The organism is Sphingomonas morindae, assembly GCF_023822065.1.
GTDB lineage: Bacteria > Pseudomonadota > Alphaproteobacteria > Sphingomonadales > Sphingomonadaceae > Solisphingomonas > Solisphingomonas morindae.
Map to the genome: position 1 here is coordinate 554048 of NZ_CP084930.1, position 203453 is coordinate 757500.

The window sequence follows — 203453 nt, forward strand, 5'->3', positions numbered from 1 at the left end:
CTCGCCCACGCCGATCGTCGGCACATCGGCGCTCTCGACCAGGGCAATGGCCCAGCCCGGGCCGCCCGCCGCGGGCAGCGCGCGGGCGAGATAGGCGGCGGTGAGCCAGCCGGCGGTGCCGCCGCCCAGGATCACCAGCCGTCGCAGCGGATCGCTCATGCGTGCCACCCGTCTTGCCGTTCGGAAGAAAGGGCGGCCACCGCCCGAGGGGGGGACGGTGGCCGCAGCGGTCCTGCTCGGGGGGAGCGGGAAGTCAGAACTTGGCGCGCACGCGGACACCCCAGGTGCGCGGCGGCTCGTAATTGGAGAGGAAGACCGGGGCCAGGCCGTTGGTCGGCCCCGAAACGCCCGCGCTGGTGCGGATGCGGTGATCGGTGACGTTGAGCGAGAAGGCCTCGATCTCGTAGCGATCGCCCGGCGAGGCGTAGGTCATGCTGAGATCGACGCGCGCATAGGATTTCTGCTTGTCGAACCCGGTGCCGAGCAGGCCCTTGCCGGTCGGATCGGCGTAGCGCGAGGCCACGTCGCCGTTGAAATAGGTGAGCCAGCTGCGGGTTTCGTAATGGACCGTGCCGCGCGGCGTGATGCGCGCGCCATTGGCCAGGTTGAAATCATGCTCATAGGTGGTCGTCGCCGAGAAATGCGGCGCGTGCGGCAGCTCGTTGCCCTTGAGATTCTCGAAATTCTCGGGCGCGGTCGGATAGATGCGGTTGTCGATCGTGACCAGGCTATCGAATTTGGTGTGCTGATAGGTGGCCGCGATGCTCACCCGATCGAAGCGCGTGACGTTGGCGGTGATCTCCGCCTCGACGCCATAGGCCTTGGCGCCCTTGGCGTTGGTCGTCACCAGCTGGCTGCCGGTGATGTTGCCCGCGGCATCCTGGGTGGTGATCGCCTGATTGACCTGATAGCCCTTGAAGTCCTCGTAATAGGCCGCGAGGTTGACCGTCGCCCGGCCGCCGAACAGCCGCGACTTGGAGCCGATCTCGTAGTTGGTCAGCGTCTCGGGGCCGGCGAGCAGGCCGCCATCCTCGATATTGCCCGATTTGAAGCCGGTGCTGACGCTGCCATAAACGAGCGTGGTGTCGGTGACATTGGCATCGGCGCGCGCCAGCCAGGTCACCTTGTTCCACTTGCCGTGCGCGTCGTTGGGCGAGATGCCCCAGAGATTGCCATAGCCGAGCGCGCTCGATTCCGCGTTGAGCGCGTCCAGCACCTGGTTGGCGTTGCCCGCCTTGTCGAGCGCGATGCCGAAGATCCCCGGCAGGCCCGGCGTGTTGTAGCAATTGGGGTTGGTCGACGCCGCGCCGCCGCAATAGGTGATGTTGCGGCCGCCGATGTCGCGCTTCTTGTCGCTCGTATAGCGGACGCCGCCGGTCAGGTTGATCCAGTTGTTGACGTGCCACACGGCCTGGCCGAACGCGGCGCGCGAGTCGATCTTGCGATCGGCCTGGATGAAGGTGCCCGCCCAGTTGAACGTGCCATCCCGATAGCCGTTACGCTGATCGATATCGAAACGGATCTTGTTCACCTCGTGGCTGTAATAGCCACCCACGATCCAGTCGATCGTGTTGCGCCCGATCGACTTGAGCTGGACTTCCTGGCTCCAGAAATCGTAGCGCGAGAAGGCGGTGCGGTTTTCGCCGAAGCTGTTCGACGGCAGGTTGAGCGAGCCATCGGCATTCTGCGTCGGCGGATGCGCGCCGGCATCGGCATCGCTGTCCGCGCCGCCGCCGACCCGCGACCAGCCCGCCACATAGGCAAGCTCGACATGATCGGTGAAGTCATAGGTCATGTTCGAGCGGATGCTGCCCGAATAGCGATTGGTGGAGGGCGCCGTATCGACCAGCGCCGACCAGAATTTCTGGCCGGGACGCGGCGTCTGCATCAGGCCGAGAATGGGCGAACCCGTGTCCTTGTAATATTCGCCGGACAGATCCCAGTGGAAGCGATCGAGCTGCCACAGGGCCGAGAGGCGCGCCGACTTCTGGTCCGCCGCATAATATTTCTTGCCGCCGGTCACGAAGGCCGAACGGTTCAGGCCGGGAATGCTGGGCGGCTGCTGATAATCGATGAAGCCATCGTGGCGATCGGTGATGAACGCCGCGCGCACCGCGAAATTGCTGGTGACGGGGATGTTGACCATGCCGCGCACGCCGAACCGGTCATAGGACCCGCCCACGGCATCGATCGCGGCGTGGAAATCGTCCAGCGTCGGCTTGGCGGTGACGAGGCTGATCGCGCCGACGGTGGCGTTGCGGCCGAACAGCGTGCCCTGCGGGCCGCGCAGCACCTCGACGCGCTGCATGTCGTACATCAGCACCGAGGCGCCCTGGGCGCGCGGCGAATAGATGCCATCCACGTAGATCGCGACTTCGGGATCGGCCACTTCCGTATAGGCCGAGTCGTTACCGATGCCGCGCATGGTCAACAGGATGGCGCCTTGATCGCCCTGCTGGGCGAAGTGCAGGCTGGGCACGAAATTGGCCAGGCCGGTGACATCCTGCACCTGCTGGCGATTGAGCTGGTTCTGGCTGAAGGCCGAGATGGCGATCGGCGTCTTTTCCAGCGAGGTCTCGCGCTTGGTCGCGGTCACCACGATTTCGCTGACCTGTCCGGTATCGGCGCCCGTTCCGGGCCCGGTATCGGTGTTGGGCTGCGCCGAGGGCGTGGTGCCGACCGGCGCGACCGGACCGGGGATGACCGGAGCCGATTGGGCGTTGGCGGTGGCGGCATGGGCGACGAGCGCGGCGAGCGCAGTGCTCGCGGCAAAAAGAGACCGGTTCATCTGTCCTCCCCGGAGGTTTCTATCTGTTTCGCTCCCGTTTCTGGAGCTTGCTGACGGCCATAATCCCGGCCTGTCATCGATGTCAAAGCCCCTTTTGACATCGCTGACAGAGCGTGGCGTAAAAGTCACGCTACATGTATTCAGGATATTGTATTCTCACGGCTTTCAGGCCGCCACCGAGCGCCGGCGGGCGGCCGTTCAGCGCGGGTTGGGGGATGCGCGTGCCGAGGATCGATCGGCCTGCGCCGGCGCCGCGGATGGCGGGCCGGTGCCGCCGGGTCAGGCGGGCGGCGGCGCCGGTCACGACTGGTGCGGGCGGTCGGACTCGAACCGACATGGATTGCTCCGGCGGATTTTGAGTCCGCTGCGTCTACCATTTCGCCACGCCCGCACAGGTGGCGGGCCTATAGCGCAGCCCCGGCACGAACGCCAGACACGGTGGCCGCCCGGAGCGCGGCGCCCGGCACGCGCGCGAGCGGCAGGGTGAGGCAGTGGACGCCGCCGCCGCAGCTGGTGAATTCGTCCAGCGCCACCTCCTCCACGGCGAAGCCGAGCGGGGCGAGGCGTGCCGCGAGGCCGGTGCCGCTGGTCGCGAGCACGCGGCCGCCGCCCAGCGCGAGAATATTGCAGCCGAGCTGGCGCGCCGCCTTGTAGCTGACCGGCACGAGATCGATGCCGCGCTGGGCCAGGGTGGCGAGGAAGCGATCCTCGAGCACATCCACGCAGGCCAGCGCCCGGTTGGCGCTCAGCGCCGCGAACTGCGTGTCCAGATGCAGGAAATGCGGATCGAAGGCATAGATCAGCGCCTCCCAGCCATGGCGCTCGAACAGGCGGGCGACGGCGGCGGCGCCGGCGGCGTCGGTCCGCTCGCCCGAGCAGCCGATCAGCACCAGCCCATCGCGGAACACCGATATGTCGCCGCCCTCGACCCGGCCTTCGCCGATCGCGGGGAGCACGGGAACGCCCAGCGCGCGGACCCGGTCGGCCAGCAGCGCGGCCTCGCGACGGCGATGCGGCGCGCCGGGGGCGAGCGGCAGCAGGCCCCAGGGGGTCATCAGCCCGGCGTCGCGCGCATAGGCCATGTCCGGACAGTCGGGATCGCCGGGGATGAGGCGCGGCATCGCGCCGGCGCGGCGCAGCGCCTCGACCAGCGCGCGATGCTGGGCGCGGGCGCGATCGCCATCGGTGCGATGGCCGTCGCGCAGCTTCTCGCGCGTGACCGAGCAGCATGGCACGGGCGCGAGATGATCGGGCGCGACCAGCAGCACGTCGGTGAGCGGATCGCTTTCGGAGCGCACGCCCCAGCGCACCGCCGGGCCGGCCCGATCGGCCTGGGCGGCGGCGAGAGCGAAATCGACTTTCATGATAGGCTGCGTCCCTGCCACCTGGCCCGCTTGCGACCATCCGATACAAGCTGTTCGGAATGCTCAACAATTTACCGGCGCGCTGGTTTCCACCGGGCGCGGCGGCGGCGCGGCGCGGGGCGTGCGGACGGGTGACGGGCGCGGGCCGAACGGCTATCAGGCGCCATGGCCGAACGCTTCGAACGACATCGCCAGCCCTGGCGTCCCGACGAGCTTCAGAAGCTCCACACCCTCGCCAAAAAGGGGATGGCGTTGAAGGCCATCGCCAAGGCGCTGACGCGCAGCGAGGAATCGGTGAAGGCGCAGGCCAAGCTGGACGGCCTGTCGATCGCCAAGCTGCACTGAGCGGCGCCGCCCCGATCGGGCGCGGCGCGGCGGGATCGTCCGGCGCGGCGGGCGGCCGCGCCGGCGCGACCGGGCTTACTGAAGCAGCTTGAGCACGCCCTGGGCCGACTGATTGGCCTGGGCCAGCATCGCCGTGGAGGCCTGGCTCAGGATCTGCGACTTGGCGAGCGCGGTCGTCTCGGACGAGAAGTCCGCGTCCTGAATGCGGCTGCGCGCGTCCGACAGGTTGGTGGTGGTGTTGGTGAGGTTGTTCACCGCCGAGTTGAGCTGGCTCTGCGAGGCGCCGAGGCCGGCGCGGACGGTGTTGATCGTCTTGAGCAGCGAGTCGACGCTGTCCATCGTGTTCTGCGCATTGGCCACGCCGTTGCTGGTCGCGCCGCCGGTGTTGGACACGTCGAGATTGCCCGTCACCGCCGCGCCGCTCGCCGCCGTCGCCGCGCTGAGATCGATCGCGCCGATATTGACGGTGATCTGATCGCCCGTGGTGGCGTTGGCGCCGGCCTGGATCGTCACGCTCGTGCCGGCGGTGCCCGCGGTGGTGAACAGCTTGGTGCCGTTGAAGCTGGTGTTGCCGAGCACGGACTTGATCTGCGTGGTCAGCTGGCCGACTTCGGTCTGCATGTTGGCGCGGTCATTGTCGGAATAGGTGCCCGAGGCCGACTGCACCGCCAGCTCGCGGACGCGCTGGAGCATGTTGGTGACTTCGTCGAGCGCGCCGTCGGCGGTCTGCACCAGCGAGATGCCGTCATTGGCGTTGCGGATCGCCTGGTTCATGCCGGTGATCTGCGAGGTCATCGAGTTGGAGATGGCGAGGCCGGCGGCGTCGTCGGCGGCGGAGTTGATCCGCTTGCCCGACGAGAGGCGGCTCATCGCCTGCTGGGTCGCGGCGGCGGCCAGGCGGCTGCCATTCTGCGCGCGCATGGCCGCAGTGTTGGTGTTGATGACGCTCATTTTTCGCTCCGCTACAAATACTTGGCGGCAGATCGCCACCCACAGTCCCGATAACGGCGCGCGTCGCCGATCCTTTAGCGGCTTTTCGGCGCCGGGCCTTCGGAAATTGCGGAATTGGCCGCCCGAAACGCCGCCCCTAGACTGAACGCCGGCCCAGTGGCGGGCGGTGCGGCCGGCCGAACGGAAATCTCCCTATCGCGCCTGGACTGGCTGCGGATCGGCGGCGCCGTCGGCGTCCCATCCATGCAGGACCAAGGCCTTCAGGATCGGCCTCGCGGCTTGGGAAGGATCGATGACGCACGCTAATCTTGGCAAAAGCATGTGCCTTGTCGGGCGCATCCTCATCTGGAGCGGCCGCCATGTGCGGCCCGACGCCCCGCGTCCGCCGCGCCCGGCGAAGGAGGCGACGCCCCCGTCCGCCCTGCGGCTCATCCTGCGCCCGCTCTGGCGGCGCACGCCCACGCCCGACCGCGCGCACTGACCATCGCCGGCCGGGCGGGGGGCGGCAAGGCAGGGGCGCCGACGCGTCACCGCCCCTCTGGCGCCACACACGCGCGCCGAGCCGTGCGCATGGACCCGCCGCCGGCCCGGCGCTCTCTCTGCACCCGGCCCGTCCGCGCGGGCGCGGCTCCGGGCTCGGCGAGCAAAAGGAGATAGCTCGGGACGCGCGCATTAACCCGCCGCCGGCGCGGCGCCCCCTTCGCGCCCCCCTGCCCGCGCTGGCGCGGCTCAGGCCTCGGCTAGCGGACGGGGATGGGCTGCGGCGGGGGCGCGGGCCGGCACGACATGGCTGAACAGCGCCAGATACTGGTCCGCCACCGCGCGGCTGCAATGCGCCCCGGCATGGCGCGCGGCGGCGGCGGAATCGATCGGCGGCAGCGGCGCGGCGATGGCGGCGGCCAGGCTCGCCTCGCAGTCGGCCGGCACCAACCGACCGAAGCGGCCATGGCCGATCATGCTGGCCATGCTCGCGCAGCAATCCGAGGCGATCACCGGCAGGCCCGCCGCCAGCGCCTCGATCACCACCGCCGGCAACCCTTCGTAGCGCGAGGAGAGGAGCAGCGCGTCCGCCTGGCCGATCCAGCCGGTGACGCGCCGGGCATGGCCCGCAAGCCGCACCCGCTGCTCCAGGCCAAGCCGCTGTATCTGGCGCGCCAGCCGCGCGCGCTCGGGGCCGTCGCCGACGATGGTCAGGCAATCCTCGGCGCGCGCGCCCTGCGCAAAGGCGGCGATCAGCGCGGCGAAATTCTTCTGGCGGGCGAGCCGGCCGATGGCGAGGAAGCGGCGGCCGCCCGTGCGGCCCGCGCGCGCGGTGGCGCCGGCCCGCGCGAGCGCGCGGCGATACTCGCCCAGCAGCACGGCATCGGGCAAAATGTCGACCCGATCGGGCGACAGGCGCATCACCCGCGCCACCTCCGCCGCCATTTCGGGCGAGAGCGCGACCAGCCGGGTCAACAGCCGGCCCTGGATCCGGCACCAGAGATGATAGAGGCGCCGGACCGGCCAGATCATGTCCGGCCGCGCGAGATCATTGCTGATCTTGGCGACGATCGGCGGGCAGGCCGCGCCCAGCACCAGCCGCAGCAGCACGGCGACGATGCTATAGCTGTTGCCCGCGCAGAAGATCACGTCGGGGCGGCGGCGCAGCACCAGCAGCGGCAGCCACAGCAGCATCCACAGGGTTTCGAACCGCGCGGTGGAAAATCCGGGCCGCGGCAGAAAGACATAATCGAGATCGGGGGCGCAGGCGCGCGCGCGGCCGCTGGCGCGGCCCATCACCACCGTCACCTCGGCGCCGCGCGCGCGCCAGTCGGCGCACAGATTGAGCGCGGTACGCTCAACGCCGCCGGGCTCGAAACTGTGCAGATAGCAGAGGATGTGCCGCTTGGTCATGCCGGGCTCCGCAGGCCCGGCGCCAGCGGCCGCCGATCGCCGCCGTTGCGCCGGCGCGCGGCCGGCTGCGCGACGCGATCGCCCCCCGTGGTGCGGGCGTAATCGAGAATGGCCTGAGCGGCGCGGATCGAGGCGCGCTCGCCGGTGCAGCTGAAGGTGCGCTCGAGCAGCCGGCGCTGCACGGCGGCGTAGCGGCCGCCGCGATCGGCGAACGCCTCGTCCAGCGCCGGGCCCAGCGCGTCGAGGTCGCGCACCACCGGGCCGGCCGCCCAATGCGCGAAATCGGGATCGTCCGGCGCCGGGTTCAGGCCATGCGCGTCGAGCGCCACGATCGGGCGCGGGCGGCGCATGAACTCGTACACCTGGCTGCTGACATCGCCGAGATAGAGATCGGCCGCCTCGGTATAGGTCATGTCGGTCGAGGCCGGGCTGCCGAGATCGACATGAATGTGCGGCGCCGCACGCACGGCGTCCGCGAGCCGGCCGGGCCGGTTGATCGAAAGCCGGTCGATCGTGACGACCCATTTGCGGTGGAAGAGCATGACATGCGGCGCGAAGATCAATCGATACCGGGATTGCGCCACGAACCAGTCGAGGATGCGCGGGCCCATCCGATACCAGGAAGAGAGGTGCGGCGAGACATGGGGATTATACAGAATGATCGGGCGGCGATCGCCGGGATCCGCCGCGAAGGGCGCGGGGTGGCCGGGGGCGAGATCGAATTTGGGATAGCCGACGATGCGGATCCGCTCCGGCGCGACGCCGGCCTGCTCGATCAGCCGCGCGCGGATCTTCTCGCCGGCGACGAGCACCAGATCGAAGCCCGCGCTGGCGCGATCGAAGCCGATGGCGCGATCGCCGGCGCCGTGGCGGGTATGGACGATGCGGAGCGCGTCGAGGCCATAATGGGTCTTGAGCAGCAGCGACGTCTTCTCGCTGACGACGAGCAGGTCCAGCCCCTCGAAAAAGGGGAGATTGTCGCCATAGACCAGAAGCTTGGCGGCCGGGATCAGGCCGCCCAGCCAGCGCGCCGCGCGGCGCCGGCCGGGCCGCTCGATGCCGAGCCGGCGCAGCGTGACCGCGCCCGATCGCAGCGCCGGCCCCGCCAGCCGGGCGACCTCGGCGGCGATGCGGTCGCTGGTCACGGCGACGATGATCTCGAGCCCCGGATCGGCCTCCGCCAGCGCGAGCGCGATGGGCAGGCTGTGGGCGATCTGGTGGGTCTGGTCGTGGTTGAGGAGGAAGCCGATCCGCATGCCGGGGTGACGCCGCCCGGAGGCGCGATCCGCACGGCGCGCGGCTAAAAAGCGAGGCCGGCGCCGAGGCGGATGGTGCGGGGTCGCAAGGTGGTGATCTGGCGCCCGGCACTGGCGCCGAACGGATTGCCGAGCGCGAAGATGTTGCCGCGATGATCGGTGAGATTGTCGCCGTCGAGCGACAGGGTGACACGCCCGAGCGGCACGCTCAGCCCCGCGGTAAGATTGACGTAGCGGTCCTGCGGCACCGCGAACACCGGGCCGACGCCGAGCCGCGAGCGGCCGACATAATGGGCGAAGCCCGTCAGCTCCACCGTGCGGCCAAACAGGCGCGGCCGCGCCCGCAGCCCGAGCCGGGCGACGGCATCGGCGATGTTCGGCAGGGTGGCGTCGCGTTCGCCGGCAAAGGCCGCGGTCGGCCGGGACAGATTGCTGTCGTTGATGAACATCGCCCCTTCGACGCTGAGCCCCGCGACCAGCCGCCAGGCCAACTGCGCCTCCAGCGCGACGATCCGACCGCTGCCGATATTGGCGGTGAGCGGCAGCCCGTCGGTGCCCACCAGATCGGCCTGGATATTGGTCCAGCGCGTGTAGGAGACGGCCGCGCTGGCGCGCAGCCGGTCCCCCGCCCCGCCCAGCCGCGCGCCCAGCTCCGCGCTCGTCACCCGATCGGGGCGGAAGCGCTCGGTGGTGGCGCGCTGCGCGGAAAGGCCGCCGGGGCGATAGCCCTGCTGGTAGCGGACATAGAAGGCGAGGCGCGGCGCGACCCGCCACAGGAGCCCGGCCGAGGGCAGCAGCGACAGGCCATGGCGGTGGAGATCGCCCGGATCGAGCGTGTCCCGCCCCTCGTTGGCGATCGCGGTATAGGCGAGCCGGCCGCCCAGCGTGGCGAAGAGCGCGCGCGCCACCGGCCGTGTCGCCTCGCCATAGAGCGACACTTCGTCGATATGGTTGTGCGTGCCGACGATGCGCGCCTCCTCGCCCGGCGGCCCGAGATTGCGGGTGAGGCGGCTGGCGCTGTGCAGCAGCTCCAGCCCCAGCACCCAGCCCCCGCCATCGTCGGCGCGGCGCGAGAGGCGCGTCTCATTGGTGAGGATGCGGATGCGGTTATCCTCGATATAGCGCATCGGCGCCGCCGCCGCGCCCGTGCCGCTGGCATCGAACACCGATTCCAGATCGTGGAACACGGCCGAACTGGCCGAGACCAGCTCGGTCGCGCCCCAGCGCCGCCGCGCCACCAGGCTCGCCAGCGCATAATCATTGTCGAAGGGCTGGGCGATGCGGCTTTCGCGCTGCAGCGGCGGCAGGCCGCGCTCGCTATACTGGCCGTCGCGGCTGTCGATCTGCTGCACCACCCCGCCGAGATCGATCGTCCAGCCATCGCCCGGCGCCACCCGCAGCGTGCCACGCCCGCCGGCGATGGTGGTGCTGTTGATATCGGCGCGTCGGCGCAGCGGATCGTCGACATAGCCGCCATCGCGATCGCCATAGACCACGGCGCGCAGCGCGGCGGCGCCGCCGGCGAAGGGCAGGTTGCCGATCACCGCGCCATCGCCCCCCGGCGCGCCGTGCGCGGTGGCGGAAACGCCGCCGCTGATCGAGAGCGCGGCCTTATCGAGATCGGGCGGCGTCGGCACCAGCCGGATGATGCCACCCAGCGAGCCGGCGCCGTAGAGCGTGCCCTGCGGCCCTTCGAGGATCTCCACCGACTGGATGTCGTACAGCGCGAGATCGGGATCGGGCGCGTTATAGTTGAGCCGGACCTCGCCGAGATATTGGCCGACCGTGCTTTCGGTCGGGCCGTTGAAGCTGCTGTCGGCGATGCCGCGCACGAACAGCTTGTTGCGCCCGGGCCCGAGATGGGTGGCGGAGAGCACGGGCTGCACCTCGATCAGCGCCTCCGAGCCATGGGCGAGCCGGTTGGGACGCAGATCGGACACCGCCACCAGCCCGACGCTGCCGGCATAGGTGGCCAGCACCTCGCCGCGCTTGCTGCCCGTCACCACGATCGTGTCGGCGGCGGGGGTGGTGGTGGCGGAAGCGGCGGACGCCGGTGGCGCGCGGCGGGAAGGCGGCGCGGCGCGCGGCACGATGCGGAAACTGTCGTCCGCGCCCCGCACGATCGCCGCGCCGGTGCCGCGCACCAGCCGGGCGAGCGCGGTCGCCGCATCGAGCCGGCCGCGCACCGCCCGGACGCGCAGAGCCGCCAGCCCGGGATCGGCGATGCCGATCGTCACCCCCGCCTGGCTGCCGATCGCGCGCACCGCCGCGCCGAGCGGTCCTGCCTCGGTGGCGATGGGCCTTTTCGGCGCGGCCCCGGCCGCCATCGCCGCCGAAGCCAGCATCACGCCCGCCGCCATCGCCCGGCCCGGCCTCACCGCGCCGGCATGTCCAGACGCCAGCCGCTGCCGTCGCGATGCAGCGCGAGGCCCGTCGCCGCGGCGACGCGACGCAGCGTGCGCTCCCCGTCGCGATCAAGGATGAGAACGCCGGTGAAGCGCATCGTCGCGGCGGCCGGCCCGAGCCGGACCGGCCGGCCGAGCGCGCGCGCCAGATCGCCCGCCACCTCGGCCATGCCGCTATCGGCATAGACGAGCCGCCCGGCGCGCCAGCCGCCGACCGCCGCACCATCGACCTGCCGCCGCACCGCCGTACCGTCCGCAATCTCCAGCGCCTGCCCGCGATCCAGCCGCGTCGTCAGCCCCGCCGCCTCGTAGCGCACCGCGCCTTCGTGCACGGCGAGCCGGGTGCGCCCGCTTTCCTGCACCAGATCGAAGGCGGTGCCGATATCGCGCACCTGCGCATCGCCCGCGCGCACGGTGAAGGGATGATCGGCATCATGCACGATCGCGAAAAAGCCCTCGCCCTGCGCCAGCTCGACGCGGCGCGGATCGGCCGCGTCGAGCCGCAGCACGCTGCCGCCGTTCAGCGTCACCTGCGAGCCATCGGCCAGCGCGACGTGCCGCTGCTCGCCCGGCGCGGTGCTGACCGTGGAGACGCGCGGCGCGTCGCGCAGCGCAGGCGGCAGCGCGACGAGCGCGACCAGACCGGCGGCGAGCGCGCCGCCCACGCCCAGCGCCCAGCGGCGCGGGGGACGGTCCCGCGATGGGCCCGCGACGGGCGATGGCGACGTAAGCGGCGGCGCGGCCTCCACGGCCGCCGACCGGCCGACGGGCGGCGCGGGCTCGAGGCCCTGGGTCGCCGCCTCCAGCGCCAGCCACGCCGCATCGAACGCCTCGGCGTGCCGCCGATCGGCCTCGAGCCAGGCCACATGCGCCGCCCAGTCGGCGAAATGGGGATCCTCGAGCCGGATCACCCAATCGAGCGCCTCGGCCTCGCGGCGGCGGTCCTCCGCGCTCATGGCCGCACCGCCGCGGCGTCCGCCGCGCCCTCCTCGGCGCGCTGCGCCAGGAGGATCGCGCGATAGGCCTTTTGCAGATGTTTCTCGACCGCGCTCACCGTGATGCCAAGCTCCTGCGCGATGGCGCGCTGGCCCACGCCCTCGACCCGGAAACGCCGGAAGATATAGTCGGTGCGCGGGCCGAGCGCGGCGAGCAGATGCTCGATCGCCCGCAGCCGCTCGCGCGCCAACAGCGTCCGCTCGGCCGAGGGCGACTCGTCCGCATCGCCCTCGCCGCCATAGCGTTCCTCGCGCCGCTGGCGGCGCAGCGCCGCGCGGCGCCGGTCGAGCAGCAGATTATGCGCCATGCGATAGAGATAGGCGAGCGGATCCAAGACGATGACTTCACCCGCGCCGCCCAGCTTGAGCCACAGATCCTGGAGCAGATCATCGGCATCGTCGCCGGCGCCGCGCGCGCGCACATAGCGCAGCAGCGCGGCGCGGTTCGCCTCGAAGGCCTTGGCGAGAGAATCGCCCGCCATGCCCACATCCTGCTCCCCCGGCCGCGTGCCGCGACGATAGCCGCTCGGGGCCGGGGCGGTAAAGCCGTGCCCGCCTTGCGCACGAGCCGGACGGGCGGGCGCCGCGCCGACGCGCCGAAGGGCCGGGGCGCGCGCGCTCATCCGCCTGCCCTTCCCACTCTGCCCCAGTCACCCATAAGCCTGCGCCTCCGGACAAGGGACGCCGCGCGCCGCCGCGATCCGCAGCGCCGCGCGGCGGACGTGCTGCGCCATGGCGCCGGCGCGCCCGAGCCGCTATCCTCCGCGCCATGGCCGAACCGACCCAAGACCGCGCCCGCAGCGGCGCCCGCCTCGCCCTCCGCATCGGGCAGAGCGTGGGCGTGGAGGCCGCGATCAGCAGCGCCGCGCTGCTCGCGCTGGGCGCGCTGGTCTCCGGCATCCTCCTCTCCTCGGCGGTGATCGTCCGCGCGGCGCGGCCGGGCGGAGGCCCGGCTGGGCGCGACGAAGGGCTCGGCGTGGAAGACGGCACGCAGCGCTGAGCGGCCCGGCTCGGCGCCCTGCCCGCGATACGTAGTTTTCGAGGATTACACAGTAGGATTGCCGGAGATACGCAGAGGGCGGGAGAGACAAGCTCCTTTCCCGCTGCCACGGCCACTCAGCGGCCGGCATCGCGGCTTACGCCGATGCCGCTCGCTCGCCTCGCCGAAGCATCCATGAAAATCCTCGATAAGGATCATCCTTCATGCGAAGCCTCTGCTTTGGATTTTACGGATTTGCCTTGATTGCCGGGGGGTTGCTGCTCAGCGCCACGCCGGCGCCGGCGAACAGCCCGACCATCGAGCCTCGCCTGTTTTCGGCGCTAAGTGCCGTCAACACGGCGCCCGTCATCGTACAACGGGCCGTTTCGGACACGACCGACGCGGACGGCCACAATAATCTCGACGCGCTCAAAATTATCCAGCCGCGTGACGGCAGCGCGCCCTATCGCTATCTTGGCGTCTATCACCGCCAGAGCCGTGCCGACGCGCCCTACCGGCTCGGCATGGTTGGCTCAAACGACCTCCGCCGCTGGACGATCATCAATGGCAGTCTGGATGGCGAAGTCGCCAATGCCGACAACGCCATGCCTGACATCACGCGCCTATCGGACGGCTCCTATCTGCTGGTCTACGAGACGGATCCCTCCGTTGTAGACAAAAGCCGCAGCGCTACTCCTTACTTCCGCATCAGGCACTTCGCCAACTATGCCGCCCTTGCGGCCGGCACTGCCGACCGTCAATTCGATTTTGAGCACACCCTCTCCTCCACGCACTGCGCCGAGGGCACGCCGAACTTCCGCAAGATCAGCTACAATGGCAGTCTTGATGACTCGACCATCGAGATAGGCTTCCATTACTGTAATTGGGACGCGGAACATCGTCTCGACGCGAGCCACGGCGTGGGCGACTCCGCTGCGCGTGGAACGCTGACCAATTTTCGCTTATGGCGCAACCAAGATTGGCATGAACTCAACGCCGCGATGCGTGCCCGTGGCGTGGCGCAGATCGGGCAGATGAGCACGTTCCAATATCAAGGCAACACGTACACAATTGTAGAGGGCCAACGAACATTCGGCGACTTCAATACGTGGAAGATCTACATCTATAATGAGGATTCCAAATTCCTTCGGCAGCTCGACGTCATGACACCCGATCGCGCCCCGTCGCTCGCCAATCCGACCCTGGGCCTCCACTATGACGCGGCAGGCCGACCCGAGGGACTGATCGGCGTGTATATGGTGCAATGCCCGAGCAATGCCGGCGGGTGCCCGAGCAGAAACGAGGGCGGCGCGTTTCTCTTCTTCCAGCCGCTCGATCAAAGCCTCGCGGCGGGCGCCGCCAATTTCACGCCCTTCTCCTTCCGCTACAATCCAGTGATGAACATCTGCGATACCGGGTGCTTGGGCGTTTTCCTGGCTGGGCGCGACTTGCTGGCGGGAAGCGCGACGCGGACCGACATTGCCGGACTCTCCGCGGCGGCGGGCACCGGCCAGCGCCATATCGCCTATGGCCCCTACACGACCGGCCTGCCAGCGATCCCGCTGGCCGCCGTGTTCAAGATGCAGATCGACGCCCTGGGAGGCGCCGATCGCGTCGCGAGACTGGAAGTGTACGATGCAAGCACCGGATCGGTCATCGCGTCGCGGGAGGTTTCCAGGCCAGACTTCCATCGGATCTACACCTACTCCAATCTTCGGCTTCTCTTCGACTGGAGCGGGCGGGCCGGACATAAGGTCGAATTCCGGGTATTCACCTACGACACCGCCTCGTTGAAAATCGCTTCCGCGGCGGTGTATCTCGCGAGCTACACCTTCTTTTGTCCCGGAGATCTTCTGGTGGCACAGGGGGCGCGCAGCACGGGAAGCTCCTGCATCTCGAACAGCCCCAATGTCTCCGGCACTCTCGTATATGGTCCCTATCTCTTCGACTTTCCGGGTGGCGCGCAAAGCGCGACATTCAGTCTTCGCGCGCCGGGCAAACCGCGCTACGGCACTCAGCAGGTGGCGACGATCGACGTTCATGCCTGGTCCCCTACCGGGGGCGACAAGATCCTCGCTTCGGCACCGATTTCCGCCGGCGAGCTTGATGAGAATAGCTATCGGCCGTTCAAGCTGGATTACGATACCAGCTTTTACAAAGCGAATGGCTGGCATATCGAAACGCGCGTGCACGGGCTCGGCGCGGGCCTGATCGAGACGCAATATAGCTTCGTGACTCCCCGGTGAGCCAAGGACCCGCGGCTTGGAGAGTCGGGCCGCGGGTCCGTTCCGTGCCTGGCGATCATGTGGGGCGCGGCGCGCCCGCTACGCGCGCGCCAGCCGCTCGAGATAGGCGCAGAGCATGTCCGCCAGCGCCTCGGCGAAGGCGTGGATCTCGGGCTCGGTGCGGGGCGTGGCGGAGAAGTGGCTGCCGGCGGCGCTGAGGCTCGTCTTCATCAGCCCCGCCGCGAGGCGCCGCTGCGCGGCCGGGGCCGCCGGCGCCGCCTCGGCGAGAAAGGCCTCGAGCGCGCTCGCGCCCTCGCCACGCGCCGCCTCGGCCTCGGGCGCCTCGCGATAGCGCGGTGCGGCCTCTTCGAGCGCGAGGCGGATCGCCGCTTCGGCGCATTCGGAGCGGATAAAGCCATGGGCCAGCCGCCGCAGCCGCGTTGCCGGGGGCATGGCGGCATCCGCGAGGATAGCGTGAAGCCGCGCCCGGTTTTCGCGCCATTCGTCGCTCTGGAGGCGGAACAGGATGGCCGCCTTGTTCGGGAAATATTGGTAGAGCGAGCCGATGCTCACCCCGGCCCGCTCGGCGACTCGCGCGGTGGTGAAGCGGTCCGGGCCTTCCGCCGTCAAAACCTGAACAGCGGCCGTGAGCACCGCCTCGACAAGATCGGCCGAGCGCGCCTGCTGCGGCCGCTTGCGCGAGGAAATATCGGTGTTCCGCGCCATGGTGCGCCGCGCCTCCGCCAATGCGAATAGTCCGGAGCCCCGCCCTAATCCTATTCTGTCGTCAGACCAGCCCCCTCGTGGAGACACTCATGACGACGCTCACCAGCGCGCCCGTCGCGCCCCTGCTCGACCGCCTCTTCGCCGACGCCGAGGCGCGGCATCCCATGACCGACCCGGAGTTCGCCGACATGCCCGCCGAGGAGCGGATGCGGCTGATGCGCAGCAAGGCCGAGTATCGCGCCTTCTACGCCCGGCTGAAGGACTATGCCCTGCCCGTATCGCGCGAGGCCGGGCGGCTGCTCTACATGCTGGCGCGCGCCACCCGTGCCCGGACGATCGTCGAGTTCGGCACCTCCTTCGGCGTATCGACGCTGCATCTGGCGGCGGCGCTGCGCGACAATGGCGGCGGCCGGCTGATCGGCAGCGAATTCGAGCCCGACAAGATCGCCCGCGCCCGCGCCAATCTGGCCGAGGCGGGGCTCGCCGATCTGGTGGAGCTGCGCGAGGGCGACGCGCTCGACACGCTCGCCCGCGACCTGCCCGAAACGATCGACCTGCTGCTGCTCGACGGCGCCAAGTCCCTCTATCTGGACGTGCTGGACCGCGTCGCCCCGCGCCTGCGGCCGGGCGCGGTGATCCTTGCCGACAATGCCGATCACAGCCCGGACTATCTGGCCCATGTCAGCGATCCGGCGAACGCCTATCTGACCATGGCCTATACCGACGATGTGGAGCTGACGATCCGTCTCGCCTGAAGGCCGGGGCGCGGCCCGCCTCAGCGCGGCGGCCGCGCCTTCACCAGCGCCCAGACGCTGCCGAGGCAGAGACATAGCGCGACCGCGAGGCCGAGCCCGGCGGCCACGAGCGCCCCCGTCCGCCCCGCCACGAGGCTGCCCGCCAACAGGCCGAGCAGCGGCAGGAACAGCACCGACAGACACCCGATCGCAACCATGGGCCGGCTCTAGCCTTCATGCCGGCGCGGGAGCAAGCCGGGCGGGCGCGACCCCGGCGCCGCCGCCGCCACGCTAGACGCTGGCGCCATCCACCAGACGCCGGGGCACGCGCTGCCAGACATCCGGATCGAGCATCCCAAGGTTGATCCCCATGCGCGGGCAGGCGGGGTCCATCGGGGTCCAGTGCGTGGTGCAGCCGCACAGCGGGCAGTGCCAGAGCGCGATCGCCCGATCGCCCTGCCGGTACGCCACGCCCGCGCCGGTCACCGTCACCAGGGCGGGCGGACAATAATGCCACAGGCCCGCCACGCGCCGGCAGATCGAGCCGTTACACGCGACCGCCTCGGCGGGATCGTCGCGCAGGACGCGCTGCACGCCGCCGCAATGGCAGCTTCCCTGGTGCGCGCGCATCCTTCACGCCCTGCCTGTGGCGCTCCGCCGAGCGTCGCATCCGGATCGCCGGTCCGCACGCTAAGGACACGGGCGGATTAAAGATCGCGGCGGCGGGGTCGTTATCCGATCCGGGCGAAGAGCCGGCTCTCAACCGGATCTTAACCTTGGCAGGTCAGGCTCGGATGCGGGGCGTGGTGCGCGGTGTGCACCCGCTTGCGCGATCGAGTGTCGGCGGAATGCAGCGCGTCACGGCGCCGGGACGAGCCGGCGGCCATCGGCGGGCGCACCCGGCCGGCCTGCGGCGCCAGTGCTGAGACGAGGAACCGGACATGACGACCATCTCGACGACCAGCTCCTCCTCGACCAGCACGAGCAGCAGCACCAGCACCAGCAGCAGCAGCTCGAGCACCAGCTCGACCTCCAAGTCGAACGCCTCGCTCGGCCAGAGCATCCTCACCAGCCTCAACGCCAATGGCTCGGGCATCGATACCGACGCGCTGACGACCAACCTCACCAACGCCCAGCGCGCGACGCTCACCGACCCGATCACCGCCAAGCAGACGGCCAACACCGCCCAGATTTCGTCGCTGGGCACGATCATGAACGATCTCACCGCCTTTTCCAGCGTGTTCAAGTCGCTCGCGGCGGGAACGACGCTGCAGACCCAGCCGACCTCGTCCAACGCCAGCGTGATGAGCGTGTCGGCCGTGTCGGGCACGCCGATCGGGGATCTGTCGAGCACCATCACCGTCACCCAGCTGGCGCAGGGGCAGACGCTGCAATCCTCCGCCTTCGGCGCGTCCGAAACCTTTGGCGGCGGCACGCTGTCGCTCTCGATCGGCGGCGGCACGGCGGTGCCGATCACGCTCGGCAGCGGCACGCACAGCCTTTCCGACGTGGCGGCGGCGATCAACGCCGCCAAGGCCGGGGTGACGGCCTCGGTGGTGGCGGACAGCACCGGCGCCTCGCGGCTGGTGGTGAAGGGCGCGACCGGCGCGGCCCAGGCCTTCACGCTGACCGGCACCGACGATGGCGCCCATTCGGGCACCCAGTCGCTCGCCGCGCTCAGCTATTCGGGCACCAACAGCGCGACCATGACGCAGGCGCAGGCGGCGCAGGATGCCAAGCTCACCGTCGATGGCGTCGCGGTCACGCGCGCGTCGAACAGCTTCAACGATGTCATTCCCGGCGTCTCGATGCAGCTTTCGGGCACCGGCTCGGTGTCGCTCGGCTCGACCCGGCCGACCGCCGCGATCAGCTCGGCCATCACCGAATTCGTGTCGGACTATAATATCCTGCTCGGCGACCTGAACAGCGCCACGGCGGCGGCCACGAGCAGCGGCGACGCCGGCCCGCTGCGCGGCAACAACGCGCTGCGCCAGCTCAAGGACCAGCTGAGCAAGCTGACCACCACGCCGCTGACCGGCGGCGGCTCGGTCAACACGCTGGCCGCGCTGGGGGTGAAGACCGGGCTCGACGGCACGCTCACCGTGGACAGCGACACGCTCAACCGCGTCGTCACCACCTATCCCGACGATGTGACGGCGATGTTCACCGCCTCCCAGTCGAGCAGCAGCCCGCTGGTCTCGATCCGCAGCACGCCCGGCGCGGCGCGCTCCGGCGTCTATACCGTGAGCGGGGTCGCCACCGCGCAGAACGGATCGGACGCCACCGGCACGCTCAACGGCGTGGCGATGCAGGGATCGGGCTGGCTGCTGAGCGCCGTGCCGGGCAACAATGCCGACGGGCTGCAGCTTCAGGTCGCCTCGGGCGCGCCCAGTTCCGTCACCATCACCATCAACCAGGGCCTGTCCGGCCTGCTCGACAGCCTCGCCACGGGCGTGACGGGCAGCAAGGGCATTCTCGGCACGCTCAACACCAGCCTCACCACGCAGAAGCAGACGCTGGCGGACCAGATGACCAAGGCCGAGGCGCAGGTCACCGTGTATCACGATCAGCTGGTCACCAAATTCACCCAGATGAACACGCTCGTCTCGGGCTATAAGGCGACGCAGAGCTATCTGACCCAGCAGGTCGATCTCTGGACCAAACAGTCGAGCTGATCCGTCGCTCGGCCGGCGCGGGCGCATGCCACGCCCGCAGTCCGGCTTTGGCTTTTCGCGGACGGCCGGCTTCCTGTAAGGCGGCCGCACGATCCGGCCCCGCCCCGGCGGCCCGACGCTTGGAAAAGGGCGCGGCATGCGCAGCTTCGACGCGATCATCATCGGCGCCGGCCAGGCCGGCCCCGCGCTTGCCGCCCGCCTGGACGCGGCCGGCCTCTCGGTGGCGATCATCGAGCGCCACCATGTCGGCGGCACCTGCGTCAACACCGGCTGCAAGCCGACCAAGACGCTGATCGCCAGCGCCTATGCCGCCCATCTCGCGCGGCGCGGCGGCGACTATGGCTTCAGCGTCGCCGGTCCGGTGACGGTGGACATGCCCACAGTGGCGGCGCGCGCCGCCAAGGTGATCCACGATTCGCGACAGGGCAATGAGCGCTGGCTGGAGGGGCTTGAGCGCGTCACGCTGATCCGCGGCCATGCCCGCTTCGTCGCGCCGCGCCGCATCAGCGTCGATGGCGAGACCATGACCGCGCCGCGCATCTTCCTCAATGTCGGCGGGCGCGCCGCGATGCCCGACATGCCCGGCATCGATGCGGTGACGCTGCTCACCAACACCGACATGGTCGCGCTCGATACGCTGCCCGATCATCTCGTGGTGGTGGGCGGAAGCTATATCGGGCTCGAATTCGCGCAAATGTATCGCCGCTTCGGCGCACAGGTGACGGTGGTGGAGCGATCCGACCGGCTGATCGCGCGCGAGGACGAGGATGTGTCCGCCGCCGTGCGCGCGATGCTGGAGGAGGAAGGCATCGCCGTGCGCACCGGCGCCACCTGTATCGGCTTCGCGCCCGATCCGGCGGGGATCGCGGTCCGCGTCGGTTGCGCGGCGGATGCGCGCCCGGTGCTGGGCAGCCATGTGCTGATGGCGGTCGGCCGCCGCCCCAATACCGACGATCTCGGCCTCGCCGCCGCCGGAATCGAGACCGATGCGCGGGGCTATATCCAGGTCGACGATCGGCTCGAGACCAACGTGCCCGGCATCTGGGCGCTGGGCGATTGCAACGGGCGCGGCGCCTTCACCCACACCGCCTATAATGATTTCGAGATCGTCGCCGCCAATCTGCTGGACGGCGGCGATCGCCGCGTCAGCCAGCGGCTGCCGGGCTATGCGCTGTTCGTCGATCCGCCGCTCGGCCGCGTCGGCATGACGGACGCCGAGGCGGCGCGCACCGGACGGCCGCTGCTCCACGCCAAACGCCCGATGACGCGCGTCGGCCGGGCGGTGGAAAAGGGCGAGACCAAGGGCTTCATGAAAGTGGTGGCCGATGCCGAGACACGGCGCATCCTCGGCGCGGCGATCCTCGGCACCGGCGGCGACGAGGCGATCCACGGCATTATCGACATGATGAACGCCGACCAGACGATCGACACGCTGCGCTGGGCGGTGCCGATCCACCCCACCGTGTCCGAACTGATCCCGACGCTGCTGCTGGATCTCGCGCCTTCGCGCTGATCGGGCCGCGCGCTCAGGGCGCGGACGCGGCGCGCGCATAGCGGAGCGGCGGCATGCCGACATGGCGGGTGAAGGCGGTGCTGAAGGTGCTGGCCGATCCATAGCCCACCTCCGCCGCGACCGCGCCGATCGCCAGCGTCCGCGCGCGCAGCAGCCGCTTGGCGAGCGCCATGCGCCAGGCGAGCAGATATTCCATCGGCGGCAGGCCGACGATCCGGCTGAAACGCGCGAAGAAGGCCGAGCGGGACAGCGCCGCCGTCGCCGCGAGATCGGCGACCGTCCAGCCATGCGCGGGCCGCGCGTGCATGGCGCGCAGCGCGGGCACCAGCCGCGGATCGGCGAGCCCGCGCGCCACGCTCGGCAATGCCGGCATATCGGTGCCGCAGCGCAGCGCCTCGATCAGCAGCACTTCGAGCAGGCGCGCCAGGATCAGGTCGCGCCCCGGCCGCGACTGGCGCGTCTCCTCGCCGACAAGCTGGAGCAGCATGGCGAGCCGAGGCTCGTCGCGCGCCACGATCATCGCGGGCAGCAGCGAGACGAGCAGCGCCGCGTCGGGCGCGGCGAAGCGGCACAGGCCGACCTGCATCCGCAGGGTGACGGGCGCTTCGGCCGGCCCGACCCGGAAACGGCCGGGCGCCACCTCCACGGGCGCCATCTCGATCCCCGGCGGTGGCGCATCGAGGCTTTCGATCCGCTGCGCCGTGCCGGCCGGGGCGAGCACGAAATCGCCCGCGCGTAAAAGCAGCGGCGGCTGGCCCGGCGCGAGCAGGCGGCACGCGCCTTCCAGCACCGCGAAGAAGACCGGCCGCCCCTCGCTATCGCGGCGGATGCGCCAGCGGCCGCCATATTCGACCAGCTTGGAGAAGCTCGCCGAGGGCTCGAGGAGGGTTACGATGTCAGCCAACGGATCAACGGACATATCAGGACGATCACCAAAGAAAGACGGATGACCGCGCATAGCGCGTCCTGCCGGCGCCGGCCATATCCGCGCCACCCACCACAAAGGCTGGAGTTGCTTGTGCCTGCTATCCTTATCACCGGCTGTTCCTCGGGCTTCGGCCTGGCGATCGCCCGACGCTTTCTCGACCGGGGCTGGCGCGTGATCGCCACCATGCGCCGCCCCGATCCCGATCTGCTGCCCGCCGCGCCCGGGCTCACGATCCTGCCGCTCGACGTCACCGACCCGCAAAGCATCGCGACGGCGGTGGCGCAGGCGGGCGAGATCGACGTGCTCGTCAACAATGCCGGCTTCGGCGCCGCCGTGCCGATCGAGCTGATCGAGCCCGACACGGCGCGCGCGCTGTTCGAGACGAACCTGCTCGGCACGCTGGCGATGGTGCAGGCGGTGCTGCCGCAATTCCGCGCGCGCCGCGCTGGGACGATCGTCAACATCACCTCCAGCGTCACGCTGAAGCCGCTGCCGCTGGTCAGCGTCTATCGCGCCAGCAAGGCGGCGGTGAACGCGCTCAGCGAAAGCCTCGCGGCGGAGGTGGCGCCGTTCGGCGTGCGCGTGCGGATCGTGCTGCCGGGTCGCGCGCCCGAGACGCGCTTCGGCGCCAACGCCATGCCGCATCTGCGCGGGCTCGATCACCCGGATTACAAGCCGATGCTGGATGCGATGATCGCCGGCTTCCGCGAGAGCGGCGGGCCGGTGACGCAGATGGAGGATGTGGCCGAGGCGGTGTGGCGCGCGGCCACCGATCCCGACGCGCCGCTCCGCATCCCCGCCGGCGCCGATGCCGTGCAGTGGATGGCGGAGGCGGGCTGAGGCCGCGTCCGGCCGCGCCCGACGGCGCGACCGGACCGCCGCTCAGGCCGCCAGCGCGACGCGGCGGCAATGCTCCAGATAGCCGGCCTCATGCGCGCCGGCGAGGCTGACGATGCTGCGCCACAGCCAGGAGGGGGCATCGAGCCCCTCCTCGGGCCGGCGGACGAGCGCGCGCCGCCAGTGCGCGCGCTCCTCCCGGCGCATCTGCCGGGCATGGGCGACGCCCACGACATAGGCGAGATAGCGCGCCGCCGCGATCGCCTGCTTGCGCGAGAATTGCGCCACCTCGATCTTGAGATCCTGCGGCGCCAGCTCGCGCAGCACCACCGGCCGCCCGAGCAGCCGCGCGGGGATCATCCGCTCGCCCAGATTGGGCGCGAGCGCGAGCGCGCCGGCGACCACCCGCGCGGCGGGATCCTCGGGCATGGCGGCCCCGGGCGCGGCGGGCGCGACCGACGCCACCGCTTCCTTGATGTCCACCAGCGCGAGCCGCTCGGCCTTGGCGGCCTTCTCGCGCACGCCGAGCAGCACGGCATAGCGCAGCCGGCCGAGCGAACTGCAGCCCTTGCGCCAATAGGCGGCATCCACCACGCGCAGCCGGCCGCGATCGAGCCCGGCCAGCGCCAGGCCGCGCCGCACGATCTCCTCCTCCTCGAACAGCGCCTCGATCGCCGCCTGTTCCGGCGGGGCGAGCTTCCAGAAGCGCTTGCCGAGCGGGATGGCGGGCTCGACATCCTCGAGCCGCTCGCGCGCGAGATGCCGCCAGCGCCGCCCCATCGCCTCGCGCCGCACCGAGCGGACGACAAGCGGCTCGATCGGCGCGCCCTCATCGTCGGCGCCGAGCGCGGCCGCATAGCCATCGATCATCACCTCGGTCATCCGCGCGGTGGTGACGCCCGGCAGATCCGAACTGCGCGCCGCCGTTTCCAGCGAGAGGCCGAGCCGGATCAGATCATAAGCGGGGTTGCCGATCACCGTCTGGTCGAGATCGCGGATCTGGATGTCGATCTCGCCATCGGTGTCGGCGAGCGGCCCGAGATTGCCGAGATGGCAATCGCCGCAGATCCAGATCGGCGGCCCCTGCGGGATCAGCCCGGCCACCGGCGACTCCGCCAGCCATGTGTAGAACCGCGCCGTATTGCCCCTGACATAGGCATGGACCGACCGCGCCATCTTGAGCCCGCGCGTCCGCGCCAGCACGGCCGCCCGCGCCTCCGGCGATATACTCAACCCTGTGCCTCCATGGCATTGCCCTTCCCTATGCGTGGCGCCGTCCATCCGCCGCCCGGGGCGGTGCAAACGATCGGCGGGATCATGCTGGTTCCGTTACAAGTCGGACAGGGGGCGGCGGCGGTGCATTGTTGGCGCGAACGGCAAGGATGAAGTGCGCCCTATCCGGATTATCATCGCCGCCGGCGCGGACGATGAAGGGCGCGCGCGCCAGCCCCGGCGCGTCCGGATGGGAGGCCGCCATGGCTCATGGCTTTCTCGAGACACTCGCCTCGCCCGCGATCGAGGCCGCGCGGGCTGCCAATGGCAGCGCCGACCTATGGAGGGACGCCAAGGGCGCGCGGCGCTTCGACCGGTTCACCGAGGCCGAGGCGGGCTTCCTCGCGGAGCGCGACAGCTTCTACATGGCGAGCGTCGCCGAGAATGGCTGGCCCTATGTGCAGCATCGCGGCGGCCCGCCCGGTTTTCTCCGGCTGCTCGACGATCGCACGCTCGGCTTCGCCGATTTCAGCGGCAATCGCCAATATCTCAGCCTCGGCAACATCACCGCCGACGATCGCGTGGCGCTGATCCTGATGGACTATGCCGCCCGCCGGCGGCTGAAGATCCTCGCCCGCGCACAGTCGCGCGATTGCGCGGGCGATCCCGATCTCGGGGCGCGGCTGGCGGTGCCCGGCTACAAGGCGCGGGTGGAGCGCGCCATACTGCTGCGGCTCGAGGCGTTCGACTGGAACTGCCCGCAGCACATCACCCCGCGCTTCACCGCCGAGCAGGTCGCCGCGGCGGTGGCGCCGCTCCATGCGCGCATCGCCGCGCTGGAACGGGAGAATGCGGCGCTGCGGCCGCACGCGCGCGGCTGAGCCGGGCGACGGCGCGCCCGGCCCAGCCGCGCTCGAGGCGGGATCGCTCAGGCGAGCAAGCCGCCGTCCACGGTGACGATGCTGCCCGTCATGTGGCGCGCGGCGGGGCTGGCGAGGAAGGCGACGGCGGCGGCGATATCCTCCGCCGTGGCGTAGCGGCCGAGCGGCGCCAGGCTGCGCTGGTAATCGGCGCTTTCGCCATCGGCCGGGTTCATGTCGGTATCCGTCGAGCCGGGCTGGACGAGATTGGCGGTGATGTCGCGCGGGCCGAGTTCATGCGCCAGCCCGCGGTTGAACGCCTGGAGCGCGGCCTTGGTCATGAAATAGACGGTGCCGCTGGCGCCGACGATCCGATCCGCCCCCGCCGAGCCGATGGTGATGATGCGGCCGCCGGCGCCGAGATGCGGGATCGCCGCCTGGGTGGTGAGGATCGGCCCGCGCACATTGACCGCGAAGAGCGCGTCGACATCATCCGCCGAGATCTCGGCCAGGCTGCCATAGCGCGCGATGCCGGCATTGTTCACGAGGATATCGAGCCCGCCCAGCGCCGCGACCGCCTCCTCCACCGAGCGGCGGATCGCCGCCGGATCGGCGCTGTCCGCCTGGATCGCGACGGCGGTGCGGCCCAGCGCGCGAATCCGCTCGACCAGCCGCTGCGCGCGGTCGCCGGCGGACTGGAAGGTCAGGGCGACGTCCGCCCCCTGCTCCGCCAGCGCCACCGCAATGGCGGCGCCGATGCCGCGCGAGCCCCCGGTTACCAGCGCCTTGCGGCCATGAAGATCGATCATGTCTCACCTTTATGCAGTGTTCACTACACAAATGGCTAGACCGCTTGTGGGGGATGGTCAACCGAATTATATAATGATCGATGCAGAATGACCCTCAAGACGGTGCCGCGCCGCCGCGCCGCGCCCGGGGCCGGCCCCGCGCCTTTGATCGCGCGGCGGCGCTGACGGCGGCGATGCAGCTCTTCTGGCGCAAGGGCTATGAGGCGAGTTCGATCGCCGATCTGACTGAGGCTATGGGTGTCGGCCCGACCAGCCTCTATGCGGCGTTCGGCTCCAAGGACGCGCTCTATGCCGAAGCGATGAAGGCCTATGCCGGCCGCTACGCGCATCTCACCCAGGGCGGCTTCCGCGCCGCGCCGACCGCCTGCGAAGCGGTGCGCGCCTATCTGCGCGATTCGGCGACCGCGATGACCGGGGCGGATTGCGATCTGCCGCGCGGCTGCATGGTCAATCTCGGCATGGTCGGGAGCGAGGGGCATGAGGCGCTCGCCGCCGAGATGCGCGACGCGCGCGGCGCCGCCTTCGACATGCTGCGCGCGCGGCTTGCCGAGGCGGTCGCGTCGGGCGAGCTGCCGCCCCGGCTCGATGTCGCCGCGGTCGCGCGCTTCATCCAGACGGTGCAGAGCGGCATGGCGATCCGCGCCCGCGACGGCGCCACGCGCGGGGAGCTGGAAGCGGTCGCCGCGCTCGCCCTGGCCGGCTGGGACGCGATGATCGCCGCCGCCACGCCCGCCTGACGATCGGGCGCGGCCGCTGCCCACGCCGCGCGCGCTCCGATCGCGCTTGCCCCCGGACGCGCGCGCCGCGCGTTGGGACGGTCTCGCATCAGGCGAGGCGATAATAAGCCGGCTGGCCGGCACATGGCAGGAGATCTTATGCGGACATCCCTCGTAGCGGCCGCCGTGGCGGCGGCTTTTCTCGCCGGCAGCGGCTTCGCCCAGCCCGCGGCGACATCGCACAACCCCGCCATCAAGAATGGCGCGCCGACGCACACGTCGGGCGCCGCCGCCGGTCGCAACTCCTTCACCCAGGATCAGGCCAAGGGGCGGCTCGAAAAGGCCGGCTATACCGGCGTGGGCAAGCTCGCGAAGGACAAGAACGGAGTGTGGCGCGGCACCGCCATGAAGGACGGCGCCAAGGTGTCCGTCGGGGTCGACTACAAGGGCGACGTCGTCACCACCCGTTGATCAGATCGGAGTTAGCATCATGACCCAGACCGTAACCCGTCTTTACGACGACTATGCCGACGCCACCGCCGCGGTGCGCGATCTCGAGGCGCTCGGCATTCCGCACGAGGATATCAGCATCCTCGGCAACAACGCCCATGGCCTCCACGGCGCGGACGATCATGGCGGCGTCAACGATCATGGCGACGTGACCCGCGGCACCTCGACGGGCGCGGTGCTCGGCGGGGCCGGCGGGCTGCTGGCGGGGCTTGGCCTGCTCGCCATTCCCGGCCTCGGCCCGATCGTCGCCGCCGGTTGGCTGGCCGCCACCGCCGCCGGCGCGGGCATCGGCGCCGCCGGTGGCGCGGTGACGGGCAGCGTCGTCGGCGCGCTCAAAAATGCCGGCCATTCGGAAGAGGACGCGCATGTCTATGCCGAAGGCGTGCGCCGCGGCGGCACGCTGGTGAGCGCGCGCGTGCCCGATGGCGACGTGGCGCGCGCCGAGGCCGCGCTGGACCGGTCGAGCGTGGTGGACGTCACCGCGCGCGGCGCCGCCTATCGCGAGAGCGGCTGGACCGGCTTCGACGATCAGGCGCCGGCTTATGCGCCGGACGAGATCGACCGCGACCGCGCCAGCTACGGCCGCACCACCACCCGTCTCTGAGGACGGAGCCGCCAGCGGGGCACGCGCCGGGCGAAGGCCCGGCGTGCGCTCCGCCGGTCAGGCCCGCAGGCGCTGGCCGGCGGGCGCGAGACCGGCCTCGGCGGCGCGCGTCTCGCTGCGGCCGAAGGGCGCGATCTGGCGGCGGTAATGCGCTTCGGAGACGCCGTAGGAGTCCGCCGCCTCGCGCTCCAGGCCCATGCGATCGCGGATCAGGATGCGGCCGCGATAGCAGCGGACCAGCCGCTCGCCTTCCAGCACATGCAGCCCGTCGGTGACGCTGGCGCGCCGCGTGCCGAGATTGGCGCTTATTTCCGCGTGGCGCACCAGCAGCTGATCGGTGGCGACGCGATCATGGCGCATCAGCAGCCAGCGGCATAGCCGCTTCTCCACCGTATCGTGCACCAGCGACAGGATCGCCTGCGTCATCTGCACGGTGACGACATCGGCGAAGCGGATCAGCGCGGCCAGCAGCGTCGCGCTCGCGGCGCAGGCGCGGTCGAGATCGGCGCGGGCGATCCGCCAGGCGGTGCCGCCCGTCATCTGCACCACCGCGTCGTGACAGGCGAAGCCGGCGCCGGTGATGGCCGACCAACCCACCACGCCTTCATTGCCGACCACCGCCGCCTCGACCTGCCGATCGCCGCCGAGCCGATAGCCGATCGAGACGATCGCCGTTTCGGGAAAATAGAGCAGATCGAGCGGCGCGCCGCTGCGGGTGAGCAGCCCGCCGGGCGGCACCGCCACCCGCTCGAGGCCGCTGTCCAGCAGGGCGGCGTCGTCGCGACTCAAATGCGCCAGAAAGCGGTTGCGGGATTGGGCACACAGGCTGCTCGTCCGCATCAACATGGCGATTATCCCCTCGTTTTTGAGAGGTACGGAGCCAATCCCCACGCGGATGCGTGCCGCAAAAGCGGCGCGACGAAAAGTGCGGAAGGAACCATCAGCCGAGTTTCCAGCCGCGCCGGCGCCAAGGTGCGCCACCGTACCGGGCGATCGGCGGCGGCTGGTCACTCCCTGCAAAAAGGGAAAGTCTCGCGCTCGCCATGAACAGGAGCGGCGCGATGACCGACCAGGATGAGATGCTCGAAATGCTCGAGCTGAGGGCCAAACGTCGCGAGGAGCGACGCGGTTTCTTCCGCGCGTTCGGCGCGGCCGCGATCGTCGCCGGGGGCGCCGCCGCCTTCGCGAGCGCGGCCGAGGCCGCCACGCCGACCGACGCCGACATTCTCAACTTCGCGCTCAACCTCGAATATCTCGAGGCGCAATTCTATTCCTACGCGGTCAACGGCACCGGCCTCGCCGCCAATCTGCTGACCGGCACCGGCACCCAAGGCAGCGTCACCGGAGGCCGCAAGGTCGCCTTCACCGATCCCGCCGTCGCCGCCTATGCCAAGGAGATCGCGGGCGACGAGATCGCGCACGTCACCTTCCTGCGCACCGCGCTCGGCTCGGCGGCGGTGGCGATGCCGGCGATCGATGTCGGCACCGATCCCAACGGCGCCTTTTCGAGCGCGGCCCGCGCGGCCGGGCTGATCGGGCCGGGCCAATCCTTCGATCCCTATGCCAGCGACGAGAATTTCCTGCTCGGCGCGTTCATCTTCGAGGATGTCGGCGTCACCGCCTATAAGGGCGCGGCGCCGCTCATCACCAACAAGACCTATACCGAGGCCGCCGCCGGCATCCTCGCGGTGGAGGCGTATCACGCCGCGATCGTGCGCACGACGCTCTACGCCAAGGGCATCCAGACGCCGGCGCTGGTCGACGCGACCGAGGCCATCTCGAAGGCGCGCGACAGCCTGGACGGGCCCAGCGACGACGATCAGGGCATCGCCAATATCGGCGCGGCGAGCAACATCGTGCCGCTCGACCAGAACGGCATCGCCTTCAGCCGCTCGACCGGCCAGGTGCTCAACATCGTCTATCTCAACAACATGGCGGTGAGCCGGGGTGGTTTCTTCCCGAACGGCGTCAACGGCACCATCAATCTCAGCGCCGCCAGCGGCGCCGCCTGAAGCAAGCCGGTGGAAGGAAGAGTTCCGATGGACCAGCATCACATCATCGCCGAAGTGCTCGAGCGCCAGGCCCGGCGGCGGGACGAGCGGCGCAAATTCCTCAAGGCCGCCGGCATGGCTTCGGCCACCGTGGCGGCCTCCTCGCTGCTCGCCGCGTGCGGCAATGACGGCGGCAGCAGCGGCACGCCCAACACCACCACGGCCCCGCAGATCAGCGATGCCGACATCCTCAACTTCGCACTCAACCTCGAATATCTGGAGGCGAATTTCTACGCCTTCGCGGTGACCGGCGCGGGCATAGGCGCCAGCCTGCAGGGCGGCACCGGCACCCAGGGCGCTGCCACGGGCGGCCGCGCCGTCGCCTTCACCGATCCGGTGGTCAAGGCCTATGCCGCCGAGATCGCGGGCGACGAGCTGGCCCATGTCGCCTTTCTCCGCAGCGCGCTCGGCTCGGCGGCGGTGGCGCAGCCGGCGATCGATGTCGGCACCGATCCCAACGGCGCCTTTTCCAGCGCGGCCCGGGCGGCGGGGCTGATCAGCGCCGGCCAATCCTTCGATCCCTATGCCAGCGACGAGAATTTCCTGCTCGGGGCGTTCATCTTCGAGGATGTCGGCGTCACCGCCTATAAGGGCGCCTCGCCGCTCATCACCAACAGCACCTATCTGGAAGCCGCCGCCGGCATTCTCGCCGCCGAGGCCTATCATGCCGGGCTGGTGCGCACCGCCCTCTACGCCAAGGGGTTGCAGGCGAACGCGCTGATTACCGCCGCCGGCAAGATCTCGGACGCGCGCGACAGCCTCGACGGGGCGAGCGACGACGATCAGGGCCTGGTCGATGCCAATGGCAACGGCAATATCGTGCCCACCGATGCCAACGGCATCGCCTATAGCCGCACAACCGGCCAGGTGCTCGACATCGTCTATCTGACCAGCATGGCCAAGGCCAAGGGCGGCTTCTTCCCCAATGGCGTCAACGGCACGATCAACATGAGCACGGCGGGCTGAGCGGCGGCGGCGGGCGGACGGACAGCAGAGGCCAGCCGATGCACGGGACCTTCCCCCTCCAGCCGGGCGCCGCCTGCGCGGCGGCGCCGGCCCGCGCCAGCCTGGCCGAGGCGCACCGGACGGTGCCGGTGCCCAGGGGCCCCGGCGGCTTCTGGAAGAAGCTCGCCGCCTTCAGCGGCCCCGGCTATCTGGTCGCGGTCGGCTATATGGATCCGGGCAATTGGGCCACCGATCTCGCCGGCGGCGCGGCCTTCGGCTATGCGCTGCTCTCGGCGGTGCTGCTGTCGAGCCTGATGGCGATGCTGCTCCAGGCGCTGTCCGCGCGGCTCGGCATCGTCACCGGCCTCGATCTCGCCCAGGCCTGCGCCCAGCGCTACCCGCGCCCCGTCCGCCTCGGCTTGTGGCTGCTGTGCGAGCTGGCGATCATCGCGTGCGACTGCGCCGAGCTGCTCGGCACCGCGATCGCGCTCCAGCTTCTCTTCGGCCTGCCGCTGCCGCTCGGCATCGGCCTCACCCTGGTCGACGTGGTGCTGATGCTCGCCCTGCAGAAGCGCGGCTTCCGCGCGCTGGAGGCGTTCATCCTGGCGCTGATGGGGGTGATCGCGGCCTGTTTCGCGCTCGAACTGCTGCTCGCCCGGCCCGCTCCCGCCGCGATCCTGGCGGGGCTGGTGCCCCAGGCCGGGCTGGTCCGCGATCCCGGCCAGCTCTATCTGGCGATCGGCATCCTCGGCGCGACGGTGATGCCGCACAATCTCTATCTCCACTCGGCCTTGGTGCAGACCCGCCGCTTCGCGCGCGACGAGCCGGGGCGGCGCGCGGCGATCACGCTCGCCACCATCGACAGCAGCGTCGCCCTCACGCTCGCCGCGCTGGTCAACGCCGCGATCCTGATCCTCGCGGCAGCCGCCTTCCACGCCGGCGGCCATGCCGGCGTCACCGAGATCGGCCAGGCCTATCATCTGCTGACCCCGCTGCTCGGCGCCTCGGCCGCGGGGCTGGCCTTTGCGGTGGCGCTGCTCGCCGCCGGCCAGAACGCGACCGTCACCGGCACGCTCGCCGGACAGATCGTGATGGAAGGCTTTACCGGCCTGGCCGTGCCGGCCTGGGCCCGGCGGCTGGTGACGCGCGCGCTCGCGATCGTGCCGGCGGCGGTGATCGCCAGCCTCGCCGGCGGCGGCGGCGCCACCCGCCTGCTGATCCTCACCCAGGTGGTGCTGAGCCTGCAGCTGCCCTTCGCGGTGGTGCCGCTGGTGCGGATCACCGCCGATCCGGCCGTGATGGGCCGCTTCGCGGTGCGCGGCTGGCTCAAGGCGAGCGCCTGGCTGGTGGCGACGGCGGTGATCGCGCTCAATCTCGTGCTGCTGGCGAGCCTGGCATGATCCGCGCGCCGCGCCCCGCCATCGCCCTCTCGCTCGCGCTGGCGCTGGGCGCCACCGCCGCGCGCGCCGACGTGTTCGAGATCGGCGGCGATGGCCGCATGACGCTGCGCGCCGGCGCCGGGCTCGTCGCGACCGGCGACGCCGCCTCGGCCGATACCGCCGCGCTCGAGCCCGCGCCCGATGTGCCCGCCGCCGCCGTGACGCTGGTGAGCCCGCCGGCGGCGCCCGCCGCCTTCCAGGCGCCGCTCTCGCAGGCCGCCGATCAGGCCGGGCTCAGCCCCGCCCTGCTCGCCGCGCTGGTATGGCAGGAGAGCCGCTGGCAGCCGGCGGCGCGCTCCCCCAAGGGCGCGGTCGGGCTCACCCAGCTGATGCCGGGCACCGCGCGCGCGCTTTCGGTGGATCCGGCCGACGCGCGCGCCAGCCTGGCCGGCGGCGCCCGCTATCTGCGGCGGCTGCTCGACCGCTTCGACGGCAATGTCGAGCGTGCGCTCGCCGCCTATAATGCCGGGCCCGGCCGCGTGCCGCGCGGCGCCGGCCTGCCCGCCATCGCCGAGACGCGCGCCTATGTCGCCGCGATCCTCGATCAGCTCGGCGCCTCCGCTTCCCTCGTCCGTGCAGGAGTGACACCATGACAGACGCACGCCCCACCCGTCGCCGCTCGCCGGAGTGGCGGGCATGATCCGGCTCAAGCGCAAACTGCTGCTCTGGCTCGCCGGCGTCGCCGCGCCGGGGATCGCCGCCGCCCAGGGCCCCGCCGGCGATCCCGCCGGGTCCGGGCCGATCGTCGCCGCGCTCGGCTGGCTCCAGGGCACGCTGCTCGGCAATGTCGCGACCGCGGTGGCGGTGATCGCGGTCGCCATGGTCGGCTTCATGATGCTCACCGGGCGCCTCAACTGGCGGTTCGGCGCGACGGTGATCGTCGGATGCTTCGTGCTGTTCGGCGCGAGCGCGATCGTCACCGGCATCCAGTCGACCGCAATGGTGGCGCGCTGATGCAGCGCACCCCGGTCTTCCGCGCGCTGACCCGGCCACAGATGTTCGCCGGGGTGACCTACAGTTTTTTCGTGCTCAACGCGGCGGTGACGACCGAGGCCTTTCTGGTGACGCGGAGCTTCCTCGCGCTGCCGGCGGCGCTGCTGATCCATGGCGCCGGCTATCTCGCATCGATGCGCGAGCCGCGCATCTTCGATCTGTGGCTGACCAAGGTCAGCCGCACGCCGCGGGTGCGCAATTGGAAGCGCTGGGGCTGCAACAGCTACGCGCCCTGAGCCCTGTTCGAGGAGACCGGTGATGGCGAAGTGGAAAGGCGTGGCGGCATGGGGGCGGAGCGAGGCCCGCGCCGGCGACCGCCTGCCCTATGCGCGCCACCTCGATGCGCACGCGCTGCTGCTGCGCGACGGCGCGGTGCTGCGCATGATCCAGGTGCCGGGCCTCGCCTTCGAGACCGAGGATGGCGAGGCGCTCGATCATCATCTCGGCGTGCGCGAGGTGATGCTGCGCGCCGCGCTCGACGCGCGTTTCGTGCTCTACCATCATGTCGTGCGGCGGCGCGTGTCGGTGCGGCTCGATCAGGGGATCGCGCGGCCCTTCCCGGCGCTGCTCAACCAGCGCTGGCAGCAGCGGCTCGACGATCGCCACCTGTTCGTCAACGAGCAGGTGCTGACGGTGGTGCGCCGGCCGGCGCGCGGCAAGACCGGCTGGCCCGAGCGGCTGCGGCGCGGCCTTGGCGGCGCGCGCGGCACGGTCGATCCGGCCGATCTGCGCGCGCTCGACGCCGCCACCGGCGCGCTGCTCGCCGGGCTGGAAGCCTATGGCGCGCGGCTGCTCGGCACCTATGAGGGCGCCGGCGGCACCTGCTCGGAGCCGCTCGAGATGCTCTCCACCCTGTACAATGGCGAGACCCGGCCGGTGCTGCTGCCCGACGAGGCGGTCGATGCCGGGCAGCATCTGCCCTATGCGCGGGTGAGCTTCGGCCTCGACGCGATCGAGACGCGGCGCGCCGGCGGCCGCGATTTCGCCGCCATGCTCTCGCTCAAGGACTATCCCGACGCGACCCGCGCCGGGATCATCGACGGCGTGATGCGACTGCCCTGCGAGCTGGTGCTGACCGAAAGCTTCGCGCCGGCGGATCGCCAGGTGGCGCGCGAGCGCATCGATCTCGCGCTTCGCCGGCTGCGCGCCGCCGACGAGGAAGCGGGCGCGGAGCGGCGCGAGATGCTGGCGGCGCGCGACGCGCTCGGCGCCGGCCAGGTCGGCTTTGGCGATCATCATCTCTCGGTGCTGGTGCGCGCGCCCGATCTCCCCGCGCTGGATGGCGCCATGGCCGCCGCCGCCGCCGCGCTCGCCGATCTGGGCGCGGTCGCGGTGCGCGAGGACATCAATCTGGAGCCGTGCTTCTGGGGGCAGTTTCCCGGCAACGAGAATTATCTGGTCCGCCGCGCGCTGATCTCGACCGGCAATGCCGCGGGCTTTCTCTCGCTGCACGGCATGCCGATCGGCCGCGCCGAGGGCAATCACTGGGGCGAGGCGGTGACGGTGTTCGAGACCACCGCCGCCACCCCCTATTTCTTCAATTTCCACGAGGGCGATCTCGGCAATTTCACGGTGATCGGGCCGTCCGGCTCGGGCAAGACGGTCGTGCTCAACTTCCTCGCCGCGCAGGCGCAGCGTTTCTCGCCCCGCACCATCCTGTTCGACAAGGATCGCGGCGCCGAGATTTTCCTGCGGGCGTGCGACGGCTATTACAGCCGGCTGCTGCCCGGCGAGCCGACCGGCTTCAACCCGCTGCACCTGCCCGATAGCGCGCGCAACCGCGCCTTTCTGCGCGACTGGCTGGGCGTGCTCTTGGCGGTGACGGGGCCGGAGGAGACGGCGACCGTGGCGGCCGCGGTGGATGCGGTGATGGAGGCCGATCCCGCCTTCCGCCGCCTGCGCCATTTCCGCGAACTGCTCGGCGGCGGTCGCCGGCCCGAACCGGGCGATCTGGCGGCGCGGCTCGATCCGTGGATCGGCGGCGGCGAACATGGCTGGCTGTTCGACAATGCCGCCGACGAACTCGATCTCAGCGCGATCACGATCGGCTTCGACATGACCGCGCTGCTCGATACGCCGGCGCTGCGGACGCCGGCGATGATGTATCTGTTCCACCGCATCGAGGAGCGGCTCGACGGCACGCCGACGATGCTGCTGATCGACGAGGGCTGGAAAGCGCTCGACGACGCGGTGTTCGCCGCGCGCATCCGCGACTGGCTGAAGACGCTGCGCAAGCGCAACGCGCTGGTCGGCTTCGCGACGCAATCGGCGCGCGACGCGCTCGACAGCCGCATCGCGAGCGCGATCGTCGAGCAGACGGCGACCATGATCTTCACCCCCAATCCCAAGGCGCGGCCGGAGGATTATTGCGACGGCTTCGGACTTTCGCCGCACGAGCTGGACCTGATCCGGCAGCTTCCGGCGCATAGCCGCTGCTTCCTGATCCGCCATGCCAACCATTCGGTGGTGGCGCGGCTCGATCTCGCCGGCCAGCCCGATCTGCTCGCCATCCTGTCCGGCCGCGAGGCGACGGTGCGCCGGCTGGATGGGCTGCGCGCCCGCCATGGCGATGATCCCGCCGCCTGGTTCCCCCACCTGACGGGCACGCCCTGGCCGGGCGAGACGGCGGTGCCGCCCTTCTACGCCGAGGCGGCGGAATGAGCGTCTGTCCGGCCTTCGGCGCGGGCGCCACCGGCATGGCGGCGGCGCTGCGCGCGATCGACTGCCGCACCGGCGAGGCGACCGCCTACGCCTTTGGCCGGCTGTTCGGCGCCGATGGCCGGCTGATGCCGGTGCTGACCGCCTGTCTGACGCTCTATGTCGCCTTCTTCGCCATGGCGCTGCTCACCGGCCGTACCCGGCTCGGCGTCGCCGCGCTGACCCCGCGCATGCTGACGCTCGGCCTGGTGCTCACCTTCGCCACCTCCTGGGCCGCCTATCAGAATGTGATCTGGGCGCTGGCGAGCGGCGCCGGCGATCAGGTCGCGAGCCTGTTGATGGGCACGCGCGGCTCGGCCACGATCGCGTTCGCCGATCGGCTCGACCAGCTGTTCGCGACGCTGGCCGAGGCCGCCCACCAGGCCGGCACCCCGGCCGCCGCCACCGACACCGGCATCACCCCCGCCGCCGCCACGGTCCACGGCTTCTCGGCCGCGACGGCGCTGTGGCTATGCGCGATCCTGCTCATGCTCGGGACCGCCGGCGTGCTCGTCACCGCCAAGATCGCGCTCGCCGCGCTGCTGGCGATCGGGCCCCTGTTCGTGCTGCTCGCGCTGTTCGGCGGCACGCGCGGCCTGTTCGAGGGCTGGCTCAAGGCGGTGGCGCTGTTCGCGCTGGTGCCGCCGCTGGCGGTGCTGATCGGCGGCGGCGCGCTGTCCGCGCTGAGCCCGCTGGTGGCGGACATCGCCGCGGCGGGCGCCCAGCCGGCGCCGCGCGAGGTCGCCGTGCTGTTCCTCGGCGTCTGCGTCTATGGCGTGCTGATGCTGATGGTGCTCAAGACGGCGACGACGATCATCGCCGGCTGGCGCCTGCCCGGCGCCGCCGCGCCCGGTGCGCGCGGCGAGGCACCGGGCGCCGCCGGCCTCGCTTCCGCCCCGGCGCCGGCGGCGCTCGCGCCCGCTCCGGCGGCGGCGGCCGGCGACGATCGCATCCGGCGGATGCTGGCCGCGCTGCCGGCTCCCGTGGATGGGACCGCCGCATCGCCCGGCGCCGGCGGCGGCGGCCGGGCGACGGTGACGCGGATCGTCGCCAGCGGCGGCGAGGCCGCGCGCCCGCTCCACCCCCAGGACCGCCGCGGCGACCGCATCGGCAGCCGCTTCCGCGCCCCGCCCGCTTCGCTTCCCAAGGGACATGTCTCATGACCGCGCCCCGTATGCTCTTCGCCCTCGGTCTGGCCGCCTCGGCGCCCGCCTGGGCCGATCCGCGCATCGCGACCCATTTCTACCAGCCCAGCGAGGTGGTGGTGATCCATGGGCGGGGCGACACCCAGTCGACCATCGCCTTCGCGCCCGACGAGCGGATCGAGAACGTCGCGGTGGGGGACAGTGTCGGCTGGCAGGTCGCGCCGAACAAGCGCGCCGACCTGCTCTTCCTCAAGCCGACCCGGCCCGGCGCGCGCACCAACATGACGGTGGTGACCGACCAGCGCACCTATTTGTTCGATCTGGTCGCGGCACCGCGCCAGCCGCCGCTCTACATGCTGCGCTTCACCTATCCCGCGCCGCCGCCCCGCCCCGCGCCCCCGGTCGTGGCGGCGCCGACGCCGGCCGCGCCCGCCGTCGCCGCGGTGGCGCCGCCGCCCGATCCCGCGACCTTCGATTTCGCCTGGACGATGCGCGGCGACCGCGCGCTGCTGCCCGCGCGCCTGTTCGACGATGGCCGCTCGACCTATCTCGCCTGGCCGCGCGATACGCCGCTGCCCGCCATTCTCACCGCCGACGAGCGTGGCGGCGAGGGGCCGGTCAACTACACCACGCGCGGCGACGTCATCATCGTCGACGGCGTTCCGGCGCGGCTCGTGCTGCGCGCCGGCCGCAAGATGGCGACGCTGACACCGCAACGGTCCGATCCGCCCGGCGATGCCGGCGTCGCCGCACCGCCGCCCGGCGCGCGCGTGGCGATGAACCCGCCCGGCCCCGGCCGCCCCTTCGCCCATGTCCTGGATGGCCGGCCATGATCAGCCCCACCCCCACCCGCCTCGTGCTCCAGCCGATCGGCGAGGACGATCCGCGCACCATGCTCGACGATCGGGCGCTGGTGCGCGCCAGCACCAACGCCTTTCCGATCGTGGCGCGGCACCAGCGCCGGCGCGATTCGGCGGGGCTGCTGGCCGGCGGCGGCGGCGCGCTGCTGCTGGGGCTGCTGACCTTCTGGTCGATGAGCGGTCACCGCCACCCCGCGCCCCCGCCGGCGCCGCCGCGCGCGCTGCCGGCGGCGGCGCCGCTCGCCCCGTCTTTTGCCCCGCCGCCGCCGGCGGTGGAGGCGGCGCCGCGCGGCCTGCTGATGCCAGCGGTGCCGCCCATGTCGCCGGCGCCGCTGACCCCGCCGGCGCCGGCGCCGCTGCTGGTGTTCGATGCGGGCGCACCGCTCCCCGCGACGACGCCGGGCGCGCCCGCGCATGCCGCGACCTCGCCGCTCGCGCCGGGCGGCGGCGAGAATGACCAGTTCGCCGCGCGCGTCGGCGGCACCGCCGAGACCGCGACCGCCCAGCCGCTCGCCAACCCCGCCACCACCGTGACGCAGGGCACGCTGATCCCGGCCGTGCTCGAGACCGCGATCGACACCGATCTGCCCGGCTATGTGCGCGCGGTGGTGAGCCGCGACGTCAAGTCCTTCGATGGCAGCCAGGTGCTGATCCCGCGATCGTCGCGGCTGATCGGTCAGTATAAATCGGGCCTGTCGGCGGGCCAGTCGCGCGCCTATGTGATCTGGTCGCGTCTGATCCGGCCCGATGGCGCGTCGGTCGCGCTGGGTTCGCCCGCGGTCGATTTCAGCGGCACCTCGGGCCTGGCCGGCAAGGTGAACAGCCATTTCATGCAGCGTTTCGGCGCCGCCGCGCTGCTGACCGTGATCGGCGGCCTGTCGGCGGTGGGGAGCCCGGCGGTGGTGCTGTCCGGCGGCACCAGCGCCGCCGGGGTCGCGGCGCAGGGCACCAGCCAGATCCCGCCCACGGTGCGCGTCGCCCAGGGCCAGCCGATCCGCGTCTTCACCGCCCGCGACCTCGATTTCTCGACGGTGGCGACGGCGCCCGCGGGCGATCCGTCATGACCGCGCCGCTCCGCGCGGTCGATGGCTCGGGCGTCTTTCTCGATGCCTATCTCGCGCCGTTCCGGCCCTGGCTGGAGCGCGAGGATGTCACCGAGATCCTCGTCAACCGGCCCGGCGAGGCCTGGATCGAGGCGGCCGGCGCGCCCGACATGCTCCGCGTCGCGCTGCCCGAGATCGATGACCGCCATCTCCAGCGGCTCGCCGAGCAGGTCGCGCGGGTGAGCCATCAGGGCGTCAATCGCGGATCGCCGCTGCTCGGCGCGACCATGCCCGACGGCGCGCGCGTGCAATTCGTCGCGCCGACCGCGACCCGCGCGCATTGGGCGATGGCGATCCGCCGGCACCGGATGGTCGAGCTGCCGCTCGATGCCTATGCGCAAGGCGCGCTCGCGGCGATCGCCGCGCCGACGCCGCCCGATCCGCAGGACGATCCGATCGGCTATCTTCGCCACGCGGTGCAGACCCGCCAGACGATCCTGGTGAGCGGCGGCACCTCGACCGGCAAGACGACCTTTCTCAACGCCCTGCTCGCCGAGGTGCCGGCCCGCGAACGGGTGATCCTGGTCGAGGACACGCCCGAGATCCGGCTGCGCAGCGCCAACGGCCTGGGGCTCGTGGCGGTGAAGGGCGATCTGGGCGAGGCGCGGGTGACGACCGAGGATCTGCTCCAGGCCGCGCTCCGGCTGCGGCCGGATCGCATCGTGCTCGGCGAGATCCGTGGCCGCGAGGCGGTGAGCTTCCTGCGCGCGATCAACACCGGCCATCCCGGCTCCTTCACCACCATCCACGCCAATTCGGCCGAGGGCGCGCTGGAGCAGCTGGCGCTGATGGTGATGCAGGCCGGGCTCGGCCTGGGGCGGGCGGATACGCTCGCCTATGCGCGATCGATGATCGATCTCGTCGTGCAGCTCGATCGCGCCGGCGGCCGGCGCCGGATCGCCGCGATCACGCCCACCAGGGACCGGCCCGGGCCGCCCTGACCATTCCCCGCTCGATCACCCGGAAGAAAGGGACCTCTCCCATGCGTGGCATATTCATCGCCGGCCTGTTCTCGACGCTGCTGATCCCGGCCGCGGCCGACGCCCAGCTCGCCCGCTTTCGCGGCTTCCGCATCGAGGGCAATATCGGCGCCGACCGCTTCAAGGCGGAAGGCGATAAGAACACCAAGCTCGGCTATGGCGGCGCCGCCGGCTTTGACGGCGTGCTCGCCGACAAGATCGTGGTCGGCGTGGAAGGCAGCTATTGGCGGCCCAACAAGGGCACGCGCGATTGCGCCAGCTTCGGCGGCGGCACGCTCTGCCAGAGCTCCTCGCACGAACTCGGCGCGGCGGTGCGGGTCGGCTATCTGATCACGCCCGCGCTCCTCGTCTTCGGCAAGGGCGGCTATGTGAACGACACGCAGCGCAACAGCTTCGCGGCCGACAACGGCCTCTTCTATGTCAATGGCGCGATCGTCGGCCCGGGCTATGCCGCGCGCACCCACGGCTCGACCGATGGCTATCAGGCGGGCGGCGGGGTCGAATTCTCGCTGACGCCGATGTTCTATGTCAGCGGGCAATATGTCTATTCCCGCTACGACGATCATACCTCGCGGCAGCGCGCGCTCGCCGGCGTGGGGCTGCGCTTCCGCTAGCCGGCGCGCCGGCTAGCTGGTCGTCACCGTGCCGGTGAGGATCACCGGCCCGGTCGGCTGACCGGTGGGCGAGCCGCCGCGCGGCTCGAGCGAGACGGCGATCGTGACGCCGCGCGCCATCGCCGCCGCCGCCCGCGCGGGCACCGCCGTCCAGGCGGGCGCGGCAAGATCCGGCACGCCGATCGCGCGCGGCTTGCCATCGGCCGGGATCACCCAAAGCTCGGGGACGCGATCCCCCGGCGACAAACCGGTGGCGGCGGCGATCATGCGGCCGCGCGCCGGATCATAGCCGATCGTCACGAACCCCTGCCGCCCGGTGAGCACCGCCGCCATCGGCGCGGGGTGCGCCTGGACGGCGGGAACCGGCACGAGCCGGACGGCCGGCCGCTGCAGCGCGACGAGGCCGAGCACCAGCGCGGCCGCGCTCGCCACGGCGGTTCCCGCCTGCCAGAAACGCAGCGGCGCGCGCGCGCCGCCACCGGCATCATTGGCGGGCAGCCGCGCCGCGATCGCGGTCCACACCGATGGACGCGGCACCTCGTCGGGATCGCTGAACAGCTGGGCGGCATAGGACCGCCAGCGCGCATGGGCCTCGGCAAAGATCGGGTCGCGCGCCAGCCGCGCCTCCGCCTCGGCGCGCTCCGCGCCGTCCAGCAGGCCCAGCGCCAGTTCGGCGGCGCGGAGCGCCTCTTCCTCGCCCAGCGCGCTCATGCGAGGCAATCCCGAAGCTTGAGCAGCGCGCGGCGGATCCGGCTTTTGATCGTGCCGAGCGGCGTATCGATGCGGGCGGCCAATTGGGAATAGGTGAGGCCTTCGAAAAAGGCGGTGCGGATGAGCTGCGCATCCCCCGTCGCGAGCAGCGCGAGGCAGGAATCCAGCCGGCTCACCTCCTCGCCCAGCTCGAGCAGCGTCGACGCCCCGGGCGCCGGATCGGCCACCGCCTCCGCCAGTTCGATCGGCTCGGCGGCGGCGGCGCCCCGGCCCCGCCGCCGATCCAGCGCGCGGCTGCGCGCGATCAGGATCAGCCACGTCATCGCGCTGCCCTTGGCCAGGTCGAAGGTCGCCGCCTTACGCCACACGGTGAGATAGGCTTCCTGCAACGCTTCTTCGGCTTCCTGTCTGACCGGGAGAATACGCAGGCACACGCTGAACAGCTTCGCCGATGTCCGACGATACACCTCTTCAAACGCGCTCCTGTCTCCCGCCGCCACGCGGGCGAGCGTCTTGGCGAGACTGGCGGCTTCGGGGTCAGTCGAGCGCATGCGCATCCATCATCGCACGAGCGGCCATGCTCGTGGCCGGGCACAGTAATGGCGTGCGGCGCCCTGACAAGCGTTCCGTCGCGCGATCAGAGGATTGGCGCGGTTCTGATCGCGCGGACGACCGCCGCCGTCGCCTCCAGCGGCGAGAGATGGCCGGTGTCCGGAATGACGACATAGTCGGTGCCGGGATAGTATTGGTCGAAGGCGGCGCGGAGCGACGCCTCGGTCTCCACCGCATCGCGCGCGCCGATCACGACTCGGTTCGGCACCCGCACGCGGGCGGCGCGATCCCGGATGTCCTTCTGCATGCCCTGCTCGGGCCAGGCGCGCTTGGCGGCGGGCGGGCTCGCCAGCGTATCCTCGACGATCTGCGCGCGCTGCGCGTGCGTCAGCGGGAGGCGCGCCATGATGCCGATGGCGCGCGCCACGCCCTCTTCCGTGCTGTAATTCCTGACGATCTCCGCCCGCTGCTCGGGGGGCACCGCCAACGGCCCGGGCGGCGCAGGTGCGACGAGGATCAGGCCCTTGAGCCCTGCCGGTTGGCGCGCGGCCACGATCTGCGCGACCTTGCCGCCCATGGAGTGGCCGAGGAGGATGAAGTCGTCGAGGCCGAAATGGGCGAGCACGGCTTCCACGTCGCTCGCCAGCGTATCCAGATCATAGTCATTGGACGACTTGTCCGAGCGGCCCCAGCCGCGGAAATCGATCGCGAGGCAGCGGTGGGTGGTGGAAAGATCGTCGATCACCCCGCTCCATGTGCGCGTCGAGCCTCCATAATAATGAAGGAACACGAGCACGGGCGAGCCTTCGCCACGGACGGCGACGTTGAGATCCACGCCATTCACGTGGACGATCCTGTTTTCGGAAGACATGATGCTCCTCGCTTGTCTGAACGGCCTTCGCAAGGACGTGGCGAGGAGGCGGCGAACGAAAATCCTGTTGGCGACGCGGCCGATATTCGGCCTGGCGGCGGCGGATGCAAGGACCGATCGCCCTCCAATCCTGCCAGGCCCTCCCCATAGCACCGCCTCAGCTGTCGAAAGGCGCGTCGAGAAGCAGGGCGCACACATCGGGCACCGCGAAGCCGGGCAGCAGCGCGCGTCCGATGTCGCCAAGGCCGGTGCCGATCGCGGTGAACGGCTTGCGGCGGGCGATCTCCGCGAGCGCTTCGGTAAAGGCCTTTTTGAAGCCGAGCCGCGGGTAGAGTTGCAGCGTATCGTCGATGAGCTGCGGCGAGATTTCCTCGATGTTCAGACCCATGACATCGACATGGGCGCCGAGATGCACCAGCGCGATCTCGGGCGCCTTGAAGGCGGCGACATCCGAGGAATGCAGGGCGATACCGTCCCAGACCATGTCGATCCCGGGTTTCGGATAGGCGTGCGCGTGCAGGAAGTGCGCGGCGGCATTGGCGCCGTCGATCTCGAACCGGTGTTCGGCGCAATAGCGATCGGTCAATCCGAGATCGTGGAGAAGCGAGGCGATGTAGACGATCTCGCGATCGAAGCGCACCTCCCGCTTCTGCGCCAGGAATTCCGCGAACCAATAGGTCCGGTGGACATGGTTGAGGATGGCGGGATCATGCACCTGGCGCGCGAGCGCCGCCACTTCCCGGGCTATATGCGAATCCGGCGCCGTGATGCCGCCGATGCTGGCCGTTCTGCTCATCGATCGTCTCCGCCGCTTCGTTCGGATCGAAGCGGTCGGGCGGGAGATGGGCGCGCGTCAGCCTGGCAGCAATGACAACCACCCCTCGCTTTAGGACGAAGGCCGGCCGAAGCGGGCGCGATAGGCGTTGGGCGAGACGCCCAAAGTCTTCACAAAGGCGCGCCGCATGCGCTCGTCATCGCCAAAGCCCGTCCGATGCGCGATGCGCTGGATGGGATCGCCGGCGGTCTCGAGCAGGCGGCGCGCGGCTTCGATCCGCATCAGCTCGACCGCGCGCGCCGGACTGAGGCCGGTTTCCCGCTGATAGACGCGCGCGAAATTGCGGGGGCTCATATGGGCGGCGCCGGCGAGAAGGGGCACCGACAGATCCTTATCGAGATTGGCGCGGATCCAAAGGTGGAGCGCGTCGAACCGCCCGCGCGCATCCTGCATCTGCTGGCGAAGCTCGATGCTGAACTGCGCCTGGCCGCCGGGACGCTTGAGGAACAGGACCAGCCCGCGCGCCACATCGAGCGCCGCGCGGTGGCTGAGATCCTGCTCGATCATCGCCAAAGCCATGTCGATCCCCGCCGAAACGCCCGCCGAGGTCCAGATTCGGCCGGAATTGACGAAAATCGAGTCGGATTTGACCGTGATTCGGGGATATTCGCGCGCCAATTGCGCGCAGGCGGCCCAATGCGTCGTCGCCTCCCTGCCATCGAGAAGGCCCGACCGCGCGAGGATGAAGGCGCCGGTGCAAATCGACCCCAGACGCCGCGGCCACTCGAGATAGGCACCCAGCGCGGCGCGCAGCGCTTCGGTCTGCGCGAGCGGCTCGGGCAGCGTGCCGCCCGCGACCAGCAGCGTATCGACATCGCGAAGCGTCGCGGCGTCCAGCGTGCGGGTGTCCAGCGCGACGCCGGTGTCCGTTCCGACCAGGCCCCCGCTTTCGGACGCGACCACCACCGTATAGGCCGGCCGGCCATCCTCCAGCCGCGCCTCGCTGAAGGCCTGGAGCGGACCCGTGACATCGAGCATCTTCGCGCCCGCATAGGTGGCGATGACGATCTTGCGCCGCTCGGGCGGGACGGCAGCGGCAGCTTCCGAGGTCATCCCTTATTCTAGGCCAGGCCCGGACGATCGATCAACCGTCCGGGCCCAGACGCTCAGGCCGCCGGGACCGGCACCTCCGCCGGATCGCGGTGCGCGGCCTCGCGATCCCGGCCGGGCTTGATGCGATACCAGAGGGCGTAGAGCGCCGGCAGGAAGACCAGCGTCAACAGGGTGCCGCCGATCGTGCCGCCGATCAGCGTATAGGCGAGCGATCCCCAGAAGACCGACTGGGTGAGCGGGATGAAGGCGAACACCGCGGCGAGCGCCGTCAGGATCACCGGCCTCGCGCGCTGCACCGTCGCCTCCACCACCGCATGATAGGGATCGAGCCCGTCCGCCTCATTCTGGTGGATCTGCCCGATCAGGATCAGCGTGTTGCGCATGATGATCCCGGCCAGCGCGATCATCGCGAGGATCGCGTTGAAGCCGAAAGGCTGGTTGAAGATCAGCAGCGTGGGCACGACGCCGACCAGCGCGAGCGGCGCGGTGAGCAGCACCATCGCCATCGCCGAGATCGACCGCACCTGGAAGATGATCACCACCATCATCAGGATGATCATCAGCGGGAAGACGGCGGCGAGCGCGACATTGGCCTTGCCCGCTTCCTCCAGCGCGGCGCCCGTCTCGATCTTGTAGCCGGGCGGCAGCGCGGCGACGATCGGCTTGATCTGCGCGATGATCTGGTTGGCGATATCCGGCGGCTGGAACTCCTCGCCAATGTCGCCGCGCACGGTGATCGTCACGAAGCGGTCGCGCCGGTGGAGGATCGGATCCTCCATCCGGACCACCGCCTTCCCGATCTGATCGAGCGGCACGCGCTGGCCCGCGCCGCCGGTCAGCGTGAAGCCGCCGAGCCGGGCGGGATCGAGCCGATCCGGTCCGGCGCTGCGCGCCACGACCTCGACCGAGCGGATATCCTCGCGCACCTGGGTCACGGGCACGCCGGTGAGCAGGAATTGCAGCTGCTGCGCGGCATCCTGCGAGGAGAGGCCGATCGCGCGCAGCCGATCCTGATCGAGCACGAAATGCACGGTCGGCACGCGCTCGCCCCAGTCGGTGTTCACCTGCCGCATGGACGTGTTCTTCAGCATGACCTGACGGACCTGCTCGGCGATGGCGCGCACCTTGTCCTCGTTCGGCCCCATTACGCGGAACGCGACCGGAAAGGGCGAATAGGGGCCGAAAACGAGCTGCGTCACCCGGATGCGCGCGGCGGGCACGAGGCCGTCGGCGGCCTCCACGCGGGCGCGGTGCTTGAGCGCCTCGCGATCCTTCTCGCTGGGCGTCAGCACGACGATCTTGGCGAAGGAGGGATCAGGAAGCTCGGGCGCGAAGGGCAGGTAGAAGCGCGGCGGCCCCTGCCCGATATAGGCGGTGACGATCTTCGACTCGGGCTGTTTGCGCAGCCAGGCTTCGACCTTCTCGGTCGCCGCGCTGGTCGCCTCGATGCTGCTGCCCTCGGGCATCTGCACCTCGACCAGCACCTCGGGCCGATCCGAGATCGGGAAGAATTGCTGCTTGACGAAGCCCATGAAGAAGACCGCCGCGAAGAAGAGCGCGAGCACGGCAAGCGCCACCTTCTTCTTGTTGTCGACGATCCAGGAGAGGCCTGCGCGCAGCCGCTGGTAGCGCGGCGTGCCATAGATCGCGGCATGGCCGCCCGCGATCGGCGTGAAGTCCGGCAGCAGCTTGACGCCGAGATAGGGGGTGAAGGTGACCGCGACCACCCACGAGGTGAGCAGCGCGAAGCCCACCACCCAGAAGATGTTGCCGGCATATTCGCCGGCGCTCGACTTGGCGAAGCCGACCGGCATCAGCCCGATCGTCGTGACCAGCGTGCCCGCCAGCATCGGCGCGGCGGTGTGGCCCCAGGCATAGGTCGCCGCGGCGACGCGATGAAACCCCTCCTCCATCTTCACCACCATCGTCTCGATGATGATGATCGCGTCATCGACCAGCAGGCCGAGCGAGAGGATCAGCGCGCCGAGCGTGATGCGATCGAAATCGCGCCCCGTCGCCAGCATGATGACGAACACGCCCGCGAGCGTGAGCGGCACCGCGAGCGCGACGACGATGCCGGTCCGCCAGCCCAGGCTGACAAGGCTGACCGCGATCACCACCACCAGGGCGACGAAGAATTTGAGCATGAACTCGCCATAGGCTTCCTGGATGTTCACCGCCTGGTCGGTGATCTTGGTGAAGCTCAGGCCGAGCGGCATTTCGGACGCGATCGCCTTGGCTTCCTTGTCCAGATCCTTGCCGAGCTGGAGGCCGTTGTAGCGCTCCTTCATGATCACGCCGAGTTCCAGCGCGCGGGCGCCCTGGTTGCGGATCAGGAAGGTGGCGGGATCCTCATAGCCGCGCTTCACCTCGGCGATGTCCGACAGCTTGAGCGTGTGGCCGCCCGACAGGATTGGCGTGTCCTTGATCTTCTGGAGATTGTCGAACGCGCCGTCGAGGCGGACCTGGACCTGCGGACCGTGCGTGTCGATCGAGCCCGCCGGCGTCAGCATATTCTGGCTGGCGAGCGCCGCGAACAGATCGCGCGCCGACACGCCGAGCGTGGCGAGCCGCGCATAGGAGAATTCGACGTAGATCTTCTCCGGGCGCTCGCCGATGACGTTGACCTTCTTCACGCCGGGCACGTGCAGCAGCCGCTGCCGCAGCGCTTCCGCCTGGCGGACGAGCACGCGCTCGGGCTCGCCCTCGCCTTTGAGCGCGTAGAGCGCGAAGGTGACGTCGCCATATTCATCGTTGATGAAGGGGCCCTGCACGCCCTGCGGCAGCTTCAGCGCCTCATCGCCAAGCTTCTTGCGCGCCTGATAGAATTCCTCGGGCACCTGCGCGGGCGGCGTGGGATCCTTGAGCGTGACGGTGGTGACGGCGAGGCCCGGCCGCGTATAGGTTTCGGTGCGATCGTACCAGGTCAGCTCCTGCATCCGCTTCTCGAGTGGCTCCGCCACCTGATCCTGCATCTCCCGCGCGGTGGCGCCCGGCCAGGCGGTGACGAAGGTCATCTGCTTGATGGTGAAGTTGGGATCCTCGGCGCGGCCCATATGGAGGAAGGCGAACAGCCCGGCCATCGAAATGGCGAGGATGAGGAAGAGCGTGACCGAGCGTTCGCGAACCGCGAGCGCCGAGAGGTTGAAGCCTCCCGTCTTTTCGGGAGCGTTCATTGTGCCGCGACCTGTTCGGGGGCGACGCGGACCGCCTCGCCCTGGTGGAGATAATGGGCGCCGAGCGCGACGAAGCGCTCGCCGGGATGGAGGCCGCCCGGAAGGGTGGCGGTCTCGTCACCGAGCGCCGCCACCTGCACCGCGCGCCAGGCGACCCTGAGCGGTCTGCCCCCGACGATCCAAAGGCCGGGGCCATGCCCATTGTCGAAGATCGCCCCCAGCGGCACCTCCATGGCGCCGGCCGATCGGGCATCGGGCACGGCGATCGTCACCGTGGCGCCGAGTGGCGCGTTGGCGGCGGCGCCCTGCAGGACATAGCGTGCCTCGAAGGTGCGCGTCTGCGGATCGGCGGAATCGGAGAGCTGGCGCAGACGCGCCGTGCCCGTCGCCGCGCTGTTGAACACCGAGGCGCGGGCGATCGAGCCGATCGCCGGGCGGAAGGTTTCGGGCAGGCTGATCGCCGCCTCGCGCGGGCCGGCATGGGCGAGCCGCACCACCGTCTGCCCGGCCGCGACCACCTGGCCGGGCTCGGCCAGCGTCTCGACGACGACACCGTCCGCATCGGCGACGAGCAGCGCATAGCCGGCCTGGTTGCGCGCGACGCCCGCCTGCGCCTCCGCCGCGGCGAGCTGCGCGCGCGCGGCGTCGGCGGCGGCCTTGGCCTGGTCATAGGCCGAGGCCGAGACGGCGCCGGCCGTCACGAGATCGCGATACCGTTTCTCGTCGGCGGCCGTCTGGAGCGCCTTGGCGCGCGCCGCCGCGACGGTGCCGGCCTGGGCGACGGTGGCGAGCGCGAGATCATTGCGGTCGATCCGCATGAGCGGCTGGCCCTTGCGAACGGTCTGGCCGGTATCGACGAGCCGCGCCACGATCTTGCCGGGCACCCTGAAGCCGAGATCGCTCTGCACCCGCGCGGACACGATGCCGGTGAAGGCGCGCGCCGGCTGGCCGATCGCGCCCGCGGTGGCGACGCGAACGAGTTGCGCACCCTGGCGGGGATCCGCGGGCGCCTTCGCGCAGGCAGCCAGGGCAAAGGAAAGGGCGATGATCGGCGCGGCGTGACGAAGGCGTGGCATGAGTCGCTCCCACAATGGGCTGCGCTCATCTGCGCCTTAGTGACCGATGTGTCAATGCGTCACCAGTCACTTTGGTCGATTATCAGGGGGCGAGGCTCCGGAGGACCAGGCTCGCCACCTCGTTCGCGCCCTCGGGCACGGCCTCGAGATTATATTGGAGCATCACCGGATTCATGAACGGCTGGAAGACGGACATGATCGCGCGCACGGCCTCGTCGATCGGCGTCTTGCGCTCGAACTCGCCGGAGGCCCGCCCCTCGAGGACGATCTCGGTCACGATCCGCTCGATGCCCGCAATGTATTTGGTGGCGGACGACCATCTTTCCGCGCAGGAATAGGCGGCGATCTCGTAGATTTTCTGATCGTTGAAGGCGATTTCCTTGGTCTTCACCGCCACCGTCATAAACAGTCTGCGGAACTTGTCGGTCGCGGACCTGGCGTCCGCGAGCGTTTCCTCGACCGCGGCGGTGACCGAGCCGAGACACATCGAGCAGATCGCTTCGCCGATCGCCTGCTTCGACTCGAAGAACTTGTAGATATAGGCCTTGGAGAAGCCGATCGCCTTGGCCAGATCGGCGACCGTCGTCTTGCCATAGCCGTAGCGGCTGAAATGCTCGTCGGCGGCGGCGATGATCTGATCGCGGATCGTGTGGTCGGAGGGGCCGCGCTGGCCGGCGGCCGTGCTGGCGTGAAGATCGGTCATGCCCGTCATGTAGCGAAGCCATGACCCGTTGACAACGAGTGACCGCATTGTATATCAGTCACTCATCCGCTGATCCGAGGTCGACATGCGCGCGTCCCATCTGACTGCCCTTCTGAGCGCGAGCCTGCTGGGCGGCTGCGCGGTCGGCCCCGATTATCACCGCCCGCCGATCGCCGCCCCGGCCGCCTTCCTGGGAACGCCCGCCGTCGCCGCGCGCGCCGCGCCGATCGCCGCCGCCACCGCCGCGCGCGATGGCGCCTGGTGGTCCGGCTTCGGCGATCCCATGCTCACCGGCCTTGTCGACAAGGCCCTGGCGCAGAATCTCGACATAGCGCAAGCCATCGCCCGCGTGACGCAGGCGCGCGCCGGGCTCCACGAGGCCAATGCCGCGCTGCTGCCCTCGGGCACGGTCACGGGCTCGGCCGCCGCCGTCCGCCTCTCCGGGGATACGCTGCAGGGGCGCCAGCTGGCCGCCTTCGGCATCGGCCGCAACCAGGAGGCCTATGAAGGCGATGTCGCTGCCAGCTGGGAGATCGATCTGTTCGGCGGCCTGCGGCGCGATCGCGAGGCCGCGTTCGATGCCTATCAGGGTTCGCGCGCGGGCGTCGCCGCCGCGCGGCTCGCGGTCGCGGCCGAAGTGGCCGACACCTATATCGCGATCCGGGGCCTTCAGGCGCGGCTCGCCGTGGCCGAGGCGCAGGTGACCACGCAGCAGCGGCTCGTCGACACCATCGCGCTGCAATATCGCAAGGGGGTCGCCGCCGAGCTGCAGCTGCGGCAGGCCGAGGGCGTGCTCGCGCAGGTCAAGGCGAGCGTGCCGCTGCTCCAGGTCGCGCTGGACGGCGCGCTGAATGGCCTCGACGTGCTGATGGGCGAGCAGCCCGGCACCGAGCGCGCGCTGCTCGCGCCGCCCGCCGCCATCCCCCTGGCGCCCGCCATCACGGACATCGGCAGCCCGGCGGACCTGCTGCAGCGCCGGCCCGATCTCATCGTCGCCGAGCGCCAGCTGGCCGCGTCCAACGCGCGCATCGGCTCGGCCATCTCGGAATATTTCCCGAAAATCTCGCTGACGGGGCTGATCGGCACCGCCGCCACCGGGCCCGCCGGGCTGTTCACGGGCGGCGCCTTCCAGGCGCAGGGCGTCGCCGGGCTGCGCTGGCGGCTGTTCGATTTCGGCCGCGTCGACGCCGAGATCAAGGCCGCGCGCGGCCGCAACGCCGAGGCGCTGGCGGCATATCGGCTGGCGGTGCTGCGCGCCTCGGAGGATGTCGAGAACGCCTTCTCCACGCTCGTCCACCGGGAGCAGCAGCAGCAGACGCTGGCGGGTGGCGAGGCGGCGCTCGCGCGCGCGCAGCAGGCCTCGATGGCCGCCTATAAGGGGGGCGTGGTGAGCCTGATCGAGGTGCTCGACGCCGATACGCGCCTGCTCGAGACGCGCGACGCGCTCGTCCAGGCGCGCACCGAGTCCGCGCGCGCGGCGGTCGCCTCGTTCCGCGCGCTCGGCGGCGGCTGGAACGCCGGCCCCGCCGCGGACGAGAAGCGCCTCGCCGCGCGCTGAACGCCGGTGCGGCGGCCCTTCTGGCCTGGCCGGCCGGCGCCGGAACGCGCTACATCGCCTCGAAGCCCAGCGTGGCGGCGAAGACCTGCTGGACCTGCACCGCCGCAGGAAGCGGGCGCCAGGCCACCTCGATGCTGTCGATCAGGCCCGCCTCGTTCAGATGTAGATGCTCATTGCCCTTCACCGTGATGCCCCGGCAGGTGAAGCTGAAGAAGACCGCGACATCGCGATCCGACGCAAAGCGCAGATCGACCTGCAAGGCGTCGATCGTCTCCAGAAAACCGGACAATATCTCGACGACCGCATCCTTGCCGATCGTGGGCTCGGGAAAGATGGGGCCGTGGAGGACAATGGTCTCGGCGAGGTGCGGGACGATGCGCAGAGTGTCCCTCTTGCTCAGGGCCTCGAAATAGGCGTCGACATGCGTGATGTTCATGGGAGGACTTTCGATCCGGAGTGGAGATGGCGGGCGGCGGCGTCAGCGGGCCGCGCGCTCGATCAGATCCGCCACCTCGGCGGGGTGCGACACGGGCGAGGCGTGGCTTGATGGCAGCGTCACCGTCTGGGCGTTCATCCGCTTTGCGAACCAGGCCTCGGCCTCGGGGGCGATCATCTGGTCGTTGGCGGAGATGGCGTAGAAGCTCGGCTTGTCGTGCCAGGCGGCGATCCTGGCCTCGCTTCCGAACACCGCCCCGTTGAGCGGCATCTGGTGCGCCGCCAGCGCCTCGCCTTCGCGGACGGGAAGATCGCCGGCGAACACGCGGGGCAGCGCGGCGGGATCGATCGCGAGATAACCGCGGGCGTCCGGCCGGAGCGTCTTCTGGCCCGGCGTCGGCGGCGCCCCCTTCGACAGCGCCTCGAGGCTCTCGCCGCGATCGGGCGCATAGGCGGCGATATAGACCAGCGCGGACACCTTGGGATCGTCGCCCGCCTCCCCGATCACCACGCCGCCCCAACTATGCCCGACCAGCACGGTGGGGCCGTTCTGTGCGGCCAGCGCCTTGCGCGTGGCGGCCACGTCGTCCGCCAGCGAGGTCAGCGGATTGGCGACGAGCGTGACGCGATAGCCTTTGCGACGCAGCCGAAGGGCGACCTTGTTCCAGCTGGTCTGGTCGGCAAAGGCGCCGTGGACCAGCACGATATTGCGGGCGGGCCTGGCGTGGGCGCTGCCCATCGCGGCAAGCGACAGCGCCGCGGCGCCGAGCCCGGCGACGATCCTGTTCATCGATAGTCTCCTGATTTGAGCGCCGGCGATGGGCAGCGCCCTCGCCAACGTGCTTGGTGTGCCGGGACTTGCGTCAGCCCGCCGTCTGGCGCGATCGCGCCCGCTCGCGGCGATACGCGGCCAGCGGCAGCGCACCCTGCCCCAGATCCTCGATTTCATGTTCGTGGAAGATCACGGTGGTGTCCTCGCGCGGCTTGCCCATCACGTCGAAGAGCAGGTCGGCGATCCCCTTGTAGATCGCCTTCTTCTGTTCGGCGGTGGTGCGGTCCGCGCCCGGGCTGGTGCCCTCGCGCGTGACGAGGATGTTCACGATCGGCATGGCATGTCTCCGATGGAAAAAAGGCCCGGGGGGCTCAGCGGCCGGCGATCAGCCCGCCATCGACGTGCAGGATCTCGCCGGTCGAGAAGGCGGCATCCTCCAGGTACAGCACGGCGCGCACGATATCCTCGACCTCGCCCAGCCTGTTCATGGGATGGAAGCCGGCGAGCTGGTCGACGGTCCTGGCGTCGTGCATGGGCGTGCGGATGACGCCGGGGGCGACCGCGTTCACGCGCACGCCGCGGGTGGCATATTCGATCGCGAGGCTCTTCGTGGCGGCGTTCATGCCGCCCTTGGTGAGCATGGCGAGGAAGGCGGGCGAGCGCGCGCTGGCGAATTCGGCGGTCGAGGCCGTGATCTGGACGATGTGGCCATGGCCCTGCTCCAGCATCACGGGCGCCACGGCCTGGGTGGTGAAGAAGAAGCCGTCGAGATTGGTCTTCAGCTTGAGGCGGTAATCCGCCTCCGTATAGTCCGCGAAGGCCTTGCCGATGAAGATGCCGGCATTGTTCACCAGCGTATCGATGCGGCCGAAGCTGTCGAGCGCCGCCGCCACCAGGCGCTTGCCCGTCTCCGGGTCTCCAATGTCGCCGGCGACGGTGACGAGGCCCGGCTCGATGGAGGGCCGGATCGAGCGCGAGGTGGCGATCACGCCATATCCGCGCTCGCGAAATCCTCTGACAATGCCTTCGCCAAGCCCCTGCGAGGCTCCCGTGACGATGGCGACTTTCTGAACGTCCGGCATGGCTGAGTTCCTGTGTGCGTGGCTGATGGCCGGCAGATAGGGGGCTGCCGGATGTCCGGAAATCTGCTATCTCCGATCAATGGCTGATCAAAAACGCACAGACATGGACTGGCAGGACGTGCGCATGTTCGTGGTGCTGGCGCGACAGGGCAGCCTCTCCGCCGCCGCGCGAATGCTCGGGGTCAACCATGCGACGATCGCCCGTCGGCTCCATTCGCTGGAGGCGAGCCTGGGCGAGAAGCTCGTGGAGCGACGTCCCGAAGGCTATGTCCTGACGCCCGCGGGCACGCATGCGCTCGAGGCGGCGAGCGAGATGGAGCAGGCGGCGCAGAGCCTCGCCCGTGGCCTGGCCGACGGCGCGCCCGGCGGGCTTGTCCGCATCAACGCATCGCCGGGCCTGGCCTCCGGCTTCCTCGTGTCACGCCTGCCGACGCTCGCGGCGCGCTATCCGCGTCTGGATATCGATCTTGCCCCGGCGCTGCGCGCGATCAGCCTGGAACGGCACGAGGCGGACATCGCGATCCGCTTCGATAAGCCCAAGGACGGCGATGTGATCGCGCGTCCCCTCACCACCGTGGGCTACGGCTTCTATGGCACCGAAGCGGCCTGCCGCGCCGTCGAGGCGGGGGGCGAGCCGGTCTTCATCGGCTTCAACGAAGCCGATGCCTATCTCTCCGCCGCCACCTGGATGACACGGCATTTTCCACGCGCGCGCGTGGCGTTTCGCGCCAAGGACCAGTTCCTCCAGGCGATCGCGGCGCGGTCGGGCGCGGGCCTGGCGCTGATCCCCCATTATATCGGCCGCGCCGATCCGCTCCTGCGGCGGTGCGACCTGGGCGGCGTGCCCGCGAGCAAGGATGTGTTCCTGCTGACCCGCACCCGCGACCGGAAGAACGCCTCCATCCGCGTCGTCGCCGATGAGGTGATGGCGATGTTCGAACAGGACCGGGCGCTGTTCGAATGAGCCGTGCGGGCCACCGATCCCGGACGCCCTCACCGCCACCCGCCGCGCGACATCGGCCCGCCGCTCCCACGATCGCGCGATGCGGCGAGACGCGCGTGCACATAGCCGCGTGTGCTTGAGGGTCAGGCTGCCGGGCTGATGGCGGGAATGGACAGGCCGAGGCGGAGCCGCTCTTTCGTCTCCACCGCATTCGCCTGTTCGATCGCCGCCTGCGCGCCGCGCCACAGGGGCACCGCCGCCTCGAAGCGCGCGCGCCCTTTGACGGTCATGCTGACGACGCGGCTGCGGCCGTCCGTTTTGGCGCGATGCACCTCGACGACGCCGGCGCGCTCGAGCGTGGCGATCATCTTGCCCATCGCGGTGGCATCCACGTCGAGCCGATCGGCAAGATCGGTGATGGCCGCAAGCGGCCTTTCGTTGAGGATCGCCAGCGTGAGGAACTGGGTGATCTTGAGCCCCACCGGATGGAGGTGCGCATCGTAGAAGCGCGTGATCTGCCGGGCGGTGCGGCGCGCCAGAAAGCAGTGGCACTGCTCGGCGCGGGGCGGCTGTTGCGCAGCAGGCATGGGCAAATCCGGCTTGGTCATGCTCGGCCCTTAGCAGGCAAGGCTCGCCCGAGCACCGCCGGGCGAGCAAAGAAGCCTGACGTCAAGCGAAGGCGGCGCGGTTCTTCTCGATGATTTCGGCGACCGTCATCGGTTCGGTGCCGGTAATCTCCTTCACGAGAGTGTTGGTGCCGGCGAACACACCGTCCCGATAATCCTGCGCGACCTCGACCAGATGCTGCACGAGGAAGGGCGGGAATTTGTAGAGAGTCTCCATCTTCTCCTTGAACGCCGGGATGCTGGTCGGTTCGTAGCGGATCTCGGTGCCGAGCACCTTGCTCATCTCGGCGGCGATCTGATCGTGGTTCAGTTCGACCGGCCCGTGCAGCGTGTAGATCTTGCCCGCATGCCCCTCCGGCTTGGCCAGAAGATGGGCGATCACGCGGCCCTGATCTTCCGAATAGATCGGCGCGTGGCGGCCGTCGGCAAAGGGATAGGTGATCGTCTTGGTGGCCCAGATCTCGCTGGCGAAATGCGGATAGATGAGCCAGTCGGCGAAGAAGGTCGGCCGGATGTGCGTCGTCGCGACGCCCGACCAGTCGAACAGCCGCTCGGACACCCAGTGGTTCTGCGCGGCATGGCTGCTCGCATCGCGGCGCGCGGAGATTTGCGACATGTTGACGATCGTGCGCACCCCCGCCTCGCGGGCGGCCTGCGCGAAGAAGGCCACCGCCGAGAGGATGCCCGGCGCGATCGGGTGCAGGAAATAGGCGCCCCTAATCCCTTCCATCGCGGCGCGGATCGCATCGAGATCCGTGAAGTCGCCAAAGGCGATGTCGACGCCACGCGCGCGCAGCGCGGCGGCGGCCTCGCCATCCGAGCGCATATAGGCGCGCACCTTTTTGCCCATGGCGAGCAGATGGTCGATCGCCGCGCCACCGGTCCGACCGGAGGCACCGCTGATGAGAAAGTCCGCCTGGCCCATCGTCTTGATCCTTCTAAGCCCGATACCAGCATATGCTTGTATCTTCCGCCGCCGAGCTATGCCGCGAGGGCGACGGGCGCAAGGCGGGGTGCGCGGCGATGGCCGCCGATCGGCCAGATTGGCGGGATCAGCGGCGCATTCGGCAGAATAGGAGGGGCGCCTTCGCCCGAAGACGCGCCGGCGGCGCCGCAAAAGGCCCACCATGCGCGCGACAGTGCATCCGGTGGCGAGACGCCGATTCGGCCGGGCTAGCGGGCGAGCGCCGGGCTTTCCGGCCGGAAGCTGCCGCGATAGGCCGCCGGGCTGACGCCAAGCCTTTTCTGGAACACCACCCGCATCTGCTCAGCGCCGCCGAAGCCGCATTCGAAGGCGATCACCTTGAGCGGCTTGTCCGTCGCCTCGAGCAGGTTGCGCGCATAATCGATGCGCACGCCCTCGACGAATTCGTGCGGGGTCAGCGCGAGCTCTGCGGTGAACATCCGCGCCAGGCTGCGCGGGCTGGTGCCGGCGATCTCGGCCAGCCGGTCGACGGGCAAGGGTTCCTGCATATGCGCCTGGACATGGGCCTGGACGCGCGCCAGCGGCGATCCGGGCGGCGAATGCGGGATGAGGTGCGGGCTGAATTGCGACTGGCCGCCCTGGCGCTGCGCGGCGACGACAAGCCGTCGCGCGCAGGCGAGCGCGACATCGCGCCCATGATCCTCGGCGACCAGCGCCAGCGCGAGGTCGATCCCCGCCGTCACCCCCGCCGAGGTGACCAGCGCGCCATCGCGCAGGAAGATGCGATCCGCCTCGACGCGCGCGCGCGGGAACATCTGCGCCAGCCTGGCGGCATTCTCCCAATGCGTCGTCGCCATCTTGCCATCGAGCAGTCCGGCGCGGCCGAGCGCGAAGGCGCCGGTGCAGATCGATCCGTAGCGCTCCGCCTTGACCGCCCAGTCGGTGAGCCAGGCGCTCATCCTCGCGTCGCGGGGCTGATCGGGGAGCTGGGGACCGCCCGCGACAAGCGCGGTCTGGAAACGCTGCGCCGCCTCGCTGAAGCCCCTGTCGGGGATCAGCATCAGGCCGTTGGACGCTCTGAGCGGCGCCCTGTCCGGGCCGACGACGACGAGATCATAGCCCTGATCCGGCGCGACAAAGCCGTTGGCCTCGGCGAACACGTCCATCGGTCCGGTCAGATCGAGGGCCTGAACGCCTTGGTGGATGACGAGCGCGACCGATCGCCTGGTCATGCGGCCCTCTTCCACGGCGGGGAGCGCCGGCGCCGCACGGACATGGCGGCGCCGGAGCGACGCGACGGACGGACGCCGGCAGTAATCCCGGGATGGTTGGCAGCTTCTGCGGCCCCGGCGTCGCTTCCGGCCGCATGCTCGGCGGGCCATATGTCGCTCGTCGAGGCGGAAGGCTCTAGCCGGCGCCCCCCGCCCCCGCGGCCCCCGGCCTCGACCCCGCGCCCGCCGCCAGCCCTCCGATGTGGAGCGTTGGCGCGCGCCCAGAGATGGAGAGTCCAATGGCCAGTGCCGCCCGTCATATGATCGACATTGATGGGGTCTCGATCCCCGATAGCAAGCTCGGTCGCGCGATCACCGACTATATCCGCGATTGCGAGACGGAATTGCTGTTCAACCATTCGAGCCGGGTCTTCCTGTTCGGCGCGCTCGCCGGCACGCGGCGCGGCCTGCGCTACGATCCCGAACTTCTCTATGCCGCCGCCATGTTCCACGATACCGGCCTGATGCCCCAGCATAGCAGCGCCGACCACCGCTTCGAGGTGGATGGCGCGGACGCCGCCCGCGATTTCCTGCGCAGCCACGGCATTCCGCAGGCCGATCTCGATACGGTGTGGACGGCGATCGCGCTGCACACGACGCCGGGCGTGCCCGAATTCATGCACCCGGTGATCGCGCTGACCACGGCCGGGGTCGAGATGGATGTGCTCGGCCTCACCTATGGCGAGTATGACGACGCCACGCGCGAGGCGGTGGTGCGCGCCTTTCCGCGCTCGGCGCACTTCAAGGAAGACATCATCCAGGCCTTTTACGACGGCATCAAGCACAAGCCCGATACCACCTTCGGCAACGTCAAGGCCGATGTGATCGCGGATAAGGAACCGCACTTCCACGCCGGCAATTTCTGCAGCGTCATCCGCGGGTCGCGCTGGGCGGCGTGATCCGAGACGGTCCGGCCGGCGCCCACGCGCGCCGCCGGGCCGCGCCGCCCGCAGGACGGGAAGTCCGATGATCTCGCCGCGCGCCGCCCGCTATGCGGATCGGAAGGCGGGCTCATAGGCGAAAAGTCCGGGCAGGCCGCCGGTCATGATGAACAGCATCGGTTCCCCGCCATGCCAGGCGCCCTGCCGGATCGCGGCGATCAGGCCGGCAAAGGCCTTTCCGCCATAGACAGGATCGAGCAGCAGCCCTTCCGTCCGGGCGACCAGCCGCACCGCCTCGATCATCGCCTCGGTGGGGACGCCATAGCCCTCGCCGAGCTGATCGCCCGACACCAGGATCTCGTCGCCGGCGAGGCCGCGCGCCGGATCGATCAGCGCGAGGGTCTTGCCCGCCAGGTCGAGCGTGGCCGCCCGCGCCGCCTCGACCGGCGCGAGCACGGTGAACGACAGGATTCGCGCGGGCGCGTCGCCGGCCGCCTTGAGGCCCGCCGCGAGCCCGGCATGCGTGCCGGCGCTGCCATTGGGCACGATGATCCGCGCGAAGCGAAGATCCGCCGCCTGCTCCTGCGCGATGATCTCCTCCGCGCACAGCGCATAGCCGAGGCAGCCCAGCGGCGACGACCCCCCCGAGCCGACGACATAGGCGCGCCGCCCCGTCGCGGCGAGCTGCTCCGCGCGCGCCTGGGCGACCGCCAGGGCGTCCGTGCCGGCGGGGCGTCGCACGACCGTCGCGCCGAAGAGCGCGTCGAGCAGCACATTGCCGTTGCGGCGATAGGTCTCGTCCTCGCGCGCGACGCTTTCGGTGAGGATCAGCTCGCAGGCGAGCCCGGCCCGCGCGGCGGCGGCGGCGCTCAGGCGCGCATGGTTGGATTGGCGCGCGCCGGTGGTGATGAAGGTGTCGCATCCTTGCGCCAGCGCCTCGCCGATCAGGAACTCCAGCTTCCTGAGCTTGTTGCCGCCCCCGCCCAGCCCCATCAGATCGTCACGCTTGGCGTAGATGGGCGGGCAGGCGCGGCCGAGCGACTCTTCCAGCCGGGTCAGGCGCTGGATCGGCGTCGGCCGGTCGATCAGCGTGGATCGGGGGCGGTGCAGATAGGCAGACATCAGCAACTCCGATAGCGGCGGGTCGACGGCCGTGCCGCCTCAAGCGTCCGCCGGCCGGGCGCGTTCCCGCTACCGCGCGACCAGCGCGTTCTGCGGAAAATGCGTCGCCAGATGATCGATCAGCGCCCGGACCGCCGGCGCCAGTCCGCGCCGCGTGGTGAAGACAAGATGGACGATCCCCGTGACGCCGCGCCATTCGGGCAGCACATGCACGAGGCGCCCCGCCGCGATCGCCTGGCGACAGACGCGATCGGGCAGGATCGCGACGCCCAGGCCGGCGCTGGCCGCGTGGCGCACCGCCGCCAGATCGCCACAGCCGAGCCGGGGCACGGACCGCAGCAGCTGACGCCGGCCGTCCGCCGTCTCCAAATGCCACTCGACCTCCTCCGCCTCATCATCGGTGGAGAGGATCGGCAGGCTGGCGAGACGCTCCAGCCCGGTCACCTGGCTCGCCATCGCCGGGCTCGCCACCAGGATCCGGGTGGAGGTGCCGAGCGACCGCATCGTCAGCGCCGCGTCGCTCGTCAGCGCGGAGCGCACGCGGAGCGCGAGATCGATCCGCTCCTCGATCAGATCGACCCCGCGATCGGTGGCGACGAGCTGGAGGCGGACCTTCGGATATTTGGCGAGGAAGGTGGCGACCAGATCGGCGATGGGATCGACCATGCCGGTCGGACAGCTGAAGCGGATGCGGCCATGCGGCTCCGACTGCGCCTGAAGCACCAGCGCCTCGGCCTGCTCGGCCTCGGCCAGCATCGCGCGGCAGCGTTCGTAAAAGGCCTGCCCCGTCTCGGTCACGCGGAAGCGCCGGCTGGATCGCTCGATCAGCCGCAGGCCGAGCCTTTCTTCCAGCCCCGCGATGCGCCGGCTCAGCTTGGACTTGGGTTCGCGCAGCGCGCGGCCCGCCGCCGCGAAACCGCCATGGCCGACGACTTCGGCGAAATAGGCCAGATCGTTCAGGTCCGTCCGCATCAGCGTTCCTCCTACGGAACGCTAGGTGCCGGGGACGGCGGCGACAAGCCTCTTCGTTACGGCCGCGAGCATGCGGAGATCAGGCAGGGGAACGCTTTGACGATGCGCCGAGGCGACTAGACCGGCCGTTTCAGCGGCTCGGGCATTTTGCCGTCGGGCAATTTCTCCCGCAGATGGTCATGCACGGTGGTGGCGCTGAACGGCTTGGCGATGAAGGTGGCCTTGTCGGGCATCTCCCCCGCCGCCGGCTTGACCCGGCCGCTCGCCACGACAATCTCGATATGCGGCCAATGATGGTCGACATGTCTGGCGAGCCCGAAGCCGTCCATCGCGCCTGGCATCTCGACATCCGAGAAGAGCAGCGTGACACTCTCCCAATGATCACCAAGGATGTGCACCGCCTCATCGGCGCTTCCCGCCTCGTGGCAGCGGAAGCCCGCGGCATCGAGGATGTCGCAGGCGTGCATCAGGATCACCGCATCGTCGTCCACGACGAGCGCATAGGGCTTGCTCGAGATCATAGTCGCCAAACCCATGTTATCGGGATTTGTTGCTATTTTTTAATCGGCGCCCGAGCCAAAGCGCCGCCCACGATGGTGATCGCGGGCGGTAGGCGGCGCCATGCTCCTCTAGATCTTCATCTTGATACCGAACCAGAAGGAGCGCCCCTGGCTGATGGCGGTGGCCGTCGACCTTGCCGTCAGACCAGTCTGCTCGACCCATTCGCTGTTGGTGAGGTTACGACCCTCGGCGAAGAGCGTCGTGCGCGGGAGCACGCGCAAGCTCGCCTGCGCATCCAGCCGGGCATAGGCATCAATCCAGATGTCCTGCGCCGCGGTCGCGCCGAAGCTTCCCGTGAAGGTCCGCCCGCGCAGTCGATAGCCGATATTGGCCCCGAACGGGCCTTGCGCGTAGGTCAGCTTGAGATTGGCGAGCCATCTGGGCTGGTTCCGCAGCCCGTCAACCGTCCGGCGCGCGCCATCGGTGAACACGACCTTCCACTGGCCGTCGAGCAGCGTGTAATTGCCGCTGAACCCCAGATGTCCAAGCGGACCAGGCAGGAAATCGAAGCGTTCCTTGACGAGGCTCAGTTCCAGCCCGTTCAGCCGCGCGCTGCCGGTATTGAGCGGGATCGTCTCGATCAGCGTCAGCACGCCATTGGCATCGACGCTGTTGCGGACCTGCCGGAAGGTCTCATCGGACAGTTCCTTGCGGAACAGGCCGAGCGATAGGAAGCCGCCACGGAAATACCATTCGATGCTGGCATCGTAGTTGCGCGACCGGCGCGGCCCCAGCTTGGGATTGGCGCCGCTGACGATCTGGACGCCCGCCGCATTGAAGCTGACGGTGGTGCCATTGGCAAAATCGGCAAAGTCGGGCCGCGCCAGCGTCTCGGTGAACGACAAGCGTGCCTTGACGTTGGCGAGGGGCTGGACCGCGAGCTGCACGTTGGGCAGCACGTTCGTATAGTCAGACCGACGCTGCTGCGGCACGATCGTGCCGCTTACGGCGCTGGCGCTGCCATTGTCGACCGAGGTTTTCTCGACCCGGAGTCCCGCCAGCAGCCGCAGATAGGAGGTGGTCCAGAGACCGGAGAGATGGCCGGCGAGCACGTCCTCATGCAGCCGATAGTCCGTCGTCAGCGCATCGTCGCGTGTAAATGCGCCATTTTTCGTGATGTACGCGATGTAAGCCGCGCGATCGATGAAAACCGGATCCGTCCCGTTGGGCTGCTGCGTTCCGGCGGCCGGATCGAGCACGTCGGACAAGCGATAGCTCTGCCCGGTCGCCAACGTGTAATTGAGCGTGGTCTGATCGAAGCGGCGATCCAGCCGTCGCCAGAACATCCCGCCGATCAAGCCGAATCCGCGGGCAGTCTCCTGCCCGTTCCAATTGATCTCGGCGCTGCCATTATAGACATTGTCGTGATGCGGAATGGCTTGGTCGAAGGCTGGCCGCCCCGTTCGCTGAAGCCAGGACGCGGGGCTGCCGGCGGCGGCAAGCGACGCGGCGTTGAGCGACACCGAAGGCGGGACCTGGTCGAGATCGTAGCTGCCCGAGAGACCCGAAAGCTGGAAGCGCTCCGATCGGAACAGGTCCTCATCATGCGTGTAGCGGGTATGGGCGCCCCGGAGCGTCACCGACGCCGTATCGCCGATCCGATAGTCCAATCCGCTGCCGAGCAGCAGCGTCTCCCGGTTCAGCCGATATTGCTCGAAATAGGTTTCCCCGACCCCGCGCTCAAAGCTACCGCCATCGCCCGTCGCACCGGTGACGCGCGTCGCGGTGATGAAGGTGCCGCCGCGATTGAAGGACTGCGCCAGCCGATCGTTGAACCAGCTTGCTGACAGGAAGGCATAATATTGATCCTCGGACCGGCTTTCCAGCTTGCCGTATAATGCCGCCCGTTCCTGTTTGCTGGGGAAGATGCCGTGAAAGATGTCACCGTTGACGACATCGTCGCCGCCAATCTGGGTGTAGGCAGTGACTTCGTTATAGCGATCGTAGAAGCGATGCTGTTGAAACTCGCCGCCAATCACCATGCCGAACTGATGCTGCGGCCCGAAGGTGAATTTGGCCACGCCATCGGTGCGCAATGAGGGGCCGCCGCTCGCCGGATACTTGTCTTGCGCGTAAAGGCCATAGGCTGCCTGCGCCTTGATGAGCGTGCCCGGGCCGCCATCGAACGCGCGCAAGGTGCGTAGCGTCAGGTGGCCGCCGACCGAGTTCGCGTCCTGATCAGGCAGGACTGTCTTGTAGACGTCGATCTGGTTGATCACCGCCGCCGGAAAGACATCGAGCTGGGTGCCGCGATTGTTGCGGGACGAGTTCCAGACGACATTACTGTCGACATCCATGGAATTGTACCGGGCATCAAAGCCGCGGATGGTAACGGTGCGCGCGTTGGAACTCGAGAAGCCACGATCGGAGCTTACGCCGGGCAAGCGATCAAGCACTTCGGCGAGTGAGCGATCGGGCAGCTGATCGATCTCGCGCTGGGTCAGGCTGTCAACGATCTGGCCGGCATTCTTCTTGGTCGCGCCGAGGGAGGCATTGAGCCCGCGCAAGCCGGTACGATGATGGACTCGCTGACATCATTGTCGGACCCTCGCGCTTTGTCGTCTTGCGCCGGCACCATCGGCATAGGCCGCTGTGCCTGCGCGGGCATAGAGATTGGACTGACCAGCACCGCACCGCCCAAGGCGGCGAGCCGAAACAAACTCATCATTTCCCCCCATCGATCCCCATCGAAGGCCCCCGCCTACCCATCGACTGCGACCTTTTAATTACATGATGAGTTTAATTCGCCCTTGGCATGGGGTGTGAAGTCCGCTTAGAATCGGCGCATGACGCTCCTTTTGTCCGCAAGCGAACGACGGATCTTCGACTTGGTGTGGCGCCAGGGCCCGATCGCGCGCACCGACCTCGTCGCGCTTTCGGGCATGGCCGGACCCTCGGTCACCCGGCTGGTGCGCAGCCTCGCGGACCGGAACCTGCTCGAGGAACGGGTCAACCGCACCGGCGCGCGCGGTCAGCCCACGCGGCCGGTGTCGATCCGCCCCGAGGGCGGACGCGCGCTCGGCATCTACTTCTCCCACCATCATGTCGAGATGGGGATGGTCGATCTGGGTGGCCGGCTGATCAATCATGACAGCCGGCCGATCGTCGATGCGTCGCCCGCCTCGCTCGCCCGACTGACCAACGACTTTCTGTCCGACATGAAGAGCATGGCGGATGGGCCCTTGCTCGGCATCGGCCTCGCGGTGCCGGGCGACTTCATCGATGGCGCGCGGCGGCTAAATGCCCACGCTTTCTTCCCTGCGCTGGCGCGGCAGGACGCGCTCGCCGACTATGCCGCCAATGTCGGCGAGCCGGTCTCGGTCGAGAATGACGCCGCCAGCGCGGCGTTAGGCGAGCGCCTGGTCGGCGTCGCGCAGACGATCGACTCCTTCCTGTTCGTCCATATCGGCCATGGAGTCGGTGGCGGCATTTTCATGAACGGCCGGCTGGTCCGCGGCGCGCGCGGCAATGCCGGCATGCTCGGCATCCAGTTCCCCAATGATCGTCCTCGTCCCTCTGGGCAGGATCTGTTCGCGACGCTTTCCGCGGCCGGAATAGCGGCGGATGACTTTGTTGACCTGGAGGCGCTCGACCTGAACTCCTGTCCAGTGTTGCGCGGGTGGATTCGCCGCGCCGGCGCCCAGTTGCGCGCGCAATTGTCGATCACCGCGCGGCTGCTCGACCCTGACGCGGTGGTGATAGGCGGCCGCTTGCCGCTTCCGCTGCTCCAGGCGCTGACCGTCGAAGTAGGCGGTGCGGGCTTTTGCGACGAAGGCGTCGGGCTGCCAATTCCGCGGGTGCTTTGCTCGGCGCTCGGCCGGCGAGCGGGCGTCGTCGGGGCGGCGGCGCTCCCGATCGTTCGGACGCTGCTCGATTGGCGCGAGGATGAGGCGCTTCCCGGTCTGCCCGCCACGTCTCACTATTGATCCGGGACGCGCCGGACATAGCCGCCCCCGGCAAAGCGGACCCGATAGCGCGAGAAGCGACGATCCGGGTCGGGATAGTCGGTGGCGATGAAGGTGGCCCCGCTCGCGAAGGCGGCGTCCCGCCGGCGCGGATCATTGGCGCGCGCCTCCTCGGTGTCCGCATCGGCCCGGGTATAGACCAGCATATGGCCGCGGCGCGCCTGCGCGATGCGCGGGTCGAACGGATCCGGCAGGATCGCGATCCGGGCATGGCCATCTAGGGTCAGCGGCGCGCCTTGCCGCGGGCGACGCGCGGTGAACAGGAGGTCATCCCCCTCGCGCTCCGTCTGGCGCCGGTAGCTCGCCGCGGCGGCCTCTGAATCCAGCAACATGACCATGACCTTGCCGCGCAGCGCGCGCATCGAGGGCCAGGGCTGATCTGCGTTGATCGGCCATAGCAGCCGATCACGACCCAATGCGTGGACAATTTCCTGCTTCAGCCGTCGCCAGCCGTCGTCGCACAGCGCGACGCACCGCACGTCCTCGGCAGGCTTCACCTCGATCATCAGAGTGATGAGCATATGATCGGGGTGACGATCGGACCAGCGGGCTATCTCCCGGAGGCACGCCGAAAAGCGCAAACACGATGTCTGCGGATCGTAAGCGGCCTTGTGGAAGGTTTTGAAGCCCCCACGGAACCGATCGCCCGCCGGGTCCCAGGCGCGTACCGCCGCCGCACCGTGCCCGCCCAACGCCAGGCTAAAGGGAGGCTCTACGAAGCGCTTGCCCATCGGATCGTCATGCACATCCAGCTCGAGCCCGCGAATGCCCTGATCCAACTGGGCGGACAGAGCGGCACGGGAATACTCAACCGCCCGCGCCAGCGCCGGCCCCGTCCATCTGCCGCCCTCCGCAAAGCCCGATGCCCGCAGATACTGGAGCAGCGCGCGGCCCGGCGCACGATGATAGCTGTTGTGGGTGGTCACGAACTGCACCTCGTCGAGAGGAACATCCTCCAGATCCGGCGCGCCCATGGCCGCGGCGGCGGCCGCGACAAGCGCCATCCCGAGCGTGAACGCGATCTCCATGCCCCCCCCTCCTGCACATTGGCAACTCGCCTTAGACCAAAACGGAGAAACTTAATAGCGCTAGGGGCGAGCGATCGTCGCTTCGCGCGTCATCGCGACGGAAGCGATCTTTTTATGCGTTGCGCCCTTGCCCCGGGGCGCCGCTCACCCGCGCTGGCTGCTATAGCGCAGCGCCTCGATCAGCACGGACAGGGCCGGCGAACGCTGGCGCCGGCTCGGATAGTAGAGATAATAGCCCGGAAAGGGCGGGCACCAGTCCGCCAGGACGCGCACCAGACGCCCCTCGGCCATGTCGTCGCGGACATATTCCTCGGGCAGATAGGCGATGCCGGCCGCATCGCGCGCGGCCTGGCGGGCGAGGACGATGTCGTTGACGATCAGCTGCCCCGCGACCCGCACGGTGAGCGCGCGGCCATGCCGCTCGAATTCCCACGCATAGAGGCCGCCATGCGTCGGGAAGCGGAGGTTGATGCAGGCATGGGCCGCCAGCGCGTGCGGCGTCGCGGGCGGTTCGCGCCCGGCGAAATAGGCGGGCGACGCGACGGCGGCCATGCGCATATCGGGTCCGATCCGCACGGCGATCATGTCCTGCGCGATCGTCTCGCCGAGCCGCACGCCGGCGTCGAACCGCGCGGCGACGATGTCGACAAAGCCCGCGTCGATGGCGAGTTCGACTTCGATGTCGGGATAATCTGGCAGCAAGCGCGCGAGCGCCGGCCAGAGGATCGTCTGCGCGGCGTCGATCCCCGTGGTGATGCGGATCATTCCCGCAGGCTTGTCCCTGAGCGTGCGCAGCGTCGCGAGCTCGGCGTCAATCCCGTCGAGGTGCGGCCCGATCGCCTCCAGCAGCCGCTCGCCCGCATGCGTCGGCGCCACGCTGCGGGTGGTGCGCGTGAGCAGGCGGACGCCCAGCCGCTCCTCCAGCCCGCGCATCGCGTGGCTGAGCGCGGAGGGCGAGACGCCGAGCTGCGCCGCCGCGCGCGTGAAGCTGCGCTCGCGCACGATGGCGCGCAGCGCGACGAGATCGTTGATCGGCTGGCGCGGCATTGTTGAGCACATCTCACAGCTGCATGCGGGATTATTGGGGTAATCGCCAAAGGCGGCCGTGCCTAGATGGAGGCGACCAAAGGAAAGGAAGGCGAGCCGTGACCGAGATTCCGATGCGCGCGCCCTGGGGCGATATCGCGCCCAGGCTGACCGAGATCACCGACACGCTGCTGTTCGACGAGATCTGGCGGCGTCCGGGCCTGTCCCCGCGCGATCGCAGCCTGATCACGGTGGCGGCGCTGATTGCGCTCTACCGGACGAACGAACTGCCCTTCCATCTCGGCAAGGCGATCGAGAATGGCGTCAGCCGCGACGCGCTGGTCGAGGTCATCACCCATCTCGCCTTCTATTCGGGCTGGCCGACGGCAAGCACCGCCATCGCCATCGCCCGCGACGTCTTCGCCCAGGCCGAACAGGCCCATTCGAGCAAGGAGAACCCCCATGCAGATGCGTGAACTCGGCCGCAGCGGCCTTACTGTATCGGCCCTCGGCCTTGGCTGCATGGGCATCAGCTTCGGCTACGCCGCCAAGCTGTCGCGCGCGGAGGGCGTCGCGCTGATCCGCGCGGCGGTCGATCGCGGCGTGACCTTCTTCGATACCGCCGAAGTCTATGGCCCGTTCGAGAATGAGGAGGTGGTGGGCGAGGCGCTCCGCCCCGTGCGCGACCGCGTCGTGATCGCGACCAAGTTCGGCTTCGCCATCGATCCCGCGACGGGCGCCACTCTCGGCGGCGTGACGAGCCGGCCCGACCATATCCGCCGCGCCGTCGACGGATCGCTCGCGCGGCTCGGCATCGAGACGATCGATCTTCTCTACCAGCACCGCGTCGATCCGCAGGTGCCGATCGAGGATGTCGCCGGCACGGTGCGCGATCTCATCGCCGCCGGCAAGGTGCGGCATTTCGGCCTGTCCGAGCCGGGCGTCGCCACCTTGCGCCGCGCCCATGCCGTGCAGCCGGTGGCGGCGGTGCAGAACGAATATTCGCTGTGGTGGCGCGAGCCCGAGAGCAATGGCGTGCTCGCCGCGTGCGACGCGCTCGGCATCGGCTTCGTGCCCTACAGCCCGCTCGGCAAAGGCTTTCTGACGGGTGCGCTGACCAAGGTCGATGCCGGCGATTTCCGCGCCAGCGTACCGCGCTTCGCGCCGGCCGCGATGGCGAAGAACCAGGCCTTTGTGGACCTGCTCAAGCGCGTGGCCGAGGCCCGGGGCGCGACCCCGGCGCAGGTGGCGCTGGCATGGCTGCTCGCCCGGCGGCCCTATATCGTGCCCATTCCCGGCACCACCAAGCTCCACCGGCTGGAGGAGAATCTCGCCGCCGCCGAGGTGCGGCTGAGCGACGCCGAGCGCTCCGAGATCGACACCGCCGCGGCGGGGCTGCAGGCCGAAGGCGACCGCTACGCCCCGCAGCAGATGGCGATGGTGGGGCGCGACGCGCCGCCGCCCGGCGCGAACGCCTGACCCGCCCCGCCAGCAGAAGGAGGTACAGCATGGCCCGACCCGACCGTTTCACCGACAAGATCGTCTTCGTCACCGGCGCCGCGAGCGGGATCGGCCGGGCGGCGGCGATCGCCTTCGCCGCCGAGGGCGCGCGCCTCGCCATTCTCGACCGCAGCGCGGAGGCGCTGGACGCGACCGCCGAGGCGGTGCGATCCGCCGGCGGCGACGTGCTGACGATCGCCTGCGACGTGTCGCTGCCCGATCGGGTGGAGGCAGCGGTGGCGCGCACCGTGGCGCGGTTCGGCCGGCTCGACATCGCCTTCAACAATGCCGGTGTCGAGAACCAGGCCGCGCCGGTGCATGAGATCGCGCTCGCCGAATGGGATCGCATCCTCGGCATCAATCTGCGCGGCACCTTCCTCTGCATGCAGCACGAGCTGGCGCAGATGGTCGCCCAGGGCGGCGGCGTGGTGATCAACACCGCTTCGGGGGCGGGCATTCGCGGCGTGGCGGGCGGCGCCGCCTATGCCGCCTCCAAGCACGCCATCATCGGCCTGACCCGCTCCGCCGCGCTCGATTATGCCAAGCAGAACATCCGCGTGAACGCAGTGCTGCCCGGCAATATCGAAACCCCAATGATGGACCGCTTCACCGGTGGCGACATCCAGAAGGCGATCGATCTCGAGCCGGTCGGCCGGCTCGGCACGCCGGCCGAGATTGCGGAGGCGGTGCTGTGGATGGCGTCCGACCTGGGCGGCTTCGTCACCGGCGCGGCGACGGTGATCGATGGCGGCTGGTCGCTCTAGGCGGCGCGGAGGAGCCGGGGCGGCCGATGCTGAGACGGGCGGGGCGGCCGTTGCCGCCGCGGCCGGTGGCTGGCCGCCTCGCTAAGCGCAGCGCGTGGCAGCGGCGCAAAGTCGCCCTCGATCGCGCGAGAGGGAGCATGAACGTAGGACTCGATTGCCAGGCGGCTTAGCTCAAGGCTCCAATGTCGGCGAGCGGTCATCTCATTATTTTCAAACTCCGCCGATCATGATCGTCAGTCTTCCCACTCAAACAGTCCCGCGAGAAACTCATCGAAGTTCCGCGCCACATCGACGATGCGCATCTGATCTCCATGGGGCCCTTCCTCAGAGTCGTCGTGTATCAAGAGTTTCACATGATTCTCAGGAGGGTCACCTTCGGGAACAAAGGCAAGATAATCTCCCGCTCCAGTCACACCAAACACCATGTACTTTTCGAGGTATACAAATTCTATGTCCTGAAACTTATCGATTATATCACTGACCGGCCATTCACCATATCCACAAAAGCCAAATGATAAACAGTCCTCTTTTCCGTCGATGACGAACTTAAACGTATCCTTGGTAAATTGCGCTCCGTTGTATTTCTCCATCAGCGCGACATAGAACTCAGGAAGTGAGATGCCGCGTTCTTGGCCGAAAGCTATAATGGCGTTTCTATCCATCGGGCCATGGTGGAAGATCATGTCCATTGTCATCTGCCAATGCCAAGAGAGACCGAGTTGATGTGAGGGACTTTCGCGTGCAGCTCCAGCGGGACAAGCTGCAAATTCGCAGGCGCGGATTGGGCGTTGGTATGCCAGGCAAAACCTGGGATCCTGCACTTCCCCAGTTCGATGGCTTTCAGCTGATCTTTTGTGAATTGGGACTTATCGACCGCGCCGCTCTTGATTGCGGCTCGTAGATCCCGGGTCGCCTGCCTCATCTTTCCTTCAAGGGCGATTACGCACTTCACCTTATTTCTGCGTTTGGAGAAAATGCCGAACATCATTACCCCCTAGCGTCATGAGGCGTCTTGGCCAAAGCAGCCGCGCCGGCAACAGGATCATTATATGTCAGTCAAACAGCCTGCCCGCCGCTCGTGCCGGTGATTACTTAAACGCCTTGCGCGAGATCGGATTTTATTCGCTGCCGGGGGCAGGCGGTAAGGCGTCGAGGCGACTTTCAAACTGCTGATGCGGCCGTCACGCGGACACGCGCACCCAAAGGGCCCCGCCTAGGCACTGAGATGATCCAGCAGCGCCCCGACGCCCGATTTGCGCAGCGCATAGTCGGTTTCCCGATCCATGGCATAGGACAAAGTTCGGCCGCCGGTCCCTTGAAGCCAGCACTGCGAACCGCACTGCGCAATGGCAACCACAGCGACGGGGTCAAATCCACGCCCCTCTGCCTGGGCTAAGAATTCACCCCAGGCCAGGCCGGCGTGCGCTTCGACCAGCACGTGGAGTGCCAGGGAGCCTCGGCTCTTAGTTGCGAGCTTCGCCGACCATGATTTTCAGTCATCCACCTCAATCAGACCTGCAAGAAATTCATCGAAGTTCCGCGCCACATCGACGATGCGCATCTGATCTCCATGGGGCCCTTCTTCATAATCATCGTGTATTATGAGTTTTACGTGATTTTCAGGAGGGTTCCCTTCTGGAACAAACGCCAGGTAATCTCCCGCGCCGGTCAGGCCAAATATCATATACTTTTCGAGAAAGAGATATTCCATATTTTGGTATTTTTCTATACGGTCTAAGACTGGCCACCCACCGAATCCACAGAATCTGAATGATAGCCAGTCTTCTATGTCTGCCGTGGTATACTTGAAGCTGTCTTTCTCAAGCTGGGCGCCATTATGTTTTTCCATTAAACCTACATAGGATTCTGGAAGTGAAACACCATGCTTATTTCCGAACTCTATAATTTTGATTTTGTCAAATGGTCCATAGTCGTAGATCGTATCCATATCACTTGCCCTCTTGAAGAGATACTGTGCCAATGTGGGCCACTTTGTTGTGCAGTTCAGTCGGGACAAGCTGCATGTTTGCAGGCGCGGATTGGGCGTTATGATGCCATGTGAAACCTGGAATACTTGCCTTCCCCGCTTCGATACTTCTTAGCTGATCTTGTGTGAATTGTGACTTGTCGACTGCCCCACTCCTGATTGCGGCCCGTAGATCCCTGGTCGCCTGCCTCATCTGTCCACTAGGAGAAAGGCCACGATCCAATCTCGTAATAAATTTGGCGACGCTGTCGAATATCGGTAAGCCTCTCACATCATAAGGAATGTGGGCCGAAATTGGCCCGCCGGCAACAGGATCATCATATGTCACTCGAACGGCCCGTCCACCGTTCGCGTCGGTGATCACTTCAACACCTTCCGCGAGATCGGAATTTACCCGCTGCCGGGGGGCAGGCGGTACGGTGGTGGACGTGACATTCTCGGCACCATATTTCTCTTCAAGCGCGGCTCGGAACGCCTTCGAATCATATGGCCCCGTGTTCCTGTCTTCAACGATGACGCGGTCGGTGGCCGCCTTGTCATGGGGGATGCCCGTGCCGTCGCCGGTCCGAGGTTCGCCGACCGCTCCCCGCAGAATCGCCTTGCCGCGGGTGACACCCGCCGCGCCGATCGCGGCAAGCTTTTTCGCCACGCCGATGTTGAGCAGCGTGCCCGCCGCCGTCAGGAGATTCGTCCCCTCCTCATAGTTTCCGCTCGCCCTTGCTTCCCGCGCATTGCGCTCATAGCTGGCCGATGAGAGCGCGCTGACGCCAAGAAGGCCGAGCGTTTTGAATGCCTCCTGCGCCGTCTCGCTCTGCTGGATGCCCGTCTCGACCGCTTTGTCGATGAAGTAGCCGCCTACGGCCGTAACCGGACCGCCCAGCAGCGCGCTGAGGCCGAAGCTTGCCGCCTCGCGTGCGGACGCCGGTAGCGTGTTGATCAGCCTACCCGCGCTCGCGAGAAGGACGACGGTCCGGTCTCCGAGCGTCGGGGCCGAACCGGTCACCGTCAGGCTGCCGGGCTGCGACGCCTCGCTGGGATGGGAACCATCCGTCTGGGCCGGCGGCGCTTTCTCGTTCCGCACCGCCGCCGGATCGCCGCGCTTCTCACGATAGGCCGCCGTCAACACACCGACGTCGCGCAGGATCTTCCGGCCCCCGGCGGTCTCGAACTGCGCCGCGAACGCCGCCGCCGCCGCCTCTCCATACCGCGTCCGGACATCGGCGATCGCGTCTTGCAGCCGCAGCGCGCCGATCTCGTCGGGGCTTCGGCCCAGGAAGCGGGGATCGGTGGCGATCGTGCGCGCTTCAATCTCGTTGGCGCGCTGGTCTCCGACAAGGACGCGGTTCGCCGCCCCCAGAAGCGTGTCGAGCGCGCCGCTATCGGCCTTGTGTCCTTGACGGCGTCGATCTCCGCCAGCACGGACTTCGCCACGCCAAGCGGATCGCGCGCCAGCGCCTGGCCGCCCTGGAGGATCACGCTGGCGGAGGCGTCTCCCCGCGCCAGGGCTCTGATCTCGCGGATCGCGCCGGGGTCGATGGTGACGTTGAAGCCGGTCTCCTCGTCCCGCGTGACGAGGTTTGCCTTGGTCACGTCGCGGTTGATCTGGTCGAGCGGCGTGTTGCCGCTGCTCGAGCCCAGGCCGATCGTGCCCGCCCCGATCGTTCCCGCCTGGGTCGCCGCATAGCGGCGGCTCGCAAACGACCCGTTCAGGCTTCCGGGCGTCACGCCCGCCTTGGACTGCCCGGCGATGGCGGGCGCACCGCCCGGAAACTGGATCGTCGCCGAGACACTCAGGGCGGCGCTGGTGCTGCCGAGGCTGGTGTCGCCTGCCGCTTCAACCGGCGAACCCTGATCAGCTGCGCGATACTAGACGAACGCTGGGCGGGAAACGTCGGGCATGTCGTCATAGGCGTGGAGGATGCACCGGAGCGGATCCGCCTCTCCCCGAAGTTGGTGATAGACGATCTTGAGCCACGTAGCCGCAAGCATATATTGACCGCCACCGAGCCATGTTTCCTGGAGGTTGGCGCGCAGCATCTTGCGCCCCGCCGCAAACAGCTCGTCCTCGTCGAAATTTTGGACGCACGTATAATGGCGGCACAGCGCGTAGCCGAATTCGCGAGGTTTGAGCGTGCCGCCCAGCTTTATCGGCCCGGATTTACCCGTCCACCGCTCGTACATGTCGATGCCGGCCATGTAGATTTCGCTCTCGGGCCCGTATTCGTACTTGGCATGCGGACCCGCTCCAACCGTGAAGGCCATATAATCGTCCAGACCGTCGCGAACGATCTCGTTGGTGGGCCAGGGGCGCTCAGGGAAGCGCCAACGCGCTTCCTCGAAGCAGCGGGTCAAGTCCCACTCATAGCTGTCATCCTCTCCGGTGAGCATCCAATGGCCTATGGCCTTCGCCCAGTGCAAGGTCGTGCTGTGCCCGTTGGGATCAGGGCCGAAGCGGTTGACCTCGCCATTCGCCAGAGCTTTGTCGATCCAGTCGAGCGAGCGCGGCAGCACCGGCGCGATCTCGGCATGTAGTCCTACAAGCCAAGCGGAGATAACACCTTCAATAGAGTGGCAGGCGTGGTTTCCCATGGATCTATTTTCATTATAGGTTTGGTTTAGTTCATATGAAAGCTTGTTTTGTAAGTAGTACTCTTTCTTCCGAACTGGATCAAATATCATTCCCATTATATTTCTCCAGGTACACACGGCCTACCTCGGCACAGCCTCACCGATACTGAGTTTCTCAGGCTGCCAGAACCGGGTGTATTTGTAATTAAATTGCGCTCCAGAAGATTCTTTGACGCCACTTCTTTAATGTTGTTCGGCAGACTTGACCTCTCGATTTTTTCCTGAGCATCCCTGACGGCCCTAGCGAGCGCGTTCGACCCTGGCGTGAAAGTATCACTGGATTTTATCATGCCCGAAGCGCTACGCCACTTGCTGTCCCACAGAGTTACCATACCCGTTGTCACGTCCACTGAAATCACGTCCGCGCCTTGTGTACCGATCTTGGCACCATAGCTGATTACCTGCTGGTTGGGTAGCGCTGCAATCGTGTTGGCAAGTTCCAATTCTGCCTTAAATCCATTTAAATGCGAATTTGCCAAGTTAGACTTCGAACTGTCGACCAACTTCGGAACATAGTCATAGCCCGCTTCCGGAGGAGGCAGCCTAGGATCGAGTTCGATGCCATTGAAAATCCGAACCGGCGGCACGCCGGCTCCGGCAGCCGAGCCGGCGCGGCCCGCGCCCCTCTCGCCCAGCCCGATCTCCGCTAATGCGGGTTTGCCGATCCCGTCGGTTGCGAGCGTAATCACCGCGTTGGCACCGAGTATAGCGGTGGCACCACCGCAGGCGCGCGAGGCGCTGTTGCCCCCCAGCGTGCAGCTATCGAAGAAATCCACGACCTGCCTTGCCACAGCCGAAAGCATGGCATTCGTTCCCTCGCCAGCAGCTCGCAGGGCGGCAGACGAGCGTGCTCGGTACGCATCCACCTCGGCCTGACTTGGCACGTAGAGAGAGGACTCCGCCCAGCGAGGCGGAGCGATGTCGGCCAGGAATTGAAGCAATGCCGATCCCGCGGCTGTCGCGGCCCCACCCACCGCGTCGGCGCGGGTTGCCAGCCTGTTCAGGGCCGCCTTATAGGCCGCCTGACCTTCCGGCGTCTGATAATAGGCGTTCCACTGACCGGTAGCCGGATCAGTTACGCGACCGAGCGTGCCGAGATCGGCGAGGAACTGTGCCGCTGGCTTGGCGGCGTCGGAAACGCCTGCTGCGAAGTCCAATCCATTAGCGTGCGCCTGAACTTGCCCGAAATACAGGGCACGAAGGATGGCGGGGTCTGCAAGCGCCTTCAGAACAGTTCCGAAGGCTCGGCCCGGAGCGTTGCTCGTGCGGGCCGACGCCATGTCGGACCGTACGATTGCCTTGGCGCTCTCCGTCAGCCCCTCATAATTGCGCTTGAAAGCAACAAGTTCGGCAAGTTCCGTAGTGCTGAGCGTGGACAAGGCCGCTTGCTTGCGCGCGTCGCCGGCTGACAAATAGTCGAGTTCGGCCTTCTTCGCACTTTCCTGCCGAACGTGTGCCACCGCCGCCGCCTCGGTCGGCTTCGGCGATTTGGGATCAGTGATGTTGGCGATAACGGCGGCATAATACCACCGCATCGCCGCCACGATCTCCTCGTCGCTTGCGCCGGACGACCGCGCGGCGAATGCCCGCCAGCGCTCCTGCTCGGCCTTGGTGCCATTTTTCCAGGCGCCGAAGGGATGCGCGCCGGCACAGGTCTGTTCGCCCAGGGTGCAGATCGTGACGGGACCGCCGGGGCCTCTGGCGGTTTCGACCGAATTGTTCTGCGTCTCGATCTGGGCCGAGAGCGTTCCCGCCTGCGTATCAAGCCCGGCGGCCGCGGCAATGGCGGCCACCAACGTGGCGACGAAATTGCCGCGTGCCTGTTGCTCCTCCTGCGTATAGGTGGGTACCGGGTCGCCGGCGGCGTTCACAGCACGACTTTCGTCCGTCTTCTTCGGGTCCAGAGAGACAAGAAGGTCGTTGACGACGACGCTTGCCGCCGCGCCCAGCGCCCCGCTGGTGCAATCGCCCGAACCGCCGGCGGCGCTGCCCGCGCAGCCGACCAGGCCCTGCAGCGCGGCGCGCGCGCCTTCGCTGTGCAGCGCATCGGCCAGCGCCTTGACCTTGGTCGTCGCCAGCCCCTGCAGCACATTGACCGCCGCCGCCTGCACCAGCCCGCCTAGCGACCCGGTGACGTCAGCGCCGGCGGCGCCGTTGATCGCGGTGAGCACGAGTCGTCCCGCACCCCCCGCACCCCAGAGTGCATAGGGATTGGACTTCGGATCTCCTCCGGGATGGGTTTTGGTCCATCGGTCGGCCTTGGCCGCCTGGGTGCTCAGAAACGCACTCGTCTCCACCACCAGCGTCTGCGCGGCCTGGAAGCCGTTCGCGACCTCCTCCCGCTTGGCCTCGTCGAACTGCTGGCGGAGCGCGCCGGCATTGGCGCCCGCGGTGTCGCGGCGGAGTGTTTCGACGCGCGCGGTGCTGGCGGGGTCGCTCGTGCTGATCGTGATCGTGGCCGGCGCGATCGCCGACTGGGTGGTGCCCGACTGAGCCCGGCCCGCGCCGAAGGCCATGGGCGGGGCGGCGGTCAGCGTGCCGAGGCGGCCCAGCCGCACCCCCGGCAGCCGCGTCGCGCCCTGCGGCGTCGCCCGGCCGCCGCGGTCCGCGCCGATCCCGCCGATCCCGCCGCCCAGCGCGATCTGCTGCGCGTCCCAGCTCTCGCGGTTCTGAATGTCTGCCGCGTGCAGCGTGCCTGTGACGAGGCTGTTCTTCGCTGCGTCCGCCGTGCTGGCGATCACCGCGCCGGTGAGGCTCGTGTCGCCGCGCACCCGGATCGCGAAACCGCCGTCGCCGGCGTACAGACCCGCCTGCTCGGCGACGCTGGCGAAATCGCCCTGTTGCCGGCCGCTGGAGACATTGCCCGACAAAGACACCTGCCCCGTGCCAAGCGCGACGCTCGCGCCCAGCGAGGCGCTGCGCGCGTGCGAGGCATAGCGGCTGCTGTCCTGCCGGCTGGCGATTGCCAGGCTGCCCGCCTCCACCACCAGCCGGTCGCCCGAGACGAGCGCGCCGTCCAGCCCCAGCGCGCCCGGCGTCGTCAGCGTCGCGGTGCCGCCGGCGCGCAGCACGCTCTCCTGGTTGGTGATCCGGGTGCCGGCATAATGGCTGTTCGACGAGGAGACGCCCACCGAGATCGTCGGCGCCACCGCCGCGGGCTTGCCCTTGTCCAGCCCCAGCTGCGCCGTGAGCCCGAGCGTGAACCCGCTGCTCCTGGCGTCGCCGCTCTGGCGGTTCGCTTCGTACGCCGCCACCAGCGTGATCGCGCCATTCGCCGCGAGCGTCAGGTCGCGCGCCGCACCTGGCTGCCGCTGCCGCGGCCGCTCGTCAGCGTGCGCGCCAGATCCTTCTCGGCCTCAGTCGCGTCCTACCGCACGAGAGCAAGTCTCTCCGACATCGAAGACGCAAACTCGGCACTCTAGTCGATTACCAACCGATACATAACGACATTGCTCGTCTTCTTGTCGACGCCACCGGCTGATTTTTACCAAGCTTCCGTTTCGAGATCGCAGTCTGAAGTGCTTCGCGCGCGCGGGACTTAGGCGGCTGAGCCTCGAGCGCTGCCGCCATCCAGTCAGCGCCCATCACAGTGCCAAACTGCGGATGCTGCCTGAGTTGGGGTGTCCCGCTGAGTCCAGGTCTACCGCCATCAGTGCCAGGGTTGTTCTATCACCCTGCCGAAGAACAAGGTCTATTCCATCACCGTCCAGGTAGACATGACCGAGTGTCTTCTGACCGGCTCTTGACATGAGCTTTTGCAGGAGAAGGCGTGTCAATGCTATGGTATCGACTGTCATGGCAGATCCCCCGCTTTTTCAGAGGCCGGAAAGTCATACCGCTCCATGAAGGGAAAGGGATCCACATAGGCATCAAGGGGGCGGACCGGGAGCCAGGCTTCCGGAAGATAGGGGCTGTCGCCGAAGCTGAGCTCATATCCGTGCCGCCACGCCAACTTCGCATAGAGGACGGCATAGGTGCTGAGCAGATGCTCGGTAAAGCCGAACTCGCGGCCGAGACGCGGTAGGCCTTTCTTGTTGAACAGCGTCCGGATCGCCGCCCGCATGCCATCCGCATCCCCCCGGGCGAGCGCGACGTAGAAATGATGATCATTCAGGAAAAAGAGACCGTCTCCAGACTTTGGTGGATTTGCGAGGATGCGTTCGGAGCGAGCGCCCAGTTCATCCCACGCCCCGCGAAGCGCCAGATAGAATTGCTTTCCCCAATATTCCTGCATCCGAGGATTTTCAGTGTCCTTGGCCGGACGGTTGCGCGATCGTTCACGCTCGTCCTCTGCGATCCACCGCACAAGGTCGGGATGATCGGATACCAGTGCGAAGGTGACATCGTTGATTTTACCGCAGCCATAGCCATAGCCGTAATAGCCCTGCGGCAGATCCTTGAAGGGTGGCTGGCCACCAATGTAGCGCAACTTACCCCACGTATAAAACCAATTCTTTGATGCGTTCAAATCCCCGTCTATGAACCACGAACATATGCCACGGGCCTTTATCGGCCTTTCTAGTAGATTTATTAGCGTACCAGCATGTGGAACCACCGCGTCTATTTTATCGAGTATAGTTCTTATATTCTCGTCGCTAGTCATTTCAGGGCCTATACATCGGTAAACACGATCAAGTGTATCGATAGCCTTTTTGCTCAGGTTCAAGTCGTTCCTCATGGTATAGCTAAATGGTTTTTCCGCAGTCATCTCAGAGGAGACCTTCTTCTCATCCAGGCCACTTTTATGGAACCATCTCAAGATCATCACAGCCCCCGTTCTAACCTACTCGGTACATTAACCTTCGCCAGAACAACGTTCCCAGTGCTTCGGTCAACCCCTCCCACGACCGTCACGAGCTGACGGTCCTTCTGAGCTTGCTCGATGGCTTTCGCCGCCGGTGAGTCAGCCAGTTTCTCTAAGACTTTATCGATCCATTCTGCGCTGAGTTGCAGATCGCCATTCTTAAGCTTGGACAAGCTGACGCTACCCGACGCATTGATCTGCTTAGCATCTATCACCAGCAGTACCTTACCGTCAGGACCCTGCAAGAGATGATCGATGCCCTTATTACTACCATATTTTGCATCCAGTTCGACGTACTTTGTCGCAGAGAATAATTTTGTGAATAGCGCCTCCGTCGCTGCGCCTGTCTTGTCCGCGCCGCTCTTGACAAACCGCGCTAGAGCTTGGAGATCTTTGGGCATAGAGTCATAAAGAATCTCGACCCCTCCTTGAATAAGTCTGGCTCCGGTGCCTCCGGATGTTATAGTGATTCCGTCAGCGCCTAACATGGCTGCCAGAGACTCAGCTACATGCTGCCTGAAAGGCTGAGTGAGAGGGCTTAGCTTGGCGAGAATGTCCTTTGCGGACGCTCCGGCTTTAAGCAGAGACCTTATCGTCTGCGCGTCCTTGAGCGCGGTGGCGCCGCGTGCCACAGCGGCAGCATCTTCCGCGACGACCTTCACGCCCGCGACGCCGATCTTGGCCAATTTCGCCGAAGCACCCACGTTCACAAGGGCCGAGCTTATGTCGTAGGCCAGACCTGCGAGCCGTTCGCCGAGATCATAGGCGGCATGGTCTCCGCCGCGCGCCAAATCGTCCGACATCGCCCGATAGTCGGCGACGAGCCTGTCGAGCTTCTCTCGGCCGATCTGCTTCACGAGCTCTGGATCGCGCAGGAGGCTCCCGAGGGCCGAGAGCGCCGTTCCCGGGTCTTTCAGCAATTGGAAGAGCCCGGTCAGGTCTCCCACCACGCCTTTTGCAAGGCCAACGTCGAAGCCGGCCTTTGTCAAGAAGTTCTGTTTGCCGCTAATAAGGGAGTACTTAGCAACGACACGCCACGAGCAAGCGGACATAATGCCACCGCACGCGGCTAGCTCTTTGCGATATGCCTGGTATTGCGCGCTGGAGAGCCAGTTATTGTCGAGATTGGCTTGGGTTGCAGTGCTCGAACTAGCCGAGTCGTCGCCAATGGCGGCCGCCGTGCCGGTCACGAGCGCGTTAACCAGATTTGCCTTGGCCTCGACTTCTGCTGTCTTCTCGCCCGGTTTGGCTGGCGGGAACAGTGAGGTCAGTACGGTCGCTGCGGCCGAGCCCATCGCGGCACTTCCGCAATTCGCGCCGCTGGCGGCAGCGCCAGCGCAGGCGACAAGGGCGTGCAGTGCGGCCTGTTCGGGCGAGCCTTCGCGCACGACGCCCTGACGAACAAGATCGCCAATGTAGGAGGCGCCTTTTTGTTGGAAGAAGTTGACGACGGCGCTCTGCGCAAAGCCACCGATCGAGCCGGTCACATTGCCTGTGCCAGCCGCCGCCAGCGCGCCGGCGATCTGTCGATAGGTGCCGCCGGGCAGCCATTTCTCGGCGTCTGCATAGAGGTTCTTCGCCTTCGCAGACAGCCACTCTGCCTGCGTGGTGTCGCCGTTGATTCGTGCCAGTGCCGACTCCGCGGCCAGCTTGTCGGCCATTTTCTTCTTGGACTCGGCGGCGCTCGCCTGGGTGCTCAGAAACGCACTCGTCTCCACCACCAGCGTCTGCGCGGCCTGGAAGCCGTTCGCGACCTCCTCCCGCTTGGCCTCGTCGAACTGCTGGCGGAGCGCGCCGGCATTGGCGCCCGCGGTGTCGCGGCGGAGTGTTTCGACGCGCGCGGTGCTGGCGGGGTCGCTCGTGCTGATCGTGATCGTGGCCGGCGCGATCGCCGACTGGGTGGTGCCCGACTGAGCCCGGCCCGCGCCGAAGGCCATGGGCGGGGCGGCGGTCAGCGTGCCGAGGCGGCCCAGCCGCACCCCCGGCAGCCGCGTCGCGCCCTGCGGCGTCGCCCGGCCGCCGCGGTCCGCGCCGATCCCGCCGATCCCGCCGCCCAGCGCGATCTGCTGCGCGTCCCAGCTCTCGCGGTTCTGAATGTCTGCCGCGTGCAGCGTGCCTGTGACGAGGCTGTTCTTCGCTGCGTCCGCCGTGCTGGCGATCACCGCGCCGGTGAGGCTCGTGTCGCCGCGCACCCGGATCGCGAAACCGCCGTCGCCGGCGTACAGACCCGCCTGCTCGGCGACGCTGGCGAAATCGCCCTGTTGCCGGCCGCTGGAGACATTGCCCGACAAAGACACCTGCCCCGTGCCAAGCGCGACGCTCGCGCCCAGCGAGGCGCTGCGCGCGTGCGAGGCATAGCGGCTGCTGTCCTGCCGGCTGGCGATTGCCAGGCTGCCCGCCTCCACCACCAGCCGGTCGCCCGAGACGAGCGCGCCGTCCAGCCCCAGCGCGCCCGGCGTCGTCAGCGTCGCGGTGCCGCCGGCGCGCAGCACGCTCTCCTGGTTGGTGATCCGGGTGCCGGCATAGTGGCTGTTCGACGAGGAGACGCCCACCGAGATCGTCGGCGCCATCGCCGCGGGCTTGCCCTTGTCCAGCCCCAGCTGCGCGGTGAGCCCGAGCGTGAACCCGCTGCTCCTGGCGTCGCCGCTCTGGCGGTTCGCTTCGGTCGCCGCCACCAGCGTGATCGCGCCGTTCGCCGCAAGCGTCAGGTCGCGCGCCGCCTCCACCGTGGTGCCCCGCACCGCAATCGTGCCGCCGGCGCCCGTGCCCTGCGCGATGATCGCCACGTCGCGGCCGCGCACCTGGCTGCCGACCACCGTCTCGTCATGCGCGGTGCTGGTCGCGCGCGACGTGGAGATGCCGAAGGTGACGCCGACCGAAACCCCCAGGCTGCCGCTCCCGCTCGTCAGCGTGCGCGCCAGATCCTTCCCGGCATTGACGGCGTTGACCGCCGCCATCCCGCCCGCCAGCCCCGCCACGGCCACGACGCGATCATTGCCGGTGCTGGTGGCGATCCGGCCCATATCGACCGCATTGCCGAGGCTTTGCAGCAGCTGGCTCTGGACGCCGATCGAGAGGCCCACGCTCGAGCTTTGGGTGGTCTGGCTGGTGTCGCTCGCGTTCAGCGCGTTCGCGATCTCGACCGTGGCGCCCTGCAGCCGCACATCGCCGCCCGCCGCCACGCGGCTGCCGGTGATCGACAGGCGCCCGCCCGACACGATCGCCGCATCGCCCGCCGCGGTCCCGAGCAGCGATCCGGTGTGCACCGTCTCGGCCACCTGGCGCGTGGTGCTGGTCTTGGCCACGCCCAGGAACAGCCCGTCGCCGCCGAGCGAGAAGCCGCTCTTCTTGACCGAGGACCGGCTGTCCAGACGGTCCGTAGTGGCGCGCGCGGCGATCGTCACCGGGCCGTCCGCCACCAGCGCCAGCCCGTTCGAGGCGACGAGATTGGCGCCGGTGATCGTCACCGCGCCGCTTGTGGTGACCCGGGTGGTATCGCCCGACAGGGTCGAGGCGAGCGCGGTCTCGTCATGCGTGATGCTGCTCGTGCGCCGCGTGGTGGAGGAGAAGAGGCCCGATTTCTTGGAGACCGTGTCGACCCGCGCATCGACCGTATCGACCACGCCGGCCAGCGTCAGGCTGGCCGCATCCAGCGCGAGCGCGCCCTGGGCGGACACCACCGCGCCTTCCACCCGCACCGCCCCCGGGCTGGCGATGCGGAGGCCGGCCGCCGCGTCCAGCTCGGCGCGCTGGTGGGTGGTGCTCGTCGCGTGGGTGGTGGCGCGGCTCTTCTTGCCGGTGCGCGCGAAGCGGTCGAGAGTCGCGCTCTCTTCCGCCGAGACGATCGCGATGCCCTGGCCGCCATAGAGCGCGATCCCGTCGCCCGCCCCCGCACCGGCGCTGCGCACGCTGCCGCCCGTGATGCTGAGGTCCGCGCCCGCCGCGAGCGATACCGGCCCGGCGGCGGTCACCGTCGTGCCGAGGAAGCGGGTCGCCGTCTCGGTGCTGGTCGCTTTGGTATATTTGCCGGTGCGCTCGGCATAGCTGGTGGTGGTCGTGCTGGTGACGCCGCCCAGGCTGATCGTCCCGGTCGCGGCGAGCCGCGCGGCGCCGCCGGCGCTGAGCGTCGCCGCGCGCAGGCCGATATCGCCGCCGGCGCGGATCGTCAGGTCGCCGCCGGCCGCCAGCGTCGCGCCGGTCACCTGCTCGCTGACCGTGCGGCGGTTCCACCAGTGGCGCTCGTCCCGATAGTCCGAGGTCAGGCTTGTGCTGGTGCTGCGGATCGTATCGGTGACGAGATCGCGACCGGCGTCGAGCGCCAGGCCCGCATCGGCGCGGATCGTGCTGCCGCCCGCCAGCCGGATGTCGCCCCCGGCCTGGGCGAGCACCGCCCCGCCCTCGATCGTGCCGCCGCTTGTGTTGGCGATGTCGCCGCCCTGCGACGCGAGCGCCAGGATCGCCTTGGCGTCGAGCGTGCCGCTATTCTCGATACCGTCGCGCGCGGTGATCGCCACATCCGTGCCGGCGACCAGCGCGCCGCCCGCGATCGCCTTGGCCTGGCTCGCCGCCAGATAGACGACCGGCACGAGCAGGTCGCGACCGCCGACCTTGCTCTGGACGTACCAGAGGAGCGGCTCGGTCAGCGCCGCCACCTGTTCGGGGGTGAGCGCGACGCCGAGCCGCAGGCCGAGCCCGGTCCTGGCCTTCTCGGCATTTTTGAGCAGGCCCTGATATTGGTCGAGCGCCGAGCCATAGTCGGCGAGTTGCGCGCGGCCCGATTGCGCCTGCACCGCCCGCGAAACCAGCAGCGCCTCGAAGAAGCCGTCGCCGAGCCGCGCATAGGTGGTGGCGCGGTCCGGCGCGACGCGATCGAAGAACCATTTTGAATCGTAGAGCGCCGCTTCCGAAGAAAGCGCCGCGTTGCTGGTGAACAGGACGCGGGAGCCGGGATTGGCGCTGTAGGTGAACAGCGAGGGCGCGTTGCCGGTGAGGTTGAAGCTCGCCAGGAAGCCGCCGACAAAGGTGCCGAAGGCGGCGTTCGCGATTATGGGCGCGCCCGTGTCGTTCAGCCCCGCGACCAGCGCGGGAAGGAGCGCCGAGGCCCCCGGCCCGCCGGAACCGCCAGCACCACCCGGGGCGGATGCGCCCTGCAGGTCGGTCGCCGCCCAGGCGGGCGCGGCGGCGCCATCCGCCGCACGGCCGATCTCGCCGATCCGTTCGGCCTCCCACACGGGATCGCCGGACGCACCGCCGATCCTGGCACCCGCCGCCGCGCCGACATCCACCGCGCCGCCGATCCCGGCGCCGCCCCTTTCCCGGGCCGAAGCGACGCCGACACCGAGGGCGGCGTTGATCGTGAGCGCCCCTGACGCGGCATCGCCCTTGCCTCGAGCGCTCAGGCCGCCCCCAGCGGCCGCGCCGACCGCGCCGGTGCCGCCAACGGAGGTGCCCGAAAGCGCCACGCGCTCCGCCGCGCCAGGCGTCGCCGACGCGCCGTTGCCGGCGCTGAAGGTCGCGGGTGCGCTGGCGCTCGGCCCCGCCCCGCCGGCGTGCTCGACCAGCTGGTTGGCGGTGTAGCGATCGGCACCGATCAGATTTTTGGCGATATTCTTGAAACTGCCGGCGTTGATTGTAATTGTGCCACCGGCGCGAATAAGGGTGGGCGCTGCCGTTATCGGAGTGTTGACGCCCCCGGAAACAAGCAGGTCCGACACATTCGTGACCGAACCGGCCGTCGTTACGCGAACGTCGTCACCTGCAAGTATCGAGGAATTGCTGTTCGTTACACCGCCAGCGCCGGCATTGATCATTATGGATCGCGCCGCAGATATCTTTGAAGGGCCCGTTACCGTCGAGGCAATTTCGCCTTTCTGCATCTCATATATGCGAACAGAACGCGTCCGACCCGGAAGATCAGTTCTTGTAAGACATGAAGCTATGTTACTTGCGGTAGAGTCACTCCGGATACATAAAAAATCGTTCAAGTCGTTCAAGAAAGGCTCAGCATCTATTGCTAAAGTTAATCCCTCTTCTATAAGTCTCACTAATCGGATGTTCGGATTGCCTCTTATTTCTTCTTCCGACAGCCTCTGGCCCGTTGCACGCTCGATAAATAGTCTGCCCATTCCCCCGGAAGAGGCTGAAGTATTCAACCTCTTCACACTGTTGAGGAAGTCGCCCCCAGTCAGGCCTATCTGTATCCCGCCCCCCAGCGACTGGATCGTCGCCGACTGGTTCGCGACATCATGCGCGGTGATCGCGATATCGCCTTGGGCGAGGATCAGGCCGTGGCTGCCATTACCCTGGTCGTCGCCAACATAGTCGTTGGTGAGCGCGCCGCCGGCCGAGAGGTTGAGGCGGCGGCCCGCATAGATCGTGCCGACATTGTAGAGCGAGCCCGCCGCCTGCAGCGTCAGGTCGCCCGAGGTCGCCATCAGCCCGGCGTTGCGGATGTTGGCCGCGCTGATCCAGTAATCGCCCGAAGGCGCGAAACTGCCGCTGTTGGTGAAGTCGCCGCCGAGGAACAGGCCGACCGTGTCGCCCTTGAACGCGCCGGCACTGTAGACGAAGGTGCCGGCATCGGCCTGGGCGACGATCGTCCGCGCGGTGATGCCGCCATTGGCGCCACTCGCGGCGTTGACGATGTCGCCGTGCGCCGCTTTGAGGAACGCCGCACCATCGGACCACAGGCTGCCCTGGTTGGTGAAGCCGCCGTTCGTCTCGATGTCGAGGTTCGCCGCGCGACCGATATCGCGGCCGATACCCGCCGTGTTGCCGGCCCCGCCGCGCACGCTGATCGATCCCGTGGCGCGCACGGTGGCGGTCTCCGCCGAGATCACCACGCGCCCGTTAGAGGCGGTCGCGCCGGCCAGCGTCACGTCGCCCGCCGTGCCGGTGGCCGTGAACGCCACGAGCGTCTGTCCGGAATTGAAGCCGGACAGGCTCAGCGCCGATCCCGACACCGCGAGCGCATGGCCCGCGACCAATTGCGCCGCCGCCGTCGAGACGACCGCGCCGCTCGCCTCCACCGTCAGATTGTTGCCCGCCTGGACCGAGCCATCCAGAACCAGCCCGCCCGGGAGGAGCGTGCTGCTGCGAAGAAGCAGGTCGTGCCCCGCGATCACGCCGAGGCTCGCGGCACGGCCGCCATCCTCGCGCCGATAGCGCGCGCCCAGCAGCAGATGGCCGGCGGCCAGCGTCATGTCGTTGCCGGCGATGATCTGCGCCGGGCCGTCGGCGAGCACGGCCCCGGCCATCGACAGGCGCAGATCATGCCCCGCGCTGATCTTGCCGCTCAGGCGCGCCGTGATCGGCGTGCCGCTCACATCATAGTCGGTGCCGTTGATGCCGACCGCGCCCGATCCGGTTGCGGCATCGACGCTCTCGACCGTCAGATCATCTCCGGCCTGGGCGGTGCCGCCGGCGCCGACCGCCAGCGTCCCGCCGCTGAGCGTGAGATCGTTTCCGGCGAGGATCTGCCCGTCGAGCGTCAGCGCCCCACCACCGGTCGTGCCGATCGCCACGTCGCGTCCGGCGGCGAGCCGTGCCGCGGCGCCGATCCTGGTGGCGCCAGCGCTGACGCGCACGCTGCCATTGGTCGCGGTGAGCGAGCCGGCAAGGGTCAGCGTGGAGAGCGCGCCGAGCCGCGCATCGCCCAGATAGGTGCCGAGCGAGGCCCCGGCATCGACGGTCAGCGTCGGCGCGCCGCCGCGTTCTCCGGCGAGCGTCACATCGCCATTGACGAGCGTGGCGTCGCCGATTCTTACCGTATCGGCGGTGATGCCCAGCGATCCGGTGGCGGACAAAGTGCCGAGGCTGTGGACGCCCGCGCCGCGTAGCGTGACATTGCCCCCGCCGATCGCGGGTGTCGCCTGGGCGCTGCCCGCGATCGTCTGGCTGCCGGCGCCGAGCGTCAGCACCGATCCGCTCGCGAGCTGGAGGGCGCCCGGCGTGGTGAGAAGGCCGTGCGAGGTCAGATCGCCGCTGGCGGTGATCGCAAGGTCGCCGGCGGCAGCCACCGTGCCGGCATTGGCGAAGTCCGTGCCCGACAGCGTGATGCCGCCCGCGCTTCTGAGTGCGCCTCCCTTTTCCAAGGTGAGGCTGGGGATCGACCAGGCGATCGCGGTGCCGGCTTCGGCGGTGCCGCTAAGGGTCACGCTGGCGGCGTTCAGGTTCAGCGCGTGATCGGCGTGGAGCAGTCCGGCCTGGGCGATCGCGCCGGCGCGCAGCGTCGCATCGCCGCCCGCCCCGCCGGCCGAGGCGGTGGCGACGATCGTGCCGGCATTGGCGATGCCGTCCGCGCTGAGCGTGACCGAACCGCCACCCGCGGTCGCGCCGGCGCCGCCGGCGAAGATACCGGCGCCCGCCTGGTTAGCGATGGTGCCGCCGGAGAGTTCGAGCGCGAGATCGCCGAGCGCCACCAGATCGCCCGACGAGACATAGCCGCCGCTGAGGGCGATACGGGCGGTCCGGTTCGATTGCAGCAGGCTCGCCTCGCCCAGCGTCAGCCTCGCACCCGCCGCGCGCAGGCCAGAATGGCCGATCGCCTGCGCCCCGCTCAGCAGCGTGATGTCGCCCGCGTCGAGGCCGAGCGCGCCCGCCGCATAGACGCCGCCCGACTGGCCGATCGCGCCGCCCAAAGTGATGCTGGCGCCGCGCAGCGCGACCGACCCATTGTTCGAGACGATCGCGCCCGTCGAGCGCAGCGCGGCGCCGCTGCTGAGGCTGATGCCGCCCTCCGGCCCGCTGCCGCTTGTGCTCCCGGCGGCGATGACGCCGGCGTTGGTCAGCGCGCCCGCGGCGGAAAGGCGCAAGGCGCCCGGCGTCTCCACCCGCGCGCCTTCGGCCAGGACGACATCGCCGCCGCGCGCGGACACGAGGATCCCCGAGGCGGCTTGCGCGCTGCTCGTGCCCCGCAGCGTGATCGCGCCGCCAATATCGGCGACGATCCCGCCACCGGCCGCAAGATGCGCGCTGTCCAGCGCCGCCGCCGCGATGAGCAGATCCTTGCCGGCGGCGATGGTGCCGGCGTTGGTGAGCCCTGCCCCGGCCCGGAGCGTCGCGCGGCCCAGCGTGCCGATCGCCGGCCCCCCGCTGTCGGCGGCGACGCTGAGGCTGGTCGCCGCCTCCAGCGTCAGATCATTGTTGGCGGAGAGCCGCCCGCGCAGATCCATGGCGCCGCCGCTCGTCAGCGCGAGCGTGCCGTCCGCGCCGGTACCAAAGGCGGTCAGCCGCGCGCCCGGCGCCAGCGTCAGGTCCCCGCCCGCGGCGGAGACCGCGACGTCCCGCGCTTCCACGCTGCCAATCACGGCAGTCGCGCCGGCGGTCGACCGGATCGTGACCGTGTCGAGACCGGCGACGCTGCCGCCGATCGTCGCCGTAGCGCCGGTCAGGTCGATCGCGCCGCCGGCCGAGACCGTGCCGGTGCTGGAGAGGGCCTGCGCGGTCGCCGTAAGGCCGCCGGTCGCGCCGAGCGTGCCGGCATTGGCAAGGCGCGCGCCCGCCGCCAGGAGCAGCGAGCCGACCCGGGTCACCCCGCCGTCCGCCGTGCTGATCCCCGCCTGCACGACGCCGCTCGCCGCAATGTCGAGCGCGTGCCCGGCACGCACGGTCAGCGACGCGGCGCCCGCCAGGCTGCCCGCCAGCCTGGCGTCGCCGGCGGCGTGCAGCGTGGTCGCCCGGGCCGAGGCCTGCGCGCCCTCGGCAAGCGCGATGTCGCCCGCGCGGCTGGTGAGCGACAGATCGCCATTGGCGCGGATCGATCCGGCGAGCGACAGGGCCGCGCCGGTCAGCTGCGCGTCGCCCAGCGCCGTGCTGCGGCCGCCATGGCGCAGGGTTCCGCCGGCCGACAGGATCAGGCCGGCGTTGGAGGCGAGCGCGGCGTTCTGCACAAAGGCGCCGCCGCTGCTGATCGAAAGCCCGGCCAGTCCGGTCAGCGCGCCGCCCAGCGTCGCATCCGCCGAAACGCTGGCGGTGATCGCGCCATCGACATGCGCGGTCCCGGTGGTGACCAACGTCTCGGTCTCGAGCGACAGATCGCCCAGCCCGGCCAGCGTGCCGCCCAGCAGCACGCTCTTGCCGGCGAGCCGGCTGGTGCCCGCCACGTCCGCCGCCGCGGCGAGATCAAGGGTTCCGCCGGCGGTGATGGTCAGGTCGCCGGCCTTGACCATGCGCCCCTGGTCATCGGCGGTTCCCGCCGCCAGCCGCCCGCCCAACGCGAGGTCGCCCACACTGGCGATCGTCACATGCGTGGCGGCCTGGATGCGCCCGCCGCCGGAAAGCGTTGTGGCGGAGAGCGCGAGCCGGTGGCCGGCCTGCAGCGTCGAGGTCGCGGCCAGCGTCGTCGCGCCGCCGTCGAGCGTGAGCCGGCGCGCGCTCGCGAGCGACCCCGAGAGCGCGGTCGCGCCCGCCTTGGCGGTGATGTCGCCGAGCGCGGTGACGCTGCCGCTCAGGCCGAAATCGCGGGTGGCCGTGAGGGCGAGACCGGCATTGCCGGCGATCGTGCCGCCAAGCGCGAGGCTGTCGGCCGTCAGGCGGACATCGCCCAGCGCCGTGATCCGGCTCCCCGCCGTCATGGCCAGATCCCCGGCCGCCGTGAACGCGACCGCCCCGGCGGACTGAATATCGCTGCCCGCCGCGATGGTGAGCGCGGCGCCGGCATCTGCCGCCAGCCGATCGGTGGTGCGCAGCGTGCCCGCGATACCGGTCGCGCCGCTGCTCGTCAGCGCAACCGCGCCGCCGCTCTGGAGACTGCTCGTCACGCCGAGCGTGATCGAGCGGCCGTCGAGCGACAGCCCCTTCGTGCCGATGATCGTGCCGCTCTGCGCAAGGTCGCGCGCCGCGACCGTCACCCCCTCGCCCGAGAGGGTGCCGGTGCTGGCAAAATCCGTTCCCGCCTCGACGTGCAGATCAGCCTTGGCGGACAAGGTGCCGCCATTGCGGACCATGCCGTCCGCCCGCAGCGCGAGCGCGCCGCCATTGGACGCGATCGTCCCGAGATTGGCGAGATCGTTCGCTACGCTGATGGCCAGCGAGCCGGCCGAAGCGAGGCTGGCGAGGCCGGCCACATCGACACCGCCGCCCCGCACCGCGAGCGCCGCGTCGCTCCAGGCGCTGCCGCGCACCGTCAGCACATGGGTGGCGAGCGCGGTCAGATCGCCCTTGGCGGCGACGGTGCCGGCAATCTCGATATCCGCGGCGGACAGGGTGACGGCGCCGCGTGCGGCGAGCGATCCCGGCGCGGCTCCGCCCGTCAAGGCGGGCAGGTTCAGCACCAGCGGGGCCGCCGCACCATCCGCCGACGGCGCACCGCCGCCTCCATCGCCGCTGCCGGGAGCGGCATTGCCGCCATTGGCGTCGCCGCCCCCGCCGCCCGCTCCGCCCGCGCCCGAACTCCCCGCCGCGCCGCCATCGCCGGTCGCGCCCTCGGCCGACGCACCGATGCGCAACCGGTCGACCGCCGTCAGCGTCACGTCGCGGGCCGCCTGGATCGTCCCCGCGAGGCTGAAATTGTCCGCGTTGGCGGTCATCGCCACGATGTCGTTGGCGAGGATCCGGCCGGGGATCGACACGCGCGGCGCCGTGAGCGAGAGCGCGCCGCCGCTCATCAGCGTGCCGCGCAGCAGCGCCTCGCCGCCGGCGCCGAGATCGATCGTGCCGCGCGTCTGCGTGCGTCCGGCCAGCGTCAGCGCCTGCCGGCTCGTCAGGCGCAGCCCCGTATCGCTCTGGATCGCGCCCAGCGCGGTGAGCGTGGCGGCGGACAGCGTCAGCCGGCCCTTGGCGTAGCCGGTCGATCCCGCGCCGAAGCGCACATCGCCGCTGGCGGTGACGGTCAGGTCGTCCTGGGTCGACAGGACCGCGTCCGACTGGAGGCTCCCGACATCAAGACGCGCCGCGCCGCCGGCATAGACCGTGCCGGCCAGACTCGCCGCCCCCGCCTGCAGGTCGAACGCGCCCTCGGACTGGAGCAGGCCGGTGGCGCGCAGATCCTGTTCCGCCCGCAGCCGCAGCGATCCGCCGATGAGCGATCCGCCGACCGTGAGCGACGGCGCCGCCGCCATCACCATGCCGTTGCTCTGGAGCGCGCCCGAGGCCGCGACCGAAAGCGCCTCCTCCGCACGCGCCGTCGCCGCGCCGAGCCCCGTGGCGGTGCCCGCAATCACCAGTTGCCGGCCCGATAGCGTGAGCCGGCCATGCGCGGCGAGCGTGCCGGTCAGGCTGATGGCGTCGCCCGTCAGCTCCATGTCCTGGCTGGCATGGCTCGTCCCGGCGAGCGCCTGGTCCGCCTGCGTCCGGAGGGTGACATTGGTGCCGCCGAACCGCCCGGCCGCCCCCTGTCGCAGCGCGCGCGCATCGATGGCGAGCGCGCCGCCGGCGGCGAGCGTGGCGCCGCCGGCCTCCACCGCGCCACCCGCGACGATCGACACCGCGCCGCCGAACGTGCGCGCGCCGGTGCCGTCGATCCCGGCGAAGACGCCGTCTCCGCCTTCCAGCGCGATGTCGCCGCCGGCGCGCAGCGCGACGTCGCCGCCCGCCCCGGCGAGTCCGCCGCTCTGCCGGATCGTCTGCCCCGTGATCGCGAGGCCGCCACCCGCATAGAGGCGGTCCGTGAGCGTAACCGCTCCCTGCGCGGCGGTGAGGGTCGCGTCGCCGGCGGCGAAGGTGCCGGCGAGCGCGAGCGCGCCGTCGCTGGTGATGGTGAGCGGGCCCTCCAGCGCCGCCACCGTACCGCGCAGGTTGATCCCCAGTCCCGCGCCGGTGCCGACCAGCCGGATGCGGTTGGCATACATGCCGCCGAGGATCGAGGAATCGATGGCGACGCCCGGTCGCGCCGCCGCGCCCGCGGCGCTTGCCGTGCGGCTGGCATAATCGACCGATCCGCTACCGCCCGCGATCAGCAGGTCTTTGGTGTAGAGGCTGGCATTGAGGCGCGTCGCCGCCGCGATGATGTCGAAATAATCGACATTGCCGGCAAGCAGCCCGCGCCCCTCGACGGCGACATCGCCTCCCTCGGCGATGCGGAAGCCATCGAAGCCGCCATCGGCCGCGAAGCGCAGCGTCGCCGCCGCCAGGCTGACCCGCCCGGTGTTGAGAAAGCCGCAGCCGTCGCACGTGATGCCGCTCGGATTGGCGACGACCAGCGCGGCGCGCGGCCCGAATATCTCCAGCGGCCCGGCCAGGGTGGTGCGCACGCCGCCGGTGACTTCGTTCAGGATCAGCGATGCCGCCCGGCCGCCGCCGAGATTGGGGTTGGCGATCAGGAAGCCGCCGATCACGCTGCGTCCGGTGGTCGGGCTGTTATCGAAGATCAGCCCTTCCTTGCCGACCGACAGCCGGGTGAAGACATTATGCGACGTCCCGCTCGCATCGGGCGTGGCGATATTGACGATCGGGGTGCCGGCCGGCGTCACGTCCAGTCCGGTCCGGCGGTCGGCGGGCTGCAGGGGCGGCGTGGCGATGGGCGCGCCGGTCTGCGCGCGCGCCGGCGAGAGTGCCGAGGTCGCCAGCGCCGCGAGCATCAACGCGCGCAGCGCGCGGCGGCGCGTGCGACATGAAGCGGGAGGGACAGCCCTTTCCATTACAGCAGAATCCTGATGCTGGAGCTGAACAAGGCCCGGGGATGGCGCACCCAGGCGGGCGCGGTGACCGGAACGGCCAGGGTGAGTTCGGCCTGGAGATGGCGGCCGCGGATCATCAGTCCGGCGCTCCCGGACTGGAGCAGGCCGCGCTCGAACGGATCGCCCCCGGCCGGCACGATCGCGCCGAGATCATAGGCGAAATAGCCCGACACGCTGGTCGCGAGCGCCGGCTGCGCCTTGGCGAGATCGACAATGCCGAAGCCGAGCTGCTCGCGGATCGCCGCGCCGCTTCGCCCGGAAATGCCATCGTCGCGGAAGCCGCGCACCGTGGCGCTGCCGCCCAGGCTGAAGCGGGTGGCCGGAAACACAGCGTCGAAGGCCCATTGGCCGCGCAGCAGCACGGTGTTGCTGAGCCTCGTCGGGCCAAGGGCGAAGGGCGATTGCACCGCCGCGTCGAATGTCAGCCGGTGGTAGCGTCCGGTCGCGCCGCCCGGCCCGGTGTCGACGCTGTGCGCGCCAAGCACGCCCAGGCCCTGATCATAGCCGCCGGCGAGGCTGAGTTGCGTCTTCGCCAGCCGCCGCTGCCAGCGCAGATCGGCGGCCGCCGAAACGACGCGGTAGCTGCTCGTCCGCAGCGCGATCCCCTGCACGAAATTGCGGGTGTCGAGCAGCGACAGACCCAGGGAAAGCGACAGCTTGTTGCGCGCGTCGCGGAACAGCATGCGGTCGATCGCCGCCGATCCGCTAGAGGTGCGGCCATGGGTCGCGAAGCGCAGCCCGTTGCCGGCCAGCACCGACTGATAGGAGGAAAAGCCCGCGGACAGCGTGAGCGTCCACCATCCGCGCGGCAGAGCGGCGAAGCCGCCATAGGCGCGGGCGCGCCGCGTGCGATCCTTGCTCGCGGCGCCCTGATAATAGAAGGACCAGCTGTCGGCGAGGCCGAGCGGCGAATCCAGATCCAGGCTCGCGCTCGTCTGCCAGCGCCCGGTGCTCGCCGGGCCATCATTGTTGATCAGGATGGCCGGACGGATCCAGCGGGACAGCGGCTGGCGATGCACCAGCACCCGGCTGGTGCCCGGCGCGTCGCCCGGCGCGATGTCGATCTTCGGATCGCCCTTGGCCATCCGCGCCAGCTGGTCGACACCTTGCTCCAGCGCGCGCAGGCTGAGGCGATCGCCACGACCGACCGGGAAGGCCGCCGCAAGCTCGCCCCTGCCATAGCGCTTGCCCTCGCCTGAAGCCTCCACCCCGCCGACACGGCCCTCGACCAAGAAGATCGTCAGGATGCCCGATTTCAGATCCTGCGGGCCGACCACCGCGCGGCTGGTGACGAAGCCGTCGCGCACATAGCGGTCGGTGATGGCCCGCAGGGCGGCGTCGATCGCCCCGATGCCGATGCAGGAGCCCCGAAGCGGCGCGAGCACCGTGGCGAAGCCATCCACCGGATAGCGGCCGCCCCCGGCCAGGCGCACCTCGCGGATGGCGGCGCATCCTCCGCTTTCGGGCGAAGCGGGCTCCGGCGCCCGCGCCTCGTCCCCATGCGGCGGCCGCCGCCGCGACTGCTCGAACTGCTCGGCGCGGTCGCGCGCCTGTTGCTGCTGCTGCTCGAGGATGCGCTCGGCGTCCCGGTCGGCCGGGCCGGCCAATTGCGCCGAGGCCCGCTGCGGCGGCACCGCAAGCAGCGAAAGGGCAAAAAGCCCGAGGGCGGCCCAAGCCCCCTCCCGATCGAAAATCTTCCCCACAAAATGAATATATTGGCGAAATGGGAAAGATTCGGAGGTGATTCGTGGTTAATACTGACTTAAAGTATGACGATATCAGTAAGCGCTCATGATGAGCAATGCTCCGCGGATCTTTTTGATTCTACTTGAGAAGAAATCAACTGGCCGCCTGCGCTATCGAAGCGGCGGAGGACAGGACGCTTCATGTCACTGAAGCGTCCTGCTTTTTCCAGGTGCGATCTGTAAGAGGCCGCGCGACCGTCCGAGGATCTCCGTGGCGGTCGCCGCGAACCTTGGCGCCTTAGCGCAGGGCCACGTCTGGAGACACGCACAAAGGGAGGCTTGACGGTAGCGCGGCGTGCTTTCAGCCGGCGGGCAGACCATGCATCACGCGACCGGCGCCTCGGCGGATCGCCGATCGACCTCGCCCATGTCATAGCCGAGCGTCGGCGCCACCCGCCGGATGCGGGGCTCCCAGCGGCGCCGCTCGGCACAATAGGCATCGACCGCGTCGGCATCGACGAGGATACCGGCACTCCCGAGCGTCCGCGTCGCGGCGACGAAGCTCTGCCGCAGCCGCCAATTGTCGGCGGCGTCCTCGGGCGCAGCCCTTATCGTCGGGAAATTGGCGTCCAGCGTCTCGAGCAGCAGCTTCGCGCCCTGCGCCACCGAGCGCAGCGCGGCCGAGGCCCGCAGGCTGGCATAGCGGTGGCGATCGAGCGCGGTGTCGATCAGCGTGACCAGGTCGAGCAGCACGAAGCTGAAGCGCGACACCGCATAGCGCGGCGCCTCGAAGCGGAAATAGAACAGCAGCGGATAGAAATGGTGCGCTTCCTTGGTCGCCGCGAGCGCGCGGGCGAGATTGGCCAGTTCGCTCGTCGCATCGTCCATCGTGCCGCCGGGCATCAGCCGGGCCAGCATCACCGCCGCGTCGCCGGTGCCGTCGGTCATCAGGTCGATCGTCAGCGCCAGCGCGTTGCGCTCGCGCAGTCCCGAATAGACCTGAACGAGATAGCTCAGCACCAGCGACAGCACCGACGCGCCGATCAGCGAGTTCATCAGGAACAACAGGCGCGTCCCCATGCTGTGCGGGGCATAGTCGCCGCCGCCGACGATCGACAGGCTGTTGCCCGCCACCAGCAGCGCCGTGACGAAGTCGGTCGACGCAGTGCCGCTGGACGGGCGGATCGCGGTGCCGAGTTCCGGCTGGACGACCAGCGCCGCGCCGAGCGTCAGCCCCAGCGACCAGAAGCCGATGAGCGACACGACGATCAGCGGTCCGGCAAAGGACAATAAAGTGCCCCGGTGCCTCCCCGCGCGCTTCGCCAGCGCACGAAGCGCCGCCCAGACCGCGCGATCCCAGCGGGGGGCGAGCAGTCCGGTGCCCGCCCGGGCATAGAGTATGGTCAGAAAGATGTCGGCGAGGAACAGCAGGGTCAGCGCCGCTCCGAGGATCTGCTCGATCATTATCGTTCACGCGCTCCCGCCGACCGCTCAAGGCATGAAGACGGCACGGAGGCAGCCATCCTCCTTGTGCTTGAACATGTGATAGCCCTTGGCGCTCTCCTCGAGCGGGAAGCGATGGGTGGCGAGCGCGGCGGGGGTAAGTTCGCCGCGCAGCGCATGTTCGAGCAGGCGCGGCACATAGGCCTGGCCGTGCTGCTGCGCCGTGCGCACGGTGACGCCCTTGTTCATCAGCACCCCGAGCGGGAATTTGTCCATCAGCCCATAGACGCCGAGGATCGAGAGCGTGCCGCCCTTGCGCACCGCGAGCATCGCCTGGCGGAGCGCAGTGCCGCGATCGGTTTCCAGATAGAGCGCCTGCTTCACCCGGTCATAGGCATGCTGCAGCCCGGTGCCGCTCGCCTCCATGCCCACCGCGTCGATGCACGCATCGGGGCCGCGGCCGCCCGTGAGTTCCTTCAGCGCGTCGAGCACGTCCACCTGGGTGAAGTCGAGCGGCGTGGCGCCGAACGCCGCCGCCTGGGCGAGCCGTTCGGGATAGCGATCAATCGCGATCACGCGCTCGGCGCCGAGGATCATCGCGCTCTGCTGCGCCATCAGGCCGACCCCGCCGCAACCCCACACCGCGATCACGTCGCCGCGCTGGATATTGCAGAAGTCCGCGCCCATGAACCCGGTCGGCGCGGCATCGGAGATGAACAGCGCGTCCTCATCGGCCAGGCCATCGGGCACGAGGAAACAGTCGGTATCGGCGAAGGGCACGCGGACATATTCGGCGTGGCTGCCGGCATAGCCGCCAAAGGCATGCGCATAGGCGTAGATGCCGGCGGTCGGGTAGCCGAGCAGCGGCTCCTGCAGTTCGGGCTTGGGGTGGCTGGTGTCGCACAGCGAATAGAGATCGTGCTGGCAATACCAGCATTGCCCGCAGGCGATGAAGGACGGCACGACGACGCGATCGCCCCGCTTCACCTTGGTCACCCCGCGCCCGACCTCGACGATCTCGCCCATGAATTCATGGCCCAGCACGTCTCCTTCGCGCATGGTGGGAATAAGGCCGTCGATCAGGTGCAGGTCCGAACCGCAGGTGGTGGAGAGGCGGACCTTGAGGATGACGTCGCTCGGGTTGAGGATTTCGGGGTCGGCCACCGTTTCGACGCGAAGGTCGTTGACGCCGTTCCAGCAGAGTGCGCGCATCGGCGTGGCTCCTAGCGATCGGCCCCGCCCTTGCGGGCGGCGGGCTGAGGTTCGGTGGTGGGGATCTCGCCGGTGAGCGCCAGCGCGCGGAACTTGTAGAGCGCGTGCGCCACGATCTCGGTCGGGACGATGTGGAACAGCTTGCTCACCGCATCGCCGAGCAGGCCGCCCGGCGGGTCGAACCGCACGTTCAGATGCAGCTCGGTGCCGCGATCGCCGGGCGCGGGACGGAAGGACAGGTCACCGGTGTTCGGCACATCGGCGCCGTCCAGCGAGGACCAGCGGATCGTGTCCGGGCCGCTGTCCGCGATTTCGGTGCGCCACCGATAGTCGCCGCCCGCCGGGCCATGGGTGCGCCAGTCGGCGGTCCGGCCGTCGAGCGGGACAACCGTGGCGAAATGCGTCCAGATCTGCGCCTGCGTCTCCGGATCGAGCCAGAGCGTCCGCAGCGCCTCGGCGGGCCGGCCGATCGTCACGGCGGCGTGCGCCGCGGCATCGAGCCCTTTCTCAGCGGTCGCCGCGGTCATGCGGAAAGCGCCGGCAGCGCATCGGCCACCGTCCCCTCGGCGCGATAGTCCGCCGGGATGTCGAAATCCTTGCGGGCGAGGCCCCGCGAGGCGGCCGCCCCGCGCGGCAGCCCCGAACGATCGGAATAGTCGCGATCGCTGCGCGCGCCGCGCTTATGGGCCGCCTGCACGCCCGCCAGCGCGACGAGATCAAGCAGGGTGATGCCGGCCACCAGCGCGGTGGCGATCGCCGCGTTGCGGCGCTTGGGATTGTCCTTGTGCAGCGCCGTCGCCAGCGTACCGAGATCGAGCGCGTCGCCGCCGATCCGCGCCGCCAGTCCGACGGGCTTGTCGATCGAGAGCGTCGGGATGGCGCTGGCCAGCTCGCGCGCGCCATAGGCACGGATCAGGCCCTGCTTGTCCTCCAGGCCGAGGGCGCGGGCGATGCGGCCGGGTGCCACCAGTTCGGCGACCCCGAGCCCGATCGAGACCCAGCCGAGCGCGCGCGCGAGCCGATCGGCCCCAGTCAGCGAACTGGGGCCCTTGTGCTCGATCTTGGGGTCGCCTTCCGAACGCGCGATCCCGGTGAGATTGGTGAGGGACATGAATGCCTCCTTCAGGGCTGGAGCATGACTTTGACACAGCCGTCCGCTTTGTCGCGGAAGGTGGCGTACATCTCGGGACCGCGGGAGAGATCGACCTTGTGGGTGATCACGAAGGAGGGATCGATCTGCCCATCCTCGATCCGCCGCAGCAGGTCGCCCGTCCAGCGCGGCACATGCGCCTGCGCCATGCGGAAGGTGAGCCCCTTGTTCATCGCCTGGCCCATTGGGATCTTGTCGACCAGGCCCAGATAGACGCCGATGATCGAGATGACGCCGCCGGGGCGGCAGACATAGATCATCTCGCGCAGCACGTGCGGCCGGTCATTCTCGGCCATCAGCATCTGCTTGGCGCGATCGAGCAGCGTATCGGGCTGGCCGAAATTGACATGGCTTTCGGTGCCGACCGCGTCGATGCATTTGTGCGGCCCCTTGCCGTCGGTGAGAGCGTTCAGCCGCTCGACGACGCTCTCCTCCTCGAAATTGAGGGTGATCGCCCCGGCGGCGGCCGCCATCGACAGGCGCTCGGGCAGGTGATCGATCGCCACCACCTGTTCGGCGCCGAGCAGGATCGCCGAGCGGATCGCCATCTGCCCCACCGGCCCGCAGCCCCATATCGCGACCGTGTCGCCCGGCTGGATGTCGGCCTGCACCGCCGCCTGCCAGCCGGTCGGCAGGATGTCCGAGAGGAAGAGCAGCTTCTCGTCGTCGATGCCGTCGGGCACCTTGATGTGCGTGGTGTCGGCGAAGGGCACGCGCAGATATTCGGCCTGGCCGCCCGGATAGCCTCCGGTCAGATGGGTATAGCCGAACAGCCCCGCGGTCGCATGGCCGAACGCCTTGTCGCCCAGATCTTTCTTGCGGTTCGTCCGCTCGCATACCGAGAAGTTGCCGCGGCGGCACTGGTCGCATTCGCCGCACTGGATGGTGAAGGGGATGACGACGCGGTCGCCCTTCTTCAACGCGGATTTCGCGCCGCTGCCGACCTCAACCACCTCGCCCATCGACTCATGGCCCATGATGTCGCCGGGCAGCATCGCGGGCACGAGATTGTGGAAGAGATGCAGATCCGAGCCGCAAATCGCGCAGCTCGTAACCTTTATTATGGCGTCGCGCGGATGTTCGATCGCAGGGTCGGACACCGTGTCATACCGGATATCCTCCTTGCCGTGCCAAACCAGGGCTTTCATGCTGGTCTCCTCGATTGCGTGGGACCGAGCTAGGGTTCGCCTCATCACAGGCACATACGGGCGATGCCTAGGGAACACCCCTCGCCGACCGGCAGTTGCCGGCCGTGTCGGCAAAGGCTGAGGAGAGGCCGGCGTGGAGCGCGATAAACCACCACCGGCGCTCGCACTGAAGGATCGGGAGCCGGCGTTCGCGGCGGAAGAGGCGCTTGCGCACCATGCCCGCTTCCTCGAGGCCAATCTCTCCGCCATCCCCGACTATGTCTATGCGTTCGATCGCGAGCGGCGGTTCGCCTATGCCAATCCGGCGATGCTGGCGCTGTTCGGCCTCACGGCCGAGACGATGCTGGGAAAGACCTTCGCGGAACTCGATTATCCGCAGGATCTGGCGACAGTGCTCAACGGGCATATCGATCAGATTCTCGCCGAAGGCGTGACCGTCCAGAACGAAGTCTTCTTCCGCAGCCCGACCGGCCAGGCCGCCTATTTCGCCTATCTCTGGGGGCCGGTGCGCAACCGCGCGGGCGAGGTCGAGCTGGTGGTCGGGGTCTCGCGGGATACCAGCGAGCGCCGCGCCTTCGAGGAGTCGCTGCGGACCAGCGAGGCACGTCTGCGCGCCGCGACCGAGCTGGTCGGCATCGGCATCTATGCCTGGGACCCGGCGAGCGGCGCGCTCGAATGGGACGATCGTCTCCGCGCCATGTGGGGCCTCCCGCCCGGAACGCCGGTCGACAGCGCGATGTTCGAGGCAGGCATCCATCCCGAGGATCGCGCGCGCGTGCAGGACGCGATCGCGCGCTGCGTCGACCCCGCCGGCGATGGCAGCTATTCGATCGAATATCGCGTGATCGGGCGCGACGATGGCGTGATACGCCATATCGCCACCTCGGGGCGGACAAGCTTCGCCGGCGGCAAGGCGGTCGGCTTCATCGGCGCGGCGGTGGATATGACGCAGCAGCGCGCCGCCGAAGCGGCGATCCGCGCGAGCGAAGCGCGGTTCCGCGGTTTCGCCGACAACAGCACCAACCTGATCTGGATCGGCGATCCCGCCGCCGGGATCATCACCTATCGCAGCGCCGCCTATTCCCGGATCTGGGGCGTGCCGTGCGAGGCGGGACCGACGGATCTCGCCACCTGGATGCAGGACGTGCACCCCGAGGATCGCCAGCAGGTCGATCATGCGCTCGCCAGGGTGGCGGCGGGCGAGGTCGTGCAGTTCGAATATCGCCTGCTCCGGCCGCGCGACGGGGCGGTGCGCCGGCTGCGCGATACCAGCTTTCCCATCATCGACGGCGCGGGCGCGGTGACCCAGATCGGCGGAATCACCGAGGATCTGACCCGCGATGAGGTGCGCCATGTCTATGTCGTCAACGGCAAGCCGGCCGAAGCGCGCGCGCTGGCCGGCTGGGTGCGCGGGCTTGGCTATCGCGCGCAGAGCTTCGCCAGCGCGGCCGCCTTTCTGGACCTGGCGCCCGCGCTTGCCCCCGGATGCGTGCTGCTGGATCTGCGCCGCAAGCGCGAGGAGGCGCTTTCGGTGCCCCGCGAATTGCGCGCGCGCGCGATCACCCTGCCGACGATCGCGCTCGACATCGCGCACGCCGATATCGGCTGTGCCGTCGCCGCGATGAAGGCGGGCACGGTCGATTACATCCTTGTCGGAGACGAAGCCGCGCTCGAGACCGCCTTGGCCGAGGCGATCGCCGCCTGCCAGGGCGCGGCGCGCGCCGCCGCCCCCGATGATGGCGCGGCGGCGCGGATCGCGCGGCTGACGCCGCGAGAAAGCGAGGTGCTGCGCGGGCTGGTCGACGGAGGAACGAACAAGACGATCGCGCAAAGGCTCGGCATCAGCCCGCGCACGGTCGAACTGCATCGCGCGCAACTGTTGCACCGCCTCGACGCGGGCAGCCTCACCGAGCTCCTGCAGCTCGCGCTGGCCGCCGGTGTGGCGCCGTCTGCGGGATACCCGCGGAAGCCGGCGTGAAGGGCGTCTGGATGAGGAGGCGGGCAAGGGCGCTGAGGCGATCCTGCCGGCGGGGGATCAGCGCTCGAAGTTGGTGGACCTTGAAAGCGCATCCCAGGCATCGCGCTCCGCCCTGATCGCGTCGAGCTTCTGATCGACCAGGGCCAGCGCATCGGCGCCGAGGAAAAGCCGGGTCGGCGGGTTTTCGGCTTCGACAAGGGCGAGGAGCGCGCGCGCGGCCTTGGACGGATCGCCGGGCTGGTTGCCGCTCTTGGCCTGCCGGGCCGCGCGCAGCGGGTCCATTACCGCGTCATAATCGGCGATGCTGCGGGGGGTGCGATCCATCGAGCGCCCCGCCCAATCGGTTCGGAACTGGCCGGGCGCGAGCGCGGTGACGCGGATCCCGAAGCCGCGTACCTCCTTGCCGAGCGCCTCGGAAATCCCCTCCAGCGCGAACTTGCTCCCGCAATAGAAGCTGATCCCGGGCATGGTGATGAAGCCGCCCATCGAGGTGACGTTGACGATGTGGCCGCGCCGCCGCGCGCGCATGCCGGGCAACACCGCCTTCATCATCGCCACCGGGCCGAAGACATTGGCGGCGAATTGGCGCTGAAGATCGTCCATCGAGGATTCTTCCAGCACGCCTTCATGACCATAGCCGGCATTGTTCACGAGCACGTCGATCGGACCCGCGCGGCTCTCCGCGTCCGCCACGGCCGCCGGGATCGCCGGATAGTCCGTCACGTCGAGCTGGAGCACGTGCGCGCGGTCGGGCGCCAAAGCGGCCAAGGCCTGCGCATCGTCGGGCCGCCGCACGGTGCCGATGACGCGGTGCCCGGCCTCCAACGCGCCCTGCGCGAAGGCGCGCCCGAGGCCCGAGCTGACGCCGGTGATGAGGAAGGTTTTGCGCGAGGTGCCGGTCATGCGATAACTCCGCCATGAGAATACAACTATATCATGATATAGGAGGCGCATGACGTCCGGCAAGCCCGGTGGCGCGTCCGGCGAACGGGGCGAGCCCGTTCGTCAGCGGGTGCTCGATGCGGCGGAACGGCTGCTGCGCAGCGGCAAGGCCGAATTCTCGATGCGCGATCTCGCCGCCGAGGCGGGCGTAAGCTTCGCGACCCCCTTCAATCAGTTCGGCAGCAAGGCCGGGATCATGCACGCTCTCTCCGCCCGACGGATCGAGACCATGTCGGCGCGCCTGGCCGCCGCGCCGCGCCCGGCGGACGCGCGCCGCCGCCTGCGGCTGGCGGTCGAAACGGCGGTGGCGGTCATGCTGGAGGAGCCCGACGTCAACCGAGCGGTGATGGGATCGATCGGGGCTGCCGGGCCGGCTCCAGCCACGGCCCTGGCGCGGTCCGCCGCCTATTGGGCCTTGGCCTTGGCAAACGATGGCGCCGAAGCCCCGCGCCGGCCTGAAGAAAGCGACTTGCCCCGGCTGCTCGCGTTCGCCTTTCGCGGCGCCTTGTCCTTCTGGTCGGCCGGCGAGCTTTCGGACGCGGCGCTCGGCCCCGCGGCGGTCGCGATCGCGGACCGGCTGGCGCTCGGCTTTACGGGGCGGTAGCGGCGTTGCGGCCGCCTGCGATGCGCGACGCCAGGCGTCCGCGCGATCGATAGTGCAGCAAGGCTTCGGGGGCATCGGTCTGGATCATCGATACGCCTGCGCGAAGAAGCATTTCCCACGCCGCGTCCGCGGCCCGGTGATGCTCCGCATCGTGCCGATCCATTACAAGAGTCCAAGTGATCACACCCCTTTACGGACGCCGCCTCGCCGCCCCTGGCCGGAGGGACAGGCTGCTTGCGGGCAACCCTCAGCGCCGGGCCTCCGCTCAACCACTATCTTGACGAAAGACGGGCGTCCGGTCTGATTGGTACTGAGTAGAGCACAGATCGGTCAGTACCACTGGACGTGCTCGCGGTAAGTTTATGCTTTGCTTTGTGAACGCTCGTTTTCGGGAGGGGGTGGGGCATGACGCCGATCGAACCACGGTCGCAGCCGATATCGACCAGCAGGCGCGCTTTCGTAAAAACCCTGGCGGCAGGGCCGTTGCTGGCCGTGCCCCTTGTCGCGGCGCACTCCGCCGGCGGGGCGGACAGCCGGACGCTCGATCAGCACTGGCGCGTGGCGCTGGATCCCGGCGATCGTGGCACCGGCGATGGCTGGTTCGCGCGCGTCTTGCAGGATATGGTAGAACTGCCCGGCTCGCTGGAACAGGCCGGGATCGGCAACAGGCCAAGCGTCGACACGCCCTGGACGGGCGATCTCAACGACAAATCCTTCTTCACCTCACCCGACTATGCCCGCTACCGCGATCCCGCCGCGTTCAAATTCCCCTACTTCCTCCAGCCTTCGCATTGGTATCGCGGGGCCGCCTGGTATCAGCGCGAGATCGACATTCCCGCCGACTGGGACGGCAAGTCGATCGAGCTTTTCCTTGAGCGCGCGCATTGGGAGACCCGGGTCTGGATCGACGGCCGGTCCTTCGGCGCGAACCAGGCGCTGCACGTGCCGCACCGCTACCGGCTTGGCGCGCTGGCGCCGGGGCGGCACCGGCTGACGATCCGTGTCGACAATCGCATGATCGTCGAGATCGGCCATAACGGGCATGGCGTGACCGACCATACCCAGGGCAATTGGAACGGCATCACCGGCCGCATCGAGCTGCGCGCCGACGGGCCGCACTGGTTCGAGGGCGTTGAGCTACATCCCGATCTGCCCAACCGAACGCTGGTGGTGCGCGGACGGGTTGCCGCGATCGGCAAGGGCCGGCGGGCGCAGATGGTGCAGCTCGAGGCGGGCGGCCGCACCAGCCAGGCCGCACTGGACTGGGCGGAGGACGGCGCCGCCTTCGACGCGCGTCTGGCGTTCGACGCGGGAGAGGCCGAGGCGCTGCGGCCCTGGAGCGAATTCACGCCCGTGCTCCACCGCGCCACGCTCAGCCTCGGCGACGGCACGCGCTGGGAGGGGCTTTATGGCTGGCGCGATCTGCGCGGCGGGCCCGAGGGCTTCACGCTCAACGGCCGCCCTCTCATGCTGCGCGGCACGCTCGAATGCGCGATCTGGCCGCTGACGGGCCATCCGCCCACCACAAGGCCGGAATGGGACCGGCTTATGCAGCGAGTCCGCGACTATGGGCTCAACCATCTTCGGTTCCACAGCTATTGCCCGCCCGCCGCGGCCTTCGAGGCGGCCGACGCGGCGGGCATCTATCTCCAGATCGAGACCGTCTGGGCCAACCAGTCGGTCGCGATCGGCCAGGGCCAGCCCGTCGATCGCTGGGTCTATGACGAGACCGAGCGCGTGCTGGCCGAGCACGGCAACCACCCGTCCTTTCTGCTGATGAGCCATGGCAACGAGCCGGGCGAAGGCAGCGGCGGCAAGCCCGCCGAGGCGCGACGCGATGCCTTTCTCGCCGGCTATGTGCGCCATTTCCGCGCGCGCGATCCGCGGCGCTTCTGGACGGCGGGCACGGGTTGGCCGCTGCTGCCCGAGAGCCAATATCATGTCACGCCCACGCCGCGCATCCAGGATTGGGGCGCGGGCCTCCATTCGCGCATCAATGGCAAGCCGCCGGAAACGCAAACCGATTATCGGGACTTCATCGCCCGCTATGCGGCGCCGGTGGTGAGCCATGAAATCGGCGAATGGTGCGTCTACCCCAATCTCGACGAGCGGCCCAAATATTCCGGCTATCTCAAGCCGAAGAATTTCGACATTTTCGAGGATCGGCTCCGCGCGAACGGGCTGCTGCCGCTCGCATCCGCCTTTGTCCGCAGCTCGGGCAAGCTGCAGGTCCAATGCTATAAGGAGGATATCGAGAGCGCGCTGCGCACGCCCGGCATGGGCGGCTTCCAGCTGCTCGGCGTTCAGGATTTCCCCGGGCAGGGTACGGCCCTGGTGGGCATCGCCGATCCCTTTTGGGACGAGAAGGCCTATGTGACGGCGGCCGCGTTCCGCCGCTTCTGCGCGCCGACCGTGCCCCTGGTGCGCATGGCCAGCCGCATCGCCCGCGCCGGCGCCGACTTCGCCTTCACGATCGACATCGCCCATTTCGGCGCGACGGCGCTGGACGAGGCCGAGATCGGCTGGACGATCCGCACGGAGGAAGGGGCGATGCTCGCCGAGGGGCGGTTCCCGGGGAGGCGCATTCCCATCGGCAATGCGCCGCTCGATCTGGCGGTGAAATGTCCGCTCTCCGCCCCCCGCGCGACCGCCGCGCGGCTGGAGGTGACGGTGCGCCAGGGCGCGCGGCAGATCGCGGCGAATGACTGGGATATCTGGATCTATCCGGCTCGTCCCACGCCGTCTCTGCGGGCCGTGGATCGTCTGCGCCACGCCAGCGGGTTCGATGCCGAAACGCTCCGCCATCTGGAGGAAGGCGGCGACGCGCTGATCGGCCTGCATCCCAAGACCATCGCCAACTACGCCGAGACTCCGGTGAAGCTCGGCTTTTCCAGCCTTTTCTGGAACACCGCCTGGACCGGCCGCCAACCGCCGACGACCTTGGGCCTGCTCTGCGATCCGGAGCATCCGGCGCTGGCGCATTTCCCCACCGAGGCGCACAGCAATTGGCAATGGTGGTATTTAATCCACCGCGCCGGTGCGCTGCGGCTCGATCTGCTGCCGCCCGGTCTGTCGCCCATCGTCCGCATCATCGACGATTGGGTGACGGCGCGGCCGCTTGCGCTGATGATCGAAGCGCAGCTCGGCCGCGGCCGCGCGATCGTCTGCGGCTTCTCGACGCGCGCGGAGGATTGTGCCGATCCGGTGAGCCAACAGATGATCGCCAGCCTCTCCGCCTATATGCAAGGCGGGGCCTTCGCCCCGCGCACGCGCGTCACGAGCGAGCAGCTAAGGCGGCTGACGGTGGCGGGTTGATGGTCGGGGTCGCAAAAGCTCGATTGGGCGCGCTTGCAGCTGCTCGGCTTCGAATGGCCTCCAAGGTCGCGATCGCCGCTCACCCTGGGTCGATCCAGGATTGAGCTGATCGGGCATGATCGTTCCCGAAGCGGCCGATCAGCCCTTTGCGGCCGCGATGATCGGGCCTCCCTTTCCCGCCTGCACAAGGATCGCCGTCCTGAGCCCCGGCACGCGCGATGCCGGCAGGCGCACCGCCTGCGGGCCGCCGTTCCACCGGCCGATTCGCACGAGTTCGCGCACGATGTCGCGATGCGCCACCGTCCTCCCGCCATTCTCCCCGGCGCGGATCGGCACTGCAATGGTTCTCGGGTCGTAGCGGACGAGCAGAATGTCGGCGCCGCCCTTGGGCGCCGCGCCCTGCCCGATCTGGACGCGATCATCGGCAAGAAGGATCGACGGTCCGCGCGGACCGCCTTGCGCGATGAGCTGGGCAACACGCGCCGGATTCGCCCCGAGCACCGTCTGGCGGCCGTTGATCCAATATTGCGGCGTGGCGACGCCGGCCCCGTTGTTCGCCGCCGAATAGTCCCGCTGGCGCTGAGTGAATTGCGGCGAGGCGAAGCTGTCCTTCCAGCCGAGATAATCCCAATAGCTCACCCCGAAGGAGAGCGCGAGCACGTCTGGCCGGTCCGCGAGGCGGTTGAGATTCTCTTGCGCGGGCGGGCAGTCCGAACAGCCTTGGCTTTGAAACAGCTCGACGACGACGGGTGGCTTCGCGGGCGCCGCGAGACTTGCGGTTCCGTGCAAGGAGGCGGTCGCCATCGCTGTCGCGCCCAGGAGGAAAGCCGGCACGGACCGGCGGAGGTGCGTGGTCATGGGGGAGTCCTCTCAGGGAGAAGCGCGGGTCAAGCCTTCCAGGCCTGCGGGAACAGGTGCTTGAGCGCGTCGACCTTGGGGCGATCGTTGATCACGATATACGGGTAGGTCGGATTACGCGCCATGAAGTCCTGATGGTACGTTTCCGCGGGGTAGAAGCCGCGCTGCGTCTCGAGGCGGGTCGCGATCGGGCGGCCATAGACATGGGCATCGGTGAGCTGGTCGATATAGGCGCGGGCCACCTGCGCCTGAGACGGCGACGTCGGAAACAGCGCCGTCCGGTACTGGGTGCCGTGATCGGGCCCCTGGCGGTTGACGAGCGTGGGATCGGCGACGACCGAGAAGTAGATCCGCAACAGATCCGCATAGTTCACCTGGCGCGGATCGAACACGACCTTCACCGATTCGGCGTGGCCTGTGGTGCCGGTCGAGACGTCTTCATAGTGCGCGGTCGCGGCGCGTCCGCCCGTATATCCGGACGTCGTGCTGATCACGCCTTTGACGTGGCTGAAAACGCCTTGAACGCCCCAGAAACAGCCGCCGGCGAAGATCGCGGTCTCGCGCGCGCCTCGCGCGGGTTCCACGATCTTGGCGCGCGGCGCCTGCACGGCAAGTTCCTGCGCATAGCCCGGACCTGTAACGGCAAGGACCGCGGCTGCCGCAGAGGAAAGGGCGAACGGTATCAACGCGCGGTGCATCACAACCTCCAGCGGGTGACTCTTCCCTTTTACGCCGCAGCTGGCCCTCGGGTTACGCGCGCCGCCGCGTAACCGGCTGATCCGATCGAGCGTAGGAGAGGCATGACCAGCACAGCCCAAATCCCAAGCCGCCGCCGGTTCTTCAGCCTCTGCACCGCCACCGCCGCGGGCGCGGCGCTATGGCGCCTCGGCCTGTCGCCGGCGCCCGCGAGCGCCGCACCGGCCCCCTATCGCCTCACCGATGCCGAATGGCGCAAGCGCCTGCCTCCTCAGGCCTATGCCGTGCTGCGCCAGGCCTCGACGGAATATCCGTTCACCAGCCCGCTCAACAGCGAGCACCGGCACGGCACCTTCGTCTGTGCCGGCTGCGCGCTGCCGCTGTTCGCGTCGGCCACCAAGTTCGACAGCGGCACGGGCTGGCCCAGCTTCTCCGATCACCTGCCCGGCGCGATCGGCGAGCGGGTCGACCGATCGCTGCTTGAAGTCCGCACGGAAGTCCATTGCGCGCGCTGTGGCGGCCATCTCGGCCATGTCTTCGAGGACGGGCCGCAACCGACGGGGCTCCGCTACTGCATGAACGGCGTGGCGATGCGCTTCCGGGCCGCCTGAGGCGGCTTTCCTGCGGACAGACCATGAACGCGATCGATCCCTTTCTCGGCTTCGCGGCGGCCGCTTCGACGATCCTGTCGCTCACTTGTCCGCGCGCGTCCCTGATACCTGACTGTCTCAGCGCGCCTCGATGCGCGCGATGATCCCGTCCCGGATCCACTCCCCAAGCCAGGCGCCGGCCTGCATCGGCCCCTGTTCCTCGCCCCAGCGGGCGATCGCCTCTGCGCAGAGAGTGCCGAACGACGCCCCTTGCTGAAGCGCGCGGATCGCCTCGGCCTCGCCCCGTTCGATCGTGCGGAAGCTGGGCGTAAACCCTTGCCGCCAGATGGCGAGTGCGGCCGGCTCCGGCAGCGACTCCGCGGGCGGTGGCACGTGGCCGGCGGCGATCGCCGACCAGATCGCGGCGGCATTGGTCGTGGCAGGCACGATGCGGAGCGTCGGAAGGAACAGGATCGACGCCCGATCCCAATCGACATCCGGCAGGATGGCAGGATCGATCGGGTCGGCGTCCGGGCCGACAAAGACCACGCCCAGTGTCATCTCGAGGCATGCAAGCTCGTGTATCTCGGCGTCACCGGGATAGAGCGTCGCGAGCGTTTCGGGAAAGCCGACGGCATAGGCGTCGAGCGTCCAGCTGTGCGGCGGACGCCGCTCGATATGGTGCGCCGCTGCCGCCTCGAACGCGGCGTCTCCCAACCAGGCCCGCGTCGCGGCGAAACTCTCCGAGAGACTCGCCATCAGCTGTCCGCGATAATTGTTGAGGTAGACCGCCGGGCCCGCCGCCCGGGCACCGGCGAGCCGGTGGGCCGCGTCGGCGCCCTCGGTGGTCAGCCAGGTCCGGAAGTCCCGTTGAAGGGCGCGCAAGCTCATGCCGCCTCCTTGTGCGCTTTGGGGCTGGCGATGGTGCGGGCGCAGTCCAGCTCGACCAGCAGGTCGTCGAGCGGAGGAATGTCATCATCGCGCTCGATCATCGTCGCGACGGGGCCTAGGCGGCCGATCGCGGCCTCGTAGAGCTGCCAGACCGAGGGCGGCACCGGCTTGTCATGCGTGTCGATCAACAGCGCCCTGCCCTGGCTGTGTCCCGCCAGATGGATCTGGCGCACCCGCTCGGCGGGAATGCCTTCGAGATAGGCGAGCGCATCGAAGCCGTGATTGACCGCGCTGACATAGATGTTGTTCACGTCGAGCAGCAGCCCGCAGCCAGTGCGCGCGCATATCGCGTCGAGAAACGCCCATTCGGTCATCTCACCGGGGAAGGCGATATAGCTCGACGGATTCTCGACCAGCATCGTCCGGCCGAGCGCGTCCTGGGCGCGCGCGATGTTCGCGCAGACGGTGTCGAGCGCTTCGGGCGTGTAGGGTAGCGGCAGCAGGTCGTGGCTGTTGAAGCCTTCGATGCGCGACCAGCTGAGATGGTCCGAGACGAACATCGGATCGATCGCATCCGCGAGCGCGCGCAACCGGCGCAGATAGTCGGGATCGAGCCCGTCGGCTGATCCGATCGACATGGAGACGCCATGCAGCGCGACGGGATGGCGCTCGCGAACGCGCCGGAGCACGTCCAGCGGACGGCCGCCCTCGACCATGAAATTCTCGGAGATCACCTCGACGAAATCGACGGGAACAGGCTCGGGACGATCAAGAAAGTCGCCATAATGCGGCTTGCGAAGCCCGAGGCCGAACTGGTGCGTCGCGAACATGGTTTGCGCTCCTGGAAAGGTGGCCGACCACCGCAGCGGCCGGCCCCGGCCGATCACTTCTCGGTGAGGCTGCCGCCATCGGCCTTGCACTGCTTGGCGGTTTCCGCCTTGAAGCCCTGGCCCTTGCAGTCATTCTGGCCCTTGCAGTCATGATTGCCGGACTTGCAGTCCGAGGTGCCCTTGCAGCTGTTGACGCCGTAGCAGTGCACCTGCTTGGCCGAGCCGGCCACCGCCGGGCTGGAGATGGCGGCGCCCGAAAGGGCGATGAGCGCGGCGGCGGCGGCGAAGCTGACGGACTTGGAAGAGGTCATGACGTACTCCGTGAAAGGCTGTGCCCAGATGGCCCCTTTCCTACGGCGCACGAACGATGCCGGTTACATCACCAGCGCAGCAGTCTCGGCCCGACCAAGGCGCCGGCGAGAGCCGCTAGAACGATCCCCAGGCTATACCAGGTGAGCACGAACAGCGCGGACACTTCCGGGCAGTGGATGCAGTAAATCGTGGCGGCCCAAGCGCCGGCGGCAAGCCCGGCGGCGGCGCCCGCCGCGCGCAGCCGCGTCGGGGCCAGCCGTCTGAATGACCAGAGCAATCCGATGAAGATCGGCGCCGCCAGGACGAGCACGAGCCAGGGGCAGACCTTCCAGCTCACTCCCAGCCACATCGCCAGCCAGCGCTCGGACGGCGTGCTTGCCAGCTCGCCGATACCGATGCCCGCCAACAGCAGGACCGGCACGAGGAGGAACCAGAGACTGCTGAGCGGCGCGCCGGTCGGGCGGCCGAGGCGACGCACCGCGACGACCGCGCCGATCCCCAAGGAGCCCGTGTAGATCCACTTCATCCAAAAGGAGAATCCGTGCATCGCGCGGTGCAGGTCGGGGCGGATCCCCAGCACCGTCACCACCAGGAATAGGGTGACGATGGCACCGCCGGCGAGGCCGACGCCGATCCGACGCCCGACCGCACGGCGCGAGACGGGCCGGACATCGGCACTGAGCGACTGGATCAGCTGATCCGTATTCATAGTCGGTCCCCGATGATGCGCGAGGCCAGCGCCTTCAGGCCACGGTGGACCGACACCTTCACGTCAGAGCCGCCGATCTGATCGCGCGCCGCCGTCTCAGCAACGCTCAAGCCATCGATATGGGTGGCCCTGATCGCCTTGGCCTGTTTCGCGGGAAGCGTGGACAGGAGGCTGTCGACATCGAGGCGCGCGCCGAGCGCCTCGGCGAAACCCTCGGTGACGAGGATCGCCTCGACATCCTCGATAGGCACGCTGACCTTCTGGCGACGGAGATGGTCGATCATCCGGTAGCGCGCGATCGCATAAAGCCAGGCCGTGAACGGTCGATCCCTGTCGTAGCTCTCGCGCCGGGTATGAACGGAGATGAGCGTTTCCTGCACCAGATCCTCGATATCGTCCTCGGCACCCCGCAGACGACGGCGATAAAACGCGCGAAGCAGCGGAACCAAGGCGCGCAGCAGGGCGGCATGGGCGGCGGCATCGCCGTCCAACCCGCCCGTCATCCAGCTTTTCAGTTGAACTTCGCTGATCTGCATTCACGCTCCTGATCCGCTTACGCGGGCGGGCATGGGATGGTTACACCCGGTTCGACGCTGGCGCGAACCCCCATCTGTAACCGGGCGCCACCGAGCCGCGTAGACAGCGTCGTGATCCAGCCAGGCCCCTCGCCCGGATCACCGCGGGGTGCCCGCGCCGAGAGCAGGGGCGACCAACTCAGGACATACGACCATGACCAAGACCCACGCGGCCTTCGCCGCCACGCTCGCGCTCAGCCTTGCCGCCGGTGCCGCCCATGCAGCCGACCAGAAGCCGGCCATGGAAAAATGCTACGGCGTCGCCCTTGCCGGCCACAATGACTGCAAGGCCGGAGCCGGCACGAGCTGCGCCGGCACGTCGAGCGCCAATTATCAGGGCAACGCCTGGAAGCTGGTCAAGGCGGGCACCTGCACCACCATCAAGACGCCCAAGGGCTTCGGCTCGCTCACCCCGAAGGCGTGATCGCGCCTGCGCCGCCGTGCCTCGAGGAGGCGCGGCGGACCCGCCCAACCCAAAGCGACCAGGAAGCCTATGTCCTCGCCCGTCCGACCTTACGATCGTTTCGATGCGCTCGCCGCGCGCCTGCTCCCGCAGTCCCTCCTCCTGCTCGTCGCGCGTCTCGGCATCGCGGCGGTGTTCTTCATGTCCGGCCGCACCAAGGTGGACGGCGTGCTTCATATCACCGACGCGACCTACGAGCTGTTCCGGACCGATTATGCACTGCCCTTCATGGATCCCGTCGTCGCGGCGCATGCAGCGACCTATTCCGAACACCTGTTTCCGATCCTGCTGACGCTGGGCCTGTTCACGCGCCCCGCCGCGCTCGCGCTGCTCGGCATGACCAGCGTCATCGAGATCTTCGTTTATCCCGATGCCTGGCCGACCCATCTCAGCTGGGCGGGGCTGCTCCTGCCGCTGATCGCCTGGGGTGGCGGCAACTGGTCGCTCGATCGGCTGCTCGGTCTCGAGCGCGCGCTGTAAATCTGCATATCGCCAGATGCATTCTCCTGCTCCTTCCGCAGGCGTTCCTATTCTCGGGAGCAATAGGCGTTAGTCCTAGCAGCAGCCTTCCGGATCCGGTCGGGCATGCCATCTTCCGCCCCAGCTTTGCTGCTTGGCAGATAGATCGATGAAGAATGTCTCATCCCGAATGTTCGAGACCGCGCCGACCGTCGCGCGCCCGAAGCCCGGAACGGCTGAATAAGGAGCTAGTCGGATGCCCTCCCTTGTCACCGGCGCCGCGGCGCTGGCCCTTGCCGCCGCGTCACCGCTGCCGTCGACATCGGCCACCTCGATCTTCCACAAGGTGGACGTCGACGGCGTGGGCATGTTCTACCGCGAAGCTGGGCCCAAAGATGCGCCCACTTTGGTCCTGCTCCACGGCTTCCCCTCCTCGTCGCGCGAGTTCAACACGCTAATCCCGCTGCTTGCGACACGATACCACCTGATCGCACCGGACTTCCCCGGCTTCGGCCAGAGCGACGCGCCCGCGCCCAGCGCCTATGCCTATACGTTCGACCATCTCGCGCGGACCACCAATGCGCTGCTCGAGCGGCTCGGGATCGGTCGGTACTCACTCTACCTGCACGATTACGGCGCGCCGGTCGGCTACCGCATCATGCTCGCGCATCCTGAGCGCCTTCAGACGCTGATCGTCCAGAACGGCAACGCCTATCGGGAGGGGCTCGGCGCGAAATGGGCCAAGATCGCCGCGTTCTGGAACGCTCCCTCCGACCACGCCGAGGTGGTCGACGCCTTCCTTTCGTTCGACGCGACCAAGCAGCGCCACATTGCCGGAACCGCCCACCCCGAGCGGTACGACCCGGACAGCTGGACCGACGAGTTTGCGCACCTGTCAAAGCCGGGGCAGCGGGCGATCCAGGCCGCGCTGCTCTACGATTATCGAACCAACGTCGATGCCTATCCAAGCTGGCAGGTCTGGTTGCGCGCACACCGACCGCCGACGCTGATTGCATGGGGCGGCAACGATCCATCCTTTGTCGCCGCGGGCGCGGAAGCCTATCGACGCGACCTTCCCGACGCGGAGATCCACATACTCGACGCCGGGCATTTTGCGCTGGACGAGAAAGTAGATGAGATCGCTTACCTGATAATGAATTTTCTGGCGAGGCATCCAGAATGATCGCGATTGGCCGCGATCGACGATCGCCGCAAGCCGCGGCGACCCGGACATGCCGTGAACGGGTCGCCTGTTCAGGAGCCTGACCTGTAACCGAGCCCTGCCTCAAGCCGTATCGATTATATGCGTAGCGTTCCAAGTCTCTTTAAACACGCTTCTCAGCGGGCGCGCTCATCCTCGGTGGGAGCGGCCAATTGGACGTGTCTGGGCCTGCTCTTGTCAGCCGGCGCTCTGGCATCGTGCGATCGGGCCTCCCCGTCCCAGCCACCCATGGATCATCGCGCGGCGCACCCTGCCCAATCCGTCCGGGTCGAAACCGGTGACGGCCGCTTCTGGATCAAGGGCGCTGCCGCCCTGCTCGCCCGCAAAGATGTGGTGCGGATCGAGGTGGTGGACGATGTGAGCTACCACGATCGAGCCACCTACCACGCCATTCCATTGGCTCACCTGATCGATGGAGCGAGCGCCCGTGCGGGAATGCTCGAGGCCGCGGCCGCTGATGGGTTTGTAGCCCATCTTCCGCTCTCCATGGTACGCAACCGCGATCCCTCCTTGCCGATCGCCTATCTGGCGGTCGAAGATCCGGGCTCACAGTGGCGGGCCTTGCCGGGCAAGTCTGTGAGTGCCGGCCCATTCTACATCGTGTGGATCGGACCGCACGCACAGCGGGTGCCCGCAGAATATTGGCCCTACCAGATCGTGGCGCTGCGGGTGACGACGGCACCGGACGATCGCTGGTCGGTCCTCAATCCCGCCAGTGTCGCCGGGGCGAGCGCGAACGTGCGCGACGGGCGGGCGCTTTTCGTGGCCAATTGCTTGAGCTGCCACAAAATCGATGGACAGGGCGAGGGGACGATCGGCCCGGATTTGAACCGACCCATGAACCCGACTGCGTATTTTCAACGGGCGGCGCTTCACCGCTATATCCGAAATCCGGCGTCGCTCCGACACTGGCCTGCGCAGCAAATGCCGGCCTTCGACGCCGCACGACTACCCGATCATGAGATCGACGAGATCATCGATTACTTGGCGGCATACCGCAGTCATTCTCGATCATAAGCCGGTTCGGCCGCGAAGCACCTCATCATTGTCGCACCTCGCCGAGGTGCCGTTCTGGAAAGCGATCAACATGGGTGACGAACTTAGGGGCAAGGTGGCTCTGGTGACCGGAGCGGGCCGCGGCATTGGTCGCGCAATCGCACTTCGCCTGGCCGCCGCCGGAGCGCATGTTAGCGTGACCTATCACGTCTCCGGGGCGGAGGCCGCTGCTCTCGTGGAGAAGATTCAGGGTCATGGCGTAAGGGCCATGGCGATCAAGGCGGATATGGGCAAGGTGTCAGAAGTCGTGGCGGCGACAGAACAGACATACGATATGTTCGGCCGGCTCGACATATTGGTGAACAATGCCGGTATTCTTGCCGCCGGGCTGATGGAAGACGTGTCGATCGAGCGGTTCGACGAAGCGTATGCGGTCAACGTGCGTGGGCCTTTTGCCGCGATCCAAGCGGCCGCGCCGCGCATGGAGCGCGGCGGACGGATCATCAATATCGGCAGCATCGGAAGTGACTTTATGCCGTACAAGGGCCGCGCCGCCTACACCATGTCCAAAGGAGCGCTGGCGAGCCTGACGCGCGGGTTGGCGCGCGAGCTTGGCGAGCGCGGGATCACGATCAACAATGTTCAGCCCGGGCGCGTGCTGACCAGGCTGCTCAAGGAGGCGAGCGACGACAAGTTGAGCGAGTTTGCCTCGTCCACCGCGGTCGGCCGATTGGGTGAGCCGGACGAGGTGGCTGATTTGGTCGCCTATCTCGCGCGTTCGCAGGCGGGATATATCACGGGAGCCAATCTGCGCATCGACGGCGGCACCTCCGCTTGACGGATGCCGGCCTGCTGTTTCGCCCGAGGCGAGACAGCGCGGCGGGACACGACCGCCTTCGACGAGGAGCATCGATGAGAAACAAGAGCGTGTGCGCACTCCTGTTCGCCACCCTGGCCCTGATCGGACAACCGGGATCCAGCGGCCATCCGCGCCTCGGAACCACGCGACTTGCGCCCGGCAACCATGTGGCGAGGCTGGGAACGCTGACGCTTCACTATGCCATCGCGGGCAAGGGGCCGCTCCTGATCGTCCAGGCACCTGGCTGGGGCATCGGCACCGAATATCTAGAAAAGGGCCTGGCGCCGCTGACCGAGCACTTCACCGTCCTCACCTATGATCCCAGGGGCACCGGGCTGTCGACACCCGTCTCCAAGGGCGATCGCCTCACCAATGCCGATCTCGCCGAGGACCTGGAGCGGCTGCGCGCGTATCTCGGACTCAAAACGCTTGATCTGATCGGCCATTCCAATGGCGGCGCGATCGCCATCCTCTATGCCGAGGAGCATCCGGCCCGGGTGAAGCGATTGGTGCTGATCGGGTCGCAGCTCCTCGGGTACGGCGAGCCGGCCGGCCCAGTGGAGAAAAGCGAGGACGCCCGGCGTCGAACGCACCCGGAATTCGCGGCCTATGCGGCGCGGATGCGGGCATCCTCACCGCGAAATGATGCGGAGTTCACGCGCGATTTCAAAAGCTATGCGGGTGTCTTCTTCTACGATCCCCATAGGGATCTGCCGGCTCTGCTGAAGGCGATGACGAAGCCGATGAGCGCGTCGATGAACAAGGCCTACAAGGAATCGCCACCTCCTTCCGAAGCGCCGCCACTCGATGATCTCGCGAAGATCAGCGCCCCGACCCTGATCGTCGAAGGACGCCAGGATCCTGCCTGCGCCCTTGCAGAATCCGAGCGGATCAAGAGGGGCATCGCGAACTCAAGGCTCGTGTCCATCGATCGGTCGGGTCACTTCCCCTGGATCGAACAGCCCTCGCAATTTTTCGCTCCCGTGATCCGCTTCCTCGCCTCGCCGCGCATCGAGAACACCACGCAGGCACCGCGCACCGGTCCGACGCGGCGGCGATAGCTGATCTTCATCCGGCCCAAATCCACTCCGCAGGCGCTGCGGGGGGCTCTCCTGCCGGCGCGCACGCGAACAGCGCCGCGAACGCTACCGATCCTGCCCATTCCTCATCGGCATAGGCGTTAGTCCGAGAAGCCGTCTTCGTCGAAGATGAGGATGGGGGCACATCAAAGCGGGTCGGAACCACACGCCTTGAAGGAAACAGAGATGACCCAGTTCACATCGCACACCATCGACAGCGCACCGGAAGCGGCGCGCCCGATCTTTGAAGGCGTAAGGAGCGCCTTCGGCTTCGTCCCCAACCTTCAATCGTACATGGCCGAGGCACCCGAACTCCTCGCCGGCTACACGGCCCTATGGGATCTTTTCTCCAAGTCGACGCTGACGGCGCACGAGCAGCAGGTGGTCTATCTTACCGCCAATTTCGAGAACGAGTGCCACTATTGCATGGCCGGCCACACCACCTTGGCCAAGATGCAGAAGATGGAGGCGGGCGTGATCGAGGCGCTGCGCGCCGGCACGCCGCTTCCCGACGCGCGCCTCGAGGCGCTGCACCGCTTCACGACCCTTGTCGTCCGCAACCGTGGCTGGGTCGATGCGGCCGATGTCGATGCCTTCATCGCCGCCGGCTTCACCAAGCGCAACGTGCTCGAGGTCGTGCTGGGCGTCGCGACCAAGGTGATGAGCAACTACACCAACCATCTGGTTCACACGCCGCTCGACGCCTTCATGAAGGGGAACGAATGGTCGAAGCCGGTCGCGGCCGCCCTCTAAGCCTCCAGACTCTGGAAACAGCCGGCAGCCCGGCCTGCGCCTTTCGGGCGCGGGCCGGGCATCGTCGTTGATTGCGCGCCGTTCGCGTGGGCCGATGTAACCGCAGGGCCTGCCCGGACGAAAGCAGGATGCGCTGCGCTGGCTCATACAGCCGAGCGCCTTTTCAAGGATTCCACATGCCCACCCCCGTCACGCCCGGCAGCCAGTCCATCACTGTCGGTGGGATCACTCAGCATTTCCACGTCGCCGGCCATGGTCCCTATTGCATCGTACATTCGGGCGGCCCCGGCATCGATGCAGGCTATCTACGGCTCCCGCTGCTCGAAGATCGGCTGACCATGATCTACCTCGATCCGATCGGGACGGGTCGATCGGGGGTGCTGCCCACACACCCCACAGGGTACACGGTCGCCCGCTTTGCCGAGCAGATGCTAGGGCTGGTCGACGCGCTCGATCTCGGTCGGCCCTTTCTGCTGGGTCATTCGCATGGTGCATTCGTCGCTCTTGAGGCGGCGCTGCAGCGGCCCGAGGCTTTTGCCGGCCTGGTGCTTTATGCGGGTGCTGCCTGGACCGGGGGAGACTTTATGGCGGCGGCCGCCGCGAAGGTCGCGGCCTTCCTGGAACGGCACGCCGGAACGCCCGAGGCTGACTCCGTGCAGAAAGGCTGGACCGCCTTGTCCTCGGTCGCGAGCGACGCCGCTTACACGACGGCGCTCCGCAACCTCCTCCCGGTCTATTTCGCGGATCACCGGCGTTCGGCGCCGGTCGTCGGCCGGCTCGCGGCCAACCTTGGCGCGACCATGCTCGTGAGTGGCGCCGAGCCGTTCGATGTCCGGCACCGTCTTGCCGCGATGCCGCTGCCCACGCTCGTGATGGTCGGCGCCGAGGATTTCATCCTTGGACCCCGCTACGCTGCGACGCTCCTTGAAGGGCTGCCCGACGCGGGGCTGACCTTGCTCAAACGGAGCGGCCATTTTGCGCATCTCGAAGAGCCCGACGCCTTCGCCAACGCGGTGATCGCGTTCGCCACCCCTGAGCGGTAGCGGAGGCAGGGACGCGGCGATCATCGCTCATCGCGGTGCTGGGCCCGCAACTGCGCCACCGTGGTTGAAGCCCTTCTTGTATCCCGTGCCGGGAAGGCGGCTTGAGAGGCTGCGGAAGCTGTCGGCGGGTTGGTCAGCGCATTGGTGCGGGCGGGCTCCGGGGCCATGATGCTGCTCCTGTTCGGGCCGTTAGACGGCGCGATGTCCGGTCTCATTCGGTCGAGGCAGGCGCCCGGTTACCAGGGCAGCGGCTGGTTGAATCGGTCGAGATATCGAAGACCGGGCTTGCCGCGATTGGCCTCGACCATGTCGACGACCAGCGGGATGCTTTCCTCGATCGAGAGCAGCGCATCCCCGCCTCCCATCTCGGTGCGCACCCAGCCCGGCGCGACCAGCAGCAGCGCGTGCCGATCCTCGGCATGCTTACCCGCATAGCCCTTCATCAGCGCGTTGAGCGCGGCCTTGCTCGAGGAATAGAGCTGCCAAAAGCCCTGTGCGTTGGCGATGCTACCAAGCTCGGAGGTCATGATCGCGATCGTGCCGTCGTCGACGACCCGGTCGCGCAGCAGCTCGACCGCGCGCACGGGCGAGAAGGCATTGGTAAGCATCATGTCGAGAAAGTCGGCCTCGGCCGCGCTCGCCGGGCTTTCTTCGATCGCGCGGGCGATGCCGGCATTGACGAACAGCACGTCCAGCGGGCGTCCCGAGAGACGCGCGCGCAGCGCGCGCACCGTCTCGACATTGTTGATGTCGACGGTCTCGATCAGAAGGCTTGCGGGGTAGCGGCTGGCGAGCGCCTCGAGTTCGGCCGATCGGCCGCGCGCGGTGGCGATGACGCGCCAGCCCCGGCCGAGCCATTCCTCCACCAGCGCGAAGCCGAGCCCGCGCGACGCGCCGAGAACCAGCGCAGTATTTTCCTTGGCCATAGCGGCTCTCCATTCCAGTGACCGGCCTCAGGTGGCAAAGCCGCTGTCGCGATGGTAGCGCCGATCTGTCCGATCATTCCGGACCAGGAGTCCTGGAACCATGCCCCTCGACGGTCGCCTTCTGTCCGGCGTCACGGTGCTCATGGCAGTGGTGGAAGCCGGATCGATGACCCGCGCGGCCGAAGCGCTCGGTATGACCCAGTCGGGCGTCGGTCGCGCCATCCAGCGGCTTGAGACGCGCGTCGGTGTGCGGCTTCTCGATCGCACGACGCGGACGCTGAGGCTTACCGACGAGGGCCGCCGCTTCTGGGAGCGTGCCGGACCGCATCTTGAAGCCATCGAGGAAGCGGCGATCGAGGCGGCGGGAAGCGCGCACCGCGTGCGGGGCCGGCTGCGCGTCAACGTCGATCCCTTTTTCTCGCGGCTGGTCCTGTCGCGCGCGCTTGCCCGCTTTCTGAGCCTTCATCGCGAACTCCGGCTGGAACTCATCATGCGCGACCAGATCGGCGATCTGGTCGCCGACGGGTTCGACATGGCGCTCCGTTTCGGGAACCCGCCGACGGCTGGCTTCACCGCGCGCAAGCTTCTGGAGACGCGCATCCTGACGGTCGCCTCCCCCGGATATCTGGAGACGCATGGCAAGCCGGCCCACCCCCGCGATCTCCTCCAGCACGACTGTATCGACTATCAGGATCCGCTGACCGGGCGTCCATTCGAGTGGGAGTTCCGGCGGGGCGACGAGATCGTCGCCGTTCCGCCGCCCGCGCGGCTGATGGTTTCGGACGTGGCGACGATGATCGGCGCCTGCTGCGAGGGCGCAGGCATCGCCCAGATCCTGCAGCTCGGCAGCCGCGATGTGATCGCGCAGGGCAAGCTGGTCGAGCTGTTTCCAGACTGGCCCGACGAGACCTTTCCGCTCTACGCCATCTACCCCACCCGGCAGCACCGGGCGGCCAAGGTGCGCGTCTTCACCGACTGGTGCGCTACGTTGCTCGGCGCCGACCCCGAAGGCGCGGCCGCGCTGCGTTGAGGCCGGCACGGCGCTAGAAGCCAGCCTTTCCGATCGAAGCGCCGCCATCGACGTGCAGTGTCTGCCCCGTGATGAAGCCCGCATCGTTGGAAAGCAGGAAGGCGATCGCGGCAGCGATCTCGTCGGGCTGGCCGAAGCGCGCCATCGGCACGCCCGCGAGATAGCGCCGCTCGCCTTCGCTCCCAGGCTGATTGTTGGCGCGGAACAGCTCAGTCTCGGTCGGACCTGGAGAGACGGCGTTGACCGTGATGCCGGTGTTGGCGAGCTCGAGCGCCCAGCTCCGCGTGAAGCTGACGAGCGCGGCCTTGGCGGCAGCATAGGCCGTGCGCTCGACCGAGCCGAGCACGGTCAGGCTGGTGATGTTGACCACCCGGCCCCAGCGGCGCTCCGCCATTCCGGGCAACAAGGCTTGCACCGCCTGCAGCGCGGGATGCAGGTTGAGCCGCATGACCTCATCCAGCGCGGGCAAATCGATCGCGCCTAGGCGTTGCGGGCGGACCAGCCCGACATTGTTGACGACGCCATCGAAGGTGAAGCGGGCGGTCAGGTCGGCGAGCGTGCGATCGGTGGCGCCGATATCGGACAGATCGACCGGAACGAGTGTGCCGGGGAAATCGGTGGAAGCAGCGCGGGCAAGGCCAATGACTTGATGCCCGCCGCGGGCGAGCCGACGCGCGAGCGCCAGGCCGATGCCCTTGCTGGCACCGGTGATGAGGAAGGTGCGAGACATGGCGTCCTCCGGCACGTGTTCCCCGGCAGCGACTGCGGCCGCCGGGGCACAGGGGATCAGGCCGCGACGCTTGCGGCGCGGCGCAGTGCCGGCAGCATGTCCTCGGGTTCGGGACGCCGGGTATAGTCCGGGTTCACCTCGGCGTAGAGGATCGTGCTGTCCTGGGCGATGACGTACCGGGCCGGCATCGGCAGCGTCCAGCTGGCGTCGCCGTTGAAGGCGGGCAGATCGTTCTTCAGTCCCTTGTAGAGATCGACCAGATAGTCCGGTAGCTCGAAGCGCAGTCCGAACGCTGCCGCCACATCATTGTGCGCATCCGACAGGATCGGGAAATCGAGTTCGTTCTGCCGGACCGACTTGCGGCTGTTCACCGCCGTTTGCGGCGAGATCGCGACCAGGCTCGCGCCGAGCTTCTCGAACTCGGGCAGTGCCGCCTGGAGCGCCTGGAGTTCCATATTGCAATAGGGGCACCAGACGCCGCGATAGAAGCTCAGCACCAGCGGCCCCTTGGCCAGAAGGTCGGTCGAGGAGATGGGCTGACCGTCCGCATCCTTCAGCGTAAAGGAGGGGGCTTCGTCCCCAGCCTTGAGCGCCCTCATCGCGGCACCGCCTTCGATCAGCTCCGCGGTCGCGCGGTGCATCGTCTGGATGACCGATGGGGGCACGTTATAGGGCGGCTTGCCGGCTTCGAAATCGGTCTTGAACGCGTCGAGTTTGGCTTGGAGGGTCATGGCTTGGATCCTTCGTGCGATGTGGCAGGACAAGGAATGGGCCCTCTGCCGCCCACTGTGCAGCCGCGCGGTTCGACTATGCGTCATTCCCGGCGGGAATACGCCGTTCCCGGCTCCGGGCCGGCCGAGGAGACGATGCTGCATCGTCGAACATCGGCCGCCCATGGGCCGTGTCATGTCCTCGGCCGCCGCAAATCGACAGGCTTTGCGGCAACCGAGGAGGATGGGCTGGTTTTCGTTCGACGTCAGCCTTGGCTGGCCATCGATCGGGCGACTTCGGCGGCGCTGATACCCTCGAGCGCCAGGCCGTAGGCCGTGCCCTCGTTGATCAGGCGCCGCAGCGGCTGGGTCATCGCCATGCGTGTGTAGCGGCCGGTGAGCGGCGGCAGCGCCGCGATGCCGTCCGCAATTTCGTGCGCGCGCGCGAGCAGGCGATCGGCGGGCACGATTTCGTTGACGACGCCCCACTCCTTCGCGGTCTCGGCATCGAGCAGCTGGCGGGTGAGGAGGAAGTAGCGACCGCGGACCGAGCCGATCACATGCGGCCAGAGCAGGTGCATGCCGTCGCCGGGCACGATGCCGAACTCGAAATGCGGCTTGTCCTGGAACACCGTCTCGGGCGTCGCGAGGATGATGTCGGTCAGCAGCGCATATTCGCTGTGGAGCAGCACCGGCCCGTTGAGCGCGGTGATCATCGGCACCTCGATATCGAGGATGTTCGAGAGCACCTTCACGCCTTCGCGAAAGATTTTGTCGTAGCCAAGCGGCGTGAAGAAGTCGAAGCCGTCCGGGCTGATCGAGTCCATGAAAGCGTCGCCGGTGCCGGTCAGGATCACGGCGCGGTTGTCGCGATCCTCGCCGATCCGGTGAAACAGGTCGACGAATTGCTCGTGCGTATGTCCGTTGAAGGCGAGCTTGCCGCCGTCGGTATGCAGAGCGACCTCGAGCACGCCATTATCCTTGCGGGTCAGGCGGGCGTTGGGGAAAGCGTCGCGATAGGTGTTGAAGTGTGACATGTCTTCTTCTCCGGGTTGAACAGCGAGGTTGGCAGCGCCGCGGCGGTGCCGGCGGCAATCAGAGCGGGATCTGCAGGCGCACGGTGGTGCCCACCCCCTTCTCGCTTTCGATGTCGAAGCGGCCACCGGCCGAGCGGGCGAATGCCCCGATGGAGGCGAGTCCGAGACCGCTGCCGCGACCCGGACGTGTCGTGAAACAGGGTTGACCCGCCAGCGTCAGCGCCTGGGCGTCCATTCCCGCCCCGGTGTCGCGCACCGCGATGCAGAGAGCGGGCCGGTCACCGAGCCTTGCCCCGTCCACGATGCGGCTCGACACCTCGAGCCGTCCGCCCCCCGGCATCGCCTCGCGCGCGTTCAGCGCCAGGTTCAGAACGGCATTCTTGAACTGCCGGGCCGTCATGGTGTCGAGCGCGTAAGGCGCCGCGCACTCGAGGCCGACCTGAACGTCCTGGCCCATCACCATGCGGATCAGGGGCAGCATGCCGGCCAGGAGCTGATCGACATCGCCGGAACCAGCATCGTCGCCGCCGACCGTGCGATCCGTCAGCGTGACGATCACCGCGCACGCCTCTTCAAGCGTGGCATGCGCGATGGCCATGGCTTGATCACCAGCATCCGCCATTCCGGGCTGGATCCCTCGCGCGACGATGTTCAGGGCACTGCGGACGACCTGAAGGTGGTTCTTCAAGTCATGAAGGAGAAATGCCTCCTCCAGATCACCATCTTTCGTTGCGAGGAGAATGTCAGGCTTTGTCGTTCCCCACCCGACTGCCGGGGGGACTGCCAAGGCTTCGGTAAATGTGACCGTCACGTCAGGCCCTCCTGAATCTGAGTATCTGGACTTCGCCGGAGGAGCTTTTCCTTCCGCGCAGTGCAGGAGTACGACTTGCTCGGATGCGCGATAATGTCGAAAAGCCGCACGTCATTGTTGCAGGACTCTGGTCGGACGGCTGCAAAGGCGCCGCGGCGAGCATCCCGGGCCGCGCCCATGACGGCGCGTCGCAGCCTGGCTGCTCGGCCTCACCGCCGCCGGCGTGCGGACGGGTCCGATCGTCCAAGCCAAGCCGAGGTTCTCGACCTCAGGGCGGGAGCTGATAGGGGATCGCCTTGTAATTTCACCATTGCCGAAGGGCGTGATAATGCGGCGCGGTTCCCCACCATTCTGCGAGCACGAGTGTGGATAGGCTAGACATGTTGCGGACGTTCATCGCGGTTGCCGACAAGGGCAGCTTCGCGGAGGCGGCGCGCAGCCTGAACATGACCCCGTCCACAGCCACCCGCGCCGTCAAGGACCTTGAAGACTCGCTCGGCCTTGCGCTCCTCATGCGGACGACGCGATCGGTGCGGCTGACCGAAATCGGCGAAAGCTATATTGCGCGCTGTCGAGCCGCGATCGGCGAGCTAGATGCGGCGGACAACGACGTCCGCGGCGTAGGCGAGGTGCCGCGAGGTACGCTGGTCATCACGGCGCCCGTCGTGTTCGGCCGCCTGCACGTCGTTCCAATCGTCGACGGCCTTGTCGCTGCCTACCCGGATCTCAACGTGCGCCTGCTGCTCCTCGATCGCATCGTCCGCGTGGTGGAGGAAGGCATAGATGTCGCGGTGCGGATCGCCGATCTGTCGGACAGCGCCCTGCACGCGGCGCGGGTAGGCGCGGTCAGCAAGGTCCTGACCGCCAGCCCGCGTTACCTCGAAGAACATGGCGAGCCCTGCTCGGTCGCCGACCTGCACAAGCACCGGCTGATCAATTTCGATGGGTTCAGCGGTCCGCCCGGCGAATGGCGCTTTGGCATGGCCGGTCGGCCGTCGATCAGGCTCGACGCGCGCGTGACCATCAACAACGCGGATGCGGCTATCCTGGCCGCCTGTCGCGGCATGGGGATTACGAGGGTCAATTCCTATCAGGTCGCGGCGGAGATCGCTGATGGCAGGCTGAAGCGACTGCTGGTCGAGCATGAGCCACCGCCCGCGCCGGTGCACCTCCTGTTCCAGGGGCAGCGTTCCTCGTCTCCCAACATCCGCGCCTTTATCGACGCGGCCAAAACCTATTTCAAATCGGCCAATCTCGGGTGAGGTCCTCGGGGCGACTGCACCCTTCGCCGCCCGACAGGGCGCGGCAGGCGTGCGGGGTTACTGGTCATGCTTATGCCGGACGACGGGGACATACTGCGTGAAGCTCTATTATCATCCACTTTCGGGGCACGCGCATCGCGCGCACCTTTTCCTCTCGCTCGCGGGCGTCCCGCATGAACTGATCCACGTCGACCTTGCGGCGGGCGCGCACAAGCGGGACGAGTTTCTGGCGCTGAACGCCTTTGGGGAGATCCCGGTTCTCGACGACGACGGGGTTGTGATCGCCGACTCCCTGGCCATCCTCGTCTATGTCGCGCGCAAGCTGGGTCCGTCGCATTGGCTCCCGACCGATCCGAGAGAGGAGGCCGAGGTCCAGCGCTGGCTGTCGGTCGCGGCGGGCAAGATCGCCTATGGCGCCTGCGCGGCCCGCCTCGTCACGGTGTTCGACGTGCCCTTTGATCCGGACGAGGTGATCGCCCGCGCGCATGCGACGTTCGCCGTCATCGACCAAACGCTCGCGCAGAAAAGGTGGATTGCGGGCACCCGGGAGGTGAGCATCGCGGACATCGCGCTCTACAGCTATGTGGATCGCGCGCCGGAAGGCAATGTCGACCGCTCGGCCTATCCCGCCATCACGGACTGGCTGCATCGGATTGAGGCGCTGCCAAACTTCGTGGCATTCACCAGGACGCGCGCTGGCCTCGAAGCCTGAGGCCGCCTCTGCGCGCGTAGCGGCCTCAGAGCCAGCATCGGGCTTCCGAGCGCGGCCAGGCCCGTCCATCGGGAGGCGCGGGTGAGAGCATCACCCGCCTATCCGCTGTGACACGCGGATCGGGAGCGCGTGCCGCCGATCCGCCGAAAGCGGCTATGCGAAGATAGGGTCGTGAAAGGCGTAGTCCGTATAGCCCCGCGCATCGCCGCCATAGAAGGTCGTGCGGTCATAGGGGGTCAGCGGCAATCTCAGCCGGAGCCGTGCGGGCAAGTCGGGATTGGCGATGAAGGCCCGCCCGAACGCGACGGCATCGGCGTCGCCGGCTTGAAGCAGCGCCTCGGCGCTTGCGCCGTCGAATCCGCCGGCGGCGATGATGGTGCCACGAAACAGCGGCCGAAGATGTCGCACCGCGACCGGCTCGGCCTGCGCGATCAACTCGGTGCCCTTGATGCGGGGCTCGACCACGTGGAGATAGGCGAGATCGAGCGCACCGAGCTGTTCGGCGACATAGCCGAAGGTCGCCTGAGGATCGCTGTCCGACATCGATCCATAGGTGCCGCTGGGGCTGAGGCGCACGCCGACGCGGTCGCTCCCGAAGGCGGCGATCGCCGCCTCGGTCGCTTCCAGCAGGAAGCGCGCCCGGTTCTGGATCGAGCCGCCATACTCGTCCGTGCGCTTGTTGGTGCCGTCCTGGAGAAACTGGTCGGGCAGATAGCCATTCGCGCCATGGATCTCGACGCCATCGAAGCCCGCCGCCCTGGCTCGGGCCGCGCCGGTGCCGAACGCGGCGATGATCGCGGGAATCTCGTCGCGCCCCAGCGCTCGCGGCATGGAGAACGGCACCGGGCCGTGGCTGGCATAGCCATAGCCCTCCGCGGCGATCGCGGAGGGCGCCACCGGCGCTTCGCCGTTCGGCTGGAGATCGGGGTGCGATTGCCGGCCGACATGCCACAGCTGCATCACGATGCGGCCGCCCTTGGCATGCACCGCATCCGTGATCGCCTGCCAGCCTTCGATCTGCGCATCGTCATAGATGCCGGGCGCGCCGGCATAGCCATAGCCCTGCCGCGCGATCGGCGTGGCCTCGGAGATGATGAGGCCGCCTCGCGAGGCGCGCTGGGAATAATATTCCTTCATGAGCGCATTGGGTCGGTCGCCCGGATCCGAGCGCATGCGTGTCAGCGGGGCCATGACGACGCGGTGATCGAGCGAAAGCGCCCCTGCGGCGAAGGGCGTGAACAGCTTGGACATGGGTTTAAGCCCTCGATGAGAATTAGGCGGCGGGCACGAGCGCGTTGACACGAGCGATGCCCCGCTGAACCGCCGGCCGGTTTTCGACCTCGGCATACCAGCGTGCCACATTGGGCGCGTCGGCAAGATCCACGCCGGCGAACGCGCGGCGCCAGAGCCATCCGAAATGGGCGATATCGGCGATCGTGAAGTCTTCGCCGGCAACGAAACGGCGCGTTGCCAGCAGGCCGTCCAGCACCGACACCGTCCGCTTCGCCTCCCCTGAGAAACGCTCGATCGCGATCGGCTGGGGTTCAGCCGCGAAACGCTGAAAGAAGCCGGACTGGCCGAAGGCCGGGCTCAATCCCGAAGCATGGAAGAAAAGCTGCTCGAACACGCGCGCCCGCGCCTCGCCCGTGGACGGTAGCAGCTTGCCCGCCTTTTCGGCCAGATAAACGAGGATCGCGGCGGACTCGGTCAGCACCAGGCGTTCCGGCCCATCGCTGTCGACCAGCACCGGCACCTTGGCATTGGGATTGAGCGCGAGGAAGTCAGGCGCCTTCTGGTCGCCCTTGCGGACGTTGATGGCATGCAGCGCATAGTCGAGCCCAAGCTCTTCCAGCACGATCGGCACCTTGACGCTGTTGGGCGTGGCGAAGGCATAGACATCAAGCATCATGATATCCTTTGATGGTCAGCCGATCCCGGACGAGGGGGGCGGCGAGCGCGACAAGGGCGGGCAGCGGGCTGCCGGTGATCTGAAGAAGCAGAAGCCCGTCGACGATCGGCTGCCCTGCGGGGGTTCGCATCAGCCAGCGGATCATGCTGTCGGCTCCTCTTTCCTCCGGCGGATCCGAAGGCGTGACGGCTAAGTGGACCTTCCTGGCTCGACAGGGCAGAGGCTCCTGCGCGATAACGCTCATTCCGAGGAGGAATGGCCGTGGACCGATATCAAGCGATGACGACCTTTGTGCGGGTCGTCGAGACAGGCTCGTTCTCGGCGGCGGCCCGTCGGCTCAACGTCGGACAACCCGCCGTGTCCAAGACGATCGCGCAGCTGGAAGCCCGGCTACAGGTCAGCCTGCTGATCCGCTCCACCCACGGGCTGACGCCGACCGAGGCGGGTCAGCGCTATTTCGAGCGAGCCAAGGCCGCGATCCAGGAGGCCGACGAGGCGGAACTCGCCGCGCGCGGTGCGGGGGCGGGCCTGTCGGGATGCCTGCGCGTCTCCGCCGCGACCACTTTCGCGCGGCTCCACGTCATTCCCCTGCTCCCGCGCTTCCTGGATCAAAATGCCGATCTCGAGATCGACGTGATCCTCGACGATCGGGTGATCGATCTTGTTGCGGAGGGCGTCGATGTCTCGCTGCGCATGGGCACACTGCCCGATTCCACTGCGGTTGCCCGCAAGCTCGCCGTCGGCGCGCGTTCGGTTCTCGCCTCTCCGGCCTATCTCGAGAAGGCGGGTGAGCCGCATGGGCCGGCCGATCTCGCCGACCATCAAGCCGTCATATACAGCCAAACACCCAATATTTGGTCGTTCAGGCGTGACGGGGCCGAGGCATCGGTGTCGGTGCAGGGCCGCGTTCGCGTGAGTGCGGCGGAAGGACTTCGGGCGGCGGTGCTCGCCGGCATGGGGCTCACGATCGCATCGGACTGGATGTTCGGCCCGGAACTCGCGCGCGGAGAGGTGCGGCGCGTCCTACAAGGATGGGAACTGCCGCCGATCGACCTCTGGGCCGTCTTCCCCGCCGGGCGCATGGCGAGCGCAAAGGCGCGCGCGTTTGCCGACTTCGTAGAGCGAAGCATGGCGGACAGCTGAATCGCGGCTCCGTCGGCGGCAAACGCAGGCGGCGCGCTTTCGGCCGAGCGATGAGGACGGCCTTGCCCTTGGGGCCGCGGAGGCGGACGTGGTGCTGGCCGACCTGATCGACGGTGTAGCCGGTGCCGGGCATGATCCCGAGCCGCTTCGATTGCTGTCGGAAGCTGCAACCGCCGCCCCATTCAGCTCCCCGGCGACCTGTACCGGATGCTGGCGTTCGCGGAGGGCGCCTGTACGCCAGACGCAAAAAAGCCCCAGGCCGTGGGGTCTGGGGCTTTAGTGGATTTGGTTGCGGGGGCCTGCACTGGACGGCGTGACACTGTTTTCGCCATAGATATATGAGGGGCCTGCTCTGGTGCGGCCGCGTCACGTCCAGCGTCTCCTACGCTCCAGGCCGGGCGGACAGGATGGCAAACTGGCGCTTAACCAAAACTCCGCCTTTTCCATGCTGAATGCATGATTGCGCACGAGAATGAGGAGGGAAAATGAGAGAAGTGCAAGGGACGCGCAGCATGCGCGAAGCAGGCTCAGCTGTGGCCCGAAAAGCTCAGGGTTGATGGAATTTGAGAAATTCTGCGCGGCTTAACGGATTGGTAAGCCTTGTCCGGTACTCGCTTTAGCGAAGCTCTTCTTTTTTTCCTCCCTCCTGCCCTGCTCAAATCCTGTTTCTTGCAGGTAGAGCTCGCACCGGCGTAACGCCGGTGCGAGCGAGGGACGCCTGCGGCCCGTTCAGGGTCGCAAGACAACGACATCGCGCGTGGCCGGCTCGGTAGCCGCGCTCCGAGCCAGCTCCTGCAGGCGGGCTCGAGCGCGCCTGAGGCCAGGCCGCGGGTCCTTCGCGATCTTGCCCGCGCTATGGGCAAGTTCGTCACGATCGAACCGGATGAAGCCTCGACCGCCCTGCCGGTCGACGATGGCGCCAACGCCGTCATCCTCGGGCGCCCAGAGGGCGCCGTTGAGGCGGACGTGAACCATGGGTCCGCGAGGAAAGACGCATTGGACGCCGGTCGGCCCTGCAGCGAGATCGCTGCCGAAAGCCAGATAGACGATGTCGAGGTCAGCAGCACGGGCGGCGCGCCCAAGATCGGCGAACTGCTCCAGGCGCAGGCTGGGTCCTGCGAGGATGGCGAGCTCAGGCGCGGTCTCGCCGCCGGTCAGCAGCTGACGGGCGGCGGCGATGAAGAGCGGCATCGTGGTCATCTTTGTTCCTTTCTTGTTTTCCCTTCACTCCGAAGGGCACTTCCTCTCCTTTCTGATCCTCTGGCTCGGCCGGCGGAGGGTCCGCTGGGCGGGGCGCCTGGAGCGGTTTGTCGGCTGTGATCCGAACAAGGCGGCGAGTGCGCTGCAGTCGGGATGAGCAGGCGCGAAACTGCCGACCCGGTATGGGCTGGTCGCGGCCGCCTGCATGTCGGCTGGAAGGCGGGACAGCCACTGGCTGTGCAGCTGCTCCGTCATGGCCGGCCCACACCAGTTGGCGACCGTCCGGCCATGGCTGGCGGTATGCCGCCACTGGCGCGTGGTCAGCAGCAGATGCGCGTGCGGCGGAGGTGCCGCAGCCTCGCCCTCTGGCGAGGCGTGGATGGCCCATGCGACTGCTTGTCCGTGGCGTGCCACGGCGGCAGCATAGCCTCGCACCATGGTGGTCCACTCGGCGGTGGAGCTTTCCGCGGGCAGCGTGACGACGACATGCCATGCCCGGATCTGATCGTCGCCAAGCTGCTGCGTCGCCTCATCGAGCTCGCGCCACACCCTTCCCTCCTCCTCCGCCCAGGCGGGATGGTTGGAGGGCAGCGCCAGGCCATGGGCGACAAGGTCGGTGCGGTGGCGGTAGTCGACGGGCCCCCATGCGTCGGTGCCGGCGCTGCGGGTGATGTAGAGATAATTGGCGGTCGCACTGCGGTGCGTGCCGCGGCGATCTCCTGACATGGCGCGCCAGCCCCGCACCGAGATGGGGCGAATGGACACGGGGCGGCGGAAATGGAGAGGCAGAGTGTCGATCATGTTGATGCTTTCGAGGCGCGGCAGGCCGAAGAAGGCGGCGCACGGGATCAAGGCCGATGCACGTGCGCGCATCGGCAAGTTGCGATCTGGAGAGAGTGGGGCGTTAGCCGGGAGAGGTTCCGGTTCGGACCTGCTGCCCGGCGAGCGCCTTCAGCGCGCGTGAAGCGGGCTGGGCATCGTCATCAAACGCACCAAAGCCGCGAGCCCAGGCCGTCCAGCCTCGTGCCGCTTCGTCGATCAGCTGCCGTTCGGTAAGCTCCGGCTGCGGCATCACGCATGCGAGGAGGCTCGGCACACAGTCCTGCATCTTCCCCTGAGGGCAGAGGCAGGGCATCGCCTGTGCCACGGCTTGGCGGAGGTGCCAGGTCTGCCATCTTGGAAGATCGCGCCAGCGCCCGTTCGTGTCGGCAGCGGCACAAGCGACGTGGGGATAGAGATCAGGCCGGGCGATGGCGGAGAGGCGCTTCGGCACGCTGCCCCAATTGTCGTAGCTGACGATCGCGCCACGGTCGGCCAAACGCGTCTCAAGCCAGTCGAGCAGGCACTCGGGCAACTCGCCTTCTCGCAGGGCTCGTGCTTCGCCATCGAAGCGGAAGCCGGCTCCATCGGGCGTCACGTGGAAGAGGCCGATGCCGATGAGGGGGCGCGTGTCCGGGCGAAACCGCATCGCGTAACATGCGCCCATGGTACGGACGGCAATAGCCGTGGCGCGCGGTTCGAAGCCGCGCGGGTCAGTGGTGTCGATGAACATTGGGGTTCCTGTCAGGATAGAAGCCGGCCGCCACCGGGCGATCAGCTTCGGTTCGTGCGATGTTGGGCTTATGGCAGCGCGCCTCAGGCGCGGGACTGTTCGATGCTGGCGAGGTGGAGGCGGGCTGCGGGGAAGCACGCGTCGCGAAGCCAGGTGGCGAGATGGCCTTCGATGATCGTGTTGACCTCGCCGCCGAGCGACGAGCGGCATGCGACGCCAAGCATAGCCAGCCGCCACGTGCTGATGACGTCGGTCTCGAGCGTCTGGAGGATCGCGCCGGGGCGACCGGTGCACCAGGCGGTGAAGTGCTCGGTCTCGCCGGATTGCGAGACCGGCATGCCCGCGCCGGCGCACGCAGCGCCGAAGCCAAGTCCACCCCCGCCCCGCTTCCGGGCCGCTATGTCGATGCGCATGCGACCATCGCCACCCTTCAGCGCCCGCACGCCTGCCGACCACGGCGCCATCTCCATGGTCTCGAGGAGGTGACACGTGTCGCCCAGACGATATCCGGCGATGGTGGTGCGGTCGCCGGCAAAGCGGTCGTCGAGCCAGCGCAACAGCCTGTCGTTCGGATCGCTGGCTTGAAGGACCGAGGCGTCGAGCGTGAAGGCGACATGGTCGCCATCGACATGGCCGGTAAAGGTCGCGGCACCGACGATCCTGCGCCGGCTCTCGCCGATGCGGCGACCTATGTCGATGGTGCAGAAGGTGATGGCAGTGATGATCTGGTAGGGCTGCATGGGCAATTCTCATGGAAAGCGCCCGCCCCGCGCCCGGCCCGCGAGACGCGAGACGAGGCAGGTGGTGGACGGGCTTGGGCTGGGATGCACTCCGGACTGCGGAGTGGCGGCACCCGGTGCGTTTCGGCACCGGTGATGAACCCTTGGGCGAGGCTGGCTCTCGCCAACCTCTTTTTCCCATCCTTCGGGTTCATCACTTCTGCACCCTTGGTCCTGTTTGCCGGACGGATGGCCGGCACCTGCTTTTCCCGCACTCCTTCAAGGAAGGCGCGAACGCGGGTGCGACTGACGAGAGCGTCGCTCATCGTAGCTTTCCTTTCTCCAGAAGATTGCGGCAGTCTGGCCCGCGTGGGCCCGTCGTTGCATGCCCGAGACCATTGCCACGCGAGCGACTAAGCCTGTCGCTCGCCAGGCGTCGGCGCCAACCGCTACTGCGGACCTACAACCCAGCGGCTCGTTGCCACGCTGTAGGACGTGATACGTTTAGGCCTTGAGAGGCTCAGCGGAAAGCTCGGCTTTCGAGATTGCTGCGCTCCTCGGGCCTTGCGGCTCAGAAAACAACGGGGCGATGTGGCGGGATGACGGATCAGCAGTTCACAAGGATTGCCAACATCGTGCAGCGGGCGCCTGAATGGATCCGGCACGACCTGCTGAGCAAGGATCCCGGAGTGAGACGGCGTGCTGAAGAGGCGTTGGCGGCGATGATCGCGGCAGGCCTCCGAACCGACATCGAGCGCACCCAATGAACGGCTTTAGGTAAGCCTCGGATCCAAGGCGACGCAATGGCCTTGGGCCCGGCCGTTCACGCGTCTTCTAGCTCATGAGAATTGCTTTCAGCCTGCGGCGGGATTGACCCACTTTCGGACATTCGGCTTCGCACTTGCAAAGCTCTAAACCGGACATCTGTTCATAATAGTTCCGACCAGCACCGAGAGGACCGGCATGCAGGACAAGCAGCAGTCCACTTAGCTGCAGGACAACCAATCGCTTACCGATCCTTCGCGGAGGCGCTAAGGGTTCTGGGCCATGACAGCGCTCCAGCACCTTGATGCCGCAGATCTGCCCGCGCCGCTCCGGTTCCTCGCAGGCGGGGGCGAGGCAACGCGACTTATCCTGGCACGGGACTGGTCGGATCACCCGCTCGGCGCGCCCGAGGGCTGGTCCGACGCGCTCAAGAGCAGCCTGAGCCTGGTGCTGAACTCGCCCGAGTCCATGATCCTGGCCTGGGGGCAAGGCGAGCTGACCTTCTTCTTCAACGAGGCGTACTTTCCCCTTCTTGGCCCGCGGCTTCCCCGGGCGATGGGCTTCCCCTTTCGCGAGGTCTGGGCAGATGCATGGGCACAGGCGAAGCCCATTATCGACGACGCGTTCGCCGGTCGAAGCCAGCGCTTCATCAACTTACCTTGGAAGCTCGACACGGACCGTGGCCGCGCCGATACCTGGTTCTCCTTCTCCTATTCACGCGTCCTAGACGCTCAGGGCGACGTCGCCGGCCTGTTCATCCTGACCAACGAGACCACGGAGCAGGTGCTGGCTGCACAGGAGCGCGAGGCAGCGGTGCAGCGCCTTCGCGAAAGCGAGCAGCACTTCCGCCTGATGGCCGACGCCGTGCCGCAAATTGTCTGGTTGACCGATGCGGACGGGAATGTCGAATTCTTCAACAAGCAATGGGCGAACTATACCGGCATCGACTTTGACATCGCGACAGCGGCCGAGGTCGCCGCCACGGCCGTGCATCCCGACGACGGCCCGGCGACAATGACGGCCTTCGACACGGCGCGAAGCACAGGCACCACATTCAGCGTCGAGCATCGGATCCGAGCCGCCGATGGCAGTTATCGCTGGTTCCTGGTACGCGCTGATCCGTACCGTGATCCGAACTCCAGCAGAGTCATTCGCTGGTTTGGCGCATCCATCGACATTCATGACCGCCGCTTGGCGGAAGCGGCACAACAGGAGAGTGAAGCCCGCCTTCGCGTCCTCGCGGAGTCACTCGAGCAGCAGGTGGTGGAGCGTACCGCTGACCGGAACCGGCTGTGGCAGCTCTCCACCGACATCATGCTTGTTGCCGACCTAGACGGCAGGATCGAGGCCGTGAACCCGGCCTGGACAAGAATGCTCGGCTGGACGGAAGCCGAGCTGCTGGGCGAATTGATCTTCGCCTTTATCCACCCCGAGGACGTGGATCATACACTTGCAGGCGCGGCGGGGATCGCCGTTGGCGAGTCCTACGCCAAATTCGAGAACCGCTACCGTCACAAGGACGGGAGCTATCGCGACATCGCCTGGGCTGCCGGGCCGGGCGACGGCAAAATCATCGCCGTCGGCCGCGACGCCACCGAGGAGAAGGCGCGCGCCGTCGCCCTTTCCCAGGCCGAGGAGCAGTTACGGCAGGCGCAAAAAATGGAGGCAGTTGGCCAGCTGACGGGAGGCCTCGCGCACGACTTCAACAATCTCCTGACTGGCATGATGGGCAACCTGGAACTGCTCCAGTTGCGTGTAGCTCGCGGCCGACTCGACGACCTCGACCGGCTCATCAACGCGGCCCAGGGTGCCGGCCGGCGCGCAGCTTCGCTGACGCAGCGCCTGCTGGCCTTCTCGCGTCGGCAGACGCTCGATCCCAAGCCGGCCGACGTCGACCGGCTGATTGCGGGATTGGACGACATGCTTCGCCGCACGGTAGGCGCGGGCGTTGAGATCGACGTTGTCCCATCGGCCGGGCTCTGGACGGCGAATATCGACGCCGGCCAGCTTGAGAACGCCGTGTTGAACCTGTGCATCAACGCGCGCGACGCCATGCCTGACGGCGGAAAGATCAAGATCGCGACAGACAACGCGGTCGTTGACGAGAGGCTCGGCCGCGAGCTGGACCTTGAACCCGGCCAGTATGTGCGCGTCGGCGTTGCTGATACTGGCACCGGAATGTCAGTGGACACAATCCGCCGGGCATATGAGCCGTTCTTCACGACCAAGCCTATCGGACAGGGCACTGGGCTTGGACTGTCGATGATCTACGGCTTCGCCAGACAGTCGGGTGGACAGGTGCGCATTCAGTCCGAGCTTGGCCGGGGCACCACGGTGTGCATCTACCTTCCCCGCCATCACGGGGTTGCCGAAACGCCCGCAGAGGAGGCTGACAGGTCGCCGGCGGAAAGCGGTGCCGGACAGACCGTTCTTATCATCGACGATGAGGCCACCATACGCCACCTCGTTGATGAGGTGCTCGACGAGCTAGGCTATACCGTCATAGGTGCCGCCGATGGCGCTGCGGGGATCAAGGTTCTGCAATCGGGCGCCCGCATCGAGCTGCTCATAACCGACGTAGGCCTGCCGGGTGGCATGAACGGACGTCAGGTGGCCGACGCGGCCCGCGCGATCCGGCCAGGGTTGAAGGTCTTGTTCATCACCGGCTTTGCGGAGAACGCCGCCGTCGGCAACGGCCACCTTGAACCCGGCATGGAGCTACTCACCAAGCCGTTCTCGCTCGAAGCACTGACGAACAAGGTCGCAGAGATGCTGAGAGTGAAAGAGTTCGGCGCGATTGGTTGAGAGCGGATCGATGAAATGACCCACAATCGGCCATTCACCGCGCTCCTTCGCCTCCTCAACTTCCGACATTGGTTCAGGTTGAAGAACCGAGCCTTCGAGCGTGCAAGTCCGGTTATCTGAATGGCTACCTTACGTTGCTCGACAGGAAGGTGGAGACCCAGTGCCGGCAGGTTTGGCAGGATTTGAAGGGAGAACGTCATTTGAGCCGAGGGGAAGTCGGCCCAGGAGGAGACACCACTCACAGCCGGACCAGATTATGCCTCGTCACGCCAACGCTCGCTTGATCCTGCTCAGCGCCGCCAGCATTCTAGTCGGCTGTGGCTCCCTGGGCGCTGCTCCTCCGTCCGCCACATCACCGGTCCAGCAAGAGAACGCGGTCGCTGGTCCGCCTACCGAGAAGATCGACGCTTACCATGCACGTTTTGGACGCGAGCACCCCGTCATCGCCGTTATCGGCGTGAACAGCGGCACGGAGCTCACAGACTACGTTATTCCCTATGGCGTTCTGCGGCAGGCAGGTGTGGGCGAGGTGCTGGCAGTCGCGACGCGCCCAGGTCCGATGACTATGCGCCCGGCGCTGCGCATCCAGCCACAAGCCACCATCGCCGAATTCGACGATCGCTTTCCCGATGGCGCGGATTACGTCGTTGTTCCCGCGGTGGTCGACCGCACCGATCCCGCCTTGCTGCAATGGATCAAGGCGCAGGCAGCCAAGGGAAGCACACTGGTCAGCATCTGCGACGGCGCTCTGGTGCTCGCCGGTGGCGGCCTACTGAATGGCCATCGTGCAACCGCGCACTGGGCGACCGAAGGCTATCGCCGCAAGACTTACCCGCAGGTTCGGTGGGTAAGCGATCGCCGCTACGTTGCCGATGGCAAGCTCGTCTCCAGCGCCGGGATCAGCGCGGCTATCCCGACCTCGCTGGCACTGGTCGAGGCGATCGCCGGACGTGAGCGGGCGGCGGCAGTGGCGGCCGAGATGGGCGCGGGCGAGTGGAGCCCGATCCATGACAGCCAGCGTTTTCATCCCAAGCTCGGGCGCAACCTGTCCGCTTTTGCAACGACCCAGTATCTCAACGGCTGGTTTCACCATCCTCAATCCGTCGGCATCCCGGTCGCGAACCGCGTAGACGAGGTCTCACTGGCGCTGACGGCAGACGCTTACACGCGCAGCGGCCGCGCGCGCGCCTATGCCGTCAGCACGAGCCAGGCGCCTGTCCAGAGCCTCCACGGCCTGACCCTGCTCCCTGAACGCTTCAGCGTCGGTGCACTGGATCGGACCGTCACTGTCCCTGGCGGCAAGCCCGCCATGGCGCTCGACGGTGCCCTCAGCGGTATCGTGCGCCTGTACGGCCGCCAGACTGCATTTGGCGTCGCCCTCGACTTCGAGTATCCCGGCTACAATGGCTGACGAACCGATGGACCCGAAAGGAACACTTGTCCGCCGGCCCCTGCGCGTGGTGCTGCTTGCCTATGACGGCATGAACCTGCTGGATCTCGCCGGGCCGTTGCAGGCGTTGAACACCGCCAACCGTAGTGCCCCTTCCGGCGAACCGGCACGCTACGAGATGATTGTGGCTTCCGGGAAGGGCGGCGCCGTCGTGACCAGCGCGGGCCTGCCGGTCGTCACGGTGGCGGTCTCATCGCTGGCTGACACCCCTATCGACACGTTGGTCGCGCCGGGCGGCTGCGTCGGCGAGGAGTATGAGGTCGCACCGGCGCTCAGCGAATTCATTGCAGAGCGCGCGGGGACGGTGCGTAGGCTGTGTTCCGTCTGCACGGGCGCTTTTCTGCTCGCGGCCGCGGGGCAACTCGACGGCCGGCGGGTGGCGACACACTGGGCCTGGCTCGCCAAGCTGAAGCAGCGCCATCCCATGCTGGATGTTGATCCGGACAGCATCTTCATCAGGGACGGGCACCTTTGGACCTCGGCCGGCGTGAGCTCGGGGATCGACCTTACCCTGGCGCTGATCGAGCAGGACTATGGCCCTCGCGTCGCCATTGATGCCGCCCGGCAGATGGTGGTGTTCATGAAGCGAGCGGGCGGCCAGTCGCAGTTCAGTGTGCCGCTTGCCGCCCAAACGTGCGATCACGCCTTCGTCGAACTCCACGCCTGGATGGCGGCCAACCTGCCAACGGATCTCTCTGTCGACCGACTGGCCGAGCGGGCCGGCATGGCACCTCGAACCTTCGCGCGCGTCTACGCTGCCAAGGTGGGGCGCACGCCAGCCAAGACGGTCGAGCTCATGCGGCTCGAGGCGGCCTGCCGCTCCCTGGAAGAGACAGACCTCCCACTGAAGAGCATCGCGGTCCAGTCGGGATATGGCGACGAGCAGAAGCTGCGCCGCGCGTTCCAGCGCCAGCTAGGGACCAACCCCACCACGCACCGTTCACGGTTTTCCAGCCACCTATAGCGGTCGGCTTCAGGCGGTCCGTGCAACTGCCGTCTATCGCTAGCTGCTTGTTCGCTTTTTGGCGGATGGGACCCAATGTCGGTCACTCAGGGCTGCTCACAAGCCCACCACCTGCGGACGTTCGTACCGCTCTGCGCCACTGGATGAACGAGCGACCGATTACCGCAGTAGACCGCCTGAAAGCGGCCGGTCCGCTTTCCCCCCAGTTCTGGCCATTCAGGCGGCACAACCAATCACGATTGCTGATACGAAGAGGGCGGCAGCGTTCCGCTTACCACCAATCGCGGACTTCGAAGTCGACGCGTGGCATCGTCTACTGTCCCTCGCTCCATGCCAGCAGCGCGCGTTTTGCCTGCTCTAACTCTGGTCGCGCGTTTGCCAACTCGAGCAGCGTAGGCGCGGCGTTTGAGCTGCCAGCCAGCGCTGACACCATTCGGTCGGCTGCTACCAGCCCCCTCCACTGGCGGCTCCACCGGCCCGTCTCGCCGGCAAACGGCATAGCAATCGGATCGCTCCGCTTCGACCTGCAGGCGCACCGCAGCTCAGCCGGCGGCGTCGACCACGTGACCGGGCGGCAGCGCCGCCGAGGTCCAAGATCAGCTGCTCGAGATCGAGCAGCTTCATGCCCCTTGCGCGGGCTGCCTTCTTTGCGGCCACGTGCAAGCTCTCGCTGACCCTGAACCTTATGACGGACGTTTGCAGCGGCTATGACATCCTCGGTCTTCCTCATGTAGTACTTTGATACCACATGAGGGGAGAGGCATCTACTAAATCTCGCACCTAAGTTGCTCAAGAGCGAGAACACATGCCGGCTTGCCTGAAGGTGAGGACGCGTTCAGTGCGTCTAGTTGCGGATGGGTACAGAGCTGGCGCTGAGGCCGATCTCTAGCGGCTCTCTTCCGAGCGGCTTACACCGTCTCAAAGGGCTGTAGAAAATGAGCGATAGGGAGGATCGGCCTATGCAATACCGCGGAAGCTTCAGCACGCAAGGCAGCAACGTTTCGGATCTGTACGACGCGGCGTCGGCGCGAAACTAGGCCATCCTCCTCTAGCCCTCGCAGGCAACGGTTCACGTGAACGCCAGTCAAGCCGAGCGCGTCGCCGATGATCTTCTGAGTTAGAGGGATAGTAAAGGTATCATCCTTCACCTCTCCAACGGCAGTCAGCCGATCATGGAGATCAATCAAGAATGTCGCTAGCCGTTGACGCGCCGATCCGCTAGCGATCGTAGCAAGCTTGTCAATCATCGATAAATGCTCGACCTGCTGAGAATATGCGATGCGCATCGCCGCTTCCGGGAGGCGGGTTAGCAGCTGTTGAAGCCTCTGGAACGGGACGAAGCTCGTACTTGCATCTGTAACAGCCGTTAAGCTGCCTGCCGCACGTTGCACGGCCACGTTGAGCAACCCGATTACATCACCTGGTAGGTGCACGTTCTGAACCATGCGATTTCCGTCGCTCAGAAGCACCGACGAGATGATCCAGCCTCTGAGATGCAGATAGAAACCCTTTGACGCATCGCCCTCGCGCTGAAACGTCTCACCAGCGCGGTGTCGACACTCCGGGTCTCCTAACTGCGCGAGCGCGTCAACTCCAGCAGCATCAAGACCGGCGCACGTCTCGTAGCCGAAGAATGCATTCATGCGGGAGGATCACCTTCTGGCTCTCATCAGAGCCCTCATGTTCGAGAGCAACGCGAAACGCAAGCCACGGCTGGTGCAGCCGCCGTCAACGGGGCCGCAAACCCCTGCTTGATGTAGGTATATAAAGAAATGTGACCAATATAGAGCGGGCATATATCGCGAGTAAGACAAAGGTCTATCTTACCTAACAGGTGTCGTCACCGCCCCCAGCTTCAACATACCGTTAATTTCATGCGTATAGTCGTCAGGCAAGGTGCTCTTGGAGATAGCTGTGGAACGGTTCGAAAAACAGCATGACGACTTGGTCCGGCGAGCGGAGCATATCTTGGCGTTCGCGTTGTCGAGCGCGTTAGGCGACGCGAAAGAGCTAAGCGAGATGCGGCGTGCGTTTTCAAAGGCGATCGTCTCGCACCGCGAGGAAGAGAAAACGCACGTTCTCAACGCGATCAGAATGGGGCGGCTGGCGGAACGCACCGCCGCTGACATGGGCAATAAGGTCATCCGTTGGCAGGCGGACTTCATGACCTGCAACAGCGTGTGGCCAACTGCTCGGATCATGGCGGAACCATGCGTCTTCGCCGACTGCTTCAAGCCCATCGTAGAAGAAATGCGCCGACTTACCCGCATGGAGGAAGAGCAAGTGCTTGCTCCTATCGCGATGGCGGAGGCTAGACCGCCTAAGGCCTCAACGCACAAGTTTTGATCGCTCACCCATCTGGCCCCTCGCAAAGAGGCTACGGAGCCCCCCCTTTGAAACGCTGGTAAGGACCAGGTGAGGAGATCCTTCGGTAACGTCGTTCAGCTAGAGGTAAGGCAAGAACGATAGCGATTAGCAGGTGTTTGAGGAGAGGACTGTGCCCAAGCTTAGGCGATGCAAGGAGCAGCTTTTGGAGGCGCTGATCAGCCTCGACGAGCTCGAGCCCTCGGTTCGCGGCAGCGCGCCCGCAATCGCCGCCGCAAAGGTGCAGGAGGCGCTAGATATTCTTTGCGTCTCGGGCCACGAGCCGGCTCAGCCCTAGCCGCTTGTCGCTCTCTGCCGCTGCGTCCAGAGCCCCGTGGATCTTCCAGATTGCCGCCGGTGTCAGTTGGAGCAGGTAGCGTCGCGCATCGTTCCGGTCGCCCTGCCTTTCCAAGAAGCCTTCCGTCTCCAGCGCCTTGATCCACCGCAACGCGGTAGTCATGGGTACACCAGACGCCCGGCAGGCGTCGGTGACGCTGAGGCTACGCTGGCCGCGATAGCCTTCGAGATAAAGGGTCAAGAGGATTGACCAAGCCGGGTCACCGACGATGTTGCGGCCGAAGATGTTCAGTAGGGCCGTACTAGCGCGGAGCCACGCCGCCGCCATTGTGAAGCGCCGCTGAGCCGCTTCGCCGTCGCCATCAAAGCTAAGCGGTTCCAAGGTAGACGCCCCGTCTATTCGCCGCACCCTTCGCCACACAATCAGCAATGAAAACTTACAAAGCCAGTTAAATTGCCACCAGTCCGGATGGACTCATCTACTGACCTCCAGCCGCGTGAGGGGCTGCTGCCGACCATGAAATATACCGCGCCGCTTGCATCCCGGAGATATTTGCCGACGTCCTCGCGCATGGGCGGCTGATTCCACGCATCCCCGGTTCGCTGCCCGCATGCCTGCACGGACCGGAACCGCCACTAGGCAACGCCTAAATTACTATCTCCACGCTGAGGCCGCGCCGGCGGCACTCCTCCAGCAGATGGGCGAGCAGATCAGTGGCAAAGCGATCTAGTGCGTCATCGATCAGTCGTTGGAGATCGGCGAAAGAAAGCGCGGCGAGCTCAAGAGCGGTCATCACCTGTACTCCTTGCCGCTCCCCGGCGCGACAAGTCGAAGATCGCTCGATTCAAGCTAAGAAAATATTAACGAGCGCACCTTGGTGCCTCATGCGACGGATCGGCGCGCGTTCAGCGCCGGGCGCTAAGGATTTGCTGTCCGGAGACGCTCGAAAGAAGACCCCGCCGGCGGTGAGTTGCGTGGACGCCGGCGGGGTGCCGATCGAGCGGGAGTAAGGGCTGATCGGCGGCACCTTTCTAGCGCCGCAGAGTTAATTTTCTGCTTTGAAGAGAGCCCCGCCGATCCCTTTCATGCGAGTGAGAGGAAAAATCGGCGGGGCAGACGGCCAGTCGGGGGAGACGGCCACCTGAGCACCGAGAATACGGCTTCGCCGCTCCAAGGCACTAGCACCGGATGACTATCGGTGCCGCAGCTCTCGCCGCGCCCTCGGAATACAGAGATTGGCTACCAGGGTCACTACGGGGACTTTACCATATTGGCTTATAATAAAACCGCGCCGGCAGGGGATGCAGCCGGCGGGCAGAAGCTTGCGGCGGCGGGCGTACGGGGGGCAAAGGTGCCGCGCCTCAAGGTCCATAACGACCAACATCACTGGAGGCTGCATGCAGGACCAGGATGCCGCCGCGCCGGTGCGCGTAGCGAAAGGCGTAGGGTTGCTCGCGATCGTCGGCGCTGTCACGGCCGCAATAGTCGCGCCTTCGTCTCGAGCTGGGAGAGCTGCGGCAGACCGCGTCTCTCGTCCTATCGTGACATTGTCGGCGTGTGGACCATCTGCGACGGAAACACCAAGGGCGTCCTTCCGGGCATGACCGAGGCGGCTGCTGGCTGCGCGGCGCCGCTCGACCAGCGCCTCGCTGACCACGCTGCGCCGGTGCTCGCCTGCGCGCCAGGGCTCGCTGGCCAACCTTACCAGCTCTCGGCCGCGATCAGCCTCGCCTAAAATATCGGGAGCGGCGCCTTCTGCCGATCGACGATCGCCCGCCGCTTCAACGCGCACCAGTAGAGCGCTGCCTGCGCTGGCTTCATCGCCATGTCCCTCTGCCAGGCGCCGCTGCTGCCCGTCGCTGCGGCGGCCGCGCTGCTCGCGCTCGGCTATGCGTTCATCCGCCACGGCGGTGAGCAGGCGGGCGCCGCAAAGGTCGAAGCGCAACGCGCGGCAGCACACCACCGCCGTTGCCGACGCGCGCCACGACGAGCGTCTTGGCCAGGCGCCGACCAATTGGATCAGCGCCGAGACGGCCCAGCGCCACGCCGCCACTACCGCCGCCACCCGCACCAGCATCGAGGATCTGCACCATGCGTTCGACGCTGCCCCGCCGGCTGCTGCCGGCAGCCTTCCTCCCGCTCCTGCTGATGAGCTGCGCGCCCGTCTTAACACCGCCACCGCTCGCGCGAACGGAGCGGCCGATGCTTCCGCCGCTGCCGGCGGGAACGACGCAGACTGAGCAGCTGGCGTCGCTGACGGCGAAACCGACCGGGCAGCTGGTGACGATCGATAGTGCAGTGCTGGCCGAGCTCACGGATCGTCTCGCTGAGACGGTCGGCGCCATGGAACGTTTGAAGGGCCACGTTCTCGCGATCACTTGCGCCTATGCGGGCACCGCCTACCACCTCAACGGGACCAAACCTACCAAGCATTAGCAAACAAAAATTAACGACCCTGTTTTTCTAACGGATTGGTAATCTTCACCATCCATATAGGATGTAATTCATAGCGAGGGGTCCTATGTCCAACCTTCCGATCAGCCGTAAGCTCATCCTGTGCTTCGGTATAATCCTGTTGGTGTTCGTAGGGCTCGGCGCCCTGTCGATGCTGAAGCTTCATGACCTGGCGGACACCGCCCAGGAGCTCGGGGTAGATCGGCGCGCCAAACTAGAGGCTGCAGCGACCATAAACACCGCGGCCTCTGACGTGCGCGTTGCAGAAGCCTACGATGTGATGGCGCGCGATCCGGCTTCTATTTCATCTGCCGAGCGCGCGATTATGGATCAGCGCGAGTTGATCAAGAAGACGCTGGATTGGCTTGAGCCCAGGGTCAGCATCCCGGCGATGCGCGCCGCTATGGAGAGCTTCAAATCCGAGAAGGCATCATATGAGCGAGACTCCGACCGCGTCGTTGCGCTTGTTCGACAAGGTCGTAGTGACGAAGCGCTCGCAGCCTTTCGTGCAAACAAAGCCTCCTACAACGTCATGAACAACGCGGCTGTTGCTCTTCAGGCGGCGCAATCGAAGGTCATGGACGAGCGAGCAAAAGCCGCGGAGGATGTGTATCGCGGCGCCAGGCTCATCATCGCGATCGCGGTGATCGGCGTCATTGCCTTCTGCGTCGGAATGCTGGTGATGCTGGTCAAAGGGATCGCGCATCCGGTGAAAGCAGCCACCCAGGCGATCAGCGCTCTCGCGAAGGGTGACATGAGCGTCAAGATGAACGTGAGCGATCGTGCCGACGAGGTCGGTGAGCTAGGCCGCGCCATGGAAGGGCTGCGCGGGCAGCTGGCGGCTGCGGAGCAGGCCAAGGCGGAACAGGCGCAGCTGATCGTGACGAGCATCGGCAGCGGGCTCGAGGCGCTGTCGCGCGGCGACCTCACCTATCGCGTCACCGCCGAGCTGGAGGGCGTCTTCGCTCAGCTTAAGAGCGACTATAATGGCGCGCTCGAGGCGCTCGCCACCACCATGGCGGCCTTCACCGAGGCGGCGAGCGGGATCAACAGCGGCTCGGTCGAGATCCGCCAGGCCTCCGAGGATCTCTCCAACCGCACCGAGCAGCAGGCCGCGAGCCTCGAGGAAACGGCGGCGGCGCTTTCGCAGGTGACGACGACCGTCCGTTCGGCGGCCGAGGATGCGCAGCGCGCGAGCCGGGTCGTCGAGGCGGCGCGCGGCGATGCCGAGCAATCGGGCCATGTGGTGAAGCGCGCGGTCGAGGCGATGGAGGGGATCGAGCGCACCGCGCGTGAGATCAACGACATCATCAGCGTGATCGACGGCATCGCCTTCCAGACCAATTTGCTCGCGCTCAACGCGGGTGTCGAGGCGGCGCGGGCCGGAGACGCAGGCAAGGGCTTCGCCGTGGTCGCCTCCGAGGTGCGCGCGCTCGCCGAACGCTCCGCCGAGGCCGCCAAGGACATCAAGGCCAAGATCACCGCCTCGGGCGAGCAGGTGGCGAGCGGCGTCGATCTCGTCACCGAAACCGGCAAGGCGCTCGGCCGGATCGTCGCTTCGGTCGGCGAGATCAGCGGGCTGATGGGCCAGATCGCGACCTCGGCCGAGGTTCAATCGGCCGGTCTGACCCAGGTCAACACCGCCGTTTCCGAGATGGACTCGATGACCCAGCAGAACGCCGCCATGGCCGAGCAGGCGACCGCCGCGGCGCGCAGCCTGGCCGGTCAGGCGGATCAGCTCGCGGCGGAGGTGTCGCGCTTCCGCATCGGTAACGCCCACGGAACGACGGAAGCGCGTCCTCCGGTGGTCGTTCCGCTGCGCCGCTCAGCGCCAGCGCAGCCAGCCACTGCTCGTGCCCGTATCACCGCCGCAGGCGGCCGCGCCTCCCTCTCGGCAGCCGCAGACGACGATTGGACAGAATTCTGAGCCGGAGGCTCAGCCCAGCGCCATCAGCTGCGCTGGGAAGGGTGCGGCGAGCGTCAGCGCCTCCTCGAGCGGAGCGCTGAGCCAGCGCGCCTCGTCATCATCGTGGAGCAGCACCGGCATCGCCTTGGGATGGATGGTAAGCGTGGCCTGACGGCCGCAGATTATGCGGCTTGCGCGGTCGGTTGATCCACCGGGGCTTCCCAGTTCCACGGCATGAGTTCGTCCCAGCGGCCGGCTGGCCAGTCGTCGGCAATCTTGGCGATGACATCGGCGATATAGACCTGCGGATCGACGTTGTTGGCCTTGCAGGTCTGGATGAGGGTGTAGATGGCGGCGGCCCGCTCGCCACCTGCGCGTGAACCGGCGAACAGCCAGTTGCGGCGGCCGACGGCGACGCCGCGCAACGCGCGCTCGGCGATGTTGTTGTCGATCTCCAGGCGTCCGTCATCGAGGAAACAGGACAAGGCCGCCCACCGCTTCGTCGCGTAGGCGATGGCCTTGGCCATGTCCGACTTGGGCGACAGGCGACGCAGCGCGCCCTCGAGCACGTCGCGCAAGGCATCGACCAGCGGGCGGCTTCGTTTCTGTCGGGCACGATGGCGGCTATCCGGCGGCTGCCCGCGCACCTCGGCCTCCACGGCATAGAGCGCACCGATCCGCTCGAGGATATCCGTGGTCAGCGGCGTAGGCGAGCGCTCATGCAGGTCGAAGATCTTGCGCCGGGCATGTGCCCAGCACGCCACCTCGGTCACGCCCTTCCGATACAGCCCGTCATAACCGGCATAGGCATCGGCCTGGAGGAAGCCACGGAAGCCGGCGAGATGCGCCTGCGGATGTGCGCCGGTGCGATCAGGGGTGAAGCGATACCATGCCGCGCGCGGGGCGGTGCTGCCCGAGGCCTGGTCGTCGGTTGCGTAAACCCACAGCCTGCCCGTCGCGGTCTTGCCCCGGCCTGGTTCGAGGACGGGCACCGGCGTATCGTCGGCATGGATCTTGTCGGCCTTGAGCACCGCATCACGGATGCGGCTGACGATGGGGTCGAGGAGCGCGGCGGCCTGCCCCGTCCAGCCGGCGAGCGTCGAGCGGTCGATGTCGAGCCCTTGCGAAGCCATCATCTCGGCCTGACGATAGAGCGGCAGGTGGTGGTCGAATTTTGAGACCACGACATGCGCCAGGGTCGCGAAGGTCGCCTTGCCGCGAGCAACCGCATGGACGGGTGCGCGCGCCTGCACGATCTTCTCGCACACCCGGCAGCTATATTTCGGACGGACGGCACGCACGACCCGCCAGCGCACCGGCACGATGTCGAGCATCTCATGGGCATCCACGCCCAGCCGCCGCAGCGCACCGCCGCAGTCCGGACAGGTGCAGGCACCAGAGGGCGGCTCGTGGACGACCTCCTCGCGCGGCAGATGGCCGGGCAGGCTGCGCACCGGCGCCGGTCGCGCCGTATCCCCCGGTGCGGCCGTTTCGGTGGCTGGCGTATCGCGCTCCGTCTCCAGCTCCTCCAGCGCCAGTTCGAGCTGCTCGATCTCGCGGCTCAGCTTCTCGGACGAGGCGCCGAACTGCATCCGCCGCAGCCGGGCGATCTGGCCACGCAGCGTGTCGATGAGCAGGTCGCGAGCGGCGAGCGCGGCGTGGGCCCGGGCGAGCGAAGCCTCCAGCGCGGCGATCCGCGCGGTCGCATCGTCTGGGGAAACGGGCGCTTCCGACATGACCCTTTTCATAGCAGATCGGCCCTGCGTGCACGAGCAAAAGCGGCGAGGATCCGGCGTTTTCAGCCCGCCAGCGTCGGCGTGAACGTCCGCTCGGGGCGCCGCCAGTCGATCCCTTCCAGCAGCATCGACAATTGCGCCGGCGTCAATGTCACCGTGCCCGTCGCGGTCACCGGCCAGACGAAACGCCCCCGGTCCAGCCGCTTCGAAAACAGGCACAGGCCCTGACCATCGAACCACAGCAGCTTGACCAGGTGACCGCGCTTGCCCCGGAACGCGAACAACGCGCCGGAATGCGGATTCTGAGCCAGCGCCTGCTGAACCAGAACCGCCAGACCGTCGAAGCCTTTGCGCATGTCGGTCACGCCACAGGCCAGAAACACCCGTGTCGGCAGCGGGGCCGGATTCACCGTAGCACCGACAACACGCGCGCCAGCGCGCCCCTGTCCACGTCGGCGTCGACACTCACCCGCACGCCACCCGGCAGGTCGATATGGATGAGGCCCGAAACGCAGGAGGCCGGCGCGACCGGCTCTGCGACCTGCACCTCTGCGAACGCTGGCAATGCGGCCACGGCACCGCCCAGCTTGCCCGCCCGCATCTGCTTTCGCCATGTGTAGATGAGGCTGCTCGATACCTCGCGTCGCGCGATGACATCTCGGACCCGCACGCTCGGCTGAAATGCCTCGGCGAGGATCTCCAGTTTCTCCGCGTCCGACCACCGGCGCCGGCCCGACACCCGGCCGACCACCTCCATGCGACCAGTCATACGAGTGCTCGTATGACCCATCTCAGACCCGAAAACTTCCCGCACCACCGCCGCCCTCGTCAAAGACGACAAGCATCCCGCCTATGGTCGGCACGGCAAGGCGGCCTGCTCGCCACGCTTACGATGGATGGGCGCGAGGAGACTGTTCGGCTCGGTGGTGAGGAAGGCGAAGACCGCCCGAAAGCAGGCATAGAGGATCGCGATGGCGTACGGGAGCTGTTATGCAAGCGGCACCATCTTAGTTGATCTGCGTTAGCCCGAACTCGCCCTGCTTTGTGCGGGCGGCGCACAGGGGATCACGCATGGATCAAACGGCCTTCATGATCGGTTTTTACGGTCATGTCACTCGCCTCGCTGGCGATCTACGCGACCGGCAAAAAAGCTCCGCCTTCGCTCCACCACACGCTGCTCCATGCAGCCGTGCCGTTCATTGCTGCTACTGCCTACCTTGCGATGGCATTCGGCATCGGCACGCTGATCAAGATCGACGGTTCGGCGACCTATTTCGCTCGATACGCTGACTGGACCTTTACGACGCCGATTCTGCTGTCGAGCCTTGTACTGCTTGCCTTTCACGAACGCGGAAAGACCGGCGAAATCGGTGGCTACCTCACCTCGATCATCGTCCTCGACGTGCTCATGATCGAGACCGGCCTGATCTCGTCGCTTGCAGAGGTGCCGGTGGTGAAGTGGATCTGGTTCCTGTGGTCCTGCGTCGCTTTTCTGGGTGTCATTTACCTGTTGTGGGTGCCGCTGCGGAAGATGGCGGTTGAGCGTGGCCATGCGCTGGGCTCCGCCTACACGAAGAACGTCACCTTCTTGACGGTAATCTGGTTCCTGTATCCGCTCGTCTTTCTAGTTGGTCCTGAGGGTCTCAAGATCATCACTGATTCGACGTCGGTATGGGCGATCCTGATTATGGATATAGTCGCCAAAGTCGCTTACGCGTTCTACGCGGCAAGCAATCTAGAGAAGGCTCTTCACGAGCACGAACGCCGAGCGTGAAACGCGGCATCGCATTGTTGGTGATGGGAGCTGTTGCGGTCTTCTTCGCACCACTGCCAATGCAATTGGCCTTTGCGATTTTAGGCATCGGCGTCGTGGGCATGATCCACGGTGCCGGTGACCTAGCTGTCATTCGACGCGAACAGAAGATGCCATTCCTAGGACTGTACGGGCTGGTTTCGCTGGTAACTTTGGCGTGGTGGATTCTTCAGCCGTCTGTCGCTCTGCCAGCCTTCCTTGTCGCATCTGCCTTTCATTTCGGGTTCGAGGATGCGCCGAAGAGTTCGTCAGTTGAACGAGTCTCGCGCGGGACGGCCCTGATTGCGATGCCCGCAACGCTACACGTGGGCAGCTACGCAGATCTGCTACGCCTGGCGGGCGGCGAAGCCTCGGCCCTGCCTACCTTAACGCCCGTGATCGCGATCGCCGGCGGCATTTCTGGTTGTTTTCTGCTGCTGGTCGCGTGTCGGCACTACGACACCCGTCTTGCCACTGGTGCAGGTGCGCTTCTGCTACTACCGCCTCTTATCGGCTTCACAGTCGGCTTCCTCGTTCTACACGCATTGCCGCAGACAGCGGAGCGCCGTGATCGGCTGGGATGCCACAGCACTCGAGTCTACTTGAGAACAGTCATGCCCATATTTCTTGCGGCAGTGCTGCTCGCAGGCGCCGTAGCAGGACTGTTGTTGCATTTCGACCCAAGCGGGGTCCGATGCCTGTTTGCAGGCATTGCGGCGCTCGCTGTCCCGCATCTCCTCGTTACGCCTTGGTTCGAAGACCGGAGTGCATCCACAAGTGGAAGACCAGCCGATCTCGGATCCCCCAACTTGGCCTGACCCACTTCACAGCTTGGAAGCATCTCTCCCGTGCATCTGAAAGGCGTTAGGCGCGTGGCCCCAGAAACTAGCTGCTCCACTTTCGCTGCCCGGATAAACGGCTGCTTCCGCCGTCGCCCGTCGGAAGCGAACGGACGAGGCTTGCACGCCCAGCCCGGCCCCCCACGCTCACCGCAGCATCGACTGCGACGCGCTCGCACGTTTGAGCAACTGGTTCCTGGCGGTCGCCTGCTGGCGAAGTTCGATGACCCATCGATACCCCTCGGCTTCAAGCTCGCTCAGATAGGTGCGGGCAGTCCGGTCCTGCATGACACGCAGCGCCAGCGTGCGCGCCTCGTTCAGCGCCTCCGGTGCACGCCGCCGCTGATCGATCCACGCGTCAATGAGCGGGTTCTCGCCATAGGCACCGGCGTACATGTCGCGTTCGACCGATGTGACTGGAGCTCGTGGTGAAGGCGCCTCAATGTCCGGCAGTGTCGAAACCGTAATCGGCCGCTGCTCGATCCGTGCGGCTGCTGTGGAAGCTATGGTCTCATCGCCTAATCCTCCCGCATGCCGCTGCGCTGCCGGCGCGCCGGAAAGTCTCTGGCGCTCCAGCGTGCGTTTCGCGTCCACCTCGCGGCGCGCGCGCTCCGCAGCGATCGCCGCTCGAGCTGCCTTTCCGTCGATGTCGGTCCAGCCCTCGTCGACAATGATCGCGGCTGCGGCTGCAAGGAAGGCGTCACTACCCGTGAGTGTCACCCTGCCCCACCGCTCGCGTCCGAGCGCGATCGCGGCGCGGACGACCTGTCGCTCGTCGTGGTCGACCGATATGAGATCGCCATGGTCCGTGAAAACGGTTCGGCCATGGCCATCCAGGTACGCGATGCTGCGGCCCTGGGAGCGAGCCGAGAAGCCTGGCACGCGCTGCCCACGCGGTGCATCGGGCGCGATCGCGAGGAGCACGCCACCTGATGGCGTTGGTATCGGGGGTGGCTGCACACCATCATTCCAGGCTGCAAACGAGGGAAAGCTGCTGGCGAGGCGCAATGCCGCAACATCAGCCCCGAGGCTGGCGTCCACCGCCGCGATCTGGCGCGCGATCTCGCCGGCGATCAGGCTTCGTGCGAAGTTCAGCCCCTCGCGGTTGCCACGCCAGTCAAGCGCATTCACTCTGATGAGGCTTGCCTGACGCCACGACGTGATCCTCGTCAGCGCGTCGCGCCTGGCGGCAAGAAGCGTGTTCGTGTGGCGGGCGATGGCCGCCCGGTGTTGAGTACGGGCGTCGTGATAGGCGGCGCGCCTCTCTCCATCTGGCAGGACACGTGGCTGTCGTGAGCGGATGACGATCTCGGGGTCTCTCGGCTCGAAAGGGCCGAACCGCGCCTCGAGCGCCTGGCGCGATGCACCCCGCCCTGCCCGGCTTGCCGGGATGCCGCGCTTGCCTTCGGTGATGTGTGCGCCCGAGCGATGAAGTTCGATCCCCAGACCGTGCTCGGCGAGCCTTCGGTGGAGAGCATCCCAGCCGTTCGCCTCCCTGATCGCCTCGGGCACGATCTCGCGCACCTCCCGCTCGAACGAGGCGCGCCCAGTGCGGCGCTCGAACATCTGCGCACCCCGCGACAAGGGCCGCTCACGAGGCCCATCCTCGCGTCGCCCCCGTCTCTCCCGCTTCAGCGCCCGCCCTTCGGCATCACGCACACGCCTGCCGGTCGCACGCTCCCGCACGCCGTCCGGCCCACCCACGAACTGCGCCTTTTCCTCGCTCGCCCATCCCTGGCGATGCTCGATCAGCGCAACTGCCTGATGGATCGCGTCGACTTCCCAGTCATCACCTGCGGCAATGCGGCGGAAGGTCCCTGGATGAACGCGGTTCACAGCGACATGAACATGATAATGCTCGGTGTTGGAGTGCGCGGCGTAGATCGTCTGGTTCTCCTCGAGCCCGAGCACGTGGACCAGCGTGTCGACCGCGTCTGTCACCTGCGCGTGGCTCGGCTGTTCTCCTGTTCTCCAGCTCAGCACATAATGCTCGAGCGGATCGATGCCCGGCGACCGCGTCATAGTGGCCAGGATCTGGCGCTGTGCGTCTTCGAAGTCCGTGCCATGGATGTTGCGGAAGCCGATAAGGTCAACCTTCTCACCGACTTCGATCCCGCTCCGGTTTTGCTGATCTTGCGCGTCGGCGACATAGCGGAGGAGCTCGTGGCCAGGCGCATCGACGAGGCCAAGCGGCTTCAGCGCCGCTGCGTGCGCATCGCGCAGATAGTTGGTGAGCAGTGTCGCGTGATGGCGGATGCGTTCCGGCGTGGCGGCCCGTCTTGCGTCTACCCCATGTTGCCGGCGGTTGGCTGCTACCCGACGTCGGTTCAGCCGGCTGATCGACTTGCCGATCATTTTACGTCCGTGCCGGCAAGGCGCGACAAGCGGCTCACCAGCCGCTCGACGTCACCGATCATCCGCTTCAGCTCGCCCGCCTCTTCCGCACGCATCCCGCGGCAGTGCGCGAGAAGCGCTATCGCTTCTGCAAGGAGAGGCTCGAACGGGCGGAATGCGATGGTGCGGCCGAGCAGCGCACGACGGCAATAGTCGGACCGGCTCAAGCCTGATGCAGTGAGCGCAAGATCGAGCCTCTCCCACTCAAGGTCAGTGAGGCGGGCCGAGACCATGTGGGTCGCGGCCCGTCCCTTCTTTCTGGACGGCCCCGCCGTCATGGCCGGCACCCCTGCCGGCCGCCCCGCCGTGACAAGCGAAGCGCGGAATGGCGAACATCGGCCCGGTATACCGGGCCCATCCTGCCTCCAATCCCACCCACTTCTTTGGACGCCTGACCCTGCGTGAAATTGCAGGAGGGCTGACGGGCAAGTGCAACGGCATTGCCATCGCACCCGAGAGGCGAGCGACGATCAGCGACCATAATGCTGCCCGCGTGAGTGACACGCCGCGATCCGCCGCGCCATACTGCGTGCATCACGGCTGCGGCTCCGCGGACCCCTGGTCATCGGCCTTGGTGGCGTGGTCCGAGACCTGCGGGAGCGCCGGTCTGGCGTCGATAGCCGACGGTGTCGCGGCACGCGCGGCCTTCCGCAACACCGGGATCGCGGCTCCGCATTCCATCGCTCTGGCGAAGTCGCCCGAGAGCGCGAAGTCGAGCAGCGTGCGCGCGAGCAAGGCCGCATCCAGCGGGGCGCCCGGACGCGGGTCCAGGATGACGTCGCTCATCAACCCGCGCGATTGCTCGAGCAGGCGCAGCTGCCCGGGCTCGATATGGGCCAGCCGGTGGAGGAGAAAGCCGCGCGGCGTCACCCCGGGCGCTTCGGGCCTGGCGGCGATCTCGATGAGATGGACATCGGCGTAGCGGGAGAAGCCGACCGCGGCGCGCAGCGTCTCCTCCGGAACCTCTACCGCGCCGGGCTTCAGCACCATCTTCATGACGGTCTTCCAGCCTCGGCTGCGCGCCGTCTCAAAGGTGCGGAGCAGATTGTCGAACGTGCCGCCACCAAAGAGCCTGTCACCGCCGACGTCGAGGGCGATGAGGCCAATGCCATTGCCCTCAGCCTCGTCGAGGATCGTTCGGGCGAAGCTCGCGTCGCGACGCGCCGGCATCGGCCGCATGGCGTACCGCTCATGATCGAGCCTTTCGCTGAACGCGTCGAGAGCAGGGCCCGCGCCAACCAGCATGACCTGGTTGCCAGCAAGCCGGTGGAGCGAGGCTTCCGCCATGGTCACCTCGGTCATGCCAGGGACACGACCATGAGAAAAGATGGCGGAGCAGATGCGGGGTGTGTTGCTCCTGAAGGGCAGGATGTTGGACATGAGGACGGCTCCCGCCGAGACGAGAACCTTCTGGTCCCGGCGTCATGATGAGAATGGAAGAAGGCCTGAAGGTCCGGCGCGCTTCGGCGCCGGAGCTTCCGTCAGCTGGCGCGCGGCTCCAGCAGGTCACCGAAGCCAGTGTCAGCAGCGGTCGTGGCGGCAGGTGCTTCGACGGGGGCCGTGGCGGCCTCGGCCGCATCAGCCGTCCCGACCGCATCGGGCTGCCGCCTGCGCCCGAGATTGGCCTGGGCGAGCAGGCGCGAGATCTCGCGCGCGAAGGCGGGCGGCTTCACGCGGTCGTCGAGGCGCTGCACGGCGAGCACCACCGCTTTGACCGTGAGGCGCGGGTCGGACCTGAATTCGACCAGCACATCGTCGCGCCACTCGGCAGCGATGTCGGCCTGGGTCGGCTGGCGCTGTTCGGCGCGGATCGCGCCAAGGGCCTCGCTGAGCCGCGACACCACCCTGGGAGCGCCGCGCTTGTCGGCCTTGTTTGACGAGGACATCAGATCTGCCCTCCACGACCAGCGGAGGCGAAGTGGCTCCGGATGGAAGCCGGATGGACGGTACAGGATATGAGCATTGCACGGACTCCAGACGCCAGCTGCCGCGCCAACATGATGACGGGCGAAGGTTGGTGAATGTGGAGCCGGGGCGAGCTCCTCGTCTGTGCTATGCGGCCTGACTGTGCCTTGCGGGCGCCCGAGATCCGTCAGTTCCGAATGCCTGTTGAGCATCCGTATCGGTACTGCTCCACACGTGGAGGAGAGCGCCGACGCACATCGCACCTCTACCGATGCAATAGCGCCTTCTAGGAAGAAGAGTTACAGGATGTCAAGCCCGAAGTAGGAAGAGCGCTGCGCCGCCGGATGCGTGCCGGTGGCGCAGCGCGTTTGGCGCGACACGATCTGGACCGTGGCCAGATCGTGTCCGCCGGGTCGGCGCCGCAGGTGCTCAGGCCGCTTGCAGATCCTCCCACATACGATCCTCGACGACGTCGACGAAGAACAGGCGCTGCTGCAGCGCATAGAGACAGCTTCCGCCCCACGGACGGACAGCCGTGATGCGCATGCCGGCATAGAGATCATCGGGGCAGACCTGCCAGACCGGACCGCCGCGCTCCGGCAGCGGCAGGCTGTTCGCCCCCTCCCCTTCCGCCTGGAGCTGGTCATAATTCCAGACAAAGGCCGGATCGTCGATGATGGAGGACAGAATCGTGCCGGCATCGTTCCTGAGGCTGAGCTGCACGACACCTCCACGGGCGCCGCGAACCTCGTAGGTCAGCCGCGAGGTTCGGTGCGTCTTGCGCGTCCTGCATAACACGCACTTGCAGAGGCGGCACAACCGCGAAGCTGGCAGCGCTCCACAGGACCAGCAGTAGCACGGTGGGCGCTTTGAACGGCATCAGCGCCGCGAACGCGACGAGGATCGGGACCAGCGCTGCCAGCGCGATCATCCGGGTGCGATCGACCGATCGGTCGGCGAAGCGTCCGCCGAGCCAATTACCGACGCTAAGACCAATACCGATGAGCAGGAGCATCGCGGTGACGAAACCGATAGAGCCACCCGTTTGCCCGCGCAGGATCGGAGTGATGTAGGTGAACACGGTGAACATGGAGGTTGCGCAGATTGTCGTCAGGCCGAGCGCGCCAAGAACGCGGGACCGTGCCAGCACACGCAGTTCCGCCACCGCGCTACCGCTCTCGGGCGCCGGCAGCACGGGCAGCGTTGACCGCAGCGCCACCACCGTCACCACGCCCACCGCCGAAATGCCCCAGAACGCAGCGCGCCAGCCGACATGCTCGGCCGCCCAGGTCGCGAGCGGTACGCCGCCGATATTGGCGATCGTCAGCCCCATGAACATTGCCGCAACGGCACTCGCACGCCGCTCCGCGGGGACAAGGCTCGCCGCCACGACTGAGCCGACGCCGAAGAACGCGCCATGGCTCAAGGACGTCAACAGCCGCGCGGCCAACAACATCGCGTAGCTGCTAGATATCGCCGCCAGAAGGTTGCCGGCGGTGAAGATGCCGGCGAGCAGGATCAGCAGCGTGCGCCGCGCCATTCGCCCCGTCGAGAGTGTCGTCAGCGGCGCGCCGATCATGACGCCAGTCGCATAAGCGCTGATCAGCAGTCCCGCGGTCGGAATGGATACGTGCAGGTCGTTTGCGATGGCGGGCAGCAAGCCCATGGGAGCGAACTCGGTCACGCCGATGCCAAGTGCCCCTACGGACAGCGCCAGCAGGCCAGGGTTTAACTTCATTGTTGATCCTTTGCCGGTGATCGTCGGGCGGAGGTCGGACCCATGCTAAGCGCGGAGGCAGATCCCAACAGACGGGCTTACGGCAGCCCGGTTTCGGAGGATGGTCCGCGGTGCACGACCGGCGTGAACTGCCGCTGCTGCAGCGCCCAACGTGCGATCTCCTCCTTGCGCGCGAACCAGACGCCGTCGTGGCTCTTCGCATAGGCCGACAGGCCACTTCGCGAGCCGACGTATAAGACCCATACCCGGCCGTGCAGCCTGCCATTTTCGATCCCCAAAAGCGGTCATCCATTCAGGAATGTACTGAGCCACGGGAATGACCGTTCTCGGCCATCTCCGACGTTGCTCTGGCTTGAGAATGTCGCCACGATCCCAGCATGAAGGGCGTCTTCGAGATAAGCGGTGCGTCACGCTACGATGACGTGATCGCTGAGCGTTACCACTTCCCGCGCACCTACCTGCGCGCGGCCGAGGCGTGCGTCGGCGATTGGATCGTCTATCGGGAAACCGGCTCGGCCGGCGGCCGCAAGGCCTATGTGGCGGCCGGCCTGGTGCACGGCATCGACCCTGATCCCGCCGACCACACGCTCTTCTACGCCCGCATCAGCGACTTTATAGAGTTCGATCGTCCCGTGCCGTATCGCGATCCGGACGGCCGCTTTCTTGAGCGTATGCTGCGCGAGCTCGACAACCCAGCCATCGCTGGTCGGGCGCTGCGCGGGCGATCGGTTCGCGCCATCGACGATGCCGACTTTGGCGCCATCGTGAACCGCGGTCTCGTTGACACGCTGGCGCCCGAACACGCGATCCGGCTCGAACTCGATCTACGGCACATCGATGGTTCCACCGCCGCATTGCTGGCCTCGCCGCCTGACGAGCGGCGCGTCGCGCAGCTACTGGTCAACCGCAAGGTGCGCAGCGCCGCCTTCCGCGGCCATGTGCTTGACGCCTACGACAACAGGTGCGCGGTGACAGGGCTGCGTATGGTCAATGGTGGCGGCAAGGCCGAGGCTCAGGCCGCGCACATTTGGAGCGTCGCAGATGGCGGGCCGGATGTTGTGCAGAACGGCATCGCCCTGTCCGCGACCGCGCATTGGTTGTTCGACCGCCATCTCATCAGCCTCGACGACGAGTGCCGGCTCCTGGTGTCGCACAACAAGGTGCCGTCCGAACTCATCCGCCTGTTCCCCGGCCCCGGCGAGCGCGTCCACCTACCCGCCGATGCGAGACTCCACCCGCGCCCCGACTATGTCGCCCGGCATCGTGCCCGCTTCGCTGGCCTCGACGCTTGAGCAGCTATCTGGACGTCGTTGCTGCCTATGACGGCCAGGCCAACATGCTGGCCGAGCGGTATGAGGCGGTATCGTCCGAGCGGATGCTGGCGGGAGTGTTGTCGTTCATCCCGGGCGGCAGCGACAGCAAGCTGGCGCTCGACGTCGGCGCCGGCACAGGACGTGACGCAGCCTGGCTGACCTCACTCGGCTACGGGGTCGTAGCGGCTGAGCCTGCTGCCGGTATGCGCCGGATCGCAGCCGAGAAGCATGGAGGCGATGGCATCAGGTGGGTGAGCGATGCCTTGCCCTCGCTCGATCATGTTCATGGGCTCGGGCTCGCCTACGATCTCGTGCTGCTCTCGGCGGTCTGGCAGCATGTCGCGCCTGCCGATCGGCCCCGCGCCTTCCGCAAGCTCGCCACGCTGATGAAGCCGAGCGGCGTGCTGGTGATTACGTTGCGCCACGGTCCTACCCCGTCTGGTATGCAGATGCACCCGACCTCGACCGCCGAAATCGAGGGTCTGGCCCGAGCGCATGGGCTGGAGGTGCTACGGATCGCGGCTTCCAGTGATCAGGGCGGACGCGCCGGAGTGACCTGGGACGTCATGGCGCTGCGCATGCCCGATGATGGCACTGGCGCGCTACCATTAGTGCGCGGGATCGTCCTGTCCGATGAGAAGTCGTCCACATACAAACTGGCGCTGCTCAGGGCCGTGGCACGCATCGCTGAATATGCGCCTGCAGCCGCAACGCCGGCGCCTAACGGCCGGGATGCGGTTGAGTTGCCGCTAGGTTTGGTCGCACTGAACTGGCTAAGAATGTACCTCCCCCTGGTACGGGCCGGGCTCCCGCAAATTCCTGGGAACATCGGAACCGAGCGGCTGGGGTTCGCCAAGGATGGTTTCGAGGCGCTGCTGGCTCTAGGCACGGCTTCCATTGAGCTGCGAGTCGGTGCGGCGTTCACAGGCGAGCAGGCCCAAGCCGTCGCATCGGCACTCTCCCGGGCTGCCCACACGATCGCCAAGATGCCGGCGACCTTCACTCGCTACCCCAACAGTGACACGCAGGTGTTCGGCGTCAGCCGCAAACGGTGGGGCGGTGCAACTGCGACCGTCCTCGACCTTGAGACGCTGCGCGCCTGGGGCCTGATCGAGGTGCCGGGCCATCTGTGGCGGGCCATGTCGCGCTTCGGGTCCTGGATCGAACCTATGCTAGTGGCTGAATGGTCCCGCCTGACCCGCGCCTATGCCGATCGCATGGGCGTGGCAGTCGCGCCCGGTGCTGCAGAAGCCGCACTGGCCTGGGCAGAACCAGTCCGCACCACCGCGCTTGGTCGTGGCATCGCCCAGCGGCTTCTCGCTCGCGGGCAGTTGATGGAATGCGTCTGGACGGGACGGCCGCTCAAGCCGAACAGCTTCGACATCGACCACTGCTTGCCATGGTCAGTCTGGCCCTGCGGCGACTTGTGGAACCTGATGCCGGCGCACACCCGCGTCAATCAGCATGAGAAACGTGACCGGCTGCCATCTGCCGCGGCGATGGCCAACGCGCGGGAACGTATTATCGGTTGGTGGGAGGACGCCTACCTGGATGATGAGGCCCTGCGGCCCCGCTTCCTGCGCGAGGCGGCCGCCGCGCTGCCCCTGAGCAGCGCTCAGAGCAGCACCGCAGTGTACGACGCGTTGGATTGGCGACGCCTGCGGCTATGGCAGGACCAACAGGTGCCGCAGTGGACACCGTCAGGCACCCTTACTTCGGGGTGACCCAGAAGTCGACGTTCAATGCTGCTCCGTCGCTTCCCGAAAGCGGACGCTCGTTAAGCCTCGTGCTGATTGAGCGTGACGAACCGCAGGGTGCCGATCTGGCGTGACGCTCCGCCGGTGTCGCTTGGGTGATGCACGCCGTCGACCACTGGCACCTCGGCGAAGTCAAACGGGCTTACTCCCTCAAGGCAGGCGACGTTGACGCCATATTCGTTCGGGTTCGATCGGCGCTGATGGTGCGTGTAGATGCCACAGCGCGAGCAGAAGAAGTGCTCTGCCACTCGCGTGTTGAACCGGTAGCTGGCGAGCGCGTCCTCACCTGACAGGACGGTCACGCCGCCCATCTTAGCTGATACGACGACGGCGCCGCGCATGCGGCAGTAGGAGCAGGTGCAGCGGCGCGCCGTCGCTAACCCGTCGGTCAGGGCTGCCTTGAACCGCACGGTGCCGCAATGACACTGACCGGCAACGACCTGTCCTTCCTCTGACATCGTCTACGAACCTCCAGCCTTCCTTCCTGTCGAACGCCTCAGCCATGGTGGCCGATCAGAACCGCGCCAGCGGCGACAACGGCGCAAGCGGCGATCCTATAGCCGGTCAGCCGCTCACCCAAAAAGAAGCGGCCGATCAGCGCGGCAAAGACGACGCTCGTCTCCCGCAGCGCAGAAACGGAGCCCATCGGTCCGAGCGCCATGGCCGCGATGACGATGCCATACGCGATCAGCGAGACAAGGCCGCCGGCTGCTGCCATCGCCGTCTCGCGGGTGCCTCGGACGAGATCGCGCGGGCCACGCGCGATCAGATACATTGCCGGCGCGAGGACGCCCCACCCCAGGCACATCCAGATGGTATAGCCCACCGCCGTCCCGGCGAGGCGCACGCCGATGCCGTCGGTGACGCTGTAGGCGCCGATGAAGCAGCCGGTGCCGATCGCGTATGGCAGGCTCTCCAGCCCGAACCGTCGTCCCTGAAACGCCAGCGAGATGATGCCGAGCGACACCAGCATCACGCCTGAGATGCTGACCGCATCTGGCAGCTCGCCCGCGAACACGGCGGCGCCGAGCGTCACCAGCAACGGCGAGGAGCCGCGCGCGATCGGGTAGGTCTGGCCGAGGTCGCCGCTGCGGTAGGTCCGCACCAGAAATAGGTTGTAGCCGACGTGCAGCAGCGCCGAGAGCAGCGCGCATCCCCAGCTCGCCCGTGCCGGCGCAGGCACGAACGGCGCGGCGCAGGCGCAGACGATCGCGATGGCGATGCACATGACAGTCATCGACCAGAACCGGTCGCTGCCGGCGCGCAGCAAGGCGTTCCAGCTCGCGTGGAGCACGGCCGCGAGCAGGACGACTAGGCTGATCCCCAACGACATGCGGATCTCGCTAGCTCATGGACGAGCTAGGCTGAAGGCTCGTCAGCGGCCGCCGGGGTCCGAGGCGGCGGTGATCGGCTTTGCCAATCTCGTCGAGCACGGCACCCCGCTGATCCGCTTCGCGCAGTGGCATCTCGAGGCGGATGACGCGCCTGTGCCCAAGATCGCGCTCACAGCCATCGCCACGGCCGTGTGGACGCCCGCGCGATGATGCAAGCACGCGCCTGGTGGCCGGTCGCTGTAGTCATGCTGGTGCTGCTGGCGTCGCTCCTGTTCGCGGCGCACACGCCGCGGCCGCGCGTCGCGTTGTCGCCGCTTCCGGCCGCCGTCCATGTCGATGGTCCGATGCTGGTGCAGCTGCGCAGCGAACCCGGCCATCCGATCTTTTCACCGAGCCGCTCGAACGCGCCGATCGGCGACGCAGGTGCCGCACCGGCCGCGCCGCTTCCCGTCCTGACCGGTATCGCCATGGGCGGCGCGCGGCCGCTGGCGCTGGTCAAGGATCAGAAGGGGACGACCGCGATCCTGCATGTGGGCGATGTTGTCGACGGCTGGACGGTACGGGCGATCACAAACCGTTCGGCGACCTTCGAGCGGACCGGCGAGAGCCATGAAGTGGAACTGACCTACGCCGCACCGGCTGCCGGGAGTGCTCATCCGCCTGCGTCGCCTGACGGGTCGTCGCAGTGATGACGGTCCGCTGGGCGCCCGTGACGTCGGAGACGGTGCGCAGGACGGAGCACGGCTACGCCATCGACCTTCCGGGTGACAGCGACCTCTCCTCCGCCGGCCCAGAGCTGGCGGCGCTGGCGGACCCGTCCGCAAAGGCCCCCGCGCGATCACTGACGAAGAGGCCATCGCGCAGGCGTCGTTCCTGCGCGATTTCGCCGGACTGGGTCCTCTGCTGCTCAAAGGGCGGCGGTGAGACTTCCCCGTGTTCCTGAGAGGCGAGATGGAGAAGCTCGAACTCAGAAAGGCGCAGATCGCCGAGCATGTCGCCGATCGGGCGCTCTCCTGACGGACTCTCCGTCCGGCTCTTTCTGAGCGCCGTTCACCGTGCCGGAAGATGACCCACTTTCGGCCGTTCAGCCTGCCCCGCCCATCTCCCAACATCGGTCATTCATTAAGCCGACAGGGAGGCAGCTCAATCGCGATGTTGGGCCGGCCTATCAGGGCCTTCGGCTCTTGCGTCACTGGCATCGCAGGCAGGTGGCGGCTCACCTTGATCTCCAATAGCCGGATCAGTTCGGGCTGCATGAAGTCGTAGTCGTCCGGTATGTCTAGGCAGATCACGCGCCTGCCCCCGAGACCCGCCCGGAAGCGCCGCTGCAGCTTGCTGCGGTGCGCCTTTTCCATGACGAAGATCACGTCGGCCCACGCGACCAGCTCGGCCGTGAGGGGGTTGTCGGCGTCGTGGTTGGTGCCGGCAGAGTCCACCTCTAGCCCCTCGCGACGCGAGAACACCTGCTCGGCGGTGGGGCTGCGCAGCCTGTTCTGGCTGCACACGAACAGCACCGTCTGAGTGCGGGGGCGGCTCAACCTTGGCCTCTAAACGCCGCGCCAGGCGAGTGGACCTGGCGCCGCGTCGGCCGAGAAGTCGATCTGGAGGACGCGGCGCCGTCGCGGCGGATCGGCGGCCAGCGAGGCGTGGACGATAGACGTCGCGTACAGCCAGACGTCACCCCGTCCTGCGAGGCATAGCCGCTCGCCGAACGTCGCCACCACGCGCTCGATCTCGGCTTCGGGCAGGCGGCCCAGCCTGTGCGAGCCGGGCACGATGCGGAGTGGCGCGTTGCGCTCGTCAACTGCATCCAAGTGCACGCGCAGCGTCATCATGCGTTCAAGGATCTCGAACGGCGGTTCCACCTGGATCAGCCCCGATTTGACAGTCCAAGGCCCGTACCCGTCCGTGTCCATACGCGCCTTGACCACGATCGTACGGTCCTGGTGCCACCCAAGCGCCCAGTTCCGCTCCGCGGTCTTATCGAACAGGATTGCACGTACCGGGCGAGCCTGTTCTCCGAGCACGGACGCTGCGATTGCGCCGACCGGTCCGGCGTTATCGAGAAAGGGCTGCAACTGCCGCCCTTCCCCAATCCGCACACCCGGCCTGTTCGTCGGCAGCGCAGCCAAGGCAGTCTCGAGGCGACCGCACGCAGCTTCGTCCAGAGCTTGCGCGAACAGCTGGGCTCCATCATCGTTGAGGGTGAGGTCAGCGGAGCGGCAGACGGTTGCGAGCATCAGGCTGAGGCTAGCCCGACCTACTCTCGGCGTCGACCCAGACCCATAACACGACACTCAGGGCCCTACCGCGTGCTCTCTTAAGCGGCCACTCGTTCATGTTGCATCCAAGGCGGCCCTATTCCAGAACCTCTGACTCAGCTCGACCAGCTTGCCGTAGTGAGCCACCGTTCCCTTTTCGGAGAAACGGAAACAATTGCGTCGGAAGCTGAGGCATGTCCGCAACCGCCGCCAAGAGGCTGCGGAAAAAACGAGGCTGACCGGGTCATCGCGCGGTAAGCAGCGACGTCAACTCATCCGCACGACCTGCTATGCGCTGCAAGCGAGGGTATCGCAGTCCACCGTGATAGCCGATTGTCCGTGTCTTCGACCGGCCGTCCTGCTCCCAGGTGAGCACCACCGGCGTCATGGTCGTCTTGCGCGCGGCATCGTGAAGCGCCGCGCGCGTATAGGGCGCGCCGGCAACTGCCGTGATCCGAACCCCCGGAGCCATCCCGGCCTGGAACGCCGGCCCTCCCCAGGAGACGGCGCGAACCCTACCGTCATCGGCAATCGTCAGCCCGATTGAGTAGGAGAAGTCGGCCCCGCCGGCCTCCTGTTCGTTCTGCTCGAACGTCGGCGTCGGCTTGTCGGTATAGACCAGCTGCCAGCCTAACCGCCTCAGTCCTTCGACGGCGTCGAGTTCCTCGTGCGCGTCAAGCCAGCGACGGAGAAATCGCGTCCAGTCGAATGGCGCGACCCGGTTCAAGGCAGCGCATACATCATCGAAGGTGTAGGTACGGGCAGGACGTCGAGCGTCGGCACCAGCGAAGAAATCGCGCGCGAAGTCGTCGAGACCGCGTCGCCCCCTGAGATTGCTCGCGCAGCTTGGCTTCCACGTCGAGCCACAGCATCACGCCTTCAAGGTGCTAATCCTTGCGGCGCTGCCAATCGCGCCACGGCACCGATTGGTGGAGCATGAACGAGGGATAGTTCACGTCATCCGACAGCGGCCGCCAGGCACGCCCCGGACGATTGGCGACTTCGGCCGCGTCGAGCGCGAGCGTGTCGAGCGTTTCCTCGCGACTGCGCAATCCGGCGCGTGCGGCAAGCACCCGTGCCCAGAACTCGGTCTGCCCCTCGTACATCCAGAGCAGGCTGGTGCCTTCGGGAACGCTGGGCGTCGGCGCCCACAGGTCGGCCGGGACGCGGTAGAGCCCGTTCCAAGCGTGGACGAACTCATGCGCGACGATGTCGCGATTGTTCAGCTGTGCAGCCCAGTCGCGAAAATAGGACGATGCGATGTCGATCTCGGCCGACGCGCGATGCTCGATTCCGCCGGATGCGCCCTCGTCGCTCATGCGCGCCAGCACCTCGTAGCGGCCGAATGGCGGCGTGCCGAATACCACCAATGCCTGTTCCACCATCCGCCTCAGGTCGCCGGCGCGCTCCGCCGGGAGAGCGAGATCGTCGGCTCGCGTCGCGATCAGGTCGAAGGTGATAGCGTCCGCGCCGTTCTCAGCGAGCGGAACGCGTGTGGCGTACCGTCCGGCGAGGACCGGTGCGTCGAGAAGCCGCTCGAGCGTGACCCGGCCGAATTGGAGCCAGTTGTCGTCGGTCCCAGAAACATCGAGCGACGTGAAGGCCTTAAGTCCTTGCGGCAGCAGGACTGATGGCACCACCGCGACGTTACGCGCGTACCATCCTGCCGGGTACAGCAGCAGGTGCTGCCATGCGATCGCTACAACATCGGCTGACAGGCGGTTCGCGTCCGCCACGACTTGGAAGCGCACGTCCATCGTTTGCGTGCCTGCTGGAATCTCGAGGTGGAAGGCATGGGGCTCGATCGCGTCGCGCCGCCAGGGCAGCGAACGGCCGTTCGCGGACACATCAAGGCCGGCAAGCTCGGCAACGGTGATGCTCGGCCCGTGGCTCGCCGCCTCCCAGCGGGGATAGAGCAAGGTCGTTGCACCGGCTCGTTGCACCGGCAGTTTCTCGTGCACCACGAAGATCCTGTGCGCGACGTCGCGCGCGTCCACGTCCAGCGCGATCGTGCCCCTGAACGGGTGATCGGCCGGAAGTGCGACGGGGGTCCGAGACAGCGCTTGGATCGGCTCCCTTTCCGCTGCGGGAAGCGAAGCGGCGGCGCCGAGCACCGTCGCGCAAAGCACAAGCCCTGCGCTCGCCGAGCTCCAACCAGGGGTGATCGCCTTGAGCTTCAATCCCAGTGTCCTTCGTTCATGCGGCTATCGTCCGCAAATGTGGAAGAGTTCGTCGGTATCGATCAGACCTCACCGGCAAGCACCCGCAGGGCTGCTTTTCGGGCTTCGTCCAATACTGCCGCGACCCTGCTGATACGGCTCGCGCCGATACGGTAGGCCAGCAAGACATCGACCTCCGGCGACGCCCATTCGGGGAAAAGATGCACGAGCCGCCCGCTCGCGAGCTCCTGGCGCACCATGAACGCCGGCACCATCGTGACCCCCTGGCCCGCCCGAACCAGACGCAGCAGCAGGTCAAAGTCGCGGACCGCGACCTTGGCCGAGCAGTCCAGCACGATCTCGCCTCCGGAGCCGTCTGTCTTCCGCAACTGCCAACTCACCCGCGTCGATGAACCCGAGAAGGCAAGGAGCGGCACCGTATCGAGCATCGCGATATCGGAAGGCAGCATGGCCGCTTCTGCTGACCCGACAAGGATACGCGCGAACGATCCGACCCTGTCCGCGATCAGCCCATCGTCTCCGACCTGCCCAACCCGGACCGCGAAGTCGAAAGCCGGGTCCTGAACGTCGTCGAGATCGTAGCTGGGTTCGACCGCCAGCTCGATGTCTGGATAACGCTCGGCGATTGCCGGAACGAGGTGCCCAAGCAGCGCTCCGCCGAAGGCAGGCGGCACCGCGATCCGCACCAGGCCACGCGGCGACGTTCGGGCCCGATCCATATCCTCGAGCAGGTAGTCGGCCTCGGCAAGAATCGACTGTATGCGCGGCAACAGCTGCTCGCCCTCACGCGTCAGCGCAACACGGCGTGATGTCCGCTCAACCAGACGGACGCCCAGTCGTGCCTCGAGGCGTGTGATCTGCATCGAGATCGTCGACTTGGACACGTCCAGCGCCCGTGCGGCGGCCGTGATGCCGCCCTGGCGAACGACACTCGCGAAGACGCGCAGTTCGTGCAGATCGATCGTTCGGCTTTGTTGAACCACATGTTCGTCCGTCGGCCAATGTTCTCTCGATTGCAACACGGCTAGCGAGCAGACCAACATTTTCGAAGGGATATGTCGATGGCCAAGGTTTTGATGACGGGCGGCAACGGGGCGTTTGGCGGGCTCGCTGCCCGGGCCGTGCTTGGGGCGGGCCACCAGCTGGCCGCTGCCATGCGCGATCCCGGCGGGCGTAACGCACAGCCTGCTGCCGCCCTGCGCGCGCTCGGCGCGACGGTGGTCGAGATAGACGTTACCGACGACGGCAGTGTGGCCAAAGGCTCGGCCGACGCCATCGAGGCGCTCGGTGGCCTCGACATCCTCGTCAACATCGCCGGCGTCGGCACGCACGGCTTGAGCGAGGGCTACGGCTCGGCTCAGCTTTCGCGCTTGTTCGACCTCAACGTGATCGGTGTCCACCGCATGATGCGGGCCGTGTTGCCGACGCTGCGCCGGCAGCAGGCCGGACTCGTCATCAACATATCAAGCCTGCTCGGGCGGCTGTCGCTGCCCTTCTATGGCCCGTACAGTGCGACCAAGTTCGCGCTGGAGAGCCTGAGCGATACCTACCGGGCCGAAGTGTCGCAATTCGGCGTCGATGTGGTCCTGCTCGAACCCGGTGGGTTCAAGACCACCTGGATCGAGGCGCTTGTCCATCCCGAGGACACGGCACGCCTTGCTGAGTATGGCGCCTTTGCAGAAGCACCCGCGCAGACGCTGGCCCAGGTCGAAGCTATGCTCGATGCCAAGCCCGAGCAGGATCCGGCCAAGGTGGCCGAGGCGATCCTGGCGCTGGTTGACGCACCGGCTGGCGCGCGGCCGCAGCGGACCACGGTCGACTTCATCGGCATGGCGCAATCGGTCGAGATGATCAACGGAGCCGCGATGCAGGCGACGACCGGTGTCTACCAGGCGTTCGGCTGTGACGACCTGCTCACACTTAAGGTGCGATAGCGAGCTTACGCCGCCGCGCTGACCGCGATGTCGTACGGCATGACTCCCGCCCGTGACTGGCTTTCGCGCGCCATGACCGAAGCGCAACTGAACACGACGTTGCGCCGCCGCCTTCTGCTGCTGGGCGGAGCGCAAGCACTGGTCGCCCTCAGCCTCGCCGCGCGCATGGGCTGGCTCGCGATCGCGGAGAATGACCGATCCACCAGGCTTGCGGAATTGAACCGCATCAGCACTGCCTTTGGTGCCGCCGGAACGCGGCGCGATCGTCGACCGCCATGGCGCGCCGTTGGCCAACAACCGCGCGTCCTTGCGCGTCGACCTGGTACCAGACCTGTCCGAAGACCACGAGCGAGTGCTGGCCTCGTTGCGTCGGCTCCTAAGTCTCGACGAGCAGGAGATGGCGCGGATTGTCACCCGTCTGAACGCCGGGGTCGGCTTTAAACCCTATTGATCAGAGACGGGCTGAGCTGGGAGCAGTTCGCGGCCGTCAGCGTTCGCCTGCCGGAGCTGCCCGGCGTCGTGCCGACACGCGGCTTTCAGCGCACCTACCCGATCAGCACCGCGGCCGCTCACCTGACCGGCTATGTCGGCGCGGCCAGCGCGTATCAATATCGACAGACCCATGATAAGCTGCTCGTCATCCCAGGGTTCAAGCTCGGCAAGGACGGACTGGAGAAGATGCTTGAGCCGCAACTGCGCGGCATCCCGGGCGTGCGTCAGGTTGAGGCGACCGCGCATGGCCGGCTGCTCCGCACGCTTTCCGCGCGCGCCGGCATGTCGGGTAAGACGCAGCGCCTGACGATCGATGCGGGACTGCAGGAATACGCGGCACGCCGCCTTGGCACTAGCTCCGGCTCGGCGGTCGTGATGAACTGCCGGACAGGCGAGATACTCGCCATGGCATCTATGCCGGCCTATGATCCCAACCGTTTTTCGGCGGGGATCGAGACGCGCGAATGGGCGATGCTGCGCGACGACGAGCACCTTCCCCTCATGAACAAGGCGACACAGGGCCTCTATCCGTTGGGTTCGACAGTCAAGCCAATGAACGGCCTGGCGCTTCTTGGCGCAGGTGTCGACCCGAACGAACGGGTCGTGTACACCGGTGCGTTACGGGTCGGAACAGGGCTGTTCCATTGCTATAGAAAAGCGGGTCACGGCCCGGTCGACCTGAAGAATGCCATCATGCAAAGCTGTGACGTTTATTTCTACGAGATGGCTCGGCGGGTCGGAAATGACCGGATCAGCCCTGTTGCTCGCATGCTGGGGCTGGGCGGTAGGTTTGATCTTCCGCTGCCGTCACAACGCTACGGCACCGTGCCGGATGCAGCCTGGAAGCTACGGAAGTACAAGGCCGATTGGACAATCGCGGACACGCTCAATGCCTCGATAGGTCAGGGCTACATGCTGGCGAACCCATTGCAGCTTGCAGTCATGGCTGCGAGTATCGCATCGGGGCGAGGTATCGAGCCTAGCCTACTCGCAAATAAGGTCACCGCGACCCACCGGCTCTGCCGATTGCACCGGCGCATCTCGAACTCGTGCGCGATGCGATGGCAGCGGTCGTGAATGAAGGTGGGACGGGCAGCGCGGCGCGAATGCAGGTGCCGGGAGTCAGGTTGGCGGCAAAGACCGGAACCGCGCAGGTTCGGCACATCAGCATGGCGGAGCGCGCAAGAGGCGTCATGAGAAATGCCTCGCTGCCCTTAAAGCTGCGCGACCATGCCCTATTCGTGTGTTTCGCGCCGACGTTCGAGCAGGACTACGCTGCCGGGAAAGTGCTGGAGCATGGTGGCCATACCGACCGTAATCTTGATACTCCGGCGATTGGGCGCGACATCATGACCTATCTCTTTGATCGCAAGCAGGCGTTGACCAGATTGGCGGCGCTCGAGCTACCTCGGAGCTAGGCCCTGCTCGCGTTACCTTGCGACAAGACCCAATCTCAGCCGTTCATGCGCCCCTTCCTGCTCTCTGGTACTGGTCATCCGTTCATCGCATCGTAGCGGCCGCTGTGGGACCTTCGACGCCACACCCCGTGCGACCTAGATTGCGACTTCTGCCAACCGGCTACGACGAGCGCCGCAGCGGGCGGCTGCCGCTCGCTCCGCCGACAATTGTCCCGCAAAGGATGGTGTTTCGGGAGGGTCGTACCCAGCCTTGCCGGCCAGTCCACATTTACCCTTCGGCGGCCAACATCTTCAGCCGTTCACGCAGCCAGCGTTGTGCCGGGTGGTTTGTGGTTCGGTCGTGCCAGATACCCGCGATGGTAAAGCCAGGGATGGTGAGTGGCGGTTCCACCACCTGTACCCGATCCGACCAGCCATCGGCGATCCGCCGTGGGATCAGAGCGATCATGTCGGAGCGCGATACAACCTCCGGCACGATCAAGAAGCCCGACGTAGACAAGGCGACGGTGCGGCGGCGGCCGACAGCCTCCAGTGCCGCATCGGCAGGCCCGGAGAACCCGCCCCCTTGGGGAGACACGACGACGTGCTCCAAAGCGCAGAACACGTCCAGGCTGAGGTGGCCCTGCACAGCTGGATGTCCCCGGCGCGCGATCACCGCGTACCCCTCTTGAAAGAGCTGGCGTTGACGCATGGCCGCCGGTGCATGGTCCGGAGAGGCTAAGGCCAGGTCGATCTCGCCGCGCTCCAACTGTGTGGCGAGCGCCAGCACGTCGAGAGCACGCCAAGCGACGCGGACCCTGGGTGCCTCGGTCCTGAGCGCGACCGAGAAGCGGGTGAGCAGCGCATATTGCACGTAGTCGCTCGCAGCGATCACCAGGGTGGCCTGCATGGTCGCCGGATCGGACGGCATTCCATCTGCCACAACCCTGCGGACACGCTCCAACGCCTCATGCAACGGCTGCTGAAGCTCGACGGCGCGCTGGGTCAGGACCATCCCGCGCTGTGCCGGAATGAGGAGGGGATCGCCGAGGGCGTCGCGAAGCCGCGCCAGTCGGGCCGACAACGCGGGCTGGCTCAGGTTCAGGCGCCGGGCGGCACGCGTGACGTTCCCTTCCGCCAGCAGGGCTTCGAGCGTGACAAGCAGGCCGAGATCAAGGTTCCTGGTATCCATCCGTTCGATGACAACAGGCAGAAGCTTCGATTTCAACACTGCGCCGTGACGTCCCACATGCCGGATGTCGAAAGCACGGGGCCTTTTGCCGTCGCGAGAACTGCGCGGCGGCGCAGGAGCCGTCCGCCAACCAAACAGATCCCCCCTTCTGACCAGGAGAGAAATCATGCGCGCGCCGCTCTTCCCCCCCGACCAGATGTCGCCGAATGTGCGGGCTCTGCATGACGACATGGCAGAGATCGCCGACCGTCTGAAGGATTACATCATCAAGCACGAGGACGGCGCCCTCATCGGCCCCTTCGCGCCCATGCTGCGCTTTCCCAAGTTCGGGGGGCCGGCGTGGGCCTACACCAAGGAGCTGCTCGAGAACTCCACACTGCCCAGGTTGGCGAAAGAAGTGGCCATTTTGGTCACGGGGGCGGCGTTCAACTCGCGCTACGAGCTCTACGCCCACGAGCGCGTGGCCGCGCAAGCCGGCCTGAGCGACGCTAAGATCGCCGCAGTCGCAGCCGGCCAGCGACCCGCCGACCTGACCGAGGAGGAGCAGGCCGCCTACGACGTCGCCGCGGCCCTGACCGCCGGCAAGCAGCTTCCGGAGTCCACGTACCAACGTGCCGTGAAGGTGTTCGGCGAGGAGCGAACGGCCGAGCTGATCTACCTGTTGAGCGGCTACGCCCTAATCTCGATGCTGCTCAACGCCTACGACGTGTCGGTTCCCGGGCGTGAGGATCTTCCGCGTGGATAAACGTGGGGGTTGAATCCTGCCCAGCGAGGGCTTGCAGCCACTTCAGCAAGTTCGTCGTCGAACACTGACGGACCCCAATCACCAGGAATAAGCCATCATGAACGTTCTCATTGTCTACGCGCACCCCGAGCCCACTTCGCTGACACGGCAGTTGGTCGGCGTGACCGCTGAAACGCTATCGGCGGCAGGACACACCCTGATCCACTCGGACCTCTACGGCATGAAGTGGAAGGCGGTGTACGATGCCGATGACTTTCCGGTGCGCGACAATCCCGAGCGGCTGTCATTCATCACGGAATCGGGTCATGCCTACAGAAGCGGGCAGCAGACATCCGATGTGGTCGTGGAGCAGCAGAAGCTGCTCGCGGCCGACGCCGTGATCCTCCAGTTCCCGCTGTGGTGGTACGGCGTGCCCGCGATCCTGAAGGGCTGGATAGAGCGGGTCTACGCCTTCGGCTTTGCCTATGGCTACCAGAACGGCTCCAACCAGTTCCGGTTCGGCGATGGCATTCTCAAGGGCAAGCGGGCGCTGGTCAACGTCCAGGCCGGTGGCCCGGCGGCCGACTATGGTCCGCGGGGTATCAATGGGCCGATCGAGCAACTGCTGTTCCCGCTGACCCATGGCGCGCTGTTCTACCCCGGCATGGACGTGCTCCCGACGCACGCGGTCTATGGCGCAGGTCATGTCTCCACGGCCGAAGAAGTCGAGGCGATCAAGGCCGCATGGCGGAAGCGGCTTGCCGGGCTGTTCACCGACACGCCGATCCCCTTCAGGTCGCAGAATGGCGGCGACTTCCCCGATCGCCACACCATGGCGGACCACATTGCGCCAGGCCAGACCGGCCTCGCAGCGCACTTTGCTGACCTAGCCGATGCATGACGAGCAACACCGATCTTGGTCGATCAAGGCCGCACGCATCGGCGGCCACATCATGCCCGCCGATCGAAGACGCGGTCTTCTAGGCTCGCACAGACCCAGGTGCAGACATAGTCCGTCGATTTACGACCTCCCGGAGATCGCCCGCTACCTCCGCATCTTCGGCGGAGACGTAAGGGTGACGAGCGCCGTTCCCGTCCAAACGACCCAGTTCCGGCAGTTCCGCCTCGATTTAAGGCTTCTGCAAACCCGCCACTTGTTCATCTCCGTCGGATGACAGACGCTTCGGGGAAGCCGCTCAAGGGCAATACCTGGTAGCGAGCTGCCATTCCGCTCACCGGTTTGAGTGGTCGGCGTGGTCAGGCTTCGCTCCCGGAGTTGCTCGGGAGCTCGATAGCTGGTCTAGGGTCCGAACGGAGGATGATCGGGTGCGGCTTACGTTCACGAAGGGCACGGGCAAGTACGACGACCTCCGCATCGAACACGAGTCTGGTCCCGCAGAAACGATTGCGTGCCCCAAGCAGGGGATCATCCCGCACGACATGATCCACTATGCCGTGGAGAGTACGCTAACCCACCGCGGCTTTCTTTCCCTCGTTGCGGACGGCAGCCCTGCCTCCTTCGCCACTGCCGGCGAAGACACCGAGAACGCGATCGAGCGGTTGGTCGAGACGCTCCAGGCCGAGATGTGGGGCGGACTGGTTCCCGTCGCGAACCTGATCGCCACCTATGAGCATGCCTGTGCGGCTAGCGGCCACCGGATTGTGCCGGTCAGCGCCCACGACGTCGAAGCCATACGGGGGCGCATCGACCAACTCAGTGCGGAGTGGGAGAAAATCCCAGTACGGGGTTCGTTGACCCTCAGCTTTTGAGAATGGCCTGAGCAGCTATACGTCCGCTACTGGGCGGGGTCCCGACCGGCAGCTCCGCGGCCGGCAAGACCCAATAGGCGACATTCGAAGCCGCTTCACCGCTCCCTGAAACCGGTCGTTCGTTCAGGCGCTGCTGAACGGCGGAAACTGGGCCGGTTCCTGACTGACAGGTTTTGGCGCTCGGATGTATGATACCGGCCATTGTTGAAGCTACGGTTTCAGGCTTGGCGCCGCGGGTAGCTTGGATAGAAGGATGGATGTTGGTCCGGAGATAGAGATTATGACCGACGATCCGTTTGAATTACCCTTCGGTGACGAATTTGATCCGGACTCACCAGCCGCAGCAATGGCGCGACTTCGCGACCGGTTTCATTCGATCCATCCTCAAGCATCAGTGATCATTACTGGATATGCCGCTCTTGAGCTTGAGGTAGACCAAATCTTGCGGAGTTTTGTTGCGAGACCAGAAAAGCTTCCGCGCCTCAGCATGGACCACCAGCTGGGCCTTTTACGTGCAATGCTAGACGATCCATGGTTGGACTCGGCACTCAACGCAATCAGCGCTTTCGGCGCCATCCGAAACAGTGTGGCGCACGGCGATCCTGCGGAAGTGATAGATAGAAGTATTCTAAATCTTGAGAAGAAAAGCAGAGAGATCGGATTGCCGCTGGAATCTTACCCAAGTCTCGGCGTACTAGCTATGCATCTGGCATCTTCACTGCACGTCGGAACAGAATTCTACGAGTGCATCGTCAGAGACCGGCAATGACTCCGCAGGCCCACTGCCGGGAATGTGTTCTCATCGCCCTTAAGCAAAATGTTGACAATCCGGACGCCATCACCTATCTATGTTCGATATTCTAACACGAGGACGTGTTATGAGTGCGGATGTTGAAGAGCTGCGTGCCGAGTTCAAACGCAAGGCGACGCTGCTTGTTTCGGAACTGCAGGCCTGGTTTGACGAGGAAACGGCGACCATCGACGGCACCGCGCCGCCTGCCGCGCCATCAGGCTCGGGCGGGTCGATCGTCGGCATGAGGCCTGCGATTGACTCCAAGCGGGTCGTCGATGCGAGCCGGGTCACGCGGGTGGTGCTGGAGATGGAGTTGCCGCCCGAGATCATCAAACGCGGCGGCTATGCGAACTGCGACGAGATGATCAGCGACCTGCTCCCCAAGCTGGAACGCGTCTATACCGGCGAGCTCAAGGTTAAGAAGTGCCGGGCAGTTAAGGTTCCTGAGCCGGCATGAGGGTCAGCGATGAACGATGATACAATGAACAATGGCAGCATCGGCGAGCGGCTGCGCAAGGCGCGGGAGTTCCTTGAGCTGAAGCAGGAGGAAGCGGCTGAGGCGGTCGGTGTGTCGCGCTCGGCCCTGTCACTCATCGAAAACGGGCGCCGCAAGGTCGATTCCGAAGAGCTTGCGCGCTTCGCCAAGGTCTATGGCCAGTCGGTCGATGCCCTTGCGGGCACTTCGCCCCTGCCCCCGCTGCCCGAGAGCGTGAAAGCGCTGGCGCGCGCCGCCACCGAGTTGTCGGACAGCGATCGCAACGAGCTTTTACGGTTCGCCGAGTTCCTGCAGGCCCGCGGGCCGAAGGCAGGTGGCCATGGCTAGATCGCCTGCAGCAGCTGCGCGCCTCGACGCCGTATCCGCTGCCAACCGTATTCATGCCGAACTCGATCTCAGGCGCAGGATCACCGCCCGGGCGGGCCTGGTCGACGTATTCGAGGCGATCGGGGATCTCGACATTCCGCTGGTGTTTAAGCCGCTCGATTCCGCGCTCGGGCTGTGCTTGCCGGCGCCGCTCAAAGGAATCATGATCACCACCGAGAGGCCGCTGCACATCCAGCGCTTCACGGCCGCACACGAGCTCGGCCATGCCGTGCTCGAACATGAGGGCAGCATCGACCGAGAGATTCTCGAGCGCGGCCCCAACTCGCCGAGCGACGGGCGAGACCTGCAGGAAGTGGCAGCCGAAGCGTTCGCGGCTGAATTCCTGCTGCCACGTTGGCTCTACCGCCATCATATCCAGGCGCAGGGCTGGACCGTCGCGCACGACCTGCGTCGGCCTGCGACCGTATACCAGCTCTCGCTGCGCATGGCGGTCAGCTATGAAGCAACCTGCTGGGGACTCTTGAGCCACCAAATCCTGCCCTATGATGAAGTCCGCGGCCTGAGCCGTGCGCGTATAGGCGATCTAAAGGCTGAGCTCGGCGCGGGTCACAAGCCGGCCGATTCCTGGGCCGATGTCTGGAAGGTCACGCAGCGTGACAACGGGGCGCGGCTCTTGGGCAATCCCGACGACTTGGTCCGTATCGAACTAGAGGAAGCGGTCAGCAGCGGGCATCGCTGGAATGTCGAAACGCTTGCCGCAGCTGACTGGGATTTGCTGGAAGACCAGTCCTTGTTCAGCACCGATCCGCTCATTTATGGCGCTCCGTCGACACGCGTCGTAGTCGCGCGGCCACGGCATGGCGGCCATGGTGAGATCGCGCTGCGCGAGCGCCAGCCCTGGGCGCAGGAAACGCCGGATGCCGCCGCCTTCCAGCTTGCAGTTGCCCTGCAGGGGCGTGAGCGCGCCGGCCTGTCGCGCGCCGACCGGCTTCGCTTGGGGTTGAGCATTTGATCCAGCCCGCGCGCGATCTTCGACCGAACATGCTTGAGGTCCGCTGTCAGGGCTCCCGGCCGACCTGCCTCGCATTCGCGACCTCGGCTGCAAACGAAAATCTCGCTTGTGTCGGTGAATATTTGTCGGTCGAGTATCTCTATTATCATGCAGTCGCCCGAACTCAGGGGGCCAATCCGCATGCCGGGACGACCATGGAAGCGGCCGCGGCTGCGTTGCTCGACAACGGGCAGCCTGCAGAATCCCACTGGCCTTATCTGGACGTGATCTCGACGCCTTGGGCGCCGCCCATTGGCGTCTCCCCGATCCACCGCGGCACGCTGGCCGTTGGCAAACTGTCGTTCGCAGAGATCGCCGACGAACTCGACGGCGCGCGCCCGGTGGTGCTCGGCATGCTGATCACCGATCGCTTCTACCTTCCCGATTCCGAAGGCCGCGTGCTGCCTGATGCAGGCGATACCGTGCGCGGTGGACATGCTGTCCTAGCGGTTGGACACGGGGCCGACGCGACCGCGCAATATCTGCTGGTCCGCAACAGCTGGGGACCGGCCTGGGGGCTCAACGGCCACGCATGGCTGCGCCAGGATTATGTCGACACCTACCTTCATCAGACCGTCAAGATCGCGAAGGGATAATCATGGAATTGCTGCAGGGAAGAACGATCCCGGAGGTCTGGCTGCAAGCCGCCCGTCATGTCCGCGGGTGCCCGAAGCAGGAGGATTTCGACGTGTTCCTGCATGTTCGCGAGCCGACCATGCTAGATTCCGAGGACGCGGCGGTCTATCAGCTGGTCGATGCGTTCCTGACCGACCATGGCGCCTTCAGCGTCCATACCGTCGCCGAGACAATCTTTCCGCTCGACGAATATCTGCGCGGCGGCGCCAAGGCGGTGTTCGGCACCTATCCCGGCCGGATCAAGGCGATCCATGCCGTGCGCGACGACCGCAACTGGGGCACCTATGCCTATCGGCTGCTGCGCCAGAAGGACCGCGACGGCCAAGTATACAATCCTCTCGAGGAAATGGTCGAAAAGATCCGCAAGCACGGCAAATATACCGCGTCCTTCGAGCTCGGTGTCGGCGATGTGCTAGAGGAAGACGTGCCCATCTATGACGGAGCGACCGATCGCCGGCGACTCTATGGCGGGCCGTGCCTGAGCCATCTAAGCCTCAAGGTCCATAACGGGGCCATTCGCATGAATGCAACTTACCGCTCGCACTGGTATATCCGGCGCCTGTTCGGCAATCTGGTCGGTCTTGGCCGGTTGCAATATTTCCTGGCGTCAGAGACCAAATTGGCGATCGGCGGGCTGACGATCAACTCAACTTATGCCAAGATCGATGTCGGCAAGAGTGGCGAATGCGGCGGCCATTGGACCAAGCGCGAAGTCGATGCGCTGATCGATCGGTGCGGCGATACCTATAGTGCCGCATCGCAACTCAAAGGTGCCCTAGCGTGACCGTCGCGACAGACCTTCTGCCAGCTCTGCAATGGCATCAGCTCATCCATGACGAGGATTATCACAAGGACGTCGCCGCGATGTCGCCGGCGATGCGCATGAAGCATTTCGCACTGCATTTGGCCAAATATAGCGCCTATCTGCTTGATGCGAGCGAGCGTGGCGACGATGCGCTCACCGCGCGCGCGCTGGTCGATTCCTTCGCCATCGTCCTCGCAATCGCCAATACGTTGGGTCAGAACCTCGCGTGCGATCTTCCCGCGCGCAACCAGGAAGACCTCGCCGGCCAGTCGCCTGACGTCTGGCGCTCCTTCGTCAAGGAGGCCGGGATCCTAGCAAAGGCATGCGAGTCGCTCGACCATATCGAGGACCTCGCCTTCAAGGTGATGATGAAACAGGCTAATGCCAGGCTCGCGGTCACCATTCTGCGGGGTGCCGACCAGCAGTCGATCGGTCTGATCGAGGCCTACAAGGTCCGGTTGCGCGAGGTCGAAATCCGCTCGCCGTTCGATGCTTTCATCCAGCAGCGGCGATCCGGGCGGACGCAATAATGTTCTGGGGAAGCGACAAGCTCGCGTGCGAGCTGCCCAAACTGATCCCAAGCTTTGATCTCGCGCGGATTGACGGCGCCTCCTATCGCTTAAGCGTGGGCGAGGAAGTCTATGTCTCGCCAACGGGCCAGCCGAGCGATCCGCGCAACAAGCCCAAGACCAAACTTGATCCCGGTGACGGCTTCATGGTGCCGCCCGGGCAGTTCGGGTTCATCCTGACAGAGGAGGAGATCAGGGTACCGGCGGACGCGCTCGCCTTCATCTCGATCCGGGCGGGCTATAAATTTGCGGGTCTCGTCAACGTATCGGGCTTTCATGTCGACCCCGGTTTCGCGGGCAAGCTGCTATTCTCAGTATTCAATGCCGGGCCGAACCCAGTTCACCTCGCGCGCTTAGAAGAATGCTTTCTCATCTGGTACGCTGACTTGGACGGTGCCGGCGCTGCGCAGCCAAAGAGGGGCTATGCGAACATCCCGTCGAGCCTGATCGGGCCGCTGGCGAGCGGCATCCAATCCTTTGCGAGCCTGGACAGCAAAATCTCGGAGACCGAGAAGAAGCTGACCGATCGCGTCACGACTCTGGAGCGCGAGCAGGCGGTGTTGTAATGGGGTTTTGGCCTCGCTGCCGGCGTGCTGCTCAGTCTCGGCCTCAAGCAATGCGCGATCGACCGCCCCGCGGACAATGCAATCGCGGCGAATGCCCTGGCATCCAACGCCAGCGAGATCAGCGCACCGCCGGCGCCGGCCACGCCGGCTGACAAGAGCTTGACGAACGCCGACTGAGCCAAGATGGCAGGTGCCGCCCGGGTCGGGCCGGACGAATCGTCGCAGGATGGATGTGGCCGGCGGGGTCCCGATCGAAACCAGACCTGCCGAGTATGCATGCGAACGACCGAAGTCTTTGAAACCTACTGGAAGTTCGCTGTCGAGCGACAGGCGATCTATTTCCGCCGCTTCACCGATTCAATCGGCCCTTGGACCGACGATGCCGTGTTGGCCGCGCACCGGTTCACCAACGCGTATCGCGCCGCCGACAGGGTTAGCCAGTATCTCATCCGCGAAATCCAATATCACCCGGACCGGCCAACAACACCCAACGAGCTGTTTTTCCGCACGATGCTGTTCAAGCTGTTCAACCGGATCGACACCTGGCAGGCGCTTGAAGCAAGGCTCGGGCCGATCGAATGGGCCCGGATCGATCTGGACCGGCTGAGCGCGGTGCTCGATGATCTCCTGCGCCAGAACCGGCGCATCTATTCTGCCGCTTATATCATGCCATCGCCCCGCTACGGCCATGCCCGCAAGCATGCCAACCATTTGGCCCTGCTCGCCGCGATGATGGAGCAGCGCATGCCCGACAGGCTAGCGCAGCTGCCCACCCTCTCCTCTGTCTACCACGCGCTGCTCGACTGGCCCGGGATCGGTCCGTTCCTCGCTTTCCAGTATACGATCGACCTGAACTATTCAGACCTGCTCGATCATGACGAAGCCGAATTCGTCGTGGCGGGGCCCGGCGCTCTCGATGGGCTGGCCAAATGCTTCGAGGACCTGGGCGGCCTTAGCCCAGCTGAAGCGATCCACTGGATCTGCGAGCAGCAGGACGCCGCCTTCGCCGCGCGTGGGTTGCGGTTTCAGACGCTGTTTGGTCGAGAGCTACAGCCGGTTGATTGCCAGAACTTGCTCTGCGAGATTTCGAAATATGCAAGAGTGAGGCATCCGAACATGACGGGCATCAGCGGCCGCACGCGGATCAAGCAAAGTTACCGGCCTAACGAGGCGCGGATGCCGCCGCCATTCTTCCCGCCGAAATGGGGTCTCGCCGCGGCGACGGAGTCGGCCGACATGTCGTGCCCAGCTGCGACTGGCAGATTGTTCGCATGAACCAGCCCACGCCACCGTCGCCATTGCCTCCAGTGTCCGCGCCCGCCGCGCCGTCTCATGGTGCGCCCGCGCCGCCGGCGCCATCCTCGCCGGCCGCCCCACCGCGAGAGCCTTTCGGGGCGGCGCGGAGAACAGCGGTCGCCGTCGCGGTCCTAGCGCTCCTGTGCCTCACGATCGCGCTGGTCTGCGCGGCGTGCCGACTGCAGCCCGATCACCTTGCCGCACTCGTTCAGGCCCATGGCCCGGCTGTCATCGGCATGCCGGTGTCCGCCATTCTGGGACTTGCCATCGTGTGCCTGGCGCGCGGGATCGGCGGCCCGGTCTCTATCCAGATCATCGGGCTGCGCGCAGAGGGTGCCACCGCGACTGTCCTGTTGTGGATCGCGACCTTTGCGGCGTCGGCCTTTGCCATTCGGGCGCTCTGGTAGCGTGTGATTATCGGGATCGGCACTGACATCCTCCAAATTGAGCGACTACGCCGCTCGCTCCGGCGATTTGGCGCGGGCTATCTCGAGGAGATGTTCACCCCTCAAGAGATTGCCATGCCGCAAGTGACGCTAGACGCAGCGACCCATTTCTCGCTCGGATTTTGCGCCAAGGAAGCTTGCGCCAAGGCGCTTGGCACCGGGATCGACGCTGACGTCGACTGGTTTGACATCGAGATCGACTATCGCACACCCTCCCCGCGCCTGATGCTCTCCGGTGGGGCCCGCACGCGCCTGGAGTTTCTGACTTCGGCGGGATCGGTGGCAGTCCCGCAGCTCAGCCTCGGCGTCGCAGGCGGTTTGGCACAGGCAATTGTGATCATCGCGACGGCTGACTAAGCTTTCACCCCCGTCGCTCGACGCCCGCGTTCTAGGTGCCGGTGATACAGCGTTAGCCGCCCTTAGCCGACCAAGAGACGGCGGGAAAATCGTTGGCACTTCAGTCGCTAGTCTAACTAGGGTCGCTACACCTCACCGAATAACCGTCGACTGAGGTCCGTCGCACGGTGATGCCTGCCGCCTTCATCCGCCGCGTCACCAGACGCCGGTCCTCGGCAGCCATGCGCATTCCTAGATAAACCGTCACCGCGCCGCGCCCGACATAGCGCGCCTCGCCCCTATGGGCCGCGAACAGCCTCCACTCGCGTTCGTACGACCACTTCACGTTCTTAGTGGAGAGAATCGCGCGGGCACGGTGATCGGCATCGCGCATAGCGCTGAGGTTGAGGTAGTGGGGCCGGTCGCCGTAGGCGACGCGAGCCAGAGCATGCGTCCCGTCAAGGCATTCAAGTAATCGGGCCATCGGGTAGGCGACGCAGATCCCACGGAATCCGTCCGCGTAGTGCGCCCACATTAACTCGTTGTCCCATGTCTCAGACAGTGACGCGATGCCGAGCCCGAGCTTCTCTTGTCGAACAGTCTCGACAAACTCCTCGTAGCCGGGATTCTCCATTGCGCTCCCATTGGACCTGTAAAAACCCTCCATCGGGTCGTTCATCTCGTTGAACTTCCCGCACCAGATGTAACCTTGCTCGATTGCGCTGAGTTCGCGCTCGAGCCGTTCCCGGTCGGCAGCGCCATCGCCGTCAGCTCCACGTGGCCGCAGGGACCGGTGGCGATAGAGCCAAGTCGGTCTCGCATACGTCTCGATCGTCGCCATCCGCCACCATCCCCAACCCGCCAACAGTTCCACCATATTGAGGCCACGTTCGGACCGCCCAAGACGAAATACGGACCGAGCGGCAGCTTTTAAATGAGCAGTAAACGGTGGTGAACAACCCCCATTGCCGCAGCCCTCGCGCGGTCAATCCGCGCGGCCAGAACGAACGGCGGCATTCGGGTTCAGCTACGGGTCGGCTAAATGACCGGAGTTGGGGCGCTTAGCCGCCCGACAGTTCAGGCTAAATAGAACCGATCTGGACGCGATTGATGGACTCAGAACCGACCGGCAGCTCACGACCAGTTCCCGACGTTCAGTTCGATGCAGCGCTCTCCTGAAACCGGCCGTTCGCTCATCCGGCTCCCGGCCGAGACCGGGGTGACTGACATGGGGACATAGCCGTCTGACAGCTTTGAAACAAAAGGTGTCACAAGCCGCCATTCAATCGACCTAGGCGCAAAACACCGCCTGTGACGCTTTGCCGCGGATCACCGGCTCGCTATTCTTCTCCGCTCGTTCGAAGGATCGCCTCCGTAGCCATGAAGCAGTCTGCATCCATTCCCTATCGGATCGACCAGGGAAGGCTGCGCGTGCTTCTCGTAACATCTCGGACGAGACGGCGTTGGATCCTGCCAAAAGGCAAAGTGGGGCCACGGATGCTGCCCGGTCGATCGGCCGAACGTGAAGCCTTCGAAGAAGCGGGAGTCCTCGGGCGGCTGGCGAAGGATCCGATCGGCTCCTACCGACAAGGCGATCATATCCCGGATATGCCGGAAGGCGGTGTGATCGTCGAAGCCTATGCTCTCGAGGTAGTCGATGAGCTGCCGGCGTGGCGAGAGATGCATTTTCGCGAGCGCCGCTGGTTTTCCGTGAATGACGCGATCCGCGTCGTTCGGGATCCAGAGATCCGATCGATCCTGCAAACCTTCAAGCGCTCGATGAAGCGTTGATCGGAAGATCGGCTTCTATCGCCTGAGGCCAAAAGGACCGCAGATCCCGAGGATCGGATCACAACAGGGTCGGTCAATCAGTGCTGTCCCACATCCGGCTCGTCGGGCATCGGCTCCCGTCGCGAATCCCATTCGCCCCCCTCTGGAATTGTACCGACAGCCTCGACGCCACCTGTCCACGCACTAGCCTGTCGATGCAAAAGTCCTGGAGGAACCATCACCGCGTCGCCAGCATCCAGAGCGATCCGTTTCCCCTTGGGGCTGCCGAAAGCGAGGATCGTCGATCCTTTGACGGTCGCGATGACCTCATGGGCGTGCGAATGGGAGCGGCCTGTGTCGGAAATCCGACCGCGCCATTCAAGATGCAGCCTTTTTCCGTGAACAGCGCTTCGAAATGCTCCGCGCAGTCTGCAGCTTCGGGTCGACGGCAATGCGATAGACGATGATGTCCTTCCGCGATCGGGTAAGGAAATCGTCGTTCTCGACAAGCGTCAATCGTCGCCATTCCAACATGGCAAAGAATACAATCACATAGCGTTACGGTCTCATGACAGCGGCTCACCGTCGCCGTCCCGTACCTTTCGCACCTTGCCAATGGTGACCTCATGGACGCCGGGCGCGTCCTTGAGCCGCGCAGCAGCCATACGGATGTCACGCTGAGACACCTTCACGAGATTCAGTGTGACCAGGTCCAGGTCATCGTCACCGGGCACGGCGGTCATGCGCCTGATCTGTCCGCCGCGAAGTCCGAGCTGTTTCTTGATGCCTTCGGGATCGAGAGCCGCGCGCTCCGCGCTCACCTTTACAACCGCACTTTGAACCCGCGCGCGATATGCCTCCTCGAGCGGCTTGATACCGACCAGGATGAGCAGGATGATCGCGGTGGCGAGACCGGCGGCGAAGTAGAGCCCTGCACCCGATGCAAGGCCGATCGCGGCGACACTCCAGATGCTCGCGGCAGTGGTCAGACCTTTCACCGCCTGCCCACGAAGAAGGATCGATCCGGCGCCCAGAAAGCCGATACCGGAAACGACCTGCGCGGCAACGCGCGACGGATCGAGGACGACGTGCGGCATCTGAGTGGCGTTGGTAAAGCCGTAGGCCGAGACGATGATGAGAAGCGCCGAGCCTACACTGACCAGCATGTGGGTGCGGACGCCTGCAGCCCACAGCAATCGCTCACGCTCGAACCCGATCAGACTTCCGAGCAACGCCGAGGCAAGCAGACGGATCGCGATGTCGGTGTTCGAGATCATCGTTGGGCGGCCAGCCGTGGCATGACACGCTGCGCGATCAGCGCATTCTCCGCCTCGCAGCCCTGAGCCGCCTGTGCGCCGCCCGTGCGCAGATGGGCGAGCTCCGTCCGTGCCGCTTCAAGATCCGCCTGATACTCGGGCTTGGTCGCGATCACCGTCATCGTCGCCGAGGCCGACAGCATGCCTGCCTCGACCGCGCTCTCGTTGTGGGCGCCGCAGATGAAGCGGCTGTCGCCATAGGCTCGACCACGCGCGAGGATCTGCTGGGCTCGATCGGGCGCGATGGAAGCGAGGATTATCGCCTAGGTCCATCCGTAGGTGGTGTGGCCCGATGGATAATCATAGCTCATCCGTCCGCGCTTCCTGTCGAACAGTTCGGATGCCGGCTGGCAGATCGCGCCATGATCGATGGTGAAGGGCCGCTCGCGCTGGAATATGTCCTTGGCGTGGCTGGACTCAGCGCTGGTGTCGGCAGCGGCGCGCTTCACTACAGCCGCCAGCTTCGGTGCCGTCTCCGGAGTGAGCTGGATGCCCACCGCGCAGCTATAGTCCCGCATCAAGCCCGGAACACTGTATTCGGCATCCGTGATCGCCATCTGCCATCGGCCCGAGCCCTGAAGCGAGCGGGTGGCTTTGAATATCTTCCGGTCGGTATCGTAGCGAGGATCGCCCGGGCGAGGCGCCGGCTCGAGGATGGTCGTGACGTCGAACTCGCCGGGAGCGAGATAGCCCTTGCGCTGGTCGGCCGGTGATGTCGCGGCGGTCAGCAGGAAGAGAAAACCGATGCCGGCGCTTACGCCCAGATTTGTTTGAACTCGCAACGCTTACACCTCTGCCGCAGCAACCATCGCGAGGCCTTGCCCCGAGGTGAGAATGTAGCAAATTTGTCAAAAAGGCGAGCCGCGACGGACGAGCAATAGTGAACTCAGGTGGCCGGAAAATATCGAAGAACGCCAGCTTGTCGCGCAACGCCGCCGATGTCGCCGGGATGGTTGATCCCATCGGTCACCGGCACCTCCTCGAAATCAAACGGGCTGATCCCGCTGAGGCAGGCGACGTTCACCCCATATTGGTTCGGGTTGGAGCGCCTCTGGTGATGCGTGTAGATGCCGCAGCGCGAGCAGAAGAAGTGCTGCGCGATGCCCGTATTAAACCGATAGCTGGTCAGCGCATCCTCGCCTTCTAGGACTCGAACGCCGCCCATTTCAGCCGAGACGGCGATCGCGCCGCGCATCCGGCAAAAGGAACAGGTACAACGGCGGATCGTGGCGAAGCCGTCGCTGAGCCTGGCTTCAAAGCGAACGGTGCCGCAATGGCATTGGCCCGATCGGACGGTTGCGTCTTCTGGCATGGTTCAGCCTCCTCAACCGGCCGATCGTAGCGCCGGCCGAAGCGCCGCGACCAGCGGGATGATCGCCGCCGCGGTCAATCCGGCCGACACGATGCCGATCGCCTGACTGCTATGGTCGGCGACAGCACCAAAGAGGATCGGGGCGACGCCGCCCGAGCCGATGACGCTGGTGTAGAAGATCGCGAAGGCCCGGCTGGTGTTGCCACCAGGCGCGAGTTCGGGGACGGTGCCGTAGAGCACCGACGACGTTCCGTTGAGCACGATGCCGAGCATCGGCAGAACGATGAGCGTCGGTGCCAGCGGGGTGAAGAGCGTCGCGAAGATGAGCAACGCGGTCGCGGCCTCGGTCGCCATAACGCTCCCGACGACACCGAGGCGCTCGCTCAGCCAGGTGCAGCTTGCCTTGCCGAAGGCGCCGCCGATGAGAAGCAGGGCGAGCGCGATGCCGACTGTCGCGGAACTGCCGCCTCGACCATGGATGAGGAAGGGCAGGAACAGCAGGTAGCCCATACGGGTCGCGGTATCGAGGCCACCGATCAGGGTGAGCAGACCGAACCCCCGGCGGTCAGGACGGGCAGGTGCCGACGGCTTGTCCGTATCCTCGTGAGCAGCGACTGATGGCGCCAGTCCGAACAGGACGCCGGTCACGGCTACGCCCAGCAGCGCCATGAGGCCGAGTACTGGGCGCCAAGTGAGGAGCGGCAGCAGCAGCGCTGCGAGCGCCGGCAGGGTCGCTTTTCCCAGATCGCCGGAGAAATTGTACATGCCGAGCGGGCGGCGCGACGCCGCGCCATAGGTCTCAATGACCAGCATCGAGCCGCGCGGATGCTGGATGCTCGACCCGATTCCGGCCACGAACAGGCCGATGCAGAGGCCCGCAAAACCAAGCGGCAGCGCCATGAGCACGAAGCCGGCGACGGCAATCAGCGTCGCCAAGACCAAGGCGGTGCGCGGGGTGACCCGACGCAGTAGCCGGTCGGCGGGAAGCTGGAGTCCGCCCATCGTGCCGTAATACAGGGCGCGCGCTACGGCGAGGCCGGCATAGGAGAGGCCGAACTGGCTCTGCCAGATCGGCAGAAAGGCATAGAGTCCGTCGGTATAGCCGTCATGCAGCGCATGGACGATGCACGCCGCCAGCAGGTTACGGGACTTGGTCCGAGCAGGCTGGGGCAGCTCGGCCTCAACGGTCATCGAAATACGCGCAGTGTTCACGATCGCCTCCGGCTGCAATGCTAAACCCGCGCGCTTTCGGTAAATAGCGGGTGGTTGCTCACGATACCCGTCAGCTTTACTCACGAATCATGCGCCGATTGCCGCCCCTCAATGCCCTGCGCGTCTTCGAGGTCGCCGCCCGAACCGGCAGTTACGCGGCGGCCGCGGCCGAACTCGGCCTGACCCACGGGGCGGTCAGCCGCCATGTCGCGACGCTCGAAGCCTGGCTCGGGCAGCCGCTGTTCCGTCGCGATGGCCGCCGCATGGTCGCGACGCCAATCGCGGCGATGTTCGCCGACGAGGTCGGCCACGCCTTCGATCGCGTGACCCGCGCCGCCGAGGCCTGCGGCCGACCGACGACGCGGCGTATCCTGCGGGTCAGTGCGCCGACCAGCTTCGCGATGCGCTGGCTCATCCCCCGACTCGATTGCTTCCATGCCGACCATCCCCATGTCGAGGTCGTCGTCGGCACGGTCTCGACGCTGCTCGAAGATCTGCGCGGTGGCTTCGATATCGCGATCCGGCGCGGCATTGCCGGCGAGAGGGCGTGGCCGGGTCACCGCGCCGTTCCGGTACTCGACGACATCGACACGCTGATCGCGAGCCCAGCGCTGCTCGAACGCCGTCCGATCTGGACCCCGGCCGACATCGAAGGCCATGTGCTGCTCGCAAGCGAAACGCGCACAGGCGATTGGATCGACTGGCTCGACGCAGCAGGATTGCCGCATCTGGTCGGCCATCCGCGTCAGACATTCGATCACTTTTTCGTGACGCGTCAGGCGGTCGAGGATGGGCTGGGCATTGGCATCGGCCCATTGCCAATGCTCGAAATTGACATCGCAGCCGGCAAGCTCGTAGCACCGCTACCGAAGATTCAGGTCCGCCGGACCGGCTACGTCGCCATTATCCCGGAACACGCGGAACGCGTGCCGATATTAAGCTCGTTCGTCGACTGGCTTGCCGGGCAGGGACAGCGACCAGACGATCATCATGCTAACCCAATGGCAGGTTTTAGAAGTGTCGACAGCAGCAGCGAATGACGTGGTCTGGTCGGCAGCGGAAGCGGCCCACCGCTCGTTGAGATGGGCCGCCCCAAGGTCAGATTTCGGTCCGTTCAGCCAGGACGAGGGCATCTTCGATGTCCACGCCGAGGTACCTGACAGTGTTCTCGATCTTCGTGTGGCCCAGCAGAATCTGGATAGCTCGAAGGTTCCCGGTGGCCTTGTAGATCATTGATGCTTTCGTGCGGCGCAGCGAGTGCGTCCCGTACTCGGCCCGGCGAAGTCCGACCGCATCGACCCATTCGTCTACGAGCCGGGCATACTGCCTCGTGCTGAGATGCCCGGCATGATCGACGCGGCTCGGGAAAGCGTAGTCGTGGACAGTGCCGCCGCGGCGTTCGAGCCACGCGAGGAGACTTGCTCTGACATCGGCCGTAAGCTCGAACTGAACAGGACGTCCGGTCTTCTGCTGCATGACGATTGCTCGGGTCCTGATTTCAGGCCCGGAGACGAGGTCGCCGATCTTGATCTTCACGAGATCGCAGCCTCGCAACTTGCTGTCGATCGCCAGGTCGAACAGCGCTCTGTCGCGAAGGCGGCGCTCCCGATCCAGGAAGAAGCGAACGGCCCAGATTTGCTTCTGCGTCAGCGGTCGCTTTGTGCCGACCGTCTTGCCCGCATTCCACACAGGGCGGCGATGCGTGGCAGGATCATACTGTGCGTGTCCCATTGTTCGTCTCCACGGCCGTGATTGGCCGTCGAGTGAACGTGGTCATCTGCATGGATTGCGGGCCGCCTTGTCAGCAACCGACCCATTCCCGGCCGTTCGGTAGAGCGGGGCGGCATCCCAAAACCGGCCGATCCGCCAACTCGCAGCAGTCCCGTTTCTCCATGTCCGACGGACCGTTTCGGGAAAACGCATTCGGGAACAGATTTCGGGAAAGCCGGCCCGCCGGACGCTTACGGAAGACGGATGTTGCCTGGGCCATCCCGTTCAACCTTCCCATTCGGGAAAGCTAACGGCGCTCCGTATGGCTCACGATCCAGTCGCCCACAGTCTGCAAGACGCTGGGTGCGATCGTTTCCTCGATGCGGCTATATTCGCCGACTTGCCCGGTATCGGCGGTCTGAAGCAGATGGTTCAGGCCCGGTAGTTTCACGACCGTCGCATCCGGATTGCCACGCAGTGCCAGTTTGATGCCGGCAAGGTTGCTGTCGGCGGCGACCTGAAGGTCTTTCGTGCCGCCCACGGCCAGCACCGGGCAGGCGACCTTGGCCAGAACGGGGCGGGGATCGTAACGCACGAACCAACGCATCCAGGGTGACGCCACGACCCTAAGCTGCGCCGGCATATCGCCGGCCGGCTGGCCCTGCTCGGCCGCGATGGCTTGCCATGCCGTATGCAGCGACATGTCCGCCGAGGCTTGGTCGGGGGCGTCCTTAACCGCATCGTAGAGCCTCTGCATCGTCTGGGCGGATCGGTTCACCGCCGCGGGCGGCAGGCCCATGGCGCTTTCGATCAATCGCTTCTGTTCGAGCATCAGGGCCTCGCCCGGCTCGCCGGACCCGGCGAGCATGACCACGAACGCGATCCCCCGATCCTGCGCTGCAATCATCGGGGCAATGATCGCCCCCTCGCTGTGACCCATAAGGCCGATCCGGTGCGGGTCGATGTCCCGGCGGGTACGGAGGAACGCGACGCCGGCAGCCACGTCGCCGGCGAAGTCGGCCGTGGTGGCGGTGCGAACCTCACCTGTCGATCCACCTACCTGCCGATCGTCGACCCGCAGCACGGCAATGCCGCGCCGCGTCAGCGTGTCGGCCCAGAGCAGGAACGGCTTGTGGCCGAACACCGCTTCGTCCCGGTCCTGCAAGCCCGAGCCGGTGATGAGCAGGACGGCCGGGAACGGCCTCGGTCCGCTCGGCAGTGTCAACGTTCCCGTCAGATGGGCGTGACCGGTCGGGTTGTCATAGGCGACCTCCTCGCTGCGGTACGGAAAAGGCGGCCGGGGCGTCTGTGGCCGAGCGGCGGGTGCCAATGCTGCTATCCCAATCCGCGTCATGGTCAGGGGCAGCGAAGCGCTTCCTTGTGACCACTGCCCGGCAAGGGTTTGCCCGTCCGGTGAAAGGGTTGCCGTAAAGCTGGCTTCGGCCGCAGCGATGGTGAAGCGGATAGCCGCACCGTTCGGCACGGCAACGGCGATGGGCAGACCCATCGCTCCTTGCGATGGACTGTCGAACGTCGCCTTCGGGCGCTCGGGACTGCCCGAGACGTGCAAGACGAGCGGGATTGATCGACCGGACGCAGAAAGCGATCCATGCCAATCTCCGACGATCCCCGGCCGGGCCGAGGTGGCCGACCCCTGCGCGTTGGCGGAGGCTGCCAATGGCACGATCATCAATCCGGCCAGCGCCGAGGCAATGAGACGCATGACTGTTCCTTTTCCGGCGATCAAGCGGCCGCCGCTCTCGCCAGCCGCCACGACCGCAGACACGGCACGAGGATCAGAACGCCGATCATCGTCACCCGCAGCGGCGCGGTGACCGATGGCAGGAGGGGCAGAAGGGCCAGCGGCACCATCAGCATCCCCTCGATCACCATGATTCTGCCACCGAGCCGATTGGTCGCTATCCAATTGTCCTCGTTGGCCAGCGCCCACGGCGTGCGAAAGCCGATGAGGCGCATGGGTCGCGATTTGCCCAAAAGATTGCCGACCGCAACGAAGAGGAAGGCCAACGCCAGATGCAGCGGGACCGGCGCGCGCACCGGCCAGCCAAGAGCAGGGCCGGCCAGCCCGACCTGCTGCGCGCCGAACAGGAGCAGAAGCGCGACCCATAGCGTCTCGTACAAGCCCGCGCTGCGGCGCAGCCCATTGGCAACGCCGGCGATGGCCGGCAGACAGGCGAGCAGGACCGACAGAACGGCGGCACCGGTCGGCGCCACCAAGAGCGCGATCTTCGCTGGCGCGACGTGATCGGGGTTTCCCGCCAAGGTCCAATGGATCGGCAGCCGCGCGTCCGCCGGCAGTCGGGCGAGGGCCGCAACCGCGAGGATTGTCATCCCGGCGACGGTCGCGATCGACAGGAAGATCAAGCCTCGCTTGGGCATGCCGCTTCACCAGCTACGCCGGCGGACTGGCCGACCTTGATGCGCTCCATGAAGCCGAGGACGACTTCCTCTAGAACCGAGAGATTGAGGCTATAGATCAGCGAAGCACCCTGCTGCTCCGCCTGCACTAGGCCTGCGGCTTTCAGCTTGGCGAAGTGCGCCGACATCGTCGGCTTCGCGACGTCGAAATGGGAGGCGAGTTCCCCTGCCGGCAGGCTGCCCTTTTTCAGGATTTCGAGTACCTTGCGCCGCGTGGGGTGCGACAACGCTTCGAAAACGGCATCCATCAATCACTCCTTCTATTATTAGCTATGGAGCTAAGAATGGAAGGTCAAGTGACTTTCCCGTTTCACTATCCCATGCGAGACGGCCCTGACTGCCCCAAACTCTTGGTCAGACTGCCGCGACGCCGCCATCCACGAACAGCTCGTGCCCTGCGACGAAGCTGCTGTCGCTCGATGCCAGGAACAGCACAGCGTTTGCGACATCTTCGAGGTGACCGAGGCGGCCAAGCGGAACGCCCGCGACTACGGCTTCCTCGGCGCCCGGCGCGGCATCGAAATAGTCGCGCATCATCCGAGTTTCGGTCGCGCCGGGGGACACGACGTTCACGCGGATGCCGCGATCCTTGAGGTCGATCGTCCAACTGCGTGCAAAGGAGCGCACCGCCGCCTTGCTCGCATTGTAAAGCGACTGCCCCGGATAGGCTTTGGAACCCGCGATCGAGCCGTTGAGCACGATCACGCCCCCGGCAGCCATCAGCGGCAGCGCCTTCTGCACCGTGAAGACCAGCGCCTTGACGTTGAGGTCGAACGTCTCGTCAAAGTCGGCTTCGTCGAGCGCTTCGAGGGGAATGGGTTGGTGCGTGCCAGCATTGGCGAAGACAATGTCGACCTTGCCGTGCCCACGCGCGACGCGCTCATATAGCGCCGTCAGGTCGGCAAGGTTCGTGACGTCGCCCCGGACGCCGATGGCGCCATGCCCGATCCGGTCGAGCGCCTCGTCGAGCATCTCTTGTCGCCGCGCGGTGATGTATACCTGAGCGCCCTCCATCGCGAAGCGCTCGGCGGATGCCAGCCCGATCCCGTCGCTCCCGCCGGTGATCACCACGATCTTGCCTTCGAACCGTTTCGTCATCACAGACGCTTTCCAATAAGTGGAGGATTTCTCCAATCCAATATGGAGGCACCCTCCACTTGGCAAGTCCCGGAAGGATGAAATGTGACGAACCATGGGTTGCGCGCAGATGCCGAACGGAACCGCGAGCGTATCCTCGTCGCTGCTGAAGAGGCCTTTTTAGAACGGGGTGCGGGTGTCGCGTTGGAGGAAGTGGCGCGGCGGGCGAAGGTCGGGATCGGCACGCTCTACCGGCGGTTCCCGACGCGCGAGGCGCTGCTCGCGGCGACCAGCGACGAGCGGTTCGTGGCGCTCGCCGAGACAAGCCGCGTGCGCGCTGCCGCGCTCGGGCCAGGGGACGCTCTGCGCCAGTTCCTCGAAGAACTCGCGCGAAACACCAGCCTCTACCAGAGTCTGGCCGCGTCGCTGGGAACCGTCATTCAGCACGGGACTCCAGGCTGCACCGCGATCACGGCCGAGGGCCGTCGGCTCCTCCAAGGCGCGCAGGATGCCGGCATCGTCCGCGCCGATGCGGTTTTCGACGACATCATCTGCGTGGTAAGCGCCATCGCAATAGCGGTCGAGAAGGACAGCGCACCGACAACTCACATCACTCATCTGGTTGATCTCCTCCTCAACGGCTTGCACGTCCGCTGACGAGGGCGAGCCGTTCGTTCGGAAGGAGTCGCCGCGATGGGCGTGCTACCGAGCGGCGCGCGACAGGGCGAAGCTGTCCTCAAGCATCTGAAACCGGGTGACAATGCCATTGTCGATGGTCAGCACGATCGCGAATTGCGACGCCATCACCTTGCCCGTCGCCTTGATCCGCGTCTGCAGCGCGCCGACGATCGCGGCGCGCTTGTCGCTGGCGAGGATATCGTCGACATCGAACGCCAGCGGTTCGGTGAGAGTACGCAGGTCGCGCAGGAAGTCGACCATGGCCCGACGCCCCGTCCGCCGGCCGATCCACGGCATGGCATCGGCATCGCCCTGGACCTCGAACACCAAGTCCTCCGCAAAGGGCGTGGCAATCTCCTCCGGGTCCCGGCTCTGCCCGATGCCCTCCAGCAGCGTCCGGGCGATCTCGATATTGCGTTGTTGATGCATGGTCATTTCCTAGGCGACCTTCGCACGCTGCTTTGGCGCGGCGACGAACCGGTCGCGGTGATCGCGCACGAAGGCGGTGAAATCATGGGGCGGGATACCGGTCAGCCGTTCGATCTCGAAGGTTGGGTCGATGTCGTGATGCCCCGCAACGACGTCGGCGAACTGGACAACGAGCCCCTTGGTCATCCAGCGCGAATTGCCGGTTGCGCGCAGCAGTGCGGCAAACAGCGGATTAGGCAGGTCAAGATAGCGAACCTTGCGTCCCGTCACCGCCCCGAGCCGTTCGGCGGCCGCCGTCATATCGAGCGTTTCGGGACCTGTGAGGAAATAGGTCGCGCAGACATGGCCATCCTGGCGCAGGACCGTGGCGGCGACGCGCGCTACGTCGCGCGTGTCGACCCACGACACCGACCCCTTGCCGGCGACCTGCGGCAGGAAGCCCTTCGCGATCGCATCCTTGAACCACAGGAAATTCTGCATGAAGGCAGTGGGCTTCAGGATCGTCCAGTCGATCCCCGACGCGCGCAGATGATGGTCGATCCGGGCGTGGGTCTGGGCCCAAGGCACGGTCGAGCGAACATTGGCGTCCGACGCCGACAGCTTGATGATGCGACGAATGCCGGCGTGGCGGGCAGCGTCGATCGCGGCGGTCTCCTGCGCGAACTGGCGCTGGGTGGGCGGCGTAATGAGGAACATCGTGTCGATGCCCTCCATCGCGGCCGGCAGCGTCTCGGGCCGATCGAAGTCGCCGAGCACCGCGTCTGTCCCTTTCGCTCGAAACGCATCGACCTGCGCTTGCTGGCGTCCCATCGCGCGAAAGGGCGTGCCTGCCTCGTCTAGCAAGCGGCAGATTTCGCCGCCGATACCGCCGGTCGCACCGGAAATGAGGATCATGATGAGGGCCCTTTCCAAAGGGATGGGAAAGTGCTCCGATCGTCGAGGCGCTCGGAAATGATGGCGACCATTGCCTGAAGCGTGACGATGGCCTCGCGGATGCGATCTGGACCGATCCGGTCGACGATTGCCCGGTCGATCGGGGCGACTGCCTGTTCGGCGCCGGCGACCGCGTCGATGCCCGCCTCTGTCAGCAGGACGAGCTTCGCGCGGAGATGCTGCGGATTAGGCTGGAACATCACCAGACCTTGCTGCGCGAGGAGATCGACGATGCGTTGCACCGCTTGCCGGGTCAGCCCCATGGCGCGTGCGATTGACGCGACCGTCAGGGGCACGGGCGAATAACGCAGCGCGGCGAGCACCTGCCACCAGGCGCTGGTCAGGCCGAGATGCTCGACCAGCGTATTACCGGCACTTACCAAGCGCCCGTTGGCGGCAAAGACCGCGAGTGCGAGCTCGCGTGCATCCGTAGGGGTGTCGTTCATGCGATAGCTGGACCACAAGTTGACAATATACTGTCATAACTAGACATGAACGTCATGGTTCCTGCTTGAAGCATCGTCGCCGTGGCGATGGCTTCTGCGCGGAGTCTGCACCGAGCCTGGGATCGTGAAGCGCCCGGGGAATATCAGGGAGTGCAGCGGTACTACCTTTGCTGCCTTGTCAGGTTTCCCGCTTCACCATCGATTCCGGGAAGGTGCCCCTAGAAGGTGGCGGGAATGTTCGTGGCGATATGCAAAAGCAAAGCGGGCCACAGACTACCGCTTCGCTCACGCAGTTGCGCGAATACGAGGCCCATCGGCACGGTGAAGGCGAGTTGAGCCAAGGCGGCCTCGTCGAGCGGAAACCGATGTAGCTGGATATGATGTAAGCTGAACGCGATGGTGGAGAGCCAGATCGCTGGGCCTGCCGTTTCAGCCCACAATCTACGAGCCTGTTCAAAGATCACGCCGCGAAACAGGAGTTCTTCGCCTATTGGGCCAAAGACCAGGAAGGCCAGGATTGCCGGCCAGCCTCTGGCGTAGGTCGTCCAGTGGCCGGTAGCGAAGGCAGCGATCACCGATCCAGTCAGCCAGACAATGAGCCAGAGCGCCGAAATTCCTAAGACAGAACGGCGATCGGTCGGGCCAAGCCGGGGCCAGCGTAACACCGAACGCGAAGCGAGACAGAAGAAGATGCCGCCGATGGCGAGGCAGGAGGGGATGGCCGCCGTTGCGATCCAACCCGCAGCAGGGTGGGTACGAACCAGCACAATGCCCGCCCACCGATTCACCTGCGTCGTCAAAATGAGCGACGCGCCGATAAGGATCGCCAGCAGGATCGCTCTGATGCCTTTGGTCATACGTTGTGGATGCATGGTCGGTCCCCGTTCGGCCCAAAGACCGTAAAGAGTGCTGGTCTGTCCAACCACTCTCGATCTGACGATTGACCCACGGATGGCGCATTCCCAAAACACCATCGATTCCGAGAACACCCGTGCCGTCTCGCTGGCCGTTTCCAATTGGGAAACGACGTTCACGCTCGCCCTCCTCTTGACCCTGACGCAACGTCATCCCGCACAAGCATGGCATAGCGATTCGGAGTGAGGTCATGCGGACGGTCAAACAGGTGGCGAAAGCGTCGGGCGTCAGCGTCCGCGCCTTGCATCATTACGATCATATCGGATTGTTAAAGCCCGGCGTCGGCGAGAACGGATACCGCTATTACGGGCAGGCGGAGATGCTGCGCCTTCAGCACATCCTGTTCTATCGCGAACTTGGGCTGCCGCTTGCGGATCGCCCGGATCCTCGACGATCCCGACTTCGATACGCGCGCCGCGTTGCTCGATCTGCGTCGGCGCATCGAAGAAGAAATCGCTCACGACGCGATTTGGCACAGACGATCGACCGGACACTGGCGGCGCTCGATGCCGGCAATGCTGTGGACGACCATCGCCTCTTCTACGGTGTCTCGGCCGAGAAGCAGGCCCTATGGGAAGCGGAGATCGTGGCCCGCTTCGGCGATGCGGGCGACGTTGCGATCCGTGATGCCAAGTCGAGGATGGAGGGCCTGTCACCGGCCCAACTGCTCGACTTCAAGGCGGAGATCGACGCCATCCACGCTGGAATCGTCACGCTGATCGAGGCGGGCGGCACGCCTTCCTCCAATGCGGCCCAGGGACTGGTGGGCCGGCACTATCGCTGGGTGTGTCGTTCGTGGCTTCCCGATGCGGCAGCCTATGCCTCACTCGGCCGAATGTATGTCGATCATGTGGATTTCCGATCGATGTACGACGCCCTGCATCCAGGCATGGCCGTCTTCATGGAGCAGGCGATGGTCTGGCAGGCCCAAACTGTCCTTAAGGGGTGCGTGCAATGAACCACCGCGCCGTCCTCGCCACCATCATCGTCGGAGCCACCTGCATGACCGCAAGTAATCTGAAGGCCGCCGCTCCACAGGAGCGCGATGCGACCGTTACCGTATCTGGTGTTGAGAACGCGTGCCGCTTCACGATGCCGTCGGGCAATGCACGCGGCGCGGTGCTTCTCGTTCCCGGATCGCTCTACAGCGACGTGGACGGCAATTATCCGTCGATGAACATGCGTCCGCACGCCTATGCCGACCTTGCGCGGCAGCTCGGCGAGCGCGGCTTCACGGTCCTGCGCATGGCGAAGATCGGTCCCGGCACGGGGTCGCGCACGATCGACGCCGACGCCGCCCGCCGGCACATCGACTTCTTGACCCGCGTCGAAGTCGCGCAGGCCGGGCTGGACCTGCTTCGCCACACCGTCGCAACCCGCCCGCTCATTGTGGCCGGACATAGTGAGGGTGCCGTGGTTGCATCATTGCTCGCCGCAGGTCCGTCCGGCGCGGTGATCGATGGTGTAGTGAGCCTGTCCGGCCCAGCGTTGCCGATCCTGTCGATTTTGCGTGCGCAGGTCGCAGCCATGTCCCCTCCTGGCGTCACGCCGGACATGGCGATGTTCGATCGCACGGCGGCCGCCATACGGGCAGGTCAGGCTCCCTCGAATGAGGCAAAGTCAAATCCGCAAACCGCTATGCTCGCGTCCATGCCCAAACCGGGGCTTGCTTACCTGCGCAGTGCCGATCTCGTTGACCCGTTCGCCGCTTTGGGGAAAGTCCAAACTCCGGTGCTGATCGTTCGAGGAGGTCGGGACGATTCCGTTCCGGCAGCGCACGCTGAGGTGCTGCGCGCCGGCCGAACGACGCTGCCAACGGAAGTTGCGACATTCCCGAACCTGACACACTTCTACAAGGTCGCACCTCTGGGTCTGCTACCGATGCAATCGATGGGGTTGGAGACGGACAGCGATCCGGCCGTCGCTGACGCCATTGCTGCATGGGCCAGCCATTTGAGCCGGTAGGTTTTCTCAATGCTATGTCAGTGACGGTTTTTGGGAAGGTTGTCTGCCTTCCCAAAACTCGATCGTTTTCGAGAACGCTCTGCTGTTCAGGTGCGCGGCTTACGATCAACAACGTAGCCGTTCTTCCAGATGGTCACGATGTGCCGCAGAGCGATGATGTCCCTGGTCGGGTCGCCATCGACGAGAATCATGTCGGCCTTGAGCCCAGGCGCGATGCGTCCGCGATCGGTAGTCCCAAAGAAGCGGGCCGGGGCGGAGGTCGCGGCGATGAGCGCCTGTGTCGGGCTCAAACCCGCGTGGACCAGCAAAGCGAGTTCCAGATGCAGGGAAGGCCCAAACGCGGTGGTCGGGTTCGGCGCGTCGGTGCCCGCGATCATCGTGATCCCGGCGCGGGCGAGCCTGCTCACATTGGCAAGAGCCGTCGCATAATCGACGGGTCGCGGGTGCTGCCAGTTGAGTGTCAGCATCCCCTTCTGCATGGGTGAAAGGAAGGGCGCGATCGCCGGGTCTGCCGCCAGCTGACGGGCATCATCGGTGCCTGCAAGGCCCGCATAGGTCGCGAGCGTTGCAGTCTGGACGGTTCCGTGCGCCTTCATCGCCGCAATGAGCGCGTCATCGACAGGCTCATCGCAGACGGCATGCTCAAGCGCGTTCACACCGTTTGCGACCGCGATCCGCGCATCGGCCAGTTTCTGGACGTGAACGACGACGAGCTTGCCGGTCGCCTTGGCGGCGACAATGACCTCCGCGAAGCGCGTCGGGGTGAAGGCGGGCATGTCAGCTGGTTCGCCCCGCCTCGCTCCATCATCCTGAAGCACCTTGATATAGTCCGATCCCCCCTCGACCCGCGCCCGCATGAAGGCGCCCGCGTCGGCATCGGTGGCGAGCGTCGGTAGCTTGGTCGAGCCTCGCATCAGCTCCGTCGGATGGCCACCAGGCGGGGTCGCCCCGATCCCGGCCGTAAACGTATCGGCTTCGCTGACCAGGCCATCGGATCGCCGCTGCGCCCGCCAGCGGTCGATCGTCGCGCGGTCGGCGGTTGAATACATGTCGAACACGGTCGTCACGCCGAACCGCAGCGCATCGGCCTGTGCGCCGGGGAAGACATGGACATGCCCATCCATGAGGCCCGGAAGCAGGGTCTGCCCGCGCGCCTCGACGATCTCGGTGCCTGAGGGCGGCCTCACTTTGCGCGCCACCGCGACGATGCGGCCGCCTTCGACCAGCACCTCCCGGTGCCCAAGCACGCGCGTTCCATCGAACACCCGCGCGTCTCGCACGAGGAAGGCCCCGTCCTGCGCCGCCGCTGGCGCAGCCGCCAGCAGCATCGCCATGCCCACACACAGTTTCTTCAGTCCCACCATCTGCCTCCCTGATCTCGGCGGAAGGCAAGACGGCGATCACGGGCCACTCGCAACCGTTCGGGCGTGAGCAGTGTGCCTGATGGCGCGAGCCGTGCGCGTCAGCCTGCCGCTGCGGCGAGTCGCCGCGCGAACTCGGCACGGAAGGTTCGGCTGAGCGGCACGGTGCTTCCATCCGACAGGCTGATGTCGCCATCGCCGTTGCGCCGGTGGGTGATCGCCGCGATTCGGTCGAGCCGGACGAGCGTCGAGCGATGGACCCGGACGAAGTCGGGACCGAGCCGCTCCACCAGCTCGGCGATCGGCGTACGCAGCAGGTGCACTTGGCCGAGCGCGTGGACGCACAGGTAATGGCCGGCCGCATCTACACGCTCGATCGCGTCGAGCGGCACGAAGATCGTTCGCCCGCCGTCGCGGATCTCGAGATGGCGCGGTTGCGTGGGCTCGGCCGAGCGTACACCCTGAACGCGGCGCACCCGATCGAGCGCGCGGGAGACATCCTCCGCAGTCGCGGGCTTGAGCAGGTAATCGATCGCCTCGACCCCAAAGGCCGGCAGCGCAAAATCGGGAAAGGCAGTCAGGAAGACGAAGGCGGGCCGAGGATGCGCCAGCGCCTCGGCGAGGGCCAGCCCGGTGCCGTCGGGCAGCTCCACGTCCAGGAAGGCGAGCGTCGGCCTCGTCGCGGCCGCCTGTGCCAGCGCATCGGAGACCGTTGCGGCCTCGCCGACCACCTCCACATCGCCATGCTCGGCCAGCAGACGACGAAGGCCGGCCCGCGCAAGGGCCACGTCCTCCACGATGAGCGTGCGGATCATGCCGTGGTGTTGCCCATCGTGACCAGGGGAAGGTCGAGGGTTACCACGAACTGTTCGCCTTCGACGTCAGTCGCCAGCGTCGCGTCTATGCCGTAGAGGGCCGTCAGCCGTTCCCGCGCGTTTGCAACGCCCGAACCGGCCCCGCGCGATGGTGCGATGCTGTCCGGCATCGAGTTCTCGATTTTCAGTGACAGCCGGCCGTCGTGATCCTCGGCAGCGATGCACAGCCGGCCCTGCGCCACCCGCGCGAGCGCATGAACCAACGCGTTCTCCACTAACGGCTGGAGGATAAGCGCCGGCACCTGGGCGTTCCAGGCGGCAGGCGATGCCGACACCCGAAAGTCCAGCGGACCCGGCAGCAGCAGCCGATAAAGCTCGATATGATCCTTGGCGATCGCGATCTCCTCGGCCAACATCAGCTCCGGCCGCTCGACCGCCAAAGTGGCACGCAGGACGTCAGCGAGCCGCGCGATCGCAGCCTGCGCAACATCCACATCGTTGTGGGCCAGCTCGCCGATGGCTGTCAGCGCGTTGAACAGGAAATGCGGATTGACTTGCGCCCGAAGCGCCTCGAGCCGCGCATCGGCCCGCAGCCGCTCCCGCTCGCCTGTCTGGCGGATCCACAGCAGCGCCTGGCCGACGCCGATCACCGCGACATAGATCGGGACCGAGAAGAAGGAGGTGATGGTCGCGCCTTGTGCGAGTTGCGCCAGGGGCAGGAAGCGTCGTCCCTCGATCAGCCACGCTGCAACTTCGTTCAGCAGGAGGCCTAGGGCCGTAACAACCGGAACGAGGATGACGCCCATTCCTCCGATCCCAATCAGAGATCGCAAGGTGCGACCTGCTCCTAGGGGCTGCCGCGCACTCGCGCGCAGCACAGCCGGGGTGACCAGCGCCCAAGGCAGAAAGAACAGGATCATCGCGCCGAGGGTCGCCAGCAGCGTTCGCCACCCGGCGCTGGCGTTCAGCAGCCACACCGCCGGCGTGTAGGCGAGCGCAACCAACGCCCACGCCGCACCGATCGCGCGCCATGGCGGGATCCTGATTCTTACTTTGCCTCGTCCAGACATGCGTGCGCCTCTGGCACATGGGCGCCTCTCGTCCAAAGCTTGTGCAAAGGTGTTGATGGCACGCCTACCCGCGCAACATCTCATTCCGCAAAATACCATCGTTTGCGGGACAGCTGGCGGCGCGAGCGGCAGCTATCCACTGCAGGGCTCTTGATAGCTGCCGGGCAGGAAAGTCCGAATCTCGGCCGTCCACGGCAGTGCGATGAGCGTGATGAAGAACGGCAGGTTCCGGGACTCGGAGTGTGAACTTCAGACGACTGAAATGGGGCGCGTAGCTTCCGCCTCGAACTTCGTCAACGAATGTCCGCTTTGCTCGGTCTATCGCTGCAAAGCGGCCGTTCCGCTTCCCACCATCTGCGGTCATTCGTGGCGCTCTGCGCCACTGGATGAACGACCGGCCGATTATGGCGGTCGACCGCCGAAAAGCGGACATGCCGCTTACCCCCCATTATCAGGCGCTTCTCGGAGGACGGCGCTCAGGTAATCTCGCAGGGTCGCGCCTAAGTGAGAAGCCTGGCGTGCCGTCGCGCATGCCCTGTCGCCAATCTAAAGCGGCCCACGGCAAAGTTGGTCGAGCCAGGGGTTGAGGATCACGAGCTCCGGCGTGGTATGGCTGTCGGCGGCCTGCTCGAAGCGGAACACGCTTGAGGTGGCAAGCTGCCCGCGTTCGAGCCGCGACAGGGTCGCGACCGAAATGGCGGCCTCGCGGGCTACCTGTGCAAGGGTCAGCTTCCGGCGCGTCCTGGCCGCCCGGAGCTGCTCGCCGAATGCCGCGATCTGGTCGCCCTCCCGACCCTCGAGGAACCTCCGGTAGCGCCCCGGTGCCGCCGCTTTGGGTACGGGCCGCAGCCGGCCTCCCCCTGGCATGTCGTCGACAAAGAGGCGGGGGTCGGCCTCGCTTTCGACCGGGTGTGCGACATGCTCCCAGCCGAGGTCCAAAGTGTCGAGGAGCGCATCGAGCGTGGCGGGTCCTGGCCATGCCGCCCCGCGCTCGATGTTGGAGAGCGTCTGCCGCGATATGCCGACGCGCGCCGCCACCTGGGCCTGGGTCCCGAACGCCTCGCCGTCGAGCAGCCCCTGCCGGCGGCGTTTCAGAAAGGCGCCGAGATCCGCACGCAGGCGCCCGGCGCCGCGCGGCAGCAACATCCGGCTGGGACGATCCACGTATCGCATCTGCGACAATCATAGCGGCGGTCTGGACCTTCAGAAAGCCCAATGTCGCGTTTTTGCAAGGCTGGCCGCCGCTGCATCCTAGAAGACCGGCATGTCCGCTCCCGGCATCTTCCGCGAACCGCCGGCTGAGGAACGGCATGCGCCGACGCAGAGGCGGGACCAGCTCGCCTTGCTCGAGGAGGTGTTGCTGTCGCTCATTGCAAAGCGGCTGGTCGCCGCGTTGGGCCGAGAGACAGAGATGTCCGCTTCAAGCGGAGAGATCGCGGCGGCGGTTGAAATCTGACCGCTGCATCCGCATCCTTGCCGATTCACGCACGCGAGACCCACAATGACCGAATTTGCCGTCGCTTACGGACGCAAGAGCTTCGACGACCCGGACGACCGTACCTCATCCGTCGACGACCAGCGGCTCTTTGCGCTGGGCTATGCCGAAAGACATGGCTTCGAGGTGGTCGCCTTCCACGGCGATGACGGCATCACGGGCGCGACCATGGAAAGGCCGGGCCTCCAGAAGGTGCTGGCGCTCATCGCCAATGGTCAGGTCCGCGCCCTCATCATCGAGGATGTCGACCGGCTGAGCCGTGACGCCGAGCATCTCCTCTACATGGTCAAGCTGTTCCGGCTGCACCGGGTCGCGGTGCATACGGTGGCGGCGGGCAAGGTCGATGACCTCGTCCTCGCCTTCAAGGGCATCATCGGCGAGCAGCAGCGTATGCGTATCGCCTATACGACCAGGCGCGGCCTGCGCGGCAAGGCGACGCGGGGTGGGGCCACCGGAGGCCGTGTGCTCGGCTATCGGCGCGAGATCATCGGCGACGACGCACAAGGCCGCGAGACAGACCGCCTCGCCATTGACGGTCCCCAGGCAGCGCTCGTGCTGCGCATCTTCACCCTCTATGCGGACGGCTGGAGCCTGAAGCGCATCTGCACCACGCTCAACGCCGAAGGGATCCCCTCCCCGCGTGCTCGCGAACGCGGACGCTATAATGGCGGCATCTGGAACCCGTCGACCCTGTCGGGTGACGTGGCGCTGGGTGAGGGCATCCTCAACAACCAGCTTTATATCGGGCGCCGCATCTTCAACCGCCGCACCTGGGTGGAGGTGCCGAACGACCGGCGCGGCTTCTCGCGCCGGCCGCGGCTCAACCCGGAAGCGGAATGGATCATCCGCGACGAGCCGCAGCTGCGCATCGTGCCCCAGGCGCTTTGGGACAGCGTCAAGGCTCGCCAGGCTGATGCGCGAAAAGCCCGTGACGCGCACTTCAAGCGCACCGCCAATCCGCTTGCCGGCGCGAAGCGACCGACACACCTGCTGTCCGGGCTGGTGCGGTGCGGCCTTTGCGATGAGCCATATCTTGCATCCGGCGGCGGCCGGTGGCGGTGCAAGGGACAGCGCACCGGCCGGTGCGCGAACGGCTCCATCACCGTGCAGGAACTCGAGGCGCGCGCCTTGTCAGGGATCCGCGAGCGGCTACTGACGCCAGACACCGTCAAACGGTTCGCCGCCACGCTCCAGCAGGCGCTTATGGAAACGGCACAGCTGGGCAACGCGGAACGCACCAGGATCGAGGGCGAACTCGCAGACACACGCATGCGCATGGCCAAGATCGTCACGCGCATCGAAGAGGATGGCGACGCGCCCCGGGCGCTGACAAGCCGCCTTCGTGATCTGGAGCGAGACGCGAATCGCCTCGAGCAGGCACTTTCCGAGCTCCCGGCCGCTCAGGTCGTGCGGCTCCCGGCGAACTATGAGAAGCTCTACCGTCGCGCGATCGCCGAGCTCGAGACGCATCTGGCGTCCAGCGAGGGTACTGCCGCTCGCGAGGTCATCCGCCCGCTCATCGAGAAGATCGTGGTGCAGCCAGGCAGCGCGCGCAGCAGCAAACGCCGCCCCATTCAGCTCCACGGCGACCTGTACCGGATGCTGGCGTTCGCGGAGGGCGCCTGTACGCCAGACGCAAAAAAGCCCCAGACCGTGAGGTCTGGGGCTTTTGTGACACAGTTGGTTGCGGGGGCAGGATTTGAACCTGCGGCCTTCAGGTTATGAGCCTGACGAGCTACCGGGCTGCTCCACCCCGCGCCGGGAGTTTTATTGGGGTGTGAATGGGTTTTTTCCGTCTCGCGCCGGTCGCAAAGCCTGGCGGCGTCCTACTCTTCCATCGCTTAAGCGATAGTACCATTGGCGCAGTCCGGTTTCACGGCCGAGTTCGGGATGGGATCGGGTGGGTCACGGACGCTATGGCCACCAAGCTATGGGGCCGGCGCGGGGACGGAGTGTGTTTTGAGATCGGTGCGTGTGTCATGCTGGGCGTTTGCGCATCACCAGGCTTTAGGGTGATGGCGGGGCTCATCAAGCGCGAATAGAGCAATTAGGACCGGTTAGCTTCACACGTTACCGTGCGTCCACATCCGGCCTATCGAGGTCGTGGTCTTCGACCGCTCTAAGATATCTTATCTCGAGGGAGGCTTCCCGCTTAGATGCTTTCAGCGGTTATCCCGTCCATGCATAGCTACCCTGCTGCACCGTTGGCACGATGACAGGTCCACCAGAGGCATGTTCAACCCGGTCCTCTCGTACTAGGGTCAACTCCTCTCAAATATCGACGCCCACGGCAGATAGGGACCAAACTGTCTCGCGACGTTCTGAACCCAGCTCACGTACCACTTTAATTGGCGAACAGCCAAACCCTTGGGACCTGCTCCAGCCCCAGGATGTGATGAGCCGACATCGAGGTGCCAAACAACCCCGTCGATATGAGCTCTTGGGGGTTATCAGCCTGTTATCCCCGGCGTACCTTTTATCCGTTGAGCGATGGCCCTTCCACGAGGGACCACCGGATCACTATGACCGACTTTCGTCTCTGCTCGACTTGTCAGTCTCGCAGTCAGGCTGGCTTATGCCATTGCACTCTAACAGCCGGTTTCCAACCGGCCTGAGCCAACCATCGCGCGCCTCCGTTACTCTTTGGGAGGCGACCGCCCCAGTCAAACTACCCGCCACAGAGGGTCCCTCACCCGGCTAACGGGTGCAGGTTAGACATCAGAAAACAACAGGGTGGTATTTCACCTATGGCTCCACCAGGGCTGGCGCCCTGGCTTCAAAGCCTCCCACCTATGCTACACAGTTCTTTCCTAATGCCACTCTGAAGCTGCAGTAAAGGTGCACGGGGTCTTTCCGTCTAACCGCGGGTACTCCGCATCTTCACGGAGAATTCAATTTCGCTGAGCATGTGCTGGAGACAGTGGGGAAGTCGTTACGCCATTCGTGCAGGTCGGAACTTACCCGACAAGGAATTTCGCTACCTTAGGACCGTTATAGTTACGGCCGCCGTTTACCTGGGCTTCATTTCGATGCTTGCACATCTCCACTTAACCTTCAGGCACCGGGCAGGCGTCAGACCCTATACGTCGTCTTGAAGCCGACTTAGCAGAGCCCTGTGTTTTTGCTAAACAGTCGCTACCCCCTGGCCTGTGCCCCCTGGCAGTGCTTGCGCATAGCCAGGGCCTCCTTCTTCCGAAGGTACGGAGGCAATTTGCCGAGTTCCTTCAGCACACTTCTCTCAAGCGCCTTGGTATACTCTACCTGACCACCTGTGTCGGTTTCGGGTACGGTCTGTATGGGGAGGCTATTTCCTGGAACCGCTTCGAAGCACGGCCAATCCGATAAGGCCGTACAACTGCCACGATCCGTCACTCATCCCCAGGCCATGGAATATTAACCATGTTCCCATCGACTACGCCCTTCGGCCTCGTCTTAGGGGCCGGCTCACCCTGCGCGGATTAGCCTTGCGCAGGAACCCTTGGTCTTTCGGCGACAGGGCATCTCACCCTGTTTATCGCTACTCATGTCTGCATTCGCACTTCCGATACCTCCACGGCCCATTACCAGGCCGCTTCGCAGGCGTACGGAACGCTCCGCTACCGCGTGGATAAATCCACACCCTAAGCTTCGGTGCACGTCTTGAGCCCCGGTACATCTTCGCCGCAGGAACCCTTGATTAGACCAGTGAGCTGTTACGCTTTCTTTAAAGGATGGCTGCTTCTAAGCCAACCTCCTGGTTGTTTTGGGATTCCCACATGCTTTCCCACTTAGACGTGACTTGGGGACCTTAGCTGTAGGTCAGGGCTGTTTCCCTCTTGACGACGGACCTTAGCACCCGCCGTCTGTCTCCCGGATATCACTCTTGGGTATTCGGAGTTTGGTTAGGTTTGGTAGATCTCGCGACCCCCTAGCCCATCCAGTGCTCTACCCCCCAAGGTGTTCGTCCGAGGCACTACCTCAATAGTTTTCGCGGAGAACCAGCTATTTCCCGGCTTGATTGGCCTTTCACCCCTAAACACAACTCATCCGGTACCTTTTCAACGGTAATCGGTTCGGCCCTCCAGTGGGTGTTACCCCACCTTCAGCCTGGTCATGCCTAGATCGCCGGGTTTCGGGTCTAATGCATCGAACTCAGTCGCCCTATTCAGACTCGCTTTCGCTGCGCCTACACCTAACGGCTTAAGCTTGCTCGATACATTAAGTCACAGACCCATTATGCAAGAGGTACGCGGTCAGGGCTTAAAACCCCTCCCACTGCTTGTAGGCATTCGGTTTCA

198 protein-coding genes, 2 tRNA genes, 2 rRNA genes and 2 pseudogenes (2 of these 204 running past the window's edge) are annotated in these 203453 nt (G+C 67.0%); 85 read left to right on the top strand and 119 right to left on the bottom strand.

Annotated features, from left to right (window positions below; translation table 11 throughout):
- From LHA26_RS02695 to LHA26_RS02710, 4 genes are all read right to left on the bottom strand, one after another.
- Positions 1-159, bottom strand: the 5' portion of a protein-coding gene (locus LHA26_RS02695; protein WP_252167217.1) for a tryptophan halogenase family protein. It extends 1392 nt beyond the left edge of the window; 159 of the gene's 1551 nt are visible here — the first part of the coding sequence; the start codon lies at positions 157-159; its stop codon lies off the left edge, out of view.
- Positions 160-253: 94 nt separating this feature from the next.
- Entirely contained in the window at positions 254-2788 is a 2535-nt protein-coding gene (locus LHA26_RS02700) for a TonB-dependent receptor (RefSeq protein ID WP_252167218.1), read from the bottom strand.
- A 307-nt stretch (positions 2789-3095) separates the two neighbouring features.
- Positions 3096-3179 (bottom strand) — tRNA-Leu (locus LHA26_RS02705).
- A gap of 13 nt (positions 3180-3192) precedes the next feature.
- Positions 3193-4152, bottom strand: coding sequence for a dimethylarginine dimethylaminohydrolase family protein (locus LHA26_RS02710; RefSeq protein ID WP_252167219.1), 960 nt, complete (start codon positions 4150-4152; stop codon positions 3193-3195).
- Positions 4153-4317: 165 nt separating this feature from the next.
- Here LHA26_RS02710 and LHA26_RS02715 point away from each other — a divergent pair, with 165 nt between their 5' ends.
- On the top strand, positions 4318-4497 hold the full coding sequence (locus tag LHA26_RS02715) for a hypothetical protein (RefSeq protein WP_252167220.1): 180 nt from the start codon (positions 4318-4320) through the stop codon (positions 4495-4497).
- Between the two features lie 75 nt (positions 4498-4572).
- Here LHA26_RS02715 and LHA26_RS02720 read toward each other — a convergent pair whose 3' ends face one another.
- The 6 genes from LHA26_RS02720 to LHA26_RS02745 form a co-directional block, all read right to left on the bottom strand.
- Positions 4573-5448: a flagellin N-terminal helical domain-containing protein gene (locus LHA26_RS02720; RefSeq protein WP_252167221.1), complete on the bottom strand. Its 876-nt coding sequence runs from the start codon at positions 5446-5448 to the stop codon at positions 4573-4575.
- Positions 5449-6177: 729 nt separating this feature from the next.
- On the bottom strand, positions 6178-7341 hold the full coding sequence (locus LHA26_RS02725) for a glycosyltransferase (RefSeq protein ID WP_252167222.1): 1164 nt from the start codon (positions 7339-7341) through the stop codon (positions 6178-6180).
- Positions 7338-8597 (bottom strand): CDP-glycerol glycerophosphotransferase family protein, encoded by a 1260-nt coding sequence (locus LHA26_RS02730; RefSeq protein ID WP_252167223.1) that lies wholly within the window; start codon positions 8595-8597, stop codon positions 7338-7340. The genes LHA26_RS02725 and LHA26_RS02730 overlap by 4 nt, the downstream gene beginning before the upstream one ends.
- Positions 8598-8641: 44 nt before the next feature.
- Positions 8642-10942: a TonB-dependent receptor gene (locus tag LHA26_RS02735; protein WP_252168275.1), complete on the bottom strand. Its 2301-nt coding sequence runs from the start codon at positions 10940-10942 to the stop codon at positions 8642-8644.
- Positions 10943-10971: 29 nt separating this feature from the next.
- Complete coding sequence (locus LHA26_RS02740) at positions 10972-11958, bottom strand: FecR family protein (RefSeq protein WP_252167224.1); 987 nt, start codon at positions 11956-11958, stop codon at positions 10972-10974.
- Positions 11955-12479, bottom strand: coding sequence for an RNA polymerase sigma factor (locus LHA26_RS02745; protein WP_252167225.1), 525 nt, complete (start codon positions 12477-12479; stop codon positions 11955-11957). The genes LHA26_RS02740 and LHA26_RS02745 overlap by 4 nt, the downstream gene beginning before the upstream one ends.
- Positions 12480-12766: 287 nt before the next feature.
- Between LHA26_RS02745 and LHA26_RS02750 the strand changes: the two genes are divergently transcribed.
- Positions 12767-12997: a hypothetical protein gene (locus LHA26_RS02750; RefSeq protein WP_252167226.1), complete on the top strand. Its 231-nt coding sequence runs from the start codon at positions 12767-12769 to the stop codon at positions 12995-12997.
- A gap of 203 nt (positions 12998-13200) precedes the next feature.
- Positions 13201-15222: a hypothetical protein gene (locus tag LHA26_RS02755; protein ID WP_252167227.1), complete on the top strand. Its 2022-nt coding sequence runs from the start codon at positions 13201-13203 to the stop codon at positions 15220-15222.
- Positions 15223-15300: 78 nt separating this feature from the next.
- On the opposite strand, the gene LHA26_RS02760 is transcribed toward LHA26_RS02755, so the two are convergent.
- Positions 15301-15927, bottom strand: coding sequence for a TetR/AcrR family transcriptional regulator (locus LHA26_RS02760; protein ID WP_252167228.1), 627 nt, complete (start codon positions 15925-15927; stop codon positions 15301-15303).
- 89 nt (positions 15928-16016) lie between these two features.
- Here LHA26_RS02760 and LHA26_RS02765 point away from each other — a divergent pair, with 89 nt between their 5' ends.
- Positions 16017-16682, top strand: coding sequence for an O-methyltransferase (locus tag LHA26_RS02765; protein WP_252167229.1), 666 nt, complete (start codon positions 16017-16019; stop codon positions 16680-16682).
- 20 nt (positions 16683-16702) lie between these two features.
- Here LHA26_RS02765 and LHA26_RS02770 read toward each other — a convergent pair whose 3' ends face one another.
- Both LHA26_RS02770 and LHA26_RS02775 read right to left on the bottom strand, forming a co-directional pair.
- Entirely contained in the window at positions 16703-16879 is a 177-nt protein-coding gene (locus LHA26_RS02770) for a hypothetical protein (protein WP_252167230.1), read from the bottom strand.
- Positions 16880-16952: 73 nt separating this feature from the next.
- On the bottom strand, positions 16953-17291 hold the full coding sequence (locus LHA26_RS02775) for a GFA family protein (RefSeq protein WP_252167231.1): 339 nt from the start codon (positions 17289-17291) through the stop codon (positions 16953-16955).
- A gap of 311 nt (positions 17292-17602) precedes the next feature.
- Here LHA26_RS02775 and fliD point away from each other — a divergent pair, with 311 nt between their 5' ends.
- Both fliD and LHA26_RS02785 read left to right on the top strand, forming a co-directional pair.
- Positions 17603-19336, top strand: coding sequence for a flagellar filament capping protein FliD (fliD, locus tag LHA26_RS02780; protein WP_252167232.1), 1734 nt, complete (start codon positions 17603-17605; stop codon positions 19334-19336).
- A gap of 136 nt (positions 19337-19472) precedes the next feature.
- A complete protein-coding gene (locus tag LHA26_RS02785; protein ID WP_252167233.1) occupies positions 19473-20849 on the top strand; it encodes an FAD-containing oxidoreductase in 1377 nt (458 codons plus the stop codon).
- Positions 20850-20862: 13 nt separating this feature from the next.
- On the opposite strand, the gene LHA26_RS02790 is transcribed toward LHA26_RS02785, so the two are convergent.
- A complete protein-coding gene (locus LHA26_RS02790; protein WP_252167234.1) occupies positions 20863-21753 on the bottom strand; it encodes an AraC family transcriptional regulator in 891 nt (296 codons plus the stop codon).
- A gap of 114 nt (positions 21754-21867) precedes the next feature.
- Here LHA26_RS02790 and LHA26_RS02795 point away from each other — a divergent pair, with 114 nt between their 5' ends.
- Entirely contained in the window at positions 21868-22617 is a 750-nt protein-coding gene (locus LHA26_RS02795) for an SDR family oxidoreductase (RefSeq protein WP_252167235.1), read from the top strand.
- Positions 22618-22659: 42 nt separating this feature from the next.
- On the opposite strand, the gene LHA26_RS02800 is transcribed toward LHA26_RS02795, so the two are convergent.
- A complete protein-coding gene (locus LHA26_RS02800) occupies positions 22660-23847 on the bottom strand; it encodes a DUF2252 family protein (RefSeq protein WP_302898031.1) in 1188 nt (395 codons plus the stop codon).
- Between the two features lie 242 nt (positions 23848-24089).
- On the opposite strand from LHA26_RS02800, the gene LHA26_RS02805 reads away from it, so the two are divergent.
- Positions 24090-24707 carry a pyridoxamine 5'-phosphate oxidase family protein gene (locus LHA26_RS02805; protein WP_252167236.1) on the top strand — a complete coding sequence of 206 codons (618 nt, stop codon included), beginning with the start codon at positions 24090-24092 and terminating at the stop codon, positions 24705-24707.
- Positions 24708-24754: 47 nt separating this feature from the next.
- Here the strand turns inward: LHA26_RS02805 and LHA26_RS02810 are convergent, their stop codons facing one another.
- Positions 24755-25495, bottom strand: a complete 741-nt coding sequence (locus LHA26_RS02810) for an SDR family NAD(P)-dependent oxidoreductase (protein ID WP_367890731.1) — start codon at positions 25493-25495, stop codon at positions 24755-24757.
- Between the two features lie 80 nt (positions 25496-25575).
- Between LHA26_RS02810 and LHA26_RS02815 the strand changes: the two genes are divergently transcribed.
- From LHA26_RS02815 to LHA26_RS02825, 3 genes are all read left to right on the top strand, one after another.
- A complete protein-coding gene (locus tag LHA26_RS02815; protein WP_252167237.1) occupies positions 25576-26232 on the top strand; it encodes a TetR/AcrR family transcriptional regulator in 657 nt (218 codons plus the stop codon).
- A gap of 138 nt (positions 26233-26370) precedes the next feature.
- Positions 26371-26682 (top strand): hypothetical protein, encoded by a 312-nt coding sequence (locus tag LHA26_RS02820; protein WP_252167238.1) that lies wholly within the window; start codon positions 26371-26373, stop codon positions 26680-26682.
- 19 nt (positions 26683-26701) lie between these two features.
- Positions 26702-27325 (top strand): general stress protein, encoded by a 624-nt coding sequence (locus tag LHA26_RS02825; protein ID WP_252167239.1) that lies wholly within the window; start codon positions 26702-26704, stop codon positions 27323-27325.
- 57 nt (positions 27326-27382) lie between these two features.
- Here the strand turns inward: LHA26_RS02825 and LHA26_RS02830 are convergent, their stop codons facing one another.
- The gene (locus LHA26_RS02830) at positions 27383-28171 is read right to left on the bottom strand and encodes a Crp/Fnr family transcriptional regulator (RefSeq protein WP_252167240.1); all 789 of its coding nucleotides are present in this window, start codon (positions 28169-28171) and stop codon (positions 27383-27385) included.
- A gap of 215 nt (positions 28172-28386) precedes the next feature.
- On the opposite strand from LHA26_RS02830, the gene LHA26_RS02835 reads away from it, so the two are divergent.
- Genes LHA26_RS02835 through LHA26_RS02890 form a run of 12 tightly spaced genes read left to right on the top strand, consistent with a single transcriptional unit; the run spans position 28387 to position 40152 of the window.
- Positions 28387-29337, top strand: a complete 951-nt coding sequence (locus tag LHA26_RS02835) for a ferritin-like domain-containing protein (protein ID WP_252167241.1) — start codon at positions 28387-28389, stop codon at positions 29335-29337.
- 27 nt (positions 29338-29364) lie between these two features.
- Positions 29365-30342, top strand: coding sequence for a ferritin-like domain-containing protein (locus LHA26_RS02840; protein ID WP_252167242.1), 978 nt, complete (start codon positions 29365-29367; stop codon positions 30340-30342).
- 38 nt (positions 30343-30380) lie between these two features.
- Positions 30381-31721, top strand: coding sequence for an Nramp family divalent metal transporter (locus LHA26_RS02845; protein ID WP_252167243.1), 1341 nt, complete (start codon positions 30381-30383; stop codon positions 31719-31721).
- Complete coding sequence (locus LHA26_RS02850; RefSeq protein WP_252167244.1) at positions 31718-32353, top strand: lytic transglycosylase domain-containing protein; 636 nt, start codon at positions 31718-31720, stop codon at positions 32351-32353. Before LHA26_RS02845 ends, LHA26_RS02850 begins: the two co-directional genes overlap by 4 nt.
- 43 nt (positions 32354-32396) lie before the next feature.
- Positions 32397-32714, top strand: coding sequence for a TrbC/VirB2 family protein (locus LHA26_RS02855; protein WP_252167245.1), 318 nt, complete (start codon positions 32397-32399; stop codon positions 32712-32714).
- Positions 32714-32989 carry a VirB3 family type IV secretion system protein gene (locus tag LHA26_RS02860; protein ID WP_252167246.1) on the top strand — a complete coding sequence of 92 codons (276 nt, stop codon included), beginning with the start codon at positions 32714-32716 and terminating at the stop codon, positions 32987-32989. The genes LHA26_RS02855 and LHA26_RS02860 overlap by 1 nt, the downstream gene beginning before the upstream one ends.
- A 22-nt stretch (positions 32990-33011) precedes the next feature.
- The gene (locus LHA26_RS02865) at positions 33012-35414 is read left to right on the top strand and encodes a VirB4 family type IV secretion/conjugal transfer ATPase (protein WP_252167247.1); all 2403 of its coding nucleotides are present in this window, start codon (positions 33012-33014) and stop codon (positions 35412-35414) included.
- Complete coding sequence (locus LHA26_RS02870; protein ID WP_252167248.1) at positions 35411-36613, top strand: TrbL/VirB6 family protein; 1203 nt, start codon at positions 35411-35413, stop codon at positions 36611-36613. Before LHA26_RS02865 ends, LHA26_RS02870 begins: the two co-directional genes overlap by 4 nt.
- On the top strand, positions 36610-37428 hold the full coding sequence (locus LHA26_RS02875; protein ID WP_252167249.1) for a TrbG/VirB9 family P-type conjugative transfer protein: 819 nt from the start codon (positions 36610-36612) through the stop codon (positions 37426-37428). Before LHA26_RS02870 ends, LHA26_RS02875 begins: the two co-directional genes overlap by 4 nt.
- Positions 37425-38519 (top strand): TrbI/VirB10 family protein, encoded by a 1095-nt coding sequence (locus LHA26_RS02880; RefSeq protein ID WP_252167250.1) that lies wholly within the window; start codon positions 37425-37427, stop codon positions 38517-38519. The genes LHA26_RS02875 and LHA26_RS02880 overlap by 4 nt, the downstream gene beginning before the upstream one ends.
- On the top strand, positions 38516-39499 hold the full coding sequence (gene virB11, locus LHA26_RS02885) for a P-type DNA transfer ATPase VirB11 (protein WP_252167251.1): 984 nt from the start codon (positions 38516-38518) through the stop codon (positions 39497-39499). The genes LHA26_RS02880 and virB11 overlap by 4 nt, the downstream gene beginning before the upstream one ends.
- 41 nt (positions 39500-39540) lie before the next feature.
- A complete protein-coding gene (locus tag LHA26_RS02890; RefSeq protein ID WP_252167252.1) occupies positions 39541-40152 on the top strand; it encodes an outer membrane protein in 612 nt (203 codons plus the stop codon).
- Positions 40153-40164: 12 nt separating this feature from the next.
- Here LHA26_RS02890 and LHA26_RS02895 read toward each other — a convergent pair whose 3' ends face one another.
- The 8 genes from LHA26_RS02895 to LHA26_RS02930 all read right to left on the bottom strand — a co-directional run bounded on the left by LHA26_RS02895 (position 40165) and on the right by LHA26_RS02930 (position 49138).
- Positions 40165-40863, bottom strand: a complete 699-nt coding sequence (locus tag LHA26_RS02895; protein ID WP_252167253.1) for an anti-sigma factor — start codon at positions 40861-40863, stop codon at positions 40165-40167.
- Positions 40860-41414: a sigma-70 family RNA polymerase sigma factor gene (locus tag LHA26_RS02900; protein ID WP_252167254.1), complete on the bottom strand. Its 555-nt coding sequence runs from the start codon at positions 41412-41414 to the stop codon at positions 40860-40862. The genes LHA26_RS02895 and LHA26_RS02900 overlap by 4 nt, the downstream gene beginning before the upstream one ends.
- Before the next feature lie 86 nt (positions 41415-41500).
- Positions 41501-42286: an alpha/beta fold hydrolase gene (locus tag LHA26_RS02905; protein ID WP_252167255.1), complete on the bottom strand. Its 786-nt coding sequence runs from the start codon at positions 42284-42286 to the stop codon at positions 41501-41503.
- Positions 42287-42443: 157 nt separating this feature from the next.
- The gene (locus tag LHA26_RS02910; RefSeq protein WP_252167256.1) at positions 42444-43082 is read right to left on the bottom strand and encodes an HD domain-containing protein; all 639 of its coding nucleotides are present in this window, start codon (positions 43080-43082) and stop codon (positions 42444-42446) included.
- Positions 43083-43172: 90 nt separating this feature from the next.
- On the bottom strand, positions 43173-44174 hold the full coding sequence (locus LHA26_RS02915) for a GlxA family transcriptional regulator (RefSeq protein WP_252167257.1): 1002 nt from the start codon (positions 44172-44174) through the stop codon (positions 43173-43175).
- A gap of 53 nt (positions 44175-44227) precedes the next feature.
- Positions 44228-47350 carry an efflux RND transporter permease subunit gene (locus LHA26_RS02920; protein WP_252167258.1) on the bottom strand — a complete coding sequence of 1041 codons (3123 nt, stop codon included), beginning with the start codon at positions 47348-47350 and terminating at the stop codon, positions 44228-44230.
- Positions 47347-48426, bottom strand: coding sequence for an efflux RND transporter periplasmic adaptor subunit (locus tag LHA26_RS02925; protein ID WP_252167259.1), 1080 nt, complete (start codon positions 48424-48426; stop codon positions 47347-47349). The genes LHA26_RS02920 and LHA26_RS02925 overlap by 4 nt, the downstream gene beginning before the upstream one ends.
- Positions 48427-48508: 82 nt before the next feature.
- Positions 48509-49138, bottom strand: coding sequence for a TetR/AcrR family transcriptional regulator (locus LHA26_RS02930; protein ID WP_252167260.1), 630 nt, complete (start codon positions 49136-49138; stop codon positions 48509-48511).
- 76 nt (positions 49139-49214) lie between these two features.
- Here LHA26_RS02930 and LHA26_RS02935 point away from each other — a divergent pair, with 76 nt between their 5' ends.
- Complete coding sequence (locus LHA26_RS02935; RefSeq protein ID WP_252167261.1) at positions 49215-50687, top strand: efflux transporter outer membrane subunit; 1473 nt, start codon at positions 49215-49217, stop codon at positions 50685-50687.
- Positions 50688-50736: 49 nt separating this feature from the next.
- Here LHA26_RS02935 and LHA26_RS02940 read toward each other — a convergent pair whose 3' ends face one another.
- The 4 genes from LHA26_RS02940 to LHA26_RS02955 form a co-directional block, all read right to left on the bottom strand.
- Positions 50737-51123, bottom strand: a complete 387-nt coding sequence (locus LHA26_RS02940; protein ID WP_252167262.1) for a nuclear transport factor 2 family protein — start codon at positions 51121-51123, stop codon at positions 50737-50739.
- Between the two features lie 42 nt (positions 51124-51165).
- On the bottom strand, positions 51166-51912 hold the full coding sequence (locus tag LHA26_RS02945) for an alpha/beta fold hydrolase (RefSeq protein ID WP_252167263.1): 747 nt from the start codon (positions 51910-51912) through the stop codon (positions 51166-51168).
- 73 nt (positions 51913-51985) lie between these two features.
- Positions 51986-52231, bottom strand: a complete 246-nt coding sequence (locus LHA26_RS02950; protein WP_252167264.1) for a tautomerase family protein — start codon at positions 52229-52231, stop codon at positions 51986-51988.
- Between the two features lie 34 nt (positions 52232-52265).
- Positions 52266-52976, bottom strand: a complete 711-nt coding sequence (locus LHA26_RS02955) for an SDR family NAD(P)-dependent oxidoreductase (protein WP_252167265.1) — start codon at positions 52974-52976, stop codon at positions 52266-52268.
- A gap of 103 nt (positions 52977-53079) precedes the next feature.
- Here LHA26_RS02955 and LHA26_RS02960 point away from each other — a divergent pair, with 103 nt between their 5' ends.
- Positions 53080-53940 (top strand): LysR family transcriptional regulator, encoded by an 861-nt coding sequence (locus tag LHA26_RS02960; RefSeq protein WP_252167266.1) that lies wholly within the window; start codon positions 53080-53082, stop codon positions 53938-53940.
- A 122-nt stretch (positions 53941-54062) separates the two neighbouring features.
- Here LHA26_RS02960 and LHA26_RS02965 read toward each other — a convergent pair whose 3' ends face one another.
- From LHA26_RS02965 to LHA26_RS02975, 3 genes are all read right to left on the bottom strand, one after another.
- Positions 54063-54506 (bottom strand): MarR family winged helix-turn-helix transcriptional regulator, encoded by a 444-nt coding sequence (locus tag LHA26_RS02965; protein WP_252167267.1) that lies wholly within the window; start codon positions 54504-54506, stop codon positions 54063-54065.
- Positions 54507-54588: 82 nt separating this feature from the next.
- Positions 54589-55470 carry an NmrA family NAD(P)-binding protein gene (locus tag LHA26_RS02970; protein WP_252167268.1) on the bottom strand — a complete coding sequence of 294 codons (882 nt, stop codon included), beginning with the start codon at positions 55468-55470 and terminating at the stop codon, positions 54589-54591.
- Positions 55471-55718: 248 nt separating this feature from the next.
- On the bottom strand, positions 55719-56702 hold the full coding sequence (locus LHA26_RS02975; RefSeq protein ID WP_252167269.1) for a GlxA family transcriptional regulator: 984 nt from the start codon (positions 56700-56702) through the stop codon (positions 55719-55721).
- Between the two features lie 278 nt (positions 56703-56980).
- Here LHA26_RS02975 and LHA26_RS02980 point away from each other — a divergent pair, with 278 nt between their 5' ends.
- Positions 56981-57640: an HD domain-containing protein gene (locus LHA26_RS02980; RefSeq protein ID WP_252167270.1), complete on the top strand. Its 660-nt coding sequence runs from the start codon at positions 56981-56983 to the stop codon at positions 57638-57640.
- A 90-nt stretch (positions 57641-57730) separates the two neighbouring features.
- On the opposite strand, the gene LHA26_RS02985 is transcribed toward LHA26_RS02980, so the two are convergent.
- The 4 genes from LHA26_RS02985 to LHA26_RS03000 all read right to left on the bottom strand — a co-directional run bounded on the left by LHA26_RS02985 (position 57731) and on the right by LHA26_RS03000 (position 62784).
- The gene (locus tag LHA26_RS02985; protein ID WP_252167271.1) at positions 57731-58744 is read right to left on the bottom strand and encodes a D-cysteine desulfhydrase family protein; all 1014 of its coding nucleotides are present in this window, start codon (positions 58742-58744) and stop codon (positions 57731-57733) included.
- A gap of 69 nt (positions 58745-58813) precedes the next feature.
- A complete protein-coding gene (locus LHA26_RS02990; protein WP_252167272.1) occupies positions 58814-59716 on the bottom strand; it encodes a LysR family transcriptional regulator in 903 nt (300 codons plus the stop codon).
- 116 nt (positions 59717-59832) lie between these two features.
- Positions 59833-60237 (bottom strand): response regulator, encoded by a 405-nt coding sequence (locus LHA26_RS02995; protein WP_252167273.1) that lies wholly within the window; start codon positions 60235-60237, stop codon positions 59833-59835.
- Positions 60238-60345: 108 nt separating this feature from the next.
- Positions 60346-62784, bottom strand: a complete 2439-nt coding sequence (locus tag LHA26_RS03000) for a TonB-dependent receptor (protein ID WP_252167274.1) — start codon at positions 62782-62784, stop codon at positions 60346-60348.
- A 279-nt stretch (positions 62785-63063) separates the two neighbouring features.
- On the opposite strand from LHA26_RS03000, the gene LHA26_RS03005 reads away from it, so the two are divergent.
- The gene (locus LHA26_RS03005) at positions 63064-64203 is read left to right on the top strand and encodes an ROK family transcriptional regulator (protein ID WP_252167275.1); all 1140 of its coding nucleotides are present in this window, start codon (positions 63064-63066) and stop codon (positions 64201-64203) included.
- Here LHA26_RS03005 and LHA26_RS03010 read toward each other — a convergent pair.
- Both LHA26_RS03010 and LHA26_RS03015 read right to left on the bottom strand, forming a co-directional pair.
- Complete coding sequence (locus tag LHA26_RS03010; RefSeq protein ID WP_252167276.1) at positions 64197-65270, bottom strand: Ca2+-dependent phosphoinositide-specific phospholipase C; 1074 nt, start codon at positions 65268-65270, stop codon at positions 64197-64199. The genes LHA26_RS03005 and LHA26_RS03010 overlap by 7 nt on opposite strands.
- Before the next feature lie 144 nt (positions 65271-65414).
- Positions 65415-66317, bottom strand: coding sequence for a LysR family transcriptional regulator (locus tag LHA26_RS03015; protein ID WP_252167277.1), 903 nt, complete (start codon positions 66315-66317; stop codon positions 65415-65417).
- Between the two features lie 98 nt (positions 66318-66415).
- On the opposite strand from LHA26_RS03015, the gene LHA26_RS03020 reads away from it, so the two are divergent.
- From LHA26_RS03020 to LHA26_RS03030, 3 genes are read left to right on the top strand one after another with little or no spacing between them, the layout of a single operon-like run.
- On the top strand, positions 66416-66772 hold the full coding sequence (locus LHA26_RS03020) for a carboxymuconolactone decarboxylase family protein (protein ID WP_252167278.1): 357 nt from the start codon (positions 66416-66418) through the stop codon (positions 66770-66772).
- Positions 66759-67775, top strand: a complete 1017-nt coding sequence (locus LHA26_RS03025; protein WP_252167279.1) for an aldo/keto reductase — start codon at positions 66759-66761, stop codon at positions 67773-67775. Before LHA26_RS03020 ends, LHA26_RS03025 begins: the two co-directional genes overlap by 14 nt.
- Positions 67776-67804: 29 nt before the next feature.
- Positions 67805-68560 carry an SDR family NAD(P)-dependent oxidoreductase gene (locus LHA26_RS03030; RefSeq protein ID WP_252167280.1) on the top strand — a complete coding sequence of 252 codons (756 nt, stop codon included), beginning with the start codon at positions 67805-67807 and terminating at the stop codon, positions 68558-68560.
- Between the two features lie 233 nt (positions 68561-68793).
- Here the strand turns inward: LHA26_RS03030 and LHA26_RS03035 are convergent, their stop codons facing one another.
- From LHA26_RS03035 to LHA26_RS03055, 5 genes are all read right to left on the bottom strand, one after another.
- Positions 68794-69249 carry an SMI1/KNR4 family protein gene (locus LHA26_RS03035; protein WP_252167281.1) on the bottom strand — a complete coding sequence of 152 codons (456 nt, stop codon included), beginning with the start codon at positions 69247-69249 and terminating at the stop codon, positions 68794-68796.
- A 2-nt stretch (positions 69250-69251) separates the two neighbouring features.
- Complete coding sequence (locus LHA26_RS03040; protein WP_252167282.1) at positions 69252-69545, bottom strand: HNH endonuclease; 294 nt, start codon at positions 69543-69545, stop codon at positions 69252-69254.
- 228 nt (positions 69546-69773) lie between these two features.
- Positions 69774-69998 carry a hypothetical protein gene (locus LHA26_RS03045; protein ID WP_252167283.1) on the bottom strand — a complete coding sequence of 75 codons (225 nt, stop codon included), beginning with the start codon at positions 69996-69998 and terminating at the stop codon, positions 69774-69776.
- A gap of 54 nt (positions 69999-70052) precedes the next feature.
- Complete coding sequence (locus LHA26_RS03050; protein ID WP_252167284.1) at positions 70053-70508, bottom strand: SMI1/KNR4 family protein; 456 nt, start codon at positions 70506-70508, stop codon at positions 70053-70055.
- Position 70509: 1 nt separating this feature from the next.
- Positions 70510-71550, bottom strand: coding sequence for an HNH endonuclease (locus LHA26_RS03055; protein ID WP_252167285.1), 1041 nt, complete (start codon positions 71548-71550; stop codon positions 70510-70512).
- 33 nt (positions 71551-71583) lie between these two features.
- Between LHA26_RS03055 and LHA26_RS03060 the strand changes: the two genes are divergently transcribed.
- Positions 71584-72231 (top strand): hypothetical protein, encoded by a 648-nt coding sequence (locus LHA26_RS03060; protein WP_252167286.1) that lies wholly within the window; start codon positions 71584-71586, stop codon positions 72229-72231.
- Between the two features lie 182 nt (positions 72232-72413).
- Here the strand turns inward: LHA26_RS03060 and LHA26_RS03065 are convergent, their stop codons facing one another.
- The 10 genes from LHA26_RS03065 to LHA26_RS03110 all read right to left on the bottom strand — a co-directional run bounded on the left by LHA26_RS03065 (position 72414) and on the right by LHA26_RS03110 (position 98233).
- Positions 72414-73232 carry a hypothetical protein gene (locus LHA26_RS03065; protein ID WP_252167287.1) on the bottom strand — a complete coding sequence of 273 codons (819 nt, stop codon included), beginning with the start codon at positions 73230-73232 and terminating at the stop codon, positions 72414-72416.
- Positions 73232-76462: a hemagglutinin repeat-containing protein gene (locus LHA26_RS03070; RefSeq protein WP_302898063.1), complete on the bottom strand. Its 3231-nt coding sequence runs from the start codon at positions 76460-76462 to the stop codon at positions 73232-73234. The genes LHA26_RS03065 and LHA26_RS03070 overlap by 1 nt, the downstream gene beginning before the upstream one ends.
- A 506-nt stretch (positions 76463-76968) precedes the next feature.
- The gene (locus LHA26_RS03075) at positions 76969-77940 is read right to left on the bottom strand and encodes an Imm49 family immunity protein (RefSeq protein ID WP_252167289.1); all 972 of its coding nucleotides are present in this window, start codon (positions 77938-77940) and stop codon (positions 76969-76971) included.
- Entirely contained in the window at positions 77940-91556 is a 13617-nt protein-coding gene (locus LHA26_RS03080; RefSeq protein ID WP_252167290.1) for a two-partner secretion domain-containing protein, read from the bottom strand. The genes LHA26_RS03075 and LHA26_RS03080 overlap by 1 nt, the downstream gene beginning before the upstream one ends.
- The gene (locus LHA26_RS03085; protein WP_252167291.1) at positions 91556-93229 is read right to left on the bottom strand and encodes a ShlB/FhaC/HecB family hemolysin secretion/activation protein; all 1674 of its coding nucleotides are present in this window, start codon (positions 93227-93229) and stop codon (positions 91556-91558) included. Before LHA26_RS03085 ends, LHA26_RS03080 begins: the two co-directional genes overlap by 1 nt.
- A gap of 435 nt (positions 93230-93664) precedes the next feature.
- Positions 93665-94744: an ion channel gene (locus LHA26_RS03090; RefSeq protein WP_252167292.1), complete on the bottom strand. Its 1080-nt coding sequence runs from the start codon at positions 94742-94744 to the stop codon at positions 93665-93667.
- Positions 94745-94771: 27 nt separating this feature from the next.
- Positions 94772-95935, bottom strand: coding sequence for a zinc-dependent alcohol dehydrogenase (locus LHA26_RS03095; protein ID WP_252167293.1), 1164 nt, complete (start codon positions 95933-95935; stop codon positions 94772-94774).
- 11 nt (positions 95936-95946) lie between these two features.
- Positions 95947-96462, bottom strand: coding sequence for an SRPBCC family protein (locus LHA26_RS03100; RefSeq protein ID WP_252167294.1), 516 nt, complete (start codon positions 96460-96462; stop codon positions 95947-95949).
- A complete protein-coding gene (locus tag LHA26_RS03105; RefSeq protein ID WP_252167295.1) occupies positions 96459-97046 on the bottom strand; it encodes a hypothetical protein in 588 nt (195 codons plus the stop codon). Before LHA26_RS03105 ends, LHA26_RS03100 begins: the two co-directional genes overlap by 4 nt.
- Positions 97047-97057: 11 nt before the next feature.
- Positions 97058-98233, bottom strand: coding sequence for a zinc-dependent alcohol dehydrogenase (locus tag LHA26_RS03110; protein WP_252167296.1), 1176 nt, complete (start codon positions 98231-98233; stop codon positions 97058-97060).
- Positions 98234-98366: 133 nt separating this feature from the next.
- On the opposite strand from LHA26_RS03110, the gene LHA26_RS03115 reads away from it, so the two are divergent.
- The gene (locus LHA26_RS03115; RefSeq protein WP_252167297.1) at positions 98367-100211 is read left to right on the top strand and encodes a PAS domain S-box protein; all 1845 of its coding nucleotides are present in this window, start codon (positions 98367-98369) and stop codon (positions 100209-100211) included.
- A gap of 57 nt (positions 100212-100268) precedes the next feature.
- Here LHA26_RS03115 and LHA26_RS03120 read toward each other — a convergent pair whose 3' ends face one another.
- Positions 100269-101114 carry an oxidoreductase gene (locus LHA26_RS03120; protein ID WP_252167298.1) on the bottom strand — a complete coding sequence of 282 codons (846 nt, stop codon included), beginning with the start codon at positions 101112-101114 and terminating at the stop codon, positions 100269-100271.
- A 49-nt stretch (positions 101115-101163) separates the two neighbouring features.
- Here LHA26_RS03120 and LHA26_RS03125 point away from each other — a divergent pair, with 49 nt between their 5' ends.
- The gene (locus LHA26_RS03125) at positions 101164-101757 is read left to right on the top strand and encodes a TetR/AcrR family transcriptional regulator (RefSeq protein ID WP_252167299.1); all 594 of its coding nucleotides are present in this window, start codon (positions 101164-101166) and stop codon (positions 101755-101757) included.
- Here LHA26_RS03125 and LHA26_RS03130 read toward each other — a convergent pair.
- Positions 101744-101920, bottom strand: coding sequence for a hypothetical protein (locus LHA26_RS03130; protein WP_252167300.1), 177 nt, complete (start codon positions 101918-101920; stop codon positions 101744-101746). The two genes, LHA26_RS03125 and LHA26_RS03130, sit on opposite strands and share 14 nt — an antisense overlap.
- Before the next feature lie 329 nt (positions 101921-102249).
- On the opposite strand from LHA26_RS03130, the gene LHA26_RS03135 reads away from it, so the two are divergent.
- Positions 102250-105072 (top strand): DUF8487 domain-containing protein, encoded by a 2823-nt coding sequence (locus LHA26_RS03135; protein ID WP_252168278.1) that lies wholly within the window; start codon positions 102250-102252, stop codon positions 105070-105072.
- 138 nt (positions 105073-105210) lie between these two features.
- Here LHA26_RS03135 and LHA26_RS03140 read toward each other — a convergent pair whose 3' ends face one another.
- Both LHA26_RS03140 and msrA read right to left on the bottom strand, forming a co-directional pair.
- A complete protein-coding gene (locus tag LHA26_RS03140) occupies positions 105211-105930 on the bottom strand; it encodes a DUF1223 domain-containing protein (protein ID WP_252167301.1) in 720 nt (239 codons plus the stop codon).
- 29 nt (positions 105931-105959) lie between these two features.
- Positions 105960-106628, bottom strand: coding sequence for a peptide-methionine (S)-S-oxide reductase MsrA (gene msrA / locus LHA26_RS03145; RefSeq protein ID WP_252167302.1), 669 nt, complete (start codon positions 106626-106628; stop codon positions 105960-105962).
- 102 nt (positions 106629-106730) lie between these two features.
- On the opposite strand from msrA, the gene msrB reads away from it, so the two are divergent.
- Positions 106731-107237, top strand: coding sequence for a peptide-methionine (R)-S-oxide reductase MsrB (gene msrB / locus LHA26_RS03150; RefSeq protein WP_252167303.1), 507 nt, complete (start codon positions 106731-106733; stop codon positions 107235-107237).
- A gap of 117 nt (positions 107238-107354) precedes the next feature.
- Here msrB and LHA26_RS03155 read toward each other — a convergent pair whose 3' ends face one another.
- The 5 genes from LHA26_RS03155 to LHA26_RS03175 all read right to left on the bottom strand — a co-directional run bounded on the left by LHA26_RS03155 (position 107355) and on the right by LHA26_RS03175 (position 110494).
- Positions 107355-108107 carry an HvfC/BufC N-terminal domain-containing protein gene (locus LHA26_RS03155; protein ID WP_252167304.1) on the bottom strand — a complete coding sequence of 251 codons (753 nt, stop codon included), beginning with the start codon at positions 108105-108107 and terminating at the stop codon, positions 107355-107357.
- The gene (bufB, locus tag LHA26_RS03160; protein ID WP_252167305.1) at positions 108104-108937 is read right to left on the bottom strand and encodes an MNIO family bufferin maturase; all 834 of its coding nucleotides are present in this window, start codon (positions 108935-108937) and stop codon (positions 108104-108106) included. Before bufB ends, LHA26_RS03155 begins: the two co-directional genes overlap by 4 nt.
- Positions 108938-108990: 53 nt before the next feature.
- Entirely contained in the window at positions 108991-109248 is a 258-nt protein-coding gene (gene bufA2 / locus LHA26_RS03165) for a BufA2 family periplasmic bufferin-type metallophore (protein ID WP_252167306.1), read from the bottom strand.
- A gap of 68 nt (positions 109249-109316) precedes the next feature.
- Positions 109317-109958 carry a DUF1109 domain-containing protein gene (locus LHA26_RS03170; RefSeq protein WP_252167307.1) on the bottom strand — a complete coding sequence of 214 codons (642 nt, stop codon included), beginning with the start codon at positions 109956-109958 and terminating at the stop codon, positions 109317-109319.
- Positions 109955-110494, bottom strand: a complete 540-nt coding sequence (locus tag LHA26_RS03175) for a sigma-70 family RNA polymerase sigma factor (RefSeq protein ID WP_252167308.1) — start codon at positions 110492-110494, stop codon at positions 109955-109957. Before LHA26_RS03175 ends, LHA26_RS03170 begins: the two co-directional genes overlap by 4 nt.
- Before the next feature lie 193 nt (positions 110495-110687).
- Here LHA26_RS03175 and LHA26_RS03180 point away from each other — a divergent pair, with 193 nt between their 5' ends.
- The 8 genes from LHA26_RS03180 to LHA26_RS03215 all read left to right on the top strand — a co-directional run bounded on the left by LHA26_RS03180 (position 110688) and on the right by LHA26_RS03215 (position 117407).
- Positions 110688-110957: a BufA1 family periplasmic bufferin-type metallophore gene (locus LHA26_RS03180; protein WP_252167309.1), complete on the top strand. Its 270-nt coding sequence runs from the start codon at positions 110688-110690 to the stop codon at positions 110955-110957.
- 69 nt (positions 110958-111026) lie between these two features.
- On the top strand, positions 111027-111476 hold the full coding sequence (locus tag LHA26_RS03185) for a DoxX family protein (RefSeq protein ID WP_252167310.1): 450 nt from the start codon (positions 111027-111029) through the stop codon (positions 111474-111476).
- Between the two features lie 235 nt (positions 111477-111711).
- The gene (locus LHA26_RS03190) at positions 111712-112638 is read left to right on the top strand and encodes an alpha/beta fold hydrolase (RefSeq protein ID WP_252167311.1); all 927 of its coding nucleotides are present in this window, start codon (positions 111712-111714) and stop codon (positions 112636-112638) included.
- Between the two features lie 267 nt (positions 112639-112905).
- Positions 112906-113694, top strand: a complete 789-nt coding sequence (locus LHA26_RS03195; protein WP_252167312.1) for a c-type cytochrome — start codon at positions 112906-112908, stop codon at positions 113692-113694.
- A 28-nt stretch (positions 113695-113722) separates the two neighbouring features.
- Complete coding sequence (locus LHA26_RS03200; RefSeq protein WP_252167313.1) at positions 113723-114511, top strand: SDR family NAD(P)-dependent oxidoreductase; 789 nt, start codon at positions 113723-113725, stop codon at positions 114509-114511.
- 74 nt (positions 114512-114585) lie between these two features.
- Positions 114586-115593 (top strand): alpha/beta fold hydrolase, encoded by a 1008-nt coding sequence (locus tag LHA26_RS03205; RefSeq protein WP_252167314.1) that lies wholly within the window; start codon positions 114586-114588, stop codon positions 115591-115593.
- A gap of 204 nt (positions 115594-115797) precedes the next feature.
- Positions 115798-116364 carry a carboxymuconolactone decarboxylase family protein gene (locus LHA26_RS03210; RefSeq protein WP_252167315.1) on the top strand — a complete coding sequence of 189 codons (567 nt, stop codon included), beginning with the start codon at positions 115798-115800 and terminating at the stop codon, positions 116362-116364.
- A 176-nt stretch (positions 116365-116540) separates the two neighbouring features.
- A complete protein-coding gene (locus LHA26_RS03215; RefSeq protein WP_252167316.1) occupies positions 116541-117407 on the top strand; it encodes an alpha/beta fold hydrolase in 867 nt (288 codons plus the stop codon).
- 236 nt (positions 117408-117643) lie between these two features.
- Here LHA26_RS03215 and LHA26_RS03220 read toward each other — a convergent pair whose 3' ends face one another.
- Complete coding sequence (locus LHA26_RS03220) at positions 117644-118333, bottom strand: SDR family NAD(P)-dependent oxidoreductase (protein ID WP_252167317.1); 690 nt, start codon at positions 118331-118333, stop codon at positions 117644-117646.
- 100 nt (positions 118334-118433) lie between these two features.
- On the opposite strand from LHA26_RS03220, the gene LHA26_RS03225 reads away from it, so the two are divergent.
- On the top strand, positions 118434-119363 hold the full coding sequence (locus LHA26_RS03225) for a LysR family transcriptional regulator (protein ID WP_252167318.1): 930 nt from the start codon (positions 118434-118436) through the stop codon (positions 119361-119363).
- Between the two features lie 13 nt (positions 119364-119376).
- Here the strand turns inward: LHA26_RS03225 and LHA26_RS03230 are convergent, their stop codons facing one another.
- The 4 genes from LHA26_RS03230 to LHA26_RS03245 form a co-directional block, all read right to left on the bottom strand.
- Entirely contained in the window at positions 119377-120093 is a 717-nt protein-coding gene (locus LHA26_RS03230) for an SDR family oxidoreductase (RefSeq protein ID WP_252167319.1), read from the bottom strand.
- A gap of 56 nt (positions 120094-120149) precedes the next feature.
- Positions 120150-120824, bottom strand: a complete 675-nt coding sequence (locus tag LHA26_RS03235) for a peroxiredoxin-like family protein (RefSeq protein ID WP_252167320.1) — start codon at positions 120822-120824, stop codon at positions 120150-120152.
- Between the two features lie 245 nt (positions 120825-121069).
- Positions 121070-121840, bottom strand: a complete 771-nt coding sequence (locus tag LHA26_RS03240; protein ID WP_252167321.1) for an enoyl-CoA hydratase/isomerase family protein — start codon at positions 121838-121840, stop codon at positions 121070-121072.
- A 58-nt stretch (positions 121841-121898) separates the two neighbouring features.
- Positions 121899-122651 carry an ATP-binding protein gene (locus LHA26_RS03245; protein ID WP_252167322.1) on the bottom strand — a complete coding sequence of 251 codons (753 nt, stop codon included), beginning with the start codon at positions 122649-122651 and terminating at the stop codon, positions 121899-121901.
- A gap of 380 nt (positions 122652-123031) precedes the next feature.
- Here LHA26_RS03245 and LHA26_RS03250 point away from each other — a divergent pair, with 380 nt between their 5' ends.
- Positions 123032-123913, top strand: coding sequence for a LysR family transcriptional regulator (locus LHA26_RS03250; protein WP_252167323.1), 882 nt, complete (start codon positions 123032-123034; stop codon positions 123911-123913).
- Between the two features lie 97 nt (positions 123914-124010).
- The gene (locus LHA26_RS03255) at positions 124011-124625 is read left to right on the top strand and encodes a glutathione S-transferase family protein (protein WP_252167324.1); all 615 of its coding nucleotides are present in this window, start codon (positions 124011-124013) and stop codon (positions 124623-124625) included.
- A gap of 153 nt (positions 124626-124778) precedes the next feature.
- Here LHA26_RS03255 and LHA26_RS03260 read toward each other — a convergent pair whose 3' ends face one another.
- The 3 genes from LHA26_RS03260 to LHA26_RS03270 are packed head-to-tail and all read right to left on the bottom strand — an operon-like array spanning position 124779 to position 126679.
- Positions 124779-125876 (bottom strand): alkene reductase, encoded by a 1098-nt coding sequence (locus tag LHA26_RS03260; protein WP_252167325.1) that lies wholly within the window; start codon positions 125874-125876, stop codon positions 124779-124781.
- A gap of 22 nt (positions 125877-125898) precedes the next feature.
- Entirely contained in the window at positions 125899-126534 is a 636-nt protein-coding gene (locus LHA26_RS03265; protein ID WP_367890732.1) for a glutathione S-transferase family protein, read from the bottom strand.
- Positions 126524-126679 carry a hypothetical protein gene (locus LHA26_RS03270; RefSeq protein WP_252167327.1) on the bottom strand — a complete coding sequence of 52 codons (156 nt, stop codon included), beginning with the start codon at positions 126677-126679 and terminating at the stop codon, positions 126524-126526. The genes LHA26_RS03265 and LHA26_RS03270 overlap by 11 nt, the downstream gene beginning before the upstream one ends.
- Before the next feature lie 134 nt (positions 126680-126813).
- Here LHA26_RS03270 and LHA26_RS03275 point away from each other — a divergent pair, with 134 nt between their 5' ends.
- On the top strand, positions 126814-127677 hold the full coding sequence (locus tag LHA26_RS03275) for a LysR family transcriptional regulator (protein WP_252167328.1): 864 nt from the start codon (positions 126814-126816) through the stop codon (positions 127675-127677).
- A gap of 729 nt (positions 127678-128406) precedes the next feature.
- Here the strand turns inward: LHA26_RS03275 and LHA26_RS03280 are convergent.
- The 4 genes from LHA26_RS03280 to LHA26_RS03295 all read right to left on the bottom strand — a co-directional run bounded on the left by LHA26_RS03280 (position 128407) and on the right by LHA26_RS03295 (position 131169).
- Entirely contained in the window at positions 128407-128877 is a 471-nt protein-coding gene (locus LHA26_RS03280) for a hypothetical protein (protein ID WP_252167329.1), read from the bottom strand.
- Between the two features lie 24 nt (positions 128878-128901).
- A complete protein-coding gene (locus LHA26_RS03285) occupies positions 128902-129750 on the bottom strand; it encodes a MobA/MobL family protein (RefSeq protein ID WP_252168279.1) in 849 nt (282 codons plus the stop codon).
- A gap of 31 nt (positions 129751-129781) precedes the next feature.
- A complete protein-coding gene (locus LHA26_RS03290) occupies positions 129782-130429 on the bottom strand; it encodes a hypothetical protein (protein WP_252167330.1) in 648 nt (215 codons plus the stop codon).
- Between the two features lie 83 nt (positions 130430-130512).
- On the bottom strand, positions 130513-131169 hold the full coding sequence (locus LHA26_RS03295; protein WP_252167331.1) for a hypothetical protein: 657 nt from the start codon (positions 131167-131169) through the stop codon (positions 130513-130515).
- A 578-nt stretch (positions 131170-131747) separates the two neighbouring features.
- On the opposite strand from LHA26_RS03295, the gene LHA26_RS03300 reads away from it, so the two are divergent.
- From LHA26_RS03300 to LHA26_RS03315, 4 genes are all read left to right on the top strand, one after another.
- A complete protein-coding gene (locus LHA26_RS03300) occupies positions 131748-131915 on the top strand; it encodes a DUF6771 family protein (protein ID WP_252167332.1) in 168 nt (55 codons plus the stop codon).
- 280 nt (positions 131916-132195) lie between these two features.
- Positions 132196-134718: a PAS domain S-box protein gene (locus LHA26_RS03305; RefSeq protein WP_252167333.1), complete on the top strand. Its 2523-nt coding sequence runs from the start codon at positions 132196-132198 to the stop codon at positions 134716-134718.
- Between the two features lie 280 nt (positions 134719-134998).
- Positions 134999-136129 (top strand): DJ-1/PfpI family protein, encoded by a 1131-nt coding sequence (locus LHA26_RS03310; RefSeq protein WP_252167334.1) that lies wholly within the window; start codon positions 134999-135001, stop codon positions 136127-136129.
- Positions 136122-137132 carry a GlxA family transcriptional regulator gene (locus tag LHA26_RS03315; protein ID WP_252167335.1) on the top strand — a complete coding sequence of 337 codons (1011 nt, stop codon included), beginning with the start codon at positions 136122-136124 and terminating at the stop codon, positions 137130-137132. The genes LHA26_RS03310 and LHA26_RS03315 overlap by 8 nt, the downstream gene beginning before the upstream one ends.
- Positions 137133-138040: 908 nt before the next feature.
- Here the strand turns inward: LHA26_RS03315 and LHA26_RS03320 are convergent.
- Positions 138041-138775, bottom strand: a complete 735-nt coding sequence (locus LHA26_RS03320; protein WP_252167336.1) for a Crp/Fnr family transcriptional regulator — start codon at positions 138773-138775, stop codon at positions 138041-138043.
- A gap of 271 nt (positions 138776-139046) precedes the next feature.
- Here LHA26_RS03320 and LHA26_RS03325 point away from each other — a divergent pair, with 271 nt between their 5' ends.
- Positions 139047-139478, top strand: a complete 432-nt coding sequence (locus tag LHA26_RS03325; RefSeq protein WP_252167337.1) for a hypothetical protein — start codon at positions 139047-139049, stop codon at positions 139476-139478.
- Between the two features lie 271 nt (positions 139479-139749).
- On the opposite strand, the gene LHA26_RS03330 is transcribed toward LHA26_RS03325, so the two are convergent.
- Together LHA26_RS03330 and LHA26_RS03335 are read right to left on the bottom strand one after the other, a co-directional pair.
- Positions 139750-140175 (bottom strand): helix-turn-helix domain-containing protein, encoded by a 426-nt coding sequence (locus tag LHA26_RS03330; protein ID WP_252167338.1) that lies wholly within the window; start codon positions 140173-140175, stop codon positions 139750-139752.
- A gap of 265 nt (positions 140176-140440) precedes the next feature.
- Positions 140441-140587 carry a hypothetical protein gene (locus LHA26_RS03335; RefSeq protein ID WP_252167339.1) on the bottom strand — a complete coding sequence of 49 codons (147 nt, stop codon included), beginning with the start codon at positions 140585-140587 and terminating at the stop codon, positions 140441-140443.
- Positions 140588-141349: 762 nt separating this feature from the next.
- Between LHA26_RS03335 and LHA26_RS20235 the strand changes: the two genes are divergently transcribed.
- The 3 genes from LHA26_RS20235 to LHA26_RS03350 all read left to right on the top strand — a co-directional run bounded on the left by LHA26_RS20235 (position 141350) and on the right by LHA26_RS03350 (position 144175).
- The gene (locus LHA26_RS20235; RefSeq protein ID WP_437441230.1) at positions 141350-141529 is read left to right on the top strand and encodes a lysozyme family protein; all 180 of its coding nucleotides are present in this window, start codon (positions 141350-141352) and stop codon (positions 141527-141529) included.
- A 356-nt stretch (positions 141530-141885) separates the two neighbouring features.
- Entirely contained in the window at positions 141886-142230 is a 345-nt protein-coding gene (locus LHA26_RS03345; protein WP_252167341.1) for a hypothetical protein, read from the top strand.
- A gap of 85 nt (positions 142231-142315) precedes the next feature.
- Complete coding sequence (locus LHA26_RS03350; protein WP_252167342.1) at positions 142316-144175, top strand: methyl-accepting chemotaxis protein; 1860 nt, start codon at positions 142316-142318, stop codon at positions 144173-144175.
- A 161-nt stretch (positions 144176-144336) separates the two neighbouring features.
- Here the strand turns inward: LHA26_RS03350 and tnpC are convergent, their stop codons facing one another.
- From tnpC to tnpA, 3 genes are all read right to left on the bottom strand, one after another.
- The gene (tnpC, locus tag LHA26_RS03355) at positions 144337-145890 is read right to left on the bottom strand and encodes an IS66 family transposase (protein WP_252166689.1); all 1554 of its coding nucleotides are present in this window, start codon (positions 145888-145890) and stop codon (positions 144337-144339) included.
- Positions 145891-145952: 62 nt separating this feature from the next.
- A complete protein-coding gene (tnpB, locus tag LHA26_RS03360; protein ID WP_302898025.1) occupies positions 145953-146300 on the bottom strand; it encodes an IS66 family insertion sequence element accessory protein TnpB in 348 nt (115 codons plus the stop codon).
- Complete coding sequence (gene tnpA / locus LHA26_RS03365; protein ID WP_252166688.1) at positions 146297-146647, bottom strand: IS66-like element accessory protein TnpA; 351 nt, start codon at positions 146645-146647, stop codon at positions 146297-146299. Before tnpA ends, tnpB begins: the two co-directional genes overlap by 4 nt.
- A 351-nt stretch (positions 146648-146998) precedes the next feature.
- Here tnpA and LHA26_RS03370 point away from each other — a divergent pair, with 351 nt between their 5' ends.
- Both LHA26_RS03370 and LHA26_RS03375 read left to right on the top strand, forming a co-directional pair.
- Complete coding sequence (locus LHA26_RS03370) at positions 146999-147664, top strand: bacteriorhodopsin (protein ID WP_252167343.1); 666 nt, start codon at positions 146999-147001, stop codon at positions 147662-147664.
- A complete protein-coding gene (locus LHA26_RS03375; RefSeq protein ID WP_252167344.1) occupies positions 147661-148500 on the top strand; it encodes a Brp/Blh family beta-carotene 15,15'-dioxygenase in 840 nt (279 codons plus the stop codon). The genes LHA26_RS03370 and LHA26_RS03375 overlap by 4 nt, the downstream gene beginning before the upstream one ends.
- 168 nt (positions 148501-148668) lie before the next feature.
- On the opposite strand, the gene LHA26_RS03380 is transcribed toward LHA26_RS03375, so the two are convergent.
- From LHA26_RS03380 to LHA26_RS03410, 7 genes are all read right to left on the bottom strand, one after another.
- Positions 148669-150876 (bottom strand): relaxase/mobilization nuclease domain-containing protein, encoded by a 2208-nt coding sequence (locus LHA26_RS03380; RefSeq protein WP_252167345.1) that lies wholly within the window; start codon positions 150874-150876, stop codon positions 148669-148671.
- On the bottom strand, positions 150873-151193 hold the full coding sequence (locus LHA26_RS03385) for a plasmid mobilization protein (protein ID WP_252167346.1): 321 nt from the start codon (positions 151191-151193) through the stop codon (positions 150873-150875). The genes LHA26_RS03380 and LHA26_RS03385 overlap by 4 nt, the downstream gene beginning before the upstream one ends.
- Before the next feature lie 256 nt (positions 151194-151449).
- Positions 151450-152295 (bottom strand): hypothetical protein, encoded by an 846-nt coding sequence (locus LHA26_RS03390; RefSeq protein ID WP_252167347.1) that lies wholly within the window; start codon positions 152293-152295, stop codon positions 151450-151452.
- 101 nt (positions 152296-152396) lie between these two features.
- The gene (locus LHA26_RS03395) at positions 152397-152801 is read right to left on the bottom strand and encodes a hypothetical protein (protein ID WP_252167348.1); all 405 of its coding nucleotides are present in this window, start codon (positions 152799-152801) and stop codon (positions 152397-152399) included.
- 448 nt (positions 152802-153249) lie between these two features.
- Positions 153250-153543: a hypothetical protein gene (locus tag LHA26_RS03400; RefSeq protein WP_252167349.1), complete on the bottom strand. Its 294-nt coding sequence runs from the start codon at positions 153541-153543 to the stop codon at positions 153250-153252.
- Entirely contained in the window at positions 153464-154558 is a 1095-nt protein-coding gene (locus LHA26_RS03405) for an MFS transporter (RefSeq protein WP_252167350.1), read from the bottom strand. Before LHA26_RS03405 ends, LHA26_RS03400 begins: the two co-directional genes overlap by 80 nt.
- Positions 154559-154635: 77 nt before the next feature.
- Positions 154636-154836 (bottom strand): hypothetical protein, encoded by a 201-nt coding sequence (locus LHA26_RS03410; RefSeq protein WP_252167351.1) that lies wholly within the window; start codon positions 154834-154836, stop codon positions 154636-154638.
- 99 nt (positions 154837-154935) lie between these two features.
- On the opposite strand from LHA26_RS03410, the gene LHA26_RS03415 reads away from it, so the two are divergent.
- A complete protein-coding gene (locus tag LHA26_RS03415) occupies positions 154936-155850 on the top strand; it encodes an HNH endonuclease (RefSeq protein ID WP_252167352.1) in 915 nt (304 codons plus the stop codon).
- Positions 155847-157595, top strand: a complete 1749-nt coding sequence (locus tag LHA26_RS03420; RefSeq protein ID WP_252167353.1) for a class I SAM-dependent methyltransferase — start codon at positions 155847-155849, stop codon at positions 157593-157595. The genes LHA26_RS03415 and LHA26_RS03420 overlap by 4 nt, the downstream gene beginning before the upstream one ends.
- A 53-nt stretch (positions 157596-157648) precedes the next feature.
- On the opposite strand, the gene LHA26_RS03425 is transcribed toward LHA26_RS03420, so the two are convergent.
- Positions 157649-158086, bottom strand: a complete 438-nt coding sequence (locus LHA26_RS03425; protein ID WP_252167354.1) for a GFA family protein — start codon at positions 158084-158086, stop codon at positions 157649-157651.
- Between the two features lie 38 nt (positions 158087-158124).
- On the bottom strand, positions 158125-158961 hold the full coding sequence (locus LHA26_RS03430) for an EamA family transporter (protein WP_252167355.1): 837 nt from the start codon (positions 158959-158961) through the stop codon (positions 158125-158127).
- A gap of 70 nt (positions 158962-159031) precedes the next feature.
- On the opposite strand from LHA26_RS03430, the gene LHA26_RS03435 reads away from it, so the two are divergent.
- Entirely contained in the window at positions 159032-159172 is a 141-nt protein-coding gene (locus LHA26_RS03435) for a hypothetical protein (RefSeq protein WP_252167356.1), read from the top strand.
- 35 nt (positions 159173-159207) lie between these two features.
- Complete coding sequence (locus LHA26_RS03440; protein WP_252167357.1) at positions 159208-159651, top strand: hypothetical protein; 444 nt, start codon at positions 159208-159210, stop codon at positions 159649-159651.
- Between the two features lie 55 nt (positions 159652-159706).
- Here LHA26_RS03440 and LHA26_RS03445 read toward each other — a convergent pair whose 3' ends face one another.
- From LHA26_RS03445 to LHA26_RS03470, 6 genes are all read right to left on the bottom strand, one after another.
- Positions 159707-159955, bottom strand: a complete 249-nt coding sequence (locus tag LHA26_RS03445; protein ID WP_252167358.1) for a hypothetical protein — start codon at positions 159953-159955, stop codon at positions 159707-159709.
- 122 nt (positions 159956-160077) lie between these two features.
- The gene (locus LHA26_RS03450) at positions 160078-160500 is read right to left on the bottom strand and encodes a low molecular weight protein tyrosine phosphatase family protein (protein WP_252167359.1); all 423 of its coding nucleotides are present in this window, start codon (positions 160498-160500) and stop codon (positions 160078-160080) included.
- A gap of 9 nt (positions 160501-160509) precedes the next feature.
- Positions 160510-161202, bottom strand: a complete 693-nt coding sequence (locus tag LHA26_RS03455) for a phytanoyl-CoA dioxygenase family protein (RefSeq protein WP_252167360.1) — start codon at positions 161200-161202, stop codon at positions 160510-160512.
- 265 nt (positions 161203-161467) lie between these two features.
- On the bottom strand, positions 161468-161950 hold the full coding sequence (locus LHA26_RS03460) for a M61 metallopeptidase family protein (protein ID WP_252167361.1): 483 nt from the start codon (positions 161948-161950) through the stop codon (positions 161468-161470).
- 160 nt (positions 161951-162110) lie between these two features.
- A complete protein-coding gene (locus LHA26_RS03465) occupies positions 162111-163403 on the bottom strand; it encodes a M61 family metallopeptidase (RefSeq protein WP_252167362.1) in 1293 nt (430 codons plus the stop codon).
- A 62-nt stretch (positions 163404-163465) separates the two neighbouring features.
- Positions 163466-164386 (bottom strand): LysR family transcriptional regulator, encoded by a 921-nt coding sequence (locus LHA26_RS03470; RefSeq protein WP_252167363.1) that lies wholly within the window; start codon positions 164384-164386, stop codon positions 163466-163468.
- A 78-nt stretch (positions 164387-164464) separates the two neighbouring features.
- Between LHA26_RS03470 and LHA26_RS03475 the strand changes: the two genes are divergently transcribed.
- Both LHA26_RS03475 and mrdA read left to right on the top strand, forming a co-directional pair.
- Positions 164465-165337: an SDR family NAD(P)-dependent oxidoreductase gene (locus LHA26_RS03475; RefSeq protein ID WP_252167364.1), complete on the top strand. Its 873-nt coding sequence runs from the start codon at positions 164465-164467 to the stop codon at positions 165335-165337.
- 39 nt (positions 165338-165376) lie between these two features.
- Positions 165377-167232, top strand: a pseudogene (mrdA, locus tag LHA26_RS20240) (penicillin-binding protein 2); the annotation flags it as partial.
- A 283-nt stretch (positions 167233-167515) separates the two neighbouring features.
- Here mrdA and LHA26_RS03485 read toward each other — a convergent pair.
- A complete protein-coding gene (locus tag LHA26_RS03485; protein ID WP_252167365.1) occupies positions 167516-168454 on the bottom strand; it encodes a LysR family transcriptional regulator in 939 nt (312 codons plus the stop codon).
- Positions 168455-168584: 130 nt separating this feature from the next.
- On the opposite strand from LHA26_RS03485, the gene LHA26_RS03490 reads away from it, so the two are divergent.
- The 15 genes from LHA26_RS03490 to LHA26_RS03560 all read left to right on the top strand — a co-directional run bounded on the left by LHA26_RS03490 (position 168585) and on the right by LHA26_RS03560 (position 178254).
- Positions 168585-169163, top strand: coding sequence for a carboxymuconolactone decarboxylase family protein (locus LHA26_RS03490; protein WP_252167366.1), 579 nt, complete (start codon positions 168585-168587; stop codon positions 169161-169163).
- A gap of 97 nt (positions 169164-169260) precedes the next feature.
- Positions 169261-170043: an NAD(P)H-dependent oxidoreductase gene (locus LHA26_RS03495; RefSeq protein ID WP_252167367.1), complete on the top strand. Its 783-nt coding sequence runs from the start codon at positions 169261-169263 to the stop codon at positions 170041-170043.
- A gap of 425 nt (positions 170044-170468) precedes the next feature.
- Entirely contained in the window at positions 170469-170912 is a 444-nt protein-coding gene (locus LHA26_RS03500; protein ID WP_252167368.1) for a hypothetical protein, read from the top strand.
- Positions 170913-171192: 280 nt separating this feature from the next.
- A complete protein-coding gene (locus LHA26_RS03505) occupies positions 171193-171681 on the top strand; it encodes a hypothetical protein (protein WP_252167369.1) in 489 nt (162 codons plus the stop codon).
- A 109-nt stretch (positions 171682-171790) separates the two neighbouring features.
- Positions 171791-172162, top strand: coding sequence for a hypothetical protein (locus LHA26_RS03510; protein ID WP_252167370.1), 372 nt, complete (start codon positions 171791-171793; stop codon positions 172160-172162).
- 24 nt (positions 172163-172186) lie between these two features.
- Positions 172187-172528, top strand: coding sequence for a helix-turn-helix domain-containing protein (locus LHA26_RS03515; RefSeq protein ID WP_252167371.1), 342 nt, complete (start codon positions 172187-172189; stop codon positions 172526-172528).
- Positions 172521-173540 carry an ImmA/IrrE family metallo-endopeptidase gene (locus LHA26_RS03520; RefSeq protein ID WP_252167372.1) on the top strand — a complete coding sequence of 340 codons (1020 nt, stop codon included), beginning with the start codon at positions 172521-172523 and terminating at the stop codon, positions 173538-173540. The genes LHA26_RS03515 and LHA26_RS03520 overlap by 8 nt, the downstream gene beginning before the upstream one ends.
- Positions 173537-174175 carry a C1 family peptidase gene (locus tag LHA26_RS03525; RefSeq protein WP_252167373.1) on the top strand — a complete coding sequence of 213 codons (639 nt, stop codon included), beginning with the start codon at positions 173537-173539 and terminating at the stop codon, positions 174173-174175. Before LHA26_RS03520 ends, LHA26_RS03525 begins: the two co-directional genes overlap by 4 nt.
- Before the next feature lie 2 nt (positions 174176-174177).
- Entirely contained in the window at positions 174178-174999 is an 822-nt protein-coding gene (locus tag LHA26_RS03530) for a thymidylate synthase family protein (protein ID WP_252167374.1), read from the top strand.
- Positions 174996-175550 (top strand): hypothetical protein, encoded by a 555-nt coding sequence (locus tag LHA26_RS03535; RefSeq protein ID WP_252167375.1) that lies wholly within the window; start codon positions 174996-174998, stop codon positions 175548-175550. Before LHA26_RS03530 ends, LHA26_RS03535 begins: the two co-directional genes overlap by 4 nt.
- Entirely contained in the window at positions 175550-176155 is a 606-nt protein-coding gene (locus LHA26_RS03540; RefSeq protein ID WP_252167376.1) for a dCTP deaminase domain-containing protein, read from the top strand. Before LHA26_RS03535 ends, LHA26_RS03540 begins: the two co-directional genes overlap by 1 nt.
- A 24-nt stretch (positions 176156-176179) precedes the next feature.
- Complete coding sequence (locus LHA26_RS03545) at positions 176180-176332, top strand: hypothetical protein (protein ID WP_252167377.1); 153 nt, start codon at positions 176180-176182, stop codon at positions 176330-176332.
- 99 nt (positions 176333-176431) lie between these two features.
- Complete coding sequence (locus LHA26_RS03550) at positions 176432-177430, top strand: nucleotide kinase domain-containing protein (protein ID WP_252167378.1); 999 nt, start codon at positions 176432-176434, stop codon at positions 177428-177430.
- 257 nt (positions 177431-177687) lie between these two features.
- Positions 177688-177858: a hypothetical protein gene (locus tag LHA26_RS03555; RefSeq protein ID WP_252167379.1), complete on the top strand. Its 171-nt coding sequence runs from the start codon at positions 177688-177690 to the stop codon at positions 177856-177858.
- 3 nt (positions 177859-177861) lie between these two features.
- The gene (locus LHA26_RS03560; RefSeq protein ID WP_252167380.1) at positions 177862-178254 is read left to right on the top strand and encodes a holo-ACP synthase; all 393 of its coding nucleotides are present in this window, start codon (positions 177862-177864) and stop codon (positions 178252-178254) included.
- Positions 178255-178366: 112 nt separating this feature from the next.
- Here the strand turns inward: LHA26_RS03560 and LHA26_RS03565 are convergent, their stop codons facing one another.
- Positions 178367-179074 (bottom strand): DUF2971 domain-containing protein, encoded by a 708-nt coding sequence (locus tag LHA26_RS03565; RefSeq protein ID WP_252167381.1) that lies wholly within the window; start codon positions 179072-179074, stop codon positions 178367-178369.
- A 539-nt stretch (positions 179075-179613) separates the two neighbouring features.
- On the opposite strand from LHA26_RS03565, the gene LHA26_RS03570 reads away from it, so the two are divergent.
- The gene (locus tag LHA26_RS03570; RefSeq protein ID WP_252167382.1) at positions 179614-180024 is read left to right on the top strand and encodes an NUDIX hydrolase; all 411 of its coding nucleotides are present in this window, start codon (positions 179614-179616) and stop codon (positions 180022-180024) included.
- Between the two features lie 545 nt (positions 180025-180569).
- On the opposite strand, the gene LHA26_RS03575 is transcribed toward LHA26_RS03570, so the two are convergent.
- The 5 genes from LHA26_RS03575 to LHA26_RS03595 form a co-directional block, all read right to left on the bottom strand.
- Complete coding sequence (locus tag LHA26_RS03575; RefSeq protein ID WP_252167383.1) at positions 180570-181280, bottom strand: MgtC/SapB family protein; 711 nt, start codon at positions 181278-181280, stop codon at positions 180570-180572.
- Positions 181277-181462: a hypothetical protein gene (locus tag LHA26_RS03580; protein ID WP_252167384.1), complete on the bottom strand. Its 186-nt coding sequence runs from the start codon at positions 181460-181462 to the stop codon at positions 181277-181279. The genes LHA26_RS03575 and LHA26_RS03580 overlap by 4 nt, the downstream gene beginning before the upstream one ends.
- 120 nt (positions 181463-181582) lie before the next feature.
- A complete protein-coding gene (locus LHA26_RS03585) occupies positions 181583-182101 on the bottom strand; it encodes a phosphatase PAP2 family protein (protein WP_252167385.1) in 519 nt (172 codons plus the stop codon).
- A 104-nt stretch (positions 182102-182205) separates the two neighbouring features.
- Positions 182206-182631 (bottom strand): GFA family protein, encoded by a 426-nt coding sequence (locus LHA26_RS03590; RefSeq protein WP_252167386.1) that lies wholly within the window; start codon positions 182629-182631, stop codon positions 182206-182208.
- Between the two features lie 12 nt (positions 182632-182643).
- Positions 182644-183843, bottom strand: a complete 1200-nt coding sequence (locus LHA26_RS03595; RefSeq protein ID WP_252167387.1) for an MFS transporter — start codon at positions 183841-183843, stop codon at positions 182644-182646.
- An 89-nt stretch (positions 183844-183932) separates the two neighbouring features.
- Here LHA26_RS03595 and LHA26_RS03600 point away from each other — a divergent pair, with 89 nt between their 5' ends.
- A complete protein-coding gene (locus tag LHA26_RS03600; RefSeq protein WP_252167388.1) occupies positions 183933-184883 on the top strand; it encodes a LysR substrate-binding domain-containing protein in 951 nt (316 codons plus the stop codon).
- A gap of 58 nt (positions 184884-184941) precedes the next feature.
- On the opposite strand, the gene LHA26_RS03605 is transcribed toward LHA26_RS03600, so the two are convergent.
- From LHA26_RS03605 to LHA26_RS03625, 5 genes are all read right to left on the bottom strand, one after another.
- On the bottom strand, positions 184942-185574 hold the full coding sequence (locus LHA26_RS03605) for a tyrosine-type recombinase/integrase (protein WP_252167389.1): 633 nt from the start codon (positions 185572-185574) through the stop codon (positions 184942-184944).
- Between the two features lie 286 nt (positions 185575-185860).
- Entirely contained in the window at positions 185861-187276 is a 1416-nt protein-coding gene (locus tag LHA26_RS03610; protein WP_252167390.1) for an alpha/beta hydrolase family protein, read from the bottom strand.
- A 20-nt stretch (positions 187277-187296) separates the two neighbouring features.
- Positions 187297-187938 carry an SdpI family protein gene (locus LHA26_RS03615; RefSeq protein WP_252167391.1) on the bottom strand — a complete coding sequence of 214 codons (642 nt, stop codon included), beginning with the start codon at positions 187936-187938 and terminating at the stop codon, positions 187297-187299.
- Positions 187935-188240, bottom strand: coding sequence for an autorepressor SdpR family transcription factor (locus tag LHA26_RS03620; RefSeq protein ID WP_252167392.1), 306 nt, complete (start codon positions 188238-188240; stop codon positions 187935-187937). The genes LHA26_RS03615 and LHA26_RS03620 overlap by 4 nt, the downstream gene beginning before the upstream one ends.
- A 106-nt stretch (positions 188241-188346) precedes the next feature.
- A complete protein-coding gene (locus LHA26_RS03625) occupies positions 188347-189090 on the bottom strand; it encodes an SDR family NAD(P)-dependent oxidoreductase (RefSeq protein WP_252167393.1) in 744 nt (247 codons plus the stop codon).
- Positions 189091-189174: 84 nt separating this feature from the next.
- Between LHA26_RS03625 and LHA26_RS03630 the strand changes: the two genes are divergently transcribed.
- On the top strand, positions 189175-189726 hold the full coding sequence (locus LHA26_RS03630) for a TetR/AcrR family transcriptional regulator (protein ID WP_252167394.1): 552 nt from the start codon (positions 189175-189177) through the stop codon (positions 189724-189726).
- Positions 189727-189771: 45 nt separating this feature from the next.
- Here LHA26_RS03630 and LHA26_RS03635 read toward each other — a convergent pair whose 3' ends face one another.
- The 4 genes from LHA26_RS03635 to LHA26_RS03650 all read right to left on the bottom strand — a co-directional run bounded on the left by LHA26_RS03635 (position 189772) and on the right by LHA26_RS03650 (position 192589).
- Positions 189772-190176 carry a nuclear transport factor 2 family protein gene (locus LHA26_RS03635; RefSeq protein WP_252167395.1) on the bottom strand — a complete coding sequence of 135 codons (405 nt, stop codon included), beginning with the start codon at positions 190174-190176 and terminating at the stop codon, positions 189772-189774.
- A gap of 9 nt (positions 190177-190185) precedes the next feature.
- Entirely contained in the window at positions 190186-191070 is an 885-nt protein-coding gene (locus LHA26_RS03640; RefSeq protein ID WP_252167396.1) for an SDR family oxidoreductase, read from the bottom strand.
- Positions 191067-191555, bottom strand: coding sequence for a MarR family winged helix-turn-helix transcriptional regulator (locus tag LHA26_RS03645; protein ID WP_252167397.1), 489 nt, complete (start codon positions 191553-191555; stop codon positions 191067-191069). Before LHA26_RS03645 ends, LHA26_RS03640 begins: the two co-directional genes overlap by 4 nt.
- Before the next feature lie 218 nt (positions 191556-191773).
- Positions 191774-192589 carry a CPBP family intramembrane glutamic endopeptidase gene (locus LHA26_RS03650; RefSeq protein ID WP_252167398.1) on the bottom strand — a complete coding sequence of 272 codons (816 nt, stop codon included), beginning with the start codon at positions 192587-192589 and terminating at the stop codon, positions 191774-191776.
- A 71-nt stretch (positions 192590-192660) separates the two neighbouring features.
- Here LHA26_RS03650 and LHA26_RS03655 point away from each other — a divergent pair, with 71 nt between their 5' ends.
- Together LHA26_RS03655 and LHA26_RS03660 are read left to right on the top strand one after the other, a co-directional pair.
- A complete protein-coding gene (locus LHA26_RS03655) occupies positions 192661-193428 on the top strand; it encodes a MerR family transcriptional regulator (protein ID WP_252167399.1) in 768 nt (255 codons plus the stop codon).
- Entirely contained in the window at positions 193425-194435 is a 1011-nt protein-coding gene (locus LHA26_RS03660; protein ID WP_252167400.1) for an alpha/beta hydrolase, read from the top strand. Before LHA26_RS03655 ends, LHA26_RS03660 begins: the two co-directional genes overlap by 4 nt.
- 86 nt (positions 194436-194521) lie before the next feature.
- Here LHA26_RS03660 and LHA26_RS03665 read toward each other — a convergent pair whose 3' ends face one another.
- The 4 genes from LHA26_RS03665 to LHA26_RS03680 all read right to left on the bottom strand — a co-directional run bounded on the left by LHA26_RS03665 (position 194522) and on the right by LHA26_RS03680 (position 198845).
- Positions 194522-195799, bottom strand: a complete 1278-nt coding sequence (locus tag LHA26_RS03665) for an amidohydrolase family protein (RefSeq protein ID WP_252167401.1) — start codon at positions 195797-195799, stop codon at positions 194522-194524.
- A 98-nt stretch (positions 195800-195897) separates the two neighbouring features.
- On the bottom strand, positions 195898-196611 hold the full coding sequence (locus LHA26_RS03670; protein ID WP_252167402.1) for a LytR/AlgR family response regulator transcription factor: 714 nt from the start codon (positions 196609-196611) through the stop codon (positions 195898-195900).
- Positions 196608-197615 carry a sensor histidine kinase gene (locus LHA26_RS03675; protein ID WP_252167403.1) on the bottom strand — a complete coding sequence of 336 codons (1008 nt, stop codon included), beginning with the start codon at positions 197613-197615 and terminating at the stop codon, positions 196608-196610. Before LHA26_RS03675 ends, LHA26_RS03670 begins: the two co-directional genes overlap by 4 nt.
- 612 nt (positions 197616-198227) lie before the next feature.
- A complete protein-coding gene (locus LHA26_RS03680) occupies positions 198228-198845 on the bottom strand; it encodes a helix-turn-helix transcriptional regulator (protein ID WP_252167404.1) in 618 nt (205 codons plus the stop codon).
- A gap of 100 nt (positions 198846-198945) precedes the next feature.
- Here LHA26_RS03680 and LHA26_RS03685 point away from each other — a divergent pair, with 100 nt between their 5' ends.
- Both LHA26_RS03685 and LHA26_RS20135 read left to right on the top strand, forming a co-directional pair.
- On the top strand, positions 198946-199137 hold the full coding sequence (locus LHA26_RS03685) for a hypothetical protein (RefSeq protein ID WP_252166717.1): 192 nt from the start codon (positions 198946-198948) through the stop codon (positions 199135-199137).
- Between the two features lie 45 nt (positions 199138-199182).
- Positions 199183-200298 (top strand): annotated as a pseudogene (locus LHA26_RS20135) (recombinase family protein); the annotation flags it as partial.
- A 27-nt stretch (positions 200299-200325) separates the two neighbouring features.
- On the opposite strand, the gene LHA26_RS03695 reads toward LHA26_RS20135, so the two are convergent.
- From LHA26_RS03695 to LHA26_RS03710, 4 genes are all read right to left on the bottom strand, one after another.
- The gene (locus LHA26_RS03695) at positions 200326-200760 is read right to left on the bottom strand and encodes a hypothetical protein (RefSeq protein ID WP_252166719.1); all 435 of its coding nucleotides are present in this window, start codon (positions 200758-200760) and stop codon (positions 200326-200328) included.
- Between the two features lie 97 nt (positions 200761-200857).
- A tRNA-Met gene (locus tag LHA26_RS03700) sits at positions 200858-200934 on the bottom strand.
- A 55-nt stretch (positions 200935-200989) separates the two neighbouring features.
- A 5S ribosomal RNA gene (gene rrf / locus LHA26_RS03705) occupies positions 200990-201104 on the bottom strand.
- Between the two features lie 99 nt (positions 201105-201203).
- A 23S ribosomal RNA gene (locus tag LHA26_RS03710) occupies positions 201204-203453 on the bottom strand (it continues 542 nt past the right edge of the window).

Excerpts from the sequence above, each read along its gene's own strand:
- LHA26_RS02700 (WP_252167218.1), bottom strand. The coding sequence starts at position 2,788 with ATGAACCGGTCTCTTTTTGCCGCGAGCACTGCGCTCGCCGCGCTCGTC.
- LHA26_RS02710 (WP_252167219.1), bottom strand. The coding sequence starts at position 4,152 with ATGAAAGTCGATTTCGCTCTCGCCGCCGCCCAGGCCGATCGGGCCGGC.
- LHA26_RS02715 (WP_252167220.1), top strand. The coding sequence starts at position 4,318 with ATGGCCGAACGCTTCGAACGACATCGCCAGCCCTGGCGTCCCGACGAG.
- LHA26_RS02720 (WP_252167221.1), bottom strand. The coding sequence starts at position 5,448 with ATGAGCGTCATCAACACCAACACTGCGGCCATGCGCGCGCAGAATGGC.
- LHA26_RS02725 (WP_252167222.1), bottom strand. The coding sequence starts at position 7,341 with ATGACCAAGCGGCACATCCTCTGCTATCTGCACAGTTTCGAGCCCGGC.
- LHA26_RS02730 (WP_252167223.1), bottom strand. The coding sequence starts at position 8,597 with ATGCGGATCGGCTTCCTCCTCAACCACGACCAGACCCACCAGATCGCC.
- LHA26_RS02735 (WP_252168275.1), bottom strand. The coding sequence starts at position 10,942 with ATGCTGGCTTCGGCGGCGATGGCGGCCGGGGCCGCGCCGAAAAGGCCC.
- LHA26_RS02740 (WP_252167224.1), bottom strand. The coding sequence starts at position 11,958 with ATGAGCGCGGAGGACCGCCGCCGCGAGGCCGAGGCGCTCGATTGGGTG.
- LHA26_RS02745 (WP_252167225.1), bottom strand. The coding sequence starts at position 12,479 with ATGGCGGGCGATTCTCTCGCCAAGGCCTTCGAGGCGAACCGCGCCGCG.
- LHA26_RS02750 (WP_252167226.1), top strand. The coding sequence starts at position 12,767 with ATGGCCGAACCGACCCAAGACCGCGCCCGCAGCGGCGCCCGCCTCGCC.
- LHA26_RS02755 (WP_252167227.1), top strand. The coding sequence starts at position 13,201 with ATGCGAAGCCTCTGCTTTGGATTTTACGGATTTGCCTTGATTGCCGGG.
- LHA26_RS02760 (WP_252167228.1), bottom strand. The coding sequence starts at position 15,927 with ATGGCGCGGAACACCGATATTTCCTCGCGCAAGCGGCCGCAGCAGGCG.
- LHA26_RS02765 (WP_252167229.1), top strand. The coding sequence starts at position 16,017 with ATGACGACGCTCACCAGCGCGCCCGTCGCGCCCCTGCTCGACCGCCTC.
- LHA26_RS02770 (WP_252167230.1), bottom strand. The coding sequence starts at position 16,879 with ATGGTTGCGATCGGGTGTCTGTCGGTGCTGTTCCTGCCGCTGCTCGGC.
- LHA26_RS02775 (WP_252167231.1), bottom strand. The coding sequence starts at position 17,291 with ATGCGCGCGCACCAGGGAAGCTGCCATTGCGGCGGCGTGCAGCGCGTC.
- fliD (WP_252167232.1), top strand. The coding sequence starts at position 17,603 with ATGACGACCATCTCGACGACCAGCTCCTCCTCGACCAGCACGAGCAGC.
- LHA26_RS02785 (WP_252167233.1), top strand. The coding sequence starts at position 19,473 with ATGCGCAGCTTCGACGCGATCATCATCGGCGCCGGCCAGGCCGGCCCC.
- LHA26_RS02805 (WP_252167236.1), top strand. The coding sequence starts at position 24,090 with ATGGCTCATGGCTTTCTCGAGACACTCGCCTCGCCCGCGATCGAGGCC.
- LHA26_RS02810 (WP_367890731.1), bottom strand. The coding sequence starts at position 25,495 with ATGATCGATCTTCATGGCCGCAAGGCGCTGGTAACCGGGGGCTCGCGC.
- LHA26_RS02815 (WP_252167237.1), top strand. The coding sequence starts at position 25,576 with ATGCAGAATGACCCTCAAGACGGTGCCGCGCCGCCGCGCCGCGCCCGG.
- LHA26_RS02820 (WP_252167238.1), top strand. The coding sequence starts at position 26,371 with ATGCGGACATCCCTCGTAGCGGCCGCCGTGGCGGCGGCTTTTCTCGCC.
- LHA26_RS02825 (WP_252167239.1), top strand. The coding sequence starts at position 26,702 with ATGACCCAGACCGTAACCCGTCTTTACGACGACTATGCCGACGCCACC.
- LHA26_RS02830 (WP_252167240.1), bottom strand. The coding sequence starts at position 28,171 with ATGTTGATGCGGACGAGCAGCCTGTGTGCCCAATCCCGCAACCGCTTT.
- LHA26_RS02835 (WP_252167241.1), top strand. The coding sequence starts at position 28,387 with ATGACCGACCAGGATGAGATGCTCGAAATGCTCGAGCTGAGGGCCAAA.
- LHA26_RS02840 (WP_252167242.1), top strand. The coding sequence starts at position 29,365 with ATGGACCAGCATCACATCATCGCCGAAGTGCTCGAGCGCCAGGCCCGG.
- LHA26_RS02845 (WP_252167243.1), top strand. The coding sequence starts at position 30,381 with ATGCACGGGACCTTCCCCCTCCAGCCGGGCGCCGCCTGCGCGGCGGCG.
- LHA26_RS02850 (WP_252167244.1), top strand. The coding sequence starts at position 31,718 with ATGATCCGCGCGCCGCGCCCCGCCATCGCCCTCTCGCTCGCGCTGGCG.
- LHA26_RS02855 (WP_252167245.1), top strand. The coding sequence starts at position 32,397 with ATGATCCGGCTCAAGCGCAAACTGCTGCTCTGGCTCGCCGGCGTCGCC.
- LHA26_RS02860 (WP_252167246.1), top strand. The coding sequence starts at position 32,714 with ATGCAGCGCACCCCGGTCTTCCGCGCGCTGACCCGGCCACAGATGTTC.
- LHA26_RS02865 (WP_252167247.1), top strand. The coding sequence starts at position 33,012 with ATGGCGAAGTGGAAAGGCGTGGCGGCATGGGGGCGGAGCGAGGCCCGC.
- LHA26_RS02870 (WP_252167248.1), top strand. The coding sequence starts at position 35,411 with ATGAGCGTCTGTCCGGCCTTCGGCGCGGGCGCCACCGGCATGGCGGCG.
- LHA26_RS02875 (WP_252167249.1), top strand. The coding sequence starts at position 36,610 with ATGACCGCGCCCCGTATGCTCTTCGCCCTCGGTCTGGCCGCCTCGGCG.
- LHA26_RS02880 (WP_252167250.1), top strand. The coding sequence starts at position 37,425 with ATGATCAGCCCCACCCCCACCCGCCTCGTGCTCCAGCCGATCGGCGAG.
- virB11 (WP_252167251.1), top strand. The coding sequence starts at position 38,516 with ATGACCGCGCCGCTCCGCGCGGTCGATGGCTCGGGCGTCTTTCTCGAT.
- LHA26_RS02890 (WP_252167252.1), top strand. The coding sequence starts at position 39,541 with ATGCGTGGCATATTCATCGCCGGCCTGTTCTCGACGCTGCTGATCCCG.
- LHA26_RS02895 (WP_252167253.1), bottom strand. The coding sequence starts at position 40,863 with ATGAGCGCGCTGGGCGAGGAAGAGGCGCTCCGCGCCGCCGAACTGGCG.
- LHA26_RS02900 (WP_252167254.1), bottom strand. The coding sequence starts at position 41,414 with ATGCGCTCGACTGACCCCGAAGCCGCCAGTCTCGCCAAGACGCTCGCC.
- LHA26_RS02905 (WP_252167255.1), bottom strand. The coding sequence starts at position 42,286 with ATGTCTTCCGAAAACAGGATCGTCCACGTGAATGGCGTGGATCTCAAC.
- LHA26_RS02910 (WP_252167256.1), bottom strand. The coding sequence starts at position 43,082 with ATGAGCAGAACGGCCAGCATCGGCGGCATCACGGCGCCGGATTCGCAT.
- LHA26_RS02915 (WP_252167257.1), bottom strand. The coding sequence starts at position 44,174 with ATGACCTCGGAAGCTGCCGCTGCCGTCCCGCCCGAGCGGCGCAAGATC.
- LHA26_RS02920 (WP_252167258.1), bottom strand. The coding sequence starts at position 47,350 with ATGAACGCTCCCGAAAAGACGGGAGGCTTCAACCTCTCGGCGCTCGCG.
- LHA26_RS02925 (WP_252167259.1), bottom strand. The coding sequence starts at position 48,426 with ATGCCACGCCTTCGTCACGCCGCGCCGATCATCGCCCTTTCCTTTGCC.
- LHA26_RS02930 (WP_252167260.1), bottom strand. The coding sequence starts at position 49,138 with ATGACGGGCATGACCGATCTTCACGCCAGCACGGCCGCCGGCCAGCGC.
- LHA26_RS02935 (WP_252167261.1), top strand. The coding sequence starts at position 49,215 with ATGCGCGCGTCCCATCTGACTGCCCTTCTGAGCGCGAGCCTGCTGGGC.
- LHA26_RS02940 (WP_252167262.1), bottom strand. The coding sequence starts at position 51,123 with ATGAACATCACGCATGTCGACGCCTATTTCGAGGCCCTGAGCAAGAGG.
- LHA26_RS02945 (WP_252167263.1), bottom strand. The coding sequence starts at position 51,912 with ATGAACAGGATCGTCGCCGGGCTCGGCGCCGCGGCGCTGTCGCTTGCC.
- LHA26_RS02950 (WP_252167264.1), bottom strand. The coding sequence starts at position 52,231 with ATGCCGATCGTGAACATCCTCGTCACGCGCGAGGGCACCAGCCCGGGC.
- LHA26_RS02955 (WP_252167265.1), bottom strand. The coding sequence starts at position 52,976 with ATGCCGGACGTTCAGAAAGTCGCCATCGTCACGGGAGCCTCGCAGGGG.
- LHA26_RS02960 (WP_252167266.1), top strand. The coding sequence starts at position 53,080 with ATGGACTGGCAGGACGTGCGCATGTTCGTGGTGCTGGCGCGACAGGGC.
- LHA26_RS02965 (WP_252167267.1), bottom strand. The coding sequence starts at position 54,506 with ATGCCTGCTGCGCAACAGCCGCCCCGCGCCGAGCAGTGCCACTGCTTT.
- LHA26_RS02970 (WP_252167268.1), bottom strand. The coding sequence starts at position 55,470 with ATGGGCCAGGCGGACTTTCTCATCAGCGGTGCCTCCGGTCGGACCGGT.
- LHA26_RS02975 (WP_252167269.1), bottom strand. The coding sequence starts at position 56,702 with ATGACCAGGCGATCGGTCGCGCTCGTCATCCACCAAGGCGTTCAGGCC.
- LHA26_RS02980 (WP_252167270.1), top strand. The coding sequence starts at position 56,981 with ATGGCCAGTGCCGCCCGTCATATGATCGACATTGATGGGGTCTCGATC.
- LHA26_RS02985 (WP_252167271.1), bottom strand. The coding sequence starts at position 58,744 with ATGTCTGCCTATCTGCACCGCCCCCGATCCACGCTGATCGACCGGCCG.
- LHA26_RS02990 (WP_252167272.1), bottom strand. The coding sequence starts at position 59,716 with ATGCGGACGGACCTGAACGATCTGGCCTATTTCGCCGAAGTCGTCGGC.
- LHA26_RS02995 (WP_252167273.1), bottom strand. The coding sequence starts at position 60,237 with ATGATCTCGAGCAAGCCCTATGCGCTCGTCGTGGACGACGATGCGGTG.
- LHA26_RS03005 (WP_252167275.1), top strand. The coding sequence starts at position 63,064 with ATGACGCTCCTTTTGTCCGCAAGCGAACGACGGATCTTCGACTTGGTG.
- LHA26_RS03010 (WP_252167276.1), bottom strand. The coding sequence starts at position 65,270 with ATGGAGATCGCGTTCACGCTCGGGATGGCGCTTGTCGCGGCCGCCGCC.
- LHA26_RS03015 (WP_252167277.1), bottom strand. The coding sequence starts at position 66,317 with ATGCCGCGCCAGCCGATCAACGATCTCGTCGCGCTGCGCGCCATCGTG.
- LHA26_RS03025 (WP_252167279.1), top strand. The coding sequence starts at position 66,759 with ATGCAGATGCGTGAACTCGGCCGCAGCGGCCTTACTGTATCGGCCCTC.
- LHA26_RS03030 (WP_252167280.1), top strand. The coding sequence starts at position 67,805 with ATGGCCCGACCCGACCGTTTCACCGACAAGATCGTCTTCGTCACCGGC.
- LHA26_RS03035 (WP_252167281.1), bottom strand. The coding sequence starts at position 69,249 with ATGGACATGATCTTCCACCATGGCCCGATGGATAGAAACGCCATTATA.
- LHA26_RS03040 (WP_252167282.1), bottom strand. The coding sequence starts at position 69,545 with ATGTTCGGCATTTTCTCCAAACGCAGAAATAAGGTGAAGTGCGTAATC.
- LHA26_RS03050 (WP_252167284.1), bottom strand. The coding sequence starts at position 70,508 with ATGGATACGATCTACGACTATGGACCATTTGACAAAATCAAAATTATA.
- LHA26_RS03060 (WP_252167286.1), top strand. The coding sequence starts at position 71,584 with ATGGGAACCATCCGTCTGGGCCGGCGGCGCTTTCTCGTTCCGCACCGC.
- LHA26_RS03065 (WP_252167287.1), bottom strand. The coding sequence starts at position 73,232 with ATGGGAATGATATTTGATCCAGTTCGGAAGAAAGAGTACTACTTACAA.
- LHA26_RS03075 (WP_252167289.1), bottom strand. The coding sequence starts at position 77,940 with ATGATCTTGAGATGGTTCCATAAAAGTGGCCTGGATGAGAAGAAGGTC.
- LHA26_RS03080 (WP_252167290.1), bottom strand. The coding sequence starts at position 91,556 with ATGGAAAGGGCTGTCCCTCCCGCTTCATGTCGCACGCGCCGCCGCGCG.
- LHA26_RS03090 (WP_252167292.1), bottom strand. The coding sequence starts at position 94,744 with ATGATCGAGCAGATCCTCGGAGCGGCGCTGACCCTGCTGTTCCTCGCC.
- LHA26_RS03095 (WP_252167293.1), bottom strand. The coding sequence starts at position 95,935 with ATGCGCGCACTCTGCTGGAACGGCGTCAACGACCTTCGCGTCGAAACG.
- LHA26_RS03100 (WP_252167294.1), bottom strand. The coding sequence starts at position 96,462 with ATGACCGCGGCGACCGCTGAGAAAGGGCTCGATGCCGCGGCGCACGCC.
- LHA26_RS03105 (WP_252167295.1), bottom strand. The coding sequence starts at position 97,046 with ATGTCCCTCACCAATCTCACCGGGATCGCGCGTTCGGAAGGCGACCCC.
- LHA26_RS03110 (WP_252167296.1), bottom strand. The coding sequence starts at position 98,233 with ATGAAAGCCCTGGTTTGGCACGGCAAGGAGGATATCCGGTATGACACG.
- LHA26_RS03120 (WP_252167298.1), bottom strand. The coding sequence starts at position 101,114 with ATGACCGGCACCTCGCGCAAAACCTTCCTCATCACCGGCGTCAGCTCG.
- LHA26_RS03125 (WP_252167299.1), top strand. The coding sequence starts at position 101,164 with ATGACGTCCGGCAAGCCCGGTGGCGCGTCCGGCGAACGGGGCGAGCCC.
- LHA26_RS03130 (WP_252167300.1), bottom strand. The coding sequence starts at position 101,920 with ATGGATCGGCACGATGCGGAGCATCACCGGGCCGCGGACGCGGCGTGG.
- LHA26_RS03140 (WP_252167301.1), bottom strand. The coding sequence starts at position 105,930 with ATGACCACGCACCTCCGCCGGTCCGTGCCGGCTTTCCTCCTGGGCGCG.
- msrA (WP_252167302.1), bottom strand. The coding sequence starts at position 106,628 with ATGCACCGCGCGTTGATACCGTTCGCCCTTTCCTCTGCGGCAGCCGCG.
- msrB (WP_252167303.1), top strand. The coding sequence starts at position 106,731 with ATGACCAGCACAGCCCAAATCCCAAGCCGCCGCCGGTTCTTCAGCCTC.
- LHA26_RS03155 (WP_252167304.1), bottom strand. The coding sequence starts at position 108,107 with ATGAGCTTGCGCGCCCTTCAACGGGACTTCCGGACCTGGCTGACCACC.
- bufB (WP_252167305.1), bottom strand. The coding sequence starts at position 108,937 with ATGTTCGCGACGCACCAGTTCGGCCTCGGGCTTCGCAAGCCGCATTAT.
- bufA2 (WP_252167306.1), bottom strand. The coding sequence starts at position 109,248 with ATGACCTCTTCCAAGTCCGTCAGCTTCGCCGCCGCCGCCGCGCTCATC.
- LHA26_RS03170 (WP_252167307.1), bottom strand. The coding sequence starts at position 109,958 with ATGAATACGGATCAGCTGATCCAGTCGCTCAGTGCCGATGTCCGGCCC.
- LHA26_RS03175 (WP_252167308.1), bottom strand. The coding sequence starts at position 110,494 with ATGCAGATCAGCGAAGTTCAACTGAAAAGCTGGATGACGGGCGGGTTG.
- LHA26_RS03180 (WP_252167309.1), top strand. The coding sequence starts at position 110,688 with ATGACCAAGACCCACGCGGCCTTCGCCGCCACGCTCGCGCTCAGCCTT.
- LHA26_RS03185 (WP_252167310.1), top strand. The coding sequence starts at position 111,027 with ATGTCCTCGCCCGTCCGACCTTACGATCGTTTCGATGCGCTCGCCGCG.
- LHA26_RS03190 (WP_252167311.1), top strand. The coding sequence starts at position 111,712 with ATGCCCTCCCTTGTCACCGGCGCCGCGGCGCTGGCCCTTGCCGCCGCG.
- LHA26_RS03195 (WP_252167312.1), top strand. The coding sequence starts at position 112,906 with ATGGATCATCGCGCGGCGCACCCTGCCCAATCCGTCCGGGTCGAAACC.
- LHA26_RS03205 (WP_252167314.1), top strand. The coding sequence starts at position 114,586 with ATGAGAAACAAGAGCGTGTGCGCACTCCTGTTCGCCACCCTGGCCCTG.
- LHA26_RS03210 (WP_252167315.1), top strand. The coding sequence starts at position 115,798 with ATGACCCAGTTCACATCGCACACCATCGACAGCGCACCGGAAGCGGCG.
- LHA26_RS03215 (WP_252167316.1), top strand. The coding sequence starts at position 116,541 with ATGCCCACCCCCGTCACGCCCGGCAGCCAGTCCATCACTGTCGGTGGG.
- LHA26_RS03220 (WP_252167317.1), bottom strand. The coding sequence starts at position 118,333 with ATGGCCAAGGAAAATACTGCGCTGGTTCTCGGCGCGTCGCGCGGGCTC.
- LHA26_RS03225 (WP_252167318.1), top strand. The coding sequence starts at position 118,434 with ATGCCCCTCGACGGTCGCCTTCTGTCCGGCGTCACGGTGCTCATGGCA.
- LHA26_RS03230 (WP_252167319.1), bottom strand. The coding sequence starts at position 120,093 with ATGTCTCGCACCTTCCTCATCACCGGTGCCAGCAAGGGCATCGGCCTG.
- LHA26_RS03235 (WP_252167320.1), bottom strand. The coding sequence starts at position 120,824 with ATGACCCTCCAAGCCAAACTCGACGCGTTCAAGACCGATTTCGAAGCC.
- LHA26_RS03240 (WP_252167321.1), bottom strand. The coding sequence starts at position 121,840 with ATGTCACACTTCAACACCTATCGCGACGCTTTCCCCAACGCCCGCCTG.
- LHA26_RS03250 (WP_252167323.1), top strand. The coding sequence starts at position 123,032 with ATGTTGCGGACGTTCATCGCGGTTGCCGACAAGGGCAGCTTCGCGGAG.
- LHA26_RS03260 (WP_252167325.1), bottom strand. The coding sequence starts at position 125,876 with ATGTCCAAGCTGTTCACGCCCTTCGCCGCAGGGGCGCTTTCGCTCGAT.
- LHA26_RS03265 (WP_367890732.1), bottom strand. The coding sequence starts at position 126,534 with ATGATGCTTGATGTCTATGCCTTCGCCACGCCCAACAGCGTCAAGGTG.
- LHA26_RS03270 (WP_252167327.1), bottom strand. The coding sequence starts at position 126,679 with ATGATCCGCTGGCTGATGCGAACCCCCGCAGGGCAGCCGATCGTCGAC.
- LHA26_RS03275 (WP_252167328.1), top strand. The coding sequence starts at position 126,814 with ATGACGACCTTTGTGCGGGTCGTCGAGACAGGCTCGTTCTCGGCGGCG.
- LHA26_RS03280 (WP_252167329.1), bottom strand. The coding sequence starts at position 128,877 with ATGACCACGATGCCGCTCTTCATCGCCGCCGCCCGTCAGCTGCTGACC.
- LHA26_RS03285 (WP_252168279.1), bottom strand. The coding sequence starts at position 129,750 with ATGCGCGCACGTGCATCGGCCTTGATCCCGTGCGCCGCCTTCTTCGGC.
- LHA26_RS03290 (WP_252167330.1), bottom strand. The coding sequence starts at position 130,429 with ATGTTCATCGACACCACTGACCCGCGCGGCTTCGAACCGCGCGCCACG.
- LHA26_RS03295 (WP_252167331.1), bottom strand. The coding sequence starts at position 131,169 with ATGCAGCCCTACCAGATCATCACTGCCATCACCTTCTGCACCATCGAC.
- LHA26_RS03300 (WP_252167332.1), top strand. The coding sequence starts at position 131,748 with ATGACGGATCAGCAGTTCACAAGGATTGCCAACATCGTGCAGCGGGCG.
- LHA26_RS03305 (WP_252167333.1), top strand. The coding sequence starts at position 132,196 with ATGACAGCGCTCCAGCACCTTGATGCCGCAGATCTGCCCGCGCCGCTC.
- LHA26_RS03315 (WP_252167335.1), top strand. The coding sequence starts at position 136,122 with ATGGCTGACGAACCGATGGACCCGAAAGGAACACTTGTCCGCCGGCCC.
- LHA26_RS03320 (WP_252167336.1), bottom strand. The coding sequence starts at position 138,775 with ATGAATGCATTCTTCGGCTACGAGACGTGCGCCGGTCTTGATGCTGCT.
- LHA26_RS03335 (WP_252167339.1), bottom strand. The coding sequence starts at position 140,587 with ATGACCGCTCTTGAGCTCGCCGCGCTTTCTTTCGCCGATCTCCAACGA.
- LHA26_RS03345 (WP_252167341.1), top strand. The coding sequence starts at position 141,886 with ATGCGTTCGACGCTGCCCCGCCGGCTGCTGCCGGCAGCCTTCCTCCCG.
- LHA26_RS03350 (WP_252167342.1), top strand. The coding sequence starts at position 142,316 with ATGTCCAACCTTCCGATCAGCCGTAAGCTCATCCTGTGCTTCGGTATA.
- tnpC (WP_252166689.1), bottom strand. The coding sequence starts at position 145,890 with ATGTCGGAAGCGCCCGTTTCCCCAGACGATGCGACCGCGCGGATCGCC.
- tnpA (WP_252166688.1), bottom strand. The coding sequence starts at position 146,647 with ATGGAGGTGGTCGGCCGGGTGTCGGGCCGGCGCCGGTGGTCGGACGCG.
- LHA26_RS03370 (WP_252167343.1), top strand. The coding sequence starts at position 146,999 with ATGTCACTCGCCTCGCTGGCGATCTACGCGACCGGCAAAAAAGCTCCG.
- LHA26_RS03380 (WP_252167345.1), bottom strand. The coding sequence starts at position 150,876 with ATGATCGGCAAGTCGATCAGCCGGCTGAACCGACGTCGGGTAGCAGCC.
- LHA26_RS03385 (WP_252167346.1), bottom strand. The coding sequence starts at position 151,193 with ATGACGGCGGGGCCGTCCAGAAAGAAGGGACGGGCCGCGACCCACATG.
- LHA26_RS03390 (WP_252167347.1), bottom strand. The coding sequence starts at position 152,295 with ATGTCCAACATCCTGCCCTTCAGGAGCAACACACCCCGCATCTGCTCC.
- LHA26_RS03395 (WP_252167348.1), bottom strand. The coding sequence starts at position 152,801 with ATGTCCTCGTCAAACAAGGCCGACAAGCGCGGCGCTCCCAGGGTGGTG.
- LHA26_RS03405 (WP_252167350.1), bottom strand. The coding sequence starts at position 154,558 with ATGAAGTTAAACCCTGGCCTGCTGGCGCTGTCCGTAGGGGCACTTGGC.
- LHA26_RS03415 (WP_252167352.1), top strand. The coding sequence starts at position 154,936 with ATGAAGGGCGTCTTCGAGATAAGCGGTGCGTCACGCTACGATGACGTG.
- LHA26_RS03425 (WP_252167354.1), bottom strand. The coding sequence starts at position 158,086 with ATGTCAGAGGAAGGACAGGTCGTTGCCGGTCAGTGTCATTGCGGCACC.
- LHA26_RS03430 (WP_252167355.1), bottom strand. The coding sequence starts at position 158,961 with ATGTCGTTGGGGATCAGCCTAGTCGTCCTGCTCGCGGCCGTGCTCCAC.
- LHA26_RS03440 (WP_252167357.1), top strand. The coding sequence starts at position 159,208 with ATGCTGGTGCTGCTGGCGTCGCTCCTGTTCGCGGCGCACACGCCGCGG.
- LHA26_RS03445 (WP_252167358.1), bottom strand. The coding sequence starts at position 159,955 with ATGCTCGGCGATCTGCGCCTTTCTGAGTTCGAGCTTCTCCATCTCGCC.
- LHA26_RS03455 (WP_252167360.1), bottom strand. The coding sequence starts at position 161,202 with ATGCTCGCAACCGTCTGCCGCTCCGCTGACCTCACCCTCAACGATGAT.
- LHA26_RS03475 (WP_252167364.1), top strand. The coding sequence starts at position 164,465 with ATGGCCAAGGTTTTGATGACGGGCGGCAACGGGGCGTTTGGCGGGCTC.
- LHA26_RS03490 (WP_252167366.1), top strand. The coding sequence starts at position 168,585 with ATGCGCGCGCCGCTCTTCCCCCCCGACCAGATGTCGCCGAATGTGCGG.
- LHA26_RS03495 (WP_252167367.1), top strand. The coding sequence starts at position 169,261 with ATGAACGTTCTCATTGTCTACGCGCACCCCGAGCCCACTTCGCTGACA.
- LHA26_RS03505 (WP_252167369.1), top strand. The coding sequence starts at position 171,193 with ATGACCGACGATCCGTTTGAATTACCCTTCGGTGACGAATTTGATCCG.
- LHA26_RS03510 (WP_252167370.1), top strand. The coding sequence starts at position 171,791 with ATGAGTGCGGATGTTGAAGAGCTGCGTGCCGAGTTCAAACGCAAGGCG.
- LHA26_RS03515 (WP_252167371.1), top strand. The coding sequence starts at position 172,187 with ATGAACAATGGCAGCATCGGCGAGCGGCTGCGCAAGGCGCGGGAGTTC.
- LHA26_RS03520 (WP_252167372.1), top strand. The coding sequence starts at position 172,521 with ATGGCTAGATCGCCTGCAGCAGCTGCGCGCCTCGACGCCGTATCCGCT.
- LHA26_RS03530 (WP_252167374.1), top strand. The coding sequence starts at position 174,178 with ATGGAATTGCTGCAGGGAAGAACGATCCCGGAGGTCTGGCTGCAAGCC.
- LHA26_RS03540 (WP_252167376.1), top strand. The coding sequence starts at position 175,550 with ATGTTCTGGGGAAGCGACAAGCTCGCGTGCGAGCTGCCCAAACTGATC.
- LHA26_RS03550 (WP_252167378.1), top strand. The coding sequence starts at position 176,432 with ATGCGAACGACCGAAGTCTTTGAAACCTACTGGAAGTTCGCTGTCGAG.
- LHA26_RS03555 (WP_252167379.1), top strand. The coding sequence starts at position 177,688 with ATGCCGGTGTCCGCCATTCTGGGACTTGCCATCGTGTGCCTGGCGCGC.
- LHA26_RS03565 (WP_252167381.1), bottom strand. The coding sequence starts at position 179,074 with ATGGCGACGATCGAGACGTATGCGAGACCGACTTGGCTCTATCGCCAC.
- LHA26_RS03570 (WP_252167382.1), top strand. The coding sequence starts at position 179,614 with ATGAAGCAGTCTGCATCCATTCCCTATCGGATCGACCAGGGAAGGCTG.
- LHA26_RS03575 (WP_252167383.1), bottom strand. The coding sequence starts at position 181,280 with ATGATCTCGAACACCGACATCGCGATCCGTCTGCTTGCCTCGGCGTTG.
- LHA26_RS03580 (WP_252167384.1), bottom strand. The coding sequence starts at position 181,462 with ATGCTGTCGGCCTCGGCGACGATGACGGTGATCGCGACCAAGCCCGAG.
- LHA26_RS03590 (WP_252167386.1), bottom strand. The coding sequence starts at position 182,631 with ATGCCAGAAGACGCAACCGTCCGATCGGGCCAATGCCATTGCGGCACC.
- LHA26_RS03600 (WP_252167388.1), top strand. The coding sequence starts at position 183,933 with ATGCGCCGATTGCCGCCCCTCAATGCCCTGCGCGTCTTCGAGGTCGCC.
- LHA26_RS03605 (WP_252167389.1), bottom strand. The coding sequence starts at position 185,574 with ATGGGACACGCACAGTATGATCCTGCCACGCATCGCCGCCCTGTGTGG.
- LHA26_RS03610 (WP_252167390.1), bottom strand. The coding sequence starts at position 187,276 with ATGCGTCTCATTGCCTCGGCGCTGGCCGGATTGATGATCGTGCCATTG.
- LHA26_RS03620 (WP_252167392.1), bottom strand. The coding sequence starts at position 188,240 with ATGGATGCCGTTTTCGAAGCGTTGTCGCACCCCACGCGGCGCAAGGTA.
- LHA26_RS03625 (WP_252167393.1), bottom strand. The coding sequence starts at position 189,090 with ATGACGAAACGGTTCGAAGGCAAGATCGTGGTGATCACCGGCGGGAGC.
- LHA26_RS03635 (WP_252167395.1), bottom strand. The coding sequence starts at position 190,176 with ATGCATCAACAACGCAATATCGAGATCGCCCGGACGCTGCTGGAGGGC.
- LHA26_RS03640 (WP_252167396.1), bottom strand. The coding sequence starts at position 191,070 with ATGATCCTCATTTCCGGTGCGACCGGCGGTATCGGCGGCGAAATCTGC.
- LHA26_RS03645 (WP_252167397.1), bottom strand. The coding sequence starts at position 191,555 with ATGAACGACACCCCTACGGATGCACGCGAGCTCGCACTCGCGGTCTTT.
- LHA26_RS03655 (WP_252167399.1), top strand. The coding sequence starts at position 192,661 with ATGCGGACGGTCAAACAGGTGGCGAAAGCGTCGGGCGTCAGCGTCCGC.
- LHA26_RS03660 (WP_252167400.1), top strand. The coding sequence starts at position 193,425 with ATGAACCACCGCGCCGTCCTCGCCACCATCATCGTCGGAGCCACCTGC.
- LHA26_RS03665 (WP_252167401.1), bottom strand. The coding sequence starts at position 195,799 with ATGGTGGGACTGAAGAAACTGTGTGTGGGCATGGCGATGCTGCTGGCG.
- LHA26_RS03670 (WP_252167402.1), bottom strand. The coding sequence starts at position 196,611 with ATGATCCGCACGCTCATCGTGGAGGACGTGGCCCTTGCGCGGGCCGGC.
- LHA26_RS03685 (WP_252166717.1), top strand. The coding sequence starts at position 198,946 with ATGTCCGCTCCCGGCATCTTCCGCGAACCGCCGGCTGAGGAACGGCAT.